General features: G+C 58.3%; 201 protein-coding genes, 4 pseudogenes and 1 riboswitch (1 of these 206 cut by a window edge). Of the genes and pseudogenes, 99 read left to right on the top strand and 106 right to left on the bottom strand.

Translation table 11 applies throughout. The features are described from left to right. Positions 1-19 precede the first annotated feature (19 nt). Positions 20-460: a carboxymuconolactone decarboxylase family protein gene (locus tag HU754_RS17235; protein WP_008087990.1), complete on the bottom strand. Its 441-nt coding sequence runs from the start codon at positions 458-460 to the stop codon at positions 20-22. A gap of 313 nt (positions 461-773) precedes the next feature. On the opposite strand from HU754_RS17235, the gene pdxR reads away from it, so the two are divergent. The 5 genes from pdxR (at position 774) to HU754_RS17260 (ending at position 5,863) form a co-directional block, all read left to right on the top strand. Next, positions 774-2,207: a MocR-like pyridoxine biosynthesis transcription factor PdxR gene (gene pdxR / locus HU754_RS17240; RefSeq protein WP_186624275.1), complete on the top strand. Its 1,434-nt coding sequence runs from the start codon at positions 774-776 to the stop codon at positions 2,205-2,207. 123 nt (positions 2,208-2,330) lie between these two features. Then, entirely contained in the window at positions 2,331-2,624 is a 294-nt protein-coding gene (locus tag HU754_RS17245) for a putative quinol monooxygenase (RefSeq protein ID WP_186624274.1), read from the top strand. A 239-nt stretch (positions 2,625-2,863) separates the two neighbouring features. Next, the gene (locus HU754_RS17250) at positions 2,864-3,268 is read left to right on the top strand and encodes a cupin domain-containing protein (protein ID WP_093437923.1); all 405 of its coding nucleotides are present in this window, start codon (positions 2,864-2,866) and stop codon (positions 3,266-3,268) included. Positions 3,269-3,484: 216 nt separating this feature from the next. Continuing rightward, positions 3,485-4,198: an ATPase gene (locus HU754_RS17255; protein ID WP_186624273.1), complete on the top strand. Its 714-nt coding sequence runs from the start codon at positions 3,485-3,487 to the stop codon at positions 4,196-4,198. A gap of 366 nt (positions 4,199-4,564) precedes the next feature. Continuing rightward, positions 4,565-5,863, top strand: coding sequence for an NHL repeat-containing protein (locus HU754_RS17260; RefSeq protein ID WP_186624272.1), 1,299 nt, complete (start codon positions 4,565-4,567; stop codon positions 5,861-5,863). 61 nt (positions 5,864-5,924) lie between these two features. Here HU754_RS17260 and HU754_RS17265 read toward each other — a convergent pair whose 3' ends face one another. After that, on the bottom strand, positions 5,925-10,820 hold the full coding sequence (locus HU754_RS17265; protein WP_186624271.1) for an NAD-glutamate dehydrogenase: 4,896 nt from the start codon (positions 10,818-10,820) through the stop codon (positions 5,925-5,927). A gap of 480 nt (positions 10,821-11,300) precedes the next feature. Further along, a complete protein-coding gene (locus HU754_RS17270; RefSeq protein ID WP_186624270.1) occupies positions 11,301-12,695 on the bottom strand; it encodes a hypothetical protein in 1,395 nt (464 codons plus the stop codon). A 285-nt stretch (positions 12,696-12,980) separates the two neighbouring features. On the opposite strand from HU754_RS17270, the gene HU754_RS17275 reads away from it, so the two are divergent. The 9 genes from HU754_RS17275 (at position 12,981) to HU754_RS17315 (ending at position 23,775) form a co-directional block, all read left to right on the top strand. Then, positions 12,981-13,337: a hypothetical protein gene (locus tag HU754_RS17275; RefSeq protein ID WP_186624269.1), complete on the top strand. Its 357-nt coding sequence runs from the start codon at positions 12,981-12,983 to the stop codon at positions 13,335-13,337. 539 nt (positions 13,338-13,876) lie between these two features. Continuing rightward, positions 13,877-15,064 (top strand): YcaO-like family protein, encoded by a 1,188-nt coding sequence (locus tag HU754_RS17280; RefSeq protein ID WP_186624268.1) that lies wholly within the window; start codon positions 13,877-13,879, stop codon positions 15,062-15,064. A gap of 27 nt (positions 15,065-15,091) precedes the next feature. Then, positions 15,092-16,801 (top strand): ATP-binding cassette domain-containing protein, encoded by a 1,710-nt coding sequence (locus HU754_RS17285; RefSeq protein ID WP_186624267.1) that lies wholly within the window; start codon positions 15,092-15,094, stop codon positions 16,799-16,801. A gap of 128 nt (positions 16,802-16,929) precedes the next feature. Beyond that, the gene (locus HU754_RS17290; RefSeq protein ID WP_007913915.1) at positions 16,930-17,889 is read left to right on the top strand and encodes an AAA family ATPase; all 960 of its coding nucleotides are present in this window, start codon (positions 16,930-16,932) and stop codon (positions 17,887-17,889) included. A 5-nt stretch (positions 17,890-17,894) separates the two neighbouring features. Then, entirely contained in the window at positions 17,895-18,839 is a 945-nt protein-coding gene (locus tag HU754_RS17295) for a DUF58 domain-containing protein (protein WP_116255710.1), read from the top strand. Beyond that, positions 18,836-19,333, top strand: coding sequence for a DUF4381 domain-containing protein (locus HU754_RS17300; protein ID WP_116255711.1), 498 nt, complete (start codon positions 18,836-18,838; stop codon positions 19,331-19,333). The genes HU754_RS17295 and HU754_RS17300 overlap by 4 nt, the downstream gene beginning before the upstream one ends. Beyond that, the gene (locus HU754_RS17305; RefSeq protein ID WP_186624266.1) at positions 19,326-20,405 is read left to right on the top strand and encodes a vWA domain-containing protein; all 1,080 of its coding nucleotides are present in this window, start codon (positions 19,326-19,328) and stop codon (positions 20,403-20,405) included. Before HU754_RS17300 ends, HU754_RS17305 begins: the two co-directional genes overlap by 8 nt. Then, positions 20,402-22,141 carry a tetratricopeptide repeat protein gene (locus HU754_RS17310; protein ID WP_186624265.1) on the top strand — a complete coding sequence of 580 codons (1,740 nt, stop codon included), beginning with the start codon at positions 20,402-20,404 and terminating at the stop codon, positions 22,139-22,141. Before HU754_RS17305 ends, HU754_RS17310 begins: the two co-directional genes overlap by 4 nt. Next, positions 22,138-23,775, top strand: a complete 1,638-nt coding sequence (locus HU754_RS17315; protein WP_186624264.1) for a BatD family protein — start codon at positions 22,138-22,140, stop codon at positions 23,773-23,775. Before HU754_RS17310 ends, HU754_RS17315 begins: the two co-directional genes overlap by 4 nt. Before the next feature lie 215 nt (positions 23,776-23,990). Here HU754_RS17315 and HU754_RS17320 read toward each other — a convergent pair whose 3' ends face one another. The 4 genes from HU754_RS17320 to HU754_RS17335 all read right to left on the bottom strand — a co-directional run bounded on the left by HU754_RS17320 (position 23,991) and on the right by HU754_RS17335 (position 38,564). Continuing rightward, a complete protein-coding gene (locus HU754_RS17320; protein ID WP_077573237.1) occupies positions 23,991-24,293 on the bottom strand; it encodes a hypothetical protein in 303 nt (100 codons plus the stop codon). Continuing rightward, positions 24,293-24,769, bottom strand: coding sequence for a hypothetical protein (locus tag HU754_RS17325; RefSeq protein WP_186624263.1), 477 nt, complete (start codon positions 24,767-24,769; stop codon positions 24,293-24,295). The genes HU754_RS17320 and HU754_RS17325 overlap by 1 nt, the downstream gene beginning before the upstream one ends. 119 nt (positions 24,770-24,888) lie before the next feature. Then, entirely contained in the window at positions 24,889-25,281 is a 393-nt protein-coding gene (locus tag HU754_RS17330) for a hypothetical protein (RefSeq protein ID WP_186624262.1), read from the bottom strand. Then, positions 25,278-38,564 carry a hemagglutinin repeat-containing protein gene (locus tag HU754_RS17335; RefSeq protein ID WP_186624261.1) on the bottom strand — a complete coding sequence of 4,429 codons (13,287 nt, stop codon included), beginning with the start codon at positions 38,562-38,564 and terminating at the stop codon, positions 25,278-25,280. The genes HU754_RS17330 and HU754_RS17335 overlap by 4 nt, the downstream gene beginning before the upstream one ends. Before the next feature lie 349 nt (positions 38,565-38,913). Between HU754_RS17335 and HU754_RS17340 the strand changes: the two genes are divergently transcribed. The 3 genes from HU754_RS17340 to HU754_RS17350 are packed head-to-tail and all read left to right on the top strand — an operon-like array spanning position 38,914 to position 44,377. After that, positions 38,914-40,158, top strand: a complete 1,245-nt coding sequence (locus HU754_RS17340; RefSeq protein WP_186624260.1) for an exonuclease SbcCD subunit D C-terminal domain-containing protein — start codon at positions 38,914-38,916, stop codon at positions 40,156-40,158. After that, the gene (locus tag HU754_RS17345; RefSeq protein WP_186624259.1) at positions 40,155-43,796 is read left to right on the top strand and encodes an SbcC/MukB-like Walker B domain-containing protein; all 3,642 of its coding nucleotides are present in this window, start codon (positions 40,155-40,157) and stop codon (positions 43,794-43,796) included. Before HU754_RS17340 ends, HU754_RS17345 begins: the two co-directional genes overlap by 4 nt. Then, complete coding sequence (locus HU754_RS17350; RefSeq protein ID WP_186624258.1) at positions 43,793-44,377, top strand: glutathione S-transferase; 585 nt, start codon at positions 43,793-43,795, stop codon at positions 44,375-44,377. The genes HU754_RS17345 and HU754_RS17350 overlap by 4 nt, the downstream gene beginning before the upstream one ends. Positions 44,378-44,453: 76 nt before the next feature. Here the strand turns inward: HU754_RS17350 and HU754_RS17355 are convergent, their stop codons facing one another. From HU754_RS17355 to HU754_RS17390, 8 genes are all read right to left on the bottom strand, one after another. Next, complete coding sequence (locus tag HU754_RS17355; RefSeq protein ID WP_093437845.1) at positions 44,454-44,711, bottom strand: hypothetical protein; 258 nt, start codon at positions 44,709-44,711, stop codon at positions 44,454-44,456. After that, positions 44,708-44,920: a hypothetical protein gene (locus tag HU754_RS17360; RefSeq protein WP_093437841.1), complete on the bottom strand. Its 213-nt coding sequence runs from the start codon at positions 44,918-44,920 to the stop codon at positions 44,708-44,710. Before HU754_RS17360 ends, HU754_RS17355 begins: the two co-directional genes overlap by 4 nt. Before the next feature lie 360 nt (positions 44,921-45,280). Next, positions 45,281-45,460, bottom strand: coding sequence for a hypothetical protein (locus tag HU754_RS17365; RefSeq protein ID WP_007917967.1), 180 nt, complete (start codon positions 45,458-45,460; stop codon positions 45,281-45,283). 156 nt (positions 45,461-45,616) lie between these two features. Beyond that, the gene (locus HU754_RS17370; protein ID WP_186624257.1) at positions 45,617-46,792 is read right to left on the bottom strand and encodes a lactonase family protein; all 1,176 of its coding nucleotides are present in this window, start codon (positions 46,790-46,792) and stop codon (positions 45,617-45,619) included. Further along, positions 46,779-47,090: a DUF5629 family protein gene (locus HU754_RS17375; RefSeq protein ID WP_186624256.1), complete on the bottom strand. Its 312-nt coding sequence runs from the start codon at positions 47,088-47,090 to the stop codon at positions 46,779-46,781. The genes HU754_RS17370 and HU754_RS17375 overlap by 14 nt, the downstream gene beginning before the upstream one ends. 179 nt (positions 47,091-47,269) lie before the next feature. Beyond that, complete coding sequence (locus HU754_RS17380; RefSeq protein WP_186624255.1) at positions 47,270-48,850, bottom strand: aldehyde dehydrogenase (NADP(+)); 1,581 nt, start codon at positions 48,848-48,850, stop codon at positions 47,270-47,272. Positions 48,851-48,859: 9 nt separating this feature from the next. Next, positions 48,860-49,852: an AraD1 family protein gene (araD1, locus tag HU754_RS17385; protein ID WP_186624254.1), complete on the bottom strand. Its 993-nt coding sequence runs from the start codon at positions 49,850-49,852 to the stop codon at positions 48,860-48,862. 144 nt (positions 49,853-49,996) lie between these two features. Continuing rightward, positions 49,997-51,319 (bottom strand): MFS transporter, encoded by a 1,323-nt coding sequence (locus HU754_RS17390; protein WP_186624253.1) that lies wholly within the window; start codon positions 51,317-51,319, stop codon positions 49,997-49,999. A gap of 193 nt (positions 51,320-51,512) precedes the next feature. Between HU754_RS17390 and HU754_RS17395 the strand changes: the two genes are divergently transcribed. Continuing rightward, a complete protein-coding gene (locus HU754_RS17395) occupies positions 51,513-53,249 on the top strand; it encodes an IlvD/Edd family dehydratase (protein ID WP_093437804.1) in 1,737 nt (578 codons plus the stop codon). A 187-nt stretch (positions 53,250-53,436) separates the two neighbouring features. Continuing rightward, complete coding sequence (locus HU754_RS17400; RefSeq protein WP_093437799.1) at positions 53,437-54,156, top strand: FadR/GntR family transcriptional regulator; 720 nt, start codon at positions 53,437-53,439, stop codon at positions 54,154-54,156. 277 nt (positions 54,157-54,433) lie between these two features. Here HU754_RS17400 and HU754_RS17405 read toward each other — a convergent pair whose 3' ends face one another. Next, the gene (locus HU754_RS17405; protein ID WP_093437794.1) at positions 54,434-56,818 is read right to left on the bottom strand and encodes an efflux RND transporter permease subunit; all 2,385 of its coding nucleotides are present in this window, start codon (positions 56,816-56,818) and stop codon (positions 54,434-54,436) included. Then, positions 56,815-57,858, bottom strand: a complete 1,044-nt coding sequence (locus HU754_RS17410; RefSeq protein WP_186624252.1) for a WD40/YVTN/BNR-like repeat-containing protein — start codon at positions 57,856-57,858, stop codon at positions 56,815-56,817. The genes HU754_RS17405 and HU754_RS17410 overlap by 4 nt, the downstream gene beginning before the upstream one ends. A 439-nt stretch (positions 57,859-58,297) precedes the next feature. Here HU754_RS17410 and HU754_RS17415 point away from each other — a divergent pair, with 439 nt between their 5' ends. The 7 genes from HU754_RS17415 (at position 58,298) to HU754_RS17445 (ending at position 63,629) form a co-directional block, all read left to right on the top strand. Further along, positions 58,298-58,888 carry an amino acid synthesis family protein gene (locus tag HU754_RS17415; RefSeq protein ID WP_007917992.1) on the top strand — a complete coding sequence of 197 codons (591 nt, stop codon included), beginning with the start codon at positions 58,298-58,300 and terminating at the stop codon, positions 58,886-58,888. Positions 58,889-58,919: 31 nt separating this feature from the next. After that, positions 58,920-59,753: an alpha/beta fold hydrolase gene (locus tag HU754_RS17420; protein WP_186624251.1), complete on the top strand. Its 834-nt coding sequence runs from the start codon at positions 58,920-58,922 to the stop codon at positions 59,751-59,753. After that, complete coding sequence (locus HU754_RS17425) at positions 59,750-61,231, top strand: aldehyde dehydrogenase (protein ID WP_093437780.1); 1,482 nt, start codon at positions 59,750-59,752, stop codon at positions 61,229-61,231. The genes HU754_RS17420 and HU754_RS17425 overlap by 4 nt, the downstream gene beginning before the upstream one ends. A 12-nt stretch (positions 61,232-61,243) precedes the next feature. Further along, positions 61,244-61,729, top strand: coding sequence for a flavin reductase family protein (locus HU754_RS17430; protein ID WP_093437777.1), 486 nt, complete (start codon positions 61,244-61,246; stop codon positions 61,727-61,729). A 135-nt stretch (positions 61,730-61,864) separates the two neighbouring features. Further along, entirely contained in the window at positions 61,865-62,269 is a 405-nt protein-coding gene (locus HU754_RS17435; protein WP_034155594.1) for a carboxymuconolactone decarboxylase family protein, read from the top strand. Positions 62,270-62,311: 42 nt separating this feature from the next. After that, positions 62,312-63,064: a GntR family transcriptional regulator gene (locus HU754_RS17440; RefSeq protein WP_116256671.1), complete on the top strand. Its 753-nt coding sequence runs from the start codon at positions 62,312-62,314 to the stop codon at positions 63,062-63,064. A 1-nt stretch (position 63,065) separates the two neighbouring features. Then, positions 63,066-63,629: an NUDIX hydrolase gene (locus HU754_RS17445; protein ID WP_186624250.1), complete on the top strand. Its 564-nt coding sequence runs from the start codon at positions 63,066-63,068 to the stop codon at positions 63,627-63,629. Positions 63,630-63,753: 124 nt separating this feature from the next. On the opposite strand, the gene HU754_RS17450 is transcribed toward HU754_RS17445, so the two are convergent. Continuing rightward, positions 63,754-64,050, bottom strand: coding sequence for a DUF1330 domain-containing protein (locus HU754_RS17450; protein WP_186624249.1), 297 nt, complete (start codon positions 64,048-64,050; stop codon positions 63,754-63,756). A gap of 68 nt (positions 64,051-64,118) precedes the next feature. Between HU754_RS17450 and ribBA the strand changes: the two genes are divergently transcribed. From ribBA to HU754_RS17475, 5 genes are all read left to right on the top strand, one after another. After that, positions 64,119-65,228: a bifunctional 3,4-dihydroxy-2-butanone-4-phosphate synthase/GTP cyclohydrolase II gene (ribBA, locus tag HU754_RS17455; protein ID WP_095050094.1), complete on the top strand. Its 1,110-nt coding sequence runs from the start codon at positions 64,119-64,121 to the stop codon at positions 65,226-65,228. A 380-nt stretch (positions 65,229-65,608) separates the two neighbouring features. Beyond that, positions 65,609-66,634, top strand: a complete 1,026-nt coding sequence (locus HU754_RS17460; RefSeq protein WP_186624248.1) for an ABC transporter substrate-binding protein — start codon at positions 65,609-65,611, stop codon at positions 66,632-66,634. Next, on the top strand, positions 66,631-67,578 hold the full coding sequence (locus HU754_RS17465) for an ABC transporter permease (RefSeq protein ID WP_186624282.1): 948 nt from the start codon (positions 66,631-66,633) through the stop codon (positions 67,576-67,578). The genes HU754_RS17460 and HU754_RS17465 overlap by 4 nt, the downstream gene beginning before the upstream one ends. Before the next feature lie 6 nt (positions 67,579-67,584). Continuing rightward, on the top strand, positions 67,585-68,394 hold the full coding sequence (locus HU754_RS17470) for an ABC transporter permease (RefSeq protein WP_007918021.1): 810 nt from the start codon (positions 67,585-67,587) through the stop codon (positions 68,392-68,394). A 17-nt stretch (positions 68,395-68,411) separates the two neighbouring features. Next, a complete protein-coding gene (locus HU754_RS17475) occupies positions 68,412-69,566 on the top strand; it encodes an ABC transporter ATP-binding protein (protein WP_186624247.1) in 1,155 nt (384 codons plus the stop codon). Positions 69,567-69,881: 315 nt separating this feature from the next. Here HU754_RS17475 and map read toward each other — a convergent pair whose 3' ends face one another. The 3 genes from map to HU754_RS17490 are packed head-to-tail and all read right to left on the bottom strand — an operon-like array spanning position 69,882 to position 71,184. After that, positions 69,882-70,673 carry a type I methionyl aminopeptidase gene (map, locus tag HU754_RS17480; protein WP_186624246.1) on the bottom strand — a complete coding sequence of 264 codons (792 nt, stop codon included), beginning with the start codon at positions 70,671-70,673 and terminating at the stop codon, positions 69,882-69,884. Then, the gene (locus HU754_RS17485; protein WP_007918027.1) at positions 70,670-70,897 is read right to left on the bottom strand and encodes a ParD-like family protein; all 228 of its coding nucleotides are present in this window, start codon (positions 70,895-70,897) and stop codon (positions 70,670-70,672) included. Before HU754_RS17485 ends, map begins: the two co-directional genes overlap by 4 nt. A 47-nt stretch (positions 70,898-70,944) precedes the next feature. Beyond that, positions 70,945-71,184, bottom strand: a complete 240-nt coding sequence (locus HU754_RS17490; protein ID WP_186624245.1) for a hypothetical protein — start codon at positions 71,182-71,184, stop codon at positions 70,945-70,947. An 8-nt stretch (positions 71,185-71,192) separates the two neighbouring features. Between HU754_RS17490 and HU754_RS17495 the strand changes: the two genes are divergently transcribed. The 4 genes from HU754_RS17495 (at position 71,193) to HU754_RS17510 (ending at position 75,296) form a co-directional block, all read left to right on the top strand. Then, positions 71,193-72,128 carry a Ppx/GppA family phosphatase gene (locus HU754_RS17495; protein ID WP_186624244.1) on the top strand — a complete coding sequence of 312 codons (936 nt, stop codon included), beginning with the start codon at positions 71,193-71,195 and terminating at the stop codon, positions 72,126-72,128. Between the two features lie 42 nt (positions 72,129-72,170). After that, positions 72,171-72,364, top strand: a riboswitch (cobalamin riboswitch). 144 nt (positions 72,365-72,508) lie between these two features. Then, complete coding sequence (locus HU754_RS17500; protein WP_186624243.1) at positions 72,509-73,522, top strand: ABC transporter substrate-binding protein; 1,014 nt, start codon at positions 72,509-72,511, stop codon at positions 73,520-73,522. An 8-nt stretch (positions 73,523-73,530) separates the two neighbouring features. Then, positions 73,531-74,535: a FecCD family ABC transporter permease gene (locus HU754_RS17505; protein ID WP_175559651.1), complete on the top strand. Its 1,005-nt coding sequence runs from the start codon at positions 73,531-73,533 to the stop codon at positions 74,533-74,535. Beyond that, positions 74,532-75,296 carry an ABC transporter ATP-binding protein gene (locus HU754_RS17510; protein WP_186624242.1) on the top strand — a complete coding sequence of 255 codons (765 nt, stop codon included), beginning with the start codon at positions 74,532-74,534 and terminating at the stop codon, positions 75,294-75,296. Before HU754_RS17505 ends, HU754_RS17510 begins: the two co-directional genes overlap by 4 nt. On the opposite strand, the gene HU754_RS17515 is transcribed toward HU754_RS17510, so the two are convergent. Then, complete coding sequence (locus HU754_RS17515; RefSeq protein WP_186624241.1) at positions 75,280-75,786, bottom strand: GNAT family N-acetyltransferase; 507 nt, start codon at positions 75,784-75,786, stop codon at positions 75,280-75,282. The two genes, HU754_RS17510 and HU754_RS17515, sit on opposite strands and share 17 nt — an antisense overlap. A gap of 215 nt (positions 75,787-76,001) precedes the next feature. Then, on the bottom strand, positions 76,002-78,290 hold the full coding sequence (gene metE / locus HU754_RS17520) for a 5-methyltetrahydropteroyltriglutamate--homocysteine S-methyltransferase (RefSeq protein ID WP_093437714.1): 2,289 nt from the start codon (positions 78,288-78,290) through the stop codon (positions 76,002-76,004). Positions 78,291-78,714: 424 nt separating this feature from the next. On the opposite strand from metE, the gene HU754_RS17525 reads away from it, so the two are divergent. From HU754_RS17525 to yecR, 4 genes are all read left to right on the top strand, one after another. Beyond that, entirely contained in the window at positions 78,715-80,091 is a 1,377-nt protein-coding gene (locus HU754_RS17525) for a pyridoxal-phosphate dependent enzyme (RefSeq protein WP_093437711.1), read from the top strand. Next, entirely contained in the window at positions 80,088-81,260 is a 1,173-nt protein-coding gene (locus HU754_RS17530; protein WP_099758775.1) for a cystathionine gamma-synthase, read from the top strand. Before HU754_RS17525 ends, HU754_RS17530 begins: the two co-directional genes overlap by 4 nt. Before the next feature lie 508 nt (positions 81,261-81,768). After that, complete coding sequence (locus HU754_RS17535) at positions 81,769-82,083, top strand: hypothetical protein (protein WP_116256656.1); 315 nt, start codon at positions 81,769-81,771, stop codon at positions 82,081-82,083. Between the two features lie 32 nt (positions 82,084-82,115). Beyond that, complete coding sequence (gene yecR, locus HU754_RS17540; RefSeq protein ID WP_186624240.1) at positions 82,116-82,424, top strand: YecR family lipoprotein; 309 nt, start codon at positions 82,116-82,118, stop codon at positions 82,422-82,424. 85 nt (positions 82,425-82,509) lie between these two features. Here the strand turns inward: yecR and HU754_RS17545 are convergent, their stop codons facing one another. Continuing rightward, on the bottom strand, positions 82,510-84,138 hold the full coding sequence (locus HU754_RS17545) for an ATP-binding response regulator (RefSeq protein ID WP_186624239.1): 1,629 nt from the start codon (positions 84,136-84,138) through the stop codon (positions 82,510-82,512). Positions 84,139-84,252: 114 nt separating this feature from the next. Between HU754_RS17545 and HU754_RS17550 the strand changes: the two genes are divergently transcribed. Continuing rightward, complete coding sequence (locus tag HU754_RS17550; RefSeq protein ID WP_099758772.1) at positions 84,253-84,858, top strand: LuxR C-terminal-related transcriptional regulator; 606 nt, start codon at positions 84,253-84,255, stop codon at positions 84,856-84,858. A gap of 19 nt (positions 84,859-84,877) precedes the next feature. Here HU754_RS17550 and HU754_RS17555 read toward each other — a convergent pair whose 3' ends face one another. Then, positions 84,878-85,876, bottom strand: coding sequence for a bile acid:sodium symporter family protein (locus HU754_RS17555; RefSeq protein ID WP_099758771.1), 999 nt, complete (start codon positions 85,874-85,876; stop codon positions 84,878-84,880). A gap of 84 nt (positions 85,877-85,960) precedes the next feature. On the opposite strand from HU754_RS17555, the gene HU754_RS17560 reads away from it, so the two are divergent. After that, positions 85,961-86,749: an AraC family transcriptional regulator gene (locus tag HU754_RS17560; RefSeq protein WP_186624281.1), complete on the top strand. Its 789-nt coding sequence runs from the start codon at positions 85,961-85,963 to the stop codon at positions 86,747-86,749. Here HU754_RS17560 and HU754_RS17565 read toward each other — a convergent pair whose 3' ends face one another. Beyond that, on the bottom strand, positions 86,750-87,694 hold the full coding sequence (locus tag HU754_RS17565; protein ID WP_186624238.1) for a Dyp-type peroxidase: 945 nt from the start codon (positions 87,692-87,694) through the stop codon (positions 86,750-86,752). It abuts the gene before it with no gap. A 164-nt stretch (positions 87,695-87,858) separates the two neighbouring features. Between HU754_RS17565 and HU754_RS17570 the strand changes: the two genes are divergently transcribed. After that, on the top strand, positions 87,859-88,833 hold the full coding sequence (locus tag HU754_RS17570) for a TerC family protein (protein ID WP_186624237.1): 975 nt from the start codon (positions 87,859-87,861) through the stop codon (positions 88,831-88,833). A gap of 123 nt (positions 88,834-88,956) precedes the next feature. Here the strand turns inward: HU754_RS17570 and HU754_RS17575 are convergent, their stop codons facing one another. Together HU754_RS17575 and HU754_RS17580 are read right to left on the bottom strand one after the other, a co-directional pair. Next, entirely contained in the window at positions 88,957-90,057 is a 1,101-nt protein-coding gene (locus tag HU754_RS17575; protein ID WP_186624236.1) for a polyamine ABC transporter substrate-binding protein, read from the bottom strand. 249 nt (positions 90,058-90,306) lie between these two features. Beyond that, positions 90,307-91,713: a purine-cytosine permease family protein gene (locus tag HU754_RS17580; protein ID WP_186624235.1), complete on the bottom strand. Its 1,407-nt coding sequence runs from the start codon at positions 91,711-91,713 to the stop codon at positions 90,307-90,309. 324 nt (positions 91,714-92,037) lie between these two features. Between HU754_RS17580 and HU754_RS17585 the strand changes: the two genes are divergently transcribed. Further along, on the top strand, positions 92,038-92,523 hold the full coding sequence (locus tag HU754_RS17585) for a flavin reductase family protein (protein WP_016987069.1): 486 nt from the start codon (positions 92,038-92,040) through the stop codon (positions 92,521-92,523). 159 nt (positions 92,524-92,682) lie between these two features. Further along, positions 92,683-93,726, top strand: a complete 1,044-nt coding sequence (locus HU754_RS17590) for an LLM class flavin-dependent oxidoreductase (protein WP_186624234.1) — start codon at positions 92,683-92,685, stop codon at positions 93,724-93,726. 88 nt (positions 93,727-93,814) lie between these two features. Here the strand turns inward: HU754_RS17590 and HU754_RS17595 are convergent, their stop codons facing one another. The 12 genes and pseudogenes from HU754_RS17595 to HU754_RS17650 form a co-directional block, all read right to left on the bottom strand. Continuing rightward, a complete protein-coding gene (locus HU754_RS17595; RefSeq protein WP_186624233.1) occupies positions 93,815-94,210 on the bottom strand; it encodes a DUF6911 family protein in 396 nt (131 codons plus the stop codon). 216 nt (positions 94,211-94,426) lie between these two features. After that, complete coding sequence (locus tag HU754_RS17600) at positions 94,427-94,828, bottom strand: DUF6911 family protein (RefSeq protein ID WP_437182471.1); 402 nt, start codon at positions 94,826-94,828, stop codon at positions 94,427-94,429. Positions 94,829-95,251: 423 nt separating this feature from the next. After that, on the bottom strand, positions 95,252-95,860 hold the full coding sequence (locus tag HU754_RS17605) for a hypothetical protein (RefSeq protein WP_186624231.1): 609 nt from the start codon (positions 95,858-95,860) through the stop codon (positions 95,252-95,254). A gap of 487 nt (positions 95,861-96,347) precedes the next feature. Then, entirely contained in the window at positions 96,348-96,821 is a 474-nt protein-coding gene (locus tag HU754_RS17610; protein WP_186624230.1) for a hypothetical protein, read from the bottom strand. After that, complete coding sequence (locus HU754_RS17615) at positions 96,821-107,434, bottom strand: two-partner secretion domain-containing protein (RefSeq protein ID WP_186624229.1); 10,614 nt, start codon at positions 107,432-107,434, stop codon at positions 96,821-96,823. The genes HU754_RS17610 and HU754_RS17615 overlap by 1 nt, the downstream gene beginning before the upstream one ends. A gap of 431 nt (positions 107,435-107,865) precedes the next feature. Further along, positions 107,866-108,609: a hypothetical protein gene (locus tag HU754_RS17620; RefSeq protein ID WP_225919919.1), complete on the bottom strand. Its 744-nt coding sequence runs from the start codon at positions 108,607-108,609 to the stop codon at positions 107,866-107,868. Between the two features lie 59 nt (positions 108,610-108,668). Beyond that, positions 108,669-109,097 carry a contact-dependent growth inhibition system immunity protein gene (locus HU754_RS17625; RefSeq protein ID WP_186624228.1) on the bottom strand — a complete coding sequence of 143 codons (429 nt, stop codon included), beginning with the start codon at positions 109,095-109,097 and terminating at the stop codon, positions 108,669-108,671. Positions 109,098-109,374: 277 nt separating this feature from the next. Beyond that, positions 109,375-109,815: a hypothetical protein gene (locus tag HU754_RS17630; RefSeq protein ID WP_186624227.1), complete on the bottom strand. Its 441-nt coding sequence runs from the start codon at positions 109,813-109,815 to the stop codon at positions 109,375-109,377. Positions 109,816-109,934: 119 nt separating this feature from the next. After that, positions 109,935-110,402 carry a Cdi1I family immunity protein gene (locus HU754_RS17635; RefSeq protein ID WP_186624226.1) on the bottom strand — a complete coding sequence of 156 codons (468 nt, stop codon included), beginning with the start codon at positions 110,400-110,402 and terminating at the stop codon, positions 109,935-109,937. Between the two features lie 230 nt (positions 110,403-110,632). Further along, positions 110,633-111,094: an SMI1/KNR4 family protein gene (locus HU754_RS17640; protein WP_186624225.1), complete on the bottom strand. Its 462-nt coding sequence runs from the start codon at positions 111,092-111,094 to the stop codon at positions 110,633-110,635. Further along, positions 111,091-111,216 (bottom strand): annotated as a pseudogene (locus tag HU754_RS29705) (deaminase domain-containing protein); the annotation flags it as partial. The pseudogene HU754_RS29705 and the gene HU754_RS17640, both read right to left, overlap by 4 nt. A 225-nt stretch (positions 111,217-111,441) precedes the next feature. Further along, positions 111,442-112,035 (bottom strand): hypothetical protein, encoded by a 594-nt coding sequence (locus HU754_RS17650; RefSeq protein WP_217827560.1) that lies wholly within the window; start codon positions 112,033-112,035, stop codon positions 111,442-111,444. A 79-nt stretch (positions 112,036-112,114) separates the two neighbouring features. Here HU754_RS17650 and HU754_RS29485 point away from each other — a divergent pair. Next, positions 112,115-112,432, top strand: a pseudogene (locus HU754_RS29485) (IS4 family transposase); the annotation flags it as partial. 37 nt (positions 112,433-112,469) lie between these two features. Here the strand turns inward: HU754_RS29485 and HU754_RS17655 are convergent. Both HU754_RS17655 and HU754_RS17660 read right to left on the bottom strand, forming a co-directional pair. Next, complete coding sequence (locus HU754_RS17655) at positions 112,470-112,985, bottom strand: hypothetical protein (RefSeq protein WP_186624223.1); 516 nt, start codon at positions 112,983-112,985, stop codon at positions 112,470-112,472. 3 nt (positions 112,986-112,988) lie between these two features. Beyond that, positions 112,989-114,809: a DUF637 domain-containing protein gene (locus HU754_RS17660; RefSeq protein ID WP_225919920.1), complete on the bottom strand. Its 1,821-nt coding sequence runs from the start codon at positions 114,807-114,809 to the stop codon at positions 112,989-112,991. A gap of 181 nt (positions 114,810-114,990) precedes the next feature. On the opposite strand from HU754_RS17660, the pseudogene HU754_RS17665 reads away from it, so the two are divergent. After that, positions 114,991-115,689, top strand: a pseudogene (locus tag HU754_RS17665) (transposase); the annotation flags it as partial. 80 nt (positions 115,690-115,769) lie between these two features. Here HU754_RS17665 and HU754_RS17670 read toward each other — a convergent pair. The 7 genes from HU754_RS17670 to HU754_RS17700 form a co-directional block, all read right to left on the bottom strand. After that, positions 115,770-116,303 (bottom strand): hypothetical protein, encoded by a 534-nt coding sequence (locus tag HU754_RS17670; protein WP_186625725.1) that lies wholly within the window; start codon positions 116,301-116,303, stop codon positions 115,770-115,772. A gap of 10 nt (positions 116,304-116,313) precedes the next feature. Next, complete coding sequence (locus HU754_RS29710) at positions 116,314-116,664, bottom strand: ribonuclease domain-containing protein (RefSeq protein ID WP_080750799.1); 351 nt, start codon at positions 116,662-116,664, stop codon at positions 116,314-116,316. Positions 116,665-116,707: 43 nt separating this feature from the next. Continuing rightward, positions 116,708-117,103, bottom strand: coding sequence for a DUF6911 family protein (locus HU754_RS17680; RefSeq protein ID WP_152611238.1), 396 nt, complete (start codon positions 117,101-117,103; stop codon positions 116,708-116,710). Positions 117,104-117,262: 159 nt separating this feature from the next. Next, a complete protein-coding gene (locus HU754_RS17685) occupies positions 117,263-117,793 on the bottom strand; it encodes a hypothetical protein (protein WP_186625723.1) in 531 nt (176 codons plus the stop codon). Beyond that, positions 117,793-126,690, bottom strand: a complete 8,898-nt coding sequence (locus tag HU754_RS17690) for a two-partner secretion domain-containing protein (protein WP_225919921.1) — start codon at positions 126,688-126,690, stop codon at positions 117,793-117,795. The genes HU754_RS17685 and HU754_RS17690 overlap by 1 nt, the downstream gene beginning before the upstream one ends. 24 nt (positions 126,691-126,714) lie before the next feature. Further along, positions 126,715-128,421, bottom strand: a complete 1,707-nt coding sequence (locus tag HU754_RS17695; protein ID WP_186623629.1) for a ShlB/FhaC/HecB family hemolysin secretion/activation protein — start codon at positions 128,419-128,421, stop codon at positions 126,715-126,717. A 167-nt stretch (positions 128,422-128,588) separates the two neighbouring features. Then, on the bottom strand, positions 128,589-129,038 hold the full coding sequence (locus tag HU754_RS17700; protein ID WP_186623628.1) for a winged helix-turn-helix transcriptional regulator: 450 nt from the start codon (positions 129,036-129,038) through the stop codon (positions 128,589-128,591). Between the two features lie 185 nt (positions 129,039-129,223). On the opposite strand from HU754_RS17700, the gene HU754_RS17705 reads away from it, so the two are divergent. From HU754_RS17705 to argE, 10 genes are all read left to right on the top strand, one after another. Beyond that, complete coding sequence (locus tag HU754_RS17705) at positions 129,224-130,042, top strand: alpha/beta fold hydrolase (protein ID WP_186623627.1); 819 nt, start codon at positions 129,224-129,226, stop codon at positions 130,040-130,042. 129 nt (positions 130,043-130,171) lie between these two features. Then, entirely contained in the window at positions 130,172-130,936 is a 765-nt protein-coding gene (locus HU754_RS17710; RefSeq protein WP_016987064.1) for a COG4705 family protein, read from the top strand. A gap of 27 nt (positions 130,937-130,963) precedes the next feature. Beyond that, positions 130,964-131,401, top strand: coding sequence for a hypothetical protein (locus HU754_RS17715; protein WP_016987063.1), 438 nt, complete (start codon positions 130,964-130,966; stop codon positions 131,399-131,401). 96 nt (positions 131,402-131,497) lie between these two features. After that, positions 131,498-132,163, top strand: a complete 666-nt coding sequence (locus HU754_RS17720) for a response regulator (RefSeq protein WP_186623626.1) — start codon at positions 131,498-131,500, stop codon at positions 132,161-132,163. Then, positions 132,139-133,509 (top strand): ATP-binding protein, encoded by a 1,371-nt coding sequence (locus HU754_RS17725; RefSeq protein WP_186623625.1) that lies wholly within the window; start codon positions 132,139-132,141, stop codon positions 133,507-133,509. The genes HU754_RS17720 and HU754_RS17725 overlap by 25 nt, the downstream gene beginning before the upstream one ends. A gap of 58 nt (positions 133,510-133,567) precedes the next feature. Beyond that, positions 133,568-133,834: a FecR/PupR family sigma factor regulator gene (locus HU754_RS17730; protein WP_186623624.1), complete on the top strand. Its 267-nt coding sequence runs from the start codon at positions 133,568-133,570 to the stop codon at positions 133,832-133,834. Positions 133,835-134,041: 207 nt separating this feature from the next. Further along, positions 134,042-135,361 (top strand): flavin-containing monooxygenase, encoded by a 1,320-nt coding sequence (locus HU754_RS17735; RefSeq protein ID WP_186623622.1) that lies wholly within the window; start codon positions 134,042-134,044, stop codon positions 135,359-135,361. A gap of 57 nt (positions 135,362-135,418) precedes the next feature. Beyond that, a complete protein-coding gene (locus HU754_RS17740) occupies positions 135,419-135,835 on the top strand; it encodes a RidA family protein (protein WP_007910844.1) in 417 nt (138 codons plus the stop codon). Positions 135,836-135,955: 120 nt separating this feature from the next. After that, positions 135,956-136,633: a DUF1028 domain-containing protein gene (locus HU754_RS17745; RefSeq protein WP_186623620.1), complete on the top strand. Its 678-nt coding sequence runs from the start codon at positions 135,956-135,958 to the stop codon at positions 136,631-136,633. Then, on the top strand, positions 136,630-137,778 hold the full coding sequence (gene argE, locus HU754_RS17750; RefSeq protein ID WP_186623618.1) for an acetylornithine deacetylase: 1,149 nt from the start codon (positions 136,630-136,632) through the stop codon (positions 137,776-137,778). The genes HU754_RS17745 and argE overlap by 4 nt, the downstream gene beginning before the upstream one ends. Positions 137,779-137,796: 18 nt before the next feature. Here the strand turns inward: argE and HU754_RS17755 are convergent, their stop codons facing one another. After that, entirely contained in the window at positions 137,797-138,708 is a 912-nt protein-coding gene (locus HU754_RS17755; RefSeq protein ID WP_186623616.1) for a LysR family transcriptional regulator, read from the bottom strand. Positions 138,709-138,943: 235 nt separating this feature from the next. Here HU754_RS17755 and HU754_RS17760 point away from each other — a divergent pair, with 235 nt between their 5' ends. Next, on the top strand, positions 138,944-140,359 hold the full coding sequence (locus HU754_RS17760) for a purine-cytosine permease family protein (protein ID WP_186623615.1): 1,416 nt from the start codon (positions 138,944-138,946) through the stop codon (positions 140,357-140,359). A 100-nt stretch (positions 140,360-140,459) separates the two neighbouring features. Beyond that, positions 140,460-141,083 carry a glutathione S-transferase gene (locus HU754_RS17765; RefSeq protein ID WP_186623614.1) on the top strand — a complete coding sequence of 208 codons (624 nt, stop codon included), beginning with the start codon at positions 140,460-140,462 and terminating at the stop codon, positions 141,081-141,083. 6 nt (positions 141,084-141,089) lie between these two features. Here the strand turns inward: HU754_RS17765 and HU754_RS17770 are convergent, their stop codons facing one another. Then, on the bottom strand, positions 141,090-141,587 hold the full coding sequence (locus HU754_RS17770) for a winged helix-turn-helix transcriptional regulator (RefSeq protein WP_186623613.1): 498 nt from the start codon (positions 141,585-141,587) through the stop codon (positions 141,090-141,092). A gap of 98 nt (positions 141,588-141,685) precedes the next feature. On the opposite strand from HU754_RS17770, the gene HU754_RS17775 reads away from it, so the two are divergent. After that, positions 141,686-142,324, top strand: a complete 639-nt coding sequence (locus HU754_RS17775) for a cysteine hydrolase family protein (protein ID WP_186623612.1) — start codon at positions 141,686-141,688, stop codon at positions 142,322-142,324. Further along, positions 142,321-143,886 (top strand): aldehyde dehydrogenase (NADP(+)), encoded by a 1,566-nt coding sequence (locus tag HU754_RS17780; RefSeq protein ID WP_186623611.1) that lies wholly within the window; start codon positions 142,321-142,323, stop codon positions 143,884-143,886. The genes HU754_RS17775 and HU754_RS17780 overlap by 4 nt, the downstream gene beginning before the upstream one ends. A 27-nt stretch (positions 143,887-143,913) precedes the next feature. On the opposite strand, the gene ptrR is transcribed toward HU754_RS17780, so the two are convergent. After that, positions 143,914-144,792 (bottom strand): putrescine utilization regulator PtrR, encoded by an 879-nt coding sequence (gene ptrR, locus HU754_RS17785; protein WP_186623642.1) that lies wholly within the window; start codon positions 144,790-144,792, stop codon positions 143,914-143,916. Between the two features lie 103 nt (positions 144,793-144,895). Here ptrR and HU754_RS17790 point away from each other — a divergent pair, with 103 nt between their 5' ends. After that, complete coding sequence (locus HU754_RS17790; RefSeq protein ID WP_186623610.1) at positions 144,896-146,287, top strand: aldehyde dehydrogenase family protein; 1,392 nt, start codon at positions 144,896-144,898, stop codon at positions 146,285-146,287. Positions 146,288-146,806: 519 nt separating this feature from the next. On the opposite strand, the gene HU754_RS17795 is transcribed toward HU754_RS17790, so the two are convergent. After that, positions 146,807-147,058 (bottom strand): hypothetical protein, encoded by a 252-nt coding sequence (locus HU754_RS17795; RefSeq protein ID WP_225920003.1) that lies wholly within the window; start codon positions 147,056-147,058, stop codon positions 146,807-146,809. A gap of 4 nt (positions 147,059-147,062) precedes the next feature. On the opposite strand from HU754_RS17795, the pseudogene HU754_RS29490 reads away from it, so the two are divergent. Beyond that, positions 147,063-147,173, top strand: a pseudogene (locus tag HU754_RS29490) (LysR family transcriptional regulator); the annotation flags it as partial. A gap of 4 nt (positions 147,174-147,177) precedes the next feature. Here the strand turns inward: HU754_RS29490 and HU754_RS17800 are convergent. Then, the gene (locus HU754_RS17800; protein WP_186623608.1) at positions 147,178-148,344 is read right to left on the bottom strand and encodes an acetyltransferase domain-containing protein; all 1,167 of its coding nucleotides are present in this window, start codon (positions 148,342-148,344) and stop codon (positions 147,178-147,180) included. A gap of 217 nt (positions 148,345-148,561) precedes the next feature. Here HU754_RS17800 and HU754_RS17805 point away from each other — a divergent pair, with 217 nt between their 5' ends. Further along, positions 148,562-149,158 (top strand): paraquat-inducible protein A, encoded by a 597-nt coding sequence (locus HU754_RS17805; RefSeq protein ID WP_093437478.1) that lies wholly within the window; start codon positions 148,562-148,564, stop codon positions 149,156-149,158. Further along, positions 149,155-149,844, top strand: a complete 690-nt coding sequence (locus HU754_RS17810) for a paraquat-inducible protein A (RefSeq protein WP_186623606.1) — start codon at positions 149,155-149,157, stop codon at positions 149,842-149,844. Before HU754_RS17805 ends, HU754_RS17810 begins: the two co-directional genes overlap by 4 nt. On the opposite strand, the gene ydiJ is transcribed toward HU754_RS17810, so the two are convergent. Next, entirely contained in the window at positions 149,777-152,803 is a 3,027-nt protein-coding gene (gene ydiJ, locus HU754_RS17815) for a D-2-hydroxyglutarate dehydrogenase YdiJ (RefSeq protein WP_186623602.1), read from the bottom strand. The genes HU754_RS17810 and ydiJ overlap by 68 nt on opposite strands. A gap of 157 nt (positions 152,804-152,960) precedes the next feature. Here ydiJ and HU754_RS17820 point away from each other — a divergent pair, with 157 nt between their 5' ends. Then, positions 152,961-153,845, top strand: coding sequence for a LysR substrate-binding domain-containing protein (locus HU754_RS17820; protein WP_095050036.1), 885 nt, complete (start codon positions 152,961-152,963; stop codon positions 153,843-153,845). A gap of 97 nt (positions 153,846-153,942) precedes the next feature. On the opposite strand, the gene HU754_RS17825 is transcribed toward HU754_RS17820, so the two are convergent. Together HU754_RS17825 and HU754_RS17830 are read right to left on the bottom strand one after the other, a co-directional pair. Beyond that, positions 153,943-155,217, bottom strand: a complete 1,275-nt coding sequence (locus HU754_RS17825) for a glucarate dehydratase family protein (protein WP_186623601.1) — start codon at positions 155,215-155,217, stop codon at positions 153,943-153,945. Positions 155,218-155,247: 30 nt separating this feature from the next. Beyond that, the gene (locus tag HU754_RS17830) at positions 155,248-156,483 is read right to left on the bottom strand and encodes an MFS transporter (protein ID WP_186623600.1); all 1,236 of its coding nucleotides are present in this window, start codon (positions 156,481-156,483) and stop codon (positions 155,248-155,250) included. A gap of 119 nt (positions 156,484-156,602) precedes the next feature. On the opposite strand from HU754_RS17830, the gene HU754_RS17835 reads away from it, so the two are divergent. Beyond that, positions 156,603-157,502, top strand: coding sequence for a LysR family transcriptional regulator (locus HU754_RS17835; RefSeq protein ID WP_186623599.1), 900 nt, complete (start codon positions 156,603-156,605; stop codon positions 157,500-157,502). Positions 157,503-157,628: 126 nt separating this feature from the next. Here HU754_RS17835 and HU754_RS17840 read toward each other — a convergent pair whose 3' ends face one another. The 6 genes from HU754_RS17840 to HU754_RS17865 all read right to left on the bottom strand — a co-directional run bounded on the left by HU754_RS17840 (position 157,629) and on the right by HU754_RS17865 (position 165,326). Then, complete coding sequence (locus HU754_RS17840; protein ID WP_093437445.1) at positions 157,629-158,234, bottom strand: DUF6338 family protein; 606 nt, start codon at positions 158,232-158,234, stop codon at positions 157,629-157,631. Positions 158,235-158,336: 102 nt separating this feature from the next. Then, the gene (locus HU754_RS17845) at positions 158,337-159,950 is read right to left on the bottom strand and encodes a GMC family oxidoreductase (RefSeq protein WP_186623597.1); all 1,614 of its coding nucleotides are present in this window, start codon (positions 159,948-159,950) and stop codon (positions 158,337-158,339) included. A gap of 163 nt (positions 159,951-160,113) precedes the next feature. Further along, entirely contained in the window at positions 160,114-161,331 is a 1,218-nt protein-coding gene (locus HU754_RS17850) for a mandelate racemase/muconate lactonizing enzyme family protein (protein WP_186623595.1), read from the bottom strand. 1 nt (position 161,332) lies between these two features. After that, complete coding sequence (locus tag HU754_RS17855; RefSeq protein WP_186623593.1) at positions 161,333-162,652, bottom strand: MFS transporter; 1,320 nt, start codon at positions 162,650-162,652, stop codon at positions 161,333-161,335. Between the two features lie 82 nt (positions 162,653-162,734). Next, positions 162,735-164,159: an aldehyde dehydrogenase gene (gene aldA, locus HU754_RS17860; protein WP_186623591.1), complete on the bottom strand. Its 1,425-nt coding sequence runs from the start codon at positions 164,157-164,159 to the stop codon at positions 162,735-162,737. Between the two features lie 234 nt (positions 164,160-164,393). Next, positions 164,394-165,326, bottom strand: a complete 933-nt coding sequence (locus tag HU754_RS17865; RefSeq protein ID WP_186623582.1) for a LysR substrate-binding domain-containing protein — start codon at positions 165,324-165,326, stop codon at positions 164,394-164,396. A 186-nt stretch (positions 165,327-165,512) separates the two neighbouring features. Here HU754_RS17865 and HU754_RS17870 point away from each other — a divergent pair, with 186 nt between their 5' ends. Continuing rightward, a complete protein-coding gene (locus tag HU754_RS17870) occupies positions 165,513-166,691 on the top strand; it encodes a hypothetical protein (RefSeq protein WP_186623579.1) in 1,179 nt (392 codons plus the stop codon). 208 nt (positions 166,692-166,899) lie between these two features. Further along, a complete protein-coding gene (locus HU754_RS17875) occupies positions 166,900-167,775 on the top strand; it encodes a LysR substrate-binding domain-containing protein (protein WP_093437416.1) in 876 nt (291 codons plus the stop codon). A 314-nt stretch (positions 167,776-168,089) separates the two neighbouring features. On the opposite strand, the gene HU754_RS17880 is transcribed toward HU754_RS17875, so the two are convergent. The 5 genes from HU754_RS17880 to HU754_RS17900 all read right to left on the bottom strand — a co-directional run bounded on the left by HU754_RS17880 (position 168,090) and on the right by HU754_RS17900 (position 173,286). Next, the gene (locus HU754_RS17880) at positions 168,090-169,454 is read right to left on the bottom strand and encodes an MFS transporter (protein ID WP_116255441.1); all 1,365 of its coding nucleotides are present in this window, start codon (positions 169,452-169,454) and stop codon (positions 168,090-168,092) included. 175 nt (positions 169,455-169,629) lie between these two features. Continuing rightward, positions 169,630-171,063 carry an NAD-dependent succinate-semialdehyde dehydrogenase gene (locus HU754_RS17885; RefSeq protein ID WP_186623577.1) on the bottom strand — a complete coding sequence of 478 codons (1,434 nt, stop codon included), beginning with the start codon at positions 171,061-171,063 and terminating at the stop codon, positions 169,630-169,632. After that, positions 171,060-172,094: an aldo/keto reductase gene (locus HU754_RS17890; protein ID WP_093437404.1), complete on the bottom strand. Its 1,035-nt coding sequence runs from the start codon at positions 172,092-172,094 to the stop codon at positions 171,060-171,062. The genes HU754_RS17885 and HU754_RS17890 overlap by 4 nt, the downstream gene beginning before the upstream one ends. A gap of 10 nt (positions 172,095-172,104) precedes the next feature. Further along, positions 172,105-172,617, bottom strand: a complete 513-nt coding sequence (gene fae, locus HU754_RS17895) for a formaldehyde-activating enzyme (RefSeq protein WP_093437400.1) — start codon at positions 172,615-172,617, stop codon at positions 172,105-172,107. 333 nt (positions 172,618-172,950) lie between these two features. Beyond that, the gene (locus HU754_RS17900; protein ID WP_186623575.1) at positions 172,951-173,286 is read right to left on the bottom strand and encodes a hypothetical protein; all 336 of its coding nucleotides are present in this window, start codon (positions 173,284-173,286) and stop codon (positions 172,951-172,953) included. Between the two features lie 184 nt (positions 173,287-173,470). On the opposite strand from HU754_RS17900, the gene HU754_RS17905 reads away from it, so the two are divergent. Further along, complete coding sequence (locus HU754_RS17905) at positions 173,471-173,710, top strand: hypothetical protein (protein WP_016983018.1); 240 nt, start codon at positions 173,471-173,473, stop codon at positions 173,708-173,710. Positions 173,711-173,777: 67 nt separating this feature from the next. Here HU754_RS17905 and HU754_RS17910 read toward each other — a convergent pair whose 3' ends face one another. Further along, positions 173,778-173,975 carry a DUF2188 domain-containing protein gene (locus tag HU754_RS17910; protein WP_116255438.1) on the bottom strand — a complete coding sequence of 66 codons (198 nt, stop codon included), beginning with the start codon at positions 173,973-173,975 and terminating at the stop codon, positions 173,778-173,780. A 224-nt stretch (positions 173,976-174,199) separates the two neighbouring features. Between HU754_RS17910 and HU754_RS17915 the strand changes: the two genes are divergently transcribed. Then, a complete protein-coding gene (locus HU754_RS17915; protein ID WP_093437386.1) occupies positions 174,200-174,562 on the top strand; it encodes an NUDIX hydrolase in 363 nt (120 codons plus the stop codon). A gap of 4 nt (positions 174,563-174,566) precedes the next feature. On the opposite strand, the gene HU754_RS17920 is transcribed toward HU754_RS17915, so the two are convergent. The 3 genes from HU754_RS17920 to HU754_RS17930 all read right to left on the bottom strand — a co-directional run bounded on the left by HU754_RS17920 (position 174,567) and on the right by HU754_RS17930 (position 176,897). Continuing rightward, positions 174,567-174,809, bottom strand: a complete 243-nt coding sequence (locus tag HU754_RS17920) for a DUF1652 domain-containing protein (protein ID WP_093437383.1) — start codon at positions 174,807-174,809, stop codon at positions 174,567-174,569. A 109-nt stretch (positions 174,810-174,918) separates the two neighbouring features. Continuing rightward, positions 174,919-175,818 (bottom strand): polysaccharide deacetylase family protein, encoded by a 900-nt coding sequence (locus tag HU754_RS17925; RefSeq protein WP_186623573.1) that lies wholly within the window; start codon positions 175,816-175,818, stop codon positions 174,919-174,921. Positions 175,819-175,949: 131 nt separating this feature from the next. Next, the gene (locus HU754_RS17930) at positions 175,950-176,897 is read right to left on the bottom strand and encodes an ABC transporter substrate-binding protein (RefSeq protein WP_186623571.1); all 948 of its coding nucleotides are present in this window, start codon (positions 176,895-176,897) and stop codon (positions 175,950-175,952) included. A 293-nt stretch (positions 176,898-177,190) separates the two neighbouring features. On the opposite strand from HU754_RS17930, the gene HU754_RS17935 reads away from it, so the two are divergent. From HU754_RS17935 to HU754_RS17950, 4 genes are all read left to right on the top strand, one after another. Continuing rightward, the gene (locus tag HU754_RS17935) at positions 177,191-178,171 is read left to right on the top strand and encodes an aliphatic sulfonate ABC transporter substrate-binding protein (RefSeq protein WP_186623569.1); all 981 of its coding nucleotides are present in this window, start codon (positions 177,191-177,193) and stop codon (positions 178,169-178,171) included. Between the two features lie 62 nt (positions 178,172-178,233). Continuing rightward, a complete protein-coding gene (locus HU754_RS17940) occupies positions 178,234-179,076 on the top strand; it encodes an ABC transporter permease (protein ID WP_186623567.1) in 843 nt (280 codons plus the stop codon). 29 nt (positions 179,077-179,105) lie between these two features. Next, the gene (locus HU754_RS17945) at positions 179,106-179,786 is read left to right on the top strand and encodes an SOS response-associated peptidase (RefSeq protein WP_186623565.1); all 681 of its coding nucleotides are present in this window, start codon (positions 179,106-179,108) and stop codon (positions 179,784-179,786) included. 332 nt (positions 179,787-180,118) lie between these two features. Beyond that, entirely contained in the window at positions 180,119-180,391 is a 273-nt protein-coding gene (locus tag HU754_RS17950) for a hypothetical protein (RefSeq protein ID WP_093437355.1), read from the top strand. 44 nt (positions 180,392-180,435) lie between these two features. Here HU754_RS17950 and HU754_RS17955 read toward each other — a convergent pair whose 3' ends face one another. From HU754_RS17955 to HU754_RS17965, 3 genes are all read right to left on the bottom strand, one after another. After that, complete coding sequence (locus HU754_RS17955; RefSeq protein ID WP_177413101.1) at positions 180,436-180,582, bottom strand: hypothetical protein; 147 nt, start codon at positions 180,580-180,582, stop codon at positions 180,436-180,438. 63 nt (positions 180,583-180,645) lie between these two features. Further along, positions 180,646-180,957, bottom strand: a complete 312-nt coding sequence (locus HU754_RS17960; RefSeq protein ID WP_186623640.1) for an AzlD domain-containing protein — start codon at positions 180,955-180,957, stop codon at positions 180,646-180,648. Then, complete coding sequence (locus HU754_RS17965) at positions 180,957-181,655, bottom strand: AzlC family ABC transporter permease (RefSeq protein WP_186623563.1); 699 nt, start codon at positions 181,653-181,655, stop codon at positions 180,957-180,959. The genes HU754_RS17960 and HU754_RS17965 overlap by 1 nt, the downstream gene beginning before the upstream one ends. A 153-nt stretch (positions 181,656-181,808) precedes the next feature. Here HU754_RS17965 and HU754_RS17970 point away from each other — a divergent pair, with 153 nt between their 5' ends. Continuing rightward, positions 181,809-182,183 (top strand): DUF2784 domain-containing protein, encoded by a 375-nt coding sequence (locus HU754_RS17970; RefSeq protein WP_186623561.1) that lies wholly within the window; start codon positions 181,809-181,811, stop codon positions 182,181-182,183. Here HU754_RS17970 and HU754_RS17975 read toward each other — a convergent pair whose 3' ends face one another. Further along, a complete protein-coding gene (locus HU754_RS17975) occupies positions 182,184-182,708 on the bottom strand; it encodes a DUF3087 domain-containing protein (protein WP_186623559.1) in 525 nt (174 codons plus the stop codon). 223 nt (positions 182,709-182,931) lie between these two features. Between HU754_RS17975 and ppnN the strand changes: the two genes are divergently transcribed. Continuing rightward, a complete protein-coding gene (gene ppnN, locus HU754_RS17980) occupies positions 182,932-184,305 on the top strand; it encodes a nucleotide 5'-monophosphate nucleosidase PpnN (protein WP_007910770.1) in 1,374 nt (457 codons plus the stop codon). 206 nt (positions 184,306-184,511) lie between these two features. On the opposite strand, the gene HU754_RS17985 is transcribed toward ppnN, so the two are convergent. The 3 genes from HU754_RS17985 to HU754_RS17995 all read right to left on the bottom strand — a co-directional run bounded on the left by HU754_RS17985 (position 184,512) and on the right by HU754_RS17995 (position 187,192). Beyond that, complete coding sequence (locus HU754_RS17985; RefSeq protein ID WP_186623558.1) at positions 184,512-185,939, bottom strand: FAD/NAD(P)-binding protein; 1,428 nt, start codon at positions 185,937-185,939, stop codon at positions 184,512-184,514. A gap of 187 nt (positions 185,940-186,126) precedes the next feature. Next, on the bottom strand, positions 186,127-186,468 hold the full coding sequence (locus HU754_RS17990) for a hypothetical protein (protein WP_186623557.1): 342 nt from the start codon (positions 186,466-186,468) through the stop codon (positions 186,127-186,129). A gap of 160 nt (positions 186,469-186,628) precedes the next feature. Beyond that, positions 186,629-187,192: a helix-turn-helix domain-containing protein gene (locus tag HU754_RS17995; protein WP_186623556.1), complete on the bottom strand. Its 564-nt coding sequence runs from the start codon at positions 187,190-187,192 to the stop codon at positions 186,629-186,631. A gap of 85 nt (positions 187,193-187,277) precedes the next feature. Between HU754_RS17995 and HU754_RS18000 the strand changes: the two genes are divergently transcribed. The 7 genes from HU754_RS18000 to HU754_RS18030 all read left to right on the top strand — a co-directional run bounded on the left by HU754_RS18000 (position 187,278) and on the right by HU754_RS18030 (position 194,519). After that, a complete protein-coding gene (locus tag HU754_RS18000) occupies positions 187,278-188,213 on the top strand; it encodes a DMT family transporter (RefSeq protein WP_186623555.1) in 936 nt (311 codons plus the stop codon). Between the two features lie 248 nt (positions 188,214-188,461). Beyond that, a complete protein-coding gene (locus HU754_RS18005; RefSeq protein ID WP_093437315.1) occupies positions 188,462-191,380 on the top strand; it encodes a monovalent cation/H+ antiporter subunit A in 2,919 nt (972 codons plus the stop codon). Next, on the top strand, positions 191,380-191,724 hold the full coding sequence (locus HU754_RS18010) for a Na+/H+ antiporter subunit C (RefSeq protein ID WP_007910763.1): 345 nt from the start codon (positions 191,380-191,382) through the stop codon (positions 191,722-191,724). The genes HU754_RS18005 and HU754_RS18010 overlap by 1 nt, the downstream gene beginning before the upstream one ends. Further along, entirely contained in the window at positions 191,721-193,400 is a 1,680-nt protein-coding gene (locus HU754_RS18015) for a monovalent cation/H+ antiporter subunit D (protein ID WP_093437311.1), read from the top strand. Before HU754_RS18010 ends, HU754_RS18015 begins: the two co-directional genes overlap by 4 nt. Beyond that, on the top strand, positions 193,397-193,885 hold the full coding sequence (locus HU754_RS18020; RefSeq protein ID WP_186623554.1) for a Na+/H+ antiporter subunit E: 489 nt from the start codon (positions 193,397-193,399) through the stop codon (positions 193,883-193,885). The genes HU754_RS18015 and HU754_RS18020 overlap by 4 nt, the downstream gene beginning before the upstream one ends. Next, positions 193,882-194,160 (top strand): K+/H+ antiporter subunit F, encoded by a 279-nt coding sequence (locus HU754_RS18025; RefSeq protein ID WP_007910754.1) that lies wholly within the window; start codon positions 193,882-193,884, stop codon positions 194,158-194,160. Before HU754_RS18020 ends, HU754_RS18025 begins: the two co-directional genes overlap by 4 nt. Beyond that, a complete protein-coding gene (locus HU754_RS18030) occupies positions 194,157-194,519 on the top strand; it encodes a Na+/H+ antiporter subunit G (protein ID WP_186623553.1) in 363 nt (120 codons plus the stop codon). The genes HU754_RS18025 and HU754_RS18030 overlap by 4 nt, the downstream gene beginning before the upstream one ends. 157 nt (positions 194,520-194,676) lie before the next feature. On the opposite strand, the gene HU754_RS18035 is transcribed toward HU754_RS18030, so the two are convergent. Next, positions 194,677-195,117 carry a DUF3995 domain-containing protein gene (locus tag HU754_RS18035; protein WP_093437296.1) on the bottom strand — a complete coding sequence of 147 codons (441 nt, stop codon included), beginning with the start codon at positions 195,115-195,117 and terminating at the stop codon, positions 194,677-194,679. A gap of 94 nt (positions 195,118-195,211) precedes the next feature. Here HU754_RS18035 and HU754_RS18040 point away from each other — a divergent pair, with 94 nt between their 5' ends. After that, positions 195,212-195,601, top strand: a complete 390-nt coding sequence (locus tag HU754_RS18040) for a DUF2946 domain-containing protein (RefSeq protein ID WP_016982997.1) — start codon at positions 195,212-195,214, stop codon at positions 195,599-195,601. A 92-nt stretch (positions 195,602-195,693) separates the two neighbouring features. After that, positions 195,694-197,826 carry a TonB-dependent receptor gene (locus HU754_RS18045; RefSeq protein WP_186623552.1) on the top strand — a complete coding sequence of 711 codons (2,133 nt, stop codon included), beginning with the start codon at positions 195,694-195,696 and terminating at the stop codon, positions 197,824-197,826. Positions 197,827-197,922: 96 nt separating this feature from the next. Here the strand turns inward: HU754_RS18045 and HU754_RS18050 are convergent, their stop codons facing one another. The 3 genes from HU754_RS18050 to HU754_RS18060 form a co-directional block, all read right to left on the bottom strand. After that, positions 197,923-198,939, bottom strand: a complete 1,017-nt coding sequence (locus HU754_RS18050) for an ABC transporter substrate-binding protein (protein ID WP_186623549.1) — start codon at positions 198,937-198,939, stop codon at positions 197,923-197,925. Between the two features lie 127 nt (positions 198,940-199,066). Continuing rightward, positions 199,067-199,264 carry a hypothetical protein gene (locus tag HU754_RS18055; RefSeq protein WP_116255428.1) on the bottom strand — a complete coding sequence of 66 codons (198 nt, stop codon included), beginning with the start codon at positions 199,262-199,264 and terminating at the stop codon, positions 199,067-199,069. Further along, positions 199,261-199,710 (bottom strand): hypothetical protein, encoded by a 450-nt coding sequence (locus tag HU754_RS18060; protein ID WP_186623547.1) that lies wholly within the window; start codon positions 199,708-199,710, stop codon positions 199,261-199,263. The genes HU754_RS18055 and HU754_RS18060 overlap by 4 nt, the downstream gene beginning before the upstream one ends. Before the next feature lie 419 nt (positions 199,711-200,129). On the opposite strand from HU754_RS18060, the gene HU754_RS29495 reads away from it, so the two are divergent. Together HU754_RS29495 and HU754_RS18065 are read left to right on the top strand one after the other, a co-directional pair. After that, on the top strand, positions 200,130-200,381 hold the full coding sequence (locus HU754_RS29495) for a hypothetical protein (protein ID WP_116255426.1): 252 nt from the start codon (positions 200,130-200,132) through the stop codon (positions 200,379-200,381). A gap of 50 nt (positions 200,382-200,431) precedes the next feature. Continuing rightward, entirely contained in the window at positions 200,432-200,668 is a 237-nt protein-coding gene (locus tag HU754_RS18065; protein WP_116255425.1) for a DUF2789 family protein, read from the top strand. 6 nt (positions 200,669-200,674) lie between these two features. Here the strand turns inward: HU754_RS18065 and HU754_RS18070 are convergent, their stop codons facing one another. The 3 genes from HU754_RS18070 to HU754_RS18080 all read right to left on the bottom strand — a co-directional run bounded on the left by HU754_RS18070 (position 200,675) and on the right by HU754_RS18080 (position 203,228). Next, positions 200,675-200,878, bottom strand: coding sequence for a hypothetical protein (locus tag HU754_RS18070; protein ID WP_116255424.1), 204 nt, complete (start codon positions 200,876-200,878; stop codon positions 200,675-200,677). A gap of 113 nt (positions 200,879-200,991) precedes the next feature. Then, positions 200,992-202,596: a methyl-accepting chemotaxis protein gene (locus HU754_RS18075; RefSeq protein WP_186623545.1), complete on the bottom strand. Its 1,605-nt coding sequence runs from the start codon at positions 202,594-202,596 to the stop codon at positions 200,992-200,994. A 227-nt stretch (positions 202,597-202,823) separates the two neighbouring features. Beyond that, positions 202,824-203,228: a TraR/DksA family transcriptional regulator gene (locus HU754_RS18080; RefSeq protein ID WP_003225981.1), complete on the bottom strand. Its 405-nt coding sequence runs from the start codon at positions 203,226-203,228 to the stop codon at positions 202,824-202,826. 401 nt (positions 203,229-203,629) lie between these two features. Between HU754_RS18080 and HU754_RS18085 the strand changes: the two genes are divergently transcribed. From HU754_RS18085 to HU754_RS18095, 3 genes are all read left to right on the top strand, one after another. Continuing rightward, on the top strand, positions 203,630-204,538 hold the full coding sequence (locus HU754_RS18085) for a MurR/RpiR family transcriptional regulator (protein WP_186623543.1): 909 nt from the start codon (positions 203,630-203,632) through the stop codon (positions 204,536-204,538). Positions 204,539-204,599: 61 nt separating this feature from the next. Next, entirely contained in the window at positions 204,600-205,205 is a 606-nt protein-coding gene (locus HU754_RS18090; protein WP_186623541.1) for a glutathione S-transferase, read from the top strand. A gap of 2 nt (positions 205,206-205,207) precedes the next feature. Beyond that, positions 205,208-206,314, top strand: coding sequence for a DNA alkylation repair protein (locus HU754_RS18095; RefSeq protein WP_186623539.1), 1,107 nt, complete (start codon positions 205,208-205,210; stop codon positions 206,312-206,314). Positions 206,315-206,421: 107 nt separating this feature from the next. On the opposite strand, the gene HU754_RS18100 is transcribed toward HU754_RS18095, so the two are convergent. The 16 genes from HU754_RS18100 to HU754_RS18175 all read right to left on the bottom strand — a co-directional run bounded on the left by HU754_RS18100 (position 206,422) and on the right by HU754_RS18175 (position 219,257). Continuing rightward, a complete protein-coding gene (locus tag HU754_RS18100; protein ID WP_186623536.1) occupies positions 206,422-208,032 on the bottom strand; it encodes a Ycf46 family AAA ATPase in 1,611 nt (536 codons plus the stop codon). A gap of 27 nt (positions 208,033-208,059) precedes the next feature. Then, a complete protein-coding gene (locus HU754_RS18105; RefSeq protein WP_186623533.1) occupies positions 208,060-208,581 on the bottom strand; it encodes a 4Fe-4S single cluster domain-containing protein in 522 nt (173 codons plus the stop codon). Further along, positions 208,582-209,217 (bottom strand): DUF2997 domain-containing protein, encoded by a 636-nt coding sequence (locus HU754_RS18110; RefSeq protein WP_225919922.1) that lies wholly within the window; start codon positions 209,215-209,217, stop codon positions 208,582-208,584. After that, positions 209,217-210,209: a hypothetical protein gene (locus HU754_RS18115; protein ID WP_186623532.1), complete on the bottom strand. Its 993-nt coding sequence runs from the start codon at positions 210,207-210,209 to the stop codon at positions 209,217-209,219. The genes HU754_RS18110 and HU754_RS18115 overlap by 1 nt, the downstream gene beginning before the upstream one ends. Before the next feature lie 378 nt (positions 210,210-210,587). After that, complete coding sequence (locus HU754_RS18120) at positions 210,588-211,247, bottom strand: DUF2931 family protein (protein WP_186623531.1); 660 nt, start codon at positions 211,245-211,247, stop codon at positions 210,588-210,590. Between the two features lie 11 nt (positions 211,248-211,258). Continuing rightward, a complete protein-coding gene (locus tag HU754_RS18125) occupies positions 211,259-211,915 on the bottom strand; it encodes a DUF2931 family protein (protein ID WP_186623529.1) in 657 nt (218 codons plus the stop codon). A gap of 10 nt (positions 211,916-211,925) precedes the next feature. Beyond that, positions 211,926-212,606 (bottom strand): DUF2931 family protein, encoded by a 681-nt coding sequence (locus HU754_RS18130; RefSeq protein ID WP_225919923.1) that lies wholly within the window; start codon positions 212,604-212,606, stop codon positions 211,926-211,928. Then, entirely contained in the window at positions 212,593-213,249 is a 657-nt protein-coding gene (locus HU754_RS18135; protein ID WP_186623527.1) for a DUF2931 family protein, read from the bottom strand. The genes HU754_RS18130 and HU754_RS18135 overlap by 14 nt, the downstream gene beginning before the upstream one ends. Positions 213,250-213,337: 88 nt before the next feature. After that, the gene (locus HU754_RS18140) at positions 213,338-213,634 is read right to left on the bottom strand and encodes a hypothetical protein (protein WP_186623525.1); all 297 of its coding nucleotides are present in this window, start codon (positions 213,632-213,634) and stop codon (positions 213,338-213,340) included. Between the two features lie 120 nt (positions 213,635-213,754). Next, a complete protein-coding gene (locus tag HU754_RS18145) occupies positions 213,755-214,411 on the bottom strand; it encodes a DUF2931 family protein (RefSeq protein ID WP_186623523.1) in 657 nt (218 codons plus the stop codon). Then, on the bottom strand, positions 214,411-215,952 hold the full coding sequence (locus tag HU754_RS18150; protein WP_186623521.1) for a phospholipase effector Tle1 domain-containing protein: 1,542 nt from the start codon (positions 215,950-215,952) through the stop codon (positions 214,411-214,413). Before HU754_RS18150 ends, HU754_RS18145 begins: the two co-directional genes overlap by 1 nt. Positions 215,953-216,088: 136 nt before the next feature. Then, positions 216,089-216,451 carry a DUF6124 family protein gene (locus tag HU754_RS18155; protein ID WP_016982978.1) on the bottom strand — a complete coding sequence of 121 codons (363 nt, stop codon included), beginning with the start codon at positions 216,449-216,451 and terminating at the stop codon, positions 216,089-216,091. Between the two features lie 499 nt (positions 216,452-216,950). After that, a complete protein-coding gene (gene dapF, locus HU754_RS18160; RefSeq protein ID WP_186623519.1) occupies positions 216,951-217,769 on the bottom strand; it encodes a diaminopimelate epimerase in 819 nt (272 codons plus the stop codon). After that, positions 217,750-218,253 (bottom strand): GNAT family N-acetyltransferase, encoded by a 504-nt coding sequence (locus HU754_RS18165; protein WP_186623517.1) that lies wholly within the window; start codon positions 218,251-218,253, stop codon positions 217,750-217,752. Before HU754_RS18165 ends, dapF begins: the two co-directional genes overlap by 20 nt. A 13-nt stretch (positions 218,254-218,266) precedes the next feature. Next, positions 218,267-218,479 (bottom strand): DUF4287 domain-containing protein, encoded by a 213-nt coding sequence (locus HU754_RS18170; protein WP_186623515.1) that lies wholly within the window; start codon positions 218,477-218,479, stop codon positions 218,267-218,269. Between the two features lie 229 nt (positions 218,480-218,708). Then, positions 218,709-219,257 (bottom strand): cytochrome b, encoded by a 549-nt coding sequence (locus HU754_RS18175; protein ID WP_093437191.1) that lies wholly within the window; start codon positions 219,255-219,257, stop codon positions 218,709-218,711. A 209-nt stretch (positions 219,258-219,466) separates the two neighbouring features. On the opposite strand from HU754_RS18175, the gene HU754_RS18180 reads away from it, so the two are divergent. The 8 genes from HU754_RS18180 to HU754_RS18215 all read left to right on the top strand — a co-directional run bounded on the left by HU754_RS18180 (position 219,467) and on the right by HU754_RS18215 (position 226,530). Beyond that, the gene (locus tag HU754_RS18180) at positions 219,467-220,144 is read left to right on the top strand and encodes a thermostable hemolysin (RefSeq protein ID WP_186623513.1); all 678 of its coding nucleotides are present in this window, start codon (positions 219,467-219,469) and stop codon (positions 220,142-220,144) included. Continuing rightward, on the top strand, positions 220,134-221,615 hold the full coding sequence (locus HU754_RS18185) for an AMP-binding protein (RefSeq protein ID WP_186623511.1): 1,482 nt from the start codon (positions 220,134-220,136) through the stop codon (positions 221,613-221,615). Before HU754_RS18180 ends, HU754_RS18185 begins: the two co-directional genes overlap by 11 nt. Then, positions 221,612-222,286 carry an iron-containing redox enzyme family protein gene (locus tag HU754_RS18190; protein WP_186623509.1) on the top strand — a complete coding sequence of 225 codons (675 nt, stop codon included), beginning with the start codon at positions 221,612-221,614 and terminating at the stop codon, positions 222,284-222,286. The genes HU754_RS18185 and HU754_RS18190 overlap by 4 nt, the downstream gene beginning before the upstream one ends. Beyond that, positions 222,273-223,082 carry an SDR family oxidoreductase gene (locus HU754_RS18195; protein WP_116255406.1) on the top strand — a complete coding sequence of 270 codons (810 nt, stop codon included), beginning with the start codon at positions 222,273-222,275 and terminating at the stop codon, positions 223,080-223,082. The genes HU754_RS18190 and HU754_RS18195 overlap by 14 nt, the downstream gene beginning before the upstream one ends. Beyond that, on the top strand, positions 223,079-223,723 hold the full coding sequence (locus tag HU754_RS18200) for a tetratricopeptide repeat protein (RefSeq protein WP_186623507.1): 645 nt from the start codon (positions 223,079-223,081) through the stop codon (positions 223,721-223,723). Before HU754_RS18195 ends, HU754_RS18200 begins: the two co-directional genes overlap by 4 nt. A gap of 11 nt (positions 223,724-223,734) precedes the next feature. Continuing rightward, positions 223,735-224,397: a response regulator gene (locus HU754_RS18205; RefSeq protein ID WP_007910671.1), complete on the top strand. Its 663-nt coding sequence runs from the start codon at positions 223,735-223,737 to the stop codon at positions 224,395-224,397. After that, positions 224,394-225,809, top strand: coding sequence for an ATP-binding protein (locus HU754_RS18210; RefSeq protein WP_186623506.1), 1,416 nt, complete (start codon positions 224,394-224,396; stop codon positions 225,807-225,809). Before HU754_RS18205 ends, HU754_RS18210 begins: the two co-directional genes overlap by 4 nt. A 157-nt stretch (positions 225,810-225,966) precedes the next feature. Then, positions 225,967-226,530 (top strand): GNAT family N-acetyltransferase, encoded by a 564-nt coding sequence (locus tag HU754_RS18215; protein WP_186623504.1) that lies wholly within the window; start codon positions 225,967-225,969, stop codon positions 226,528-226,530. Positions 226,531-226,624: 94 nt separating this feature from the next. On the opposite strand, the gene arsH is transcribed toward HU754_RS18215, so the two are convergent. The 4 genes from arsH to HU754_RS18235 form a co-directional block, all read right to left on the bottom strand. Beyond that, positions 226,625-227,317 (bottom strand): arsenical resistance protein ArsH, encoded by a 693-nt coding sequence (gene arsH, locus HU754_RS18220; protein ID WP_093437161.1) that lies wholly within the window; start codon positions 227,315-227,317, stop codon positions 226,625-226,627. A gap of 12 nt (positions 227,318-227,329) precedes the next feature. Beyond that, positions 227,330-227,800 (bottom strand): arsenate reductase ArsC, encoded by a 471-nt coding sequence (locus HU754_RS18225; protein WP_186623502.1) that lies wholly within the window; start codon positions 227,798-227,800, stop codon positions 227,330-227,332. Between the two features lie 13 nt (positions 227,801-227,813). Then, entirely contained in the window at positions 227,814-228,161 is a 348-nt protein-coding gene (locus HU754_RS18230) for a metalloregulator ArsR/SmtB family transcription factor (protein WP_116255403.1), read from the bottom strand. Positions 228,162-228,334: 173 nt separating this feature from the next. Next, positions 228,335-229,234: a LysR family transcriptional regulator gene (locus HU754_RS18235; protein WP_099758677.1), complete on the bottom strand. Its 900-nt coding sequence runs from the start codon at positions 229,232-229,234 to the stop codon at positions 228,335-228,337. A gap of 133 nt (positions 229,235-229,367) precedes the next feature. Here HU754_RS18235 and HU754_RS18240 point away from each other — a divergent pair, with 133 nt between their 5' ends. After that, positions 229,368-230,686, top strand: the 5' portion of a protein-coding gene (locus tag HU754_RS18240) for a GMC family oxidoreductase (protein ID WP_186623498.1). It continues 334 nt past the right edge of the window; 1,319 of the gene's 1,653 nt are visible here — the first part of the coding sequence; the start codon lies at positions 229,368-229,370; its stop codon lies off the right edge, out of view.

The raw sequence follows: 230,686 nt of genomic DNA on the forward strand, positions 1-230,686 counted from the left end.
GGGAACGATCAGGGCGGGTTCAATCGCTTGGGGTTTGGCGGAAGCTCACCGCAAGGCGATTCCAACTGTTGATGGTGGTCACGGCCATGGTCAGGTCAACCAGTTCGCCTTCGCTGAATTGCTCGCGCGCCTGCTGATACACCTCATCAGGCACCCGGCTCTCCGCCAGCAGCGTCACCGCCTCCGCCCAAGCCAGCGCAGCACGTTCGCGCGGGTTGAAGAAGTTGCTGTCGCGCCACACCGCAATCGCATACAAACGCCGATCACTCTCCCCGGCCCTCCGCGCATCCACCGAGTGCATATCGGTGCAGAACGCGCAGCCATTGAGCTGTGAAGCACGGATCCTGATCAGTTGCAGCAGCGGCTGCTCGATACTGAGGTTGGCGGTCAGCGCCTCCATGGCAATCATCGCTTTCATCGCCTTGGGCGAAGCGTTGTAGTAATCCAGGCGCGGGGACATGGGCAGGTCTCGGTAGACGGAATAATGAGTTCACCGTAAACGCCGACAGTGGTGCGTTACAGCCCCAATTGCACGAAAAGCCGCTACACCAATAACCCCTGCATCTGCGCAGCCCCCCTGTGGGAGCGAGCCTGCTCGCGAAGGCGTCAGGTCAGTCAGCCCATTTTTGAATGACACACCGCATTCGCGAGCAGGCTCGCTCCCACAGGGAATTGGGGGCCAATTTCGGGTTTTTCGGGTAGGCAACTATTGTCGATCCCGCAACAGCGGTAATCTGGCAGGCACGCCAATTAGCCCCAGGAGCCTCGTCGGTATGGAACTTCACGTCGTGATCAACGGCCGCAAGGATCTTGCCGGTCAGTTGTATCAGCAACTGCGCGGGGCCATTGAATCCGGGCGTCTGGCCGCCGGCACGCAATTGCCGCCCAGCCGTCTGCTCGCCGAGCAACTGGGGATTTCGCGCAAGACCATTTCCGACACCTACGCGCAACTGACCTACGAAAACTTTCTCACCGGGGTGATCGGCAAAGGCACCTACGTCAACGCGCGCCCGGCGCAGATCCAGCGCAAACAGAGCCACACCGAACTGGCCGGCGCCGAGGTGATCGAGAGCTGGCGCAATCTGCCGGTGTTTCTGCGCCATCCGACGCTGGAAGGTTCGCTGCGCTACGACTTTATCGGCGGCGCCACCAGCAAGGGCCAGTTCCCGCAAGATGACTGGCGCCGCTGCGTGTCTCACGCGATGCGGCAGATGGCGCAGTCCAAGGGTTTCTACAGCCTGCCCGAAGGCTTGCCGGCGCTGCGCAATGCGATTGCCCGGCACATCGCGTTTTCCCGGGGCATCAACTGCCAGGATGAAGACATCGTCGTGTGCAATGGCGCGCAACAGGCGCTGGACCTGATCACCCGTGTGCTGATCCGCCCGGGCAGTCTGGTGGCAATGGAAGATCCCGGTTATCCGCCAGCGCGTCTGCTGTTCGCCACCCATGGCGCCGAGGTGGTCGGGATTCCGGTGGATGCCGAGGGCATTCAGGTTGAACATATTCCCGAGGGCACCCGCCTCATCTATGTCACGCCGTCGCACCAGTTCCCGCTGGGCATGCCGATGAGCCACGCACGCCGCGAAGCCTTGTTGGCTCGCGCGCATGAGTTGGGCGCGATCATCATCGAGGACGACTATGACAGTGAGTTTCGCTACGAAGGTCGGCCGACCGATTCGCTGTTCAATCTCGACCAGCGCGGCATCGTCGCCTACGTCGGCACCTTCTCGAAAACCCTGCTGCCGGAGCTGCGCCTGGGTTATGCGATTCTGCCGCCAGCGATCCTCGAGGCGGTGATCCGCGCCAAGCAACTCACCGATCTACACGCCTCGACCTTGCCGCAATGGGCGCTGGCCAAGTTCATCGCCGAGGGTTGCCTGCTCAAGCATATCCGCCGCTGCCACACCATTTATGCGCAACGCCGCGAGCGCATTCTGGCGCGCATGGCCGACGATCTTTCGCCGTGGCTGCAGGCGGTGCCGCCGAGTGCCGGGTTCCACATGACGGTGTTCTGCAAGGTGCCGATCGACCTGCCGCTGGTGATCGAACTGGCGAAAAAGGTCGAAGTCGGCCTGTATGCGATCAACGGTTTCTATTACCAGCAAACGCCGAAAAACGGCCTGTACTTCGGCTTCGGCGCCATCGAAACCCTGGACATCGATATCGCTCTGGATCGCCTGCGCGACATCCTCCAGCAGGTCGCCTGAGCGATTGGCCTAAAGATTTAACCGCCGATTGGTTATTGGTGATCCCAGGGTGCAGGCCTATTCTGCACAGGCGTTATCCCTCAATGAGCAGGATTCGTCCGGCCTGATTCAGGAGTGTGAGCAATGTCCAACGAAGTGATCAATACGGTGCAGGTGCAGGCTGCCGCCGGCCGCTCGGATGAACTGGGCAAGCAACTGCAGAAGATCGTCGAAACCCTGCGCGAAACGCCGGGCTGCGATTCCTACCTGGTCGACCGCTGCCCCGAGGACAGCCACCGCTGGACGGTCAGTGCCCGCTGGCAGTCGGAAGCGGCGATGCAGGCGCATTTCAACCGGCCCGAGACGCAGGGGTTTATTGACTTGATCGATAGTCGGCTGGCCAATAGCGTCGACTTCAATAGCTTCCCTATCGTCTGATCGGACGCCTTCGCGAGCAGGCTCGCTCCCACAGGTTTTTGTGTCGTACATTTAATTATCGAACGACGCTGAACCCTGTGGGAGCGAGCCTGCTCGCGAAGGCGTATTCCGCCACACCGACAACCTTTCTGACGCCCCGCAAATTGGTCACCCAATCTTCCCGAATATTGGCCGTTTGAATGCTTAGCCCTGCGGACTACTGTGATCAGCAACACCCCGATCATCACAGGTAACCCGCCATGAAAGCCCTGCCCTTCTTCGCCGCTGCCCTTGCCCTGAGCCTTTGCACTTCGGCCGTTTTTGCCCACGACCCGTCGGAAAAAGTCACCGTCCTGCAAGACCAGATGCTGAAAAACGCCCCCGGCAAAAAAGCCATGATGATCGAGGTTGATTACAAACCCGGCCAATCCTCCATCGCCCACAAACATGACGGCACGGCGATGGCTTACGTGCTCGAAGGTGAAGTGATTTCCCAAGTGAAGGGCGAACAGGCGATCACCTACAAGAAGGGCCAGTTCTGGTACGAACCGGCCGGCTCCGAACATCTGGTCTCGAAAAACGCCAGCAAAACCAAATCGGCCAAGTTGCTGGTATTCATGGTGTTGGCCCCGGATGAGCAAGTGCTGATCCCGCTGAAAAACTGATGGCTGTTTAACCAGCCATAAATAAAAAGGCTCAAATCGTTGATTTGGGCCTTTTTATTGCCCGGGGCAATTAACCGCGCCGGGTTACAGCAAATGAACCTAATCAACTGCTGTTAGCTCAGCAAATTGTCAGGTTGCCGGGTTTAGTCTGAATTAACGGTCGTGATTTACGACTTTTAAACTTTCCGACTGATGTTGTTTCACGGGAGAAACACCATGAAACTTGCCTTTGCCAGTGTACTGGCGATATCGGTTTTAGCTCTGTCAGCCTGTTCGGTACCCACCGCGCCCCAAGCCGTTTCCTCACTGGACACCCTGCTCCCCCATCCCACCGGCCGCAGCAGCGCCACTCAGGTAAAAAGCGGTCCCGGCGTGTCGCTCGGCGTGGTCTACAGCCCAAGCACCCAGACCAACCGCGAATACCTGCGCGACTATCAAACCAACGCCGGCACCGGTTTCGGCCAGAGCCTGTTGGTGCAACCGATCCATGACGCCTACGTCGCCAGCTCGAAACCGGACATGGCGGTGGAATGGGTCAACGCCTCGCTGCAGCGTCAGTTCGGCTCGGTGACGGTGTATCCGGATATGCAGAGTCTGCGTGCGGCCAGACCGGATGTGGTGGCGATCATCGATACCCATAGCCAGTTGATTACCTCGCGCAGTTCCGACATCAAGGCCGACGTCAGTGCCGATTTTTATGATGCGCAGCTGAACTATATCGGTACGGCGAAAGGCTCCGACACGAGAGAACTGACACCGGTGTGGGCGGACTTCAAGGGTTCGGAAGAAATTGTGGCGGATATTAACCAGCAGCAGGATGTGCAAGTTCGGGCGTTGCAGAAGTTTGACCAGTCGCTCAACAATTTGGTCGCGCGGCCTGCGGATAAAGTATCGATGCTGGATAGTAAACAAGGTCAGAAGTTGTATTGAATGTAAGGGCCCTTTCGCGAGCAGGCTCGCTCCCATATTTGAAATGCATTCCACCTGTGGGAGCGAGCCTGCTCGCGATGGCGCCGGAACAACCAGCACAAACCCCTCAGGCATAAAAAAGCCCCGGCATCTCACGACACCCGGGCTTTCTCGTTCACCCACTGCCCAAGCCGAGTAAAACTCGGCATTGGCAGCAAAGGCGAGATACCGCGCCCTCAAACTTCACACATATGCTCATCTGTCTACTGTCAACCCTGACAGTAGACCGTCTCGCCAAATTGGCTTCCAATAATCTGACTGTATTGATCTCTCGATCCCAAGTCGGTTATCGGCGTATGCAGAAACCACAGGTTTGAGGAGCAGGCAATGTCTAACATTATCAATAGCGCTAACGTGGAAGCTCTCGATCCAACTTTCGGATCTGATGATTCAGGCGTGAGTTGGTTAGAACATCCGGATGGCACCAATGGATTTGTGTGGGGCATCACCGTCGCGCCGGATAACAAACTGTTGATCGCAGGCAGAGCTGGAAAACGTTTCTCAATCGTGCGCTTGAAGACTGATGGTGGAAAAGATCCCGATTTCGGTGATCAAGGAAGTGTCATTGGTGAGTTCGCAGTCGGCGATCTATCAACGGGCATGGGTGTTCGCGTACTCAAAGACGAGACAATACTGCTTGAAGGGTGGTTCGAGTACGATCCTTCGACCCCACCGCTGCGTGGTTTGGCTCTTTTTGACGATAAAGGATTGCCCGTCAAGGCATTTGGAAACGATGGGGTACTGATCGTTGATCCCATCTCGACACCCGCCTACCGATTGTCCAAAGAAGAGATCGCCAATAAAGACGCATCGACGTCCCGCGAAGGTGGGCACTCCATTGAGTTGCCCGACGGCAAGCTGATGATTATCAGCAATCATCTATATAGCTTCAGCGACAATATCGGTTTATTAGTCAGGCTGAAAAAGGACGGTTCGCTGGACATGGATTTTCATGAAAAAGGCTATGTTGCTGTCCAGTATCTTGCTAATTACACAACGGCTACCTCACTGATAAGACTCCGGGACGGATCGTTTACCGTTGGTGGAAGCACTCTCGTGAATGGCAAAATGATGCCGATGATTTGTCGCTTCAATGCACAGGGTGACATCATTAAAGATTTCGGAAACGAAGGCTTCGTTGTGATTGAAACTGATCAGCATCGTGGCGGTACAAGTCAACTTATAGAATTACCTGACGGCAATATCCTGGGGGTCGGTAGCACGTCGTCACACGCGATTCAAAGTGGCCTATTGTTTTGTATCGACAACAAAGGCGCATTGGTCTCTTACTTTAATCAAGGCGAGCCATTGATTACCTCATATCCACGGGCGCCGATGGGTATTCAATGGCATCAAGGCACCCTGCGACAGGGCAAGCACATAATGGTTATCGCTGACACCTTAGGAGAGGAAAACTCAAAAACGATCATTGCCAAGTTCGACCTGGACGGTGTTCAAGACATGAATTTTGCAGATAACGGTTTTTTGACCATTAATCTAACTGATGTTCTCGATTTAGGCGTATCCATAGCCACCCAAAATGATCAGATTATCGGGGCTGGCACTTCCTTGCCTCATGCCGATGGCGTACGCGGTTTCGCCTTTCGTTGTTCGGAACTGGTGTAAATAAGGAAAATGAAAAAGCCCCGCCTCTTCCGAGAGCGGGGCTTTTTCATTCAGCGCTTACTTACGCCAATTCAAGCTCGGCATTCGCAGCCACCGCAGGCACTACCGCTTGCCCGCTCAACGCCAGGTCCAGCAGTTCACGGTTGGCCACGGCATACATGGCGTAGTCCGTGCCGCTCGCAGCACGGATTTCCACCAGCATGGCGCGCCAGCGCGAGATCATGCTTTCGTGCTGTTCCATCCACAGCGCCAGACGTGCTTCCACGTCTTGAGTGCCGTCGCCCTGTTGCAGGACGGAGATGGTGATCGCGCGTTGCTGCCAGTCGACGTCATCACGGAACGCTTCACGGGCCAGGGCCTGCCAGTTGTTTTCAACCGGTAGAGCACTGATCTGTTGCAGGTACCAGGTGATGTCCAGCGCACTGCCCACGGCGAAGTAGGCCTTGGCCACTTCGGCAGGGTTCTGCCCGGTCACGTCGGACGCTTCGATGATCGGCAGCAGGGTGTACAGGTGCGAGGTGCCCGCAACCATACGCGCCAGCAATTCCGGCACACCGGCTTCGACGTACGCCTGATAACGCGCCTGCCAGTTTTCGCGGATTTCGCCGCTCAGCAGTTCGTCGAGCTTCAAACCCAGCTCTTTCAGGTGCGGACCGAAGTGCGCGGTATCACGGGCAGCGTTCTGCTCGTTACGGCGGGCACGCAGGAACCAGCGCGTAGCGCGACGGCCCAGACGCATCAGCTCGTCCATCAGCTCCAGCTGTACGTCAGCGCTGACTTGGTAGTCCAGCGCTTCGATCTGACGGAACCAGTGCGGGAGGTGGAAAATGTCACGCACGATCACGTAAGCGCCAGCGACGTTCGCCGGGCTCATGCCGGTCGACTCTTTGAGTCGTTGAACGAAGGTGATGCCCATGTGGTTGACCAGGTCGTTGGCGATCTGGGTGCTGACGATCTCGCGCTTCAGACGGTGACGACGCATGGCTTCGGAGAACTTGCTGACCAAGGTCGGCGGGAACGCCGTTTCCATGTCGCGGGTCAGGTAGTCGTCGTCCGGTACCAAGGAGCCCAACAGCTGCTCTTTGAGGTCGATCTTGCTGTACGAGATCAGTACCGACAGCTCAGGACGGGTCAGACCGTGGCCTTCGGCAATGCGCTCGTTGATCTGCTCTTCGGTCGGCAGGAACTCGATGGCACGGTCCAGCTTGCCACGGCCTTCCAGATCACCCATCAGACGCTTGTACTCAGCGATGCGTTCGTAGGCACGACGCGCCGCCAGGGACAGGGCCTGAGTCTGCTTGTAGTTGTTGCCCAACACCAGGTTGCCGACTTCGTCGGTCATGCTCGCCAGCAACTGGTTGCGTTGTTTGTCGGTCATGTCACCGGCCTGAACCACTTCGTTCAGCAGGATCTTGATGTTCACTTCGTGGTCGGAGCAGTCGACGCCACCGGCGTTGTCGATGAAGTCGGTGTTGGAACCGCCGCCATTCAGACCGAACTCCACTCGACCCAGTTGGGTCATGCCGAGGTTACCGCCCTCGCCCACGACTTTGCAGCGCAGCTCGTTGCCGTTGACGCGCAGTGCGTCGTTGGCCTTGTCGCCGACATCGGCGTGGCTTTCGGTGCTGGCTTTGACGTAAGTACCGATACCGCCGTTCCACAGCAGATCCACCGGCGCCTTGAGCAAGGCGTTCAGCAGTTCGGTCGGGGTCAGTTTGTCAGCCTTGATGTCGAAGCGTTCCTGCATCTGCGGGGAAATCGCGATGCTCTTCGCGCTGCGCGAGAAGATACCGCCACCTTCGGACATGATGCTGGTGTCGTAGTCGGTCCAGGCCGAACGCGGCAGGTCGAACATGCGCTGACGCTCGACGAAGCTGGTCGCCGGGTTCGGGTTCGGGTCGATGAAGATGTGCATGTGGTTGAAGGCAGCGACCAGTTGCAGCTTGTCGGACATCAACAGGCCGTTACCGAACACGTCACCGGCCATGTCGCCGACGCCGACCACAGTGATGCTGTCTTCCTGAACATTGATGCCGCGCTCGCGGAAGTGACGTTGTACGCCAACCCACGCGCCTTTGGCGGTAATGCCCATTTTCTTGTGGTCGTAACCGGCCGAACCACCGGACGCAAACGCGTCACCCAGCCAGAAGCCGTAATCGATGGCGATGCCGTTGGCGATGTCGGAGAAGGTCGCAGTGCCCTTGTCCGCTGCTACTACCAGGTACGGGTCATCGTCGTCATGACGCACGACGTTGGCCGGCGGTACCAGCGCGCCGTCTTTCAGGTTGTCGGTGATGTCCAACAGACCGGAAATGAAGATGCGGTAGCAGGCGATGCCCTCGGCCGCGATCTCGTCACGGCTGCCGCCCAGTGGCAGGCGACGCGGCAGGAAGCCGCCCTTCGCACCTACTGGCACGATGACCGAGTTCTTCACTTGTTGCGCTTTTACCAGGCCGAGGACTTCGGTACGGAAGTCTTCTTCACGGTCGGACCAGCGCAGACCACCACGGGCAACGTTACCGAAGCGCAGGTGCACGCCTTCAACGCGTGGCGAGTAAACGAAGATTTCGAACTTCGGCACTGGCTTCGGCAGTTCAGGGATCGCGTGCGGGTTGAACTTGAAGCTGAAGTACGACTTGTTCTGGCCGTTGGCGTCAGTCTGATAGAAGTTGGTCCGCAGAGTCGCTTTGATCAGGTCGAGGTAACGACGCAGGATGCGGTCTTCGTTGAGCACCTGGACGTCGTCCAGTGCGGTCAGAATCGCCTGTTCCAGACGCAGTTGCTTGTCTTCCAGATCGTCGTCGCTGAGTTTGCGCGCCAGATAGAAGCGGGTCTTGAACAACCGGGTCAGCTCGCGAGCGATGTCGGTGTGGTTGTTCAGGGTGCTGGCGATGTAACCCAGATCGAAGCCCAGACGAATCTGCTTCAGATAACGCGCGTAAGCACGCAGCAGCGCCACGTCGCGCCATGGCAGGCCGGCGGTCAGCACCAGACGGTTGAACGCATCGTTTTCGGCGTCGCCGCGAACGATGTGGACAAAGGCGTCCTGCAGGGTGTCGTTGAGTTGCTGGATGTCGAGGTCGAGGCCTTCAGCGGCGGTGAACGCGAAGTCATGAATCCAGAACTCGCGGCCATTGGTGTGACGCAGACGGTACGGGAATTCACCCAGTACGCGCAGACCGAGGTTTTCCAGGATCGGCAAGACGTCGGACAGCGCCAGCGGGGTGTCGGCGTGGTACAGCTTGCAATGCAGCTCGCGCTGGCCGGAGACCTGACCGAGCGGCTGATAGAAGCTCATCACCAGCGGATTTTTTTCGTTGAGGCTCAGCAGGTGCTGCATGTCGACCACGGCCGAATGCGCTGCAAAACGCTCGCGGTAACCGGCCGGGAAGCCTTTCGGGAAGTCGGCCAGCACGTTGGTGCCGTGGGCTTCGCCGAAGCTTTCGACGGTCAGTGCGGCGTAGTCGTCCTGCCAGCTGCGGCACGCTTGTACGACTTCTTTTTCCAGCAGCACGGTGTCGATGTCGAGACGGTTTTTCGGGTCGACACGCAGGATCAACTGCACGCGGGCCAGAACCGACTCGGAGAAGAACGTCCAGAACTCGCAATCGGAAGCCTTCAGGCGCTCCATCAGCACTTGCTGGATCTTCTGGCGAACTTCGGTGGAGTAGATGTCGCGTGGCACGTAGGCCAGGCAGTAGCAGAAACGACCGTACGGGTCTTTGCGCAGGAACACGCGGATCTTGTTGCGTTCCTGGATCTGCACAATCGACATCACGGTGGTGAACAGTTCGTCGACCGGGGTCTGGAACAGGTCATCACGCGGCAGTACTTCAAGCACCTGCGCCAGTTCCTTGCCCAGGTGAGCCTTGGACTGGAAGCCGGAGCGACGCTCGATTTCTTCGACTTTGCGGCGGATGAACGGGATGACCCGCACGCTCTCGCCATACACCGAGGAGGTGTACAGGCCCATGAAACGGTGTTCCTTGATGACTTTGCCGTCGGCGTCGATTTCACGGATCGACACGTAGTCCGGGTAGGCCGGACGGTGTACACGGCTCGGGTGCGCAGCCTTGGCGAACGACAGCAGGGTCGGTTCGCGCAGGTAGCTGACGGCGTAGTCTTCGATGCGCAGGTCATCGTAGGTCAGGCCGGTGCGCAGCAATTTGGTCAGGCCGAGGAAGGAGTTCTGGTCGTACTCGATATGGCCGCCATCGGCCTGATCGGTGACCACGAATTCTTCGTAGCCGAGGAAGGTGAAGTGGTTGCCCACCAGCCATTCCAGGAAGCTTTTGATTTCGTTCTTTTCGTCGGCATCGACGGCAAACGCGCTGTTGTCGAGCTGGGTGAGGATGTCCTGCACCTTGGCTTTCATCGGCTCGAAATCGGCGACCGCAACGCGGACTTCACCGAGAACCTGTTCCAGCTCTTTGCTCAGCACATTCAGTTCGGCCGCGTTGGCGCAGCGGTCGATTTCCAGGTACATCAGCGATTCGTGCAGAACGCCTTCGCCGGTGCTGCCCTTCGGCAGGATTTCCAGCAGTTCACCCTTGCTGCCACGACGCACGCTGAGCACGGTGGTTTGCAGGGTGTGGATGCTGTAGCCGCGACGGTTCAGTTCGGTGCGAACCGAGTCGACCAGAAATGGCAGGTCGTGGTGCAGGACTTCGACCGCGGTGTGGGTCGACTGCCAGCCATGACGCTCGTAATCAGGGTTGTAGACGCGCACTTGCGGTTGCGCGTGATCGAAGCGCTCAAGCAGGCGCCACGCAGAAAGAGTACAGCCAGCGAGGTCGGAGAGGCGACGTTGAGTCAGCTCGTCCAGGGAAATGATGCCGAAGAATTGTTCAGCGAACAGCGCCACTTGTGGCAGTGCCTGTTCACTGATGTGCTGCGCCAGTGCCGCTTGCAGTTGGTGCTGGAAGTCGGCTTTGCTGGCTGCGGTGAAGAACGCCATCTGTGGTACTCCGCTTAAGCTTGTTATTGATGGAAAGCGTCGCGTGCAACACCCCTTTCGGGGCTTGTGTCGCCCTGTTCCTGATTCTCGGGCAGAGGAAACAGGGGGACAGGTGGGTGAAGCTGGACGGGACACTCAGGTCACATTCACCTTCCATAGAATGAGCATCTGCAAAAGCGACTGCCAGCGGTGCCGACAATGCCTTTACGGGTGCTCATCCGTTGCGCAGCTTAAAGGGTGCGACAATGTGTCTGCTTGCGGTGCTGCGACATATTCGGTCATTGGCACGTAAACCGAGGGTCTGGCACCGGTAAACACTAGCAGTCGTGGCGGAAAACGCCGGGTTGCATGCCCGTATTTACGGGACATCCGTCCCAGATGCAGACCTTTTGCCCTTACATATCCAGAAACGAAAACGCCCAAGGCCGTTCTATCGACCTTGAGCGTGGCATCGGGTTCAGCGTCAGCGGTTGACGCGGATCAGTCGGGCAACTCTTCGTAAGCGCGAAATTTGCTCACGGTGGCGCAGTCGTAGCACATCATTTGCAGGGTCATCTTGTCCATGCTGGCGTCGATGTTGCTGGAGTCGCACTCGCGGCAGAACAGCTGCGGATGGTCGAATTGCGGCGCGGCGATCGGCGAGCCTGTGAGAAACCGAGGCACAAATTCGTCTCGCCAGAACAGCCCCGGCGACTTGGAAAAACCGGCGCCGCTATCCTTGAACACGACATCGTAAAGCAGGCGGGTCATGGCCGGCTGCGGCACGCGCGAATCGCGGTAGCTGTCCTTGCGCCAGTTCTCCGCCAAGGCGAGTTGCGCGGTGCTCTGCATGTTGCGCGGAATGGTGTTCGAGGCGTGAGTGCGGCCCTTGGAATTTCCGGTGGCATAGAAGTGTGCTGCACTTTTCACCGCCACTCTGGCGAAGTAGTAGATCTGGCTGACCGAGAAGTTCTGCAGCAAAGTGCCGATCACCGAGTCGGCGCGGGCTTCGGCGGTGAACGCCATACCTACCTGATTGGCCAGCAAGTGAACGTATTGAATCGATTCCTCCCGCGCGAGCCTGAAGATCAATGCATACAACTCACGTTTCCATCCTGGCAGCACAGGCCCGGACAACTCTTCGTACAGCGCGAGGTAGAGCGTATCGCGCGTGCAGCGCACGCCTTCTTCCAGTGCGACGTTGGCTCGCCAGTAAATGGTCGAATAAGTGCTGATGCTGAAATCGTCGGCCCGATTGAACGCCCGAATGTCCGATGCCGTATCGACCTGCAAGGCGCCCGCCTCGTGCAGGCCTTTCACCAACTCCTCACTGAAAGTGTCAGTGGACGTGAGCTTTTCTCCTCTGAGTTCAGCATCAAGCGCGGCAATGCGTTCGCCTGCGCCTTGGCCGCCGTCATCCAGTAACGCCAGCAGAGCAAGTTTTTGCTGGAATCCAAGACTGGTAAAGGGCACGGGTGGGCGTGGTGTGCCGTAGCGCATGGCTAGATCGCTGCGGTCACGTTCGGCCTGATCGGCGATTTGCTGTTTGCGCAGCCGGACACAGGCATCACAACCACACACGTTGCGTCGCGAGCCAAAACCGGCGGTGAAGTATTGATGCTCGCAATTCACACATTTGTAAGCGCTGCGCAGGGAAACCGGGGTGCCGCGGGCAGGCCGGCGCATCCACATCGGCAAATCGCAATATGGGCATCTCAGGTCGGCGCTGACAATCGGTGGCAACACTTTCAGCACACTGCGCACTGTGTCCGCGAGCTTGTACTCATCGATCAAGTCAGCAGTTTTTTCGCCATTGAGGTAGCGCTGGTAAAGCGCTTCAACCTGCTCTTCGGACAGATGGCGGATTTCTTGCGCCCATTCGAAATACTGCTTCATCAAAAGAGATCCTTTTTATCATTTCGTCCATCGCACTCCCTTGCGTTTGAGCAATAAAATCTGCCGGGAAAAAGCCGCCAAAACAAGCGAAAACACCTCTAACTTGCGCCATCCATCGCCTTTTCTGAAACCCTACGAGGCCGTCGGACAATTCGTACCCGCCGTGAGGAAATGTCCTTAAGAGCACGCCTTGGCTCAATGATGTGCAGCAGAATTTTCTTGAGGCTGGCAAAATCGCCTTTTTTGCGTCCCGCCTGCCGCGCCCGCTCAACCAGGAATCCCCTCATGCAAATGACCACCGCCCTACTCATCGTCAACCCGTGCGATGACGAAGAAGACAACATGGCCATGCTCTGCTGCCACAGCGACAAGGGCGACATGTTCCTGATGAGCCGCTATCCGGACGAGGACGAGCTGGAGATTACGCTGGATGGCGAGCCTTCGACGCTTGATGGGGTGAAAGTTACTTTGACCTCGACGCTGCTGAAGATCGAGATTGCAGCGGCGGATGCCGATGCGTTGAATGGGGATGATGTGCTGGAGATCACCTTTAACCCGGATATGGTGGATCTGGATGAGGTTGAGGAGACCCTGAAGAATATCCTTGATGGGACTGGCACCTATGTCAGTGAGCTAGGCTGATCAGGCCTGCTATCCCAAACGTAAATTGAGTGGCGATGGTGCCCAAGTAAAATGCGCCACGCCACTGTCAGTCCTGTAACGGGCGTTTCGCTTCAACTTTCGCTGAAAACCTTAAACACTTAAAGACCATACATATCAATAAATATGCAAGCACACTGCCTTGCACGTTTACCCGAGTAAAGTTTCATCCTACTTCCCGACAAGAACCGCCCTACACAATCATCGGAAGTCCTACACCGATATCTGATTGCCTGGTCGCGCGCTCATTGCTATTAATTATCCCACCTGCGAACTATCTCGCAGGTTCGGTACTGATAGAACAGCATCGAAAATCCAAGATCAAATGGAGTTAATACCATGGGTAAAAAACGCTCTGAAATAAACACCTTCGATGATTTGCCGCAGGCTACAGGTCATTCAGAAGGTTTCCTTGCGACCGAACTGAACTTCTTCGCTTCATTAACCCGCTGATTGGATGCACCAACCAGCTCACATGCCGAAAGCTAGTCTTTCGGCATTTAAATTTAATGAGGCAAGCTATGTTCGAGCGTGAAATAACACCCAGCAGAGCTCTGAATGAAATAACCTGTTCCATCCAGGCGCTAGAGCTTAGAGCAATTGTCCGCTATGTCGGCGAAGGTGATCTGGTTGCAATCGCTGAACTTTACGACAAAGACGAAAAACTGATTGAGTCTGGAGCAGGCAAGGGACCTGATGCCCTTATCGGAGCGATGGCCGAGAGCCTTGAACACTACGGCACCTTCCACTGCCGACAGTCGCAGCGATCACGAATTAGCTGCGATTCGATTGCAGTTCAGCGCGATGCTCAATGCGACGGCATACTTGCAAGTTTGCCAAGCACTAACGAACTTGTTGAATGTTTTAGGCTTACAGCCCTTGATGACAAGCGCGAACTATTTGTGCCATGCGCCCTCCTCCATCCAACTGCCGAAAATAACAACACAGGTTCTCGGGAAACCCGATTTTTAAGCCGCTACGCCTCTAACTCAGGAATTGCTTTCGGCTGTACCAAGGCCGAAGCGCTGCTGCACGGCACTCTTGAGGTAATAGAACGACACTTGTTATCGCAGTTTTTTCTTGCCGTTTGCGCAATACGACCGGCAATGGACCTTTATACACCTTCAAAAGCATTACTTGCTGAAGCATTGCTGCATCGCCCATATGCTTTAGAGGCTGCAAGCAAGTTGCAAATCATCGTTATCAAAGATGAATCCGGTGTCTATTTTTCGGTTGCTTTCCCTAAGATGGGGCCAGGCGACTTGCATATTTCCCCCATCGGTTCGGGCTGCTCATTGGATATCTGCATCGCTGTACAAAGAGCAGTCACGGAACAGTTCCAGTCAAGCACGCTATATGGTATCAGTGAAGAAACTTCTGACCGCAAGGCTTTTGACATGCTTTCAACCTCTGACGCCTTAAAAAACTTAATAGACTTTTCTCCGTTGAAAAACCTGAAGCTTAGAACCTTTGAACCCACCTCAGAAAGCCAAACAAGCACCGTTTCACAGCAAATAGCATTACTGCAACGAAACTTGAAAATCGTCGGCAAAGCAATTTTCCATAGAACTGTCGCACAGTACGCCAACACAAACATCGTCACCCAGATATACATACCCGGCCTCGACAGGTTCAACATAATCAGAAAAGGCCAGTTGGTAGCTCCACAGCACATACTGCTAAATAACACCAAGCGCCCTGGCAATTAATTAAAACGACCAACAGGCAGTTTCTCCATGCGGACACTCATCAGAACAGCTTGCAAAAAGCATCGACTGCTATTGATCACAACAATCACCGCCATTATTTCGCTAAAGCTTCTAGCCCTTGCGCCGCCATTGTTACTGGGTGCCATTGTCGATTCGCTCAGTAACGCAGATCACACCACGCTCAACACGCTACTTTTCTTTACAGCGGCCTTTGTCTTGGCCGGATGCGCTCAGGCGATCATTGCACCTCTGCAGACACTACTTCTTTCGAAACTCGTCCAGCGGATTGTAATGAACGCGTCCATTACATGGATGGCGCAATTGATAGGAAAAGAATTCTCTCGATTCAGCACTTGGCGCATCGGTCACTTCATCAAATCGGTAGAGCGCGGAATCACCGCCCACGAGCAACTGCTGACGTTCTTTGTCACGGTGGGCTTTCCACTGTGTCTGGAGTTCCTGATCATTGCCGCCGCATTTTGGTACATGGGCGGCACCTGGGTCTTTTGCGCGATGGCGAGCCTTGGAGTGCTTTACCTTTTTGCCACCCATCGAATCATCAGGTGGCGCAGAAAACATATTGATGCCGTGAATGAGCAGGAAGATGAACTGAGCGCGATCCTGTTCAACACCTTGAAGGCAGGCAAATCGATAAAACTGGAGCGCGCCGAGCAGACCGCACTGCAACCCTTGAACAGAGCCTTCAACCAATATGCCGAAGCGGCGGTAACCGTCGCGGGATCCGGTGGATTGTTAAGCGGGGCAAAGATCTTGTTTATCAGTCTTTCCACAGGAGGATTGTTAAGTTGGGGGGTTGTCGATCAATTGTCGGGGGCCGCGAGCATTAGCGTCGGGCAATTGGTCGCGATCTTTTCCATCGCCAGTACGTTCCTGCTGAACATCACAGCCTTGACCGAAGGCTATCGAGTGCTGGATCAGTTTTTAGCGGATCAACGCCGTCTCCAGCAACTGCTCAAAACAGCCGATTTTGATAATGAAGGTCGTAGAGGCGAAGTGACCCAACAGGACGAATCAACGTTACGGCTCAAACCCTGCGTCATCACCGACAATGGCGCCGTCCGGCTATCCATCGCAAACCTGATTGACTTCAAACAAAGGCAATCGGTCGCGATCACCGGCCCTAGCGGCGCAGGCAAATCCACCTTGCTCGAAGCGCTAGCCGGACTGAACGCTTCGGTAAGGAGCCAACTGAACATTGACGATATACCCGTTGATCGCTTGAACGCTCAGAGCCATCTGCAAGTACTGCGTTACTGCCCTCAATCCCCGCAATTCCTGGAGGGCACCTTCGACAGGTCAGTTTTGTTTGGTGTTAATCCTTCGCTGCATTTGCGCAGCGCCATCCAGCGTTTACAGCTTGAAGAGATCGTCAGCGGGCGCGACATCAACGAAAATGCCGCCAACATTTCCGGCGGTGAAGCCAAACGCCTGACGCTGCTGCGACTGATTAACCGGCCGGGTAAATTCAACCTTTTTGACGAACCGAGCGCATCAATAGAGCCGAAGCTCGCCGCACCGGTTTGGGAGTTGCTGTTCGAGACGTTTGCCGGCCAAGGTCTGATTTGCGTAACGCACGATGTCAGCCATCTACACCGCTTCGACCGGGTCATTGTTATGCATAATGGCGAAATCATTGAAGATGGCCCCTGGCATGATCTGGTGGACAGAGCATCGATCAAACGGCTGCTAAGTGACCTTCAAACCGTTAACCAATAAAAGGGCGTTAAAAGGTCCTTTCTGCAAAATGCCGTTAGTCGCCACCCCCCGCGATGGATTAAAGTAACGCCCCCAGCCCCGGCGTTATCCGAACGCCTGTGGCCACCCCTTTCCAGGAACAGTCACCGATGGAACATCGTGAAGCGCTGCTGGCGCTGCGAACCTTTCTTTCAACGCAGATTCTCGGCCAGGAAAAACTCATCGAGCGTTTGCTCATCGCCCTGCTCGCCGACGGCCACATGCTGGTCGAGGGCGCTCCGGGTCTGGCCAAGACCAAAGCGATCAAAGAACTCGCCGAGGGCATCGAAGCCCAGTTCCATCGCATCCAGTTCACCCCGGACCTGCTGCCGGCCGACATCACCGGCACCGAGATCTATCGCCCGGAAACCGGCAGTTTCGTGTTCCAGCAAGGGCCGATCTTCCACAACCTGGTGCTGGCGGACGAAATCAACCGTGCCCCGGCCAAAGTGCAATCGGCGCTGCTCGAAGCCATGGCCGAACGTCAGGTCAGTGTCGGCCGCAGCACGTATGAGCTGTCGCCGCTGTTTCTGGTGATGGCCACGCAGAACCCGATCGAGCAGGAAGGCACTTACCCGCTGCCGGAAGCCCAGCTCGACCGTTTTCTGATGCACGTGAAAATCGGTTTCCCGGACGCTGCCGTCGAACGCCGCATCCTCCAGCAAGCTCGTGGCGAAGCGTTGAACGGTGAAACCAAACCCGAGCGCCGCGTCAGCCAGCAGGCAATCTTCGCCGCGCGCAAGGAAATCCTCGGTCTGTATATGGCCGACGCCGTGGAGGAATATCTGGTGCAACTGGTCATGGCCACGCGCAACCCGGCCAAGTTCGACCCGGAAATGGCCGAGTGGATCGCCTACGGCGCCAGCCCGCGCGGCTCGATCGCACTCGACCGCTGTGCCCGCGCCCACGCCTGGCTGGCCGGTCGCGACTTCGTCAGCCCGGAAGACATTCAAGCGGTGCTGTTCGACGTGTTGCGTCACCGCATCATTTTGTCGTTTGAAGCCGAAGCCGCCGGCATCGATCAGGATCGGGTGGTGCAGCGGATTCTCGACGTCGTAGCCGTCGCTTGACCCCGATGAATGCCCCCCAGCCTTCCGAACCCGGTATTCGCGTCAGCCTCGCCGAGCTGATCGAGATGCGCCACCGCGTGCGTGAAGTGCAGCTGTTTTCCACGCCGAGCCAGCGCAGCCCGCTGATCGGCCTGCATCACTCGAAATTCCGTGGTCGCGGCGTCGACTTCGATCAGGTGCGGGTCTATCAGGCCGGCGACGATGTGCGCACCATCGACTGGCGCGTGACAGCGCGCACCCAGGAGCCGCACACCAAGCTGTTCCATGAAGAACGCGAGCGGCCGATTTTCATCATGGTCGAGCAAAGCACACGGCTGTTTTTCGGCTCCGGGCTGATGTTCAAATCGGTACTGGCAGCGCAAGTAGCGGCGCTGATCGGCTGGGCCGCGCTCGGCCATAACGACCGGGTTGGCGGGCTGGTGTTCGGCGACAACGAGCACTACGAAATCAAGCCACGGCGCAGCAAACAAAGCCTGCTGCAACTGCTCAACCGTTTGGTCAAGGTTAATCAGTCGCTGCACAGCGAGCGCGAGCCGGATCGCGATGCGTTTGGCGTGGCGCTGCGTCGTGCCCGTGAAGTATTGCGCCCGGGCAGTCTGGTGATCGTCATCTGCGACGAGCGCGCGTTGTCCGACAGCGCTGAACAACAATTGAGCCTGCTCTCGCGCCATTGTGATTTGCTGATGCTGCCGCTGTCCGATCCCCTCGATCACGCCCTGCCCGCCGCCGGTCTTCTCCGATTCGCCGAACGCGGCGCGCAACTCGAACTCGATACGCTGAATTTCGACCTGCGCCAGACCTATCGCGCCCAGGCCGAAGCACGCATCGCGCGTTGGGAATTGCTCGCGCAAAAATTGCGGGTATTGCTGATGCCGCTGAGCACGCAAAGTGAAATGGTCGAGCAGATGCGCGAATTCCTCAATCCGCAGCGTCCGGGGAAAGGTCGATGAACGGCCTCGAACAACTGCAACCGCTGATCTCGCCGCCACCGATTGCCTTCTGGCCGCCGGCCCCGGGTTGGTGGCTGCTGCTTCTGTTGCTGCCGCTGCTGGGTTTCGCCGTATGGCGTCTGCGCCGTTTCATCCCGATGAAGAAACGCCCTATCGTGCGTGCCGAACAGCCGCTCGACCCGGTGCGCATTGCCGCCCTCGCCGAACTGGCGCGAATGCCCAAACCCTACGACGGCGCGCCGGCCGGGGCGTGGTTGCAGCAACTTAACGGCCTGCTCAAACGCCTGTGCCGCAACCACTATCCCTACAGCCAGAGCCACACCCTCAATGGGCGTAAATGGCTGGCGTTCCTCGACAACCGTTGCCCGGCTGCCGGCCTCACCCGTTGGATGGTGCTGGTTGAAGGCGCGTACAAACCGGAATGCAAACTCGACGACAAAGCCATCGCCGGCCTGACCCAGGCTGTCGACACGTGGATTCGCAAACATGTTTGAGTTCGCCTGGCCGTGGATCTTTGTGCTGGTGCCGCTGCCGTGGCTGATGCGTCTGGTGCTGCCAGTGGCGGACAGTGGCGAGCCAGCGCTGAAAGTCAGTTTCCTCGCCGATCTGGAAGGCCTCGCCCGCCGTCGCGCTCGCGCCAACCTTCCGGCGTGGCGTCAACAAGCGCCGTTCATGCTGCTGTGGCTGTTGCTGCTGACTGCCGCCGCCCGCCCGCAATGGCTCGGCGAACCGCTGCCGATTGCCGCCAGCGGGCGTGATCTGCTGGTGGCGGTGGACGTGTCCGGTTCGATGGATTTCCCGGATATGCAGTGGCAGGACGAAGAAGTCAGTCGGCTGACGCTGGTGCAACATCTGCTCGGTGATTTCCTCGAAAGTCGCGATGGCGACCGCGTCGGTTTGATCCTGTTTGGCAGTCAGGCGTATCTGCAAGCGCCGCTGACGTTTGATCGCCGCACCGTGCGCGTCTGGCTCGACGAAGCGCGGATCGGCATAGCCGGCAAGAACACTGCGATCGGCGACGCCATCGGTCTGGCGCTGAAACGCCTGCGCCTGCGTCCGGCGCAAAGTCGTGTGCTGATTCTGGTCACTGACGGCGCGAACAACGGCGGCGAAATCGATCCGCTGACGGCGGCAAAACTGGCCGCCAGCGAAGGCGTGAAGATTTACCCGATCGGCATCGGCGCCAATCCTGAGGACAGTGGTTCGACCGGTTTGCTTGGGGTCAATCCAAGTCTGGACCTCGACGAGCCAGCGCTCAAAGCCATCGCCGAAGTCGCCGGTGGTCAGTACTTCCGTGCCCACGACGGCAAGGAACTGCAAGCAATCAAGGAAACCCTCGATCAACTCGAACCGGTGACTCAACAACCCACCCAGGCGCGTCCGGCGCAAGCCTTGTATCACTGGCCTTTGGCGCTGGCGCTGTGGCTGAGTCTGTTGCTGGTCGCGCGTGAATTGTGGCCGGACAACCCGTTGCAACGCCTGTTCACCAAAGAGCTGTACCTGCAAAGTCCGCTGCCTGACTGGCGCGAGCGCCTCAAGCGCCTGCGTCTGCGGAGGCGCCGATGATCGCGCTCTGGCCGCACTGGTTCCGTCCGTGGTGGTTGCTGTTGCTGCCGCTGCTGGGCTGGCTGATCTGGCAACTCTGGCACCGGCAGAAACGCGCCGGGCGCTGGCAGATGATTTTGCCGCCAGCGTTCCATGCCACCCTGCTCAGTGGCGGCAATGGTCGCGACAGCAAACTGCCATGGGTTGCCCTTGGCGTGGCGTGGCTGCTGACGGTTCTGGCGCTGCTCGGACCGAGTTGGGAACGGGTCGAACAGACCAGCCAGAAACCCGCCGATCCGTTGGTGGTGGTACTGGAACTGACCCCGGAAATGCTCGCCAGCGACTCGCCGCCGACGCGACTGGAACAGGCCCGGCGCAAGCTGTTCGATCTGTTGCAGGCGCGCAGCGATGCGCAGACCGCCATCGTCGTCTACGCCGGCAGCGCGCACACGCTGGTGCCGCTGTCGGATGACCTGGCGACCAGCCGCAATCTGCTCGATGCGCTCAAGCCTTCGTTGATGCCGGAAAGCGGCCATCGTGCCGATCTCGCCGTGAGCAAAGCGCTGGCCTTGCTGAAACAGGGCGCGCTCGGTCAGGGGCGGATTCTGCTGATCGGCTCGTCATTGAACGAAGAGGAACGCCAGGGTATTCGGCGTGCCCTCAACGGTGAGTCGGCACAACTGCTGATGCTCGGCGTCGGCACCGCCGAAGGTGCGCCGATTGCCCAAGAGGACGGCAGTTTCCTCAAGGACGAGCAAGGCGCGATTCGCGTGCCGCAACTCGACAGTCCGGGCCTGAGCGCGTTTCTCAACAGCGTCGGTGGCGAATACCACCCTGCTCGCCTCGACGAAGCGGATCTTGGCGCGCTTGGCCTGCTCAACGGCCCGCGCAGCTTGCGTGACGACGGTCAGACCGTGCGCCTGGATACCTGGGCCGATCAGGGTTACTGGCTGCTGTTGCCGCTGTTGTTGCTCGCCGCTTGCGCCGGCCGCCGTGGGTGGTTGTTCTGCCTGCCGCTGCTGTTTTGCTTGCCGCAGCCCAGCTACGCTTTTGAATTCGAAGACCTGTGGCTGCGTCCCGACCAACAGGGCCTGCACCTGCTCAAACAGAAGCGCCCGGCCGAAGCCGCGCAACATTTCGACGATCATCAGTGGCAAGGGGTGGCGCTGTACGAGGCCGGCGACTACAGTGGCGCCGCCCAGCGCTTTGCCGAAGGCAGCGATGCCCGTGCCCACTACAATCGTGGCAACGCTTTGGCAAAAAGCGGTGAGCTGGAAGCGGCAATCGACGCCTATGAACAGGCACTGGAACTGCAACCGGATTTGCGTCCGGCGCAGACCAACAAGGCGCTGGTGGAAAACCTGCTCAAGCAGAAAAACACACCGCCGCCCGCCGAGCCGGACACTAAACCGAGCGAACAGCAAAGTCTGCCGGGCGACGAACCACCGCCAGCGACCACGCCACCGCCCGCCGTGAACAGTGAAACCCAGAGCCCGTCGCAGCCCGTCGAACCAGCCGGCGAACCGCCACCGACCACGCCGCCGCAGCCAAGCCCCAACGAAATTCCCGGCAGCGACGAGGAAGAACAAACGGACACCGTGCCGACGCTGCGCCCAAGCGAGGACAACCTCGAAGGCGAGCAACGTCAGGCACTGGAGCAATGGCTGGGCAAGATCCCGGATGATCCGGGCGAACTGCTGCGACGCAAATTCTGGTACGAACAGCAACAACATCAGGATCAGGAAAACACTCGATGACCCGCTTCACCGCTCTCTTGCTGCCCCTGCTGCTCTGCACGGCCACCGCCCACGCGGCCGAGCTGACGGCCAGCGTGGATCGCAGTCGCCTGAACTCCGGCGAGACGGTCGAACTCACCCTCGAAACCAGCGACGTCACCCAGTTCGGCAAACCCGACCTGACCGCACTGGAAACGTTGTTCGAAGTGCGTGGCACGCGGCAGGTCAACCAGCTCAATACCCTCAATGGCGACAACCGCGCGACCACACGCTGGATCATCACCCTGCTGCCGAAAGAGAACGGCAGCGTGGTGATCCCGCCGCTGCAACTGGGCGACGCGCAGAGCCAGCCGATCACCGTGCAAGTGGTCGAAAGCGACACCCGCGAGAACCAGAACAGCCTTGATCCGGTGTTCATCGAGGCCAGCCTCGATCAGTCCAGCGTCTACGTGCAAGCTCAGGCGATCCTGACCCTGCGCATCTACCATTCCGTTTCGCTGTACGACGACAGCAGCCTGACGCCGCTGCAAATCGCCGATGCGCGCATCGAACAGCTTGGCGACACGCGTACCTACGAAAAAGACCTCAACGGCGTGCGCCATGGCGTGATCGAAATGCGCTATGCGATCTACCCGCAGCACAGCGGTTTGCTGACCATTACGCCGCAGACCTTCAGCGCGACACTGGTCGATACGCAGCCGTCACAGGATGCCAATGCGCAGGGGCCAAAGCCGGGCAAACTGATGCGCGTCAGTTCCGCCGAAATTCCCCTGACCGTCAAACCCAAACCGCTGACCTACCCGGTCGACGCACCGTGGCTGCCCGCACGCAGCCTGAGCCTCAGCGAAAGCTGGAACCCGGAACCGGAACACACGCAGGTCGGCGACTCGATGACCCGCAGCCTGACCCTGAAAGTCGAAGGCCTCGCCAGCTCGCAACTGCCAGCGCTGCCAGCCACCGACGTCAACGGCCTGCGCCGCTACCCCGACCAACCGGTGCTGAGCAACCAGAGCAGCGACCGTGGCCTGATCGGCAGCCGCGAAGAACGCGAAGCTCTGGTGCCCAGCCGTAGCGGCGCGATCGAATTGCCGACAGTCGACGTGGTCTGGTGGAACACCTTCGAAGACCACCTGGAACACAGCAGCCTGCCCGCGCGCACCCTGCAAGTGGCCAACAACCCGAGCCTGCAAGTCGACACCCCGGCCGGCAATCTGCAAGTGAGCGCCGTCGATAACGACGTGTTGTGGTGGTGGAAACTCAGCACCCTGATCCTCGCCTGCACCACCCTGCTCGGCTTCGGCCTGTGGTGGCGCGCACGCTGGCAACCGGCGGTACACCGCGCCGCCCAAACCGGCCCGAGCCCGCGCACGTTGATGGATGACATCAAGCGAGCGAGTCAGGCGAATGACCCGCAGGCGACGCGGCAGGCACTGGATGCGTGGGCGCGGCAGCAACCGGAGACATTGGCGGACATGGCGGCGCGGTTTGTGCCGTTGTCGGATGCGCTGGATGGGTTGAATGGTGCGCTGTACAGCGAGACGGGGCAGCATTGGCAGGGTGAGGATTTGTGGCGGGCGATCCGGACTATTCCGGCGGCGGAACGGGTGCAGGATCCGGTGGGTGATAGTGGGTTGCCGCCGCTTTATCCGAAGTGAACGCACGATCCCTCAACGAACACTTGAGGGATGTATCGGCAGGTCTGACTTGCAACAAGCTGACGCTCGCCTGCCGAAGGGCACTAAGAAACTCCCCCTTCGGACTGGATAGACAGGCATCACTCTGGGTCTGTCTTGCTGCGCTGGTCAGATAAACGACAGGTGGCCAGAGCCACCCGTTCATTCCCCGGAACGCGGAAATGCGGCGTCCCCGATCAATACTTGAATTTCGTTTTCACTTGTTCGCCTTCGCGATAAGAGAGAACAAACGCCTTCCAGGGTTCACCGCGTTTGACTGCGTTTGCCTGCAACTGATCGACCAGACGAAGAATTATCGCCCCGTTTATATCGGTTTCGGCGTTCCAGTCCTCAATTCCGTCTTTCTCGACGGCCAATTCCGTTTCTATATAACCCTCACCCAACTCAACACCGTATCGGAACGCGTCATAGCCATGGACGATGCCTGCTTCGACCAATTGGAAAATCTCTTCGAAAATTTTTATATCTTCAGTGATCACTAAATAACCTCCGGAATTTGGTGGGGTTGGATCCCTGAGCGATCGAACACAGAACGAACATGTTCCGTCAGTCCAATTAAATCCTCGTATGCCACTGGACCAAGTAAAGGTTCATGAGTGGACAAATAGACCGCTGCCGTGATGTTTGCTTGCAAAGCACATCCACCCACCTCCCACAACCTTGACGGTGCAATCATCCAGTTAATCCCAGGCAGCCCTTCGCGTGACCGGCCAACAATCGACCATGATAAAGCCCCCTTGTAGCCTTCCACGGCGGCCTTCAACTTGTCGATATCAACCTTGCTAATACACTCAAACCTGAAAGCGATGAAGGGTGGCAGCGCAGAATGATCCTCCCGCTGCATTTCATTCCCAACCCTTTCTTTTGGAAAACGCTGTTGATACTTTTGCCACTCCAAGACGCCAATTTCAGCAATAACAGTAAGGAGATGGCCTTCTTCATTTTCAACTGTCATAAATTGAAGACCTTTGATCCCTCGAGAAAGACCACGTTTATTTAAATGTGATCTACCCCATTACCCCTCTGAGAAAAAACAGGTCGCAGAAGCTTTTTAAACTCATTATAAACCGCCACTTATTCAATCATCTTCTTATACACCACAAGATCGTGATCCCTAACGGCGTATATTGATTCATATTGAAAGGACAGCAGAAAACGGTTATTCATGGCCCCTACCAACGCCGCCATCAACTCATCCAGATCATTTGCACTTTCTGCCAATGTACTTATCGGGCAATGCACAACCAACCTTGCGCCTATTCGCCAACCCAAGGGATCTACTTGATCTGTGCCTATATCCTCCAGAGTGGCATGCTGGGTGTATACAAAAAAAGCATTTGATTCTGGAAAACTCCCGGAGAACTCAGAATCATCAGCGTCGACTGACGCTCCCAATGCTCTCAGGACATCTATTAGTTGCTCGACACGTGGGCAACCCTCAAATTCGAACACCATCATTATGCTCATGGCTTGTGCACCTCAATTACTCTGAACTGGCCATCTTTCAACAAATAAAGCTTCTTAAGATCTTTCACTGGATACTCCGCTATATTTTTTTGTATGTCATCGAAACCTAACGGCGAATCGGCCAGATTCAGAACAACAGTTTTAGCTTGCTTAATAACTTTGTCATTAATCGTTTTCCATACCGAAAGGAGGCTGCCAGTCTGAGGCGACGCCACATCGGCTACTTCTCCATTGATTTTAAGATCCGGATTCGCCCTATTCTTTGCAACATTAGGCAGTTGCTCCACATCATACCCTGCTTTTGCCAGAGCCTTTGCAGCCTCGTTCTGCCTTTTAATGGACCTTACCATTTCGATAGAAGCATTCTTCGGGGGTAGTTCGGCATCCCCCAAAAGAGATCCGATTTTAGGTAATGTCGAGAAGCCTGCCTCGCTGTCAGTCAACCCACCCGTCGCAGGAGGCTTGGAGTCAAGCACAGGCACATCCGTATCACGTACGACAGTCTGCAACTTATTGATCTGACTTTTGACAAGGTCGAGATCAAACGACGCGCCTATTTTCTTGACTGTATCAACCGATACATCAATCCCCAGTCGCGAAAGGGTCAACGCGCTATTTGCAGAACTGCTCCCACCGCCCGCCAGCAGTTGAACCACGAGCGCCACGGCTTGCCCCATTTGCCGGCCGAGGTTTTCTGCGTTGGCATCGCCGCCTTCGGTGAGCGCTTGGCCAATCTGATCAATCTGGGATTTGAATGCAGCGCCAACTGCTTTACCCAGCAGCGCCTGGGCCTCATCAGAGCCAGCGAACTCCACGACGGCGTCCCAACTCTGTACAGGGTCCCTCATCAACATGACGGCGCTATCCAAAGTCCCTAGACCCGCTCCCGCCATACCATCGGTAAAGCCTTTAAGAACCCCCGATCCGGTCAGCAAATCCTGCCGCGTAGACTGGATCTGCCACTTCGCCGCAATCGCTATTTTTTTCAGGACATTGGGTTCGGCATCAATTTCTTTCATGGCTTGGACGTATTGCTGCGTCGCCAACCAGTTGTTGTCGATGTTCGCAGTAGCTGCGTTATTCGCTGTGGCGGCGCCATTCGGATTACTCATGGCCGCAATGCCGGTCACCAGGCTGGTGATGATGTTGCGTTTGGCTTCACGCTCTATCGCTGTTTCATTTGGATCGGTGTCTGCGAACAGTCCTGCCAGCACGCTCGCTGCTGAACCGCCCAAAGCACCTGCCGAACAGGACTGGTTGCTGGCCGCCGCACCGGCGCAGCCGAGAATCGCATGCAACGCGGCGTGTGTAGGGCTGCCTTCCTTCAGACCCTTTTTCACCCAGTCACCGATATACGATGAGCCTTGCTGCTGGACGTAATTGACCACCATGTTCTGGGCAAACTGCGCGCTACTACCGCTTACGTTACCGCTGACGCCTGCGACGAGGGCTGTAGCGATCTGGCGGTAAGTACCACCGGCCCCCCAGTTATCGCCAATCTCCTTGATCTGCTGTTTGAGCTGTAGGTAGTTCTCGTGGTGAGCCAGTTGAGCTTTCTCGGATAGTTTTGGATCAAAGGACGCCGCCAACTCCAGATCAGCCTGCTTCTTCTTGCTATCCATCTCCCGCGCACGGTCTTCAACGAACTGAGAAACGTTCTGCACAAACTTGCCGACGATTTCGAAGTTCGCACCGATCTCTTCGGCATTGAAAATCGGCTTCAGCTTATTGCTGCCATCGCGATCACTCGAAACATTCGTGTTTATCGCTGCAATGGTTTGCTCAGCGGTTTTTCCAGTGAGTTCCTGCTGTTTTGCGCCGTTGGTGATAGTCACCGCTGCACCGCTTATCCCACTGTGCGTGGTACTGCTGGAGCTGTCACTGGCGAACAGGACGACAGGCGTGGTGGCGCTCACGCCATTCTTACTGGCGACAACTGGCCCGCCCCGGCTAGCGGTGGCGCTGGCATTACCGTTTTTGTCACGTCCGATGTCGCCGCCATAACCACCACTGAGATTGATGCTACTGGCGTCGTACTCAGCCTTGTTCTTGATATCAGAACTCGTCAGCGTGCCGGTGCTCAAAGTGTTCTTACCGTCAGCAACCGCTTTGTCGGTGCTGGCGATCACCGCCCCGACCAGATCAGTATTGCCCTTGACCTCAACCTGGAAGCCGCCGTCGCCGGCCTTGATGCCCGATTGCTCGGACACACTGGCGTACTCGCTTTGCATGTGCTGCGCAGCAATACCGCCGCTGACGCTGCTGGTGCCGTAGCAGAACGGCGGTATGCAGACACTCAAGCCGACGTTCGCACTCATCTGTTTGGATGTATAGGTGCTGGTGTCCTGCTGACTCTCGACATTGAGGTCACCGCCGACTTTTACCTTGACCGTTTCACCGGTGGCGACAGCGCCTTTGATGTTGGTGTCGCCACCGCTCTCCAGGTTGAGCGTATTACCGGACTTGATCGAGGTGTTGGTGTGAGTGACGTCATCGCCATCGCTATTGCCCCGTCCCACGTTGGCGGCGAGTTCGAAGGTAAAGCCGTTGCTTTCACCGAAGCCAAAACCGATGCCTGCGCTCCAGCCGCTGTTGCTGTTGGCGCTTTGTTGATGTGCGGTGTTTTGTGCGGACAACAGATTGATTTCGCCGTCAGCTTTCAGGCTGACATCGCCGCCGCCTTCGATTCGGCTGCCCACGACATTGATGTCACTGTCAGCACCGGCTCCCGTTGCAACGATGTTGACGTTGCCACCCGCGACAACATCGCTGGCAACCACATTGCGGCCGCTCTGGCTGCTGTTCATTTTGCTCTGGCTGTTGCTCAGATTGACACTGACCTTCACCCCGCCCACCGGGTTCTGCATCATCGCCTGTCCGGCATCCAGCGCCTGATTGGCACTCATGGCGGCGTTCACCGCTGCCAGTGCGACCATTCGATCATCGCTGGTTTTCTGCGCAGCTTCGCCCATTTGCTGAATGCCACGCAGGGCATCGACCAGCGGAATGCTGACGGTGCCGCCGATTGCCGTGCGGCTGGTGCTCGCGGTTTTATTGGTGTTGAGCGTGTCGAATCCTGCCTCGATATCAACGTGCTTGGCTTTGATGTTGATGTCACCCTGAGGGGTGACCAACTGGCTAGCGCTCTGGCTGTAATGATCCCCGGCGGTCAGGGAAATATTGCCGCCGAGGGAGGCGATTTGACTGCCCGACTGGCGCGTTGAAGTGCTGTCATCGGTTTCTTTGGTTTTGACGATCCCGGTCGCGCCCTGCCACCAGGAGCCCACTTCACCGACTTTTTTACTGCCGGATTTCGAGTTGGACGACGCAGAGTTCTCTGCACTGGTGATTTCCAGATTACGTCCGGCATTGATGCCGATATTCTTGTCGGCCACCAGCGTGCTGCCTTCAACAACAGAATCACGGCCACTGTTGATTTGAATGCTGCCAGCGCTGATATCGCTGCCGATGCTCTGTGTGGATGATTGCTGCGATTGCTGGGTTTTCTGCGTGTTGGAGAGCCAGCCGGTAACCGTCATCCCGGTCTTGCTGGAGCTCTTGGACTGGCTGGATGTATGGGTTTCTTCAGCGGTGCCAATCAGAACATCATTGGCCGCTGTCAGCTTCACCTCGTTTTCCGCACGCAGGGCAGCCGCTTGCAAAGTGATGTCGTGACTCGATTTGAGCTCGATATCCTTGGCGCTTAGTTCGGTGCTATTCAGACGTGTCTGCGTCTGCTCACTGCTGCTGGACTTGCTCTTGTTCCAGCTTTTCTTCGATGACGCGTTGGCTTGGCTGTAAGAGTCTTCAGCAGCCAACAAGTTGATGTCGCGACCCGCGGTAGCAAGCAAAGTCCCATCGCTGTTGAGCTTGGCTCCGGTCAGATTAATGTCCTGACCTGCCGACACCACGAGCTTGGTACCCGCCTCGACTGTCGAGCTGACGGACAAGACCGTCTCACTTTCACTCATCGTCGACTTCTTCTTGCCGAAGGAGCCCTTTTTGGTTTTCGAGTAGTAGTCGTAATCGACGTCTTCTGCCGTTGCGATGTTGACGTCATCACCAGCGAACAAGTACGCCTCGTTGCTGGCGCTGATGCGACTGGCAATCAGATTGAGGTCTTTGCCAGCGTTGACAGCAATGTCACGGCCCGAGTTGATGACACTTGATTGCTGGGAAACATTGAGGGATTCGACCTGCGTGCGCTTGCTGCGCGCTACGTACTCACTTTCATTTGCCGCGGAAGCGACCAGTACATCATTGCCGGCGTTCAAGCTCAGATCGCGCTTGGCATCCAGCCGACTGGCCACAATCGCCACGTCACGATCAGCACTGATCGACAGATCCCGCCCAGATGTCACTTCAGCGCCGTGCTGAGTAATTGTCTGATTGAGGTAACTACCGCCACGTGCGTCGATGCTGCGATTCTGAACCGAAGTGATGTTCACATCACGATCGGCATCAAGCGTCATGTCCTGACCACTCTGGAGTACGCCACCAATGTTATTGATGTCGCGACCAGCGCTGATCGTCAGGTCATTGCCTGCTTCGATCCGTGCGGCGCTATCCACATAGTCACGGTGGTACACACTGCCAGCGCGGTTGACATCAACACTGGTCACATCGCGCTGGTTGATTACGTCCCCATGGGTAGTCGTGAGACTGACATCCTTACCGAAAATGATGCCGCCTGACTTATTAATGATGTCGTTACCGGCTTTGAGCCTCAAACGCTCTCCGGCTTCGATCAGTCCACTGTTGACAAGGTTGTTGTCGGCTTCTGCCCACAAGTTGTTTGAAGCGCGCAACGTACCCGCGTTCGTAAGATCGCCACCGGCAATCAATGTCACGTCGTTACCCTGAATCAACGCCCCGTTTGGCGCCAGCCGGTTATTCGCCTGAGCCAGATACAGCACCGGCACCAGCACTTTCTCACCATTCACTTCGTGCTCTTCGAGCCAGACGATGTCGTGGGTCAGTGCCGCCACTTGTTGTGCAGTCAGCGTGACGCCCATCGACAGGTTGAGCTGATCCTTGCTGGCGATGGCGTTGTTCATCAGGTACTTGAACATCGCTTCGTCGGAGGTCTGGCCGTCGATGAACCGCTGTCCCGTACGCTCGACGACCGCTTGCTGGATCATCCGCTGTTCGAAGAAACCGTCACCCAAACGCTTGGCGCTGATGTCCGGGTCGTAGCCGAGTTTTTGCAACAGGTAATCCGAGCTCTCGAATTTCTTCAGGTCGGTGAGTACCGGGTTGGTTTCGATCAGGTATTTGTGCGGATTGGAGCGCACGCTGGTGTCGGGCAAGCCTTGTACGCGTGGTACGTCAAAGGCGGGGTTGCCCCGAGCAGGCACCAGCACGCCGACTGGCCCGTCAGCGGCGGTTGCACCCACGTTGAACTGAGCGGTTCTGTCGTTGAGATTCAGCGAGGCGGCATCGCTCAGCGCCAGATCGCGTTTTTTTATCGACACCGGGTCGGTGTTGTCGAACTGGAACTGAGTCGACGGCCGTGCGGGCATGCCGACCGTATGATGTGTCGACTCGCCGGACAGCGTATCGATGGTCCAGGACGGCGCAGGCACCAAGGATTGTTCGCTACCACCCTTGCCGCTCAGGCGGAACAGGCCGTTGTCACCGACCGGCAGGCTGAAGCCGGGTAATGTCAGCGGGTTGACCTGTTGTTGTGCCAAGTCCGGTGGCAGTTGGCTGTTGAGGCTGATGACGGTGGTTTTACCGGTGCCGCCAGCGCCGGTATTGGCGTTGCGCGAGGTGCCGGCGGCGCCTGAACTGTAGGCCTTTTCAACACCGTTGCTGATTTTGTTGCTGGCGTTGATGGTGACATTGCCGGCGGCCTGAATGATCGCCGAGGCGAATCCTGAAGGATCGGAGGTGACGATCTTTTCATTGAACACGGCATTCTTTATGAAGTCTGGAGCTTCCGTTCTGTCTCCCGAGGAATAGAGAGAATCTCCGAACTTGACGGCTTGACTCTGCTTATTCAAAGAAATGATGGTCGGGCCGAACGTCTGGAACCAGTTGTCAGCCTCACCTTTGGCACCATATCTGACGACCTTGGAAACTACCCGTGAGTCATCTTCGTTGGCGTTCCAAAAATGCAGATCGTTGTTGTAGTCCGCATCGTTGTACATGTTGTACGCAACGACTTCGTTCCACTGGGCAACGGAGAGCCCTCCATTGACGTATTTGCGGGAAACGTAATCGCCAGTGGCAGTACCCGAGTTCTCGAAGTTGGCCACGTTGATGTTGATGTTTCCAGAAGCGGCGATCGACGAGTTCGAATTCAGGAACGATCCACCCACAGCATCAAAGTTTTTTCCGGCAGTGATAGACGCGGCTTTGGAACTTTCCCCCTCCGAAATGCTTACCTTGAACTTTTGTTCCCAGACCAGGTGAGACGGTAGTTTGCCTCCTTGCAGATCTGTCCAGTTAAGCGGGATCTGATCACACGAATAGCAACGCACTCCAATATCCGACGAGTACATCTCGGAAACCGTTTTGAACTGGTCTCTGCGGTTAACGATCGAGTCCGCCTTGATCGAGAAGTCGCCGGTGCTCTCCATCGTTCCGGAAAGGTTTTCCACCGTCGTCGCGCGATTACCGGCATCGTCCCGCGCAATATCGATTGCGCCGAGGCTGTAAACGTCGGATTTCTTATTGCTGAAGCTGCCCACGCGAAGCTTTATGTCGCCACCGCTGAACAGGAACCCGCCCTCATCGTTGAGCAGTGATGAGGTCGTCAGCTTCATACCCAACGCGCCTGCGAGCGTGCCGTAGTTGTTAACGGTGCCGGCATTGAGGATCAGATTATTGGCAGCGGTGAGGCGGCCATAGTTGTTGACGATCGCCAGGCCACCGCGTGCGCCTACGGTCGTATTGCCTCCGGCCGCGATACTCGTAGCGCTGGTCAGGTTGAGGGTGGAGGCGTCGAGTTGCAGATCGCCCAGACTGCTCGTGCGCCCGTTGCCGCCGTAATTGCCGCTCAGCTGAATATCGACGCTGCCATCGCTGGCAATCAAGCCTTCGTTGCTCCAGTTGCCCCCACGCCCCACCAGTTGATTCGAAGCGAGCAACTGCCCGCTCGCCGTCTGCACAAAGTTGCCGACATTCACCGTCAACCGCCCGGCCTGAATCACGCTGCTGTTGGTCCAGCTGTCGGCGTTCAGTGTCAGTCCGCCACGGGTCACCAGCGAGCCGGCGGCGTTCATCACGTTGGCGGTGGAGATGCCGAATTCACCGAGGCCGACATGCGTCACCGAACCGCCGGCATTGAGGAAGCTCGGTGCCGCGAGGGTGAAATCGGTGTTGGCGGTTTCCACCAGACCGTTGCGGTTGTCGAACTGGCTGCCGATCTGGAAATCGGTTTTGCCGCTGGTACCGAGTGCGCGCAGTTTGCCGCCCTGGTTGTCGAGATTGGCGGCGCGAATCGCCAGTGTGCTGGCGCTTTCGATCAGGCCGCTGCGGTTGCTCAGGTTGCCGTCGGCACCCAGCTCGATGCTGCTGCCGCTGATCTGGCCGTTGTTGTTGCTCATCAGGCCGGCGATGGTTTTCACCACGCCTTTGGCATAGATCCCGCCGCCGCTGTTGTCGAGGGTGTTGCCGCCGGCGTTGAGCAGGATGTTGCCGGTGTTGGCGGCGATCCGTCCGCCATCGCTGTAGATACCGCCGAGCGCTTGCAGGTCGAGGCGACTGCCTTCGATCTTGCCGCCCTGGCCGTTGCGCAACACGCCGCTCAGGCGGGTTTGCAGCAGACCGTTGAGGCTTGAGAGCACACCGCCTCGGCTGTCGAGGCTGGCAGCGTTGAGGGTCAGGTCGGCGTTCTGGGCGATGATTTTGCCGCCCTGATTATCGATCGCGCCGTTGCCGATGTTCACGCTCAGCGCGGTCATGCTTTGCACCGCGCCTTTAGCGTTGTTCAGCGCGGCGGCAGTGATGGACACGCCGGCATCGCGGCTGGACAGCAGGCCGTCAGCGTCGTTGCGCAACGTGCCGCCGGCGGTGAGGTCCAGTTGGCCGTTGGCCGAGACGGTGCCGCGCTGGCTGTTGTTCAGGTCGCCGCTGGTGAGCAGGCTCAGCAGGGTCTGGCTGATCAACTGGCCGCCCTGGTTGTCGACGCTGGCGGCGCGTTTGATCAGCAGTGCGGCGCCGCTGCCGAGTGCGCCATTGAAGTTGGTCAGGGCGCCGAGCAGATCGAGGGTGACGCTGTCGTCACCGACCAGACTGCCCTTCGTATTGTTCAGCGGGCCACCGGTGAAGGTCAGGGCTTTTTTCGCCATGACGTTGCCGCTGCTGTTGTTCAGGCTGGCCGCGCGGATCTCGAGGGTGTCGCCGCTTTTGATCAGGCCGCCCGAGGCGTTGCTGATCGCGCCGGTTATGGTCAGGGTTTGTTTGCCGTCACTGCTGACCGTACCGCCGCTGTTGTCCAGGCTGGCGGCCGTGATGGTTACTTCGCCGAGGCCGCCGATGCCGCCCTTGCTGTGGTTGAGCAGTGCGCCGCTGAGGTCGATGTTGACGTTGCCGAGCTGGCTGGAGATCGCGCCTTCCAGGCTGTTGTCGAGGGTGCCGCCGCTGAGGCTCACGCCTTTCCAGCCGGAGAGCAGACCGTTCTGGTTGTTCAGGTCGGCCGCTTTTACGGTCAGTTGATCGTTGCTGATCAGGTTACCGCCACGGTTATCGACACGGTTGCCGGTGAGGCTGAAGCTGTTGACGCTGGAGATCTCGCCTTGCTGGTTATTCAAGTCACGCAGGGTGGCGATGCTCAGCACGCCTTTGCTGTTGATCACGCCGTTCTGGTTATTCAGGTCGCGCAGATCGGCAATGCTCAACCGACCTTTGCTGCTGATCACACCGTCCTGGTTATTCAGATCCTGCGCGGTGGCGCCCAGGTCCATATTCAGGCCGGAAACGCCGACCAGTGTGCCGCCCTGATTGTTCAGGCAGGTGCTGTTGAGGGTCAGTTGTTGTGCGGCGCGGATGCTGCCTTTATTAGTGTTTTTCAGCAGGCCATCGACGCTCACCTCGATGTCGCTGTCACTGAGCAACACACCGCCGTCGCTGTTATCCAGACTCGCCGCGCGAACCTGCAACGCTGCAGCGGCAATCGTGCCCTTGATCGAGGTTAGTGCGTTGTCGAGGGTCAGGGTGAGTTTCTGGTTGCTCAGCAGTTGCCCGCCGCTGTTGTCCAGCGACTTGGCGATTAGCTCAAAAGCCTTGTCGCTGGAAATCTCGCCGCCACGGTTGTTCACGTCGGTGAGGTTTTTCAGTAGTAACTGCTCCGGCGCGTTGATCACGCCGCCCTGATTGTTCAGCGCGCCGCCGTTCAGATCGACACTGACGGTGCCGCCGCTGAACAGTTTGCCGCCCTGCTGGTCGAGGCCTTGGACATTGGCGGTCAGTGTCTTGCCGGCACCGAGGCTGCCAACGGTGTTGCTAACCTGAGCGGCAGTGATGTCGACGTGGTCGTCAGCGTAAATGTTCGCCTGGTTGTTGTTGAGTGCACCGGTGCTGATGCTGAGATTGGCCTTGCTGCTGAGTACACCTTTTTGCTGGTTATCCAGCGCGCTGCTGTTGAGGATGAGATCGCCGTCGGTCAGCAATTTGCCGCCCTGGTTGCTGACGGCGCCGCGAGTGTTGACAGTAAGCGCTTTGGCGCTGGAGACCGTGCCGCCATTGTTGTTGAGACTTTGCGCGGTGATCGCCAAGGCGCCTTCGTTGACGAGGCTGCCCTGTGCGTTGTTCAGATCCCCAGAGAGGTTGATCGCGAGGTCTTTCTGGCTGGTCAGGCGACCACTGTTTTCCAGTGTCTTGCCGGTCAGTGTCAGCCCGGTGTCACCGGACAGCAGGCCTTTGTTGCGGTTGATGACGTCGTTGACGGTCAGCGCCAGATTGCCTCCCGCGAGCATGTAGCCGCTGTCGCTGTTATCGAGCCAGGCGCCGATCAGACTGACATCGCTCTTGCTCGACAACTCGCCGCTGCGGTTGTCGACACGCTCGACGTTAAGTTTCAGCGCTTGGGTCGAACCGATCAGACCTTCCTGACGGTTATCCAGACTGGCGGCGGTAATCGTCAGGCCGTTGTCGGCGATGACCACGCCGTTGTGGTTATCGAACATTCCAGTGACGCGGAAATCGACATCACCGCGCACGCGGATGTCACCGCTGCTGTTGTTCAAACTGTCGCTGCGACTGTCGAGGTTGGCGGAAGCAATCAGACCTTTGACGTTGCTCAACGCGCGCTCGATGACCAGAGTGAGCTTTTCATTGCTCAGCAACTTGCCGCCGTCGTTGTTTAAGCTTTGCGCGTTAACGCTCCAGGCCTTGGCAGCGGAGATTTCGCCGGCGCTGTTGTTGACGTCCTTGAGGTTTTTCAGCAGCAACTGGCCCGGCGTATGGATGTTGCCGCGCTGGTTATTGAGCAGACCGTTGTTCATGTCCAGGGTCAGGTCGCCGTTGCTGAACAGCTCGCCGCCGTCCTGTTCCAGCGAGGTCACCGAAGCTTCGAGTTTCTGCTGACTGCCGAGGCTGCCGCCGGAGTTGTCCAGGTGCGCGGCGGTCAATAGTAGTGAGCCATCGGTGGCGATACTGCCGCCCTGTCGGTTCTTCAACTCACCGGTAGTCAGGGTCGAATCAGCCTTGGCGCTGATAATGCCGTTGGCGCTGTTATCCAGACTGCCACTGTTGAAGGTCAGGCCTTTCTGCGAAACGATCAGGCCGCCCTGACTCAGCACGGAACCGCTGGCGGTCAACGCCATCGCTTCAAGGCTCGACAGTTTGCCCAGACGATTGTCGAGGCTGCCGGCGCTGAGGGTCATCTGCCCTTCGCTGCTGATCAGGCCTTGCTGGTTGTCCATGGCCTCGTCGAAGGTCAGCCCGAGCGTGTTCTGGCTGACGATGCGCCCGCCGACGTTGCTCAGGCCGATGCCGTTGAGGGTGCTCGCGCCTTTGCTGAAAATCAGGCCGTTAGTGGCGTTAATGATCTGCGCGACTTTCAGCGCCAGTGTGGTGTCGGACAGCACTTTGCCGCCGTCGCTGTTGTCCAGGCGCGAACCGTTGATGTGCAAATCCAGCTGGCTGGAGAGTGTGCTGGCGCGGTTGTCGATCTGCTCGACGTTGACGGTCAAAGTCTTGAGCGAACCGACCAGACTGTCCTGATGGCTGTTGAGGGTTTTGCCGGTCAGCAGCAGATTGCCTTCGGCGACCAGTTCACCGTGCTCTTGATTGAGGGTGTCGATGTTGGCGTCGATATCGCCCTTGGCAGAAACCCGTCCGCCATCGTTGTTGACTGTCTTGGCTTTGAGGCTCAACACGCCGCTCGAGGTCAGCAGGCCGCCGTTGCTGTTGTTCAGCGTGTTGCCGTCGACGGTCAGCGCCGTCTTGCTTTCGAGGCGGCCCTTGTCGCGGTTGTCCAGGTTGTCGATCAGTAGTTTGCCTGCCTGATCGGCGCGAATCGTCCCGCCACGGTTGTCGGTGTTGGCGCTGCTGACGGTCAGCGTGTCGAGACTGGAAATCTTGCCGGCACGGTTATCCAGGCGCTTGGCCTGCACGTTCATGGCGCCGTTGGCCTGAATCAGGCCCTTGTTCTGGTTGTTCAGTTGCTCGCTGATCCGCGTGGTCAGCGTGCCTTCGCTGGTCAACTGGCCCTGCTGGCTGTTGTCGAGCTGTTGGGCTTTTACCAGCAAGGTCTGTTTGGCGCCGATCTTGCCGGTGCGGTTGTTGATTGCGCCTAGGGCGCTGATGTCGAGCAGGCGGCCGGCGCTCATCAGGCCGGCAACATTGTCCAGCGAGGTGACGGTCAGGACCGCGTCGGTCTGGCTGCTGAGTTCGCCGCTGTTGTTGATCAACTGGCCGATGTTGGCGGTGAGGCTGGCGTTGCTGGTGATCACGCCTTGGCTGTTGAGCACCTGCGCGGCGTTTAGGTTCAGGGTGGTGTTGCTCTGCACCTTGCCGGCGTTGCGGTTGTCCAGCGTGCCGGCGCTGATCGCAGCGGTTTGGCCGCTGAGCGTACCGCCCTGGTTGTTCAGGGTTTGCGCGGTGTTGATGGTCAGATTGCGGCTGGCGGTGAGGCTTTTGCCAGTGTTGTCGAGGTTCTGTGCCGTGAGGCTCAGATCGCCGCTGGCATTGCGGCCGCCGTCGACGTTGACGCCGGCTTCGATGGCACCGGCGTTGGTCAGTTGGCCGCCGGCGCTGAGGGTGAGGCTGTCGCGGGCCGCTAGGGTCTGGCGGTTGGTCAGGTTGCCCTGAGTTTGCATGTTGAGAGCCGTGCCGGCGTAAACCGGGCCACGTGCATCGAGGCTCGCAGCCTTAACGTTGACTGCACCCGTGGCCGAGGTGTCGACCAGACTCAACTGGCCGTTGGCGTCGAGCTGAATATCGCCGCCGCTGGCAATCAGCTTGCCGTCGAGTTTCACCCCGACACCGGCCTCGGTACCGACCAGTTTGATCGCGCCTGCGTACATGCCGCCCAGCGCTGAAGAGTCGATGGCCAGTTGCGGTTTGCTGCTGCCGTCATCGGCGCGCGCGGTGGCGTTAAGGGTTTGTGCGTTGACGTCGTTGCGACCGGCGACAATCGTCAGGTTTTGCGCCTGAATCTCGGCGTTGATCTTCGCGCTGCGAGTGATGATTTCGAAACGGTCGACATTGGTCGCGTTAAGGCCCGCGCCCTCGATGGCCACCGAACCCTGATCAACCTGAAAGCGATCCAGACGACCGTTGTCGAGCACCGGTTTACCGGTGGTCAGGGTCACGCGCGGCGAGTTGATGAAACCGCAGCCATTACAGGTAATGCCATAAGGGTTGGCAACAATGACCCGCGCCGACTGCCCCGCCACTTCGGTATAACCGCGCAACTGGCTCGGATTGCCGCTGATGACTTCGTTGAGAATTGCCTGCGCCGAACCGCTGTTTTTCAGGTTCGGGTTGTCGATGATGTGGCCGCCCAACTGCGTCAGATTATTCTGCGTCGAGCCGTTGTTGAGGATCAGCCCCTGCGCACCGACGTTGTAGTCGTGGAACTGGTTATGTGACAGGCCGCTGGCATTGGGCGTGGCGATGTTGATGATCGGCACGCCGTTGCCGGCACGATCCAGCGAGGTATTCGGGTTGGCGACGACAATACCGTCGGCCTGCGCCCACATCGGTTGCCAGAACATGACGTTCGCCAAGAGAAACGCCAGCCCGCGCTTGGGCATGCCAAGGAATGACTCGCGGGTTTTCAGGGCAGCAGCAGGCTGACGAGCGAGAAACGCGTACTGGCGAACGTCCATGTTGAAGATCTCTTTACAACGAGCAGTAAAAGTCGGATGACGGTGAGTGCGCGGTACTCCTGACAGTCACGAACCTTGCTGCAGATCGCAAAACGGCCCTTTCACCGGATAGTGGCGCACTAATATCACCTTTGCGGCGCGATATTAGATGGCCACTATTTTGGCGTCAATTTTTGATTTGCCCGAGAAATCACTTCCGATGAGTGGTATCAAGCAAACCATGACTCAGTAAGTCGTCGCTCACCCGCACAACAAGCCCTCGCACCGCAATAATCTGTAAACTCTCCCCTCTTTCGCCGCCCTTCATTTCCTCGCGGCCATCACCTCTTTAAATGTTGCGGAGTCCACCTTGCGTCTGTTCCACACCTCCGACTGGCACCTTGGGCAAAACCTGCACGGCCAGGAGCGCGATTTCGAGCACGCCTGTTTTCTCGAATGGCTGCTGCGCCAATTGCAACTGGCGCAGCCGGATGTGCTGCTGATTGCCGGGGACATCTTTGACACGGTCAACCCGCCGGTCAAAGCCCAGGAACGCCTCTACGATTTCATCGTCAGCGCTCACGAGCAGCAACCGTTGCTGACCATTGTGATGATCGCCGGCAACCATGATTCCGGCTCGCGGATCGAACTGCCCGCGCCGCTGATGCGCCGTCTGCGCACGCATGCGCTGGGCCGGGTGTTGTGGCTGGATGACGGGCAACTGGATGCCGAACGCCTGCTGCTGCCGTTGCCGGATAAAACCGGCGAAATCGCCGCGTGGTGCCTGGCGCTGCCGTTCCTGCGTCCGGCAGAGGTGACGGGCGCGCATCTGGGCGACAACTATCTGCGCGGCATCGGTCAGGTGCACGAATGGCTGATCGAAGCGGCCAACGCCAAGCGCCAACCCGGTCAGGCGCTGATCGCCATCAGCCACGCACATATGGCCGGCGGTTCGGTCTCGGAAGACTCCGAACGCAGCCTCATCATCGGCAACGCCGAAGCCCTGCCCGCCAGCCTGTTCGGGCCGAGTATCAGTTATGTCGCCCTCGGCCATTTGCACAAGCCGCAGAAGGTCAACGGTGAAGAGCGCATCCGCTATAGCGGTTCGCCGATTCCGTTGTCGTTCTCGGAGATCGGCTATCAGCACCAGATCCTCGACGTCACCCTCGACGGCGAAACCCTGGTCAGCGTCGAGCCGAAACTGATCCCGCGTTCGGTCAATCTGCAGCGCATCGGCCCGGCACCGCTGGCCGAAATCCTGCTGCAACTGGCGGACCTGCCGAACATCGATCTGCTCGCCGAAACCCAGCGCCAGCCGTGGCTGGAAGTGCGCGTAACCCTCGACGAGCCACAGCCGGATCTGCGCCATCAAGTCGAAAGCGCCCTGCAAGGCAAAGCCGTGCGCCTGGTGCGTATCGCCGCTGAATACGCCGGTAATCGTGGTGCTGACGGCGTCGAAGACGGCACCGCGCTGATCGAACTCGACCAGCTCACTCCGCAGGAACTGTTCAGCCGCGCTTGGCTCGACAACTATGGCAGCGAGGTCGACGAGCAAACGCTGAAGGACTTCGCCGAACTGCTGCAGGACGTACAACTGGAGGGCGAGCAGCCATGAAGATTCTCGCCATTCGTTTGAAGAACCTCGCCTCGCTGGCCGGGCCGTTCGAAATTGATTTCACTGCTGAACCGCTGGCCAGTGCCGGTTTGTTTGCGATTACCGGCCCGACCGGCGCAGGTAAAAGTACTTTGCTCGACGCCTTGTGCCTGGCGCTGTTCGGCGCCGTGCCGCGCCTGAACAACACCGGCCGTGACGCCAAGGTTCCGGATGCCGACGGTGAAATCGCCACTGGCGACCCGCGCACCTTGCTGCGTCGCGGTACCGGCGAAGGTTATGCCGAAGTGGATTTCGTCGGTGTCGATGGCCGCCGCTACCGGGCACGTTGGGAAGCCAACCGCGCCCGCGAGAAGGCCGGCGGCAAGTTGCAGGCCAGCCGGCAGAGCCTGCGCGACATCGATCAGGATCAACTGCTCGCTAGTCAGAAAGGTGAATACAAAACTCAGCTGGAAGCCGCACTCGGCCTGAACTTCGAACAGTTCACTCGCGCCGTGTTGCTGGCGCAGAGCGAGTTCAGCGCGTTCCTCAAGGCCGACGACAACGACCGCAGCGAACTGTTGGAAAAACTCACCGACACCGCGCTGTACACCCGTCTCGGCCGCCGCGCCTTCGACAAGACTAAAGAAGCCCGCGAAGCGCATAAGCTGTTGCAGGATCAGGCGACCGGCGTGACCCCGTTGGCGCCCGAAGCGCGGGCCGAGTTGGATGAGCGCTTCAATGCCGCGCAACAGCAAATGAAGTTGCAGCAGGCGCAGCTCAAGCAGCTTGAGCAACAGCACGGCTGGCTCAAGGATTTACGTGTGTTGCAGGACGCGCAGCAAGCGGCCGCCGAGCAACTGCACAGCGCGCAACAGCATTCGGAAAGTCTGGCCGGCGAGCGGGTGAAACTGACGCGACTGGAGCAGCTCGGCCCGCAGCGGCATCAGTTCGCGCGCAAAAGCGAACTCGATGCCCTGCTGACGCCACTGGCCGCGCAAATTGCCGCGCACACCCGGCAACATGCCGAACTGACTGAGCGCCAGACGCAACTGGAGCAGAATCTCGAAGCAGCGAAAGTCGCTCTGAGCGAAGCGCAACAACGGCAAAGTGAAAACGCGCCGCTATTGCGTCAGGCCTTCGAAGAGCAAAGCACCCTTGCCCGTCTGGCCAAGGATGTCGCGCAAAGTACCGAAGCCAGGCTCAATGCGCAGCAGGCTTGCACCGAGGGCCAGAATGCCATTCAAGCCTTGCTGGATAAACAGACCCAAGTCGCCGAACGCCTGCAACGCATCGCCGCTGAGCTGGAGCAAAGTACCCATCTGGCACCACTGAGTGATGCGTGGAATGCCTACCGCGATCGCCTGCAACAGTTGATGTTGATCGGCAATCGCTTGAACAAGGGCCAGGCGGAACTGGCGAGCCTCGAAGAAAACGCCACTCGCAGCGCCGCAGAGCTGACCACGCAAAAGCAGCAACTGGAAGTGCTATTCAAGGAGGCCGGCGCCGAACCTGATGCCGTCGCCGAACAGATCGGCCTCCTCGGCACGCTGTTGCAGGACAACCGCAAGCAACTGCGCGCCTTCGAAGACCTGTCGCGCCTGTGGTCCACGCAACAGGATCTGGACAAGCGCAGCGCCGAGTTGCAACAGCGCCAGCTCAGCGCCCAGCAGGAACGCGAACGCCTGACTCAGGACGGCGTGAAAACCAAGGCTGAACTGACCGTCGCCGAGCAAACTCTCAACGTCACTCGCGAGCTGCTTGAACGCCAGCGTCTGGCGCGCAGTGCCAGTGTCGAAGAATTGCGCGCGCAGTTGCAGGACGATCAGCCGTGCCCGGTCTGCGGCAGCAACGAGCATCCCTATCATCAGCCCGAAGCGCTGCTGCAAAGCCTTGGTCGTCATGATGAAAGCGAGCAGGCCAACGCCCAGCAAGTCGTCGATCAGCTCAAGGAAAAACTCATTGAGCTGCGCGCCGAAGTCGGTGGCGTCATTGCTCAGCAGAAAGAACTGCTGCAACAGCAGGAACAACTGGCCGCCCAGCAGCAAGCGTTGGCGCCGAGCCTCGACGCGCATCCGCTGTCCACGCAGTTGTTCAATCAGGACGCCGACAAACGCGATGCCTGGCTCGCCCGGCAAAACGAGCAACTGAACCAGAGCATCACTCAGGACGAACAACGCCAGAACGCCCTGCTCACCTTGCAACAGGATGCCGCGCGGCTGACCCAGCAATTGCGTCAGGCCGAAACCGCGCACCAGCAAGCCGCGCAGCACCTGAGCAATCAGCAGCGCGAGCTGAGCAGCGACCGTCAGCGTCTCGACGAAGAACTCAGCGCGTTCGGCAGTTTGTTGCCGGCCGACACCCTGGAAGCCTTGCGCCAGGAACCGGCCGCGACGTTCATGCAGCTCGACCGGCAGATCGCCGAGCGCCTGGCGCAAGTCGAGCAGCAGAAAGAAGAACAGGCCGAGCAGCAACAGCGCCAACAGACGCTGGAGAAAGAACAGGATCGCCAGCAGACCCGCGCACAGCAGTTGCTCAGCGCCGAACAGCAATTCACGGCACTCACCGAGCAACAGCAAGCCTGCCAGCAAAAACTCGCCCAGTTGCTTGGCGAGCACAGCAGCGCCGAGCACTGGCAGCAGCAGCTTGAGCAAGCGGTCGAACAGGCGCGCAATGCCGAAACCGCTACCGCGCAGGAACTGCAGAATGTGCGCACGCAACTCGTGCAGATCGCCGCCGAACTCAGGGCGCAGCAAGAGCGTTTGCAGGCACTGGAAAACGAAGAGCAGGACCTGGCCGGCAAGATTGCCGACTGGCGCGCCCGCCACCCGGAGCTGGATGACGGTGGCCTCGAAGATCTGTTGCGAGTCGATGACGGGCAAGTCGCCGAACTGCGCCAGCGCTTGCAGCACAACGAAAAAGCCATCGAACAGGCCAAGGTGTTGTTGCAGGAGCGTGATCGCTTGTTGCTCGATCATCAGGCGCAGCACAACGGCAATCTCGATGCCGAACAACTCGCCAGTGCCCTCACCGAGCTGCAAAACCAGTTCAACCTCAGCGAGCAACAGTGCGCCGAACTGCGTGCCGAACAGGTCGAAGACCAGCGCCGGCAAAACGCCAATCAGGCGCTGGCGCAGCAGATCGCCTCGGCCTATGCCGAATATCAGCGCTGGGCGCGATTGAGTGCCTTGATCGGTTCTGCGACCGGCGACACCTTCCGCAAGATCGCCCAGGCCTACAACCTCGATTTACTGGTGCATCACGCCAACGTGCAGTTACGCCAACTGGTCAAACGCTATCGCCTGAAACGCGGCGGCAGCATGCTTGGCCTGCTGGTGATGGACACGGAAATGGGCGATGAACTGCGCTCGGTGCATTCGTTGTCCGGCGGCGAGACGTTCCTGGTGTCGTTGGCGTTGGCGCTGGGCCTGGCGTCGATGGCGTCGAGCACGCTGAAAATCGAATCGCTGTTTATCGATGAAGGTTTTGGCAGCCTTGATCCCGAGTCGCTGCAACTGGCCATGGATGCGCTGGACGGTTTGCAGGCGCAGGGCCGCAAAGTTGCGGTGATTTCCCACGTGCAGGAAATGCACGAGCGGATTCCTGTACAGATTCAGGTGCAGCGTCAGGGCAATGGTTTGAGCACGCTGGAGGTGAAATGAACACGCTGTACTCCTTCCGCCGCTGCCCGTACGCGATGCGGGCGCGGATGGCGCTGCGTTATTCGGGCGTGCCGTTGGACATCATCGAAGTCAGCCTCAAGGCCAAGCCGGCCGAGATGCTGGCGATCTCGCCCAAGGGCACGGTGCCGGTGCTGGATGCCGGTGGGCAGGTGATTGACGAGAGTCTGGAGATCATGCGCTGGGCGTTGGCGCAGAATGATCCGCAGGATTGGTTGCTTGATGGCGACTCGCGGATTGCTGAATTGATCGACGCGAATGATCAGGGGTTCAAGCTGCACTTGAATCGCTATAAATACGCCGAACGCTACCCGGAGCAGCCGATGGAAGTTTATCGGGCTGAGGGGGCGTTGTTCTTGCAGAGGCTGGATGAGTTGCTGACTGATCGCGATTACTTGCTGGCCGATCATGCCAGCCTGGCGGATATCGCCCTGCTGCCCTTCGTTCGGCAGTTCGCCCATGTTGATCGTGAGTGGTTTGCGCAGACGCCTTATGTTCGGTTGCAGGCCTGGTTGCAGCGCTTCCTCGAATCCGACCTGTTCACCTCGATCATGAAGAAGTAACTCATGTAGGAGCTGCCGAAGGCTGCGATCTTTTGATCTTGCCGTTAAAAGGTCGAAGCCTTCGGCAGCTACAGGGTCAAGCCAGCGCTTGGCACATGCCCAGTGCCATGCAATCTATCTCGAACGGCCCGAGAAAATCAGCCGAGACTTTTACCGGTGGATTGCCGGCCATCAGCCCCAGGGTATTCGCCCGTTCGATGTTGTGCGCGATGGTGTGATTGGCCTCTATGGCGCGGGCCAATGCACCTACCGAACCTTGGCCGATACCCAATAATGAAGCGCCGTTGGTGAAGAACGCTAAACCGGCGACAACCCAAAGTCTGTAGCCTTTCATGCTCCGCCAACTCCTGCGAGTTCAGCCCGGTCGACCATCACACTTTGCGAGCGAACTTCGAACTGCACGCCGGGGTGGGCGACTTGAATCGGCGCTTCGAAACTGTGTTCCATCTGCGAGGCAATGCTGACGACCAACACCACGGCCAGGTAAAGACCGATGGCCAGATAGGCGCCGCGTTTGGCTGAATGAAGGATTGCGCTGGCCATGGTGTTCTCCCGTGGGCATGTTTCGATGTCCACAGAATCAATCAAAAAAGCCGTGGCAACCACTCAGGGTTTGCCATAGTAAACATCAGCTTCGTTGATTATTTAGCCAGTCTATTTACGTGTTGAAGAAAACCTATCAGGCCCATTTTTCGATTCGCCCACACACAAAAGCTGCCGAAGGCTGCGATCTGTTGAGTTTGCTGTATGGATCGTTCCCACGCTCTGCGTGGGAATGTAGCCCGTGACGCTCCGCGTCACTGGACGCAGAGCGTCCCTAAAGGCATTCCCACGCAGAGCGTGGGAACGATCAACAAATTCAACAGATCGCAGCCTTCGGCAGCTGTGGTTGAGGCGAAGATTTCAGTGTTGGGCTTTGTGATCCAGGGCGGCGTAGAAGTTGGCGCTCTGTTGCAGGTATTTCTGGGTGTAGCTCTGGGTGTGGGATTTTTTGCTGTTGATTTCAACGTTGGCACTGGCTGGCAGTACAACGGTGGCGGAGATGGCGGAAGCGGCAATCACGGAGAAGAGATTGAAGTTCATGGCGGTAACCCTCGTGTTCGGTTGGCTTGTTTGCCCGGTTGGGCCGTGAAGCAAACTTAACGCTCGAGGGTTGATCGCTTGAAATGCTTTGTAGCATTACCCGATATCAGCGCGATTAATACAAAGAGACAGGCCCCGTAAACCGGGGCCTGTGGCTTATTGTCGCACTAGAAACTTGAGGTCGCTCGGCGCGTCCATCGGCAGTTTCTGCACGGTTTTGCCGAGCAGACCGGTCTTGCCATCGCGCTCGACGACGACAATTTCGTTGCTCTTCTGGTTGGCAATCAGCAGGAATTTACCGCTCGGATCAAGGCTGAACTCGCGCGGGTGATCACCTTCCACCGAGCGCTTTTGCAGTTCCTTGAGCTGGCCACTCACCGGATCAATCGCAAAGACCAGCAGTTGATTGGCGGTGCCACGGTTGCTGACGTAGAGGAACTTGCCATCCGCCGAGGCGTGCAGCGCCGCCGCAGCCTTGTCCGAAGTCGGCTGGCCGGCGGCCAGATCGACCAGTTGCGTCTGGGTCAGCACGCCGTCGTGGTAGTCGAACACCGCGACCTGCGCGCTCATTTCCATGGTCAGCCAGGCGTGTTTACCGTCAGCACTGAACAGCAGATGACGCGGGCCGCTGCCGGCAGGCAATGCCACGGATGCGGTTTTCGCTGGGGTCAACGGCAGCTCCGGGTTGGCCTTGGGATCGAATTGATAAATGAAAACCTTGTCCGCGCCCAGATCATTGGAAAACACGTAGCGGCCGTCCGGCGAAGAGACCGTCGAATGGACGTGATTGGAGGCCTGGCGCTCCGGGTTGACGCGGCTCGCCGGGTGCGCGCTCATCTGCACCACAGGTTTGAGTTTGCCGTCAGCACCCACCGGCAGTACCGCCAACGTTCCACCCGGGTCTTCCACCACCGAGTAGTTGCTGACGAACAGATGGCTGGCATCGCCACTGAGGCTCGAATGAGTCGGCTCGTTGCCCAGGCTCTGCACCTGATTGATCAGGCTCAGGGTGTGAGTCTTCGGGTCGATCGAATAGCTGCTGACACGCCCGACCGGGTCTTTCTGGCCGGGGCCGTTTTCATTAACCACGAACAAGCGATGCTGGTCTTTGGACAGGGTCAGCCACGACGGGTTTTCGCTCTTCACCACTTGCAGCGGTTTGGCGGCGATCTGGCCTGTGGCGCTGTCGAAGTTCATGCGATAGATGCCCTGGCTGGTGCCAGCGGTGTAGGAGCCGACCAGCAACTGGAAGCTTTCGGCGGACGCCGTGGACAGGCCCATGGCACCGACGCTGCCGGCCATCAGCAGCGGCCAGAATTTACGCATTTTCATTAGTGTCATCCTCGTCGTCGCTGCTGCTGACTACATCGCCAAGGCAGACCAAGCGGTGTTCGCCAGTGGTTTTGGTGTCGCTGGCATAACCAATGACCAGCCAGCTCTGCAGGTCTTCGTCAAACGTTGCCGCTGCAACCTGCGCCGGCGTGAATTCCCAATGCTTGGCCGCGCGGCCATCGATGCACTCGATGTGCAGGTTGTCGTCTTCGTCGAGGGCGAATTCGAAGGCATGCAGGCCGTCGATTTCGACCATGCCGCAGTGTTCGAGGGCGTTGAGAAGGGTTTGGGCAGTCATGGCAAACAGTCTTTCTAGGGGGGAAAGGGCCAATGATAGCTCAATGTGATCCAGAGGCCTTATGGGAACCCTTGTGGGAGCGAGCCTGCTCGCGAATGCGGTGTGTCAGGCCAAGAAAGGCTGACTGAAAGAATGCATTCGCGAGCAGGCTCACTCCCACAGGGGATATTGGCTGTCAGTTACAACGCGTCGCGCGAGGGCTTGCCGTCGACGAGGCGCTGGATGCGCAGCGGGTTGGCGTTCTTCAGCGGCTCGGGCAGCAAGCTGTCCGGGTAGTTCTGAAAGCACACCGGACGCAGGAATCGGTCAATGGCCAGCGTGCCCACCGACGTGCCACGGGCATCGGACGTCGCCGGATACGGCCCGCCATGCACCATCGAATCACACACCTCGACACCGGTCGGATAACCGTTAAGCAGGATCCGCCCGACCTTCTGTTCCAGCAACGGCGTCAGCTCAGGGAAACGTTCAAAGTCCGCGTGCTCGCCAATGATCGTCGCGGTCAGTTGCCCGTGCAGGCCATGCAGCGCAGCGCTGAGTTGCGCCTTGTCCGCCACCTCGACAATCACCGTGGTCGGGCCGAACACTTCTTCCTGCAGCACTTCATCGCCATCGATCAACAGGCTCGCATCGGCCTTGAACAATTGCGGCTGCGCCTGATTACCCTGCTGCGGATTGCCGGCCAGATGCTCGATGCCAGGATGCGCCAGCAGTTTCTGCAAGCCATTACCGTAGCTGCCGAGGGTGCCGGCGTTGAGCATGTTTTGCGCCGGTTGATCACCGATCAAACCCGCAACCTGCTGCACGAACGCGCTGAACTGCGGCGAACGGATGCCGATCACCAGACCGGGATTGGTACAGAACTGACCGCAGCCCTGCACCACCGAAGCGGTCAGGTCACGAGCAACGGTTTCCGAACGCTCGGCAAGGGCCTGCGGCAGGACGATCACCGGGTTGATGCTCGACATCTCGGCAAACACCGGGATCGGTTGCGGGCGCGCAGCGGCCATGTCGCACAGTGCGCGTCCGCCCTTGAGCGAACCGGTGAAACCGACCGCCTGAATCGCCGGGTGCTTGACCAGCCATTCACCGACGCCACCGCCGTAGATCATGTTGAACACACCGGCAGGCATCGCGGTTTTTTCCGCTGCACGAATCACCGCGTCAGCGACCAGCTCAGCCGTGGCCATATGACCGCTGTGGGCCTTGAACACCACCGGGCAACCGGCGGCCAGCGCCGCAGCGGTGTCGCCGCCCGCCGTGGAAAACGCCAGTGGAAAGTTGCTTGCGCCGAACACCGCGACAGGACCGAGGCCGATGCGGTATTGGCGCAGATCAGGACGTGGCAATGGCTGGCGATCCGGCAACGGCAGATCAATCCGCGCGCCGTAGAAATCCCCCCGACGCAGAACCTTGGCGAACAGACGCATCTGCCCGCTGGTGCGTCCGCGCTCGCCCTGAATGCGTCCGGCGGGCAACGCCGTTTCGCGGCAGACCACGGCGACGAAATCATCACCAAGGGCATCCAGTTCATCGGCAATTGCGTCGAGAAACTGCGCGCGGCGTTCGGCGCTGAGGCTGCGATAAGCCGGGTACGCGGCAGCGGCAGCTTTGGCCGCTGCGTCGACTTCCTCAACCGTGGCCTGAATGAAATCGTGCGGCAACTGTTCGCCCGTCGTCGCATCGACGGAGTGCAGTTTGACGTCGCCAGCGGCGCTGCGCTGACCACCAATGTAGTTGTGACCGAGAATCTGAGTCATGGGATCTCCTTAAAGGGTGCCGATGCTGTCCGGTTCAAATGCCGCTGGAACCGGGACGATGCCGTTGACCAGCGGGGCGCCGAATTCGGCCTGGCTGATTTCGAAGACGTCGCCCGGCTGGGTGCGGATGCCATCGGCGAACGACAGGGTCGCGGTGCCGAAGAAGTGAATGTGCACATCCCCCGGACGCAGGAACTGGCTGTACTTGAAATGGTGGTATTCGAGGTTGGCGAGGCTGTGGCACATGTTCGCCTCGCCGCTGAGAAACTCGTTCTGCCAGAGCACTTCGCCGTCACGCAGGATGCGACTGGTGCCTGCCAGATGTTGAGGCAGTTCACCAGTGCGAAGTTCCGGGCCGTAACTGCAACTGCGCAATTTCGAGTGCGCGAGGTACAGGTAATTCTTGCGCTCCATGATGTGATCGGAGAACTCGTTGCCCACCGCAAAGCCCAGGCGATAAGGCTTGCCGTCGTTGCCAATGAGGTAGAGGCCGGCCATCTCTGGTTCTTCGCCAGCGTCTTCAGCAAACGGCGGCACCGGGAACGGCTGACCCGGGCGAACGACGATACTGCCGTCGCCCTTGTAGAACCATTCTGGTTGCACACCGGCCTGCCCCGCCGCCGGTTTGCCGCCCTCCACACCCCATTTGAAGATGCGCATCGTGTCGGTCATCGCCGCTTCGTCGCCGGCCTGCTGGTGCATCTTGTCGCGGGCCGAGGCGCTGCCCAGGTGAGTCAGGCCAGTACCGCTGACCAGCATGTGCGCCGGGTCCGGGTGATCGAGGGGCGGCAGGATACGCAGTTGCGCGAGCAGTTCGGCGTAGTCGTGGCTGATGCCGAGGCCGAGGATCTGCACTTGCTGTTCCAGGGTGTTGCCGGCTTCGATGGCGGCGAGCGCCAGATCGCGCACGCTGCGCGCGTCTAGCACTTCGCGCACCAGATCGTTGTCGACCACGCCGACGCGGCGTTCGCGGTTGCTTAATTCGAATTGAACCAGATGCATGATTTTCTCCTGTGTTATTCGAAACACCGCCGCCCTTTGTAGGAGTGAGCCTGCTCGCGATAGCGGTGTGTCAGTCGACATTTTTTTTGCTGATACACCGCTATCGCGAGCAGGCTCACTCCTACAGGGGCCGGTTTTGGTCAGTTAGGTGCGGGTGGCGCCACGGGCGCTGGCGGCGAATTGGTCGACTGGCAGGACGTGTTTGCGTTCCAGCACGCGGTAAACCACGCCCGTCAGGATCAAGCCAAACACCATCACGCCCGACAGGAAATACAACCCGGACGCCAGATTCCCGGTGTACTCCTTCAACGCCCCGATCACGAACGGCCCGATGTACCCGCCCAGGTTCCCTACCGAGTTGATCAACGCAATCCCCGCCGCCGCACTCGCGCCGGCAAAGAAGCGCCCCGGCAAGGTCCAGAACACCGCCGTGCAGGAAAACAGCGCAAACGCCACCAGACACAGCGCCGCCAGTTGCGCCACCGGCAACGACAGCCACGCACTCAGGAACAGGCCAATCGCGCCCAGCACATACAGAACCGCCAGATGCCCGTAACGATCATTCAAACGATCGGAACTGCGCGGGATGATGAGCAAGCCGATGATCCCGAAGATATACGGCACCGACGACACGAAACCGGTGACCAGATCGCTGCCGCCGAACTGTTTGATCAGCGTCGGTAACCATAGACCGAGGCCATAAATGCTCAACGTCACCGGCAGATAAAACAGCGCCAGCAGCAACACACGTTTGTCTTTCAGCGCATGCAGCGGATTGCCGTGGCGGGTCTGGCCGTACTCCTGCAGATCCTTTTTCAGCTCACCGGTCAGCCAGTCTTTCTCAGCTTGATCCATCCATTTCACTTGGTGCGGGCCGTCCGGCAACCAGCGCAGCACTGGCCAGGTCAGGAGGATCGCCGGGGTGCCGATGACGATGAACAGCCACTGCCAGCCATGCAGGCCAAGGACGCCGTCCATGCCGAGCAAACCGCCGGACACCGGGCCGGTGATCATCATCGCGATCGGCTGGGAGAGGATGAACAGGCCAAGGATCTTGCCGCGATGGCGCACCGGGAACCATTGGGTGATGTAGTAGAGAACGCCGGGGAAGAACCCCGCCTCGGCCGCACCAAGCAGAAAGCGCATCACGTAGAAACTGTGCGGGCCCTGAACGAAGGCCATGCCGATGGTGATCGCGCCCCAGGTAGTCATGATCCGCGCAAACCAGCGCCGTGCGCCGAAGCGTTCGAGCATCAGGTTGCTGGGGATTTCGAGAAGGAAGTAGCCAATGAAGAACAGCCCGGCGCCGAGGCCGTAGGCGGCGTCGCCGATACCGATGTCGGCGCCCATGTGCAGCTTGGCGAAGCCGACGGCGGAGCGATCCACATAGGCGATCAGGTACAGCAGGATCAGGAAGGGAATCAGTTTCAGCGTAATGCGCCGGATTAGCCGCAGTTCCTGGCTCATGAGATCGGTCTCCGATTGTTGTTTTTATAGAACCTCGGGGGACGCCTCTCACGGAAAACCGCCAGGGCCATCCCTCCGTCGAAAACGACTATATAGTATTACTAATTCACCAACAACACTTCCAAACCTAGGATTTTGCGCTTAGATTAGGCCGTAGCTGGAACACTATAGTCATACAATAAGAGAAACGATCATGTCTGATAAGAAACCCACCCTGCGCTCCGCCCAATGGTTTGGCACGGCCGACAAGAACGGCTTCATGTACCGCAGCTGGATGAAGAATCAGGGCATCGCCGACCACCAGTTCCACGGCAAGCCGATCATCGGCATCTGCAACACCTGGTCGGAACTGACCCCGTGCAACGCGCACTTCCGCCAGATCGCGGAGCACGTCAAACGCGGGGTGATCGAGGCCGGTGGTTTTCCAGTGGAATTCCCGGTGTTCTCCAACGGCGAATCGAATCTGCGCCCGACCGCCATGCTCACTCGCAACCTGGCGAGCATGGACGTTGAAGAGGCCATTCGCGGCAACCCGATCGACGGCGTGGTGCTGCTGACCGGTTGCGACAAAACCACCCCGGCGCTGCTGATGGGCGCGGCGAGTTGCGATGTGCCGGCGATTGTTGTGACTGGCGGGCCGATGCTCAACGGCAAGCACAAAGGCAAGGACATCGGCTCGGGCACGGTGGTCTGGCAGCTCAGCGAGCAGGTCAAGGCCGGCACCATCACGATTGACGATTTCCTTGCGGCCGAGGGTGGCATGTCGCGTTCGGCAGGCACTTGCAACACCATGGGCACGGCGTCGACCATGGCCTGCATGGCGGAAGCACTGGGCACTTCCCTGCCGCACAACGCGGCGATCCCGGCGGTGGATGCGCGACGTTATGTGTTGGCGCACATGTCCGGTATGCGTGCAGTGGAGATGGTTCGCGAAGATTTGAAACTGTCGAAGATTCTGACCAAGGAAGCTTTCGAAAACGCTATTCGTGTGAACGCAGCTATCGGCGGTTCGACCAACGCGGTGATTCACTTGAAAGCTATTGCTGGACGCATCGGTGTTGAACTGGATCTGGATGACTGGACCCGTATCGGTCGTGGCATGCCGACCATTGTCGACCTGCAACCGTCGGGGCGTTTCCTGATGGAAGAGTTCTATTACGCCGGTGGTTTGCCGGCAGTGCTGCGGCGTCTCGGTGAAGCCAATCTGATCCCTAACCCGAATGCACTGACGGTCAATGGCAAGTCGATTGGCGAGAACACCAAGGACGCGCCGATCTATGGCGAGGACGAAGTGATCCGCACGCTCGACAATCCGATTCGCGCCGATGGCGGGATTTGTGTGTTGCGCGGTAACTTGGCGCCGCTGGGTGCTGTGCTCAAACCGTCCGCCGCGACGCCGGAATTGATGCAGCATCGCGGCCGCGCGGTGGTGTTCGAGAACTTCGACATGTACAAGGCGCGGATCAACGATCCGGAGCTGGAGGTCGATAAGGATTCGATTCTGGTGATGAAGAACTGCGGGCCGAAGGGTTATCCGGGCATGGCCGAAGTCGGCAACATGGGCTTGCCGGCCAAGTTGTTGGCCCAGGGTGTGACCGACATGGTGCGCATTTCTGATGCACGGATGAGCGGCACGGCGTACGGCACGGTGGTTTTGCACGTGGCGCCGGAAGCGGCGGCCGGCGGGCCTTTGGCGACGGTGCAGGAAGGCGACTGGATCGAGCTGGATTGCGCCACCGGGCGGCTGCACCTGGATATTCCGGATGCCGAACTGGCGGCACGCATGGCGGATCTGCAGCCGCCGCAGCAGTTGTTGGTGGGCGGCTATCGTCAGTTGTACATCGACCACGTGCTGCAGGCGGATCAGGGCTGTGACTTCGACTTCCTGGTAGGTTGCCGAGGCGCTGAAGTCCCCCGCCACTCTCACTAACAGCGCAATTCCCCTGTGGGAGCGAGCCTGCTCGCGAAGAGGGAGTGTCAGTCGACATCTATTTGACTGATATGCCGCCTTCGCGAGCAGGCTCGCTCCCACATTTGGCTTGTGTGTCTGCCTCAAGATTGCGCCGTGCCTGCTATGATGCGCGGCATCTCCATCGCTCAGGATCGCGCCACTCCCCATGGATTACCGCAAACCTTCCGACCGCAAAAGCATGCACTCGCGCATCGTCCAGGAACTGGGCATGCAGATCGTCTCCGGACGCTTCTTGCCCGACGACAAACTGCCCGCCGAAGCCCTGCTCTGCGAGGAGTACGCGGTCAGCCGGCCGGTGTTGCGTGAAGCCACGCGGGTGCTGGTGGCCAAGGGGCTGGTGTATTCCAAGCCTCGGGTTGGCACGGTGGTCAAGGCCCGGCGCGAATGGCACATGCTCGACCCGGACGTGCTGCACTGGTTGATGCAAAGCAGCCCGCAGAATGAGTTTTTCAATGTGCTGACCAGTGTGCGCAGCATTATCGAACCGGCGGCTGCCGCCCTCGCTGCTCAACATGCGACTGAGGCGGATATTGCAGCGATTGGCGAGGCTTATCAGCGCATGGAAGCGGCGCCGACACCGGAAGCGTTGTTGCAGCCGGATCTGGATTTCCATAGCCGGATTGCCGATGCGACACACAACGACTTGTTGGCGAACCTGTGCAATATGTTGTCGGTGGCGATTGCCGAGGCGTTGAAGCATTCGAATCAGCGGCCGAATCTGCATGAATTGGCGTTGCCGCGGCATAAGGCGATTCTTACCGCCATTGAGAACCGTGATGCCCTTGGTGCTCGGCATGCGACGTTGGTGCAGCTGGATGATGCGCGTAGTGCTTTGAGTGTCGTGCTTGGCGCTGAACTCTCCTAAGGCTGGAGACCGCTTACCCTCACCCTAGCCCTCCCGAAACGTCGGACCGCCCAGAGGTAGAGGGAACCGATTGGGGGATATTCGAGATTTACGCCGACTTGAACGATTTGCTGTGAATCCATAATCGACTCGGTATTTCAGGTCGATGTATCAAGCAGCACACCTCGGTCAGTCCCCTCTCCCTCCGGGAGAGGGTTAGGGTGAGGGGCTCTTGATCTTAAAACACAAAAAAAGCCGCAACCCTAAGGTTGCGGCTTTGTCGTTTCAGCCCTTCAGATCAATGCGCAAACAGCGAATTGCCCTTCTGCCCCGCCAGTTTCTCCGGCTTGATCAGGAACTTCGCCAGTGCCGGCAACAGCCACAGCGCACCGAACATGTTCCACAGCAGCATGAAGGTCAGCATCAGGCCCATGTCGGCCTGGAACTTGATCGCCGAGAAGATCCAGGTGCACACACCGATCGCCAGGCACAGACCGGTGAACAGCACGGCTTTACCGGTGGATTTCAGCGTTTGGTAATAGGCTTCCTGCAACGGCAGCCCCGCGCGCAGGAAACTCTCCAGACGGCTGTAGATGTAGATGCCGTAGTCGACACCAATCCCCACACCCAGCGCCACCACCGGCAAGGTCGCGACTTTCACGCCGATGCCCATGAACGCCATCAGCGCGTTGCCGAGTACCGAGGTCAGCACCAGCGGCAGGACGATGCACAGCGTCGCCGCCCACGAACGGAAGGTGATCATGCACATCACTGCCACGCAGATGTACACCAGAATCAGGATGGTCAGCTCAGCCTGCTTGATGACTTCGTTGGTGGCCGCTTCGATCCCGGCATTACCGGCGGCGAGGATGAATTCCAGACCGTCCTTGTTGTTGTCCTTGGCGAATTCCTGCACCGCGTGTACCGCACGATCGAGGGTTTCAGCCTTGTGATCGTTGAGGAACACCAGCACCGGCGCCAGCGAGCAACTGTTGTTGTACAGACCGTCGGCGCGGGCAATCGAGTTGTTCAGCACGTCCGGGTTGCGTGACAGGGTTTCCCATTTCAGGTTGCCCTCGTTCATGCCCTTGATCATCTGCTTGGACACGGTCACCAGCGAGATCGCCGACTGCACGCCCTCGGTGTTCTGCATCTTCCACATCAGCTCATCGATCGGCGCCATGGCCTCATAACGCGAGCAACCTTCAGCCTTGGTCTTGACCATCACCACCAGCACGTCGGAACTGGTCGAGTAGTTGTTGATGATGAAGTTGTTGTCCTTGTTGTAGCGCGAGTCCGGACGCAGTTCCGGCGCGCCTTGGTCGAGGTCGCCGATTTTCAGGTTCTGGCTGTACCAGAGGCCGCCGCCGAAGGCGATCAGCGCCAGCACCACAGAGACGCGTGCGACTTTCGGATTGGCGAAGTTCGACAGCAGGCGCCAGAACGGGTGTTCGCGGTTGGCGTCCTTCTTGCTCCTGGCAATCGCGCGTTTACTGATGCCGACATAGGAGATGGCGACCGGCAGCAGAATCAGGTTGGTGAACACGATCACTGCGACGCCGATCGACGCACCAATGGCCAGTTCACGGATCACGCCAATGTCGATGATCAGCAGCGTGATGAAGCCCACCGCATCCGCGAGAATCGCGATCATCCCCGGCAGGAACAGTTGCCGGAAAGTGCGTCGCGCTGCGGTCAACGCGTTATCGGCCTCGCTCGATTGCAGGGCGATACCGTTGATCTTCTGCACGCCGTGGGAAATACCGATGGCGAAGATCAGGAACGGCACCAGCATCGAATACGGATCAAGCCCGAAACCGAAGAAGTGCATCAAGCCGAGCTGCCAGACCACCGCCACCAGCGTCGTGCTCAACACTGCAATGGTGCTGCGTACGCAGTTGGTGAACCACAACAGCAGGATCAGGGTGATGACGAAAGCGATGCCGAAGAACAGCACCACCATCACCAGACCATCGATCAGATCGCCGACCTTCTTGGCGAAACCGACGATGTGGATCTTGACGTTGGGGTTCTGTGCTTCGAACTTGTTGCGGATCTTGTCTTCGAGTTCATGGGAGAACTTGCGGTAGTCCAGCGCAAGCAACTTGCCCTGGTCTTCCGGGTCCGGGTAGGACTCCAGCAGCGGGATGTCGACGATGCTCGACTTGAAGTCGTTGGCCACCAGCCGCCCGACTTGGCCGGACTTGAGCACGTTGTTGCGCAGCAGATCGAGACTGTCTTGCGAGCCGTTGTAGCTCTGCGGGATCACTTCACCGCCGGCGAAACCCTCTTCGGTCACTTCGGTCCAGCGTACGCTCGGGCTCCACAGCGACTTCAGCCCGGAGCGGTCAACGCCAGAGATGTAGAACACCTCGTCGTTGATCTGGCGCAGAGTCTCCATGTACTCCTTGGAGAAGATGTCGCCGTCCTTGGCTTCTACCGAAATGCGCACGGTGTTGCCCAGGTTCGCCAGATCGTTGCGGTGCTCCATCATCTTCTCGATGAACGGATGCTTGAGCGGGATCATTTTTTCGAAACTGGTCGAAGGCCGGATCAACGTGGCCTGCCAGAACAGGAAAATACTCACCACCAGGCAGATGAGGATCACTGCCGGACGGTTGTTGAAGATCAGGCGCTCAAGAAACGTCGCCTTGTCCTGCTGAGGAGTGATCAAGGAAGTCATAGCCCCGCCTTCTTATTATTGATCTCGGCACCGTTTGGCAGCGTGGTGTGAACGCCACCCTGCCCGCTCAGAATCAGATTGCCGTCGCCGGCAGCGGTGACCGACGACAGGGAAATACGATCAGGACGGTTGAACACGCTGAAGGTCTCGCCGTTGTCGCTGCTGCTGATCACCGAACCGCCGTTGCCAACGATCACGATCGAGCCATCTTCAAGCAGGGTCGCGCCGGACAAGCCGAATTCCAGCGATCCGCGCGCAGCTTTCAGCTCGACCTGCTCCCAGGTGCTGCCGAAATCCGTCGAGCGATAAAGGTTGCCGCGCAAGCCATAAGCCAGCAGGGTCTGCGGTTGCGCCGTGCCGATCACGCCGAACAGCGAGCCTTCGTACGGGCCTTCGAGTTTTTCCCAGGTCTGGCCGTCATCGGCGGAGCGGAACATGCTGCCCGACTCGCCGACGATGAACAGCCCAGCGTCCTTCACCGCCGCGATGGCGTTGAGGTGGAATTGATCTTCGTTGTCGAGGCGGTCACTGACGTCTTCCCAGTTTTTACCGCCGTCGGTGGTTTCCAGCAGCGCACCGTACGCGCCCACGGCGAGGCCGCTGTTGACGTCCTTGAACCAGACGTCGAGCAGCGGCGATTCGCGTTTGAGGTCTTCGAATTGCTTGGTCCAGGTCAGACCGCCGTCTGCGCTGGCGAGGATTTGCGCGTCGTGGCCGACCGCCCAGCCGTGCTTGTCGTCGACAAAGTACACAGCGGTCAGCAGTTGCCGGCTCGGCACTTTGGCTTGCGTCCAGGTTTTGCCCTGGTCATCGGAATAGAGAATGTGCCCGCGATCGCCGACCGCGACCAGGCGTGCGCCAGCGTGGACGACATCGAGAATCAGGCTTTTCGCGGCTTTGGCGGATTCGGTGGCATAGACCACGTCGGCTGGCGCCTCGGCGGCCATCACCGGTGCCGATAACGTGGCAAAGCCCAGCAGAGAGAGTGCTGTGGCCAGCAACGCGGTGTTGCGTAACGCCGGCGGGCGGCAACGACTCATAGACCTTCCCCTATTTATTATTGTTAGGCCATCTGGCCTTCAAGGGCGCCGCAAGTGTGCTCCGCTGATGGCTGGTCAGAAGCATAGTCCTGAAACCCGCAATCCAGAGCCACTTCGGAAGCTGGCTCATCCTATCGGGCTTTCGAAACGTCTGACAATCGGCGCCACGTTATCTTTTGTTAACCGCATTGCCGACGGATTCCCCCCTGTAGGAGTGAGCCTGCTCGCGATAGCGGTGTATCAGTTAGCAATTGCTCAGCTGACACACCGCTATCGCGAGCAGGCTCACTCCTACAGGGAGTTGTGGGGGCTTTGGGATTTGAATACATGACCATTCGCCGGGGTGATGCGGCAAAAGTTACCGGAGGGACTTGCACGATCGGTATTATGGTATACCATCAGACGCACAGACACTCTTAATCCCCCAACGGAGCAGCTCATGAGTTTCGAAATTCGCAAGATCGTCAGCTATGTCGAAGAAACCTTTATCGAAGGCGGCAAAGCCACTGACAAGCCGGTGACCATGGTTGGTCTCGCCGTGGTGATGAAAAACCCTTGGGTGGGCAACGGTTTCGTCGAAGACCTCAAGCCGCAGATCCGTGCCAACTGCTCCGACCTCGGCGCGCTGATGGTTGAACGTCTGGTCGGCATCATCGGCGGTGCGGAAAAAATCGAGGCCTACGGCAAAGCCGCTGTGGTCGGCGCTGACGGCGAGATCGAGCACGCCTCCGCCGTGATCCACACCCTGCGCTTTGGCAATCACTACCGCGAAGCGGTCAACGCCAAGAGCTACCTGAGCTTCACCAACAAGCGCGGCGGCCCGGGCACTTCGATCCAGATCCCGATGATGCACAAGGACGACGAAGGTCAGCGTTCGCACTACATCACTCTGGAAATGCAGATCGAAGACGCGCCGCGTGCCGACGAAATTGTTGTCGTGCTGGGTTGCGCTGACGGTGGCCGTCTGCACCCGCGCATTGGCAATCGCTACATCGATCTGGAAGAACTGGCCGCCGAAAAAGCCCAGTAATCACAATAAAAAGGCATTGCAGGAGCGCTCCATGATTCGGCTCACCGCTGAACTCACCCCGGCTGGCACCAGTTACCTGGCGACCGGCCAAGGCCAGCCCGTGGTTTTGATCCACGGCGTGGGCCTGAACAAAGAAATGTGGGGCGGGCAGATCGTCGGTCTGTCCAGCCAATACCGGGTGATCGCCTACGACATGCTCGGCCATGGCGCCAGCCCGCGACCGGCCAGCGGCACCAACCTGCTCGGTTACGCCGATCAGTTGCTGGAGCTGCTCGATCACCTCAATCTGCCGCAGGCAGCGGTGATCGGTTTCTCCATGGGCGGTCTGGTCGCGCGGGCCTTTGCCCTGCATTACCCGGAGCGCCTGCAAAGCCTGGTGGTGTTGAACAGTGTGTTCAACCGCAGCGAAGAACAGCGTGCCGGCGTCATCGCCCGTACCGCGCAAGCCGCCGAACATGGCCCGGACGCCAATGCCGAAGCGGCGTTGTCGCGCTGGTTCAGCCGCGAGTATCAGGCGGCCAACCCGGCGCAGATCGCCGCATTGCGCCAGACCCTCGCCAATAATGATCCTCAGGGTTACCTGACCACCTACGAATTGTTCGCCACCCAAGACATGTACCGCGCCGACGACCTGGGCAGCATTCAGGCGCCGACGCTGATCGCCACCGGTGAACTCGATCCGGGTTCGACCCCGGAAATGGCCGAGCAACTGGCCCGACGCATCCCCGGTGCGAAGGTTGCAGTGCTGGCCGAGCAACGGCATATGATGCCGGTAGAGTCGCCGCGCCTGGTCAACCAGACGCTACTGGAATTTCTGCAATTCGCACACTCCCGACAAAACCATATAAAGGGGATCGTTGCATGACACTCGCACGCTTCCAGATGTGCATCGGCGGAGAATGGGTCGACGCCCTCTCCGGCAAGACCTTCGAAAGCCTCAACCCGGCCACGGCGCAAGCCTGGGCGGAGTTGCCCGACGCCGATGAAGCGGACGTCGAACGTGCCGTGCAATCGGCACAGACCGCTTTCGACAGCCCGGCATGGCGTGGTCTGACTGCCACCGCACGCGGCAAATTGCTGCGCCGTCTCGGCGACTTGATCGCCGAAAATAAAGAACAACTGGCGCAGCTGGAAAGCCGCGACAACGGCAAACTGATCCGCGAAACCCGTGGGCAAGTCAGCTATCTGCCGGAGTTTTTCCACTACACCGCCGGCCTGGCCGACAAGCTCGAAGGCGGCACGCTGCCGCTGGATAAGCCGGATCTGTTCGCCTACACCGTGCACGAAGCAATGGGCGTGGTCGCCGCGATCATTCCGTGGAACAGCCCGCTGTACCTGACCGCAATCAAACTCGCCCCGGCCCTCGCCGCTGGCAATACGATTGTGATCAAGCCGTCCGAGCACGCTTCGGCGACCATTCTTGAACTGGCACGTCTGGCGCTCGAAGCCGGGATTCCGCCGGGCGTGGTCAACGTCGTCACCGGTTACGGCCCAAGCACTGGCGCCGCCCTCACCCGCCATCCGCTGATCCGCAAGATTGCCTTCACCGGCGGCGCGGCGACAGCACGGCATGTGGTGCGCAGCAGCGCCGAGAACTTCGCCAAGCTGTCGCTGGAACTGGGCGGCAAATCACCGAACATCATCTTCGCCGACGCCGATCTGGACAGCGCGATCAACGGCGCGATCGCCGGGATCTACGCGGCCTCCGGACAGAGCTGCGTGTCGGGTTCGCGACTGTTGGTGCAGGACGAGATCTACGACGAATTCGTCAGCCGACTGGTCGAACGCGCCCAGCGCATTCGCATCGGCAACCCGCAAGAAGACCACAGTGAGATGGGCCCGATGGCCACCGCGCAGCAATTGGCGGTGGTCGAAGGTCTGGTCGCCGACGCCATCGCTGAAGGCGCGCGTTTGCGCACTGGCGGCAAGCGCCCGGCGGATCTTGGCGAAGGCTGGTTCTACGAGCCGACGCTGTTCGAATGCGACCGCAATTCGATGAAGATCATGCAGGAAGAAGTCTTCGGCCCAGTGGCGTCGGTGATTCGCTTCAAGGATGAAGCCGAGGCACTGGCGATCGCCAACGACTCACAGTTCGGCCTGGCGGCTGGCATCTGGACCCGTGATCTGGGCCGTGCTCACCGCCTCGCTCGCGATGTGCGCTCCGGGATCATCTGGGTCAACACCTACCGCGCGGTGTCAGCAATGGCCCCGATCGGCGGTTTCAAGAACAGTGGCTATGGACGCGAAAGCGGCATCGATTCGGTGCTGGCCTACACCGAACTGAAAACGGTGTGGATCAACCTTTCTCAGGCACCAATGCCTGATCCGTTTGTGATGCGCTAGGAGTCCTGCGAAATGATCGAACCCGGCATTTACAAAGACGTCATGAGCTCGTTCCCGTCCGGCGTCACGGTGGTCACCACCCTTGACCCTGAGGGTGGGATCGTCGGCATCACCGCCAGCGCTTTTAGCGCGCTGTCGATTGACCCGGCGCTGGTGTTGTTCTGTCCCAACTATGCTTCCGACACTTACCCGGTGCTGCGTGACAGCAAGAAATTTGCGATCCATTTGCTGTCGGCTGACCAGACGGCTGAGGCCTATGCTTTCGCCAGTAAAGGCAAGGACAAGGCCAAGGACATCGCGTGGCATTTGAGCGAACTCGGTAACCCGATTCTGGCCAAAGCGACGGCGATCATCGAGTGCGAGTTGTGGCGGGAATACGATGGTGGTGATCACGCGATTATCGTTGGCGCGGTGAAGAACCTGATCCTGCCCGCGCAACCGGTGACGCCGATGATTTACCACAAAGGCAAGCTCGGGCCGTTGCCGACTCTGGCCTGACGGATTCACACAAATCCCCCTGTAGGAGTGAGCCTGCTCGCGATAGCGGACTGACATTCAACATTGATGTCGACTGATCCACCGCTATCGCGAGCAGGCTCACTCCTACAAGGGATCGTGGTCACAGGAGGAATGATGAGTAACGAAAAGTATGAGAAGGGCCTGAAGATCCGCACTCAGGTGCTCGGCGAAGCCTACGTGCAGCGTTCGATAGAGAACGCCGACGACTTCACCCGTCCGCTGCAGGAAATGGTTACCGAATACTGCTGGGGCCATGTCTGGGGGCGTGAGGGTTTGTCGCTCAAGGAGCGCAGCATGATCAACCTGGCGATGATCTCGGCGCTCAACCGTCCGCATGAACTCAAGCTGCATGTGCGCGGCGCCTTGCGTAACGGCCTGAGTCGTGAGCAAATACGCGAAATTCTGCTTCAGGTCGGCATTTATTGCGGCGTTCCGGCAGCCGTGGACAGTTTCCGGCTGGCCCGTGAAGCCTTTGCCGAAGCCGACGCCGAAGCCTCAGTTAACCCCTCGGCTGTTTAGATGCCCGTCTGGCATGGACAGCCAACTTAAAGAGCGGACCCCATGAAACGCCAGCCACTCGACGACAGCTTCAAGGTCAATCGCAACCCCGTTACCCTGCGCGAAATCGTGCTGGATAAACTGCGTAGCGCGATCATGAATTTCCAGCTCATGCCAGGCGATCGTCTGGTCGAGCGCGATCTGTGCGATCGCCTCGGTGTAAGCCGTACGTCGGTGCGTGAAGCCTTGCGTCACCTGGAATCCGAAGGTCTGGTCGAGTTCGCCGATGCCAAAGGCCCGCGCGTGGCGATCATCACCCTCGCCGATGCGGTCGACATCTATGAGCTGCGCTGCGTACTTGAAGGCCTGATCGTGCAGTTGTTCACCCTGCGCGCCAAAGCCAAGGACATCAAAGCCCTGGAAAAAGCCCTCGACGACAACCGCAAGGCGCTCAAGGACGGCGAGTTGCAGCAAGTGATCGACTCGGTGCAGGGTTTCTACGACGTGCTGCTCGAAGGTTCGGGCAACCATGTGGCGGCGACTCAACTGCGCCAGTTGCAGGCGCGCATCAGCTACCTGCGCGCGACCTCGGTGTCCCAGGAAAACCGTCGCGGCGCGAGTAACCACGAAATGGAAAAAATGGTCGAGGCGATCAAGAGCGGCGATCCGCTGGCGGCGCATCAGGCCTGCGTCGATCACGTTCGCGCCGCTGCTGCGGTGGCGCTCGACTACCTCAAGCGCAAACAGGAAGAGACCGGCGCCACGCCGAACATCACCCTGCCCATCGCGCTGAAAGAACCCCGTATAGGTCACTGATATGTTCAGCCCGAGCTATTGCCCGAAATGCGGTGGCCCTGACCTCGGTCAGCAGGTGCCGCCGGGCGATACGCACGAGCGCCTGATGTGCCGCGGCTGCGGCTACATCCACTACGTCAATCCGAAGATCATTGCCGGCTGCATCATCGAGCAGGACGGCAAATACCTCTTGTGCCAACGCGCGATCCCACCGCGCCCGGGCACCTGGACGCTGCCCGCCGGGTTCATGGAAAGCGGCGAGACCACAGAGCAAGCGGCCATCCGCGAGGTCTGGGAAGAAAGCGGTGTGCGCGCGGAAATCGTCTCGCCGTACTCGATTTTCAGCGTGCCGAAGATCAGCGAGGTGTACATCATCTTCCGTGCGATCGCGCTGGAGATCACCGGGCAGTACGGGCCGGAGACTATGGATTACAAGTTCTTCGCGCCGGAAGAGATTCCGTGGGAACAGATCTATTACCCGGCGATCCGGCAGATTCTCGAGCGCTATATCGAAGAACGCCAGGCTGGGGTGTATGGGATCTACATGGGCAATGACGATAGCGGCAAGATTCACTTTATCCGCTGACAACGCAACCCGCTCTTTGTAGGAGTGAGCCTGCTCGCGATAGCGGTGTGTCAGGTAGAGAATTGCCGACTGACACACAGCTATCGCGAGCAGGCTCACTCCTACAGGGGTTTAGTGGTGTTGCTTAAATTGGGGCGATGCCTTCAACGATGACGATTTCCGCCCTCGCCCATTCCTCGCGATAACGTTTCGCTTCCTGATACGCCGCTGAGTGGTAGCACGCCACAGCCTTCTCATAGCTCTCGAACTCGATCACCACGCTGCGTTGCGGCGTCTGGCGCCCTTCCATCGCCTCGCTGCGCCCGCCTCTGGCCAGAAACTTCGCGCCAAACGCAGCGAACGCTGCCGGCGCACGCTGGGTGTATTGGCTGTAATGATCGGCATCGGCTATATCCACGTGAGCAATCCAGTACGCCTTCATAGTGACCTCTTTGTTGATTTTGTATTATGGTATACCAATATATTTCCAACGAACCCTGAGAGTCCAGCATGGCCTTCAACAGCATCGAAGAAATCATCGAAGATTATCGTCTCGGCAAAATGGTCTTGCTGGTCGATGACGAAGACCGCGAAAACGAAGGCGACCTGCTGCTGGCCGCCGACCGTTGCACGCCCGAGGCGATCAGCTTCATGGCCCGCGAAGCGCGCGGTCTGATCTGCCTGACCCTGACCGACGAACATTGCCAGCGTTTGGGCCTGGAGCAAATGGTGCCGGCCAATGGCAGCGTGTTCAGTACCGCGTTTACCGTATCGATTGAAGCAGCGGTTGGCGTGACCACCGGCATCTCCGCAGCAGATCGCGCTTGCACCGTGGCCGCCGCCGTCGCGCCGAATGCCCGCGCTGAAGATCTGGTGCAGCCCGGCCACATCTTCCCGCTGCGCGCCAAGGAAGGTGGCGTACTGACCCGCGCGGGTCACACCGAGGCCGGTTGCGATCTGGCGCGTCTGGCCGGTTTTACCCCGGCCTCGGTGATCGTCGAGGTGATGAACGACGACGGCACCATGGCCCGTCGCCCGGATCTGGAAGTGTTTGCGCGCAAGCACGGGATCAAGATCGGCACCATCGCCGACCTGATCCACTATCGCCTGAGCACCGAACACACCATTGAACGCATCGGCGAACGGGAGCTGCCGACGGTGCATGGCACGTTTCGCTTGATCACCTTTGAGGATCGCATCGAGGGCGGCGTGCACATGGCGATGGTCATGGGCGATCTGCGCCGTGAAGAGCCGACGCTGGTGCGCGTGCATGTGATCGATCCGCTGCGGGATCTGGTTGGCGCGGAATATAGCGGGCCGACGAACTGGACGCTTTGGGCGGCGTTGCAACGGGTCGCGGCTGAGGGGCATGGGGTTGTGGTGGTGCTGGCCAATCACGAGTCTTCGCAGGCGCTGCTGGAGCGGGTGCCGCAGTTGACCCAGCCGCCGAGGCAGTTCAGCCGTTCGCAATCGCGGATTTATTCGGAGGTCGGGACCGGGGCGCAGATTCTGCAGAACCTTGGGGTTGGCAAGTTGCGTCACCTGGGCCCTCCTCTGAAATACGCCGGCCTGACAGGTTATGACCTGGAAGTGGTCGAGAGTATTCCGTTTACCGAGTGAAGCTGCCCTCACCCCAGCCCTCCCGAAACGTCGGACCGCCCGTAGGGAGAGGGAGCTGACCGAGGTGTTTAGTCGCTATACGCCGACCTGAGATACCGAGCCGAACTCAGGTTTTGAACAGCCTCCAATCGGCCCCCTCTCCCGAAGGGAGAGGGCTGGGGTGAGGGGCTGGATCTGACATTCACAAAAAACATTCAAGCCGAACGCATCAAATAACCGCCCGGCCAGATAACCGGTAAGGCAAAGTGCTTGCACAAAGTTTGGAATACCATAATATGATATTCCATAGACCGGACATTCCAACGAACGTCCATCTACTGCTCCCGATAGGCGGGCAACAACGCAAGCCCGCTCAAAAACACAACAATGAGGGCGTAAAAATGGTGTTGAACAAAGCTGCAACCGCGATCTTTTTTGCGGGACTGCTCAGCGTTACCGGCCAGGCTGCAATGGCTGCCGAGAGCGTGAACTTCGTCAGCTGGGGCGGAAGCACCCAGGATGCGCAGAAACAGGCCTGGGCCGATCCGTTCAGCAAGGCCAGCGGCATCACCGTCGTGCAGGATGGCCCGACTGACTACGGCAAACTCAAAGCCATGGTCGAGAGCGGCAACGTGCAGTGGGACGTGGTCGATGTCGAAGCCGACTTCGCCCTGCGCGCCGCCGCTGAAGGCCTGCTCGAACCCCTCGATTTCAAAGTCATCCAGCGCGACAAGATCGACCCGCGTTTCGTCAGCGATTACGGCGTCGGCTCGTTCTTCTTCTCCTTCGTCCTCGGCTACAACGAGGGCAAACTCGGCGCCAACAAACCGCAGGATTGGAGCGCCCTGTTCGACACCAAAACCTACCCGGGCAAACGCGCCCTGTACAAATGGCCAAGCCCTGGCGTGCTCGAACTGGCGCTGCTGGCCGACGGCGTGGCGGCCGACAAGCTCTACCCGCTGGATCTGGATCGCGCCTTCAAGAAGCTCGACACCATCAAGAAGGACATCGTCTGGTGGGGCGGCGGCGCGCAGTCGCAGCAACTGCTGGCGTCAGGTGAAGCGAGCATGGGCCAGTTCTGGAACGGTCGCATTCACGCCCTGCAAGAAGACGGCGCACCGGTCGGCGTGAGCTGGAAACAGAATCTGGTCATGGCCGACATTCTGGTGATTCCAAAAGGCTCGAAAAACAAGGACGCGGCGATGAAGTTCCTCGCCGCCGCCAGCGGCGCCAAAGGCCAGGCCGACTTCTCCAACCTGACCGCCTACGCCCCGGTCAACCTCGACAGTGTGGAGCGTCTGGATTCGACGCTGGCCCCCAACCTGCCGACTGCCTACGCTAAGGATCAGATCACTCTTGATTTCGCGTACTGGGCCAAAAACGGCCAGGCCATCGCGACACGGTGGAACGAATGGCTGGTCAAATGAAAATGGCGGCCACCGCGTCCCGTCCCTCCACTGCCACCGGGAGCGCGACCAGCGCTGCCGGTTCGGCCCACGGAACACAGGCGGTTGCGATGCAGCAAGCCCCGTCCCTCAGACAACGCTGGCGCGGCGTCGGCAACCTCGCCCCGGCGCTGTTGTTCATCGGCCTGTTCTTTCTCGCGCCGTTGATTGGCCTGCTGTTGCGCGGCGTGCTCGAACCGACCCCGGGCCTTGGCAACTATGAACAACTGTTCGCCAACTCGGCGTACGCCCGAGTGCTGCTCAACACCTTCTCGGTGGCCGGGCTGGTAACGCTGTTCAGCCTGTTGCTGGGCTTTCCGCTGGCTTGGGCGATCACCTTGGTGCCGCGCGGCTGGGGACGCTGGATTCTCAACATCGTGCTGCTGTCGATGTGGACCAGCCTGCTCGCCCGCACGTATTCGTGGCTGGTGCTGCTGCAAGCGTCGGGCGTGATCAACAAGGCTCTGATGGCGATGGGCATCATCGATCAGCCGCTGGAAATGGTCCACAACCTCACCGGCGTAGTGATCGGCATGAGCTACATCATGATCCCGTTCATCGTCCTGCCGTTGCAGGCAACCATGCAGGCCATCGACCCGATGATTCTGCAGGCCGGTTCGATTTGCGGCGCCAGCCCGTGGAGCAACTTCTTCCGGGTGTTCCTGCCGCTGTGCCGGCCGGGTCTGGCCTCCGGTGGCTTGATGGTGTTCGTCATGTCGCTCGGTTACTACGTGACCCCGGCGCTGCTCGGCGGCGCGCAGAACATGATGCTGCCGGAGTTCATCATTCAGCAGGTGCAATCGTTCCTCAACTGGGGCCTGGCCAGTGCCGGCGCTGCGTTGCTGATCGCGATCACTTTGGTGCTGTTCTACTTCTACCTGAAGCTTCAGCCGGAATCCCCGGTTGGCGCCAGTAACGCGAGGTAAGCCGACATGCTCCTGACCCCCAATGCGATGAGCCGGCGCATGCGCTTCGGCCTCTACGCCACCACCGGGCTGATCGGTCTGTTCCTGCTGTTGCCGATCGTGTTTATCGTGCTGCTGTCGTTCGGCTCCTCGCAGTGGCTGGTGTTCCCGCCACCGGGCTGGACGCTGAAATGGTACGGCCAGTTCTTCTCCAACCCCGATTGGATGAACGCCGCAGCGGCCAGCCTCAAGGTCGCTGTGCTGACCACGATCTGCGCCGTGGCCCTCGGTTTGCCGACCGCGTTTGCGCTGGTTCGCGGGCGTTTTCCCGGTCGGGAAATGCTCTACGGCCTGTTCACCCTGCCGATGATCGTGCCGCTGGTGATCATCGCCGTGGCGGTGTACGCGCTGTTTCTCAAGCTCGGTTACACCGGGACGATGTTCGCGTTTGTCGTCAGCCATGTGATCGTCGCGCTGCCGTTTACCATCATCTCGATCATCAACTCGCTGAAGTTGTTTGATCAGTCGATTGAAGACGCGGCGGTGATTTGTGGTGCTTCACGCCTGCAAGCGGTGTTCAAAGTGACATTCCCGGCGATTCGTCCGGGCATGGTTGCCGGCGCCCTCTTCGCCTTCCTCGTTTCGTGGGACGAAGTGGTGCTCAGCGTGATGATGGCCAGCCCGACCCTGCAAACCCTTCCCGTGAAAATGTGGACCACCTTGCGCCAGGACCTGACGCCAGTGATCGCCGTCGCTTCGACGCTGCTGATCGGCTTGTCGGTATTGGTCATGGTCATCGCCGCCGCGCTGCGCCGGCGCAACGAAATCAGCGCCTGAGCGCCCAGGAGTACGACATGAGTGCCGTGATCAAAGACGCCTCCCAGCAGAACGACAAACCCCCGGTCAGCCTGCGCAACCTGAACAAGCACTACGGCGATTTTGCCGCCGTCGACAACATTTCGCTGGACATCAAGGACGGTGAATTCCTCACCTTCCTCGGCTCCAGCGGCTCGGGCAAAAGCACCACGCTGTCGATGCTCGCCGGATTTGAAACGCCGAGCAGCGGCGAGATCCTCGTCAACGGTCAGTCGCTGGTGAATGTGCCTCCGCACAAGCGTGACATCGGCATGGTGTTCCAGCGTTATTCGCTGTTCCCGCATCTGTCGGTGCGCGACAACATCGCCTTTCCGCTGGCGATCCGCAAACTGGCCGCCGCCGAACGTGACAAACGTGTCGACGCGATGTTGAAACTGGTCCAGCTCGAACAGTTCGCCCATCGCCGCCCTTCGCAACTGTCTGGCGGCCAGCAGCAACGTGTCGCCATTGCCCGGGCGCTGGTTTACGAACCACGCATCCTGCTGATGGATGAACCGCTCGGTGCGCTGGATAAAAAGCTGCGTGAAGATCTGCAGGATGAACTGCGCCAACTGCATCGTCGCCTGGGCATCACCATTGTTTACGTGACCCACGACCAGGAAGAAGCCATGCGTTTGTCGCAGCGCATTGCGATTTTCAGTCACGGCAAGATTGTTGGATTGGGCAGCGGTTATGACCTTTATCAGAATCCGCCGAATGCGTTTGTGGCGTCGTTCCTGGGCAATTCGAACTTCCTCAAGCTCAAGGCGCAGGGCAATGCGGCGGCTTCGTTTGAAGGACAGTCATTGTCGATTCGACTGACCGCTGGGTTGCATACGGATCAGGATGTGTTGCTGATGGTGCGGCCGGAAAAAGCCTTGGCGTTGAGCGTGGCGCAAGCGATCAGCGAACCGTTGCCGTCGGGTTGGAATGAGGTTTCAGCGAAGGTTGTGGAAGTGCTGTTTCTCGGTGAGAGCCAGACCTGCAGTGTGGTCACTTCGGGCGGCACTTCGATGACGGTGAAAGCGTTGTCCGCCGCCGGCATGCCGCTCAAGGCTGGCGATCCGGTGCAAGTACGCTGGGCTACCGCTGACGCCTGCGTTTACACCGAATGGACGGACAGCGACCTGAACAAGGCTGCGGGTTCTCACTGATAGCGTGTTGTCTGTGGGATCTACCCCCTCACCCCAGCCCTCTCCCCCAGGGGGGCGAGGGGGAAAGGGAGCCGATCTTCATGCTGTTCAAAACCCGAGTTCGACTCGGTATCCCAAGTCGGCGCACCTCGAAAGACCACCTCAATCAGTCCCCTCTCCCTCTGGAGAGGGTTAGGGTGAGGGAGCCAATCCCCGTGCTGTTCAAAACCCGAGTTCGACTCGGTATCCCAAGTCGGCGTACCTCGAAAGACCACCTCGGTCGGTCCCCTCTCCCTCTGGGAGAGGGCTAGGGTGAGGGAAACAGTCGACGCGGTATCAGACAATAGCGCGGTAGCCTTCTATCTCGTCTGGCCACGCGGTCAAGATCTCAAACCCCGTCTCCGTCACCGCAACCATATGCTCCCACTGCGCCGACAACGAGCCATCCTTGGTCAGCACCGTCCAGCCATCCGGCATATTCTTCACATGACGCTTGCCGGCATTGAGCATCGGCTCCACGGTAAAAATCATCCCGGCCTTGAGCTTCATGCCCTGATTCGGAAAGCCGTAATGCAGGATCTGCGGCTCATCGTGATAGACCTTGCCAATCCCGTGCCCGCAGTACTCGCGCACCACGCTGAAGCCTTCTTTCTCCGCCAGGCTCTGGATCGCATGGCCGATATCGCCCAGCGTGGCGCCCGGTTTCACCACGCGGATGCCCGCGCACATCGCCTCGTAGGTGGTCTTGATCAGGTGCTGCGCTTCAGGCGTCGCATCACCGACCACGTACATGCGGCTGGTATCACCGAACCAGCCGTCCTTGATCACGGCGATGTCGAGGTTGACGATATCGCCATCCTTCAGCAGCGTGCCCGATGGGATGCCATGGCACACCACGTCGTTGACCGAGGCGCAGACGGTTTTCGGAAAGCCGTGATAACCGACGTTGGCCGGCACTGCTTTCTGCACATTGACGATGTAGTCATTGCACAGTTGATCGAGCTGATCAGTGGTGACGCCGGCCTTCACATGCGGCACCAGCATGGCCAGCACTTCAGCGGCGAGTTTGCCGGCAGCACGCGATTGCGCGATGTCGGCCGGGGTGTTGATCTTGATCTGGTTTCTCATGCGCTGACGGCTTCCTGAGTCAGTTGTTGCAGATCCAGCCCGCCGTTCTGTTCGGCGCGGATCAGCAAGCGGCAAATGGCGCTGTGGTCGAGGTTGGGGTGCAGCTCGGCGAGCATGCCGATGCGCATCCAGTGCTCGGCCTGCGCGTTGATCGAGCGGCTGAGGGCGTTGCTGGAGATACGCAGGTTCTCGTGCATGTCCTCTGAAATCTTTACGATGCCCATATATGAATCCGATACGATGTGTATATGGATCGTATATTAGCCAAGCCTCATGGGAAATTGCAAATTTCGCGGCGTTGCCAAATCGCAGGCAAAAAAAAGCTGCCAAAACTGGCAGCAAAAACTTTAAGAACACGCGATGTATTGGCCTCAGCATAGACGCCGGATAATGACAGTGTCGTGACAGTCGCAAATTCATTCAACCGCCCCGCCCCAGTCATCAGGATGTCATCAAGATCACGGCAGAATCCTCGCAAACCGTCTTGAGCCTCGCGACGGATGCTCTGCAAGGATTCCCATGAAAGACGACGCCTCGCTGTTTGCCGCCATCGACCTGGGTTCGAACGCCTTTCGCCTGATGATCGGCCAGTCGGTGCGCAGCCGCAAAGGCTTGCAAATTCAGGAGGTGAAAACCCTGCGCGAACCGGTGCGCCTCGCCGAGGGCTTTGACGGTGGTGCACTGGATGCACTGGCACTGGATCGCGGCTGGCAGGCGTTGGCGCGGTTCGGCAAGAAGCTGCGTGGTTTCGAGGCCGGCCGGGTTCGTGCGGTGGCCACCAGCGCGGTGCGTGAAGCGGACAACGCGCAACTTTTTCTGGCCAGTGCCGAGCGGCATCTGGGCTTTCCCATCGACGTCATTTGCGGGCATGAAGAGGCGCGGCTGGTCTACGCCGGCGTAACTCACGCCTTGCCCAGCGCCGACGACCTGCGCCTGGTGGTCGACATCGGCGGCGGTTCCACCGAGCTGATCCTCGGCCAGGGTTCACAACCCTTGTTAACCGAAAGCATCGCCATCGGCAGCGGTACCTTGAGCACGCGATTCTTTCGCGGCGGCGATGTGTCCGCCGGCGCGCTACAGGAGGCTGAACGCTTCGCCATCCTGCAGTTTGAACACGTCGCCAAGCGCTATCGCGCGCAAGGCTGGCAGCAGACGATCGGTTCGTCAGGCACCGCGCGCATGCTGGCCAAAGTGCTCAAGACCAATCGCCTCAACGACTTCGGCGAGGACGGCATCACCTACGGCGGCCTGCTGCGCCTGTCGCTGCTGTTGTTGAAGGTAAACAACGTGCAACAGCTCAAGCTCGCAGGCCTGCAACCACACCGCCAGAGCATTCTGCCCGGCGGTCTGGTGTTAATGCTGGCGGCATTCAAAGTATTCGGTATCGCACAAATGCTGCCGTCGGAACCGGGCCTGCGTCTGGGCGTGTTGCACGGTTTGATGAGCCAGCACTAATCCTCGCCGCAACAGATTCGTCTCCCCTTCAGCGGCTTGATCGACTAACATGCCGCCGCTGGTTCCCGAACGGGACTAATAGGGAATCCGGGGTGCTTGCACAGCATTGACCGGAACTGCCCCCGCAACTGTAGGTGCCGAGCCTGCTCCACGACTGCCACTGGGTGAATCCCGGGAAGGCCGGAGCCAGGCGATGACGCATCAGTCAGGAGACCTGCCGGCACAGTGATTACTAACCGGCGGGGTGTCCGGGAAGGACATCGTGCCGTGCGCGTCTTCGTTGGCTGCCCGGCCTTGCGCTGTTTTCCTGACCGCGTTCGATGGTGTGTTTCCAGACCGTACTCTCCCGCTCCCCGTACGGTTCCCCTGGAGACTGCCCCATGCTGCTGCCCCGCGTTGCCACCCTCATTACCGGCCTGAGCCTTGGCGCCCTGGCGCAGGCGGCACCGACTGTCTATCCACTGACGGTGGAGAACTGCGGCAGCACCCTGACCTTCCAGCACGCACCGACGCGCACCGTGACCATCGGCCAGGCCGGCACGGAGATGCTCTACGCCATGGGCCTGGGCGACAAAGTCGTCGGCACCTCGTTGTGGTTCAACAATGTGCTGGCCAAATACAAAGCGCAGGATGACAAGATCGAGCGTCTGGCTGACAACGAACCGAGTTTCGAGTCGGTAATCGGCAAGCGTCCGGAACTGGTCGCCGTGGAACTGGAATGGATGGTCGGCCCGCAAGGCGCGGTGGGCACTCGCGAGCAGTTTCATGAACTGAAGATTCCAACGTACCTGCTGCCTTCCGATTGCGAAGCCAAGGACAACCTCGTCGGCGCCGATGGCACGCGACTGGCGCCGTTTCACATCGAGACGATTTACAAAAGCGTGAGCCAACTGGCGCAGATCTTCGATGTTCAGGAGCGTGGCCAGCAGCTCAATGATCAACTCAAGGCAAGTCTCGCCAAATCGATTGCCACCGCCCAAGGCAAACAGCTCAAAGACGCCAGCGCGCTGGTGTGGTTCTCCAGCGCACAAATGGACATCGAGCCGTTCGTGGCCGGGCACAAAGGCGTTCCCGATTTCATGCTCAGCACCCTCGGCGTGCGCAACGTGGTGGCGTCCGATGAGGAGTGGCCAACCGTCGGTTGGGAAACCATCGCCAAGGCCAATCCGACCTTCCTGGTCATCGCGCGCATGGATCGTCGACGTTTCCCCGCCGACGACTATGAAAAGAAACTCGCCTTCCTGCGCAGCGATCCGGTGACGCGCAACATGGACGCGGTGAAACACAACCGCATCATCATTGTCGACGCCATGGCCCTGCAGGCGAGCCTGCGCATGTTCGAGGGCATCGAACAATTGGCCACGGCCATCAACGGCTATGACCTGTCGCAATGAGTGCCAGCCTGATCCGCACGCTACTGGCCCTGGCGACCCTGTTGATTGCAGTGGTCGCCGGCGTGGCCATCGGTGAAACCTCGATTGCACCGGACGTGGTGTTGCAAGTGCTGGCGAACAAACTGTGGGGCGCCGGGCATGTCCTCGATCCTATCGATGAAGGCATCGTCTGGAACTACCGCCTGACCCGGGCATTGGTCGCGGCGGCATGCGGTGCCGGCTTAGCGACCTGCGGAGTGATTTTGCAGTCGCTGCTGCGCAATCCGTTGGCCGATCCCTATCTGCTGGGCATTTCTGCCGGCGCCTCGACCGGGGCCGTGATGGTCGCGCTGCTTGGCGTAGGTGCCGGGATCATCTCACTGTCAGTCGGTGCCTTCGCCGGCGCGGTCACGGCGTTTGTGCTGGTGATTGTGCTGGCGCGGGTCAGCGGCTCGGCCAGCGGTACCGGGCAGATCATTCTCGCGGGGATCGCCGGTTCGCAGCTGTTCAATGCGCTGACGGCGTTTCTGATCACCCGCTCGGCAAGCTCCGAGCAGGCACGCGGCATCATGTTCTGGCTGCTGGGCAATCTTGGCGGCGTGCGCTGGCCATCGGTGTGGCTGGCGGTGCCAGTGGCCGTGTTGGGGTTGGTTGTGTGCCTGTGGCATCGGCGGGCGCTGGATGCGTTTACCTTTGGTGCGGATTCGGCGGCGTCGCTCGGCATTCCGGTGCGGCGTGTGCAGATTCTGCTGATCGGTTGTGCAGCGCTGGTGACGGCAGTGATGGTGTCGATTGTCGGTTCGATCGGTTTTGTCGGTCTGGTCATTCCTCATGCTGCGCGTCTGTTGCTGGGCACCGGTCATGCGCGGTTGCTGCCGGCCAGTGCGTTGGGTGGCGCGGTGTTTCTGATAGCCGCCGATGTGCTGTCGCGCACACTGATCAAGGGCCAAGTGATTCCGGTCGGGGTGATTACCGCGCTGGTCGGCGCGCCGGTGTTCGCCTTGATTCTGGTCGGCCGCAGGTCGGCACGATGAACAGTGTCTTGAGTTGTTCCGGCCTGAGCTTCAGGGTGCGCGGCGCCGAGTTGCTCAACGGTGTCAGCCTTGAGGTTCAGCGTGGCGAAACCCTGGGCATTGTCGGGCCGAATGGCGCGGGCAAATCCACTCTATTGAAGTTACTGGCCGGGCTGCGTGAACCGAGCACTGGCGAGGTGCTGCTCGACGGTCAGCGTCTGGGCAAAATGGCCCGGCGCAGCATTGCGCAAAAGCTTGCGGTGGTCGAACAGCAGGCCGACACCGACGACGGCATTCGCGTGTTCGACGCTGTCGCGCTGGGGCGCACGCCTTGGCTGTCGGCGCTGCAACCGTGGTCGGCCGCGGACGATGCCATTGTTCAGCAGGCGCTGACCGACGTTGACGCCATGCACTTGCGCACGCGTCTGTGGCGCAGCCTGTCCGGCGGTGAACGGCAGCGGGTGCACATCGCCCGGGCCCTGGCGCAGCGACCGCAAATCCTGTTGCTCGACGAGCCGGCCAATCACCTCGACATTCAGCATCAACTGACCATTCTCAACGTGGTGCGGGCGTTGCCGGTGACCACGCTGATCGCCCTGCATGATCTTAATCAGGCGTTGAAATGTGATCGTCTGGCGGTGCTGGAGCGCGGGCGACTGGTGGCGTTGGGCAAGCCGCTGGAGGTGCTGACACCGCAGCGCTTACAGGAGACGTTCGGGGTCAGGGCGCATTACCTGACGGACCCGTTTGATGGGGCGCAGATTCTTAGATTTCACTCATGAGATTGTGCATGTGCGTGGTCTGCCAGACCAGGTCAGTGTCGATATCAATTATCGTGAAGCCCTGCCGTTGCCAGAACGCGATGGCGCCCGGCAGAAACGGATGGGTGTGCAGGTAGATCACTTCTACTTCGCTGGCGACTGCCAGATCTTTGATTGATCGATATAGCGCACCGGCCAGACCTGAGCGGCGCTGCGATGGAAGGACAAACAGCCGTACGATTTCCACCACTTTAAGGTCCGGATAAGGCAAGTGCGGGAAGCGTCGGTCGTAAGGAAGATAGCCGATTGAGGCGACAATCTGCCCTTCGTAGCGAGCGATCAGAAAGCGCCCTGCCCCACGCAGATAAACCTCGGCAAAACGTGCCAGATCGTCGGGTATGCCGGTCGCGCTGAGCTTGGGGAAAAGCTCGGCGCGGGCCTTTAGAACAAAATCCAGCACCTCGGGAATGTCTGCGTCAGACACGGTTTGGATAACGGGTTGATGATTCATGCAGCGGCAAACACCTGGATTGCGGCTGGCCACAGTAGCAACAGCCTCCCGGCGATGCCAAGGAAATCCCGGATTCTGAACTTCCTACACAACCCTTGTAGGAGTGAGCCTGCTCGCGATGGCGGTGTGTCAGTCAACTCATTAGTGACTGATACACCGCCATCGCGAGCAGGCTCACTCCTACAGGGGGATTGTGTGTATTCCAGCTGTAGGTGTCAGGCCAGCTCTTTGCGCAGCTGCCGGGCGGCAGTGACCATGTGCACCAGCGCCGCTTCGGTTTCTGGCCAGCCACGGGTTTTCAAACCGCAATCCGGGTTGACCCACAGGCGTTCTGCCGGAATCCGCTTGGCAGCCTTGCGCAGCAGATTAGCCATTTCCGAAGCATCCGGGATGCGCGGCGAGTGGATGTCGTAGACGCCCGGGCCGATTTCGTTCGGATAAGCGAAGGCTTCGAAGGCGTCCAGCAATTCCATGTCCGAGCGCGAGGTTTCGATAGTGATCACGTCGGCATCCATCGCTGCAATCGACTCGATCACATCGTTGAACTCGCTGTAGCACATGTGCGTGTGGATCTGCGTTTCGTCGCGCACACCGGAGGCGCACAGACGGAACACTTCCGTCGCCCAGTCCAGATAAGGCTGCCACTGCGCCTGACGCAACGGCAGCCCCTCACGGAACGCCGCTTCGTCGATCTGCACGATCTTGATGCCGGCGGCTTCCAGATCGACCACTTCATCGCGGATCGCCAGCGCCAGTTGCCGGGCCTGCACTTCACGGCTGACGTCTTCACGCGGGAACGACCACATCAGCATGGTCACCGGGCCGGTCAGCATGCCTTTCATGACCTTGTCGGTCAGACCTTGGGCGTAGCGAATCCACTCGACCGTCATGGCTTTCGGGCGGCTGAGGTCGCCGAAGATCACCGCCGGTTTCACGCAACGCGAACCGTAGCTCTGCACCCAGCCAAACCGGGTGAATACGTAGCCATCCAGTTGCTCGGCGAAGTACTCGACCATGTCGTTACGCTCGGCCTCACCGTGCACCAGCACATCGAGGCCCAGACGTTCCTGGATTTCCACCGCGTGGCGGATCTCGCTGTGCATGGCTTCGGTGTATTCGGCTTCGGTCAGCTTGCCCTGTTTGAACGACTGACGAGCGAGGCGGATCGACGCGGTTTGCGGGAACGAACCGATCGTCGTGGTTGGGAACATTGGTAGATCAAGACCCGCGCGCTGTTTGGCGATGCGCTGGGCAAACAGCGACTGACGCTGGCTGTCCTTGGCCGTGATCGCCGCAACTCGCGCCTGAACCGCAGGTTTGTGAATGCGCGGGGAAGCTGCACGTGCAGCCTGCACCGAGCGACTTTCAGTCAATGCACGTAGCACTTTCGGCGCTTCCGGCTGATTGACGGCATGCGCCAGAATTGCCACTTCTTCACACTTCTGGACGGCAAAGGCCAGCCAGCTTTTCAGTTCGGCATCGAGCTTGTCTTCACGACCCAGATCCACCGGGCTGTGCAGCAGCGAGCAGGACGGCGCGACCCACAGGCGATCACCCAGACGCTCATGGGCATGGCGCAATGTCGCCAAGGCGTTTTCCAGATCGCAGCGCCAGACATTCCGGCCATTGACCACGCCCAGGGACAACACTTTGTAGGCCGGCAGACGATCGAGAATGGTCGGGTACTGCTCCGGTGCGCGCACCAGATCAATGTGCAGACCATCGACAGGCAGGTTGGCAGCCAGACCAAGGTTTTCTTCCAGACCACCAAAGTAAGTCGCGAGCAGTTTCTTCAGTGGATCACGCTGAATCTGGTTGTAGGCACGCTCGAACGCGTTCTTCCATTCCTGCGGCAGATCAAGGACCAGAATCGGCTCGTCGATCTGCACCCATTCCACGCCTTGAGCGGCGAGGCGCGCGAAGATCTGGCCGTACAGCGGCAGCAAACGATCGAGCAATTCCAGCTTGTCGAATTCCGCGCCCTTGGCCTTGCCCAGCCACAGATACGTCAGTGGGCCGATGATCACCGGTTTTACGTTGTGGCCCAGCGCACGGGCTTCTTCGACTTCTTCGAACAACTGCTCCCAGCCCAACTGGAACTGTTGATCCGCACTGAATTCCGGGACCAGGTAGTGATAGTTGGTGTCGAACCACTTGGTCATTTCCTGGGCGTGCGCACCGCCGCAGCAGCTGTCGCTGACGCCACGAGCCATGCCAAACAAAGTTTGCAGATTGGCTTTGCCATCGTGCGGGCGGAAGCGCTCAGGGATCACGCCAAACATCAGCGAGTGCGTCAGCACTTGGTCGTACCAGGCGAAATCGCCGACCGGAAGCAATTCGATACCGGCGTTTTTCTGCAGGTCCCAGTGGGTCTTGCGCAGCTCGCGACCGACTGCACGCAGACCAGCCTCGTTCAGTTCTCCTTTCCAGAACGCCTCTTGCGCTTTCTTCAGTTCGCGGTCGCGACCGATGCGCGGAAATCCAAGGGAATGGGCCAGTGCCATAACAAACAACTCCAATGTTCTGTTGATGGCGGCCATTGTCGGCATCGGTCACTGGTGAGACAAACTCATTTTAATCGCGATCAACACGAGTTTCCCTCATGATAAAAAGATTGCTGCTTGTCGCTTGTAAACACTCCGGAGCCGAGAGCGCGCGTGAAGGATGAACGGTTTTTTGCGCCAGGGAATTTCTCGCCAATTCAAGCTGTTCGTCGCCCTGAAGACGCCCTTTGAAAACTCAATGACGCCTCTGTGTAAACGCACTCGAACCCGCCCCGGCAGGTCTCTGATTTCGATCTATCGTTAGATCGAAATGGCAGCATTTGCGGCCGACTAAAGGTTGCGACAGCTGATGTCTGAGCCTATGTTGCACGCGAGTCTTTTCCCCGCGATTGGAACGCGATCAACACCATTTAGAGGTGAAGAAATGTCAAAGGAATCACGCCCTGCCGTACTTGGGCTGATAGGCAACACTCCGCTGGTTCAAGTCACTCGTTTCGATACTGGCCCGTGCACACTGTTTCTCAAGCTCGAATCGCAGAACCCCGGTGGTTCGATCAAGGACCGTATCGGTCTGGCCATGATCGACGCTGCCGAGCGTGATGGTCGTCTGCAACCCGGCGGCACCATCGTTGAGGCCACCGCCGGCAACACCGGCCTGGGCCTGGCACTGGTGGGCCGCGCCAAAGGTTATCGCGTGGTGCTGGTGGTGCCAGACAAAATGTCCACCGAGAAAGTCCTGCACTTGAAGGCCATGGGCGCCGAAGTGCACATCACCCGCTCCGACGTCGGCAAGGGCCATCCCGAGTATTACCAGGATGTCGCCGCCCGTTTGGCGAAAGACATTCCCGGCGCATTTTTCGCCGACCAGTTCAACAACCCGGCCAACCCGCTGGCCCACGAATGCAGCACCGCGCCGGAGATCTGGGCGCAGACCGAACATGATCTGGACGCGATCGTCGTTGGTGTCGGTTCGGCCGGTACGCTGACTGGCCTGAGCCGCTTCTTCAAACGCGTGCAGCCGGATCTGGAAATGGTCCTCGCCGATCCGGTCGGTTCGGTGATGGCGCAATACAGCCGCGACGGTTCTCTGCCCAAGCCCGGTTCATGGGCCGTGGAAGGCATCGGCGAGGACTTCATTCCGTCGATCACCGACCTCTCCAGCGTGCGCCACGCCTACTCGATCAGCGATGAAGAAAGCTTCGCTCACGCCCGCCAGTTGCTCAAGGCCGAAGGCATTCTCGGCGGCTCGTCGACCGGCACTCTGCTCGCTGCGGCGCTGCGTTACTGCCGCGAACAGACCGAGCCGAAACGTGTGGTCAGCTTCGTTTGCGACACCGGCACGCGCTACCTGTCGAAGGTTTACAACGACCAGTGGATGACCGATCAGGGCCTGTTGCAGCGCAAGGGCTACGGCGATTTGCGCGACTTGATCGCCCGGCGTTTCGAGGACGGCCGCGTGATCAGTGTCGGCCCCGACGACACTCTGCTGACCGCGTTCCAGCGCATGCGCCTGGCGGATGTCTCGCAACTGCCGGTGCTGGTGGAAGGCAAGCAACTGGTCGGGGTGATCGACGAATCGGACATCCTGCTGGCGGTGCACGAAGACGCCGCCCGCTTCAGCCAATCGGTGTCCAGCGTGATGACCGACAAACTGCAGACCCTCGCCCCTGGCGCCAGCCTCGCTGAACTGGAAGCGGTGCTCAGCCGTGGCCTCGTCGCGATCATTGCCGATGCATCGGGCTTCCATGGCCTGATCACCCGCACCGACATGCTCAACCAATTACGGAGATCCCTCGCATGAGTCAGCACGACGATAAATCCCAAGGCTTCGCGACCCGGGTGATCCACGCCGGGCAGGAACCGGACCCGACCACCGGCGCGCTGATGCCGCCGATCTACGCCAACTCCACCTATCTGCAAGACAGCCCCGGCGTGCACAAGGGTTTCGATTACGGTCGCTCGCACAACCCGACGCGTTTTGCCCTGGAGCGTTGCGTGGCGGACCTTGAAGGCGGCACCCAGGCGTTTGCGTTCGCCTCCGGGCTGGCGACGATTTCCACGGTGCTCGAACTGATCGATGCCGGTTCGCACGTGATCTCCGGCAATGACTTGTACGGCGGCACGTTCCGCCTGTTCGACAAGGTCCGTCAGCGCAGTGCCGGACACCGTTTCAGCTACGTCGATCTGACTGACCTGGCGGCGTTCGAAGCGGCGCTGCAGGACGACACACGCCTGGTTATTGTCGAGTCACCGACCAACCCGCTGCTGAGCCTGTCGGACCTCGCCGCTATCGCCCGTATCTGCCGCGCTCGCGGGATCATCAGCGTTGCCGACAACACCTTTGCCAGCCCGTATATCCAGCGGCCGCTGGAGCTGGGTTTCGACATCGTGCTGCACTCGACCACCAAGTACCTGAACGGTCACTCCGATGTAATCGGCGGCATCGCCGTGGTCGGCCAGAACCAAGAACTGGCCGAGAAGCTGGGCTTCTTGCAGAACGCGGTCGGTGCGATTGCCGGGCCGTTCGATGCATTTCTCACCCTGCGCGGGGTGAAGACTTTAGCGCTGCGCATGGAGCGTCATTGCAGCAATGCGCTGGATCTGGCGCAGTGGCTGGAGCAGCAACCGCAGGTCAAACGGGTCTATTACCCGGGGCTGCCGTCGCATCCACAGCATGAGTTGGCCAAGCGCCAGATGCGTGGTTTTGGCGGGATGATTTCGGTTGATCTGAACAGCGATCTGGACGGTGCGCGACGCTTCCTCGAGAACGTGAAAATCTTCGCCCTGGCAGAAAGTCTGGGCGGTGTTGAAAGCCTGATCGAGCATCCGGCGATCATGACTCACGCGACCATTCCGGCTGATACCCGGGCGAAACTGGGGATTGGCGATGGCCTGGTGCGTCTGTCGGTGGGCGTCGAAGACGTCGAAGACCTGCGTGCCGATCTGGCGCAGGCGCTGCAAGCGATCTGACCTGGCAGGAACGACAAAGCCCGCTTCGTGCGGGCTTTGGTGTTCGAGCAGGCGGCCAGTGCTGGTCTCTGGCTTACAAGGTTTATCGGGCTTCCCACAGTACCGGGTCAAATTGAAAGTTAGTGCCTCGGCTGCTTCACACGGCATAAGGGCTGGATCTCAGCGCGGAGATCTTTCTAACCGTGTACCTTTCGGAGCGCGCCCCACGCCCCCTTGCTATCCGATTGCGCATCAGTCTGCGTCTTCGCCTACATCTTTGAGCCTAGCAAAGGCTCGCCGACGCGGGTCAGTGTTTTTAGACTGATTCGAGCTTTGCCCGAATCGGGCAGGAAGAGAAGCGCCTAACGGCCGTCGATCCCCCACTGCACTAGCACATTTGTGCTAATCGACCGCCCTGTCCACTGGCGTTATATTCCCCCGCACCCCTCGATGTTCCTCAACGTTGCCTGTTCGCAGCGTGCGGGATCGTTGTGCCTGGAAATCAGAACAACACCAAGGAAGAAACACCATGAAACTCCATGCAAACCTCTGCAAGATCGCCTTGGTCGGCGCTGTGCTGCTCGGCGTGGCCGGCTGCCAGACCGTCAAACCCACTGAAGCGAGCATGAAAGAACGCGCGCAAACGGTGATCGGTAAACCGGTGTCGAAAATCGACAACATCCGCAACGACAGCACCCTCACCTACTACACCGCCTACACCCCGGCCGGGGAATACAACTGTGAATTGCCCAGCGGCGTCATCATCGCCGTGGCGAGCATGGGCATCATGTCGCCGCCGCTGTCATGCCTGCCGAAAGGCGCCTCGCCGATTCCATTGCAGTAACTTCCCCGCCCGGTAAAGGACACCGTTTACTTATGAAAACCCTGATCGCAACACTCACCCTCAGCGCGCTGTTCCTCACTGGCTGCGCCACGCCGAAACAATGGGAAGCCACTGGCGGCAGCAAAAACGATGGCGTCGTCCAGGTCTCCTATGAACTGGGCCAATTCGAAAGCGGCCAGACCAGCGCCGAACAAGGCCTCACCGTCGCCACGCAACGCTGCAAGACCTGGGGCTACAAAAACGCCGAGGCCACCGGTTCCGAGAAAAACATCTGCCGCACCATGGGCCAGTACAACTGCCTGCAGACCACCATCACCCAGGATTACCTGTGCAAGCGCTGATCTGAAAATGTGGGACCCAGCCTGCTGGCCAAATCGCTAGCAGGCTGGCTCCCGCAGGGATCTTGGCTGTGTCCGCGATGATCATTCACGAAACGCTTTCAGCGAGTTCGGGTTGTCGGTCGCGCAGGGCTCTCAAGGTCGCGCGCAGCTCGGCCGGGCGCACCGGTTTGGACAGGATGGCAATGTCGCGGTCGTGCAGGGCTGCCTGGATTTTTTCGACGTCGTGCCCGCTGATGATCATCGCCGGCACTGCCCAGCCTCTCTGCTTGCGCACATCGTCGATGCATTCGATGCCGGTAGCGTGAGTCCCAAGGTCATAGTCGGCAACGATGATGTCGCAGTCTGTGATCAGATCCTCAGCCGTCAACTCGGCCTGAACCGAGCAGCCCCAGCGCTCCAGCAGCGCCGAAGTCGCCAGCAACACATTACGATCATCCTCCACCAGACACACCTTCAACCCGGTCAGCAGACCGACCTGACGCGCCTCATCACGATTGACCGTTACCTGCGGCGGCGCAGCGATTGGCAAGCCGTACAAGCTCACCGCCGTTCCCCGCCCGAGCCGCGAACGCAGAGTAACGCCGACACCAATCAACTCCCCCAGACGCTTGACGATCGACAGTCCCAGCCCGACGCCTTCGACATCCTTGTCGCGCACTTGCCGCACCCGATAGAACTCCTCGAACACCTTGCCCAGATGCTCTTCGGCAATGCCGTTGCCACGGTCATAAATCACGATGGCCAGCCCTGCCCCACGCCGGCGCACGCCGATCAACACCGGCCGCTGCGCACCGTATTTGAAGCAGTTGGACAGCACGTTCTGCACCATGGTCGCCAGCAACGCCGGGTCGGTCTGAACCCAGTAGGAACAAGGACGCAAACGCAGCTCGACCCCGGCCCAACGCGCCGCCTCGGCGTTCTGACGGATCAGCTCCGCCAGCCATTCGCCGAGATTCACGCTTTGCAGTTTGGGCAACACGCGCCCGTTGTCGAGGGTGTACAGGTCGAGAATCGAGCGGAACAGTTGAGAGACGTTGAGCAACGAACGGTCGATGTTGTCGACCAACCGCCGCTCGTCCTCACCCAAGCGCGACTCACGCAGGCACGCAGTAAACAGTCCAATCGAATGAATCGGCTGGCGCAAATCATGACTGGCCTGAGCGAGAAATCGCGACTTTTCCAGATTCGCCGCCACCGCTTCTTCGGAGGCCTTGCGCGTGCGCTCCAGCAACAAGTGCGCATAAAACGGAATCACCGTGCTGGTGAGCATCAGCATCAACACCATGAACGGTTGCGCTTGCCACACCGGCGTCAGGCGATACACACACAGCAACGCCACTAACGCCAGCGCCGTGGCAATCGCCAGATAGCGCGAGCCATAGCGCATGCCGTTGCCGAGATTGACCCAGATAATCACCGCATACAGCGGCAACGCCGCCTCACCACCGATCACCAGCCCGAAGCAGGTGCCGGTGTAATCGTGGACCATGGCGAAAATCCGCCGTGCCGGGTAATGCCCCGGCCAGCGCGCAATCGCCTGGCGCAAGCCGATCGAGGCCAGCAAAAACACGATGATGTAGGTGATCACCGGCAAATAGGTATCGAAGCGCTGCCCCGGCAAAAAGCCGAGTATGAGCATGTAAACCACGGCAATACTGGCGATGATAATGCGCAGATTGGCCTGATCGAGTTCAGTGTTTTTCTCGAACTTCATGGTAAACGTCCTTGTGCGGCAATCGTCAGATTCCGAATCAGCCTACAGGCAACCCGTGCGCTCGGTGCTAATGTGCAGACCTTGAGCCACGCCTGACCCAGGGAGGGTCATGCCATGACCTGCCGAATTATCATAGCCGACGATCACCCTTTGTTTCGTGAAGCGATGCTGCGCACGGTTGAGCGTTTGCTGCCTGACGCCGTCCTTGAGGAAGCCGGTGACCTCGACGCCGTACTGGCCCTTTTGCCTTTGGATGACGAGCCGGACACGCTGATTCTCGATCTCAGATTCCCCGGCCTGACCTGCGTCAGCCAGCTCGCCGAGCTGCGTCGACGCTTGCCGCGCACGACATTGATCGTGGTGTCGATGGTCGACGATCAAGCATTGATCAATGAAGTGATGGCCGCCGGTATCGACGGCTTTATCGGCAAAAACATCGCCCCCGATGAAATCGGTCAGGCGATTCTGGCGATTCGTGAAGGTGAGGTGCTGGTGAAGTTTGCGCCGTCCGGCTTGCTGCCGCTAGAAACCGGCGCCGCCCTCACACCTCGTCAGCAAGACGTGCTGCGCTTGATCGCTCAAGGCAAGACCAACAAGGAAATAGCCCGCGAACTGGATATCTCACCGTTCACGGTGCGTATTCATGTGTCATCGCTGTTGCGCACGCTCAACGTACCCTCTCGGGCGGCTGCCGCCGTGAAATACACGGGGACTCTGTAAGAGCTGCCGGTGGGCCGTGTTATGGATCGACTTGCGCCATGAGCTCCGGCACCGATTCCGGCCGTTTCGCATAGCGCTGAGCGAGCACCGCACAGACCATCAATTGAATCTGATGGAACAGCATCAGCGGCAGAATCAACACGCCAATCGTGCTACCGGCAAACAATACCTGCGCCATTGGCACGCCGGTGGCCAGACTCTTTTTCGAGCCGCAGAACAGAATGGTGATGCGGTCTTCCTGGCTGAAGCCGAACGCCTTGCCCAACAACGTCGACGCCAACAGCACCAGCGCTAGCAGAATGCAGCAGACCACCACCAATCCCAGCAGATCGACGACGGGAATCTGATGCCAGATGCCTTCGTTGACCGCCTCGCTGAACGCGCCGTAAACCACCAACAGAATCGAGCCCTGATCGACGAACTTCAGCCAGTTCTTGTTGCGTCCAACCCACGCACCAATCCAGCGACGGGCGATCTGCCCGGCAATGAACGGTAGCAACAATTGCACGCTGATTTTCAGAATCGCATCCAGCGTCGAACCGCCATCACCGTGTACGTCGAGCAATAGCGTCACCAACAGCGGCGTGAGGAAAATCCCGAACAGGCTCGACGCCGCCGCGCTGCAAATCGCCGCCGGAATATTCCCCCGCGCCAGCGAGGTGAAGGCGATCGCCGACTGCACCGTGGCCGGCAGTGCGCACAGGTAAAGCATGCCCATGTACAGCTTGTCGCCGATCAGCGGGGACAACAGCGGTTTCAGCGCCAGCCCGAGAATCGGGAAAAGGACAAACGTCAGGCCGAACACCAGCAAATGCAGGCGCCAGTGGCCGGCGCCAGCAATGATCGATTCGCGCGAGAGCTTGGCGCCATGCAGGAAAAACAGCAGCGCGATGGCGAGGTTGGTCAGCCAGCCGAAGCCGACGGCGACCTGGCCGCTGGCCGGCAGGAAGCTGGCCAGCAACACGACGCCGATCAGCGTCAGGGTGAAGTTGTCGGGCAAAAAGCGGGGGCGAGTCATGGTCGGTTCATCCGGGGGTTGCCAGTGCGTGCCGACGACTCTAACGTGACTGCCAATTACCGACTAACGCCGAAGGGCCACAAGATGCCGCCTAAAGGACATGACAAAAGCGTGCGCCGCAGCATTCCCGGGCTGCCCAGCCTGCCGCGTCCTCTCTACGGCCGCACCGAATCGCTGCCCAATCGCGCCCTGACCCGGCGGCATAGTCACCCGTGGGTGCAGCTGTCCTACGCGATTCAGGGCGTGCTGGAAATCCAGACCAGCGCCGGCCGCTTTGTCGCTCCGCCGGAGCGCGCCGTGTGGATCCCGGCGGGCGTGCCGCATCGGGTGTTCAGCTCGCCGCACACGGAAATGCGCAGTCTCTACATCGATTGCAGCGTCGCCGGATGGGCGCTTGAGCGCTGCCATGTGCTCGGTGTCAGCGATCTGCTCAGGGAGCTGATCCGCGCGTTCAGTCAGGTCCCGGTGGAATACGACCAGAGCGGCCCGCATGGACGCCTCGCCCAAGTGATCCTTGATCAACTGGTCGAGGCGCCGCAGATCGATCTGATGCTGCCGTTGCCACAAGACGCCCGCTTGAAGCAGATCTACCAGAGCCTGGAGCAACACCCGGAACAGCAGACCACACTGAGCCACTGGAGCGAGAAGTTCGGCGTCACCGAAAAGACCCTTACCCGCCTGTTTCAACGTGACACCGGCCTGACCTTCCGCGCCTGGCGCCAGCGTTTGCGCCTGCTCGGTGCACTGACACCGCTGGAAAAAGGCGAACGCGTCACCGACGTTGCGCTGGCCTGTGGTTACGACTCGACCTCGGCGTTTATCGCCGCGTTTCGCCAACAGTTTGGCGAAACGCCGGGGGAGTTTTTTCGCTGATCAGCGATCCGCCAGTGCTTCCAGCAAGTCCGCTGACGGCACGAAATACAGGCTGCCAGTGACGGCGGTGCTGAAATCCAGCAACTTGTCGTAGTTACCCGGTGGCTTGCCGACGAACATGTTTTCCAGCATCTGCTCGATCGGCTCGGGCGAGCGCGCGTAACCGATAAAGAACGTGCCGAACTCCCCGGCTCCCGGCCGGCCGAACGGCATGTTGTCACGGAGGATTTTCACTTCCTCGCCGGCTGCGTTGGTGATAGTGGTCAGTGCGCTGTGCGAGTTGCTCGGTTTGACCGCGTCATCCAGTTCGATATCGGAGAGCTTGGTGCGACCGATAACGCGCTCCTGTGCTTCAACACTCAGGCCGTTCCACGCGGTCATGTTGTGCAGGTATTTCTGCACCAGCACGTAGCTACCGCCGCTGAAGTCGGGGTCTTCGTCACCGACAATGGTGAAGTTGACCGCTTTGCGCCCGACCGGATTTTCCGTGCCGTCGACAAAACCGATGATGCTGCGCATGTCGAAATAGCGAAATCCTTGAACCTCATCGACCACCGTCACCGCATCACCGAGAACCGCCATGATCTGCGTGGCCAGTTCAAAACACAGGTCCATTTGATCGGCGCGAATGTGCAGCAGCAGATCGCCCGGGGTTGCCGGAGCGTGCCGCCCTTCCTCGCCAAACTCGCGAAAATCGTGCAGCGACGCCGGGCGCGGATTGCCAAACAGGCGATCCCAGGCGTTCGAGGAAAAGCCGCAGATGCAGGTCAGATTGCCGGTCGGTACGCGCTTGCCAACCGAACGCACCAGCCCGGCAACATCGCCGCACCAGTCTTTGACGGTTTGCGCTGCTTGAGGCCCGGCATTCAGCGTCGCGACGATGAATATTGCGCTGCTGGTGATCGGACTGCACACCGCTTGAGGTTCGAGAATGTCGGTATTCATCGCTGAAAACATTGCTCCGTAAAAAATGCCCGAGCTGATAACGAGGGCAGATAGTTCGTTTTTATCGAACTGTTGCGTAGAAATAAACGATTTTTCTTTGCCGCAAACTCGTCGCTAGCATGGCCTCGTCTGACGCCAATCCAAGAATAGACAGGGAGCGTGACATGCCACCTACCAACATCAATATCGGCGAACCGTGGATGTGGGCCGCCTTCATCGTCTTCGTGCTTGCCATGCTGGCATTGGACCTGTTTGTCTTCGGTGGGCGCAAGGCGCATCGGGTGTCGGTTCGCGAAGCCTTGTCCTGGGTCATCGCCTGGTGCTTGCTGGCACTGAGTTTCGCGGCGCTGCTCTGGTGGTATCTGCACGGCGCGTTCGGCGCTGACATTGCCCGGCAGAAAACCCTCGAATTCCTCACCGGTTATCTGATCGAACAATCGCTGTCGATCGACAACATGTTCGTCTTCGTAATGATCTTCAGCTACTTCGCCGTACCGCCGGAGTTACAGCGGCGGGTGCTGCTGTACGGCGTGCTCGGGGCAATAGTGATGCGCGCGGTGATGATTTTCGCCGGTGTGTGGCTGGTGTCGCAGTTCGAGTGGCTGCTGTACGCGTTCGGCGTGTTCCTGATCATCACCGGGATCAAGATGCTGGTGTTTGCCGAGCATCAGCCGGACCTGGACAAGAATCCGTTGCTGCGTTGGGTGCGCGGGCATATGCGCATCACCAGCAGCTTTCATGGCGAACGCTTTTTCGTCCTGCACAACGGCGTGCGTTGGGCCACGCCGATGTTTCTGGTACTGGTGCTGATCGAGGCCAGTGACTTGATGTTTGCGGTCGACAGCATCCCGGCAATCTTCGCCGTGACGACTGATCCGTTCATTGTCTTCACCTCGAATATCTTCGCGATCATGGGCCTGCGCGCGCTGTATTTTCTGCTGGCAGATATGGCGGACCGCTTTCATCTGCTCAAGTATGGGCTGGCGATTGTGCTGGTGTTTATCGGCGGCAAGATGGTCTTGATGCCGTGGTTGCACATGCCGGTGGAGTGGTCGCTGGCGGTGGTGGGTGGGGTGATCCTTGGCTCAGTCCTGCTCAGCTTGGTCATGACCAGAGATGCCGAACGCCGCACGGAATGACACACCACAAAACCCTGTGGGAGCGAGCCTGCTCGCGAAGGCGTCGGACCAGTCAACATCGAAGTTGAATGACACTCCGCTTTCGCGAGCAGGCTCGCTCCCACATTTGGATTGCGGTGTTGGTTATTTATCGGACTTGATGTTGGTCCACACCCGAGTACGCACGCGCTCGAGCTTCTGCGGTAATGGCTGCACGACGTAGAGATTTTTCAGCGCTTCGGGGGTCGGTGTCAGGTTCGGGTTGCCGGTGATTTCCTTGTTGATCAGCGGCATCGAATCCTTGTTTGCATTCGGGTAGCCGAGGAAGTCGCTGATCGGTGCGATCACTTTCGGATCGAGCAGGTTGTTGAGGAATTCATGCGCTTCGGCGACGTTCTTCGCGCTCTTCGGAATGGCGAAGGTGTCGAACCAGATCGGCGCGCCTTCCTTGGGCAGACGCCAGTCGACCACTACGCCGTTTTTCGCCTCTTTGGCGCGGTTGCCGAACTGATAGAAGCTGCCGGAGTAACCGATCGCCACGCAGATGTCGCCGTTGGCGATGTCGGTCATGTACTTGGCCGAGTTGAAGTAGGTCACGTACGGGCGAACCTTGAGCATCAGCTCCTTGGCCTTTTCATAGTCGGCGGGGTTCTGGCTGTTCGGGTCGAGGCCCAGGTAATGCAGGGCCAACGGGAGGATTTCCGTCGGCGAGTCAAGCATCGCCACACCGCAGGATTTGAGTTTTTCCATGTTCTCCGGTTTGAACACCAGATCCCAGCTGTCCACCGGCGCGTTGTCGCCCAGTGCCGCTTTGACTTTGGCCGGGTTGAAGCCGATCAGCACAGTGCCGACCATGTAAGGCACGCCGTACTGGTTGCCCGGATCGTTCTTGCCCAGCAGTTTCAACAACTCCGGATCCTGGTGGCTCCAGTTCGGCAGTTTCGACTTGTCGAGTTTCTGGAACACGCCAGCCTTGATCTGCGTTTCAAGGAACTGGTTCGACGGCACCACCAGGTCGTAACCGGAGTTGCCGGTCAGCAGCTTGGCTTCGAGGGATTCGTTAGTGTCGAAGGTGTCCCAGGTCACTTTGATGCCGCTTTTTGCAGCGAAATCCTTGGGCACGGACGGCAGGATGTAGTCCGCCCAGTTGTACACGCGCAGCTCGCGTTGCTCAGCCTGGACAGCGCCGGCCAGCAGCGTCAGCCCACACACAGTGGCACCCAGAATGCGTTTCATCGTGACCATGGTTGTTCCCCAAAAGGCAGCGTGAGTTCGATGGTTTTTATGTTCTGTACACGGCAGCGGCTGTAAAGGTAGCCAAGGGTAAAAAGGGTCGAGCGTCTTGTTGTGGTTTTGATTCTTGCTGACAGCGTAGCTGGAGCACAGTGGGGGATGGGCCAAAAGGGGATCGATGTGGCCAATTTGATTGACCGCCGGGATGCGGAAACAACAATGCCCGGCACTTGGCCGGGCATTGTCGAGTAACGGATCAGCTCAGTCGGTGTAACCCAATCTCGCCGCCCTGCTCTGCTGAGTCTGGCCGCGTGTGGCCAGGCAGTAATACAACGGCACGGTGACCACCAGGCCCACCAGCCAGGACAAGTCCGCGCCCTCGACCAGATTGGCGTACGGCCCGACGTACAGGGAGGTATTGGCGAACGGCAGTTGCACGAGGATGCCGATGAAGTAGGCAATGATCGCGTGCAGATTAAAGCGCCCGTAAACTCCGCCGTCAGCGTGGAAGATCGAAGCAATGTCGTAGCAGCCACGCTTGATCAGGTAGAAGTCGATCAGGTTGATCGACGCCCACGGCACCAGCACCAGCAGCAGCGCCAGAATCAAACCGATGAACTCGGAAATGAAATCCGCCGATGCACCCAGCGCAACCACGCAGCAACCGGCCAGCACCACGCTCGACAACACCACGCGCACCTTGATGCTCGGCGTCCATTGGCTGGCAAACGTCTGAATCGAGGTAATGATCGACAGCACCGCGCCATACAGATTCAGCGCGTTGTGGCTGATGATATTCAGCAGAAACAACACCATCAGAATCGGCCCGAGCCACCCGGTCGATTGCTTGACCGCGACCATCGCTTCGGTACCTTCCGGAGTCGCCAGCACCGCAACGGCGCCAAAGCTGAACGATAGAATCGTCCCCAGCGTCGCGCCCAGATAAGTCGCCCAGAACGGCTTGGCAATGCCAATGTCTGCCGGCAGGTAACGCGAGTAATCGGACACGTACGGCGAGAAACTGATCTGCCAGATGATCCCCAGAGACACCGTCGCCAGCCAGCCGGACAAGTTAAAACTGCCGCGAGTGAGAAAATCCGCCGGCAAGTCATGGGCAAAGATATAGATGAACCCGGCGAGCAACGCGCTGCCCATCACCCAGGTGCCGATGCGGTTCAGCGTGTGGATGAAGTTGTAGCCGATCACGCCAATCGCCGTGGCCGCCAGTGCACCGATCAGAATGCTCAATGGCGCCGGCACCGACGGCGCAATGCCGACGATGGATTTACCCGCCAGGACGATGTTGGAAATGAAAAAGCCGATGTAGATGATCGCCGCAAAAAACACGATCAACAGCGCGCCATAACGGCCGAACTGGCCGCGACTCTGGACCATCTGCGGAATGCCCATGCGCGGGCCTTGCGCCGAGGCCAGCGCGATCACCACGCCGCCGATCATGTGCCCCAGCGCAATCGCCAGCAGCCCCCAGAGCAAATCGAGATGGAACACCTGAACCACCATGGCGCCGGTGACGATGGGCAGTGGCGCAATGTTGGTGCTGAACCAAAGAGTGAATAGGTCGCGGGCCTTCCCGTGGCGTTCCGCGAGTGGGACGTAGTCGACCGTATGGTTCTCGATCAACGGATCTTGCCGGGACATCTGGGACATATGCATGAACTCGAGTTTGTCTGTTCTTATCGTTGTATGAAGCCAAACCGGGGGGACTCTCTGGCCGCCCCTCAGATGCAGACCATATTATGGTATTCCAAACAATTCACAAGACTGATCCGTAGTTTACGACGCCAGCTGATACGCCATCGTCGCTGAAACCGTGGCCTGCAGACCAGCCGAAAGCCCCGTAAATGCTGAGTTTCCGACGAACGCGGCACGTTTATCGGTTCAGCTTAAAAGGCCTTGCAAAGATCGAATACTGGTATACCATCAGACCAACAAACACATAAAAACAGCAGCACCACACCCGAGGACCGACCAATGATCGATGCCGCCATCTACAAACAAGTCATGGGCTCGTTCCCGTCCGGCGTAACCGTTATCACCACGCTGGACGATGACGGCCAGATCGTCGGCCTGACGGCCAGTGCGTTCAGCTCGCTGTCGATGGATCCGGCGCTGGTGCTGTTCTGCCCCAACTACAGCTCCGATTCCTACCCGGTACTGATCAAGAACAAGCGCTTTGCCATTCACGTTCTCTCCGGCGGCCAGCAAAGCGAGGCCTACGCCTTCGCCCGCAAAGGCAAGGACAAGGCGCAAGGCATCGAATGGACCTTGAGCGAACTGGGTAACCCGATCCTGGCCAACGCGACAGCTATCATCGAGTGTGAGCTGTGGCGCGAATACGAAGGCGGCGACCACGCCATCATGGTCGGCGCGGTGAAGAACCTGATCGTCCCCGAACAGATCGCCGGGCCGCTGGTGTATTGCCACGGCAAGATGGGCGCCCTGCCCGTCCTGGCCTGATCAAAACCTCCAGCCCTATGCAAATCAAATGTGGGAGCGAGCCTGCTCGCGAAAGCAGTGTTACAAGCGACGCAGCAAGCGACTGACACAGCGCGATCGCGAACCGCTCACTCCCGCTGATTTTTGTAGCCTCAACAACAAAAGATCCGAGGAAGCGTCATGAAATTTTCCCTGTTCATCCACATGGAACGCTGGGACGAAAGCGTCAGCCACCGCCAACTGTTCGAAGACCTCACCGAACTGACCCTGATGGCCGAGGCCGGCGGTTTCAGCACCGTGTGGATCGGCGAACACCACGCCATGGAATACACCATCTCGCCAAGCCCGATGCCACTGCTCGCCTACCTCGCCGCCAAAACCACCACCATCCACCTCGGCGCCGGCACCATCATCGCGCCGTTCTGGCACCCACTGCGGGTTGCCGGTGAATGCGCGTTGCTCGACGTCATCAGCAATGGCCGCATGGAAGTCGGCCTGGCCCGTGGCGCCTATCAGGTTGAATTCGATCGCATGGCCGGCGGCATGCCAGCCTCCAGCGGTGGCCAGGCATTGCGCGAAATGGTCCCGGTGGTCCGCGCCCTGTGGCAAGGCGACTACGCCCACGACGGCGATATCTGGAAATTCCCCACCTCCACCAGCGTGCCGAAACCAATCCAGAAGCCGAACCCACCGATGTGGATCGCCGCCCGCGACCCGGATTCGCACAACTTCGCCGTGGCCAACGGCTGCAACGTGATGGTCACGCCGCTGATGAAGGGCGACGAGGAAGTCCTCGACCTGAAGAACAAATTCCAGACTGCACTCGACAACAACCCTGGCGTGCCGCGTCCGCAATTGATGGTGCTGCGCCACACCCACGTGCACACCGCTGATAACCCGGATGGCTGGAAAGTCGGGGCGAAAGCGATCTCACGGTTCTATCGCACCTTCGATGCGTGGTTCGGCAACAAGCAAACCCCGGTCAACGGCTTCCTCGCGCCAAGCCCGGAAGAGAAGTTCGCCGGCCGTCCGGAGTTTGAACTGGAGAGCCTGCACAAGACCGCAATGATTGGTACGCCGGAAGAGATCATTCCGCGGATCAAGTACTACCAGGAACTGGGGGTGGATGAGTTCAGTTTCTGGTGTGACAACAGCTTGCCGCATGACGAGAAGAAGAAGTCGTTGGAGCTGTTTATCAAGCATGTGGTGCCGGCGTTTCGGTGAGCATCCGGAATTTAGTGTTCGATAAATGAAAAACGCCCCGGTTGATCGGGGCGTTTTTTGTTTTAGCCGGAGTCGCTCGAATTAAACGTCAGTTCATGAGCGCTGGCGACACTCGGCCACTGTCGAAGAGCTGCTTGAATATCTCCACGACAATCTCAAAATTTGAGCAGATGGCTGAACCAGCAACGGCGTCGCCTTGGATACGCATGATTCCGCCACGATTTTTATCGCCGCAAAATACTTTGACATCGTAGTCATCGCCATCATCAACGCCGACAGTCAGTGCGTACTTGCCCGTATCTGCAACAACCTGCAATGTCAAGAGTTCGAAGCCTGCTAATTCTTCAATATCCAGGGTTACACTCCCCAAATTTCGGCAGGACTCTTCAAGATGCGCAACGACATCATTCCAAGATGGATCTCTTTGCGTGCCACCTTCACAGGTTCTGCCAAAACCGACCGTCCAAGAGAGAGAGCGCTTCATATTATTTCACCTCTTTTACTGATTTCATTCCAGGGCGCCAATAGAGCATTTTACCTGTCACAAGCTCTTTGATGGCAGGCAAACGGCAGGCAAACGGGGACAGACCACGTTTTTGGAGTGCGTTCTAAACGTGGTCTGTCCCCATTTATCCCCTTGGACGCCTTAGCAGGTTTAGCAAATGCCTGGGCAGGGATCTTCTGTACTTTTGCCGCCACTCTAAACGCTTAACACTAATGAACTTACATCGCCAGAACATAAAAATCCTTGGAAACAAGAGACTACGACCCCTATATCTCTTGTAATTAAACTTGCCTGATACCAATCACCCAGAATGTCAACCAGCTTTGTTCCAGCTGACGTATTATTAAGGGTGCGCACAACGTGCCCGCCATCATCCAGGTATTGATTCAACATCAGAAGATAATTTCCAGAATCAGCATAAAGATTAATTTCGTAAGGCCCTGTTTCAGGTGCAGGCGTCATAGACAATGAAGTTACGCCATCGAAATTACTATACTCAAATATAATGGATTTAATATCATCCATAGTCGGCTGATGAACAAGAGGGATTTGCAATCTACCGTACTCAGGACTAAGCGTATACCCTCCGATTACCATCTAATTCCTCTCCTTAAGGGTAAAAAGGGGACAGACCACGTTTTCAGAGCGTTTTCTAAACGTGGTCTGTCCCCATTTTTCTTCCAAACGATCAAACCTCTCCAAAAAAATATCTGCCAAAGCGTATTTATCCAAATCATGAGCGACCTGAAGCATCATGCTCAATACGGCGCTTGGTGAATTCCCGCTCAGTATTTGCGCTAACAAATATCTATTTTCCGAAAGCGACATAGATAACTTCGTCTTTTTTTAAGCTTTCTCGATCATCGAATAAAAAGGGAATAAAAATTGGACATATTTATTTAATCGTAGAAAAAAAGCCCTCATAGATTTAAATAAATCTACCACCTTTTCTCTGCTGCCCCGCCCATTAACCCCCTTGTTCTTTCGGCTAATTGGGTGTTCGATTTTCAAAATCAGCTTCTAATAAAAACCCTGAACAAACCTGAACTTCCAATAGTCACCACACCTAACCCAATATCGCTCTACATCTGGTATCAAGAAATTGAAATCTGAGCACTTGGAAAACCAATCAGGATATGCAAGATCTTCATGGGATCGGCCAAAGTCCATGTGCAGGTATATTTTTCTATCAAAATTCACATAAAACATCGGTAATCGAGATGCCAATCGCCCAGCAAAACTGAACTCATCTACATTCAGCTCTACTCCTGACAAATAATAATTCTCAATTCTACTCAACAGTTTTCCAGCATTACAATCACCATCCATGTCAAAGACCCCTTCAAAATCCTCTCTAACAAGTACCCCCTCACCTACGCAACTTAAATATTGAAGAAAATTTTCCGACTTCAGCTTTAAAAGCCCGCCTCTAAATTCCTTGCACGCTTGCGCATATTGGTCCTGTGTTATATGACCTTTATTCAAGTATCCAAGATAGTCCTTCTCCGCATCTAGAGAAAAATTATATTTATGGTCCAAAACCCAATAGCACTTTGCTTTATGGACAAAAAAGCAAATACTTTTTTCCCCGCTCCACAAGTCTTCAAATATTGCTTTGTTAAAAATCAATGCCCAAACTCCTTTAAAAAGGCCTCTTGAGAGTAGACACGTGCATTGCTCGAGTTTTTTTCAAGCAGTGACTCCCATATTTGGGGGAGCTCCAGAGCAGTACCTGGCTTACTTGGATCTACAATTTTTGGCGCTGTCGGATCTCGTGTAAAACGGGGACAGACCACGTTTTCAAAGTGCTTTTCAAACGTGGTCTGTCCCCATTTATTCTCCGGAGTACTTTTTAAACGTGGTCTGTCCCCATTTATCTTGAAGACTAATCACTGTTGACCCTCGTCTCTTTCCCATTGGAGCCATAGCTTGGACCATATTTATGGGGGGTAAAAAGGGTACAGACCACGTTTTCAGAGTGCTTTCTAAACGTGGTCTGTCCCCATTTATTCCTGAGAAAGCTCTGCGTGATGAGGTGCATCATCAGGAGCAGAGCCTGGAGTAGATTTGTGGGGATCCCTCAGGGTCCGTCCACAATTTATCCAAGCCAAGACATCTATAGTTCATTGGCTGAGATATTCAATTCTGAGAATTTTTTACGAATATACTCAGTTAACCCAACCAAGTCTTCAAAGGCAATAGAGCCAAACTCAGGTTCATACTTGGCAAGATAGCTTCCAGAAGACTGCCCTAAAGATTGGGCTTTAGCCTCTACTTCCTTAATATATGCAGGCTCAATTACCCAATTCATGCCAGAGGACGCATAACGCTCACGACCCATCAGCACCCAAGAAATCAAGCCATTATATGAACCAATCACCTCATTCAAAATAGAGATAATATACTCACTTTCTTTTTCAAATCGAAAAGCTATATATGGAGGAAATCTCGAACGATCCTCTCTTTCAAAATGATCACCCATCCAGACCTCTGGATTACGTTGCCCATACTTTCTCCACTCAAGTGCACTCAAGTCATGAAGAATGTTAAGCAGCTCACCTTCCGAGTCTAAAATTCTAGTCACGCCCATTACTTCAACCCCTTCAACCTATCAGAGATCGATACTCCGCTCGGGTTAATATTTTTAATATGCTGCTCCCAATCCCCTTTTGGAATAGGGTTTGACGATAGCCGTGGATCATAAACATATCGACCATCAGTATAGACTTGGTGATAAAACTGACCCGGCTCTTTAACTCCATTCTCATAAACATTTAAATCGCCAGCTCTCGCAGGACGAACCTCAATAACCGTCCCTTTACCACCTGAAGCATCAAACAACTTGCTTGCAATATCTGAACAGTCTGTTCTGGAACAACCCACCATGTTTTTAATTTGCGGGCTCTCCATTGCATCAACAACAGATTTGCTCGGCGGAAACTCTGGGTTAACAGAACGGAATGGGCGATCCATTCCTGGAGGAATAAACTCGTCTACCTTTCCGGCAGCGCCACCAGTAGCTTTTTCACCACCCGCAAAATAATCCGGAGGCAAATCACAAGGCCCAGTGTTGTGTACCCAGGTCTTGAGCTCGCCAACGTAGAACGTATGCCCCACATCGACCGTCAGATTGTATGTTTGGCCTTCGGGCAGGTACAGCTCTAGCGATTCGACTTCGGACGAGGTGTTTTCGGTGTCGCCATCAGCCAGTGACTGCAGCAGATCACCCGGTTCCAGATCTTTGACAGGAATGAAGTCACGTTTGGCGGGTACATAGAAGGGGTGGCTCGGCGTAACCAGCAGGGTTTCGCCTTCCGCTGCGCCAGCGCCACGAACACTTTTGAGCTTGAGGCGGTAGATCGGCTGATCCGAACGCTGATGCGTTGCCAGAATGGCGGCAGCGAACGGCTTGCCCCCTTTCTCAGGCTTGCTCCAGACAACATCTCCCACCTTGAGCGACTCAATAACGCGGTCGCCTTGCGGTGTAGAAACTTTCGTACCCGCAGCAAAGCAGCAAGGCCCCTTCGTTACTGGGGTTCCCGCGGTGCCTTTTGCACTAACCCACTTCCCACCAACCCATTCAACGGCTCTGCCCCCAATATAGGCGGTGACAAGCCCGGTGGCCGCATCGAAAGCCATACCGCCCAACTCTTGGGCGGACGCGGTCGCTACTTTATCAAACTGTTTTTCCAGCGTATGCGACGGGATCGGACTGGTAATCCAGTCTTTGAACCCCACCGCTAACCCACCTATGCCCCCAGCGATTGCACCAATCGTGTCTAAAGGTGATGACACTGCCTTCCAGATCGATTCCGCTGCCTTAACTGCCTCACCTGGCAGAGCAACAGCATTGTTACCAACGCCAATCCCCGCTTCTCTGGCCAGAAACCCCGGATCCATCGACGGAGGGTAAACAGTTGTAAGCTCCCTTGGGTCAATGCCGGAAAAATAACTCGCCATGGCTGCATTGTATTGCTCGCGCGTCCACCCTTCTTGTAGTGCTTGTAGCTGAGTCTTACGCCCAAACTCCTCCATTTCACGCTGTCTTTCGCCATCTAATGCGGCTACCGCCCGAGTGATATTGTCCTTACACGCTTGAGCCCCCTCTCCCGAACCACAAGCTGCACGCGCTTTGTCCGCAGCTACAACTTCTCTATGTAGCAACCAGTTGTACTGAGTGGCATTCCTCGCAATATTTGCACCTTGCTGGAGATCACCATCCACCGCTGCGGCAGCAACGAGCCCGGTTAGCTGCGACATCATCAAGTGCAACTGATCATTGCCGCCTGCGAACTTAACAAGGACGTTCATCGCCGCTTCGTTCAGCCCGGCAGCTGCCGCACCGGTAGCAAAATCCCCACCCATCGCTTCGGAAAGCACCCCCCCCATCAGCGCATGCGCGACAACTTTTACTACGCCGCCTTCCGGGAATTTGATTGTTTTATCGCCAACAAAATTGAACCCGGTCGCCATGGCGACACTGCTCGCCTCACCCAGCAACGCCGCTCCAAAGTTGTCACCAAAACTACCGCCACCAATGGTGGTGGAAATTCCGCTGGAGATAATCGCGCGCCCCGTCGTGCGGATGGCGACATCAGTAATGTTGCTGCTGGTCAGGATATTTGCAGTTTTGCTGCCGCCAGCCGCAAACCAGTTGGTGTCTGCATAGTCGAGCATGCCCGCAGTAAATCCTGCGATGGCCGCACTCTTCAGACTGCTAGCGCTGAAGGTTTCCTTGAACGCGGCACCCAAATTGCCCTTATTGTTAATCGTGCTAGTAACCCCAGTAGTAGCGAGGCTTGTAGCAATTGCGCCACCGGCTCCGCCACCTACCAGCCCCAGTCCAGCGGGCCCCATCACGAAGGACATCATGATGGCGATTGCGATTTGTGCTGCCGGGCCCAGTCCCGAGTTCTCGTATTTGAAAGACTCGTGAATCTCCTTCACCCGCTGCCAATCCACGTCCCCCCGGGCCTCGGCATCTTTCAACCAGGCCAGCTGCGGATCCGCCTTGACCATAGCGTCGATGGTCTGGCTGACGGATTGCTGATTCACATCCTTGATGTCGATGTTCAGGCCGTCGACTGCCTTGATAACGATATTGCCCTTGGCGATCATCTGGGTTTGGCGCAAGGTCTCGTCGGTATTGCCGCGACCTTTGGAGGACACCCAGCCAGCGCTGTTGTTGGTCTTGGTATGGTTTTCGTCATGGAGGTCCTTGACCCCCTGAAAAGTAATCGCCCCGCCACTGTCCAGCGTGATGTTGTTGCCACTTTCCAGCTTGGCGACCTGATACAGCTGATCACCTTTGCTCGACAGCGTCAGGTTGCCACCGGCCTTGATTTCGGAGCCGACGTGCTTAATGTCGGTCACCTCATCGTGCTGCATCTTCAGCTTGCCGAAGCTGCCTTTTTTCTTCATGTCATATAGCGAGTAGTCCGTATCTTGCGCGGCCAGGAGTTCGAGACGGTCTCCCGCGACCAGGTAGGCTTCATCACCCGCAGTAACGCGGCTGGAAATCACACTGAGGTCTTTGCCCGCATCGAGTTTGACGTCGCCACCCGCGGTAATCCCGGACATAACCTGAGTGACATGATCCTCCTGGCGCTTCTCTTTCTTATTTTTGGATTTAGAGTGCTCTTCATCCGCCGCCGAGCTGATCACCAGATTCTCGGCAGCCTTCATCGACACATCACGCTTGGCATCGATCTCACTGGCAATCACATTGATGTCGCGCTTGGCGTCGGCCTTGAAGTCACGTCCGGCATCGATATCGGCGGCCAGTTGAGTGATATCGCTGCTACTTGCCCTTGAACCCAACGAAACACTGTTATTGACCTGCACGGACGAAACATTAACGTCGCGCCCGGCATTCAATGCCATGTCCTGACCGCTACGCATCACACCACCGACAATATTGATGTCGTTGGCCGCTTTGACGGTCAGGTCGTTGGCCGCCTCGATCCGCGCTGCGTTGTCGGCAAAGTCCTGATGCCGGGTTACTGAGCCGTACTTGTCGTCCATCGAGGTGATGGTCCGTTCGTTGATCAAATCGCCCGTGCGCGTGGTCAGGCTGACATCGCGTCCGGCAATGATGCCGCCGGCCTTGTTGACGATGTTGTTGGTCGCCAACAGATCCAGCCGATTACCCGCCTCGACCGAACCGCTGTTGATCAGATCCTTGCCCGCCGTCGCTGACAGGTTATTGGTCGCTTTCAAGGTACCGACGTTATCGAGGTTTTCCCCGGCGATCAGCGTCACATCCTTACCGGCAATCAGTGCCCCGGTCGGGCCGAGGCGGCCATTCGCTTGCGCCAGATACACCACCGGCACCAGGACTTTTTCGCCATTCACTTCGTGCTCTTCGAGCCAGACGATGTCGTGGGTCAGTGCCGCGACTTGCTGCGACGTGAGGCCGACGCCCACCGACAGGTTGAGCGCGTCCTTGCTGGCGATGGCGTTGTTCATCAGGTACTTGAACATGCCCTCGTTGGAGGTCTGGCCGTCGAGGAAGGCCTGACCGGTGCGGGCGGTCACGGCTTGCTGGATCAGGCGTTGTTCATAGAGACCATCACCGAGGCGTTTGGCGCTCTGGTCGGGGTTGTAGCCGAGTTTTTCCAGCAGGTAATCGGAGCTCATGAACGACTTGAGGTCGGTGAGTACCGGGTTGGTTTCGATCAGGTATTTGTGCGGGTTGGACGGTGCCTTGGTGTCCGGCAGGCCGGTAACGCGGGTGACCGGACGGGTGTCATCGCCAGTGCTTGAGGTTCGATGGAACGTATCGACCGCACGAGTGCTGTCGGAAACCTGAGCCGGGGCGTCAACAAACAGATTGCGCGGGCCGCCACTGGTGGCGACGGCCAAATGATCCTGAGCGCTGATCGCTTCATTGCCCACCGTCCAGGTCGGCGCTGGCCCGTTGCCGGACGCTGCAGTGCTGCCCTGCCCGCTCAAACGGAACAAGCCGTTTTCACCAGTGGGCAGGGAGAAGCCTGGCAGGCTCAGCGGATTGACTTGCTGCTGGGCGAGGTCTGGCGGCAGTTGGCTATTGATCCGCACAACGACAGTGTCACTGTTACCGACCTTGGTATCAGCGACTTTATTGGTGCCACCGGTTGAGCCGTAATCCTCGTGGATGACGGCGTTTACCACCTCCTTGGTGGCGTTGATCGAGACGTTGCCAGCGGCCTGAATGACCGCGTTGCGACCGGTCGCGGCACCGGGCAGCCCCGCACTGGTGCTTTCCGTTTCAACCGCCAGGCCTTTCTGGTATTGCGCCAGTTCGCTCGGCAATGCCAGCAGGTTATCGGGGTCGTACTGCGACGGAGTCGAGGTTTCGAAACCGGCGCTGAATCCAGACATCGCTCGGCCATATTTGCGACTGCCGACGTTTTCACCGGTTTCGTCGTCGGTGATGACAATGCCGCCGCCCACTGTCGTGGCTGTGGCTTTGCGGATCAATCCTTGCGGCGCGATCACGTAATACACAGAAGGGAAATCGGGATTGTTGCGCTGGTTATAGGGCATCACGACTTCGGCCATGAACTTTGCCGTGCTGCCAGTCCCCATTTCAAAGTTGTACTGGCGCGTAACGTCGATAACTCCGCTTTTGGCGCCAATGTTCTTCAGGGAGTCAGCAGTGACGGTGATGTTGCCACCCGCCGCCACAGTACTTTTGCTGTTGAGGAACGTGCCGCCCTGGAAAACAAAATCCTTGCCGATGTTAAGCACGGCGGAAGCGCTGGTATCACTGTCGACAAATTGATACGTCTCGCGCGTGGCGAGGAAATTGTTGAACGTGCCGCCAACACAGTCACCGCACGTAGCCGCGATAAACCCCGATATCAGCTTGCGCTCGACCGACGCCGACGGGCCTTCCGTACGGTTCTCGAACACATCAGCGTTCAGCGTGAAATCCTTCACGCTCTCCATCGAACCGGAAATGTTGTAGACCCCGGCAGCCCGCGCCGCGCCGCCATATCCACCGATCAGCACATTGCCCAGACCGTAGAAATCGCCGTGCTGGTTGGTCAGCGTGCTGACGCCGAGTGTCATGTTGTTGCCGCTGAAAATCAGCCCGCGATCGTTGAGCAATGTGGGCGTGTTGATGAACAGGTTCTGCGCCGCCCCGAGGCTGCCGTAGTTGGCAACGCTGCCGGCGTTGACGGTCAGGTCTTCGCTAGAGGAAATGCGTGCCGAGTTGATCAGTTGCCCACCGACGCTGATGGTCGACGTCGCACCAGCGGCAAAACTGCCGCCCGCACCGAGGTTCATTTGTGCAGCGGAGAGATAAGTGCCGCGCTGACTGCTCAGGCGACCGCTACCCGCATAGGTTCCGCCCAACTGCATATCGATGGAGCCATCACTGGCAATCAAGCCGTTGTTGGTCCAGTTGCCGCCACGGGCCTGCAAAGACTCCGAAGCCAGCAGTTTGCCGCTGGCGCTCTGGCTGAATTCGCGCACGTTGACATTCAGGCGACCGGCCTGAATCGCGCTGGTGTTGTTCCAGCTATCGGCATTGAGTTCCAGCAGGCCGCCGGTGACGATGCTGCCTCCCGCGCCCAGCACATTGGCCGTGGAGATATCGAACTTGCCGCGCCCAACGTGGTTGAGTTGCCCGCCGCTGTTGAGGAAGCTGCCGACCGCCAAGGTCAAGTCCGTGTTAGCGGTTTCCAGTACGCCATTGCGGTTGTCGAGCAAACCTGCAATCTGAAATTCGGTTTTGCCGGTGGTGCCCAGCGAGCGCAGGCGCCCGTTCTGGTTATCGAGCGTTCCCGCTTTGACGCTCAGTTGTGTGTCGCTTTCGATGACGCCCGCGCCATTGCTTAGCGCACCACTGAGGCTGAAATCGATGCGCTCGGCGGCAATCTGGCCTCCGCTGTTATCGAGGCTTGCGCCGGTAACGCCCAACAGCTTTTTCGCATAAAGCACGCCACTGCCGTTAGTCAGCGCAGCCGTGGTGATGCTGCTGTCTGCCGCTTGCGCCGAGATCCGCCCGCCGTTGTTGTTCAGGCCAGCCAATGCCGACAGCGTCAGGCTCTGCGCTTGAATGATGCCACCCTGACGGTTGTTGTTCAGGTCGAAACCATTGCGCAGGACGCCAACCGTGCGCGCCTCCAAGGCTCCATTGATGCTGGAAAGCGTGCCGCCACGGTTATCGATGTTGGCGGCGGTGATCAGCACATCGCCGTTCTGGGCGATGACTTTGCCGCTCTGATTGTCAAAGTCGCCGCTGATCTCAAGGGTCAGACCGCTGTCGCTCTGGATTGAGCCTTTGCCGTTGAGCAGCCTGGCCGCGTGCATTTGCACATCGGCATTCTTGCTGTAGATCAGGCCATCGGCCTGGTTGCTGACGGCGCCCGTGGCGGTGATCAGCAACTGGTCATTGGCGGCGACGGTGCCCTTGTTGCTGTTGTCCAGCGAACCGGTGCGCAGGTCCAGATTTTTCTGGCTGGCGAGCTGACCGTTCTGGTTGTGCAGATCGGTTACGCCCTTGATCAGCAGCGGGCCGGCAGCCGCGAGTTTGCCGGCGTTGTTGTTCAGCTCACCGCTCAGGTTGAGGGTGATCGCATCGTTGCTGGCGATCTGTCCGCCGCTGTTGTCGAGGCTAGTAGCCGTGGCATTGATGACCTGCTGCGCATTGATAGCGCCGCCGATATTGCTGAACGCGGTGCTGACGATATCCAGCGCCGCATCGCTGGCAATCAGGCCGCCCTGATTGTTATTAAGCGCACCGGCCAGCGTCAGGGTCTGCCCTGCTCCACTGCTGAGGTTGCCCTTGTCGCTGTTATCGAGACTGCCGGCGTTGATGCTCAGATTGCCCTGTGCGACCACCGCGCCCGCGCCGCCGTTGAGCAGCTTGCCGCTGAGATCAACGCTGACATCGGCGTACTTGCTCGATAATGTGCCACCGTCGCGGTTGTCGAGGCTGTTGCCGTTCACCGCCAACGCTTGCCAGCCGGACAGCAGACCTTTCTGGTTGATCAAATCCGTGCCGCGCACCAACAGTTTTTCACCGCTGATGATTTTGCCGGCGCTGTTATTCATCGCTCGGCCGATCAAGGCAAAACCGAGGTTGCTGGAGACTTCGCCGTTCTGGTTCTTCAGATCGCGCAGATGCTTGAGGGTCAGCGGGCCTTTGGCGGTGAGCAGACCGTTCTGGTTGTCGAGGTCGCCATTGGCCAGATCCACCGTGAGCGATTTTTCACCCAGCAGTCGTCCGCCGTTTTGAGTCAGCGAGGTCAGCGCCAGGTCAATGTCGCCATTAGCGGAAACTTCGCCCCCGTTGCTCGAGTCGAGCCCCGTCGCAGTCAGCGTCAGATTGCCCTTGCTGTTGATCAAGCCTTTGCCGTCGTTGCGCAACTGGCCGTCGACGTTCAGCTCAAGATCACCACGGCTGATCAAGCTGCCGCCGCTGTTGTTCACATTCCCCGCGCGGGCATCGATGGCTGCCGCGCCGATCATGCCTTTGACGTTATCCAGCGCCGCCGCGATGCGCAGGGTCAGCCCCTGATTACTCAAGAGACTGCCGTCGCTGTTATCAAGATTTTGCGCGGTCAGTGTGAACGCCTCCGCGCTGGAGATCGTGCCGCCCTGGTTGTTGACGCCGTTGAGTTGCTTGAGCAGCAGCGCGCCGGGAGTGTTGATCGAACCACCGTTGTTCAGTTGACCATGATTCAGATCCAGGCTCAGGCGCGTGTTGCTGAACAGCTTGCCGCCCTGTTGATCAAGCCCTTTGACCGACGCCGTCAGCGTGCCCTGACTGCCGATACTGCCAGCACCATTGTTGGTGACTTGCCCGGCGACGAGGACCAGGGTGTCGGCACTGCTGAGCAAGCCCTCGCTGTTATCGAATGCGCCGGTGGTGACGGTGACCGCACCTTTACCGCTGAGCGTGCCCTGCTGACGGTTGTCGAGGCTGCCGCTGTCAATGACGAGCGCACCGTCGGTGACAATCTTGCCGCCCAGGTTATCGAGGCCACCACGGCTAACGAGGTTCAAATCAGCGGCACTGGAGAAGATGCCCAGATTGTTGATCAGCTGTGCGGCGTTGACTGTCAGCGTCGCTTCACTGCTGACTTTGCCCTGAGCGTTATCGAAAGCATCGTCGATGGTCAACTGCATGGCCTGCTGGCTGCGCAATTCCCCGCCGTTGTTGGCCAGCGTGCGCGCGTGCAGCGTGAACCGCGTGGCCGCATCGATCAGACCCTTGTTGCGGTTGAGCACTTGATCAACCGTCAGCGTCGCTGACTTGCTGGCGAAAACCTTGCCGCCGTCGCTGTTGTCGAGCTTTTTGCCGGTGAGCAGCAGGTCGCTGTTGGTGCTGATTTCGCCACCGCGATTATCCAGCTCAGCGACCGTCAGGGTCATGGCGCTGGTCGAACCGAGCAGGCCACTTTGGCGGTTATCGAGTTGATCGGCGCTGAGTTTGAGCACGCCGGTGGCGATCAACTTGCCTTTCTGGTTGTTGACGTTTTGCGCCTGAACGCTGACATCCGACTTGCCAACGAGGTTGCCGCTGCGGTTGTCCAGAGACTTGGCGGTGAGCGTGAGTTGGCCGTCGGCAATCACCGTACCGAGCTGGTTATCCAGGGTCTGGTCGGCAGTCAGCTGCAACGCGCTGCGGCCGCTGATCAAGCCTGCCTGGTTGAACAGTGTGCCGGCGGAAACGCTTGTTGCGCCTTTGGCGGTGATCGCACCTTTGTCGCGGTTGTCGAGCAAGCCATCGACGCGCACCGTCAGCCCGCTATCGCTGACCAATGAACCGGCACCGCGGTTATCGAGACTGGCCGCTTTGAGATTGACCATTGCACCGGAACCGAGCACGCCGCCACGGTTGTCCAGCGCCGCGCTGAGATCGATGTTCAAGCCCAGATCGCCGAGCATCCGGCCGTTGCGGTTGTCCAGAGCCCCACCGCCGATGGCAATGGCTTTGGCGTTGAGCGTACCGTTCTGGTTGTTCAGGGTGGCGGCGTTGACCGTCAGATTGCGGCTGGCCAGCAAGCTCTTGCCGGTGTTGTCCAGATGCTGAGCGGTCAGGCTCAGATCGCCGCTGGCATTACGGCTGCCGTCGGCGTTGACGCCCGCTTCGATGGTGCCGGCGTTCGTCAGTCGACCACCAGCGCTGAGGCTGATGCTGTCGCGGGCGGCGAGGGTCTGGCGGTTGGTCAGGTTGCCTTGAGTCTGCACATTGAGCGCGGTGCCTGCATAGATCGCACTTTGGGTATCGAGGCTGACGGCCTTGACGTTGACGGCGCCAGTGGCCGAGGTTTCTGCGAGGCTCAACTGGCCGTTGGCATCGAGCTGAATATCGCCGCCGCTGGCAATCAGTTTGCCGTCGAGCTTCACCCCGACGCCGGCCTCGGTGCCGACCAGTTTGATCGCGCCGGCATACATGCCGCCGAGGGCCGAAGAGTCGATCGCCAGTTGCGGTTTGTTGCTGCCGTCATCGGCGCGGGCGGTGACATTCAGGGTTTGTGCGTTGACGTCGTTACGCCCGGCCACAATCGTCAGGTTCTGCGCCTGAATCTCGGCGTTGATCTTCGCGCTGCGGGTGATGATTTCGAAACGGTCGACGTTGGTCGCGTTGAGGCCCGCGCCCTCGATGGCCACCGAACCCTGATCAACCTGAAAGCGATCCAGCCGACCGTTGTCGAGCACCGGTTTGCCAGTGGTCAGGGTTACCCGTGGCGAGTTGATAAAACCGCAACCGTTGCAGGTAATGCCATAAGGGTTGGCAACAATGACCCGCGCCGACTGCCCCGCCACTTCGGTGTAGCCGCGCAACTGGCTCGGATTACCGCTGATGACTTCGTTGAGAATCGCCTGTGCCGAACCGCTGTTTTTCAGGTTCGGGTTATCGATGATGTGGCCGCCCAATTGGGTGAGATTATTCTGCGTCGAGCCGTTGTTGAGGATCAGCCCCTGCGCGCCGACGTTGTAATCGTGGAACTGGTTATGCGACAGACCGCTGGCATTGGGCGTGGCGATGTTGATGATCGGCACGCCGTTGCCGGCGCGGTCCAGCGAGGTATTGGGGTTGGCCACCACAATACCGTCGGCCTGCGCCCACATCGGTTGCCAGAACATGACGTTCGCCAGCAGGAACGCGAGTCCGCGTTTAGGCATGCCCAGGAAACGTTCGTGGTTTTTTTCGGCAGCAGAAGGCTGACTGGCCAGAAGACCCAGTTGAAGGACGTCCATATCAGAATCTCGGGGCGGGCAACGGTCGGGGGAGGAAATCCACGCAAAAACCGACCGGCAAGGCAGACGATGTCAGCGGATGCGATCGTTCAGGAATAAGCGAATGTCACATCGACGGCAGGCGAGCTAGGCGCGACGAAGAAGTGATATCAATATAGTGGCACTATTGTAGAGAGGCATAATTCTGGCGTCAATTAATGGATGAGACTCGTGCTTCACGATGCCTGAGCCCAATTGGCTGCCAGCCGAACGTTGCGTTCGGCTCAATAAATTCTGGAGAAATGGGGACAGGCCACATTTTTTTAACGTGGTCTGTCTCCATTTGTCCCCCTGCCTCCTTGACATGCTCAGCGACCCAACGGGCGGCGGGGTAGGCTTGGTTTATAGCCGTGGGCACCAAACGAACATCTGCGCCGACACCTGTTCATCTATTACCCACCCAACGAATTACCGGTTTTAGCGTTTAGCCACATTATTGCTTCGGCGCATCCATTCTCGGCGGCTTTGTTGAGATACCTGAGCTGTTCTTCATTAAGGTTTGGCGTCGACATTTGAACCGATAAGCGCATATAAAGGTTGGCGCGAAAGCTTCTTTCGTCTAGCGGTACGATCGTAAATAAAGATCGTCTATCGCTGAAGATATTACATGTCGGTAGCATTGTCGGTTGAGGGTAGTATTTTTTATAAATGGTTTCATTTTTAGGAAGGGCCTCGATGAGTGAGCGGAACCCAGGCGTTTTAACCTCATCGGAGCATTCGAAAAACATTAGTAATCCCGCCGGAGTAAATCCATTGCTCAAACTGGACCTCAGCAGGTTGCAGGTTTCTTCTTCGGAAAGTTGAACGATCGACGACATAAATACTAGACGATACTGCGCAGCTGGGTTGCCATCCTCAGCTGAGCGCTTGAGCAAAGGCATTGCTTCCTTTAAAAGCGCTTGCACTTCATCCTTATATTGTTGTTTCTTTTGTTCAGGGAATTTCTCGTTAATAGGTAACTGATCACGAGCAGCGTACAAATTGCTAGTCAGCTCATCAATTTCCACCAGATAAGGTAGCGCCTTGAAGTACAGAGCTTCACTTTCTTCGGATATTTTAAAGTTGCTTGCGTTTGCGAGGGCTATAAAAAAAACGGAAGCAATAGCGAAACATATCTTGATTGAAATTTTTAACACTTAAAACGTCCTTTTTCACTTTCGTCAGGATCAAGGGTAAACATTTTTTTCACCTTGTGTCATTTACCATTAAGCGCTGCCAGCAGTCTCCTCTCTAGCGCCTGAGCATATTCGACATATTCGACAGCGCGAGGCTCCGCAGCAATAAGCTCTTTATCTCGCCGCAGAATATTCAACATTTTTTGCGTCAGCAGTAAATTCTTCGCCCAGACTGCCTCCGATAATTTTGAGGTTCCTTTTAGCAACTCGGCGTCATCCAGAAATCCTACCAGCACTTCCTTATCCAACTCGCGAACCACGACAGGCAATAATTCCGACGTATACATATCTTGCCTGACCGATCTGCAAAGGTCGCCGATCTCAAGCTCGTTTATGGGAGTGTCCAGAATCGACCTGTGCCATGACTCCAGCGCAGACTCATCAGAATCAGGCTCAACTTCCCACTTAAACCCATTACTCTCATCTATTTGACGAAATGTCTTTTTCATATACCCGCACCATTTAGAGAGTCAGAAATACGTTTTAAAGTATCCAAAGCTGCCTGTCGGGCCGCTTGCGCCTCTGGGTTACTTACATTCTTAAGCGTTTCTGCATGGTTGGTAAGCCCTCTTATCCGCTCCTGCATTTCGTTCAAATAAAACGGGGACAGACCACGTTTTTTGAATAAATTGCAAAGCCGTGGTCCGCCCCTTATCTAAACGTGGTCCGTCCCCATTTACCTCCCCATTTACAGTTTCAAAGCATTTTTTATGTGTTCTTTCCCATTTAATCTTTAATGAAGTCGTCGCAACGTATCCAGTCAGTGAGTTCCAATGGTAGCTTACAAATAGAAGACTGCATCAACTTCGGGAGATCCACTAACTCTAGCGCCGATTTTGGTTTGGCAATTAATCTATAACCACCCTGCTCGGAAGCGTCATGACTGAACAAGCCTCTGCCGGCCATTTCAACAAAAGATTTTAAATAGCGCGAACGCTGAGCTTCATCGGCAAACTCAACCAAATTGGCTTCTACTATCTCAACGTCCACGCCTCCAGGCCTTGAATAGAAGCAGTCATAAGTTTCCTCATATCTGGAAATTGACTGACGGACATCGTCAGGCACAACCCCATGTCCACCTGTAGCGAAATGAGCGATGACCCCACCACGACATGAGGCAAACCAATCAAGATCATTGATTTCCAGAAGTTCGTCATTCATTTCCATTACTCGGCTCCGAAAAGGTAAAAAGGGGGCAGACCACGTTTTCGGAGTACTTCTGAACATGCTCTGCCCCCATTCGAGCCAGGAAGCGTTTGATAATAAGAAAAACTCGTCAACTCGCTTTACTTCAGCGGCCCCAACACGTCATTGGTGAAAAATCGTGTATTCTCCTCCGAGGCTGGCTCCATTCCAAAGTAGCAATTACCAAACTCGAATTTCTTGGCCACTTCCTTCGAGAACGCAAAAAAAGCACCAACACCATCGACATCCGCCAACCCGTGATCATCCTCATCAAAACTAATATCAAGATCAAAACCACCTTGATACTTAATAATTCGAATGAGTGCCGAGTTTACGCTCACATCTATAAACTTCAAACTTCGAACATTGATAAGTACACTCACTGCGCCATTGAAATCAAGTGCGGCGTCGACTGCATCAAGCTCAAGCTTCCCATCGTTCCAGACTGAAAAAACCTCTGAACACTCAGCGCCGATTACTGAGGCTGCATTGGCAACAACTGTTTCCAACAAGGGCAACACCATATTCTGCTTGACGTTCTCAAATACGATTTCTAATAGCCCAGCCATGGTGCCCTCCTTCAATCAACGGACTCTTTGAAGAGTAGAACGGGGACAGACCACGTTTTCGGAGTACTTTTTAAACGTGATCTGTCCCCATTTATCCTCCAAAAACGTGGTCTGTCCCCATTTATCTTCTATCAACTGTTGACTGCAAAAAAAGGGGACAGATTTATTAAACCAAATAAATCTGCCCCCTTTACTTTATTATTGCATTTGAAGTCGCACCTTTAGCCGAGTCAATTCAAGTCCGGCCATTGTGCAAAATGGCTTTCTATTGATGCCATTAAAAAGTCTGAAAAGCTATCCCAAGCTTTAACGCTCGAACTTTGACCTTCAAAGAATTGAAATACTGGTGGATCGTCAGAGACCGGTAGAAAATAATTAATTTCATATCCTTGATGCATGCAGAATACCTTAGCATCCGCAGGCAACAAATCAGAGAGACCTAATTCATCAAGCAACTCTTCCGCCTCCGACTTCAGGCTAAGTAATCTCGGATAAAAAATATCTACGCCACAGAAAATCTTACCAGCCGAATGCCCAGCAACTGTCAAAAACTCACGATACTCTAACGGAATTTTACAACCAAAATGTTGCTCGACTGATGCAATCTCCCCTTCGGAGCAACCAACAAGTGCAGACTCTAAAATCACTCCCCGCAGCACCAACTCATGAAAAACATCTCGATTTTTTTTCATCTTGGCCTTCCTGTTTCTACGTTAACAATCACAACGGGGAACCTTTGTTGAAACTGACTTATAACCCCACTGCATGAAACGCAGATTGGAAGCTCTGAGTAAATGTTCACGACCCCTTGCGACGAGGGGGGGTCAGCTTATCTGCTAGATTCGACAATATCTTATACTCTGAGTCCATTGTCCTTGGATTGTTATCAGTTTGTATTGTGTCGAATACTTGCTTTTCTGGGACATCGACCGTTCCAAGGCGCTTCGCTAGACCGCTCACGCCTACGGTACGGTAAAACGGGGACAGACCACGTTTTCAGAGCGCTTTCTAAACGTGGTCTGTCCCCATTTATCCCCATTTATCCCCATTCATCCTTGTGAGTATCGCGCCGCTGTAACCTGCAACAGCGCCGCGGCTCCGAATATCGCTCGGCCGGCGTTGCCTGTGCGTTGAGCACTTTCTTCATTGCGCAGCAGGTCGTCGTTGACCTGATCCCATTTCGAATACTCGTCAAAAGCTCCGGTAGCGAACAGCGCGCTTTGAGCATCCTTGAGCCACTGCCATCGGCTTCCAGCTTTGTGAGCACATCATAATTTTTTTGGTCATCAGGGTGAACCGAGGCACTGCAATGAACTATCGCGCAAGCTGCCGCCTTGAGTTGGTACGCTTTTTCGGGATTCTCTTCTTGCAGCTTTTCCAACACCAAGACTTCTTTTTGATGAAGCTGGCGGTTGTACTCTTCAGCCATCAAAGCAACCCACGATGCCTTGTTGATGTCTGCGCCGGCCAAACCAGCGGCGGTCAAACCAACTATCTGGGAGAACGCCTGGCGTAAATTCGGCTGATCGTTAAATGTCGAGTTAAGCGCGCCTGCCATGGCTTGGCTTGCGCCGGCGGCAATTGCTCCGCTTTTGAAGTCACCACCGGTAATGCTGGAGACGGCGCCCCCCATCAACGCGTGCAGAGCGTAAAAAGGGGACAGACCACGTTTTCGGAATGTTTTCTAAACGTGGTCTGTCCCCATTTATCTCAGGGATGTAAAAAGCGAGCATTTTGGCGTTGGCGTGACCCGCCATCGGGGTCACTGTCCACGCAGAATCGAAGTGCTTTTAATGATCTCGGCTTTGGCCAATTACATCATTTGTTTAACGGGGTTGCAGGCCCGCGAAGCGGGTCATGAAAATCGTTTTCAAAGCAATAGTCTTAAACGCCGACGGGTGTTGTCGCTGTGGCGACTGGGCTTGGAATACTGGCGCAGTGGACACGGCTCAAACTCTCGAAAAACCTTGATGAGACTTGAGCGCACTTTGCGAACCGAGGTACATCAACAGGCGCAGGTGTTGGAGTAGTTTGTGGGGATCCCTCAGGGTCTGTCCCCATTTATCTTTACCTAAGGGACCAGTCATGTATTGATATAAACTTGATTACCTGTTCTGGCGCATCTTCTAAAGAAGCCCTGTAGTCAGTAACAAAACTAATCCCCGCCAATATTCTTCCACTTTTTTTCAAAAGAAAATCATCATCCGCATCATTAAACAAAACATCAAACTCCCTTTCCAAGTTTCGAAGATCATCCCCCACACTGACACTATTAAATTTCCCGCGATACCCTTCACCTACGGCAATTCTATAAAGTCTTCCGGCATCTTCGAAGTACAGCGAGACCGCCTCATTCATAAATCGATATGACAATAAAAGCTCATTACCAAAACCGATCCTTCTCTTAATTCCGACCCAAGAGTTATTCTTAATGAGAATGTCACGAACAGGTACTTCCGGACCGTACCACTCGACCTCCCCAACTTTTTCGCTAACATTGGAAAACGACTCACCTAAAGAGAATCCTGCTGCTGACATACCTGGAACAAGGTCAGAGTACAAATCAGGGAAAAAATTTCGCATAGATCACTTCCAGCCCTTCCACTCACCGCCCTCATATTTCAGACGATTTCCTTGGGTATCATAATATTGTTGATAACGCGTAATAGTGCCCGGACTAAAATCAGGCGACGGATCAATTACCCGTATTTCTAAATTTTTATTGCCAATCTTCTCAGTACTAACAAGCTTATAGTACGGACTATCACCGTGGGTTCCACCGCCCGGATGGAACTCTACCTCTTTTATTGCCGGGTGTCCTTCAACGTTAAAGACCTGTGCTTTACCTGAAGTACCAGCCAATGGAGGTTTCGGCGTAAGACTCGCACCATCAAGCGTTAGCGCCTGCTTGATGTCATCAATCGATTTACCCCACATGCTCGACGGCGATTCAGCAATATTTCGAGGAATCCCTGCTTGCGCGGCCAGATCGTCTCTCAGCCCAACACGCGCAATTGCAGAAGTAGCCGGCACCTCAGCTGCACCAGTCGCTTTTGTACCATTAATCCGTCGCTCAGCCTCCGCCAACTCAGCAAGATTACCGCCCGCCTTCGGCTTCAGTCCATTGCCAGTGTCGAAATAGAGCTGTCCATCTGGTGCAAGAACCTCAGCATTGCCCGTTCTGGTATTCAATACACGGCGGTATCCATCTGGCAGGCCGTCAGTTTTATTGAAGGAGGCGCCTGCTGAGCTGTCTTCGCGGTACCAAGCGGGAAGGACCGGCTTATCAGTATTCGACGCTCCAATGACGCCGTCGGCTACTACCCCCTCCTTCTTCACACCAGATACCAAAATCGAAGACCCGGTTCCCTCCAAGTACTTCCCTGCACCTTTCAGTAGCACCATTTCCACTGCAGCTTTCGCAGCTTCCGTACCGTAATCACGAAGCGGGTTCACATCGCCCGGATAGGTTTCACTGGTGAAGGACGCGAGCACCCTGTGGCCCTGGGTGTATTCATATGGTGCAAACAGTCTTCCAGTAGCTTCCCAGCTCTCCAAAAAGGAGGCTGCACCCGCCGCTGCGGATATTCCAGGCAGGGCGCAACCAACAAGAGTCACGCAGGCCGGGCTTGTGATTATCGCACCGCTGTAACCTGCAACAGCGCCCGCGGCTCCTAATATCGCTCGGCCGGCGTTGCCTGTGCGTTGAGCACTTTCTTCATTGCGCAGCAGGCCGTCGTTGACCTGATCCCATTTCGAATACTCGTCAAAAGCTCCGGTAGCGAACAGCGCGCTTTGAGCATCCTTGAAGCCACTGCCATCGGCTTCCAGCTTTGTGAGCGCATCATAATTTTTTTGGTCATCAGGGTGAACCGAGGCACTGCAATGAACTATCGCGCAAGCTGCCGCCTTGAGTTGGTACGCTTTTTCGGGATTCTCTTCTTGCAGCTTTTCCAACGCCAAGACTTCTTTTTGATGAAGCTGGCGGTTGTACTCGTCAGCCATCAAAGCAACCCACGATGCCTTGTTGATGTCTGCGCCGGCCAAACCAGCGGCGGTCAAACCAACTATCTGGGAGAACGCCTGGCGTAAATTCGGCTGATCGTTAAATGTCGAGTTAAGCGCGCCTGCCATGGCTTGGCTTGCGCCGGCGGCAATTGCTCCGCTTTTGAAGTCACCACCGGTAATGCTTGAGACGGCGCCCCCCATCAACGCGTGCAGAGCGGTGCGAGCGGCACCACCTTCGGCCCATATGGCCATGCCGACCGAGTCACCGGCATTTTTCGCTATTTGCCAGTTTTTCTGAGCGTAACCGCCTACAAAGTTGAACGCGGTAGCGGCAACGACATTTCCTGCCTGAAAGATCAGGCCCTCTTTCAGATTCTGGCTAAGGGGACAAGGGGACAAGGGGACAAGGGGACAAGGGGACAGACCACGTTTTCAGAGCGCTTTCTAAACGTGGTCTGTCCCCATTTATTCTCTTCAATCAACGGCCCCTTTGAAGAGTAGAACGGGTAGAACGGGTAGAACGGGGACAGACCACGTTTTCGGAGTACTTTCTAAACGTGGTCTGCCCCCATTTCCCCCCGAGTTGCAACGAAGAGGTATCGATGGCGTGTTCGAACAATACGGTGCTCGACGGCGCAGCACGGACTTTCGCCTAGGTCAGAGTCTCGGTTCGGAAGATCACCTGATCGAATTGAAAAAGCCTGTAAGAAGACCGCTGTGGATGAGTCAAGCGCATTACGAAAAGGCGCCTGAAAGACTGACCGTGCGGGAGTTGAAGGCGGGTGGGAAAACTTTGGTCACCACGTTGCATTGCCCAAAGCAGACACCTAAAACAGCCCTGAAATCGCTGTACAAGGGTCGATGGCATGTTGAACTGGATCTGCGCAATCTCAAAGCTACGCTGGGACTAGGAAAGTTAAGCTGCAAAACCCCAAGCATGGCAGTAAAGGAGTTATGGGTCTATCTGTTAGCTCACAATCTGATCCGAATGCTGATGGCACAATCGGCTCTGTTAGCTGACTGTTTACCTCGCGAACTGAGTTTCAAACACAGCCTTCAGCTATGGCTGGCGCTGCGACAATATGGCAGTTCCGAAGACGAGAATGGACTGTCGAATTTATTGATGCTGATTGCTCAGAGGCGCGTCGCAAATCGGCCTGGTCGTATCGAACCGCGAGCCATAAAACGAAGACCTCAAGCCTACCCCTTGCTGACCAAACCACGTCGGTCAGCAAGGGCAGATGTCAGAAAAAACGGGCACCCAAAACATGTTAAGTAAGTGCCATTCGGGACAGACCACGTTTTCAGAGAGCTATCTAAACGTGGTCTGCCCCCATTTATCCCCCTCCTTATTTAAGACTAATAGCGAATCCACTTTCCTGTAGAAATTAATTCCGGACTATCTGGATCAACCAAATAAAGCCACTCTGGATCATGCCCTACGGCTCCAACCAAAACACCTAGTGAATTTGGATGCTCAGGCATCGCACCTGAATGTATGGCGCCTATATAACTGCCTTCCCCATAAGGATTGTGCAACTGAAAACGCAATGCACCATCAACATTGTAGATCGCAGCGTTGTGAGGACACCCGAAGTACCAAGGTGCTTCAGAAGAATTAAACCTGGATGGCTCTTCATTAAAAACGACCAGCACTCCAGTCCTATCTGGCAATATATATGGGATGCCCGCTGCAGAAAACAAAACCTCCGAACCGGCATCAGAAACCATGTATTTTCTTATTTCTACAACCTTACTCACACGCACATACTTAACTTGCGCCATTTCAACTTCAAAATCAGTTCTACGCCCCTGCCAATCGTAAAAACTTTCAAAGATCGTTCCATCAGCATGCACCACCTCATTCCTTATACACGCAACAAGGTCAATCATTTCAACAACCTCAAACTATCAATATTAACATTATAAAGCTCAGGATTCGTGCGAGGGGTTTTATCCATAAAATTAACTTCATGTGCTCCGCCAGCATAAAAAGGGGACAGACCACGTTTTCGGAATGTTTTCTAAACGTGGTCTGTCCCCATTTATCTTTTCGATAGGCCTCAATTTTTATCGGGATGAAGGTTTTGTAGTGGTCAGCGGTGTAATACATTTCGCCGCCTTTCCCTACGACGATTCGCTGAGGTCCTGGCCCTGCAATACCGGGCGTAGGATGGACATATTCAGTGTAGTATCGCGTTTCGGTGAGCGTCCGGAATTTAGTGTTTGATAAATGAAAAACGCGCCGGTTGATTTGGGGCGTTTTTTGTTTTAGCCGGAGTCGCTCGAATTAAAAGTCAGTTCATGAGCGCTGACGACACTCCGCCACTGTCGAAGAGCTGCTTGAATATCTCCACGACAATCTCAAAATTTGAGCAGATGGCTGAACCAGCAACGGCGTCGCCTTGGATATGCATAATTCCGCCACGATTTTTATCGCCGCAAAATACTTTGACATCGTAGTCATCGCCATCATCAACGCCGAGCGTCAGTGCGTACTTGCCTGTCTCTGCGACAACCTGCAATGTCAAGAGTTCGAAGCCTGCTAATTCTTCAATATCCAGAGTTACACTCCCCAAATTTCGGCAGGACTCTTCAAGGTGCGCAACGACATCATTCCAAGATGGATCTCTTTGCGTGCCACCTTCACAGGTTCTGCCAAAACCGACCGTCCAAGAGAGAGAGCGCTTCACATTATTTCACCTCTTTTACTGATTTCATTCCAGGGCGCCAATAAAGCGTTTTACCTGTCGCAAGCTCTTTGATGGTAAGAGTAATAAAAAGGGGACAGACCTCGTTTTCGGAGTACTTTTTAAACGTGGTCTGTCCCCATTTATCTGCAGTTATCCAAGCTAATAACGAATCCACTTTCCAGTAGAAATCAACTGCGGACTATTCGGATCAACCAAATACAGCCATTCTGGCTCATGACCAACTGTGCCGATTAGAACTCCCAGCTTATCTGGATGATCGGGCATCGCTCCAGAGTGTATGGCACCGATATAACTATTTTTACCATACGGATTGCACAGCTGATGGCGCAATGACCCGTCAACATTATAAATTGCAGCATTATTAGGAAAACTGAAAAACCAAGGTGCATGAGAGACACCGAACCTAGAAGGCTCCTTTTCAAATATCACTAAGACTCCAGTCCTGTCAGGCAAAATATGTAGGGTTTCGAAGATCGGAATATCAACCTCTGCACCACTATCCAAAACCAACCTCTGCCGCAGGGCAACAACCTTATGCTTTTCTACATATAGAATATTCTGCTTTATTTCCTCAAGACTGCTACTTACTCCATCCCAGCGAACAAACTGGTCAGAAACGAACCCGTCATCAAACTCGCGCCTTGTAACAACCTCATAAACAAAATCCATCACTTGAGCAACCTCAGCGAGTCCATATCAACTTCATAAAGCTCTGGATTGGTTCGGGGCGGCTTATCCATAAAGTTCACTTGATGCCCACCACCTGGCAAGCGAGTACCATTTATTGCATCCCACATATTGCCCACATCCCCGTCCCGTACTCCTACCCCAGGCTTGATCGTCAATCTAATCTGATACAGCTTCCCACTTTTAAACTCTTCCGAGACTGCGAGTTTATTTCGAACATCTGCCACAGAGTTTATTGGTGTATCCGTGGCCCAAGCTCCTAGCACAGATGAGGGATTTCTTCCTTCGTCCATTTCTTTCTGCATCTTTATATACTGCGCTTCGTTAATGGTCATCGTCGTTATACGTGGTTCATTTACCACGCTATCCGTCACCATTGTCCCTTCCTTCCAAGCCGGACGCTGTGTTCCCCAGTATGGAGCATCTATTCCACCTGACTGTTCTTTCAGGAGCAAGTCATTCGCCGTTTTCTCACCATCAACACGCGGAAGACCATCACGATCCGTTACCTGTCCAGCGTTGATATTTTCCGCACGATGCACTTTCCCCGGGACAAAGTCACGCTGGGCAGACAACCCAAAACCTTCTGCATCGCGAGTCGCATTGAATTCAACTTTATCGACTGCCGAGGTGCTGCCTGGGAGACTCCCTCCCTTCTTGCCACCTGAAGTCAACAGAAGCTCCCCACTTCCCTCCAGGTATTTTCCGGCGCCCTTGAGCAGCAACATCTCCACTGCAGCTTTCGCAGCTTCCGTACCGTAATCACGAAGCGGGTTCACATCGCCCGGATAGGTTTCACTGCTGAAGGACGCGAGCACCCTGTCGCCCTGGGTGTATTCATATGGTGCAAACAGTCTTCCAGTAGCTTCCCAGCTCTCCAGAAAGGAGGCTGCACCCGCCGCTGCGGACATTCCAGGCAGGGCGCAACCAACAAGAGTCACGCAGGCCGGGCTTGTGATTATCGCGCCGCTGTAACCTGCAGCAGCGCCCGCGGCTCCTAATATCGCTCGGCCGGCGTTGCCTGTGCGTTGAGCACTTTCTTCATTGCGCAGCAGGCCGTCGTTGACCTGATCCCATTTCGAATACTCGTCAAAAGCTCCGGTAGCGAACAGCGCGCTTTGAGCATCCTTGAAGCCACTGCCATCGGCTTCCAGCTTTGTGAGCGCATCATAATTTTTTTGGTCATCAGGGTGAACCGAGGCACTGCAATGAACTATCGCGCAAGCTGCCGCCTTGAGTTGGTACGCTTTTTCGGGATTCTCTTCTTGCAGCTTTTCCAACGCCAAGACTTCTTTTTGATGAAGCTGGCGGTTGTACTCGTCAGCCATCAAAGCAACCCACGATGCCTTGTTGATGTCTGCGCCGGCCAAACCAGCGGCGGTCAAACCAACTATCTGGGAGAACGCCTGGCGTAAATTCGGCTGATCGTTAAATGTCGAGTTAAGCGCGCCTGCCATGGCTTGGCTTGCGCCGGCGGCAATTGCTCCGCTTTTGAAGTCACCACCGGTAATGCTGGAGACGGCGCCCCCCATCAACGCGTGCAGAGCGGTGCGAGCGGCACCACCTTCGGCCCATATGGACATGCCGACCGAGTCACCGGCATTTTTCGCTATTTGCCAGTTTTTCTGAGCGTAACCGCCTACAAAGTTGAACGCGGTAGCGGCAACGACATTTCCTGCCTGAAAGATCAGGCCCTCTTTCAGATTCTGGCTATAGCTACCACCGCCTATGACCGTTTTAATGCCGGCCGAGGCGACCCCCTGAGCGCTCGCATGGATGGCAAAACCACCGATACCTTCAAGCGTATTAAGGTTAAAGCCCTTGGTGAGGTTGTTGAACGGCACCGTTTGGCCGCCAAGGTATGGATCGATAAAGCCTTGAGTCAAGCCGGCGGTGGCTCCGGCAATCGCGGCATTTCTCAAACTTTCTTTGCTGAAGGTGTCTTTGACAACCGCCCCAATTTTCCCCTTGTTGCTGATTGCGCTATTAGCAGCCGTTGTTTCCAGGGACACAAACATGGTGTTGGCAATGCCGGCAAACAACGAGCCCTCGGCCGCTCCCACTAGAGCAGCACCTGCCCCTCCGGTGATCGCCGCTAAAAGAATGGCCAAAACCAGTTGTGCTCCTGCGCCAAGCCCAGAGTGTTCATATTTGAAGGTCTTGTGTATTTCCTCTACCTGATGCCAGTCGATGTCGCCTCGTGCTTGTGCCTGTTTCAACCAGGCAAGATTCGGATCGGCAGCGACCATTGCATCCACGGCCTGACTGACACTTTGTTCGTTTACCCTATTGATATCGATCTTCAGTCCATCAACCGCTTTGATGGTGATCGATCCGTTGGCAATCAGGGCACTCTGACGCAACGTTTCGTCAGTCCTGCCCTCCCCCTTCATGGAAGTCCACGCCAGGTTATCGCTGCTCTTTACATGACTCTCGTCATGCAGGTCCTTCACCCCTTCAAAGGTGATGGAGCCGCCGCTGTCGAGAACAATGTCCTTGCCGCTGTCGAGCTTCGCCACCTGATAGCGCTGGTCTCCCTCGCTAACCAGTGTGAGATTGCCCCCAGTCTTGATCTCGCTACCCACATGAGTAATCTGAGTAACCTCGTCGCGCTTCATTTTCTTGGCGCCGAAACCACCCTTCTCCTTCATGTCATACAGGGTGTAGTCCTTGTTCTGCGCGGCCAGCAGGCTCAGGTTGTTACCCGCATACACGTAGGCTTCATTGCCTGCGCTGATCTTGCTCGCAACAAGTGTGGTGTCGCGGCCGGAAGAGGTTTTCACGTCGCCGCCCGCGATGAACTCGGCGGCTTTCTGGACGGTGTGGTTATCTTCTTCGTGGACGCGTTTCTTGCCTTTTTTGCTATTGGTCTCGACGTTGTGTTCGTCACTCGCCGAAGCCATGTTCAAGTCTTGTTTCGCGTCGGCAAGCAGATCGCCTTTTGCCTCAGCGGTACTGGCGACGACGTTGATGTCACGACCGGCATCAAGCTTCAGGTTGCCGCCGCTCTTCACGCTGGACGCGAGATTTTCCACCGTTGTAGTAACGGTCGAGCGATGCCCGCCGTTCTCGATTTTGTGGATCTCGTTGACGTCCTGGACCGCCAGCAAATTGATGTCGCGAGTCGCGCTCAAGTTTGCATCGGCGCCGCTGGTGATCGTGCCGGAGTTGGTCAAGTCACGGCCGGACTTGATGCTCAGCGTATCGCGGGCGCTAACGCTGCCGCCGTCGTCAGTTGAAGTGAGCAACCCCTGCCCTGGGCTGTAAGTCACAGCGGTTCGGTCGTTGACGATGTCACCCTTGAGGGTGCTCAGGCTGACCTGATTACCGCGAATATCACCGGCCAGCGCATTGCGGATGCTGTCGGTGGCCATCACGCTCAGGCGTTCGTTGGCCTCGGCCAGGCCACCGTTATAAAGGCTGCCTTTAACGTCAGCCGAAAGGTTGTTGGTGGCACGCAAAGTGCCGACGTTGACCAGGTCGTTGCCGGTGATCATTTCCAGATCACGCCCCTGAATCAGGCTACCGCCTCGCACGTTACGGGATTCGGCCTGAGCCAGATAAAGCACTGGCACGAGTACTTTCTGACCGTCGACGACACGTTCTTCCATCCAGACGATGTCATGCGTCAGCGCCGCCACCTGCTCGGATGTCAGGGTGACTCCCACCGCCAGATTCAGCTCATTTTTACTGGCGAGCGCGTTATCCATCAGGTAACGGAATTGCTCGTAATCGTTGTTCAAGCCGCCGGCCAGAAAACGCTGGCCGGTCTGAGCCAACACGGCATCGCTGATCAAACGCGATTCGTAGCGCCCGTCGCCGAGGCGGCGTGCGGCTTCATCGGCGCTGAAATCGAGTTTGCCGAGCAGGTAGTCGGAACTCATGAATAGCGCGGTCTGGGTGAGCTCCGGGTTTGTTTCGATCAGATACCGACTTTGTGGATTCTGGCTCTGCACGAACATGCCGTACGGGCCTTTCGGAAGCCTGAAAGTCGAAGACGCGGTGGGATCTACGGCAGCAAACGGCACCCCACGAAAATCAACCGGGACGAAGCTGATCTGCTTCACGCCTTCCGCATCCACCTTTTCGATGCGAGTGACGTCCTTGGCAACCTGAACGCTGGCGGCGCTGCTGCGCTTGCCCAGATTGATGTCGACGACACCCACACCGGTGGCTTTTTCGCTGTCCAGATTTCCGCTGAGTTGATCGTAGGTATTGTTGTAGAGCTTGCCGTTCTGGATGGAGTCGGTGACGTTAAGGCTTACCGTTCCTCCCGCCTGCAGGGTGGCTGGATACAGGGTGTTGCCATTGGGGGACCAGTCTATATGTACGGTGTCAGGGTGAGAGAAGCGACTGTCATTGGTAACAGCGACCAATTCATTGAAGCGTGCCTCATCGAAATTCCCCTGCTGCGTCTGCGCATTGAACGCCGGGACTTCGACGAACTCCATGCGATCCCACAAGCTATTGTCGATCCTGCCTGGCGTGCCGATCGTTTCTGTCGAAGTGCCAGAGCGCGATTCTGCGCCAAGGTTTAACAAGCGGTCGGCCGTTACCGTGAGATTGCCGTTGGCAGCCATCATGCTGTAGCGGTTTTCGACGCTGCCGGCATGAATCGACAGGTTTTTGCCAGCGACGAAGCGCGATGCAGTCGAGTCTTTGAGGACCACATCGTTATAGGTCCGATCAATGATGATCGTGCCTCTTTTCCAGCCATCGTGGCCACCGCAGTGCTGCCCGCAAATCCATTTGATGGAGCCGGAACTGCCGCCCTGCGACATTTCGAAAACCGACTTGGCGTTCTCCACCGACACCGCATTGATGTCGATATCGCCCTCGCCTTCAACCGTGCCCGACAGGTTGCTGAACGATGCCGCACGACCGCCACCGACCGCGTCGAACGACAGATTGCCACGGCTGTAAATATCGCCGTAATAGTTGTTCAGGCTGTTGCTGTGCAGCTTCATTGTGCCGCCGCTGAACAGCAGCGTATCGGCACTGTTGGAGATGCCGTTGGTAACGTTGAATTCGAGATTGCCCTGAGCACCCAAGGTGCCTTTGTTGTTGATCTGGGCAGCTGTCACCGTAAGATTCTGGTTGGCGATCAGACGGCCGAGGTTGTCCAGCGTGCCGCGCAGCGTCATGACGGTATCGCCGCCGCTGACCAGTCGACCGTCCTGCTGAATCACCTCGTTGGCGTTGATCGTGAGTTTCTGCTGCGCCGAAACTTTGCCGCTGTTGAACAGATTGCCGCCAAGGTTCAGCGTCAGATCACCATCGCTTGCCAATTGCCCGGCGTTGTTCAGGTTGGCGACATTCAGATTCAGTGTCGAAGCACTGGCGATCCGGTCGCCGGCGTTGAGCATCAGGTCCTGCGCGCTGGTGTAAGTCAGCCCGCCGTTGAGCTGCCAAGTGCCGACGCCATTGACCGCGCCGACATCCCACACGCCCTTGCCCAGACCGGTGAGGCTGCCCTGGCTGCCGGTCAGTTGGCTCAGATCCAGATCGAACAGACCCTGCGCCGCGTGGCGCAGGTTACCGCTGAGGTTATTCAGTTGCGCGCCGGACAGCACCAAATCCTGGCTGCCGATTTCGATCACACCGCTTTGATTGTTGAGGCTGCCGGTCAGTTTGATTTGACTGGAAGCGCCCCCAAGTGCGCGGACTTGGCCGCCATTGCTGTTATCCAGGCCGCTGGCAGTCAGCTTGAGACTGGTGGCCGATTCGATCAGGCCGCCCTGATTGAGAATCTGCCCGACGGCTTCGAGGCCCAGTTGATTGCCACTGATCTCGCCGCCGGTGTTGTCCAGGCTGGTGCCAGTGAAGATCAGCTGATCCTTGCCGAACAGTTTGCCGGCGCGGTTGGTCAGACGGGTTACGGTCAGCGTCAGGTCATCGATCAGGCTGGAAATCAGCCCGGCCTTACCGTTGACTGCGCTGTTGTCGAGGTCGGCACTGGTGATGTCCAGCGAGTCGGCTTGCAGGGTGCCGCCCTGGTTCTGCAGACTGCCGGTACCCAGCGCCAGTTCGGCGTGGCTGCCGTTGGCGAGGATGATGCCCTGCTGATTGAGCAGGGTCTTGCCGGTGATTTTCAGGCCATCGCTGCCGGCGATGATTTGCCCGCCTGCGTTGTTGTTGATTGCGCTGCTGGTGATGTCCAGACGCTTGCCTTGCAGGCTGCCGCCACGGTTGTCCAGCGAGGTCAGTTGATCGAGCAGCAGGCGCTGGTCGCCAGCATCGACGACACCGGTCACGTTGCTGAAGACACCAGCAATGTTGAGAACAACATCACCGCCGTTGCCGACGATACCGCCCTTGTCGTTGTTGCTCAGTTGCGTGGCGTGGATGTCGATGGTGTTGCCGAGCAGGACGCCGGCGCTGTTATCGACGACGTCGCTTTCGATGTGCAACTGGCCTGCGCTCTGAATACGGCCCTTGTGGTTGAGCAGTTGCGATTGGCCCGGCGCGGTTTGCTTGAGGATCAATCGCGCGCCATCGGCACCCGCCGCCAACAGGCCGCTGTCACTGTTATCGAGGCTGCCTGCTTGCAGCTTGAGACCGTCGGCGATCATGCGCCCGCCACGGTTGTCGACGTGGCCGTCCTTCGCCACCAGCAACAGTTGTTTCGCGGCAACCACACCGCCACGGTTGTCGACCGAACCGGCCTGAATCTCGACGTCCGCCTGACTGGATTGCAGCCGTCCCAAAGCGTTGTTCAGGTGCTGTTGGACGACCAGCGTGAGCTGGCCGGTTTCGGCGCTGATCGCGCCGTCGTTGTTGCCGGTGAGATTGCGCAGGTTGGCATCGACCACGCCACCCAGCAGTTTGCCGCTAGTGTTTTGCAGATCCTGCGCGGTCAGGTTCAGGCGCTCGGTGCCTTGAATCATGCCTTGGCTGTTGTCCAGGTCTGCGCTGGTGATCAAAGTGTCAGCGGAGGAAATCGTGCCTTGGGCGTTGTCGAGCGCGCCAACGCTGGTCACCTCAAGGGTCTTGCCGGTCAGGCTGGCGTTGCGGTTGTTGATGCTCTGCGCGGCCACCGTCAGGCGTTCCGACGCCTGCACTTTGCCATCGTGGTTATTCAGATCCTGCGTCAGCGTCAGTTCGGCTGTACCGTTTTCGGCACTGATGACACCTTTGTCGCTGTTATCGAGGCGCGCTGCGGTGACCTTGATCTGGTCAGCCGCCAGCGTACCGCCCTGATTGAGCAATTCGCCGCCAGACACTGCCAGTGTGGTTTTCGCCTGAAGCTTGCCTTTGCCGTTGTCCAGACGCTCACGGGCGACCACTTTGGCGTCGCTCTGGCTGGCGCCGATCAGGCCGCTGCTGTTGTCGAGTTGGCGGGCATCGATGTCCAGGCGCCCGGCAATGATTTTGCCGTCGGTGTTTTTCACATCTCGGGCATTGAGCTTGAGACTGCCACCAGCGATTTCAATACGCCCGTGACGGTTGTCCAGGCTGTCGACGACCAGGCTCGCCGCTTGCCCATCGGCAAAACGGATCAGGCCGTTGAGGTTGACGATGGCCGGAGCGCTCAAGGCCAGGTGGGTCTCACCGTAAATGCGTGAATTCAGCCCTTGGTTGACCAGGCGCGCAGCGTTGAGCGTGACGGTTTTTGCCTGAACGATGCAGTTCTGATTGTCGAACACGGTCGCAGCGGTGGCGTTCAGGGTGCGGCTGACCAAGACACTACCCGTGTTGCTCACGGCGGCGCTGTTGATCGACAGATCACCGGCGGCATTGCGGCTGTTATCGGCGTTGACCCCGGCTTCAATCACACCTTGGTTGGTCAGCTTGCTGCCGCTGCTCAGGCTGACGCTGTCGCGGGCGGCCAGGCTTTGGCGGTTGATCAGTTGTTCGGCGGTTTGCACGACCAACTGCGTACCGGCGTAAACCGGCCCCTGGGCATCGAGGCTTTTCGCTTTGACGGTGATGGCATTGCTGGCCGTGACCTTGGCAATGCTCAACTGGCCATTGGCGTCGATCTGGATGTCACCGGCGCTGGCCGCCAGATCACCCGCCAGCTTCACGCCGACGCCCTGCTCGGTCCCCACCAGTTTGATCGCCCCGGCATACATCCCGCCGAGCGCCGAAGAGTCGATGGCCAGCTGCGGTTTGGCGCTGCCATCATCGGCGCGCGCGGTGGCGTTGAGGGTATCGGCGTTGACGTCGTTGCGCCCGGTGGTGATGTTCAGGCGTTTGGCGTGAATCTGCGCGTTGATTTGCGCACTGCGGGTGATGATTTCGAAGCTGTCGACAGCGCTGGCATCCAGGCCTTGGCCATCGATGGAAACGCTGCCCTGATCAACCTGAAAGTGATCGAGCCGACCGTCGTCGAGTACCGGTCTACCAGTGGTCAACGTCACTCGTGGCGCATTGATGAACCCGCAACCGTTGCAGGTGATGCCGTAAGGGTTGGCGACGATCACTCGCGCCGATTGCCCCGCCACTTCGGTATAACCGCGCAGCTGACTCGGGCTGCCGCCGTTGACTTCGTTGAGGATGGTTTGTGCAGCCGCACCGCGCAGGTTCGGGTTACCGAGAATGATCCCGCCCAGTTGCGACTGCTCTGTGCGTGCCGTGACGTTGTTGAGGATTACGCCCTGCGCACCGACGTTGTAATCGTGGAACTGGTTATGCGACAGACCGCTGGCATTGGGCGTGGCGATGTTGATGATCGGCACACCGTTGCCGGCGCGATCCAGCGAGGTATTCGGGTTGGCCACCACAATACCGTCGGCCTGCGCCCATATCGGTTGCCAGAACATGACGTTCGCCAAGAGAAACGCCAGCCCGCGTTTCGGCATGCCCAGGAAAAGTTCGCGGTTTTTTACGGCAGCAGCAGGCTGGCTGGCCAGAGGAGCCAGTTGACGAATGTCCATTTCAGAATCTCGGGGCGGACGGTATTAGAGGAAAAAATCCAGGCGGAAGTAGATCGGTGCTTCACGCTCGGTCAGCGCATCCGGGCGTTCCAGGGAATGAGCAAACGTCACCCCGGCGGACAGGTATTTGCCACGGGCAAACAGGTCCAGCGAGTTGCTCGACATGCGCCCGTGCTGATCGCCGTTGTAGCGACCGTTCTGGATCACACCCTGGTCGTAACCCAGGCTAGTGCCGTATTCGGAGAACACCGGTTGCAGCCACTCGATGGTCACCGGACGCGTCCAGCGCAGATCGTTGCGCCAGTAACCACCGCTGTCGCCCGACAGCGACTGATCCTTGTAGCCACGGATCGACGACGAGCCACCAAGGCTGGTGCGTTGCGGGCTGAACAACACATCTTCACTGCGCTGGCCGGTCATCAGGCTGCTGAAGCTGAACGACTCGCCCCACAACTTGAACGGCTGCAGGTAGCTCAGGGTGGCGGTGTATTTGCGGTAGCGTGCATTAGGCTCGCCGGGGCCAGGATCGTGACTGCCCTGCGCGTCGAAGGCGCCAATGCCTTCTTGCATGCCGGCGTCAAAGTTGACGAAGGCACTGCCGACACGGCGACCGTGGTTGAAGCCGAACTGCGCTTCGCTGATGCGGTTGCTGCTCAGATTTAGTTTGCTGTCTTCGATGAAGTTGTTGGTGCGCAGATACGACAGACCCGCGCTGAGCGAGGTCTTGCTGACGGCGTCGCGGTGGATCACCCGCTCGGCGCGCAACTGATGGTTTTCGCTGTCGCCGGTCTGCTTGAAGTTGTAGAGGTTGGCGGCGATTTGCGAGCGGTATTCGCTCTGGCTGTAGGTGTAGCTGAAGGTCCACCAGCCCCACGGCAAGCTGTAGTTGAGCATGGCGTTACGCGAGGTGTGCTGATGATCGGTCATCGCATCGTGACCGCCGCGCAGGCTCAACTGATCAGCCAGACCGAGCGGGCTGTCCCAGTCAAACGTGGTGCCCCATTGCTGTTCGCCGGTGCTGCGCTGGCCGTCGTTGTTGCGCGACAGCCCGACTCGCCATGGCTTCTGTGGAGTGTTGGTGACCAGCACTGCACTGCCGCCGACGTTCTGGCCGGGCGCCAGCTCCATTTTTGCCTGATTCGATGGCAGGCGGTTGAGCTGATCGACCATTTGCTCGATCTCGCGCAGGTTGACCAGGTCACCGGTTTTGCCGGGAAAGGCCATGGCCAGTTCGCGCTCAGAGAGCTGGCTGTTATCCGCGCCCTTCATGCCTTCGAGCTTGCCTTCGACCACCAGCACTTGCAGGTGCCCGCTGGACAGATCCTGCTGCGGCAGGTAGGCGCGGCTGGTCACCAGGCCTTTCTCGATGTAGTGATCGGTGATGACCTTTAGCAGCTCGTTGAGCTGCGGCACACCGAGGCATTCGCCGATGTAGGGTTTGAGCAGGCGAGTCTTGTCGCGCTCGGAAAGGCTGTCGGCGCCCTTGAGCTCGATGTCTTTGATCGGGAAACAGCGAGTATCGGTGGGGGCTGCCGGTTGCGCAGGCCTGGCATCTTTGCCGGGCAGATCCTTGAGTTCTTCAAGGCGCCGCTGCTGCTCTTCGAGCAGGCGGTTCTGGCGATCACGGATGAGGTCGGTGTCGCCGGGTGTAGGGGCGGCAACGGCAATCTGGAGTGGAGACAGGCACAGCAACGCTACGCACAACCTCGCCACGAGGGCGGGTGAGGACATGTTCGATCCCTCGATACGAAAGTGACATCAAAATAGTGGCGCGATATTAGATGGCCATCATTTTGGCGTCAAACAATCGTTTCGACCTCTTGTCGGGTTTGTAACGAGGAATGTACAAATGGGATCGCAGTCCCGCGAGGCATACCCTGATTAAGCAGCGCCGCCTCTCAGTGTTCAACACCCAGCCGCGTCGCGACGTCTTCCGGAGCCAGCGACCGACCATCGGCCGAGATCAATTCCAGCTTGCGAATCGGCTGACGATCCTTTGCATCAACCATCACCGACCCTGTCTCACCCGGCGCATACATGAATTCACCGCCCCACTGCGACAGCGCGACGATCACGGTCTGCAAGGCTTTGCCGCGCTCAGTCAGCACGTATTCCTTATAAGCCCCGCCGTCGGCGGCTGGCAGCGCTTGCAAAATCCCCTGCTCCACCAGCCCCTTGAGGCGCGCGCTGAGCATGTTTTTGGCGATATCCAGACTCTTCTGGAAATCATTGAAACGCCGGATGCCATCCAGCGCATCACGAATGATCAGCAACGACCACCAGTCACCGATCAGGTCCAGCGTGCGGGCAACCGGGCAGGCATTGCCCTGCAAACTTTTGCGTTTCACGTAAATGTACTCCCTCGAATCAGTGGGCGGCTGTGCGGCTCAGGGTTGCATCATACAACTCTATCGTCGATCGACGGCTGAACTGCGCAAAACCAGCACCTGCATACAAGTAGCCGGATCGCTTTGCACTGATAGTGAATGTCGCCATTCCGGCACTACCGCGAACCCTGAAGCAAGGAGTTTCCATGAGCACCTTCACCACGCAAGACGGCACCGAGATCTATTTCAAGGACTGGGGCAGCGGTAAACCCGTGCTGTTCAGCCATGGCTGGCCGCTGGATGCCGACATGTGGGAATACCAGATGGAATACCTGAGCAGCCGTGGCTATCGCACCATCGCGTTCGATCGCCGTGGTTTCGGCCGTTCTGATCAGCCGTGGACCGGTTACGACTACGACACCTTCGCCGATGATATCGCGCAGTTGATCAATCATCTGGACCTGCGCGACGTAACGCTGGTGGGCTTCTCGATGGGCGGCGGCGATGTCAGCCGCTACATCGCCCGGCATGGCAGCGAGCGGGTTGCCGGTCTGGTGCTACTGGGTGCGGTAACTCCGCTGTTCGGCAAGAAGGCCGACTTCCCGCAAGGCGTCGACAGCTCGGTGTTCGACGGGATCAAGGCCGGCCTGCTGCAGGATCGCGCGCAGTTCATCGCCGATTTCGCCGCGCCGTTCTATGGCACCAATCAAGGTCAGAAAGTCTCCGACGGCGTGCTCACGCAAACGTTGAATATCGCTCTGATGGCCTCGCTCAAGGGCACCGTGGATTGCGTCACGGCGTTCTCGGAAACCGACTTCCGCCCGGACATGGCCAGGATCGATGTACCGACGCTGGTCATTCATGGCGACGGCGACCAGATCGTGCCGCTCGAAACCACTGGCAAACAGGCTGCGGCACAAATCAAAGGTGCCGAGCTGAAGGTGTACGCCGGGGCGCCGCACGGTTTTGCGGTGACGCATGCGCAGGCATTGAACGAGGACTTGCTGGCGTTCCTCAAGCGCTGAAAACTCAGCGCAGCAAAGTCCGTCAACATCCGTTTGACGGACTTTGTGCTCCCCTCAGTCTCAGCTAAGTTTCCCTCGCTACTGTCTCTCCTGCGCACCTTCAGCGCTGCTCAGGAGAGGCCCCCGCCCATGAATTCCGCGAAAGCCGGATGGCTCAACAAAGTACCCGAGGTCACCCTGGCCTTCTGGGTGATCAAGATTCTGTCGACGACCGTCGGTGAAACCGGTGCGGACTTTCTCGCCGTGGACGTCGGTTTCGGCGCCGGCCCGACCAGCCTCGGCATGGCGTTGCTGCTGGGCGGCGCGCTGTTCCTGCAAATGCGCAAAGTCACCTACACGCCGTGGATCTATTGGCTGACCGTGGTGCTGGTGAGCATCGTCGGCACGCAGATCACCGACATCATGACCGACATGCTCGATATCAGTCTGTACGTCAGCACCGCGGTGTTTTCAGTGCTGCTGGCGATCAATTTCGTGCTCTGGTATCGGGTCGAACACAGTCTGTCGATCCGTGAAATCAACACCCCGCGCCGGGAGCTTTTCTACTGGACCACGGTGCTCTGCACGTTCGCCCTCGGCACCGCCGCCGGTGACCTGGCCACCGAAGCACTGGGCCTGGGCTTCACCCTTGGCGCGGTGATTTTCGGCGCGTTGATTGCCGCCACCCTGATCGCCTGGCGCATGGGGGCCAATGTGGTGTTGACCTTCTGGGTCGCCTACATCCTGACCCGTCCGTTCGGCGCGTCTCTGGGCGATCTGCTGACCCAAGCGAAAACCTACGGCGGTCTCGGCATGGGCGCGGCCTGGACCAGTGCGATTTTTCTGACCGTCATCGTTCTGCTCGTGGCTGTCGCACAAATCAGCGTCGGCACCCGCAAATCCCTTACTCAGTAACCTTCAATATCTATTCGAGGAATCATCATGCGTCCCTTTCAAAATACCATTCGTCACATTGCCATCGTCACCTCGATCTTTCTGCTGGGCATCGCCGCCGGCTGCTCGAAACCGGCGGACAAACCGGCGGGCGGTGCCGCCACGACGTCAATGAGCGCGCCGACGCAATCAGGCTCGAAGCTCGGCGACCTGAGCGAGTTCCGCAGCATCGCCGCCGACGTCGCCGCCCTCGTCGATAAAAACGACCTGCCCGGCGCCAAGGCACGCATCAAGGATCTGGAATCGGCCTGGGACTCCGCCGAAGCCGGGATCAAGCCACGAGCAGCAAGCGACTGGCACGTGCTAGACAAAGCCATCGACCGAGCACTCGACGCCCTGCGTGCCAGCTCGCCGAAGCAGAGCGACTGCAAAGCGGCGATCGACGACGTGCTCAAGGCATTCGATTCGATGAAAGGTCAATCATGACCGTGCGCTGAGCCGGTGGCGGACAAACGCCGGCTCAGGTGCTTCAATACAGGCGCGACGGTCTCGACCGTGGCGCCTTTTTTTGCGGAGCAAGACATGCGGATATTGCTGGTCGAAGACGACCCGATGATTGGTGATGCGATACAGGGCGCACTGGACGATGCGAGCTACGCCACCGACTGGGTGAAAAACGGCGTCACCGCCCTCGCGGCGCTGGATACACAAGCCTACGACATGGTGCTGCTCGACCTCGGTCTGCCCGGCAAGGACGGCCTCGATGTGCTCGACAGCATTCGCGCGCGCAACAATCCTGTGCCGCTGTTGATCATCACCGCCCGCGATGGTCTTGATGACCGCCTGCGCGGACTGGATGGCGGCGCCGACGATTTCCTGCTCAAACCTTTTGCCATGGCCGAACTGCTCGCGCGCATGCGTGCGGTGTTACGGCGCAAGGGCGGCAGCGCACAGTCGGTGCTGGACAACGGTGTGGTGGCGCTGGACCTGCTATCCAAACAAGCGCGCACCGCCGAGGCGGACGAGGTGCAACTTTCCGCCCGTGAATTTGCCCTGCTGCAAGCCTTGCTGATCCGGCCGGGGGCGATTCTGTCGCGCAGCGAACTGGAGGATCGCATCTATGGCTGGGGCAATGAAGTCGAAAGCAACGCGGTGGAGTTTCTGATCCATGCGTTGCGGCGAAAACTCGGTAACCACGTGATCAAGAACGTCAGGGGAATGGGATGGATGGTTTCAAAAAGCGCCTGAACGATTCGGTTCAGCTGCGATTGTCGGTGACGCTGTCCGTTGCCATCCTGATTGTTGCGGTGCTGGCCGGGGTCTTTGCATTTTTCTCCGCGCTCGACGAAGCCCACGAAATGCAGGACGCGCACCTGCAGCAGGTGGCCATGCTGTTTGATCGCCAGCAGATGACCTTGCGCTATCCCGCTGCCGAGCCGTTGGCGGGTGACGATGAGGAATCACGCGTCATCATCCAGTACCTTGCCGACGGTCGCCTGGCGCACGGCAACGACGACAACGTCATTCCGCTGCCCTTTCCCGCCACCCTTGCCGATGGCTTGTCGACCGTGAACATTGCCGGTGAAGATTTCCGCGCGATGGTCAGAACCACCGCCCGTGGCGAGCGCATTGTCGTTGCTCAGGAAACCGGCATTCGTAACCGCGAGGCACGGGAAAGTGCCTGGCGAAGCCTGTTGCCGTTTTTGATTCTGTTTGCCGTATTGCTATTGGTCGTGGGCGATCTGGTGCGCAAGCTGTTCCGACCCATCGCCGTGCTCTCCGATGAGATCGACCAGCGTGACCAGCAAGCGCTGCACCCGATTGACGAACAACATCTGCCCAGCGAAATCCGCCCTTTCGTGGTAGCCATCAATCGCTTGCTGGGACGCGTCGCGACGTCGATGGAAAGCCAACGCCGCTTCGTCGCTGACGCCGCGCACGAGCTGCGTTCTCCGATGACCGCGTTGTCGTTGCAGGCCGAGCGTCTGGCGACCAGCGACATGCCGACGGCGGCTCGCCAGCGCTTGCTGCCACTGACTCAGGGCATTGAACGCAGCCGCCAACTGATCGATCAATTGCTGGCATTGGCGGCAGCGCAGTCGAGCGTGGAGCGGCCACAGACACGCATGTCGGTGCATGCAGTGTTTCGCCGAGTGCTTGAAGACTCAATGCCGTTGGCCGAGCGCAAAAACATCGACATCGGCGTAGAAAGTGTTGAAGACGTGCAGGTCTTGATCAATGAAATGGACCTGACGATGCTGATCCGCAATCTGCTCGACAATGCAATCCGCTATACCCCTGAGGGCGGCCAGATCGATTTGTCGGTGACGTGCACCGCAGACGCTGCGGTCGTGCAGATCAAGGACTCCGGACCAGGTATCAGCGCCGAAGAACAACAGCGTGTGTTCGATCCGTTTTATCGCAGTCTGGGCACCGAACAATCCGGCTCCGGGCTGGGTCTGTCCATCGTCAGGGCGATAGCCGAGCGCACTGGCGCTGAAATTCGTTTGAGTTTTACCGATGAAAGCAACCAGCGCGGGCTGTGCGTAACGGTCCACTTCAAATGCGCCTCGAAAACCATCACGTCGTTTTGACATTTTTTTCCCAATTCGCTTCGTAGGGTGCGTTATTCGACTAATCAGGAACCCGCTCATGACCTCTTCCACCCCTGACGAAATGGACGAAGACATCCTTACCCAAGCCGCCGATTGGTGCATGCGCTTGCACGACGATCATTGCCCGCCTGATGATCGCCAGCAATTTCAGGACTGGATTCAGCTCGATCCGCGCCACGCTTTCGAGTACGCAAAGATGCTTGAAATCTGGGATCTTGGCGGACAATTGCCGGAAGAACCCGGGACGGCGAAAAAGCTCCTGACCGGTGATGCATCGATGCACAAAGGCAGTCGCGAAATGTAGGGGCAGGTTTTGCCCCTTCTACTCCCCTTCATAGCGCTCAACCCACCGTATTCAAAGGCTTTCGCCCCTCTGCATCAGAATTTTATCTTCACATCCCAGCTTAATAATATTTTACCGATATCCCCCCTCTCCCTAGTCTGACCTCAAGCAAAACGGACAAGCCAACAGCGGCCCGAATCCCACTGCCTTGCTAGGAAGGATGTAGAGATGACCCCTGAAATAATAAAAACAGACACGCTGATCGTGGGTGCCGGCCAAGCGGGCGTGGCGATGAGCGAGCACCTGAGCAAACTCGGTGTGCCGCACCTCGTGCTGGAGCGCAATCGCATTGCCGAACGCTGGCGCACCGGGCGCTGGGACTCGCTGGTGGCCAACGGCCCGGCGTGGCACGATCGCTTTCCCGGCCTGGAATTCGATGACGTCGATCCCGACGGTTTCGCCCCGAAAGAACGTGTAGCTGACTACTTCGAAGCCTACGCAAAGAAATTCAATGCACCGGTCCGTACCGGCGTTGAGGTGAAAAGCGTGGTACGCAATGTCGGCCGCCCGGGTTTCACTGTCGAGACCTCCGAAGGCGTGATCGAAGCCAGTCGCGTCGTCGCCGCTACCGGACCATTTCAGAAACCGGTGATCCCGGCGATTGCCCCGCAAGACGAACGTCTGTTGCAGATCCACTCCGCAGATTATCGCAACCCGCAGCAACTGCCGGCAGGCGCAGTGCTGGTGGTCGGTGCCGGTTCTTCCGGCGTGCAGATCGCCGATGAGCTGCAACGTTCCGGCAAACAGGTTTACCTGTCGGTCGGCGCCCATGACCGCCCGCCTCGCGCTTATCGCAACCGCGATTTCTGCTGGTGGCTGGGCGTGCTCGGCGAGTGGGATCAAGCGGCGATGAAGCCGGGGCGCGAGCACGTGACCATCGCAGTCAGCGGCGCACATGGCGGTCGCACCATCGATTTCCGTGGTCTGGCCCATCGCGGCATGACTCTGGTCGGCGTTACCGAATCGTTCAATAACGGCGTGGTGACCTTTAAGCAGGACCTGGTCGGCAACCTCACTCGCGGCGACGAGAATTATCTGGCGCTGCTGGATGCCGCCGATGCCTACATCGAGCGCAACGGCCTCGATCTGCCGGAAGAACCGGAAGCGCGCGAAACCTATCCCGACCCTGAGTGCGTGAAAAATCCATTGGCCGATCTGGATCTGACCAAGGCTGGCGTCACCGCGATCATCTGGGCCACCGGGTTTGCCGTGGATTACTCGTGGCTGCAAGTCGCCGCGTTCGATGACAAAGGCAAGCCTGTGCATCAGCGCGGCGTGTCGAGTGAGCCGGGGGTGTATTTCCTCGGTTTGCCGTGGCAGTCGCGCCGGGGTTCGTCGTTTATCTGGGGCGTGTGGCACGACGCCAAACATGTCGCCGACCACATCGCCACCCAGCGCAAGTACCTCGACTACCGCGATGCCGAACAGCGCGAGGCCGAGTTGCACCAGAACAGCCACAGCAAAGCCGCCGACACCGTCGACGCTTGACAGCCCTTTACGCCCCGGCGCCGATTGCGCCGGGCATACCTTCTTCAGGAGCTTTCCATGAGCCAGCCCACCCACACTCGCATTCGCATGTTCAACACCAAAGACACCTACCCGAACCAGACGCTGGACAATGACCTGTGCCAGGCCGTGCGCGCCGGCAACACGGTGTATGTGCGCGGCCAGGTCGGCACAGATTTCGACGGCAATCTGGTCGGCCTTGGAGATCCGCGCGCGCAGGCTGAACAGGCCATGCGCAACGTCAAGCAATTGCTCGAAGAGGCTGGCAGCGACATGAGCCATATCGTCAAAACCACCACTTACCTGATCGATCCGCGTTATCGCGAGGCGGTGTATGGCGAAGTCGGCAAGTGGCTCAAGGGTGTGTTCCCAATTTCAACTGGGTTGGTGGTGTCGGCGTTGGGGCAGCCGCAGTGGTTGATGGAGATTGATGTGATTGCGGTGATTCCTGAGTAAGTCAGGAAACCGAGTTGTGGCCATCGCGAGCAGGCTCACTCCTACATTTGAAATGCGTTCCCCTGTAGGAGTGAGCCTGCTCGCGAAGAGGCCAGTCCAGACACACAAGGAGTTCATTAGATGACCTTTTCAATCACAGCCCGCTGCGCCGAAACCGGCCAGTTCGGTGTCGCCATCAGTTCCTCCAGCATCGCCGTCGGCGCCCGTTGCCCGTGGCTGCTGCCGGGTGTTGGCGCGGTGTCGAGCCAGAACATCACCCTGCCGTCTCTCGGCCCGGAAGTCCTTGCGCTGATGGAGCAAGGTCTAGCGCCGGACGATGCGCTGGACAAAGTCCTCACGCGCAACGGCTACAGCCAGTACCGGCAGATCACTGCGATCAACCATCTCGGCCAGACCGCGTATTTCAGCGGTGCGCAAACCCTCGGCGTGCACAATGCTGTCACCGGCGAGCAGTGCGTCGCCGCTGGCAACATGCTCGCCGGGCGTTCGGTGATCGAAGCCATGGTCAGCGCCTTCGAGGATGGCGAAGGGCAACTCGCTGATCGTCTGCTCAAGGCCCTGCACGCCGCGCAAGCCCTCGGTGGTGAAGCCGGCCCGGTGCATTCGGCCGCTGTCGTGGTGGTCGGTGAACAGACCTGGCCGATCGTCAATCTGCGCGTGGATTGGGCTGATGAAGACCCGATCGGCGAGTTGCAAAAACTCTGGAACGCTTACGAGCCGCAGCTTCAGGACTATATCGACCGCGCCCTCGATCCGGCCAAGGCACCGGGTTATGGCGTGGCCGGTGATGACCGATGAACAGCGTCGAGTTGCTCAAGACGTTGGTGGGTTTCGACACCACCAGCCGTGAATCCAACTTGCAGCTGATCGAATTCGTCCGCGATTACCTCGAAGGTTTCGACGTGCCGTGCGCACTGATCTACAACGATGAGCGCAGCAAAGCCAACCTGTTCGCCACGATCGGCCCGGTGGATCAACCGGGCATTGTGCTGTCCGGGCACACCGATGTGGTGCCGGTCGATGGCCAGCCGTGGACGCTGCCGCCGTTCGAACTGACCGAGCGCGACGGCAAAGTGTTCGGCCGTGGCACGGCGGACATGAAGGGCTACATCGCCTGTGTGCTCGCACTGGTGCCGTCACTGGTTAAAACGCCGCTGCGCATGCCGGTGCACATTGCTTTGTCCTATGACGAAGAAGTCGGCTGCCTCGGCGTGCGTTCGTTGCTCAAGGTTTTGCAGCAACGCCCAATCAAACCGTTGCTGTGCATCATCGGCGAACCGACCGAACTGAAACCGGTGCTCGGCCACAAGGGCAAACTGGCGATGCGCTGCGATGTGCAGGGCCATCCGTGCCATTCGGCCTATGCGCCGCTCGGGGTCAACGCGATTGAATACGCCGCCGAACTGATCGGCGAACTGGGTCGTCTCGGTCAGCAACTGAGAGCGCCGGAGCATCACGATGCGCGCTTCGACCCGCCCTACAGCACGGTGCAGACCGGTGTGATCAGCGGCGGCAAGGCCTTGAACATCGTGCCGGCCGATTGCCGTTTCGATTTCGAAATCCGCGCCCTGCCCTCGCAGGATCCGGCGCTCGTTGCCGAAGCGCTGCAAGCCTACGCCGAACGCGAAGTGCTGCCACGTATGCGCGCGGTCAGTGCGCAGAGTGATATTCGCTTCAGCGCCTTGTCGGCGTATCCGGGGCTGGCCACCGATGCGCAAAGCCAGGCCGCCGAGTTGATCTCTGCGTTCTGCGGTTCAACGGATTTCGGCACCGTGGCCTTCGGCACTGAAGGCGGGTTGTTTGATGCGGTGGGCATTCCCACGGTGGTCTGCGGTCCAGGCAGCATGGATCAGGGTCACAAGCCCGATGAGTTTGTCAGCCTCGATCAGTTGCAGGCGTGCAATGAAATGCTCCAGCGCATGCTGGCGTTTATCAGTCTTTGACAGGCGGCTTGGCGGCACTCACGAGTGCAGTCGGGCCAACTCTTCGCGGCAATGATCGACAAACAATTGCGCCGGTTTGGTCAGTTGCACACGACGCAGCCAGGCCGCCGACAATCCCGAACCGGTGACGTTTTCCGCCAGCGGCACGCACACGACTTGCTGGCCGTCGTAGGTGTAGTCGCTGAACGGTTTGGTCACCAGAATCGAAAAGCCGAAACCGTTGCCGACCATACCGCGCACCATCTCGATCGACGGTGAGCTGAAGACGATGTTCGGCGTCAGCCCGCGCTCTTCGAAGATGCTCACGAAATAGGTTCGGCTCGGCACCACGTCGAGCAGGATCATCGGTTCCAGCACCAGATCAGCCAGCGAGACCTTTGCCTGTTGCGCAAAGCGGTGGCTGGCCGGCAGCAACGCATAAGGCTGCTGCGGCGGCATCAGCGGCGTGGTTTCGATGGTGCTGTCCAGGTCGTGTTCAAACATCATCGCAACGTCGATGCTGCCGGCGGTGAGGGCCTGCACCAACTCTTGTTGTTCGCCATCACGAATGCGGATTTCCACCCCCGGCCAGCGCGACTTGAACCCGGCGATCAAACGCGGCAAGTACAGTGGTGCGACGGTTTCGAAACAGCCGATATCGATCTGCCCCGCGACCACGTCATTGTCAGCCAGCGCATTTTGTTCGAACTCGTGAGCCACCCGCAGCAGCTCCAGCGCCTTGCGATAAAAGCGCGAGCCACTCGGCGTCAGCGAGACGCCTTGGGCGTGGTGACGGATGAACAACTGCACGCCGAAGCTTTCTTCCAGATGTTTGATCGCGGTGGAGACCGACGGCTGCGCGATGTAGAGCTTGCGTGAGGCCTCGGCAACGCTGCCGCAGTCGGCGGCGGTGACGAAATATTTGAGTTGGCGCAGGTTGTAGGCAGCCATGTGAGTCTCCCGAAGAGCGCGAGTGTTCGCCCTGTTTCCCTGGCGCACGATCAAGCTTGAACATACCGGACGCAGGCGCCAGCCGAAGCATATTTTTTTTAAGGTCTGTAGCAACAAACTTACTAATTTATCTATCCCGACGCTTTGCACATGATCACTTCAACAAGAAATGCGCCGCCCGTGCCGGCGCTTGCCGAAGTACGTCCACGTACTCATCCTTGCCTTGGAGTTCGTCATGGCTACCCCAACAGCATCCTCCGCTCCGCTGATTGAAAAACACACGATAGGATACGTGCCCCCCGAAGATCGCCACGGAAAGGTCAGGGATCTGTTCACGCTCTGGTTCGGCGGCAATATCGCGCCGTTGCCCATCGTCACCGGTGCACTGGGCGTGCAGTTGTTTCACTTGAATCTGGTCTGGGGCATCGTCGCGATTCTCGTCGGCCATCTGGTCGGCGGCGTGTTGATGGCGCTGCACTCGGCGCAAGGCCCGCAGATGGGCATCCCGCAGATGATCCAGAGCCGTGCGCAGTTCGGCTCGCTCGGCGCGCTACTGGTGGTGTTGATTGCCGGCGTCATGTACATCGGCTTTTTCGCCTCCAACATCGTGCTGGCCGGCAAGTCGCTGCATGGCGTGGTCGACAGCGTTCCGGTGCCGGTCGGCATCGTCATCGGCGCAGTCGGTTCGGGGATCATCGGCATCATCGGCTACCGCTTTATCCACGTGCTCAACCGCATCGGCACGTGGGTGTTGGGGATCGGCATCGTTGTCGGCTTCGGCTACATCTTCACCCACATTCAAACCGATGATTTCCTCACTCGCGGCAGCTTCAACCTGTCCGGCTGGCTGGCCACTGTGTCGTTGGCGGCGTTGTGGCAGATCGCGTTTGCGCCCTACGTGTCCGATTATTCGCGTTACTTGCCGGCCGACGTCAAAGTCTCGTCGACGTTCTGGACCACGTATCTGGGTTCAGCGCTGGGCTCGAGTCTGGCGTTCATCTTCGGTGCCGTCGCAGTGCTGGCGACACCGGTGGGGATGGACACCATGGACGCGGTGAAACTCGCCACCGGCTCGATTGGCCCGCTGATGCTGGTGCTGTTTCTGCTCAGCGTGATCAGCCACAACGCCCTCAACCTCTACGGCGCGGTGCTGTCGCTGATCACTCTGGTGCAAACCTTCGCCTACCGCTGGATCCCCACCGCCAAGAGCCGCGCGGTGATCTCGATCATCGTGTTGCTGGCCTGCTGCTTTGCCGCCGTCGGCGCCTCGAAGGACTTTATTGGCCACTTCGTCGACATGGTGCTGGTGTTGTTGGTGGTGCTGGTGCCGTGGACGGCGATCAACCTGATCGACTTCTACGCGATCCACAAAGGTCAGTACGACATCCAGTCGATCTTCCAGGTCGACGGCGGCATCTACGGCCGCTACAACCCGCAAGCGCTGCTGGCCTACGCGATCGGCATCGCCGTGCAGATCCCGTTCATGAACACGCCGCTGTACGTCGGCCCGGTGTCGGCGCATATCAACGGCGCGGACCTGTCCTGGCTGGTGGGACTGCTGGTGACCTCGCCGCTGTATTTCTGGCTGGCGAATCGGGACACGTCCTACCGTCGGCGGATGATGGGCGGGAAACTGGCGAGCAGTCTGTGATTTTGACCTGATGAACAACCAAGGCCCGCCCAGTGCGGGCCTTGTCTATTGCGGTGTGGTATTACTTCAAGCCTGACGATTATTGGGTAAGGGAAATCCAATGCTGCGAATACTGGGTAAAGCCTCATCGATCAACGTGCGCAAAGTCCTGTGGACTTGCGCTGAATTGCAGTTTCCTTTCGAGCGCGAAGACTGGGGTTCGGGATTCAGATCGACGCACGATGCGCAGTTTCTCGCGCTCAATCCCTGTGCCATGGTGCCGGTGATTCAGGACGGCGACTTCACGTTGTGGGAATCGAACACGATCATTCGTTATCTGGTGTCGCGCTATGACGGTTCGCACCTCTACTCGACAGACGCGCAAACACGGGCGCGGATTGATCAGTGGATCGACTGGCAAGCGTCGGAGCTGAATCGCTCGTGGTCGTATGCGTTTCTATCGCTGGTGCGACAGTCGCCTGAGCATCAGGACAGCGCCGCACTGGCGGTCGGGATTGAGCAATGGTCGAAGAACATGGCAATCCTCGACCGGCAACTGGAGAAGACCGGCGCCTACGTCAGCGGCGAACAGTTTTCCCTGGCGGACATTCCCATCGGGCTGTCGGTGAACCGCTGGTTCGAAACCCCACTGGCTCACCCGGATTTTGCCGCAGTGAAAGCCTATTACGAACGTTTGAGCCTGCGCCCAGGCTACTTGCTGCACGGTCGCAACGGCACGCCGTAATCGCGGTTATTTGCTTTTGAACGCCTCACGCCGCGCCTGCCGTTCGGCGGCGTAGGCTGCTTGTGGCTGGCTGATCAGATCTTGCCGACGCAACGGTTCACCGCAGTGCTCGCACAGCGGCCCGAGACCGGCGCTGTGGTTGCAGTTTTTGTGGGTCATGTTCACCGCCAGCCCCTCCTCCGGTGATTTGCACCAGGTCTCTCCCCACGCCCGCAACGCAATGATCACCGGGTAGAACGCCTCACCTTTCGCCGTGAGGTGGTACTCGTAGCGTTTCGGCCGTTCGTTGTACAACCGGCGCTCAACCAGCCCCTCCGCTTCCAGGCATTTCAGACGCGCGGCAACCATCTGCGGCGTACCGCCGGTCTGCGCCTGAATCTCGTCATAGCGATGATTGGCCATGAACAACTCGCGCAAAACCAGCACGGTCCAGCGGTCGCCGACGATCGTCTCGGCCCTGGAGATCGGGCACAGCGTATCGGGAAGACTATCGTTTACTACCATCAGGGCTTGCCTCTTTTACAGTTACTATGATTATCATATCTACACGATGCCGGGACAAGCCCTGTGCACCGATAATCCCATTGCCGGAGCAAGCAGCCATGTCGAATACCCCCTATCCGCTGGACAGAACCGCCTACCTGTTGGTCGATCCGTACAACGATTTTCTTTCGGAGGGTGGCAAGATTTTCCCTTTGATCAAACCCATGGCCGAGCAGAACGGCCTGCTCGACAACCTGCGCAAACTCGACCGCACGGTGCGCGACCTGAACATTCCGGTGGTCATCGTACCCCATCATCGCTGGGAAAAAGGCGACTACGAAACCTGGGACCACCCGACCCCGACCCAATGCAAAATCATGCACATGCATCATTTTTCCCGGGGCGAATGGGGCGGCGAATGGCACCCGGATTTCGCCCCTAAGGATGGCGATATCGTGGTTCAGGAACATTGGGGTTCCAGTGGATTCGCCAACACCGACCTGGATTTTCGCCTGAAGCAGCAAGGCGTCACCCACGTAATCATCGTCGGCCTGCTGGCCAACACCTGCATCGAAGCCACCGCGCGCTATGCCTCGGAACTGGGCTACCACGTCACCCTGGTCCGCGATGCAACAGCGGCCTTCAAAGCGGAAATGATGCACGCCGCCCACGAACTCAACGGCCCGACATTCGCTCACGTGATTGCCAGCACCGACGAACTGATTGCCAACCTCAAAGCCCAGGGTGAAGCGCAATGAATCTGACCGGCCATTTGCTGATCGGCGCGGCGGATGTTGCCGCCACCGAAGGCACGATGAAAGCGCTGAACCCGGCCACCGATCAACGGATAGAACCGGACTTCGCTTTCGGCGGTGCGGCCCAGGTTGATCGGGCTGCAACACTCGCCGATGCCGCGTTCGACCACTACAGCCACACCTCGCTGGCCAAGCGTGCCGCGTTTCTCGAGAGCATCGCTGACAACCTCGATGAGGTGCGCAGCGAACTGGCGGCACGCGCGGCACTCGAAACCGGGCTGCCCGAAGCTCAGCTTGAGGGCGAAGCTTTGAGAGCCGCGATCCAGTTCCGCCAGTTCGCCGATGTGGTGCGCCGGGGCCGCTTTCTACAACTGGCGATCGACCCGGCACAACCCCAGCGTCAGCCGCGTCCACGGATGGATCATCGCTTGCAAAAAATCGCCATCGGCCCGGTGGCGATTTTCGGCGCGAGCAACTTCCCGATTTCCTACTCGGTGGCGGGTGGCGATACCGCGTCAGCATTGGCGGCCGGCGCTACCGTGATTCTCAAGGCGCACAACGCCCACCCCGGCGCCTCGGAAATCCAGACGCGAGCCATTCGTAAAGCCGTGCAGGCGCATGGCTTGCCCGAAGGGGTTTTCTCAATGGTGCGTGGCGGCGGCAATGCCATCGGCGAAGCGCTGGTCGATCATCCGTTGATCAAGGCTGTGACGTTTACCGGATCTGAACAGGGCGGCATGGCGCTCTATCGCCGCGCGCAATTGCGCCCCGAGCCGATCCCGGTGTTCACCGAAATGACCAGCGTCAACCCGACCTTCATCCTGCCCGAGGCGCTGGCGGCTCGCGGCGCCGAAATCGGTGACGGCTTTATCGAACGGATGCTGGTCAACGTCGGCCAAGCATGTTTGTGTCCGTCGATTCTGATTGCCATCCGTGGTGCCGGTTTTGATGAGCTGCGCAGCGCCATGCGTAAACGGGTCGGCGAAGCACCGGCGCGGGCGATGCTGACACCGGGCATTCATGGCGCCTACATCGAAGGTCTGGCGGAGATGGAAGGTGCCGGCGCGCAGGTGATCGCCGTGGGCACGCCGGCCAATGCCACATTCGCCGGGCGTGCGACCTTGCTGGAAATCGAGGGGCAGCATTTGCTCAGCGAACCGGTATTGGCCCATGAAGTGTTCGGCCCGTCAGCACTGTTGGTATCGGTCAACGATGCAGCTGAACTGCTGGCGGTCGCCCGCTCGTTCAAGGGACAGCTAAGCGCTGCCATTCATCTTGAAGGTGCCGACCTGGAACTGGCGCGGCGCCTGCTGCCGATCCTCGAACGGCGCACTGGACGCATCGTGGTCAACGCCTTTGCACATCCACAGGAAGTGACGTACGCCACGGTGCACGGCGGACCGTTTCCGGCGACCTCAGACAGCCGCTTCACCTCGGTCGGCATGACCTCGATCGAGCGTTTCTTGCGGCCCGTGGCGTATCAGGGGTTTCCCGATGTGTTGCTGCCAGAGGTGTTGCGCGAAGGAAATCCGCTGAATCTGCCGCGCAGCGTCGACGGGCAATAACGGCGATCCGGGGCGCGGCAGACGCGATCACGAATCTGCCCGCACCACCCCGCGCTCCTCCAGTAAGCGCACAAACATGCTCAGACTGCGCGACACCGTGCCCCGCCGCCACACCAGCCAAGTGGTCAGATAGCGAAAATCCGCTGCCAACGGCCAGACACTGACCGTTGCACTGCCCGGCATGCTTTGCAGCATTTTGCGCGGCATCAGGGCTAGCCCGGCGCCCGCGCTGACACAGGCGAGCATGCCGTGATACGACTCCATTTCGAAGATCTTGCCCGGTACGGCAGCATCGGTACTGAACCATTTTTCGAAGTGGTGACGGTAGGAACAGTTCGAGCGAAAGGCGTAGATATTCTCGCCATTCACATCCGCCGCGCGCTTGACCGGGGCATGATTGAGCGGCGCGATGATGACCATTTCCTCTTCGAATGCCGGCACACCTTCCAGCGTCGGATGCAGCACCGGGCCGTCGACAAACGCTGCAGCCAGACGCCCGGACAGCACGCCGTCGATCATCGTGCCCGAGGGGCCGGTGGACAGGTCGAGATCGACCTTGGGGTGCAATTGATTGTACGCCGCGAGCAATTCGGGAATGCGCACCGCCGCCGTGCTTTCCAGTGAGCCTAGCGGAAACGCGCCCTGCGGTTCCTCTCCCGCCACCGTCGCCCGGGCCTCTTGCACCAAGTCGAGAATTCGCCGCGCGTATTCAAGGAAACTCCACCCGGCCGGGGACAAACGCAAACGGCTTTTCTCACGGATAAACAGATCAACCCCGAGATCCTGCTCAAGTTGCTTGATCCGCGTGGTCAGGTTCGACGGCACGCGATGAATCTGCGTGGCGGCGGCGCTGATGCTGCCGTGCTCGGCAACGGCTTTGAAGATTTCCAGCTGCACCAGATCCACAGTCATTCTCCAATCGTGAAAGAAACGATCTTTATTATTCAGTTTCCAGAAAACAAACACCACCCTACTCTAGGCCCATCCGACGAACATGCAGGACGATGCCATGAGCCAGATTTCCAGCCAGACCCACGCCATCTCGATCAACCCCGCCACCGGCGCGCAGATCGGTCACTACGCGTTTGAGTCCGCCACTGCCCTTGACGCTGCGCTGACCCGCGCCGCCTATGGCTTTGGCAAGTGGAAGCGCAAGCCGCTGCAAGATCGCTCGCGCTTGTTGAGCGCCCTGGCCGGTGCGTTGCGTGAAACCAGCGAAGCCATGGCCACGATGATCACCCAGGAAATGGGCAAGCCGATTGCTCAGGCCCGTGGTGAAATCGAGAAATGCGCCAAGCTCTGCGAGTGGTACGCCGAGAATGGCCCGGCCATGCTTGACGCTGAACCGACCCAGGTTGAAGGCGGCAAGGCGCGCATCGAATACCGTCCGCTCGGCCCGATCCTCGCAGTGATGCCGTGGAACTTCCCGATCTGGCAAGTGCTGCGCGGTGCCGTACCGGCGCTGATCGCCGGCAACACTTACGTGCTCAAACATGCGCCGAACGTGATGGGCAGCGCCTATCTGCTGCGCGACGCCTTCACCCGCGCTGGTTTCGCCGATGGCGTGTTTGAAGTGATCAACGTCACCCCGGAAGGCGTTTCCACTGCCATCGCCGACTCGCGTATCGCCGCCGTGACCCTGACCGGCAGCGTGCGTGCCGGTATGGCCATCGGCGCTCAGGCCGGTGCCGCGCTGAAGAAATGCGTGCTGGAACTCGGCGGTTCCGATCCGTTTATCGTGCTCAACGACGCCGATCTGGATGAAGCCGTGCAAGCGGCGGTGATCGGTCGCTACCAGAACTCCGGTCAGGTCTGCGCTGCAGCCAAACGGCTGATCATCGAAGAAGGCGTGGTCGAAGAATTCACCCGTAAATTCGTCGAATCCACGCGCAAGTTGAAGGTCGGTGATCCGCTGTCTGCCGAGACCTACATCGGCCCGATGGCACGTTTCGACCTGCGTGATGAACTCGACCAGCAAGTGCGCGACACCCTTGAAGAAGGCGCAACGCTGTTGCTCGGCGGCGGCAAGTCTGAAGGACCGGGCAACTACTACGAGCCGACCGTGCTGGCCGATGTCACCGACCGCATGACTTCGTTCAAACAGGAACTGTTCGGCCCGGTCGCCTCGATCATCACCGCCCGCGATTGCGCGCATGCCGTGGCCTTGGCCAACGACAGCGAGTTCGGCCTGACCGCCACGATCTACACCGCCAACGTGGCACTGGCCCAGCAACTGACCAGCGAACTGGACACCGGCGGCGTGTTCATCAACGGCTACTCCGCCAGCGATCCGCGCGTGACCTTTGGCGGTGTAAAGAAGAGTGGTTTCGGCCGTGAGCTCTCGCACTTCGGCGTGCGCGAGTTCTGCAATGCGCAGACGGTGTGGCTGGATCGCAAATAATCCAGGCACCGAAACCCCTGTAGGAGTGAGCCTGCTCGCGATGAGGCCGGCCCAGTCAACATCTCCATTGTCTGACTCACCGCTTTCGCGAGCAGGCTCGCTCCCACAGGGATTCGCAGACAGATTGAAAATCGTTGGCTAGGCACAATCCAAAGTGGGAGCGAGCCTGCTGGCGATGAGGCCGGCCCAGTCAACACCTCCATTGTCTGACTCACCGCTTTCGCGAGCAGGCTCGCTCCCACAGGGATTCGCAGACAGATTGAAAATAGGTGGCTTGGCACAATCCAAAGTGGGAGCGAGCCTGCTCGCGATGAGGCCGGCCCAGTCAATATCTTCATTGTCTGACTCACCGCTTTCGCGAGCGGGCTCACTCCCACAGGGATTCGCAGACAGATTGAAAATCGTTGGCTAGGCACAATCCAAAGTGGGAGCGAGCCTGCTCGCGATGAGGCCGGCCCAGTCAGCATCTCCATTGTCTGACTCACCGCTTTCGCGAGCAGGTTCGCTCCCACATTGGGTTTATGCAGCAGCCTGTTGTGGCTCGGCGACACTGCGATCCTTGCTCAACAATCCCAGCACCACCGCCGCCGATGCGAGGGTGATCACCGTCAGGATGTGCAGCAGATACTGAAACGCCGCCGCATAACCTTGCACCAAACGTTCATTGGCCAGACCTGGCACGGTGTTGATCGCATGCGCCATATCGCCGGTGGTCACCCGGTGCGCGTTCTCGGCGATCAGCGACGCCTCGGCACCCGCCACCACGTGCACGGCACTGGCAGACTGGTGCCCTTACTGTCCGGGTCTGCACTTGTACTACCCGAGCCGCCGTCATGTGCCGGCAGTGCTGAAGGCGTTTATCGACTTCGCGCGCAACCGGCGTTAGGCGTTTACAGATACTTCAGCCAAGCGATGTCACGGCGACGAGCCTTCAACGCCGAAAACCAACGCACGGCCGGGAACAGCACAATCGCCAGAATGACTGCGGCCAGCCAGATTGCCGAGACGGACGAAAAGCCGAAATAGCTACCCTGATTCAGCCCGAACAAGGCCACGCCAATCAGGTACAAAACCTTCAACGCGTACAGGTGCAGCAGATAGAAAAACATCGGTGCCGAACCGAACACAGTCAGCCAGCGAATCCAGCGGCGATCCTGTACACGCTCGAAGGCCAGCAGCAGCAACAGCCCGACGCTCACGGTCAGCGCGATAAATAGCAACGACGGCGGGTACTTGGTGATGTTGAAAAAACTCATCAGGGTTTGCACCGACGTGTCACCCACGGCCCATGGTTTTTCGCCATAGCCGTTGATCAGCCGCAAGCCGACAAAACCCAGCAGCCCGGCGCTACCCGCGATCAGCAGGTGGCACTGACGCAAACCTGCTTCAACGCCACGAGCAAACCACGGCCCCAGCGCATAACCCAGACCGATCACACCGATCCACGGCAGTAACGGATAGGAGGTGCGCAGGCGCAGATTTTCACTGACTTCGATCCAGCCGCGATCATGCAAAATCGCCCATGGCACGTGCAGGGCCGACTCCACTGGAAAATGCACCGCGTCGAGCAGGTTGTGTCCGGCGATGATCGTCAGGCTCAACGTCAGCAACAGCCAGCGCGGCAGCCACACCAGCAGCGACAGGGCGATCATGCTCAAGCCGATCGCCCAGATCACTTGCAGATAAATCACACTCGGTGGCAGTTGGAAGGTCCACGCGAAGTTCACCAGCGTGAACTCCAGCACCACCAGAAACAGACCGCGTTTGAACAGAAACGCACTGACATCGGCCTTGCCTGCGTACTTTTCGCCGAACAACCACGCCGACAATCCCGTCAGCAGCACGAACACTGGCGCACACAGATGCGCCAGCGTGCGACTGAAAAACAACGCCGGTTCAGTGCTGGCAATGTCCATCGGGTCGGCGACCTGGCGGTGCAGCAAAAAAGTTTCGCGCACGTGGTCCAGCAGCATGAACAGAATGACCAGGCCTCTGAGGGCGTCAATGGACAGCAGCCGGCCAGTGGGCGAGGCAGAACGGGGGAGCGCAATTGTCATGAGCGTTTCGCAATCGAAGGGTTAACAGCGGGCGCCGACCAGGACTGCCCTGAAAATTTTGCGTTACCTTATAACACTAAAAAGCAAAATCCAAAGCCCAATCGATAGCAATTCTCAGAAAACCGCAGCCGATCACGCCGTCCAGGTTGCCCTCCCGCCTCAGGCTTCTATAGTGATCAAGTCCCCTGCCCTTGCGGCCTGTTGTCGAGCGTTGTCCATGGTCAACACCGAACACCTGATCATCTGCGAGCACTGCGACTGCGTGTACGAAAAAGCCGTGCTGGCCAAACACCAGAAAACCTCGTGCGTGCGTTGCGGCGGCGTGCTCCAGCGTTTCAACGGTTTGACCGTCGAACAGCGCCTGGCCCTGACCTTCACGGCGGCGATGCTGTGGCTGTTTGCCAATTTCTATCCGGTGATGAGCATCAGCCTCAAAGGCCTGAAAAACAGTGCGACGCTGTGGGATTCGGTGCTGGCGCTGAGTCAGGGGCCGATCACCTTCATAGCGATGGTTGCGGCGATTTCGATCATTATTGCCCCGGCATTTCAACTGGTCCTGCTGACCTGGGTGCTTAGCTTCGCGCTGTCATCGCGACGCGCACCGGGGTTCAAGTTGTGCATGCGCTGGCTGGAAACCCTGCGGCCGTGGAGCATGCTCGAAGTGTGCCTGCTGGGGGCGATGGTCGCGGTGTTCAAACTGGCGGGATTGCTCGACGTGTTGCCCGGCATCGGCCTGTTCGCATTGGCCGTGCTGAGTTTGATGATGATCAGGATTGCCGGCCGCGATATCCGCGACCTATGGGATATTCCATGAACCGACCCGCGACTGCCAGCGAACTCAACCTGTGCCTGTGCCACAGCTGTGGCCTGGCTTGCGACATGACCGACGAGCCGCATGAATGCCCGCGCTGCGACGCGCCGCTGCACCGGCGCAAGACCAATTCACTGGCGCGCACCTGGGCCTACATGCTCGCGGCGCTGGCGTTTTACGTGCCGGCCAATCTGCTGCCGGTGATGAACACCACCATGCTTGGCAGCGGGTCTGACAGCACGATCATGAGCGGCGTGCTGGAGTTCTGGCAGCATGGCGCGTGGGACATCGCACTGATCATCTTCATCGCCAGTATCGCCGTGCCGGGCGTCAAGTTCGTCGCCCTGTCGCTGTTGTTGATCACTGTGCAACGCGACAGTGGCTGGGCACGCCGAGAGCGCTCGAAAATGTTCCGCTTCGTCGAGCTGATCGGCTACTGGTCAATGCTCGATGTGCTGGTGGTCGCACTGGTCGCAGCGTTGGTGAAGTTCCAGACACTGGGCGATATCGAACCGCGACCGGGCATCCTGTTCTTCGGCATGGTCGTGGTGCTGACCATGCTCTCGGCAATGAGCTTCGACCCCCGGCTGATCTGGGACAACGCTCCGGACGATGAACCACTCAGCGACGCAGAGCCGTCAGCAACACCTGCAACGGATGGCGCAGTGCCTGATCCGACTGGCGCTTGACTTGGCTGCGGCAGGAATACCCCGTGGCCAACGCTTCACCCTGCTCTGCCGGCGCCGCCACCTGACGGGCCCACGACTGCTCGTAGATCACCGCTGAGGTTTCGCGGTTGCGCGCTTCGTGGCCGTAGGTCCCGGACATGCCGCAGCAACCGGTGGCTTGCGTGGCCAGTTTCAACCCTGCGCGCTCGAACACTTGCTCCCACTGCCGAGTCGCGGCCGGGGCGTTGGTTTTCTCGGTGCAATGGGCGAGCAGTCGGAACGAGGCGGTTTTATCCTGCGCCGCCTGCTCTGGCATTACCTTGAGCAACCATTCCTGCACCAGCGCCACCTCCGGGCATTGCTGCATTCCCGGGACTTTCAGGTATTCCTGGCGATACACCAGCGTCATCGCCGGATCGAGGCCCAGCAACGGCACACCGATGTCCGCCAAATCACGCAACTGCCGAGCGTTGCGCAACGCCGCGCGGTTGAACGCCGAGAGGAAGCCTTGCACATGCAATGGCTTGCCGTTGGCGCTGAACGGCGCGAGATACACCTGATAACCCAGACGCGAAATCAGCTCGACCAGATCCGCCAACAGCGGCGCTTCGAAGTAGCGCGTGAAGGCATCCTGCACGATGACCACACTGCGCTCGCGTTGCGCCGGGGTCAGCGCCGACAAGGTCGACACCGTCGCTGGCTGCACCTGCCAACGGCGCATCGCCGCATGAAAATCAAAGCGACTGAGCAACGGCACATCGATCATGCCGCCGACGCGTTCCAGCAGCCCGCGAACCCATGCAGCGCCCATCAACCCGTTATACAGCGCCGGAATCCGCGCCATGTACGGGATGCTGTATTCCAGCGAGGCGATCAGGTAATCCCGCGCCGGGCGCAGATAACGGCTGTGATACAGCTCGAGAAAGCGCGAACGAAACTCCGGCACGTTGACCTTGACCGGGCACTGCCCCGCGCAGGATTTGCACGCCAGGCAACCGGCCATGGCGTCGTAGACTTCATGGGAAAAGTCTGCAGACGCCGAACGACTGTTACGCCAGCGCTGCCACAGCGAGCTGAAAAATGCCGGTTGGCGAATCACATCGGACAATACGTCAACGCCCGCCTCGCCCTGCAAACGCAGCCACTCACGAATCAATGAAGCCCGGCCCTTGGGCGATTGCGCACGCTCGCGGGTGGCTTTCCACGACGGGCACATCGCGTCATCAGGGTCGAAGTTGTAGCAGGCGCCGTTGCCGTTGCAGTGCATCGCGGCGCCGTAGCTTTGCCAAACCTTCTCGTCGATCTGCCGATCGAGTTCTCCGCGTAAAGTGACTTCATCGATTTTCAGCAGCGCCGCATCGGTGTTAGCCGGCGTGGCGATTTTGCCCGGATTGAACTGGTTGAACGGGTCAAATGCAGCTTTCAGCGCTTGCAGCGCCGGATACAACTCACCGAAGAATGCCGGTGAGTATTCCGAGCGCAGACCTTTACCGTGCTCGCCCCACAACAGGCCGCCATAACGCTGGGTCAGCGCGGCGACACCATCGGACACCGGACGCACCAGCGCCGCTTGCTGCGGGTCTTTCATGTCGAGGATCGGCCGCACGTGCAGCACGCCTGCATCGACGTGACCGAACATGCCGTATTGCAAACCGTGGCTGTCGAGCAGGTCGCGCAATTCAGCGATGTACTCGGCCAAGTGCTGCGGCGGTACCGCGGTGTCTTCCACAAACGGCTGCGGCCGCGCTTCACCGGCAACGTTGCCGAGCAGGCCTACCGCGCGTTTGCGCATGCCGTAGACCTTGTTTACCGCCGCATGACCGACCGCCAGCGTGTGGCCCAAACGCTCGACCGTGCGGTCGCTGCTCAAGTGCTCGACGAACGCCTCGACCCGGCGTTGCAGGTCTTCGGGATCTTCGCCGCAGAACTCCACCAGGTTGATGCCAAGGGTCGGCCGCTCGGCGCTTTCCGGGAAATACTCGGCGACGCCGTGCCAGACGATGTCCTGCATCGCCAGCAGCAAGACCTTCGAGTCAACGGTTTCGATCGACAAGGGTTTGAGCGCCATCAAGGCGCGGGCGTCGCGCAGTGCGTCCATGAATCCGGCGTAGCGGATGTTTACCAGCATCGTGTGTTTGGGAATCGGCAGTACGTTCAGCCGCGCTTCGACGACAAACCCCAGCGAGCCTTCGGCACCGCACAGCACGCTGTTGAGGTTGAAGCGATTGTCCGCCTCACGCAGGTGCGCCAGGTCATAACCGGTCAGGCAACGGTTGAGATCGGGGAAACGCTGTTTGATCAGCTCGCCCTGCTCATCAATGATCTGCCGGGCGCAGCGATAGACCTCACCGACGCGATCTTCGCGGGCGCACAGGGCTTCGAGTTCGCTTTCCTCAAGAGGCAGACCGTGCAGACGCTCACTGCCGCGCAAGATCATGTCGAGTTCGAGCACATGGTCGCGGGTCTTGCCATAGGTGCAACTGCCCTGACCACTGGCATCGGTGTTGATCATGCCGCCGACGGTGGCGCGGTTGGAGGTCGACAATTCCGGGGCGAAAAACAGCCCGGCGGATTTCAGCGCGGCGTTGAGCTGATCCTTGACCACCCCGGCCTGCACCCGCACCCAGCGTTCCTCGACGTTGATTTCGAGGATGCGGTTCATGTGCCGCGACAGGTCGACGACAATACCGTCCGTCAGCGATTGGCCGTTGGTGCCGGTGCCGCCACCGCGCGGGGTGATCACCACTTGTTGATAGGCCGGCTCGGCGATCAGCCGCGCCACCCGTGCCACGTCATCAGCGTCCAGCGGAAACACCGCCGCTTGCGGCAGGCGCTGATAGATCGAATTGTCGGTCGCCAGCACCACACGGCTGGCGTAATCGGCGCTGATTTCACCGCGAAAGCCGCTGGCTTTCAGGGCTTTGAGGAACTGCTGGTAATCGCTGGTCAGGGCTTTGGCGGGGGACAGCTGGGCAATCATCGGTCAGGGTATCTCGGTCAAATCGGGCCGTGTGGCGGTGAACAGTTGTACGCAACGAATGATTGCGTCAGGCTCCGCCATCTCATGGTGCCCATGTTCATTGCTGGCGAACGCCGGGACAACCGTAAATTCGACCCGCTATTGATGACTTTTACGAATGAATCCGCGCACGCTCACGCCTTCCATGTCGTTATTGCTGGCTTTCGAGGCCGCCGCACGCCACGAAAGCTACACCCGCGCCGCCCATGAATTGTCGCTGACGCAGAGTGCGGTCAGCCGTCAGGTGCAGATTCTCGAGAAGATGCTCGGCATGCGTTTGTTCACGCGCGAAGGCAGGCAAGTGGTGCTGACCGATGTCGGGCGCATGTATCAGCGCGAACTCGCCGAAGCGCTTGGGCAGATTCGCAGCGCGACCTTGCAGGCCATGGCATTTGGCTCGGGCATTCACAGCTTGCGCCTGGCAACGCTGCCGACTTTCGGTTCGAAGTGGCTATTGCCGCGACTCAAGGATTTCTACACCGCGCACCCGGGTATGACCGTGCATTTGCATTCGCGTATCGAAGCGATCGACTTCGACACCAGCGAAATCGATGCGGCGATCTGCGTCGGCGGCGGGGACTGGCCGGGGTTGACCGCCCTGCCCTTGCACACCGAGGAACTGGTGGTGATCGCCAGTGCGCAGTTGTCCGACGCCGAACGCGACGACGCCGAACAACACATCGCCGGGCAACTGCTGCTCAATGTCAGCAGCAATGCGCAGGCGTGGGCGGAGTGGTTCAGCCATCAAGGTCTGCCGCACCGCAGCATGCGCATCGGGCCGAGCTTTGAAATGACTTCGCACTTGATTCAGGCAGTGCGGGCCAATATTGGTGTGGGTTTGGTGCCGCGGATTCTGGTTGAGGATGAGTTGTTGAGTGGTGAGTTGTTGCAACTGGGCGAGCCGATTACCAGTCGGCGCAGCTATTACCTGGTGTATCCGCCGCGCAATGAGAATTTGCCGTCGCTGAAAGCGTTTCGGGATTGGCTGGTAAAAACGTTGTGAACATGAGGACGCCAATCGCGAGCAGGCTCACTCCTACAGGGAAGCGCATTCCAACTGTAGGAGTGAGCCTGCTCGCGATGGCGTCAAATCAAACACCTCAAAACCGTGGCTTGACCGCCTTCCAGTCCGGCTTGTAGCGCTGCATCTGCCGCACATCATCACGCTGACGAATCCCGCACGTCAGATACTGATCATGCAGCTTGCCCAACTGCTCATGATCCAGCTCCAGCCCAAGCCCCGGCGCGCGGGTGATCTTCACGCAGCCATCGACAATCGGCAGTTTGCCACCCTTGATCACCTCCTCATCCGGCTCCTGCCACGGGTAATGGGTGTCGCAGGCGTAATCCAGATTCGGCACCGCCGCCGCGACATGCGCCATCGCCATGAGGCTGATACCCAGGTGCGAGTTGGAATGCATCGACACACCGAGACCGAACACATCGCACATTTTCGCCAGCGTCTGCGTGTCGCGCAGGCCGCCCCAGTAATGGTGATCGGCAAGCACGATCTGCACACTGTTCTGCGCAACGCTGCGGCGAAATTCGTCGAAGTCGGTAACCACCATATTGGTCGCCAGCGGCAGTCCAGTGCGCTTGTGCAGTTCGGCCATGCCGTCAAGGCCCGGCGTCGGGTCTTCGTAATACTGCAAATCATCGCCGAGCAATTCGGCCATGCGAATCGAGGTTTCCAGCGACCAGTTGCCGTTCGGATCGATGCGCAACGGGTAACCGGGAAAAGCCTTTTTCAACGCTTTGATGCACGCCACCTCATGCTCCGGCGGCAAGGTGCCGGCCTTGAGCTTGATGCTCTTGAAACCGTACGCCTCGATCATCCGTGCAGCTTGGGCAACGATCTGCTGCTCGCTGAGTGCCTCGCCCCAGTTATCCGGCTTGTACGGCGAATCGACATGCTGTGCGTACTTGAAGAACAGGTAAGCGCTGAAAGGCACTTCATCGCGAATGGCACCGCCGAGCAAATCCACCAGCGGCACATTGAGGTAATGCGCCTGCAAATCGAGAAACGCCACTTCGAACGCCGAATAGGCATTGCTCACTGCTTTACTGGCGTGGGAACCGGGCGCCAGTTCGGCACCAGCAATGCTTGCAGGTTTGTTCGCGGCAACGGTGGCCTGCACGATCGCGCGCAACTGGTTGAGGTTGAACGGATCGAGGCCGATCAGTTGCCCCTGCAACTGCTGCTGGATCGCCAGCGCCGGGGCATCGCCATAGCTTTCGCCGAGGCCGATGTAGCCGTTATCGCTTTCGATCTCGATGATCGAGCGCAGGGCAAAGGGTTCGTGGATGCCGCTGGCGTTGAGCAGCGGCGGATCACGAAAGGCAATCGGAGTCACGGTGACACGGGTGATTTTCAAGATAACGCTCCTGACAGATCAACAATCAATTCAATGGCTCGCGGCCGGTCTGGCCGTCGCGACAACGGCGGTCTCGTCATGGGGCTTTGCCGGAGTTTTACCCTTGGCACCCGGGGTCGTGCGAGCAAAGAAGATCACCACTGCAGCGACCAGTGACGTCGCCGCCAGGCCATAAAGACCGCCCTCGATGGAGCCGGTGGTTTCTTCGAGGATGCCGAACGCCGTCGGCGCAACGAAGCCGCCGAGGTTGCCGATGGAGTTGATCAACGCGATCACTGCAGCGGCAATGCGCGCATCCAGATAGCTTTGCGGAATCGGCCAGAACAAAGCCGACGCAGCCTTGAAGCCGATGGCGGCGAAACAGATGGCAACGAAGGCGAAGATCGGCCCGCCAGTGGTCGACATGAACATGCCGATCGCCGCGATCACCAGTGTCAGCGCGACCCAGGCCTGCTGGAATTTCCACTTGCCGGCCATCGCCGCAAAACCGTACATGGCAACAATCGAAATGATCCACGGAATCGAATTGAGCAGGCCGACCTGGAAGTCACCGAGGTTGCCCATCTTCTTGATCATGCTCGGCAGCCAGAACGTCGCGCCGTAAATGGTCAGGGCAATGGAGAAGTAGATGAAACAGAACAGCGCAATCTGCCGATCCGCCAACAGCTTGAACATCGACGGTTTGGCCACTTGCACCGCCTCACGAGCGCGCTGCTCTTCGGCAATTGCCGCCACCAGCGCTTCGCGTTCCTCTTCGCTCAGCCACTTGGCCTGACGCGGATGCGATTGCAGCCAGAACCAGACAAATGCGCAGAGCACCACCGATGCGGCACCCTCGATCAGGAACATCCACTGCCAGCCATGCAAACCCAGGCCACTGATATGCAGCAACGCACCGGACACCGGGCCGGAGATCACCGAGGCAATCGCCGAACCGCTAAGAAACACCGCCATGGCCATGGCGGCCGCGCCCCAAGTGAACATGATCCGCGTCAGCCAGACCCGTGCGCCATAACGTTGCAGGAGCATGTTGGACGGCACTTCGAACAGCGCGTAGCCAACGAAGAACAAACCGGCACCGAGGCCGTAAGCCGCCGCACCGATGCCCAGATCGGTTTCCATGTGGCTGCGCACGAAACCGATGTTGACCCGGTCGATGTAGTTGACGATGAACATCACCACGAACAGCGGCAGCACGTGGCGCTTGACCTTGGCTGCCGCACGGGCAAGCACCGTGACGTCCAGCGGACTCTGGAGGGTTTTCAAGGGGCGACTCCCGATCTTGTTTTTTTAGGGATGGCGTAAAGCGATGGGTCGATCATGGACGGCGATCATTGATCCCGTCTAATCTAACTTGGCATTCGATTGATACCCGGATTAGATCAATGTTCGAACTGACTCAACTGCGCTGCTTCACCACCGTCGCCACCGAACTCAACTTTCGCCGCGCCGCTGAGAGACTGAACATGACCCAGCCGCCACTGAGCCGGCAGATTCAGTTGCTTGAGCATCACCTCGGCGTCGAACTGTTTACCCGCAGCACTCGCAGCGTCGCGCTAACGGCTGCCGGTCGGGCGTTTTTCGTCGAAGCACAGAACCTGCTGGAGCGCGCACAGCAAGCAGCCGTCACTGCCCGACGGTTCGCAGAGGGCGACATCGGTACGGTGAACATCAGTTTTGTCGGCAGCGCGGTGTATGAATTTCTGCCTAAGGTGATTGCCGAGGCGCGCCTGAAACAACCGCAGGTGAAAATCGATCTGTCGGAGATGAACACTTACCAGCAGCACGAAGCCCTGCGCGCGCGACGCATCGATTTGGGCATCGCCCGCGCGCCGCTATTGGAGCCTGGCTACGCGACTGAATGCCTGGTGCGCGAACCGTTTGTACTGGCGGTGCCGAGTGGACATCCATTGGCAACGGCGGCTGAAGTGGCGGTCAGTAACCTGGATAAACAACCGTTCCTGATGTACTCCCATGCCGCGTATCCGCCGTTCAACGAATTGCTCACCGGAATGCTGCGCTCGGCTCGGGTTGCGCCGGATTATGTGCAGTGGCTGGGCTCATCGTTGACGATTCTGGCACTGGTGAATGCCGGGATGGGCCTGGCGCTGGTACCGCGCTGCGCTACCAGTGTGGTGTTCAGGAATGTGGTGTTCCGCGACATTGATCTGGGTGAAGGCGTGCAGAGCGAGCTGCATCTGATCTGGCGCGAGAACAACGACAACCCGGCGTTTGCGATGTTGCTGGAAGCGATTCGCCGGGCGGTGGCTGAGGGTTGGGGCTAAGGAAATACTAGCTCTTCAGCGGTGGTGGAGCGCTCGGTGCTCTAGGCTGCGCATTTGCCACTGGCTTGCCATCTTTCGTGTAACGACGCGCTACCCATTCCGGCATTGGTTGCGGTGCTCTGGCTGTCATAAAGAAACCTCCGATTTCGGGCCGAATTCGACCCACTTGACCTTGCCGGAATCTATCAGCAAAAACTCAGCGCCAAAAGGCACTTCTGCCCCTTCGGCATCCAGCCAACAGGGATTCTGCATCACGAACTGGCCACTGCTGGATTCCGGTGGCCACTCCACGGGCCAGCCAAAAACGCGCCTTTCATCGTTCAAATGTAGCGTGACCAGACGATGATGTTGGGCAAAAACGCTGAACCATTCGCTGGGGTAGGAAGTTTGTTTCGTGACATTTCGACTGCGTAACCAGCCATGCAATTTGTCATTCGTGGCCAGGTAGCAGGAAAGCAACCCGAGCGTCACCGACACAACGAATGCCCAAATTGTTTCGGCCTTGGCATCCCAACGTCCTACAGAAAAGCCTTTCGAGCCTACCCACAAACACATCGCCCCAATCCCCAAAACCGCTCCCTGAATCACAAATGTAAAAATCAGCGCCTGGACAATCTGCCCGAACGTATCGGGTCGTTTGAATGCCGTCAGCGAATAAAAAATCCACGCCGACAAAAAACCGGGAATCAGGTACTGCAACAGCGGAATTACTTCTTTGACCAGATCATCCATGATCCGAGGCTCCTTGAAAGACCGGCCGATCTGACTATCGACCGCCCCTCAAAAGCCTAGTGCACACGGCTGAAAACCCTCACGCGCAACTGTCACCACTCATTACGCATCCTGCAAAATCAGATCCGCGCCCTTCTCCGCCACCATCAACACCGCCGCGTGAGTATTGCCCGATGTCACGTTCGGAAAGATCGACGCATCAACAATCCGCAGCCGTTGGAAACCGTGCACCTTCAGCCGCTTGTCGACCACCGACGTCTGCTCGTCAGCGCCCATCGCGCACGAACCGCAGAGGTGATAAATCGAGCCACAGTTATCGCGGAAGTACTGCAACATCTGTTCGTCTGTTTCTACCGCCGGCCCAGGCAAAACCTCGTCTACGGTAATGGACTTTAGCGCCGGTGCATTCATGATCTTGCGCATCAGGCGACTGCCTTGAATCACCTCGTCGATATCCTTTTGCGTGCTCAGGTAATTCGGATCGATCAGCGCCGCATCCCGGGGATTTTTCGAGGCGATTTCGATATGCCCACGACTGGTCGGCCGGCACGGATTGAAGCACAGCAGAAAGCCGGAATACGGCTCAGGCTTGAGGCTGGCCTTGTTGTTTTTCGGGATCTGGTACGACAGCGGGTTGAAATACAGCTGCAGGTTCGGGTGATTCTGCTGCGCGTCGCCACGGAAAAAACCACCGGCCTGATTGACGCTCATGGCCAAGGCGCCCTTGCGCGTCAGCAGGTATTTCACGCCGAGTTTGAACTGACCGAACAGTGAACTCAGTTCATCGTTGAGCGTCGGGATATTGGCCTTGTAGTAATAGCTGGCGCACAGGTGATCCTGCAGGTTCTGCCCGACTGCCGGCAGGTGTTTGACCAAGGGAATCTGATGTTTGGCCAGAAGCTCACGATCCGCCACGCCGGACAGTTGCAGGATCTTCGGTGTGTCGACGGCACCTGCACACAAGATCACTTCCTTGCGTGCGGTAAAGGTTCGTACCACGCCATGCTGAGTAATCGAGATCCCGGTCGCCTGTTGTTGCGCGTCATCAAACAACACCCGACCCACCAGCGCGAAGTGCTCGACCGTCAGGTTCGGCCGTTTCAGTGCTGGATGCAGATGCGCGAAGCTGCTGGAGCAGCGCTGACCGTTCTTGGTGTTGACGTCGTAGAGACCCGCCCCTTCGAACTTCGCTCCGTTGAAATCTTCACTGCGCGGATAGCCGAGTTCCGAGCAGCCCTCAAGAAACACATCGCAGATCGGATGGGTCTGGCCCTTCATCGGCGTAATACTGATCGGGCCGCTGCCACCGTGATATTCGCTGTCACCCAGTGGATGATTTTCCAGTTTGCGGAAGTACGGCAACACGTCCTTGAAGCCCCAGCCGTCGTTGCCGTTGGCCGCCCAATCATCAAAATCATGAGCCTGGCCGCGCACGTAGATCATCGCGTTGATCGAGCCGGAACCGCCCTGCACTTTGCCGCGCGGTGCGTAGATTTCGCGGTTGCTCAGTTGTTTCTGTGGCTGGCTGTAATACATCCAGTTGAAGGTCGGGTTGTAATACATTTTGGCGAAGCCGACCGGAATCTTGAACCACAGGGAACTGTCCTTGCCGCCCGCTTCCAGCAACAGCACGGTGTATTGGCCCGAGGCCGAGAGCCGGTTGGCCAGCACGCAGCCAGCGGCGCCGGCGCCAGCGATGATGTAGTCGTATGTCATGCACGGTTACCGCGTAAGTCGTTGTACAAAATTCGCCGCCCTTGTGGGAGCGAGCTTGCTCGCGAAGACTGCCTGTCAGCTCGCATTTTCATTGCCTGACACCCCGTCGGTTCGCGAGCGAGCTCACGTCCACAGGGGACTGGCCTGGCAATCAAAGCCTGTGTCAGCCGCGAGCTGGTGAGCTGTCTTTCACGTCCACCGGGGTCGGCGCCATCTGCAGGTGCAAACGCTCGCCGGTGTACGTCGAATGCTTGCGCACCACGTCCATGTTCAGCTCAACCCCCAGGCCCGGCTCGGTGGACGGAATGATGTAGCCGTCCTCCCACTGCAACGGTTTGGTCAGCACTTGCGCGTGGAAGCCACCCCACGTCTCGATGCTTTCCTGAATCAGGAAATTCGGCGTACAGGTCGCCAACTGGAAACTCGCCGCCGCGCCAATCGGCCCGTTGTACAAGTGCGGGGCGATTTGCGCGTAGTAGGCTTCGGCCATGCTGGCGATCTTCTTGGCTTCGAGCAGACCGCCGCAGCGCGCCACGTTCATCTGCAGAATCGACGCGCCGCCAGCCTGCAACAGCTTGAAGAATTCGTACTTGGTGGTCAGGCGCTCGCCAGTGGCGATCGGGATGCTGGTCTTCGCCGCGACCTGCGCCATGGCCTCTTCCTGCCCCGGCGGCACTGGCTCTTCGAACCACAGCGGGTCGTATTTCTCCAGACGCTTGGCCAGGCGGATTGCCGACGAGGGCACCATCTGCCCGTGGGTACCGAAGAGCAGGTCGCACTTGTCGCCGACTGCTTCGCGAATCTTGCGGCAGAAGGTTTCGCATCGCTCCAGCACTTCCAGCGAAATCTGGTGCCCGGAGTACGCGGTGTAAGGGCCGGCCGGATCAAACTTCACGGCGGTGAAGCCTTTGTTCATGTTCTCTATCGCGCACTCGGCGGCCAGATCCGGGTCGTCGTAGTCGTACTCGCCACGGCTGTTGATGGGGTACAGGTAGGTGTAGGAACGCAGACGTTCATTGACCTTGCCGCCGAGCAACTCGTAAACCGGTTTGTTCGCGGCTTTGCCGATGATGTCCCAGCAGGCCATCTCCAGACCGCTGACCACGCCCATCATGGTCAGATCGGGACGCTGGGTGAATCCGCTGGAATACGCCTGGCGAAAGAAGCGCTCGATGTGGTGCGGATCGTGATTGAGCAGGTAGCGTTCGAACACGTCCTCAATGATCGGCAACATGGCTTTCGGGCCGAAGGTCGCGGCGTAGATCTCGCCGACACCTTCAATGCCACAATCGGTCTTCAGCTTGACGAACAGCCAGTACATGCCGCCGATGTGCGGTGGCGGTACGGCAACGATATGGGTTTCAAGGGCGATGATTTTCATCTCAGGCACCTGCTTTTTTCGAAGATTGACGATTGATTCGGGCACGCAAGGTCACGGCAGCGAGGGTGCCGATCAGACCGATAGTCGCGATGTAGCCGAAGTAGAGCTTGTAGCCGAGCGCGCCGGGAAAGTGCTCAGTGAGGTAGCCGTTGATCAGCGGGATAAAGGCATCCGGCATGTAACCGACCACCGAGACGATACCGATGGCCAGACCGGTGATGCGCAGCGGAATGTTGCAGCTGTCGAGAATCGCCCAGTACAGACCACGAATCGCGTAAGTCATCAGGCCGATGAAAATCACCGTGCCGATCAGCAGCCCCATACTGTTGAGTCCCGGAAATACGATAAGCCCGACGATGGCCAGACTGGCCAGCAGCAGCGCGACGATCAGCACCGAGATATTCGAGAACCTGTCGCCCAGCCAGCCGCCACCGATGCCGCCGATCGGGCGCATCCACAACTTGATCGTGGTGATGGTGCCGGCCATGACCGCCGTCATGCCGCTGCCTTGCAAGTAATCGGAGAAACTGTAGGTCGCCCAGAAGATGTGATACCCGCAGAACACGATGGCGGTCACCAGCCACAGCTCCGGGATCTTCACCAGCGTGCCCAGATCGCTGAGCAGATTGAACTTGCCCTTCTCCACCGCGGGCGTGTCTTCCATCGACTTCGGGTCCTTGATCAGCACCAGCAAGCAGCCGATGGCGATACAGGTGAAGGCATACAGATAAACCACGTGTTTGAAGCCTTCGGCGGTCGACTCGCCCCGGGTCTCCGTGGCAAACGCGAACAGACCCAGCGCGACCGTCGCCAGCAACGCCTCAACCAGCCCGCGACCACCGTCGAGAATCCCGAAGAACCGGCCCTGTTCCGTGTGATGAGCAATCATCTTCACGCGCTTGAGCACCGAGGCCCAAAAGGTCAAACCGGTGGTCACCCCCCAGCAACCGAAGATGATCATCAGCCCGCTCATCGACGGTGCCGTCGAGTACCAAAGGCCCAGAGCACCAGTGGCCACCAGCGAGAAGAAAATCAGAAAGCGCGGCGCAATGCGGTCGGCCAGCCAACCGCTAGGCAAGTAGCTGAGCAGAAAAATCGTGCCAAGCATCGAGTACAGATAACCCAGCTCGCTGTGGTTGATCTGGAACACCTCGAGCATGGTCGTTTGATAGACCTGACGAAGATAGAGAATCGGATAGATTGCGCCGGCGGCGAGCACCAGCAACATCAATTGGAAATAGCGACTTCCCTTGTCGCTCTGGCTTTTCACAGCCGACGTGGAACCCTGAACAGCGGCAGCAGAAGATGCATGCTTGGACATTGAAGTGACCTCGGGCGACCCGTGCTCCGGGCGCCCCTGATAATTGTTTTTATAGGTGCAGCGTGAGGCGTGTTGCGGTGGATCAGTACTTCATGACCACGAGTCGGGTCTGGGTGAATTCGAGCATGCCGTGCTTGCCGTCATCGCCGCCCAGGCCCGAGCGTTTCCAGCCGGCGTGGTAGCCCTGATACGGGTCGGCCGGGGTGCGATTGACGTACAACTCGCCGGCCTCGATGGCGTTGGCGACTTTCTGTGCGGTGCGGTAGTTCTCGGTGTAGAGCACCGACGACAGACCGAACTGATGATCGTTGGCCATGGCCAGCGCTTCGTCGATGTCGCGGTATTTGAGTACCGGCAGCACCGGGCCGAAGATTTCTTCCTGAACGACTTCCATGTCCTGACGGCAACCGCTGAGCAGCGTCGGCGGGTAGAAATGCCCCGGGCCTTGCGGCAGCACGCCACCGCTTTCGAGGATTGCGCCGTCAGCGATGGCGCGCTCGACCAAAGCGTGGATGTTCCGCTGCGAACTGGCGTTGACCAGCGGTCCCATCAGGTTGCCGTCGGTGGCGCGGTCGCCGAATTTCACTTCAGCGATTTTGGCCTTGAGCAGTGCGAGGAACCGGTCGTAGACACTTTCCTGCACATAGACACGCTCTACCGCCGTGCACAACTGACCGCAATGCGTGGTTTTCGACGCGATGATTGCTGTCGCGGCCGCTTCCAGATCGGCATCCGCTTCGATGATCGCCGGGGTCTTGCCACCCAGTTCCAGCGAAGGTTTGGCGATGTTTGCCTTGCAATAATCGAGAACGATGCGCCCGGCGTTGACGCTGCCGGTCAGGGTAATAAGGCCCACGGCCTTATGTGTGCAAACCGCCGCTGCCGTGGCGTGATCCATGGTCAGGATGTTGATCACACCGGCCGGCATGCCCGATTGCTGCACCGCTTTGGCAATTTCAAATGCCGAGGTCGGTGTGTTGTTGCTCGGGCGCACCACCACGGTGTTACCGGCGATCAATGCCGGGGCGATTTTGCGCAGCAACGTGTAAACCGGGTAGTTGAACGGGATCAGGCAGGCAACGACGCCGATCGGCTCGCGGTGCAGAAACAGGTTTTCGTCAGGGCTGTCGCTGGGGATGATTTCGCCTTCGATACGGCGCGCCCACTCTGCGTGGTAGCGAGTGATCTGCGCGGCGTAACGGGCTTCGTTGCTGGCATCGCTAACGCTTTTGCCGGATTCGGCGGCCAGTGCGGCACCGATGGTTTCAGCGCGATCTTCAAGGGCGGTGGCCAAGGCTCGCAGATGTTCGGCGCGCTCGATGCTGGTGAGTTTGCCCCAGACCTTTTGTGCCGCTGCCGCCGCATCGACCGCCGCGGTGGCTTCTTCGGCGGTGGCACCCGACACATGGCCGAGCAACGCTTCGGTAGCAGGGTTGTAGACCGCGATCAGCGCCGCGCTGGCAGGCTCGATAAATTGGCCGTTAACAAAATTTCGCTCGATTCGCATGTGCATCGCCCATCGTTTGTTTTTATCAATGCCACCAGTCTTGTCATCGATGGCGGGTTGAACAAACGATTTATCGGGCGGTTAAACATTCGAAAAATGCAGGTTACCCCCGCATCGGCACAAATCCCCTGTAGGAGTGAGCCTGCTCGCGATGGCGGTGTGTCAGCCACCTATTTTTCGCTGATACACCGCCATCGCGAGCAGGCTCACTCCTACAAGGGAATCTGGGCTGATTCAGATAGCAGCGGTCGAGGGCTCTAACTGGCGCTGCGCCAGCCAGATTTCCTCTTGCAGCCATTGCGAAAAAACCTGCAACTGCGGCATCTCGGTCTGCTCCGGCCGGGTCACCAGCCAATACGACTGGTGCCCCTCCACATGCACATTCAGCACTTGCGTCAACTGCCCGCTGGCCAGTTCCGCAGCGACCATGTGCCAGTCGGCTATGGTGATGCCCAGACCATCGGTCGCCGCCCGAATCGCCAGATCCAGCAGATCGAACTCGTAGCCGCCCTGGGTATCCACGCCGGTGATCCGCGCCGCATCGAGCCAATGTTTCCAGGTCAGATAACGCTGATCCTCTTTGGCCAATACGTGCAACAACGTCAGGCGATTGAGATCAATGCCCGACTCGCCACTTTCGCGGGCATACAGAGAGGGGGCGCACACGGCGATATGGCGCTCCTGAATCAACAATGAACTGTCGAGACCGTCCCACTCGCCGTCGCCAAAACGGATCGCACAATCAAGCGTACTGGTTTCCGCGAGGCTGTCCTGCAAGCGTGTGGTGATGCTCAACTCAAGCTCCGGGTGTTGCTCGCGCAAACGGCCCAGACGCGGCATCAACCAGCGGCTGGTAAAGGTTGGCGGCGCATTGATATGCAAGCGGTTGGAGTGGGTTTTCTGCTGAATGCTGCGCACTGTCAGCTCGATCTTGTCGAATGACTGGTGCAATGCCCGCAGGAGGATCTTGCCGGCACCGGTCAGCTCCAAATGGTGATGGCGGCGCTCCAGCAAACTCTCGCCGAGCTGTTCTTCCAATTGCCGCACCTGCCGGCTGACGGCGCTTTGGGTGACATTGAGCAACTCGGCGGCGCGGGTAAAACTACCGGTGCTGCCGGCCACCTCGAACGCTTTGAGTGCGTTCAGGCCGGGCATTTTGCGTTTCATATCAAGGCACTCGAAAACCACTGACAGGGCACAAAGCATCCCACGACTGTGCCGGACTGTCCTACAGGAATTTCCGAGTAACATGCATTCGACGCAGGTTTACTCACCGTTTTTATCGTTTGTTCAACCACCAGCGGATGGCAAAACTGCGCGGCATCTCTAATAAAAACAATCGAGAGCCGCTCCATGCCCTTCTCTGCTTCCTTTCGCTTGCGCACCACGTCCATCGTCCTGTTCTGCAGCATTGCCGCTCCGGCGATGGCTGTGCAGGTCACCGACAATCTTGATCTGGGCGGCGCCATTCGTGCGCGCTGGGACCTGGACCCGGATCGCGACATTCAGAAGTTCGGTCTCGACACGGTATTCCTCAGTGCCAAGTACAATTCCGACAGCTGGATCGGTGAAGCGCAGTACCGCTTTTACGGTCGTTCGTATCCCTACCAGTACACGAAAAACTACGGCGACATCCAGTTCGCCAAGTTCGCGTGGGTCGGCTACAAATTCAATCCCGGTCAGCAAGTGCAGGTCGGCCTGAACACCGTGCCGTTCGGCTTGCAGCCGTACTTCGGCAGCACCTTCTACGAAACCCTTGGCAACGTTATCGGCCTCGAAGACGTGCAACAGGTCGGCGCCAAGTACATCCAGCAAAGTGGCGACTGGAACGTCCAGGCCGGTTACTACCTGCGCCCGGCGTGGCAAGGCAAAGGCACCAGCAATGGCGTGAGCTACTCCAGCATCGTCTCCGAGGCCGACAGCTATGTCGCCGATGGCAGCGACAACCAGGAACGCAACACCGTGGTGCTGCGCGTGGCCAAGGCACTCGATCTGGGCCCGTGGAAATCCGAGGTCGGCGTCTCCGGTCTGACTTCCAGCCTGCAGAACCGCGACACCCACAGCGATGGCCGGCGCAACGCCTTGGCCATCCACTATCTGGGCAAGAACGGCCCATGGGGCGTGCAACTGCAAGCGGCGCGGCAACAGATGTCGCCGCGCAATCCCGGCAGTGATGAAGTGGTGACGTTGGGTGGGTATGACGGTACTTACAACGTCGCCAGTCGCGGCAATCTGTACGTGGCCGACCTGAGCTATGACGTCGGAGGCAAATACCTCTTTGATCAGGTCAGCGGGGTCAAGCTCTACGCCAACTACAGCGCCTTCGACAAATCCGCCAGCGGCTACAAGACGTCAGAGCGGATGATCCTCGGCAGCTCGTTTTCGGTGAGCAAATTGTGGGTCGCGGCCGAGTGGTTGTTTGGCCGGAATGATCCGTACATTGGCGGCAGCAGTTACACCCAGAGTCTGGCTGCGGGTGGGCTGGATCAGTGGGAGAACCAGGTGTATGTGAACGTTGGTTACTACTTCTGATCCCGACATGACTGCGCCGATGAGATAGCTTTCGCGAGCAGGCTCGCTCCCACATTGGAATGCATTCCAGGGTAGGAGCGAGCCTGCTCGCGAAGGCGCCCGCACAAACTCCACTTGCATCAAACCCTCACCAATAGTCAGATACCCCCTACAAATAAAACCTACAAAAACAAACCGAGCCAAACGCTCGATCCGGGGTTCTGCCTCCATGCGTCAACTGCCCTCCCTCAACACCCTGCGCGTGTTCGAAGAAGTCGCGCGTCATCGCAGCTTCAGCCAGGCCGCACTCGGCCTTAACGTCACCCAGGGCGCAGTCAGTCGTCAGATCAAACAACTCGAAGACTACCTCGGCGTCGCGCTGTTCGTGCGCACCCCGCAAGGCCTCTCGCTGACCGAAGCCGGCAGCAATCTCAAACCGCATCTGGCCGAAGCCTTCGATCATATGGAGCGCGCCCTGCAAGCGGTACGCGTGCCCAATCTGCGCCAGCGCCTGCGCGTACTCGCCCCACCGACCTGGGCCACGCGCTGGCTGTCGCCACACCTGCGCGCGTTCTGCCAGCGCTACCCAGACATCAGCCTCAGCGTGACCAATCAGGCCAGTCACGACAGCCTCGCGGACATCGATTGCCACATTCGTTTTGGCCTCGCCGCGTCAACCCACTGCGCCAGTCAGTTATTGGTCATGGAACGGCACATCGCGGTGGCCAGTCCGGAGCTGTTTAACGGCGATCAAGCGCCAGACCTGCACGAGTTTCCGTTGTTGCACATTCTGCATGACGGCAAGCGTCTGAAGGTCTGGGAGAACTGGCTGGCGGCGATGGGACGAGAGGATATCGATGCGGGACAAGGCTTGGAATTCAGCACACTCGATCAAGTGATCCACACCGCGCTGGCGGGTGGCGGACTGGCGGTGATTGATCGGCAGATGATCGAGAAGGAATTGGCCAACGGCAGCCTGGTGCCGATCACTCCGATTGAAGTGATCGGGCCTTATGGCTATTGGCTGGATGTGGCGAATGACAAGCAAGGCCTGTCGAAAGTGAAGCTGTTCACCGATTGGCTGAGCCTGGTGAGCAACCCCTGAAAGAGCCCCTCACCCTAGCCCTCTCCCGGAGGGAGAGGGAACTGACCGAGGTGATTATTCGAATTACGCCGACCTGAGATACCGAGTCGAACGTAGATTTTGAATACTACATAGATCGCCCCCCTTTCCCCCTCGCCCCACAAAGGAAGAGGGAATTGGCCGGGGTGATTGTATGGGGGACACCGATCTGAAATCTCGAGTCGAACGCAAACGTTGAAAGCCACAAAGATCGGCCTCCTTTCCCCCTCGCCCCTTAGGGGCGGTCCGACGTTTCGGGAGGGCTGGGGTGAGGGGGAGGTTTTAAGCCTTGCACATCAAATCGGCGTGACGACTTTGCTCACCACAATCGAACTCCCCTCCACCGTGGTCTGCGCCTTGCACGCCTGACTCAACGTCAGCGATTTGGTCTCCGGCGCCCACGCCCACGACAGCCATGCGCCAATCGCCAGAATCGCCGCGAGAATGCCCATCGTCGGGCTCAAGCCGATCCCGGCCACACTTACCGGCAGCAGGAACGTACTCACGGCCGACCCCAAACGACTCACTGCCGTCGCCAGCCCGATACCGCTGGCGCGAACCTCGGTCGGAAAGCTCTCCGCCGGGAACACCCCGACCAGATTGCTCACCGCCGACAACACCAACGTAAACAGACCAAACACCAGCACCATCAGCCACGCCGCACTGCCCGGCAGTACCGCCAGCAGAAACAGCGCCACCGCGAGAATGATGAACGAGTTGATGAGGAATCCACGCCGGGTGAATTTGATCGTGCACCAGATACCGATCAGCGCGCCGAGGATCAGCAGCATATTCAACATCAACTCAGTGCCGAAGCCTTCGGCCAGGCCCATCTTCTGCAAAATCGACGGCAGGAATGTGTAGATCGCAAAGTACGGCATCACGATGCACACGAAGAACAGGCAGTTGAACGCGGTGCGCTTGCGGTACTCACGGCTGAACAGCACCGCATACCCGGAACGGGTTTCCGTGGAGCGGGTTTCGTCGAGTTCGACGTTATCGCCCAAGTGTTTTTTGACGATCGCCCGCGCCTCGGCGATGCGTCCCTGATTGACCAGCCAGCGTGGCGATTCCGGCGTGCCGATGCGCGCGATCAGGATCAATGCCGCCGGAATCGCCGACGACGCCAGCATCCAGCGCCAGGCATCATCGCCAAGGCTGAGCATTGCCGTGCCGACGAAGGTTGCGGCAACGTAACCGAAGGTCCAGATCACGCTGAAAGAACCGAGCAAAACGCCGCGATGTTTCTTCGGCGAGAACTCGGCCAGCATCGCGTGGCCGACGCTGAAATCGCCGCCCAAGCCGATGCCGATCAGCACTCGGCAAAGAAACAGACTCATCGCTGTTTCGACATAAAACTGCATCACCGAGGCCACGGTGATCAGCACAAAACTGACCAGAAAGATTTTCTGCCGGCCGACCTTGTCGGAGATCCAGCCGAAAAACAGACTGCCGAGAAACAGCCCGATCAACGCCGACGCGCCGATCAAGCCTTGCCAGAACGCATCCAGCTGCATCTGCGGACTGAGTAAGGTGAACGCGATACCGATCAGGCCGAGAATGTAGCCGTCGGTGAAGTGCGCGCCGAAGGTCAGGCCGGCGATCTTGATATGAAACCGGCCGATCGGCAGGTCATCGATTTTTATGGGTTGAGCGGACATGTTCGTCTCCAATTGTTGTTATTGACGGAGAAACCGATTGCTCTTGCTTTTGCTTTTGCTTTTTGTGGGAGCCGAGCTTGCTCGCGAAGGCGGCATGTCAGTCACATTACTTTCCACTGATAGACCGTCTTCGCGAGCAGGCTCAGCGCTCACAAAGATTGTTGTTTTCGGGGAATCAGAGACCACCCATCAACAGGTATTTGATCTCCAGATAGTCATCCAGACCGTACTTCGAACCTTCGCGGCCGAGGCCCGATTCCTTGATTCCGCCGAACGGTGCCACTTCCGTGGAGATGATCCCTTCGTTGATCCCGACCATGCCCGCCTCCAGGCCTTCAGCCATACGCCAGACCCGGCCGATGTCGCGGCTGTAGAAATACGCCGACAACCCGAAAGGCGTGTCATTGGCGCGTTCCAGCACTTCGGCCTCGTCCTTGAAGCGGAAGCACGCTGCCACCGGACCGAAGATTTCGTCCTGGGCAATCAGCATGTCGCCGTTGACCTCAGTGAGGATGGTCGGCTCGTAGAACGTGCCGCCCAAGGCGTGACGACGACCGCCACACAACAATGTCGCGCCCTTCTCCAGGGCATCGCTGACATGGCTTTCCACCTTGGCCAGCGCCGCGCTGTTGATCAGTGGACCTTGTTCGGTATCACCGTCCAGTGCACTGCCGACGCGCATCGCTGCCACCGCTTCCGCAAGCTTGCCGGTGAAGGCTTCGTAGACGCCGTCCTGAATAAAGAAGCGATTCACGCACACGCAAGTCTGCCCGGTGTTGCGGAATTTCGAGGCCATTGCGCCTTTGACTGCGGCATCCAGATCGGCATCGTCAAAGACAATGAACGGCGCATTGCCACCCAGTTCCAGCGAGACCTTTTTCAAGGTGTCGGCGGCCTGACGCATGAGCAACTTGCCGGTGCGAGTAGAGCCGGTGAAGGACAATTTGCGCACGATGCTCGATGCCTGCAGCGCGCCACCGATGGCGACGGCATCGCCGGACACAATGTTGAAGACACCAGCCGGAATCCCCGCCTGCTCGGCCAACACGGCCAAGGCAAAGGCCGACAGCGGCGTCTCTTCCGATGGTTTGAGAATCATCGTGCAACCCGCCGCCAGCGCCGGCCCGACCTTGCGAGTGACCATCGCCAACGGGAAATTCCACGGGGTGATCGCCGCGACCACACCAATGGCTTCCTTGACCACGATGATTCGCGCATCGGCCTTGTGGCTCGGGATCACATCGCCGTAGGCCCGCTTGGCTTCCTCGCCGAACCACTCAAGAAAACTCGCCGCGTAAACCACTTCACCCATGGCCTCGGCCAGCGGCTTGCCTTGTTCACGACTGAGCAGCGTGGCCAGATCCTTCTGGTTGGCGAGCATCAATTCGCTCCAGCGCTTGAGGCGTTGACTGCGTTCCTTCGCGGTCAATTTGCGCCACGCCGGCAGTGCGCGGTGGGCGGCGTCGATGGCCAGGCTGGTCGCTTCGGCGCCAGCCTTCTGCACCTCAGTGATCAGCTCGCCGTTGGCCGGGTTGCGCACCGGATAGGTCGCGCCGCCCTGCCCCCACTGGCCATCGATGAAGTTGCCGTGACGGATCAAATCGCTCATGCCACCGCTCCCTGCAGAGTGAAACGCTCAAGCCCCGGACGCGCCGAGCGGAGGATGCGTTTGCCGGCGGTGTAATCGTTGATCACGTCGCACGGGGTGTAATTGCGTTCCAGTTCATGCAATTCATCAGCGTCGAGCCTGGTTTCAAGTGCGGCCAATGCGCTGTCGAATTGCGCGGTGGTATCGGCGCCGACCAGCATGCAATCAACGCCCGGATGGTTCGCCACCCAAGCCTGGGCGATCTGCGCATTCGACACACCGCGAGCACGGGCTACGCGCTGCACCGAGTGGGCGATTTCGAACGAGGCTTCGTCGCTGTACATCTGCTGAGTGAAAAAGTCGGTCTGGTTGCGGGTCGACTGCACGTCACCGGTCAACAGACCACGCGCCAAAGGACTGAACACCGATACGCCGATGCCCTGATCGCGACAGAACGGAATCATTTCGCGCTCTTCTTCGCGGTAAGCGCAGTTCAGTTGCAGCTGCATGTTGATCGGTTTGACCCAACCATTGCGCTCGCAGGCCATGAGGATCTTCGCCAGTTGCCCGGTGAGCATGGTCGAAACGCCGATGTAACGGGCCTTGCCGGAGCGCACGATGTCATTCAAGGCGCCCATGGTTTCTTCGACCGGGGTGTTCACATCGAAGTAATGCAGCATGAAGACGTCGACGTAATCCATGTCCAGACGCTTCAGCGAGGCGTCGATGCTGTCCATGATGTGTTTGCGCGAATGACCGCTGGCATTGATGCCGCTGCGGGTGCCGTAACCGACTTTGGTGGTGATCACCAGGTCTTCGCGACGGGCCAGACGCTTGACGATGCGACCCACCACCTCTTCGCCGACACCGGCGGAATAGAAGTCGGCGAGGTCAATGAAGTTCACGCCGTTGTCCAGTGCGTGCGCGACGATCGGCTCGCTCTGCTTTTCATTGAAGATCCACGGTTTCCAGTCCGGCGTGCCCATGTTCATGGTGCCCAGGCACAGACGCGAAACCTGCAGGCCGGAGTTGCCCAAACGGATGTATTGCATGGCGTCGACCTCAGGCTTTTGGCGTGTAGAAAGGATTGCTGATGTGCGCAACGACGTCTTTCAGTTGCGCGGTTTCCGGCTTGCCGGTCAGTGCCGCGCGGATCGCGGTGCGGCAGGCGTTGTAGTTGTTCAGGTACACCGCATCGAGGTCGTCGCACGCCGGGTTGACCCAATTGGCGGTGACGATTGCCCATTCGTCTTCGGCTTCCGGCGGCAGCGTGCCGTCGAGCAGCGCTTCGAGCACGGCTTTGGCGATCCCGGCCTGCGAGGCACCCCACGTGGCGTTGCCGTGCAGGTCGCTGCTGATCGCGGCTTTATTCACGTACAAGGTCATCGGTTTGACCGGGATGTTCGGCTGCGCAATCACCATGAACGGGCAGTGCCCTTGGCTCGGCGACGCGAGGCTGTTGGCGAACGCCTGCCCGGCCGGGCCGTTACGCGGGCCGATCAGAATATTGATGTGCGCGGCGTTCACGCCCGGGCCTTCGAAACCTTCACCGATATACAGGTCGAGTTCTTTCATCAGTCATTACTCTTGTGCGATACGAGGGATGTTCGATAGCTCACGCGCACCTGATAGCGAGCGTGTTCAATAACGGGCGGAGGGAGAGTCGGCGGGATAAAGGGGACATGGCTGCAAACGCTCTCTGGTTGTTATTGATGAGCTGTGTTTGCGATTTTTTAACACCGGGACTGGAGCCGGCCGTAACCATTAAAAATCATGGGGCAATGAGTTTTAGTCATAGCCCTTCTCGCGGGCAAAAAAAACCCGCTCAGAGAGCGGGATGGTTGAAGGCGATGCGTCCGGATTGGCCATTGATGGCCGGCGCTCGATGCACACCGCCTGCAGGCGTGGTTACAGGCAGTCACGCACCGATTGGCGCAACGACCCGGACTTGGCCCACGGCGGCCCCTGATACAACGAAACCCGGCTGCCATCCTTGTACTTGACGATGTCGAGGATCTCGTCCGCCGTGATGATGCTTGGCGCCGTGATGCGGTAGCCGTTGGAAATCGATGTCTGCGAAGTCTTGGCCACATCCTTCTGCCACAACGGTAATAAACACGCAGCATAGTCCTTGGGCGACTTGGCGCTGGTTTTGCTGATATTCGGCTCACCCGGCACCAGCGATGCCGGCAACGAGCAACCTGCCAACAGGGTCAACGCCAGACTCCCGATCCATATCCGCATGGTGTATTCCTGATCTGAAAAAAGTGAATGTAGCGTGTAAGCGGCGCTACATCCATCGTGGCACCGCGCCCTTGGCGCAATCTGCACAACTTTTCACAACCGTTCAGCGTGCTGACGAACAGGCTTTGCCCATCGACGAAAAATGCGACTACTCTTTTCTACCGAGAATGTTCTGGAGGTGATCATGCGGCTCAATGAATATGAACACGAACTTCAACGCGACCTGCAAAGCGTTGCATCGGACTTGAGATGGTCGGCGGTCGACCTCAAACGTATCGCAGAACAACTGCGCAAATCCGGCAACGAGGCAGATGCGCAAAGCGTGCTGAGATCCTGTGAGGTGCTGCAAAGCGATGAGGAACGGCTGCAACTCTATGCCAAGGAAGTGAAAGCCCGCGCCATCAGCCGGACCAAGGTCCACTGAGACCCACCCACCTACCTCAAACAAAAGCCCCGACACATGCCGGGGCTCTTTCGTTACGGCCTGCCTGTCAGTGGGTTTTGTGACTTTGCGCGCGCGCCGAGCGTTTTTTGTAGCCAGGCAACGCAGCGGCATAGGCCAGTGCTTCCTCCCTGCTGCCAAACGACGCCAGCCGATCGCCCTGAGTGCAAACCCGCCATGGGCCATTGTTCACGCTAAGCACGTCATAGCCGTTCATGTGCATCTTGATCAACATCGGCATGCTCATGGACACCTCCATTTTCGCTAACGGTCAGATCCAGCTTCACGCTTTTACCTTACACCCTGATCCGCCCGAAATGCCGACCGAATGTCGCAAGCCGCGACCATCATGGCGCGGGCACTTTACGCTGCAGCCAACGCTCCAAATCCAAATGAAACCTTTGTTGCTGGCCCCGGCTCAAATATTGCAGTTTTATTACTATTTCGTGACAAGCAATAAACAGGTAACAGATGAAAGTACGCGCAACCGTTATATGCGAACAGGATCGCCACGTTCTCCTGGTACGCAAACCCCGCTGCCGCTGGACATTGCCCGGCGGCAAGGTCGAGCCCGGGGAAACCCGAGCGCAGGCTGCCGTACGTGAACTGCAAGAAGAAACCGGCCTGGACGCCGACGATGTGTTGTATTTAATGGAATTGCAGAGCGGCAGCACACAGCATCATGTCTACGAGGTCTCCGTGCTGGACTTCGAACAGGTGCGGCCGCAGAACGAGATCATTGATTGCATCTGGCATCCGCTGGACGCAGTGCGCAATCTGCACACCAGTGAGGCGACATTGCGCATTGTTGAAGCGTTTCGACGACGTTTATGAGGCGTTAACCAGCAAAGGCCCGGCGACCGGCGCTCATTTCGGTGCGTAACTCACCGATGAAGTTGGAAATGTCACGGATCGTGACGAGGTGTTCCGGGGAAACGCCAGTGAGCAGCAATTCGACACGCCCGCTGTCCGGCTCATAAACCTTGATTTGCAGCAGTCCCTGCGCACTCGGAATGCAGTCACACTTGAACGCAGGAAAGCCGGATTCGACAATCCGGCAAATATCGTCAATGGCAAGCATGAGTGCACGCCTCGCAGGCGTTGGTCGGTCGACTCGTTGAGCATAGATGAGCCATTTGTGGCTTGCCCGATACAAAATGCCAACCCGATCACAACAATCCACCTCGCCCTCAGTGTGTGTCGTGATCCCAGATCCAGTTCCACATCCCCGGCAAATTTACCGGCTCCGAACTTTTTTCCACCGTACGGGCCAATGCGGCTTTCTCAAGTTCAGCGTGATCATCGTAGAAAGGCTTGTCCGCCAGCTTCACGCCCGTGGCAGCGGCGCTATCGAGCAGAATCTGCAGGTATTCGCGCGTGTGCCGCGCGGAATAGCGATTCAGATCATGAAACGTCACTACTACCGGAATCACCCCGTCAACGGTCGGAAATTCGCCAAGGGCAATCCGTTCACGAACTTCTGATAATTGTCGCAGCATGTTTGCCCGACGCCTCGGGCTGGCATTGAAGCCCCAGATCTTGCCATCGTTGGCACTTAAATCCGTGAGCAACACATGCAAATCATGCTGTTGATAAGCGGCAAAGGTACGTTTGTCGTAATTCCAGAACGGCGGGCGCAGCAACTTCGGCGGCGCGCCAGTGATGGCAGCGATATCAGCCGTGCCGTTGGTCAGCGACTCTTCGAGTTCTTGCGGATCGAGCAAGCGATGATTGGTGTGCCAGTGGGTGGCCGTGTGAAACGCCAGTATGTGGCCTTCCTCATACTCACGCCGCATGATGCCGCGACCGATGTCACTGTTGCCCGCTCGCGGTGCCCGCGTCTGCACGAAGAACACCGCTTTGATATTCGGCATCAGCGAATTGTCCTTGAGGCTGTCGAGCACCCTCGCCGACGGATTCCAGAAACTGGATGCGCTGGGGCCGTCATCGAACGTCAACAGGAAGCGCACCGGTGCCTGAGTTTTCAGGCGCGTTTCGGTTTGCGCGGTCATTTCTATCGGGGCGGCGATACAACCGGCCAGCCCGAGGACGATGAGCGCTGCACAGAGAAGCTTGAATCCGGATGTCATGTTTTGCCTTGAGCACGGCGGCTGCCGTCATGTTGTCGATTGGCAAAACTCCCTCGCCCTTATCCATCCTTGCGCCCCGATCTGCGAGCGGAGGTTGGATAAGGTACACAGGGTTTGGTTCCGGCGCTCGCTCAGTGAGCCAATGCCTGTTGAAAAGACGTGTCGATAATCCCTGCCGTGGCCAACGGGGCCGGCAGCGCTTTCACGTTGAACAGGAAATCAGCGGTACTTTGCAGGTCTGAAGCCGCCTGCTCGTCTACAGGTCCCACAGTCATGTGCGCCTGACGCAACCAGTGGCGCGACACCTGCTGATCGAGATTGGCTTTCTTCGCCCACAGATCGGCGTATTCATCCGTGTGGCTGTCGACCCAGGCCCGCGCCTGCTTCAAGCGCCCGAGAAAATCCGCTATGGCTGCATGTTTGCTGTCGATGGACGGTGTCGACGCCGCGATAGCACTGAGGCCCGGCATCAGATTCTTGGCGGTCAGGATCGGCCGCGCGCCGGAAAATACGATCTGCTGGGAAATGTACGGTTCCCATACCGGGAAAGCGTCGATGCTGCCCTGTGGAAGGGCTGCGGCGGCATCGATCGGCATCAGTTTGACGAAATCGACGTAGTTTTCCGGCAGACCGCCCTGCTCCAGGGCGCGCAAGGTCAACTGCTGGCTCCAGGCACCGGGCCAATAAGCGACTTTCTTGCCCTTCAGATCAGCGATGGTTTTTACCGGCGAGTCCTTCGGCACGAGTAACGCGATGGTGTCCGGATTCTGCCGCGATACGCCAATCAGTTTCACCGGCGCCTGCTTGGCAGCCAGAAACAGAAAACCGGAATCGCCCAGAAAGCCCAGATCCAGCGAACCGGTTTGCAAGGCTTCCGCCAAGGGTGCAGCGGCCTGGAAGTGCTTCCAGTCGACGGTATAAGGCGCGTCTTTCAACACGCCGGACGCCTCCACCGAGGCACGGATGTTGTAGTAGTTCTGATCACCGACGTGCAGGACCAAGGGCTCGGCTGCGTAGGAAAGTGGCGAGGTAAATAATGCAGTGATTAACGCACTGCGGAGGAAACGAGAAAGCTTCATGGCGAGTCCTGCGAAAGTAATTGCATAGACCATAACGCTGTTGATTCAAGGTTTTGAAATTCGATAAATGCATAAGCTCCTCACGGTTGATACTTGCTGTTTGCTTGCCAACAGTAGCGAATCACACTGTTTCCCCCGCAACAGCTGAAATCCTGCACCTGGCGTTAAAACCCTTATAAACCGGCGCTCTCAAGCACATGGCACAGAGCCTGCAATATTCCATTCATGCAGGAAGCATTCGATAAAAATATCTTTTTGGACATAAGAAACCTGTGCCTTTGCCGGAGCGCTCCATGACATCGTTCTTTCCTTATTTCAAAACACTGCTGGCCGCCAGCGCCGTGATGCTGAGTCTGCAACCGTTCGCCCACGCGACTGAGACCGCGCCGGCGGAAGTGCATCTCGACTACGCCTATTACTCGCCGGTCAGTCTTGTGCTCAAGCACTTCGGCTTCCTCGAAAAGGCCTTGCCGCAAACCAGAGTCAGTTGGGTATTGAGCCAGGGCAGCAACCGTTCGCTGGAATACCTGAACAGTGGCGGCGTGGATTTCGCTTCCAGCGCCAGCCTGGCGGCCGTACTGAGTCGGGCCAATGGCAGCCCGATCAAATCCGTTTACGTCTACAGCCGCGCCGAATGGACAGCGCTGGTGGTGCGCAAGGATTCGCCATATCAGACCGTCGCCGACCTCAAGGGCAAAAAAATCGCCGCCACAAAGGGCACCGATCCGTATCTGTTTACCCTGCGCAGCCTGCAACAGGCCGGACTCAAAAAAGATGAGGTGGAACTGGTTCATCTACAACATCCAGATGGCCGCACCGCGCTAGAAAAAGGCGATGTCGACGCCTGGGCCGGCCTTGATCCCCACATGGCCGCCAGTCAGGTTCAGACCGGTTCGCGCCTGCTCTACCGCAACCCGGCGTTCAACAGCTACGGCGTGGTCAGCGTCACTGAGCAATACGCCAAAGACCATCCGCAGACCATAGACACCGTGATCAAAGCCTACGAACAGGCCCGCGACTGGGCGCTGAAAAATCCTGATGAGTTCGCCGCCCTCCTCGCCAAGGAGTCCGGCTTGCCGCTGGACGTAGCCAAGCTGCAACTATCGCGCACCGACCTGAGCAGCCCGCAACTGACCCAACAGGACATCAGCGCCTCCAAGGCTGCGGCGCCGATTCTGGTCTCTGAGGAACTGGTGCGCCGTGGGGTGAATGTCGATCAAGTCATCGACCAACTGCTCGACAGCGGTGTACAGCAAGCCGTCGCCCGCCAGTAACCGATCAGCCTCAGGACAAATCCGCGCCCGTCGCGGATTTGTTGTGAGCGGAGCCAAAAACCATGACCACTCACAGCAAAGACTTGCCCGCGCCACTTGCCGTACCGCGCCAGCGTCCTGCGCGTTTAAATCCGGCATGGCAGCGCCGCTGCAAGGGCCTGGCCCTGCCGCTGCTGATCATCGTTGCGCTGGAAATTATCGTACGCATCGGGTGGCTGCCGTCCTACCAGATGCCGACACCGAGCGAGATTGCCCTGACCCTCACCGACCTCGCTGAGGGTGCGCTGTGGAAACACATCGGCGCCAGCCTGATTCGCGTGCTGCTGGGCTTTGCCATTGGCGCCAGTCTGGCGCTGGTGTTTGCCGCCTGGGTCGGTTTGAGCCGCGAAGCCGAGGCCTATCTGGAACCAACTTTCGCCGCCCTGCGTTCAATCCCGAGCCTGGCCTGGGTGCCGCTGCTGCTGTTGTGGCTGGGCATCGACGAGACCTCGAAAATTGTCTTGATCGCCATTGGTGCGTTCTTTCCGGTGTACGTCAACGTCGTCGCGGCCATTCGCAACATTGATCGCAAACTGGTGGAAGTCGGCCGCATCTATGGCTTCAGCCGCTTGCAACTGGTGCGACGAATATTGCTGCCGGCCGCCCTGCCCGGCCTGTTCACCGGGTTGCGCAGCGGCATGAGTCTGGCGTGGATGTTTCTGGTGGCAGCGGAGTTGATCGCGGCCACCAAAGGCTTGGGTTATCTGCTCAGTGACGGCCGGGAAACTTCGCGGCCGGACATCGTGCTGGCCGCAATCATCGTGCTCGCCTTGCTCGGTAAACTCAGCGATGGCTTGCTGGCCATGCTCGAACGCCGCTGGTTGAACTGGCGTGACACATTCACCGGCCAAGGCGCCAGCGACTAAGCTGAAATCTCCAACCGGAGATTCAGCCGATGTGCGGAAGACTCTCGCAGTACCGTGGCATTCACGACTTCGTCGCTGTGCTGAGCATTCCCGACGCGTTGATCAATCACGTCGGCGATGCACCGCTCGACCGCTACAACGCCGCGCCGACTACCGCGCTGGCCGTCCTGCACCAACAAGGGCAACAGCTGCAGGCCGACAATCTGCGCTGGGGCTGGCGCCCGCACTGGGCCAAGGATCGCCCACCACCGATCAATGCCCGGGTCGAGAAAGTCGCCCATGGCCCGTTCTTCCGGACGATCTGGCGACATCGCTTGATTGTGCCCGTGGACAACTGGTTTGAATGGGTCGACACCGAAGACAAAACCCGACAACCGTGGCTGATTCGTCGGGCAGATCATGGGGCGGTTTTCTGCGCTGCCATCGGCCAATTTCCGACAGCCGAAACAGCGGCCCGAGACGACGACGGTTTCGTGATCATCACCGCCGATTCCGCCGGCGGAATGCTCGATATCCACGATCGCCGACCAGTGGTGTTCCGCACAGAGTTGGTGCACGAATGGCTCGACCCCGCGACACCCGTTGAACGCGCCGAGCAAATGCTGTTGTTCGAAGGTGAAGGCAGTGAAGTGTTCGAATGGTACAAAGTCGGCAAAGCGGTCGGTAACGCACGCAATCAGGGGGCCAGTTTGATTATTGAGCAGACTTAAACATTTGCCGCCTTGACGCGTCTATCAATGTAGGAGCTGTCGAAGGCTGCGATCTTTTGACGCAGCGTTAGAAGAATAAAATTATTGCAACCTTCAGCGACTCATAAAGGCGAATCACTGCCGTTACAAACTCTGTTTCATCTTTGAAACGCTGCAAATAAAACACACGTTCGAATGAACAAACCGCCTGTCTGACATTTCAACCGTCATACATACATTTAGATGCACTACGGCTAGCATGCGCGCCGCCTTTCCGATTGGTATACCAGTTGACCAAAGAGTCAACAAACCAGGAATCCCCATAACGTCTACAAGCCTTGCAGAGAAATAAGTTGCGCGACGATTTTGCAATCAAACAGGTCAGCGGCCTGGAGTGTATTTATCTGTCCATGACAGAACGCTTTGAACTCGACTGTTTTATCGGCCACTACATCAAGACCCGAAACCTGCGTGCCGTTCCCGATATCGAACGCATCCTGCGCACCACCCTCGAAGGGTATCCCGGCCACGCGCCGGTGATGGTCAACGAGCTGAACGCATGGATCGACCGAACATTGGGATATCGGGCTTCACACCCCGATTTCACGCAGCTGGACGATCTCTGAACCCAAAAAAACCCCGCATGTGCGGGGCTTTTTCGTAAAAATCTTCAAAACTTGCGGTCTGGATCTGAAAGCTCTGTGGATTCATCGCGCTTCCAGGTCTGTTCGTTGTGTTTCTCCCGCTCTATTTCTTCTTGGGTCGGTTCATCCGTGTCTTGGTCATCCGCCTCTGGCTGCTTTGGCTCAGTCGTCATGTACACCTCCCGTCATCAGTTACCCGTCATCCTTAAAGCGTAGAACAGTTTCAAACGTACAACTTACAACCACCACCGCAGCAAAAAGAAGAACGCCATGCTCAACAACATACTGAGCAAAGTACTGCGCGTGTAAATCACCAGAACGATCGCCACCAGCGAACTAAGCAGGTACGGATTGTCCCACTGCAGATTCAGCTGCTTGTCCGGCATGAAGACAATCGGCCCGCAGATCGCGGTGAGCATCCCGGGTACTGCAAAACCGAGAAACTGCCGCGCATTGCTACTCAAGCGCACCGGCAAACGCGGTTCAAGAAACACGTAGCGATTGAGAAACACCAGAATCCCCATGCCGAAAATCACCGCCCAAACCATCATGTGCGCTCCCGATACAGCTTGTTGCAGATAAACCCTGCGGTCATTCCTGCCAACCCCGACAACACCAGGGCCGAGCCCCATTGCCAGTAACTGAACAGCACCGAACAAAACAGCGACACTGCCACGCAAACCACTGTCGGCACGTTGCGCACCACCGGTGTAATCAGGGCAATGAAGGTGGCGGCAATCGAGAAGTCCAGCCCCAGGTGCTCAAGCCCCGGAATGCTGCTGCCGAGGACAATGCCGGCCAGGGTGAACAGATTCCACGCGATGTAAAACGTCAGGCCGACACCCAGCGCATACCAGCGGTTGAACTGCTGGCGATCATGTTGACTGGTCAGTGCAAACAACTCGTCGGTGAGCAAAAAGCCCAGCCCGATGCGCCAGCGCCCCGGCAGTGGCGAAATCACCGAACGCATGCTCATGCCATACAGCAAGTGCTGTGAAGTCAGCAGCAGCGTGGTCAACAGAATCGAAAAAATCCCCGCGCCGCCCTTGAGCATGCCGATCGCGACCAATTGCGCCGCGCCGGCAAACACAATGCTCGACAAGCCCTGCCCTTGCAGCGGTGTGAGGTTGGCCTCGATCGCCATCGAGCCGGCCAACAGTCCCCACGGCGCGGTGGCCAGAGACAACGGCATGATCGCCACAGCGCCGCGAAGGAACGCACTGCGCGGCATAAGTGAGTCAGACATATCGCTCTTCAACAGTGGAAACAGCAGCAGACTCTGCCAGCAAATCCCCTTGTCCGGCTTGAACAATCTTGCGCAATTGCGCTAAATCGCGCCGACTGTGGACGGCCATCGGCGTACCATGTGAGCCATTCACAACCGCGTCAGGGAGACGACATGCTGTACCGAATCGCAGCCGACGGGCTGGTGCTGTTTCATTTGTCCTTCATTCTGTTTGTGCTGTTTGGCGGGCTGCTGGTCCTCAAATGGCCACGTTTGATGTGGCTGCATTTGCCGGCTGCGGCCTGGGGCGTGGCGGTCGAGGTGCTGCACCTGACCTGCCCGCTGACCTACTGGGAAAACCTCATGCGCCACGCCGCCGGGCAGACCGAATACGCCGGCGGCTTCATCGAGCATTACATCTGGCCGATCATCTACCCCGCCGGGCTCACCCCGCAGATTCAACTGGCGCTCGGCAGCGTGGTGCTGGCGATCAACCTGCTGGTGTATGGCCGTTTAATACGCTCATGGAAACTGCGTCGAGCCGTGTAATCAACGCGAAGTCTTCAAGGCTTCCAGCCAGACCGGATCCAGGCGCGTCTGCTCGGTATCGAGTCCCAGCGCCTGCATCCGCGCCTTGTGCGTTTCAACTTCCCGCCACAGTTGCCCGTGATCACTGGAGTTGCCGTCCAGTTCGTGCATTTGCGTCAAGCCGAGATGGTAAAAGCGCAGAACCTTCATGGCCGTCGGATCATTCTGCTCCACGGCTGCAGTTACTTGGTGCATGACGTTGGTGATGCTCATCAGACTGCGCTTGAGCCGCCAGCTGTACACCGCTGGCGCCATCCAGCTCTGATTCCAGAAGCGCCCGCGCAGTAACGCTGCGGTCAGCAGAAACGCCACAAACACGCCGCCGACATTGAAGCGCAGGTTATCGCCGCCAGGCTCGCCGAACAGCGCCACCGCCACGCTGGAAAACAACATCGCCAGCACCAGGAACAGCACGGCGATGATGATCGTGCTGCGGCGGGTCTGCTGGCGAAAAGTGGCGGCATCCATCGGCTGAATCTCGAACATCACAAATGACTTCCTTGAGCGACAAAAGGGCTAACTGAAAAAACCGGCCGGCGCATTATCGCCTCTACCGCGGATTTAGCTATGCTGGGGCTCCTTTTCATCTTTTCAGCGTCCAACGGGGACATGGCGGTACAGCGCAGATCGTGCCATCTTCATTCATGGATACACACTATTCGGATGCCATCGCCTAGTCTTGAGATGACATCGTTTTAAGGATCATTGCATGACCCAACGACACGTAATCAATGCCTCGGTCAGCCCGAAAGGCAGCCTGGAAACCCTTTCTCAACGTGAAGTTCAGCAACTGAGCGAAGCCGGATCCGGCAGCACCTACACCCTCTTCCGCCAGTGCGCCCTGGCCATCCTCAACACCGGCGCCCATGTCGATAACGCCAAGACCATCCTCGAAGCCTACAAGGACTTCGAAATCCGCATTCACCAACAGGATCGCGGCGTACGCCTGGAGCTGCTGAACGCTCCGGCCGACGCCTTCGTTGACGGCGAAATGATCGCCAGCACCCGCGAAATGTTGTTCAGCGCCCTGCGCGACATCGTCTACACCGAAAACGAACTCGACAGCCAACGCATCGACCTGAGCACCTCGCAAGGCATCAGTGATTACGTCTTCCACCTGCTGCGCAATGCGCGCACGTTGCGTCCGGGTGTCGAGCCGAAAATCGTCGTGTGCTGGGGCGGCCACTCGATCAACACCGAAGAATACAAATACACCAAGAAAGTCGGCCACGAACTGGGCCTGCGCAGCCTCGACATCTGCACCGGCTGCGGCCCCGGCGTGATGAAAGGCCCGATGAAAGGCGCGACCATTGCCCATGCCAAACAGCGTATTCATGGCGGTCGTTACCTGGGTTTGACCGAGCCAGGCATCATCGCTGCCGAAGCGCCGAACCCGATCGTCAACGAGCTGGTGATCCTGCCGGACATCGAGAAACGTCTGGAAGCCTTCGTGCGCGTTGGCCACGGCATCATCATCTTCCCGGGCGGCGCCGGTACGGCTGAAGAGTTCCTCTACCTGTTGGGCATCCTGATGCATCCGGACAACAAGGGGCTGCCGTTCCCGGTGATCCTCACCGGGCCGAAACATGCCGCGCCGTATCTGGAACAACTCGACGCCTTCGTCATCGCCACTCTCGGCGAAGCGGCCAAGCAGCACTACGAAATCATCATCGACGACCCGGCCGAAGTGGCGCGGCAGATGACTCAGGGCCTGAAAGCGGTGAAGCAATTCCGCCGCGAGCGTAACGATGCGTTCCACTTCAACTGGCTGCTGAAAATCGACGAAGGCTTCCAGCGCCCGTTCGATCCGACCCACGAAAACATGGCCAACCTCAAACTGCACCGCGACCAGCCACCGCACGAACTCGCGGCCAACCTGCGTCGGGCGTTCTCGGGCATTGTCGCCGGTAACGTCAAGGACAAGGGCATTCGCCTGATCGAAGAACACGGGCCGTACCAGATCCGTGGTGACGCGGCGATCATGCAACCGCTCGATGCGCTGCTCAAAGCCTTCGTCGCCCAGCACCGGATGAAACTGCCGGGTGGCGCGGCGTATGTGCCGTGTTATCGAGTGGTGGCGTAACCTTTAAGCCATCACACAATCCATGTGGGAGCTGGCTTGCCAGCGATAGCGGTCTTCCAGTCAACAGAGATGTTGAATCAGATGACCCCTTCGCGAGCAAGCTCGCTCCCACAGGTTCTGTGGCGTGGCACAAATGGTATTTGCAACCTGAATCCCCTGTGGGAGCGAGCTTGCTCGCGAAGGGGCCCGAAAGAACACCATCAACCTTATCCCACCAACCGCGCCGCCAACGCCTTGGCCTGCAACGCCACATCCGTCACCGCCGTACTCTCCCACCACATCCCGCGCAATGGCGGCCCCATGGCAAATAACCGGTCAGCGGCACATCCCTCGGCATCCAGCACCGCGCCATCCACGGCCGCTGCGATTCCCAACGCCAACGGCCCCGGCTGCACCAAACCCCGCGCCAACAACTGCTGCGGCAACGGTCGCGTTACCCGGCGCCAGTTGTACTCGATGCCACTGGAGTTGATCAACGCGGCGCCCTGCACCACGCAGGTTTGCGACTCACCGCGACGCCGAGCGCGAATACTCACGCCACCTTCCACATTCGGCTCCAGCCCCTTGAAAGACGCCGCCTGAATCCGCAATCGCCCTTCTTTGTGCAACCGTTCAACCAGCGCCGCACTCAGCGGCGGCGAACGGTGATGGTGGCTTTCCCACCACGGCCGCACATGGCGTACGAATTGTCGACGCTGCGTGTCAGTCGCCTGGCTCCATAAGCGAGCGATGTGCACGCGAACCGTGTCCAGCGGCGCTTGCCAATCGATGCCTTGTGCGATGGCTGCCTGGCATTGCTGGCGTAATTCGCGCAACAGCTGCCGAGGCGTGCACAGGCTGTGATCGTCGCCAAGAAAATCCACCCAGGCCGGCGGTTGTCGGCGCACATGGGGCAACAAACCATGGCGGGAAAACACTTCGATCGGCCCGCGATGCCCGGCTTGCTCCAGTGACACCACGGCATCGACCATGGTCAGGCCAGAGCCGATGATCAACACGGTCGATTGCGGGTCGAGTTGACGCATGGCCGCGACATCCCACGGATCGAGCGCGGCGGCGTTGAGGCCGCTGGAGGTTGTCTGCGGGGTTCGCGCGGCCGGGAACATTCCAGTCGCCAGGACCGCGTAGCCACCGCGCAGTGCCTGACCATTGCTCAGTGTGAGCTGCACCGAATCGGCCTCGACCTGCAGATCGACGACTTCCGCGCGAAGGTGTTCAACGCTTGAGCCATTTCTCGCACCGACAAGGCGCGCTTCGGCCAGGCGCTGCTGCACATAGACCCCGAACAATCCACGCGGCGGAAACAGTTCACTGATCGGCACCTTCTGCTCGGCAGACTCCGGCCAGCCGCCAGCGGTAATGTGCTCGGTGAGCCACTGCGTCAGATCATCAGGATTATCCGGATCAACACTCATGCGCGCGGCGTTGCCGTTGAGCGCGTGACCCAACTCGATCGCACTGTACGCTTCGCCCCGCCCCAGTTCGGCGCGTGGCTCGATGATCAGGATTTTTAGCTGGCCTGGCAGCCTCAGCAATTGCACCGCGAGCATCGTACCGCTGAGGCCGCCGCCGATGATCAGGATATCCGCGTTGCTCTGATGAGTTATTGCCTGTTCGCTGAGTACTTCGCTCATACCACTCGCTCGCTACCAAAATGGCCGACCACTGCTGCCATTACATCAAATGAAAAATGCGCAACTCGGGTCAGCAAACAACCGCGTGAAGAATATCTATAGAAAAAAGTATTTTTTCTATCCCATAACGAAAAAAAATGCCCGACCGATACGAGCCGGTCGAGCATTTCAACTTCTCGTGTTTTTATCAGTGAAGGATACGGTAAAGGGTTTTTTCAGAAATGAATTCGTTTATACCACCCGCAAAGTATGTGTACTGGAAAACCAAGGGTTCTGAACTCCCTGCAAAATCGATCAGCCACTCCCGCGGCAGGGTGAATTCATACACTCGATCAACAACTGGACCAAGCTCAATGTAGTCAGTCTTCATGTTTCCAACCAGAATCTGAATGCCATCGCCATCATCTTCAATTGGTTGCTTGGGAATAATGGCAGTCGGGCCATTGGGAATATCCTTCATGGATATAAAGCCTTCCTTTGCCTCTTTAACTCGAAGTGCTTCAGGCAATGCAGTTGATAAGTCCCGCATATCAAAACTCCTTTTGATGATTCAAAGAAACTTGAGCCGGCAAGGAAGATATCCGTGCCGGGAGCGAATAACGTTTGCATCCGCCAAGCCATCAAATGCTGGAAGGGTCAGTTCGTCTACTGTCAGAAATTACAGGTAACCACGATTTACCGACGAACGGTCATATGACCACATTGCGCACAAACCGCACCTCAACATCGCCATCATTGCGATAGGAGTGCGGCTGGTTACTGGCAAACATAAAAAACTCACCTGTACCGATGTGCTGCGGCTGGTCGCCGAGCATCAGGGTCAGGCAACCTGCAAAGACGAAAATCTGCTCGCTCCAGCCCTCGGCATCCGCTTGCGAGGGGTAGACCTCGCCGGGTTGCAGGCACCATTCCCATTGCTCGACTTCGCGGGTCGCCGTGGCTTTGGAGAGCAGCACCGCTTTGCTGCCCGGGTGAGTGCCCGCCCAGGCCACCTCGTTGATGCGGCTCGGATCACGGGCATCCGGCGCCTGGATCAGATCGCTGAACGCGACATCGAGCGCTTCGGCGACGCGATCAAGGGTGGTCAGACTGACATTCTTCTCGCCCGCCTCGATCGCCACCAGCATTCGCCGACTGACACCGGATTTTTCTGCCAGCGCGGTCTGACTCAGGTCGGCGGCATGCCGCAGACGCCGGACGTTCTGGCTGACGTGTTGCAGGACGGATGCCCTTTGCATTGAATCTTTGTGCACTATATTGCTCACTCGGTGAGGTTGGGCAGTATACTGCGCAACGTTGGGCGCATTGTGCGGCCTCCTTTTTATAGTGCGCAAGGTCATGACGTCGCAGAACAGCTCCCCCACTCCCCTCCGTTTCTCTCGTTTCAGCAAAGCCGAGTGCGTGCTGGTGCTGATTACCATGGTCTGGGGCGGCACGTTCCTGCTGGTGCAGCACGCGATGACGGTCAGCGGCCCGATGTTTTTTGTCGGCCTGCGTTTTGCGGCAGCGGCTTGTATCGTTGCGCTGTTCTCATGGCGTCATCTACGCGAACTGACCCTGTTCGAACTCAAGGCCGGCGCCTTTATTGGCGTGGCGATCATGCTTGGTTACGGCTTGCAGACGGTCGGGCTGCAAACCATTCCGAGTAGTCAGTCGGCGTTCATTACTGCGTTGTATGTGCCGTTCGTGCCGTTGCTGCAATGGCTGGTGCTCGGGCGTCGTCCGGGCTTGATGCCGAGCATCGGGATCATGCTGGCGTTTACCGGGTTGATGTTGTTGTCGGGGCCGTCCGGGGCTGCGCTGAATTTCAGTCCGGGCGAGATCGCCACGCTGATCAGTGCGATCGCGATTGCCGCTGAAATCATTTTGATCAGTACCTACGCCGGCCAGGTGGATGTGCGTCGGGTGACCGTTGTGCAACTGGCAACCACTTCCGTGCTGTCATTCCTGCTGGTGGTGCCGACCGGGGAAATGATTCCGGACTTTTCCTGGACCCTACTGGTGACTGCGCTGGGGTTGGGCGCGGCGAGTGCGGCGATTCAGGTGGCGATGAACTGGGCGCAGAAGAGTGTTTCGCCAACCCGGGCGACGTTGATCTATGCGGGTGAGCCGGTGTGGGCCGGGATTGTTGGGCGAATTGCTGGCGAGCGCTTGCCGGCGATTGCGCTGGTGGGCGCGGGGTTGATTGTGGCGGCGGTGATTGTCAGTGAGTTGAAGACCAAGGGTAAGGTTGCAGAAGCCGAAGCTGAGCTGGAGCGGGAAACCCAAGGTTAATCTGCAATATCTTTAGTGCCTGGACTATAGCTATCGCGAGCAGGCTCACTCCTACACTTGAAATGCGTTCCCCCCTGTAGGAATGAGCCTGCTCGCGATGAGGCCATTCCAAGCAACATCGATCTACCTGAAACAATGCCAAACAGAAAATTCCAGACTACTTTGTAGGATTCTGAGACATCCTGGCGTTTGGTGATCGGGGAGCTGGCACGTATGATGCTTCACAAACTTCCGCAGATTAGAAGCCTATGTCCCTGATAGTTCTACTGCTTCTGCCATTCATTGGCAGCTGTCTGGCAGCGGTGCTGCCACACAATGCGCGTAATACCGAATCCCTGCTGGCAGGTCTGGTCGCTCTGATCGGCACCGTCCAGGTCGCGATGCTGTACCCGCAAATTGCCCACGGCGGCGTCATTCGCGAAGAGTTCATGTGGCTGCCCAGCCTCGGTTTGAACTTCGTTCTACGCATGGACGGTTTCGCCTGGCTGTTCTCGATGTTGGTACTCGGCATCGGCACGCTGGTTTCTCTGTATGCCCGTTATTACATGTCGCCGGACGATCCGGTGCCGCGTTTCTTCGCGTTTTTTCTGGCGTTCATGGGCGCCATGCTCGGCCTGGTCATCTCCGGCAATCTGATTCAGATCGTGTTTTTCTGGGAGCTGACCAGCCTCTTCTCGTTCCTGTTGATCGGCTACTGGCACCACCGCGCCGACGCCCGTCGCGGCGCTTATATGGCGTTGATGGTCACCGGTGCCGGCGGGTTATGCCTGCTGGCGGGGGTCATGATTCTCGGCCATGTCGTCGGCAGCTATGACCTCGACAAGGTCCTGGCCGCCGGCGACATGATTCGCGCACATTCCCTCTACCCTATCCTCCTTCCCCTTATTCTCATTGGCGCCCTCAGCAAAAGTGCGCAGTTTCCTTTCCACTTCTGGCTGCCGCACGCAATGGCGGCGCCGACACCGGTTTCGGCCTATCTGCATTCGGCCACCATGGTCAAGGCCGGGGTTTTCCTGCTTGCGCGTCTGTGGCCGTCGCTGTCCGGCAGCGAAGAATGGTTCTACATCGTCAGCGGCGCTGGTGCGTGTACGCTGTTGCTCGGCGCCTATTGCGCGATGTTCCAGAACGATCTCAAAGGTCTGCTGGCTTACTCGACCATCAGCCACCTCGGCCTGATCACGCTGTTGTTGGGTCTCAATAGCCCGTTGGCCGCTGTGGCGGCGGTATTCCACATCCTCAATCACGCGACATTCAAAGCCTCGCTGTTCATGGCCGCGGGCATCATCGACCATGAAAGCGGTACTCGCGATATCCGCAAACTCAGCGGCCTGATCAAACTGATTCCCTTCACAGCGACGCTGGCCATGGTTGCCAGCGCCTCGATGGCAGGTGTGCCGCTGCTTAATGGCTTCCTGTCGAAAGAGATGTTCTTCGCCGAAACCGTGTTCATCAATGCCACGGCCTGGGTCGAAGCGGCGCTGCCGATAGTCGCGACCATCGCCGGTACATTCAGCGTTGCCTACTCGTTGCGTTTCACCGTCGATGTGTTCTTCGGCCCACCGGCCACCGACCTGCCGCACACACCGCACGAACCGCCGCGCTGGATGCGTGCGCCGGTAGAGCTTTTGGTATTCACCTGCTTGCTGGTGGGGATTTTCCCGGCGCAGATCGTCGGCCCATTGCTCGCGGCGGCGGCATTGCCAGTGGTTGGCGGCACACTGCCGGAATACAGCCTGGCGATCTGGCACGGTCTGAACGCACCGATGATCATGAGCCTGATTGCCATGTCCGGCGGCATCATCGTCTATCTGTTGCTGCGCAATCAGCTCAAGCGCGGGCGTTTCAAATATCCGCCACTGGTGGGCCGCTTCAACGGCAAGCGCCTGTTCGAGCGCAGCCTCGTGGTGATGATGCGCCTGGCCCGACGCCTGGAGCGGCGCCTCGGCACCAAGCGTCTGCAGATGCAATTGTTCCTGATGGTATTGGCGGCGGTGCTCGCCGGTCTGATCCCGATGTTGCACAGCAGCCTGAGCTGGGGCGACCGGCCGAAAATTCCCGGCTCGATCGTCTTCGTGACCCTGTGGTTGCTGGCCATCGCCTGCGCCCTCGGCGCCGCGTGGCAAGCCAAGTATCACCGTCTCGCCGCCCTGACCATGGTCAGCGTCTGCGGGTTGATGACCTGCGTGACCTTCGTCTGGTTCTCCGCACCGGATCTGGCCCTGACGCAATTGGCAGTGGAAGTGGTCACCACCGTACTGATTCTACTCGGCCTGCGCTGGTTGCCACGCCGCATCGAAGAAGTCTCGCCACTGCCGAGCAGCCTGCGCAAAGCACGCATTCGTCGTCTGCGCGACTTGCTATTGTCGATTGCCGTCGGCGGTGGCATGGCGCTGCTGTCCTACGCGATGCTGACGCGGCAAACACCGAACGACATCTCCTCGTTCTACCTCAGCCGCGCCATGCCCGAGGGCGGCGGCAGCAACGTGGTCAACGTGATGCTGGTGGATTTCCGTGGCTTCGACACCCTCGGCGAAATCACCGTGCTGGTTGCCGTGGCGCTGACCGTGTTCGCCCTGCTGCGGCGCTTCCGCCCACCGAAAGAAAGCCTGCAATTGCCAGCTCAGCAACGCCTGCTCGCGCCGGACGTGGTCACCGATTTGGTCAACCCGCGTTCCGCCAGCGATACCGCGCTCGGCTTCATGATGGTGCCGGCAGTGCTGGTGCGTCTGCTGCTGCCGATTGCGCTGGTGGTGTCGTTCTACCTGTTCATGCGCGGGCACAACCAGCCGGGCGGCGGTTTCGTCGCCGGTCTGGTGATGTCGGTGGCGTTCATCCTGCAATACATGGTCGCCGGCACCCAGTGGGTCGAGGCGCAAATGAGCCTGCGGCCGTTGCGCTGGATGGGCACCGGATTGCTATTCGCCACCGCTACAGGTCTGGGCGCGATGCTGGTCGGTTATCCGTTCCTGACCACGCACACCTGGCATTTCAGCTTGCCAGTGCTAGGTGACATCCATGTCGCCAGCGCGTTGTTCTTCGACATTGGCGTGTACGGCGTGGTGGTCGGTTCGACGCTGTTGATCCTCACCGCCCTCGCCCACCAATCGGTGCGGGGTCACAAGACCGCATCGCTGCCCAAGTCCGTCGCCAGCAAAGGAGCCGTCTGATGGAAGAAGTCATCGCAATCGCCATCGGCGTGCTCGCCGCCTCCGGCGTCTGGCTGATCCTGCGGCCACGGACATTCCAGGTGGTCATGGGCCTGTGCCTGCTGTCGTATGGCGTCAACCTGTTCATCTTCAGCATGGGCAGCCTGTTCATCGGCAAGGAGCCGGTGATCAAGGACGGTGTCACCCAGGATTTGTTGCACTACACCGACCCGCTGCCACAGGCACTGGTACTCACCGCGATCGTCATCAGTTTCGCCATGACCGCGTTGTTCCTCGTCGTTCTGCTCGCCTCGCGCGGCCTGACCGGCACCGACCACGTCGACGGCCGGGAGCCTAAAGAATGATGGCGATGACTCACCTGATCGCCGCACCGATCCTACTACCGCTGCTGACCGCCGCGATCATGCTGATGCTCGGCGAGCGGCACCGGCCGCTGAAGGCGAAAATCAACCTGTTCTCCAGCCTCGTCGGCCTGTTCATTTCGGTGCTGTTGCTGCACTGGACACAAACCACGGGGGTGCCCGGCTCCATCGGAGTTTACCTGCCGGGCAACTGGCAGGCGCCGTTCGGCATTGTGCTGGTGGTTGATCGCCTGTCAGCGCTGATGCTGGTGCTGACCGGAATCATCGGCGTCAGCGCCCTGCTGTTTGCCATGGCCCGTTGGGACGGCGCCGGTTCAAGCTTCCACGCGCTGTTCCAGATTCAGTTGATGGGCCTGTACGGTGCGTTCCTGACGGCGGACCTGTTCAACCTGTTCGTATTCTTCGAAGTGTTGCTCGCCGCGTCTTATGGCCTGTTGCTGCACGGCTCGGGTCGGGCACGGGTCTCGTCGGGGTTGCATTACATCTCGATCAATCTGCTGGCCTCGTCGCTGTTTCTGATTGGCGCGGCCCTGATCTACGGTGTCACCGGCACGCTGAACATGGCCGATCTGGCGCTGAAGATTCCACTGGTGCCGGAAGCCGACCGTGGCCTGCTGCACGCCGGAGCGGGGATTCTCGCCGTCGCCTTCCTGGCCAAGGCCGGCATGTGGCCGCTGAACTTCTGGCTGGTGCCAGCCTATTCCTCGGCCAGTGCACCGGTGGCGGCGATGTTCGCGATCATGACCAAGGTCGGCGTGTACACGTTGCTACGCCTGTGGACGTTGCTGTTTTCCGGGCAGGCCGGAGCCTCGGCATTCTTTGGTGGCGACTGGCTGATCTACGGTGGTATGGCGACCATGGCCTGCGCGGCGCTGGCGATCCTGGCCGCGCAACGGCTGGAGCGCATGGCCAGCCTGAGCATTCTGGTGTCGGCGGGAATTCTGTTATCGGCCGTCGGTTTCGCCCAGCCGAACCTGATCGGCGCGGCGCTGTTTTATCTGGTCAGCTCGACCCTGGCGCTGAGTGCACTGTTCCTGCTGGCAGAACTGATCGAACGCTCCCGTTCGGCCAACGAGATCCCGCTGGAAGACGAAAGCGAATTGCTGCCACGTCCACAGGAATCCCTGCAACCGCCCAAAGGCATCAACCTCGATGACGAGCAGAAAGCCGTGGTCGGCCAGGTTATCCCGTGGACCATGGCGTTTCTCGGCCTGAGCTTCATCGCCTGCGCTTTGCTGATTATCGGCATGCCGCCGCTGTCCGGATTTATCGGCAAACTCAGCCTGATCGGCGCCTTGCTCAATCCGCTAGGCCTGGGCACTGGCGCGCCGATATCCAACGCGGCCTGGGCGTTACTGGCGTTGCTGATCCTCACCGGGCTGACGTCGTTGATGGCGTTCTCGCGCCTCGGCATCCAGCGCTTCTGGACGCCCGAAGAGCGGCCGTCACCACTGCTGCGCAAACTCGAATGCGCGCCGATCTTCCTGTTGTTGGGGCTGAGCATCGTCCTGACTTTCAAGGCTGAACCCCTGTTGCGTTACACCCAGGCCACCGCTGAGGCACTGAACAATCCGCAGCAATACGTGATGGCGGTGCTCGGCACCCGCGCCGTACCGAGTCCGGAAGCCAAATCGGCGATGCTGGAGGTGCAGCCATGAATCGTGTGTTTCCTGCACCGCTGTTGTCGCTGGCGCTGTGCGCCCTGTGGCTGACCCTGAACCTGTCGATCAGCCCGGGCAATCTGCTGCTCGGCGCAATATTGGGTTTTGCTGCACCGTTGATGATGCGCAAACTGCGTCCGAAACAGGTACGCATTCGCCGTCCGGGAACGATTCTGCGTTTGTTCCTGCTCGTCGGTCGTGACGTGGTGATGTCCAACCTGATCGTCGCGTGGGGCGTGCTCAATGCCGGTCGCCGCCCTCCGCGCTCGGGTTTTGTCAAAGTCCCGCTGGACCTGCGCGATGCTCACGGCCTCGCAACGCTGGCGATGATCTGCACGGTGGTGCCCGGCACGGTATGGTCAGAGCTGGCGCTGGATCGCAGCATTCTGTTGTTGCACGTCTGGGATCTGGATGACGAAGCGCAGTTCATCGAGCACTTCAAGAGCACCTACGAGCGGCCGCTGATGGAGATTTTCGAATGAGCCCATTACTGTCGAACGCGATCCTGCTGACGCTGTTCCTGTTCTCGCTGGCGATGGTGCTGACCCTGGTGCGCCTGTTCAAAGGCCCGTCGGCGCAAGATCGGGTCTTGGCGCTGGACTACCTGTACATCGTCGCGATGCTGATGATGCTGACCCTGGGCATTCGGTATTCCAGTGACACTTACTTCGAAGCGGCGCTGCTGATTGCGCTGTTCGGCTTCGTCGGCTCGTTTGCCCTGGCGAAATTCCTGCTGCGTGGCGAGGTGATCGAATGAATGCTGAATTGTCGCTATGGATCGAGATTCCAGTGGCGATCCTGCTGGTGCTCAGCGGCCTGTTTGCGCTGATCGGTGCGATCGGATTATTGCGTATGAAGGATTTCTTCCAGCGCATGCATCCGCCGGCACTGGCTTCGACGCTAGGCGCATGGTGTGTGGCGCTGGCGTCGATCATCTGTTTTTCGGCTCTGAAGTCCGGGCCGGTCATACATGCCTGGCTGATTCCGGTTTTGCTGGCGATTACTGTGCCGGTGACTACTTTGTTGCTGGCGCGGGCGGCGTTGTTCCGCAAGCGCATGGCTGGGGATGATGTGCCGGCAGAGGTCAGTAGCCGCTGGACTGAAAGCGGTAGCTAGTCCAGAGCTTTCGGTGTCTGGACTAGCCCCTTCGCGAGCAGGCTCGCTCCCACAGGGTTTTGGGTGAAATCACATATCTGTGAATACCCACAATCACTGTGGGAGCGAGCCTGCTCGCGAAGGGGCCACCCAGGTCATCACAAATTTCAGATCAGTTTCAAACCCAAGCCACCGCCAACAACCCCGCCCCCAACACCGCACACAACGGCGAATACACCCAGGTGTCCAGCCGCGCAAACCGCGAATCCTTCACGTCCTTGAAGAATCCGACCAGATTCGAATCACCAATCGCCCGGGCAAACATCAACAGCGCAATCGCGCTGATCACCCATTGCAGCGCTTTGTGTGTCACCGCCGGCACTCCCCAGCCAACCCGCATACACACCAACGCAGCAATCACCAACAATGCCGCCGCCACAATCAACGTGAGCCAGCCTGACGGCTTGAACGCCGGCCGTACCGTTGCGACAAATCCGCGCACCGGCACTTGCGGCACCACCACCGCTGCCGCCCACTGCCCACCCAGCGCCCAATACACGTGCATCAAGGCGATCACCGCAAACGTTGTCACCAGCCATTGAGCCAACACAAAGGTCATGGTTGAAATCCTTGGAAAGGGATTTGAACAAATCAGCCTAGTCGCATTTTTTCCAAGTGCACGACCGATCAGCGGTACGGTAAAGTGCCGCCCCATGAAATTCTCCCGTTCCGATCGCTCACTGCTGGCCTGGATGCTCTATTGCTGCGTCCTGTTCAACGTGTTCGCCTGCAGCATCGGTCACGGGCAAATGGTCGGCATGCAACTGAACGGTATCGGCGGCCAGTTCTGTACAGTCGACCCGGCCACTCAAGCGCCGCTCGCCAGCAACCCCACTGAAGAACAACTGCCGACCCTGTCCAAGGCATTTGGCTGCCCGCTGTGCTCGGTCGGCGGCGGCATGGGCCCGGCGTTCAACTCCAGCCTGACGCTAGCGATCCTGCCCGAACAACACAGCCCACCACTGGCGCCCATCGTCAGCGCCGACCTCCCTGCCCGCTTCACCTGGCCTTCGGCCAACCCTCGCGCCCCACCGCTCGCCTGAGTGTCCCTGCCTTTTTGATTTGTCAGCCCACTGCGCCAACGCGCCGCGTTCGCCTGTGCGCTGACTCCTAGACAAGCATTCAGGATTCAATGATGAAACAACTCACTCTGCTGGCGAGCCTGTGCGGCTGCCTGTCCGTTAACGTCTGGGCGCAATCCACCGTGGATCTGGCGCCGATCACCATCGATGGCGAGTCCGGCGCAGAACCGGGTCTGAGCCTCGACCAATCCAGCGGCATGGCCTCGCGACTGGGTTTGAGCGTGCGCGACACGCCGGCCTCGGTGGCCATCGCCAATCGCAACGACATCGAACGCCATGGCGCGCAGAACTTCCAGGACGCCGCCAACACCCTGCCCGGGGTCAACGCCAGCGCACCGCCGGGATTCGGCGGCTTCGTCTCCTATCGTGGCTTCACCAGCAGCCAGATCACCCAGATGTTCAACGGCATCAACGTCTCCGGCGGACTCGCGCGGCCCGTCGATTCATGGATCTATGATCGGGTGGAACTGGTCGGCGGCCCGTCGTCGCTGATCAACGGCGCAGGCTCGGTGGGGGGATCGCTGAACTACGTGAGCAAACTCGCCACCCGTGATGAACAAGCGGTTGAAGGCCGGGTCAGCTACGGCACCTACGACACCAGCGAAACCGCTTTCGGCCTCAACCACGCCCTCACCGACCCGAGCGCCGACGTGCAGCACTACGCGCGCCTCGACGTCAGTCACAACACCAGCAACGGCTACATCGACCGCCAAGAGCGCGATGCCTGGAGCGTGGCGTTCTCGCTGCTCAGCGACCTCACACCCGACCTGTCGCACACGTTGGCCCTGGAATATCAGGATGAACACGAAGACAGTCCGTACTGGGGCACGCCCGTGCTCAATCCCAAGGCCGGCGAGTTGAAGATCGATAAACATAACCGCTTCAACAACTACAACGTCGAGGACGGTCGTTACGAGCAGCGAACGATCTGGATTCGCTCGATCGTCGACTACCGGATCAACGACAACACCACCCTGCGCAACACGCTGTACCACCTCGACAGCCAACGCGATTACCGCAACCTCGAAACCTACCAGTACAACGCCGACAACACCGCGGTGAATCGCTCCACTGCGTATCAGGTGCGTCATCAAGGCGAGCAGAACGGCAACCAGTTCGAGTTGCGCCATGACAACACGCTATTCGGTCTCGATACGACGTGGTCGGGGGGCTTCGAATACAAGGTCAACCAGACCACCAATTCGCCACTGAACGTCAAAGGTGCGAGCACGGTGGATCCGGACAACTACCGTCCGGGGCACTTCTACGACATTCCCGGTACCAACCCGAAATTGATCAGCGACAAAACCAACGAGGTCACTACCAAGGCACTGTTCGTGGAAAACCGTCTGGCATTGACCGACAAACTGTCGCTGCTCACCGGTCTGCGCTATGACGACATTGAACTCGACGTGACCAACCATCGCACGGTAACCGCCACCAACCCGAAACACCTCAAGCGCAGTTGGGAACCAGTCACCGGCCGCGCCGGCCTGACGTACCAATTCATTCCATCGGCCAACGTCTACGTGCAATACAGCACCGCCGCCGAGCAACCGAACGGCACGCAGGACTTCGACGTTTCCACCGGCAAGCAATGGGAGATTGGCAGCAAATTTGATTATCTGAACGGGCGCGGCTCGGCGACGATTGCGGCCTACACCATTGAGCGAAAGGACTTCGCCGTGACCGATCCGCTGGACCCGACCAGCAGTATTCCGGTCGGTCAGCAGACGTCGAAAGGGTTAGAGATCGCCAGCTCGTTGCGGATCACCGACAAGCTGCTGGCTGAAGGCAACTTCGCTTGGGTCGATGCGCAATACGATGATTTCACCGAAAAGAATGCCGCCGGCGCGGTGGTATCACGCAAGGGCAACACGCCGACCAACGTGCCGGATCGGGTTGGCAATCTATGGCTGACTTATGATTTTTCGCCGCAATGGCAAGGTGGGGTGGATGCACGATATGTGGCGTCGGTGTATGCCGATACTGCGAATACCATGACCGTGCCGTCGTACACATTGTTCGGCAGCTTTCTCAGCTACAAGGTTGATTCGCATACCACCGTCACCGGGCGCGTGCGTAACCTGACCAATGAGGTGTATGCCGAGTTTGCGCATGTTTCGCCGGCGTATTACCTCGGAACACCGCGTACTTTTGAATTAGCGGTGGCTACCAAGTTCTAAAAGCTTCGCGAGCAAGCTCGCTCCCACAGTGTTGTGAACGACACATATCCATTGTGGGAGCGAGCTTGCTCGCGAAGAGGCCGGCCGCTGCTGCCTCTATTTCAGATCAGCCGAAACCTTATCCGCCACATCCTTCGGCAACCACGCCTGCCACACATCCGGGTGGGCCTTCATGAACGCCACCGCCGCATCACGCGGCGCCGTGTGCTTCTCGCTCATCTCGGCCAACGCCTTGTTCAACGGTTCGATCGGGAAATCCACCTTGCTGAAGAACTCGGCAATCTGCGGATACTTCTTCTGGAACGGCGTAGACACACCAATCGACAGCTTCGACGCCAGCGACCGGGTCGGTTTCGGATTGGGATTATCCGCATCGGTTAGCGTCTTCCAGGCTTCGGCATCAAATGGCGGCTCTTCCAGTTGCACCAGTTTGAATTTGCCCAGCAGCGGAGTCGGTGACCAGTAGTAAAACAGCACCGGCTTACCGCGACGAATCGAAGAACTGATCTCAGCGTCCAGTGCCGCACCGGAGCCACTGCGGAAATTGGTGTAATCGTCCTGCAGACCATAAGCCGTCAGCTTCTGCTTGTTGACCACTTCCGACGTCCAGCCGATCGGGCTATTGAGGAACCGACCCTTGCTCGGGGTTTCCGGGTCCTTGAACACGTCCTTGTACTTTTTCAGATCACTGACGCTGCGCAGATCCGGCGCCAGCGGCTTGATGCCTTTGGCCGGGTCGCCCTTGATCACGTACTCCGGCACCCACCAGCCCTCGGTAGCGCCTTTGACCGTGTCACCGAGGCTGACGACTTTGCCTTCGGCCTCAGCCTTGACCCACACCGGACTGCGACCGGCCCACTCCTCGCCAATGACCTGAATGTCATTGTTGGCCAGTGCGGTTTCCAGCGTGATGGTGGTGCCGGGCAACGTGTCGGTCGGCAAGCCGTAGCCCTTCTCGACGATGACCCGCAGAACATCGGTAATCAGGCTGCCGCTTTCCCAGTTCAGGTCGGCAAAGTGGATCGGGGCCTGGGCAGCCAGCACCGATGGCGCTGATGCCAGCAAACCAAACGTGGCCACGCTGGCGGCCAATAACCGTCGAAATCCGTTCATGCATTGCACCTCGTGCTGTTCACAGCAATGGCAGGATGGCCTGACAGAAGATCGCAAGCCTCTGAATACTCAGTCAACTGACTGTAGCCGAGGTTCCTGCTTTTTCCGGGTCACGCTGCGGACGAGGTTATGAATCAGACTTTTCCTGCAAGCTTTGCAGCTCGCGCCTGACCATGCTGGCGTATTCCGCGGGGCGCAACTGATAGATCTGCGCAGCCAGCCAATTCAGCCAGGCACCTTGCAGTTCCGCCTTGGCGGCGAATAAACGCAGGGCTTCCTCGCGTGCAGTGTCGAGGTTCTGCGCATGGAAATCCGCGCGGCTCACTCGCTGGCCTTGAACGTCACCAGTTCACCCTTGCGCCACTTGGCGGCTTTGGCCGTAACGGCTTTCAGGGTTTTGGTCAGGCCTTCCTGCAATTGCTCATGGGCGGCGAACACGGTCACCACGCTATGGCCTTCCTTGAACAGGATGGCGTGCCCGTCAACGGTATCGACGAAAGCGTAATCGCCCAGTCCATAGACCGTGAGTTTGATTTCGCGAAAACGCAGATCCATCTTGCCGCCTTCGCGGCTGGGCAAGACCGATGCACTGAAATGATCGCCGACCTTGAGCTTGAGCCCCGGTTTGTCATCGACCACCAAGGCACTTTCGGTGTCGATCTCGGCCACGTAAATGCCTTCGGCGTTCTGCTCGGTGATGTAAACAAAACGCGACTGGAACAGCTTGACCAGCTTTGCACGCAAATCACCCAACACGAACAAAGCATGCATATCGAGATTACTGACTGCCAAAGAAACATCCCCACATCTGAAAAAACCGCACACGGAAAACGCGCACGGCAAAAAACGGCCAGGCCGATGTCACTGCAAATAAATCAATAAAGCCCGAATTGAGCAGAGTGCTCATTCAACGCGAGGTTGGTAAGACTACTGGATTGTTACTCGGGAAACTCATCCCGATGTCGCCAAAGCCTGAAGGAAAAATCCTCAGCGTCGACAAGAGCAGTCTGACTACGAACTTTAGGGAAAATTCTCACGAAAAAAAGCACTTCTCCGACATATCGCTGGCGAAAAATTGCTTTAGATAAGCCCTGTCGTCAACAGGTGCTGGCGATTCTAGAGCAGCGATGCTCATTCCGACTACCCGAAACGGCCGGTAAATACCGGCCAACTGATGAAAAGGACTTCATATGTGCACTCGGACTCACTTTGCCATGACCGTTGACGCCCGGATCGAATCGTCGCTGATACTAAGTGCCACCACGATCAACGACGATTACCCGCGTTTCCAAGTGGTACCCGCCGGCAACGCTTTCTTCCATATAAAGGAAACATCGACCGGGCGCGTAAGAGGTTTCCGTGAAGATCACAACGAAGCCTGCGCCCTCGCCCGCTCACTTGAGTCAAAGATCGAACTCCTGGCGAGTGGATGCCTCAGATAAAGAGAGCGATCAACTGCGCCCTACCGGCGCAAATCAAAAAGGAGAACACGATGGATCTGGAAGGTTATAACTTGAAAACTCTGTTCGATCAGTTAGGTCTTCCTTCAGAAGGACCGGAGATCGACGATTTCATCGACGCGCATCCTCTTGACGCTGACACCAAACTAGTCGATGCCCCTTTCTGGTCGGACTCTCAAAGGCAAACGCTGCAAGAGTGGATCGGCAAAGACGATGACAGGGCAATCGTCTTCGACGAGCTGAACGTACGCCTTCACGACGGCAAGTAACCGAACTCAGTGCAGGCTGTCACCACACTCGGCTTGCAATTGCGCGAGCCATGCAGCCCTGCACTCCTCGGCCTCGTTGCGACTGGCAAACGCGGTACCGCGACGCTCGCCATTGAGCAAAACCACCCAGCACACGCTCTGCCCCATTGCGCGCAAACCGGCCGGCACGCCACTGCCGATCATCACAGCAACATCAACTCTGCACTGCATGCAGCCCTCCCGAAATCATTAGCAACCTAACTAAGTAGTCAGATTAATGGTTTCTTTCGAGCGGAAACAGCAAGCTCCGTGCACAGATTCATTGCATCAGAAGTAACAATCCCTCAGCGCGGTTTTTCCGGCTTATAGCCCAGACGCAATCCACCCCAGTGCCGGCCCTTGATCATGATCGGCACCGACAGGTCATGCATCAGTTCACCGGTGTCGCGGGTATAGGTCTGCAATAGCACCGGTTGCTGATGGCTGCCGCAGCGAATACCGGTGCGATCCGCGAACTTGCGTTTGGTGCGATTGTTCACCGCATCGACCTGCGCATCGCCAGTCAACGGCTGACTGAACTGCTGATTGTGCGTTGGCACATAACCTTGCTGCGTGCAGGCAATGGCGAACACCAACCCCTCGTGACGCGGCAACAATGGCTCCTGAATCGCCGGCAGCACCTGATCGGTGTAACGGTCGAAACGGGTCTGAAACTTCGCCGGTTGGGTATTCGGGATCGGTTGATACTGGCGATCAAACAGATCCTCCAGGCTAATCTTTCCTTGTTCGACATCCGCCTCGAATCGCGCGGCAATCTGGCTCGCCCCTTCGCGGGCCAGATCGTAGATGCGCTGGTGATAGTCATCCAGACCGACTTCGGCCAGCCGCTCGCTGATGGTTTCCGCCTGCCCTTCCATTTGCACCGCCGCTTCAGCGAGGCGGCGAGTCTGTTGATCGCTGATCGCCAGATCGCTGCGCATCTGCTCGATGGCCTTGAACAAGCTGTCGAGTTGCTCGCGATTGGTTTCTGCACCCTGAGCGATTTCACCGACCTGGCTTTCCACCCCGGCAGCCAGTCGCGCGATGTTCTCCAGATGCTGGCCAGTGTGTTCGACCTGCTCGACACCGGTCTGCAGATCACTCGACAACTCGCGAATCTGCTCCACCACCTGCGCCGTGCGTTGCTGAATGTCGGCGACCATCTCACCCACTTCACCGGTGGCCGACGCCGTGCGCGCCGCCAACCCACGCACCTCATCCGCGACCACGGCAAAACCGCGACCATGCTCTCCGGCTCGCGCTGCCTCGATCGCCGCGTTCAATGCGAGCAGATTGGTTTGACTGGCAATCGACTGAATCACCAGGGTCACGCGCTGAATATCGTCACTGCGCAGGCTCAAGGCTTCGATCAACTCACGGCTGGCATTGGCGCGCTGACTGAGTTGATGCATGCGCGCGATCGAATCCACCAGTTCCGTGCGCCCCGCCGCGCTGCTGTGATGCGCCTGACTCGCTGCTTCAAGGGCTGCACGGCTGAGCTGCGATGTGGCGTGTTCAGTCGCGATCATCACCTCGGCGTTGCTGACGATCTGCGCCGCCGCATCGAGTTGCGATTCGAGTTTGCTCGCCAGTTCCTTGACCGAAAACGCCACGCCGGCCGCCGACAAGGCGTTATGGCTGGTGGTGTAGGAAAGGTCGCGGGTCAGTTCGGACATGGCGCTGCCGGTGTCGGCAGGCTGGGCATCGGGGATGGCACGGGAACGCAAGCGCGGTAGCCAGACAATCAGCACCGCCAGCGGCATGCCAATGTACAGCGACCATCCACCCAGCGTCATGCCGGCCAGCAACAGCACCAGGGCGATGCTTTGCAGGGTCGGCGCGATCCAGCGGTTTTTCGGCAAAAGCACTGGTGCAGGCAAAGCCCCAACCAGAGATCCGTCTCTCGTCATATCAACACCCCACGCTTGTTCTCATTATTGTGACTGCATTAAACGCCACTACAACGCCATTATCCATGGTCCGTTAGTCGTGGGGTCTGTGGCAGGTCAATGGAACGGCTCGGGATTATTGCAGACGAGCAAAAACAAAGATCGCAGCCTTCAGCAACGCCCATGTAGGAGCTGCCGAAGGCTGCGATCTTTTCAAGGTGCCCTGTTGAAAGGGTCACCCCACAGAATCAGGCCTGACGCTGGTGCTTGTCGATCTGCTCGTGACGCTCTTGAGCTTCGATGCAGTACTTGGTGGTCGGGCTGATCAGCAGGCGTTTCAGGCCAATGGCCTCGCCGCTGTCGTCGCACCAGCCAAAGCTGTCTTCCTTGATGCGCTCAAGGGCTTGTTCCAGTTGCGGCAGCATGCGCTGGTCGCGATCGATCGCGTTCACCAGCCAAGTGCGCTCTTCTTCAACCGAAGCCGCGTCCGCCGGGTCAGCCGGGGTGTCCAGGCTTTCGATGGCGATACGGTTTTGCTCAATGCGCTCGTGGGTTTCGACTTTCATGTTCTGCAGCAGCTCAGTGAAGAAAGCGTGCTGCTCTGCATTCATGTAGTCATCTGCCGGCATGGCCAGCAACTTGTCCTTTGTCATTGATATCTCTATAAAAAAACGTGCATTAAGGCGAATTAGGGAGCGTTTCGGCGAACCGCGTGCGGTCGGCGAAAAGGCATCGTTTATTGCAAATGCCACCCGGCACTCAATTTACGAGGGGCGGCAGTCTAAGGCCCGATCGAGGCCTCAGCAACTGTAAATACAGGGAATTTGTCCGACAACGCCCGGAAACTGCTCTGACACAGGGTTCACACGGCCATCGGAGTGCGTTTATAGCAAGAAATTCAGTCGAGCGGCTGTATATAGAAGACAAACGGCTAACCACACAGCGCTCAGACGCAATTTTTTACCACGCACTGCATCGTTTCAGCAAAGCAGAACTGCAAAAGCCCCCCTAATATCAGGCGCACCGTGTGATCAATCAGCCTGAAGGATGACCTATGCCCCGCCCCGATCTGCCGGCCACCGACGAGGTTTCACTCGTCAGCCCCCCGATCAATGCCGAGCGCCTGCTGCAACTGATCACCGACGAATACGACGCCCTGCCGCGCCAGCTCAAACGCATCGCCAGCTACATCAGCCAGCAGAGCGACCGGATCATGGTCGACCGCATCAGCGACATCGCCCGCGAGTGCGAAGTGCACCCGTCCGCCATCGTGCGCTTCTCGCAACGCTTCGGTTTCAGCGGCTTCAGCGAAATGCAGGCGCTGTTCCGCAGCGCCTACACGCACAAAGCCTCGCCGGTGCAAAACTACCAGCAACGCATCCGCAGCATGATCGCCGACCAGTCGCAGCAAGCCAGCGCCGGCGACCTCGCCCGCGAATGCATCGACGCCACCCGCTCCGGCATCGAACGCCTGGGCCGCGAACTCGACGACGCCGCGTTCGAAAAAGCCGTCGACCTCATCGTCAACGCCGACAACATTTATGTCGTCGGCGTGCGCCGCTCCTTCGCCGTCGCCGACTACCTCGTTTACAACTTGCAACACACTCAGAAAAAAATTCATCTGGTGTCCGGGCTAGGCGGTAGTTATCGCGAGCAGATGCGCAGCGTGCGCGCGAACGATCTGGTCATCGCCATCAGCTTCGTGCCCTACGCCAAGGAAACCCAACACTGCCTGCGCTTCGCCCGACAGCAACAGGCCAACACCCTGATCCTCACCGACAGCCACCTCTCGCCGCTGGCGAAACTCGCCAACAGCGTATTGCTAGTCAACGAAGGCAGCGCCCTCGCCTTTCGCTCGCTGAGTGCGACGCTGTGTTTGTGTCAGGCGTTGTTTGTGGCGGTGGCTTATCGGCTGGAACTGAATGTTGATGAGATTCACGAACAACCCGGCTTCGACGACTGACAATTGCCTCTGCGTCGGCTAGGTTATGCCTTCCCACCGGTTTGACTTGAAGGAACGCGTCATGAAACTGATCGGCATGCTGGACTCCCCTTACGTGCGCCGCGTGGCGATCTCCGCCAAACGCCTTGGCATCGACCTCGAACACGAGTCAGTCTCGGTGTTCCGCCACTTCGAGCAATTCCAGCAGATCAACCCGGTGGTCAAAGCCCCAACACTGATCCTCGACGACGGCGTGGTCCTGATGGACTCGACCCTCATCCTCGACTACCTCGAAGCCAGCTCCGGCAAAAGCCTGCTGCCAACCGACCTGAAACAACGCGCCCACGCCCTGCGCCTGATCGGCCTCAGCCTCGCCGCCTGCGAAAAAGCCGTGCAACTTTATTACGAACGCAACCTGCGCCCAGCCGACATTCAATACCAGCCGTGGGTCGAACGCGTCGAAGGCCAACTCGCCGCCGCCTTCACCGCCCTCGAGCAAGAACTGGAAAAAACCGGCCTGCCCACCGACGGCACCCTCACCCAGGCCGGCATCAGCCTCGCCGTCGCCTGGAGCTTCACCGACCTCGTCGTCCCCGACCAGATCGACACCCGCCGCTACCCCCACATCGTCCAATACACCGCCTACGCCGAAACCCTCGAAGCGTTCGTCAGCACCCCGATGACCTGACCATGAGCACCACCGACACCGCCGCCCCGGCGCTAAAGGAAATCTTCAACGCCGAGCGCTTGCAACACATCGCCCGCGAAATGAGCGCCGTGTACCCGGCGTTCAAGGCCAAGGCGTTTCTCAAACATGCCCAGGACGGACTCGCTGAATTATCAGTGATGCAACGTATGGCGCGCGTCAGCGAAAGCCTGCACGCCGTGTTGCCGCTGGATTACCAAGATTCCCTCGATGTATTGCGTGAACTCGCGCCAAGGCTGAACAGCGGATTCGTCAGCATGTGTTTGCCGCACTACGTCGCAAGCTACGGCGGGCATGCGTTCGACACCTCCATGGACGCCCTGAAGTACTTCACCACCTTCGGCTCCTCCGAATTCGCCATCCGCCACTTTTTGCGCAGCGACCTGGAGCGCTCGCTGGAACGGATGCACGACTGGACCCGAGACGAAAACCACCACGTTCGACGGTTAGCCAGCGAAGGCAGCCGCCCTCGCCTGCCTTGGTCGTTTCGGTTGGAAGCGGTTCAGGCGGATCCGCGGTTGGCCGCCGGAATATTGGATCGGTTGAAGGCGGATGAGAGTTTGTACGTGCGCAAGTCCGTGGCGAATCATTTGAATGATGTGACGAAGGTGCATCCGGGGTGGGTGCTGGACACGATTGAAGGTTGGTCGTTGGAGAACAAGCACACGGCGTGGATTGCCAAGCATGCGTTGCGGAGTTTGATCAAGCAGGGGGATTTAAGGGCGCTGACGGTGATTGGTGCGGGGGCGAAGGCTGAGGTTGAGTTGTTGGATGTGCGGGTTGAACCGGCGGTGGTGCGGTTGGGGGAAGCGATTACGTTGTCGTTTGTAGTGAAGTCGACGGTGGCGCATGAGCAGCGGTTGGTGATTGATTATGCGATTGACTATGTGAAGGCGAATGGCGGGGTTTCGGGGAAGGTTTTTAAGTTGAAGACTCTGGCGTTACCAGGATCTAGAAGCACCGTGGTCAAGCGCAAGCAGGTGATTAGTGATTTCACCACGCGTAAACACCATGTGGGGCGGCATGGCGTTCGGGTGATGGTGAATGGCCAAGTGTTGGCTATTGCCGGGTTTGACATCGTCATAGGTTGACGGGGTTGAACGACTCTACTTCCTGAATTCCTTGTCCCCTCGCGGCTTTGCGGAGCCGCAAGGGCGTGTCGCTTGTGTTTAAACGGTGAGGCCGCCATCAGTGCAGATCAAAAATCAATTTGCCTGCCGCCGATTGGCGTTTCCGTAGCGTTCTGTCCCGCGACCATGGCCGAAGCGCTAATTGCATTCTGATTAGCCCAATCACGAAGTTTGGTGAACTCGTCTTTACGCATTTTGCTCATGGGTACCAAACGCGAAATCGTCGTTTCAAAATCATCCATGGTCAGGTCGCTTGCATCATCAGAGCCATTCATCCGCCGTGAAAACGCTTCAATCAGCGAGTCGCCAACCCAAGCTTCGATTTCGGCACCAGATAGCACGATGTCTTTGCCAAAATTTGACTCGCCCCCTAGCGCGGACAATCGTTCCAGATCAAATTTTGCCGGGTCGCGTTTCGATTTCTTCAGATGTATTTCAAGAATCTTCTTTCTTTCTACTGTCGACGGGAAATCGACGAAAAATATCTCGTCGAATCGCCCCTTCCTCAACAATTCCGGTGGCAAGCTGTTGATGTTGTTAGCGGTAGCGAATACAAAGACCGGGGCTGTTTTTTCCTGCATCCAAGTCAACAGCGTGCCGAACACGCGTGTAGCCGTGCCACCATCAGATACCCCCCCGGAGGAGCCGGAAAGTCCTTTTTCAATTTCATCGATCCATAGGATGCAGGGCGAAATAGCTTCGGCAGTACGTAGAGCGGAACGAATATTGGACTCTGAAGAGCCAACCACTCCCTGGAAGATTTTCCCCATATCCAGACGCAATAAGGGCATATTCCACGACGACGCAACGCATTTCGCCGTTAGAGACTTACCGCAACCTGGGACTCCAGTTAAGAGCAAACCCTTCGGAGTTCCGACACCAAATTCCTGAGCAGCCTGCCCAAAACACTGACTGCGCAAATGGAGCCATTTTTTAAGAGTTGCCAGTCCCCCAACATCCTCAAGACTTACCCTTGAGTCGACGTATTCCAAAATACCTGTTTTCCGAATAATTTGTCTTTTCTCGGAAAGCAGGTCTTTTACAGTCGTCTCATCCAAGCTCAGACTGGAAACCAACGAACGAGACAAAGTATTGTCGATCTCTAACCCGGTAAGACCCAAAGCAGCATCAACCAGCTTTTCTTTAGTATCGCTGGAAAGATCAATCTTAACGCTGCTGTTGCCCTGCCAGGAGTTTACGAAATTATTGATCTGAAGTTTGACTTCATCTCTTGACGGCAATGGGAAATCAACCAGTGTGATTTCCTTCTGAAGATCATTGGCAATTTCAAAGCTGGGTGCCACGACAATGCAATTACTGCGATATCCACGCGAGCGGATATTGATGGCTAAATCTCTAAGTCGACGACGGTAGACAGGATTTGAGCTTGAGGAAAGATAGTTATGAGCATCACAAAAAACGAAGATGTTTTTGCTGCCCTCCTCTTTTGCCTTTTCTTCGCAAAAATCCAGAGCCATTTTCAAGTCAAAGGTTTTATCCCCAGCAACGACGCCGCTGGTCTGTACTCCTAGCGTCGAGTTCCAAACGAACAAACGATGGCTAAGCGACTTGGCGATGTCAGATATCTCATTGAGTGCACGCTCTTCCTCGAACGTCTCAATGACCAGGATCGCATAACGCGCTTTGAGGTAATCTGTTAACTGCTTGGTACGGTTCATGCCTGTTATCCCTGCGCTTGAACTGATTTATACATGCATCGGAAGACCGGTTTTGGTAACACCGTGACTTGAAACAACGAATTCGACAAATCTTCTAGTGCGGAAAAAGCCAATATCGACTCTGTCGCTGGTTTTGATTATCTGTTTGTGTTGATAGGGATGTATAGCGTTATGTCGATAGCGACCGGCCAGCGTCAAGTCTACGGCTTTAACAACTCGAATCATGGATTCGTTCTGAAATATCTCTTTTGGCGTATAGCCGGTGTAGAGAATCCAGTTTTTCTCGGCATTGACAGCACGTATTAATTGCTCCAAGGCTGGTGCCTGGTCGAGCGGCTCTCCACCGGAGAGGGTAACCCCAGCGACATCTAGAGCGTTTATTTTCTGTGCCAGTTCATGAACAGACATCAGCGTACTCACTTCAGGAGCGTGGGTCGCTTGGTTGAAGCAACCTTTGCAGTTAAGCGCACAGCCCTGCACCCATAGTGTCAAGCGTAATCCGGGGCCGTTAACAGTGCTCAACTCCATGTGGTGCACATTGATTTCCATTTAGAAATTCGCACTGAGAATTTGAAGGGTTTGCTCTTCATGGACTAACGTGTATTCCGGCTTCCACTCGGTGACAAGTTCTGCAGTAGGCCTGGAAAGTAGAGTCTCAAGTTCTTCAGTAAGTCGTGTGCAAATGTCGCCTTTCACGCCACGCACTTCCTCCGTAATTTCATCGCCGGTGAAAGTGACATGAATGCTGTATTCGTAGTGAGGTCCAAATTCCACCTCAAATCCTTGAGGACTTTCTCTCACTCTGGCTGGAACACCTGACGCCTCTATACGTTTGATGGTTCCATCAATGACCACGCTGATATAAGCTTTTTGAAAGCTCAAAGCCAATTCAGCCATTAATGCTTCATCGCCAGCTGACGCAGTTCCGCGTTCGATCAGAAGTTTGTATGAGCCCGCCTCAACCTGGCAGACAAACAGGTTGAAATCATCCGCCGTCTGGCCACAAATAGCTCTAAATTGCTGCGTGCCCATATAGCCTATTTTGCTTAAAACCTTTTTACTGAAGTCACTGGAGAATATTGAAACAAGCCCCGTCGTCGGGATGATGCCCATCTTACCGAACGCTTTGGCGATGGTTTCTTCATCGACATAAGAAAACTCAAACGTTGTGCAATGCGACATCATTAAAGCTCCAGCCTGCGACCGGGAGTAACTTCCGCAGCGGTCTGGATGGCAGTTAATACATCAGGGGCGACCTCAACGCTACGTACAGGCACTACGGAGGCCGGTGTCGACTCAGGCGCAACAGTTTTTGAACTCGAGGTTGAAGCACCATCGTTGACGACCATACGACGTCTTTGTCCAGTCTGGGGGGCAACACCTTCACCAAGAAGACTTGCATCAATGGCCTCCAACAGCCTTGTTATTACCATAACGGGATTGGAGGTCAGCTTTTCATAGAGCTCAATGCGCAATAAAACATCTGCTCCGTCAACGAACTGCAGTTTAAAGAAGTAATTTTGGCTTTCATCGCCAGCGATACCAATGTGCGAGACCTGATTGAGATCACGAGACAGCTTTATCCAATTATCCCCATCAAACGACGCTACAATTAGTTTCGTCGCTGTTGCGGCAAAAGCATTACTACCCGCGTCAACCTCGCCGGCCTCAAAATTCTGGTAACTGACCAGAATCCTCTCCCCGACAGGAAACCCCAAAGCAGTTGCTAAATATTCATTCGTCGAAAAATCGATATCTGCGTGAAACTTCAGGCTTTTCGAATAAGTGTAAAGAGCAAAAACGGCGGCTATTGCATAGCCTACCGATCTCAGCATGTCTTCCGGTACAAGAACCGCAAAAATCAGGCAGATAAAAGCGATGATCGCGTAACCGTAATAAACGGCTTTCTGTGTATGGAGTTTCTTATTTCTATATGCCTGAAAGGTTTTGCCGGGAACATATTTTTTCGAAAATCCCACGAGCAAGGTGCCGCCACCAAAAAAAATCAGACAAAGAAGACCCATTGCAGCCTGGCGCATTTTGCCATTCTGCAACCCTTCAACAAACATCCACGCACCGCCAATGATGAAGACAGGTAAAAATGCCAGGATTACAAGCCCCAATATCTTACCTTTGGTGGCCAACATCATTTTCCACATCGGGATAGTTTTTATCATTTACAAACCTTATTGAGTCGGTACAGAAGCGCGTAGTGAGAGGATGACTGAAGAGCGGATCATGGCACTATGCTACGTGACGATCTTTGATTAATCACGCACTGTTGCGTGTGTCATTCGTCTTAAACAGCCTGTGCAGAAAGGCCCCCTCGTCGTACGGGTAGTCAGTTTGCGATTTCGGCGTTATCAAATGCTTGATACACCGCGAACTGGCCGAGCATTTGCTCAGTGCCGAGCGGCGGAGCCAAAGGTTTCGTTGGGGTTAGCGAGTAGGGATTCGCTGTGTACATGGGGTTGGCCAGCTAGATGCGTTGGGGTTGGTTAGTGCTGGCCGGCGCCAATTCATTGAGCTGACCATGTAGGTAACAAGCACGTTAGTTACCAACTTCCGTAAGGAATACCGTATTTATCGATATACCGCTTTGCCTTTTCACTCACCGGATAAGCGTAACGCCCTTCGTTCTTACCTTGGCTCGGCCCCAGTGGCTCAATTTCAGCCTGCGCTCGAGCGACTTTAACCGGGTGGTGGCAAGAGTCTCTTACCCAAACCTGTACAACACCACCGGGGGCCAACCCTAGATAAACCGACGCCATAAATCTCGCTTCCTGATCAGGCGTCTGCGGGCAACGTTGATTGACGGACGCCACCATCAACTGCCTGGCTTCCTCTGGGATTTCTACCCATGCCTGCCACGTTTTCTGTTCGACAATCGATTGCCAACGGACCCAGATGCGAACAGGCAAATCTGCTCCCACCACTCTCCTTCCGCTGCCGCCTACTCCACCTGCCCAACCTCGAGCGGACTCCGTTCCGTCTTCAGGCTCTCCCCCCGCAGCGGTGCCGCCGCCGGTTTTATAGAAAATCCTGCCGTTAATGTCTTGAACAGAACTGTTCTCTACCCAAACCTTCATGTAATCCGGCTCCGTAAAAGCCAGTTCCCACCATTCGGATTTCGGGTCGTTTTTGGCTGATAGTGGTTCAGCAACCTGGCATCCCGTGACTAGCAAGATGCAAAGCATCGTAATGAGTTGCTTCATTGGCTCACGGCTTACCAACTCCCATACGGAATACCGAACTTGTCGATATACCTCTTGGCCTTTTCACTCACCGGGTAGGCATAACGCCCACCGTGCTTCCCCTGCTCCGGACCTAGCGGCTCAACTTCACCTTGGGCATGAGCGACTTGGACCGGGCGATGGCATGAGTCTCTGACCCAAGCTTGTAATACGCCACCCGGGGCCAGACCCACGTACAGCGACGCCATGTATCGAGCGGCCCTTTCGGGTGTTTCTGGGCAACGTCGGTGCGTTGAGTCCACCATCAATTGCCTGGCTGATTCTGGGATTTCGATGAACCCCTTGTAGGTCTTCTGCTCTGATATGGACTGCCAACGGACGAAGATGAGTTTGGGAAGGTCGGCACCGATTACCGGCATACCGGAACCACTGACAGTACCCCAACCTCGGGCAGACTCTGTGCCATCTTCTGGTTCACCTCCGGCAGCAGTTCTCCCGCCCGCCTTGAAAAACGTCCTGTTTTTGATGTCCAGAACTGTGCTGTCTTCTACCCAAACCTTCATGTAAGCCGGTTCAGTGAAGGCCAGTCCCCACCAATCGGATCTCGGATCGTTCACAGCTGAAAATGGGTCGGTAGCCTGGCATCCAGCTACTAGTAAAACACTCAACATTAATATGATTTGCTTCATTGGCGGACGGTTACCAACTCCCGTAAGGGATGCCAAATTTCTCGATATACCGCTTGGACTTTTCGCTGACGGGATACGCGTAGCGTCCTTGGTTCTTACCTTGACTAGGCCCTAGCGGTTCGATTTCCGCCTGTGCTCTGGCGACTTTGACAGGATGGTGGCATGAGTCTCTGACCCAGACTTGCACGACACCACCGGGCGCCAGGCCCAAGTGGATAGACGCGTTATAACGCCCCTTTTGTTCAGGTGTTTTTGTGCAGCGCTGGTTGACGGACTCAAGCATGAGTTGTCTGGCTTCCTCTGGAATATCGATCCAGACCTTATACGTTTGCGGTTCAGCAATGGATTGCCAACGGACATAGATCCGTTTGGGAAGATCAGCACCAACAACAGCTTTTCCTGTGCTTCCCACGCCATGCCAACCACGGGCAGAGTCTGTGCCGTCTTCCGGTTGGCCACCTGAGGCGGATCCTCCACCAGTGCGCAAGAACGTCTCGCCCTTGATGTCTTGCACTGCAGTGTCCTCTACCCAAACCTTCATGTAATTAGGCTCGGTGAACGCAAGTTCCCACCATGGAGACCTAGGATCATTTTTTGTGGAAAGCGGATCAGTTGACTGGCAACCAGTAATTAACAGAGCAACAAACACCGTTATCAGCTGTTTCGCCGGGTGACGATTACCAACTCCCATAGGGAATGCCGTACTTGTCGATATACCGCTTGGCCTTTTCACTGATGGGATAAGCATATTGACCACCATTCTTACCCAACTCGGGCCCCAGCGGCTCCAACTCAGCTTGAGCACGAGCGACTTTCACTGGGCGCCGGCATAAATCTCTTACCCACACTTGCACCACACCACCCGGAGCGAGTCCCAAATAAACTGAGGCCATGAAGCGTGCTGTTTTCTCGGGGGTTTCCGGGCAGCGCTGATGGGTAGACGTCACCATCACTTGCCTGGCTTCTTCAGGGATATCTATCCACGCCCGGTAAGTTTTTTGCTCTGGAATCGATTGCCAGCGGACAAAGATCCGCTTAGGTAGCCCTGCCCCAATAACCGGTTTGCCTGTACCACCAACACCTATCCAACCGCGCGCTGATTCTTTGTCGTCATTCGGCTCAGCACCGCTGGCGTTCCCTCCCCCGGCTCGCAAAAAGGTCTTACCGTCAATGTCTTCCACGGAGCTGTCTTCAACCCACACGTTCATGAAATTGGGTTTGATGAACGCCAGCTCCCACCACGGGTATTTGGGATCATTTTCACCTGAGTTGGAGCTTGTTGCGTGACAGCCTGTGAAGGCCAAAACGCTCAATAGAGCTACGAGTATTCTCATTACCAAAGCTTCCAATCAGCTACGTGAGGATGCTGTACGCGAATGCCATCCTCCGTGGGTGCATTGATGTAGAAAAAGCGAGACAGATTTATTTTTTGAACATCACTTCGTTGAGATCTAGCTCTTCATAGGCCCCCACCTCCGTCTTATAGACGGAGATCGAGGATGTACCAAGTTCGGATTGTAAAAAATCAACAAGCATTCTGAGGTTGCAGTTTTTATACATGGAAGTCGGACGTACTACCGTTGCCTTACCGAGGTCACCATCGTAGGTTCTGACGTGAAACTCATCCATTTCATTCCGAATCACGTAGTTGAAACCACGGTACTCATATCCCGCGTCGTGGTCGACATCATCGAAGCGTGTAGTTTTTTCAATTCTCAAAATAAATTTCCGTGATCCGACTAGCGCCAACCAAACGCAATGCGACACTCAGATAGGGTAAGGGAACAGCCTCGTGAAGCGCTTCATTAAAGGCGAGGTTGTAGGTCAAAAGAACGCTACTCACCAACTCCCGTACGGAATGCCGTACTTTTCGATGTAACGTTTGGACTTTTCGCTGATGGGATATGCGTAGCGCCCTTGATTCTTCCCCTGACTGGGCCCCAGCGGATCGATCTCCGCCTGAGCTCTGGCCACCTTGACTGGACGGTGGCAAGAGTCTCTGACAAAAACCTGCACAACGCCTCTTGGAGCCAGACCCAAATAGATAGAAGCGCTGTAGCTGGCCTGCTGTTCCGGAGCTTCAGGACATCGCTGATTGACCGACTGCACCATCAAGTTCCTCGCCTCTTCGGGCACATCAACCCAAACCTGATATGTCTGTGGCTCGACAATTGATTGCCAGCGCACGTAAATGCGCTTCGGAAGATCAGCACCAATCACTGCTTTTGCTGCACCACCTAATGCATGCCAGCCCCGAGCGGATTCTTTACCGTCTTCAGGCTCCCCGCCTGCGGCTGTTCCTGATCCTGTGCGCTTGAATAGCTTGCCGTTGATGTCTTCTACAGCACTATCCTCAACCCACACCTTCATGTAATAGGGCTCGGTGAACGCAAGTTCCCATGATTCGGATTTGGGATCATTTTTGGCCGACAGCGGATCAGCAGATTGGCAGGCAGTCATGAATAGTGTGCACAGCAGGGTCACAAGAACTTTCATTACCAAAGCGTCCAGTCAGGTACATGAGGATGTTGCACGCGGATTGAGTCTTCCGTGGGGGCGTTGATGTAAACCGCGTTGATTCCACTGCCGTCTTTTCGGCCAAGCGGATGGTTCCAATTGGCGGAGGTGTGAATGTACTTCAATTTCAGCAATTCATCTTCTTGCGGTGTAACGCTGTAGTCCCCCGCCAAAAATCTATCGCACAGGGATTGCAACTCTTCAGGAACGGCCAGATCAGGTGTATCTGGAATGTCGTTGAAGCGAGCGCCCTTTTCTTTTGCCAAGCGGTGCATCACTCGAAGATAGACCCTGGACAACATGCCACTCACCGGGCGTTTAAGCTGCAGAGCGGCATACACACGCTTCACATTGGGACTGAGTCGATCTTGCGGGCCGTTCGGCATCAGCAATGCGTCGGGCGTTACGATTTCAAGCATTTCCTTAGGCCAGCCTTTGGCTAACCATTGGGCCTTGGCATTGACGGCATCACGGTAAATCGAGGTCGTCTTGATATCAGTATTCAAAGGCACGATCAGTGTTTGCATGGGACTTACAAGCACACATTCCTGCGCCTCTTCCAGATAGCCTCCGCCGATATCCGAATGCACACCCGGCAAGGTTATCTCCAAGTGATCCGCTTTGACGCGACTGAGTGCGAAGTTGGCGCGGCATTCATCACGGGCAGACAACTGCACGACATCGGTAAAAAAACGACGATCAAGATAGAGTTTGACGCCGGTAGCTACAGCACTTTTGATGTTGCCAAGATTTGACCAACCAGCAATCGATGGGACGGTATCGAACAAGCCGATAAACCCCATGTTGATGTCACTTTTATACTGGTCGTTAAATTTAGGGCTGAAGGCTCTGGGCAGGTTTCTGAGCACGGTGCCAAGCGGGCCACGACTGGTGCGGACGATCTCATTGGCAAAATGTCGAGCCGCTGCGGCGCCGCGACTGAAGCCAAACGTGTCGAACGTCAATGAAGCGATTTCACTGCCGGGGTTATCGATCAAGACTCGACTGATAGCTTGTTGAATGACTGGAAATGAGGACTCGACTCGACCAGCAACACCTGTTTCACCGCGTCCGGTGCCAGAGCCGAACTTACTGTCTTCTTCTCCAGAACGGGTGCCAATGCCCTCGATATAAACGACGCGGGAGGTTCGCTTCAGCAGCCCCTCTCCCACTGCGTCAGGTACGGCGTCATACAAGTCGCTCAGCCTTTTCACATTGCTGACATCGTTGCCGTAACTGCTATCCGGATCGCTCATGTAAGGCTGACAACTTGCAGGAATATCCTGAGGCGCAATCGGATGCTGCGCCCCACACAGCAATCCAGCCGCCGTGTTATTCGCATTATTCCCAGTGCCATCAAAGAAAACCCCAATCCTCAGCGCAATCCCGATTTTCTCAGGTTCGCGCGCAGGTTCTTTCCCGTGCTTCTCATATTCCGCCCAACGCTGGGCGTGAATATCGACAGGTTTGGCTTCTTCGTAACGAAAATTTTTCGGGGGGTTGGGTACGTAGCCACTCATCCATGTTTCCTGGTTCTGATCCTTGAGAACGGCCCGAAGGGTGACAGCCGTGGCTGGGGGGCGCAAGCCGTGGCCGTGTGCCAGCCAGGGTGTGACAGCGGGGCTCGACGAGGGCTTCCCCTCGTCGGGGTGGGGGTTAGCTGGCGATTTCGACGTTATCCAGCGCTTGGTTGACGGCGATTTCGCCGAGCATCACGACTTGGGCGATGCCCAGTGCGGTTTTGCGGTGCGGGGTGTCGAGCATGGCGGCGAAGTTGAGGAGCATTTCGCTGGCGGAGCCGAGGGTTTCGCTGGCGTTGGCGAGCAGGGATTCGCTGTTGTACTTCGGGTTGGCGAGGTACATGCGTTCGGGTTGTTGGGTGCTGGCCATGATTTGGCTGGCGGGTTTGAGGTAGTGGTCGAGGGCGCGTTCGGCGGCTTCGTGGAAGCGTTTGGAATCGGGGGATTCGTAGGGGGATGTTGGGTCGGTTTCGGGTGGGTTCGGTGTTGGTTTGATCATGGTGAAACTCCTAGTTAATAAAAAGGAGCCTTCACATTCGCTACCAAACGAAGGTGGCGGCCATACGCGGGTTGGTAGACCGGTAACTAGGACCCGGCACACCCGAAGGTGTCCTGCGCATGGCCACCATTGAGCAGAGACCTGATGAGGTCTGCGAACGGTTCGCGATGCGACTAGTTATGGCGGGCTACCAAACCCGATCACTGTTTTTCAGCGACCGACAGACGATAGAACCCGCGACCTAGACGCACAAGCCGGCGGATTCTGGCTTAGTCGTAGGTAACGGCGCAAGGCGTTGTAGGGTTTCGGTGGTTACTTGAGGCTTCGTTTAAACAGTGGTGGTTTTACTGTTTATTTCGGTCAGTGGTTGATGGGGGTGACTGTGTGGGCGTCTTCGCGAGCAGGCTCGCTCCCACAGGGGATTTGTGGTGGGTTTGGGATTTGCGGTGACTGGGCTGGCGTCATCGCGAGCAGGCTCACTCCTACAGGGGGATTTTGTTCACTTGAGGTCGAGTTGGCTGTCGGGGATTGTGCCGGTGAAGCTCGACTCTACCGGGCCGCTCAGGGTGACGGGGCCGGTGCCGTTCCAGTGAACGGTGACGGGGCCCCCGTCGCATTCGACGTTGACGGTGTGGTCGAGCAGGCCTCGGCGGATGCCGTTGACCGCTGCGCCACATGAGCATGAGCCGGAGCCGAGCGGGATGGCGCCGTTGCGCTCCCAGATGCGCAGGCGGATGTGTTGGCGGTCGATGATTTGCACGAAGTGGACGTTGGTTTTTTGCGGAAATAACGGATGGGTTTCGAGGCTCGGGCCGAGGGCGGCGATATCGATGGATCTGAGGTCATCGACGAAATACGTGCAGTGCGGATTGCCCATGTTGCACGCGATTGGAGCGCCGCCGAGCGGTAGAAATAGCGTGTCGTGTTCTTGCGCCAGAGGGATGTCTTGCCAGTCGAACAACGGTTCGCCCATGTCGACGGCGATCAATCCGCTGGGCATGCGTTCGCAGGTGAGCAAGCCACGGTTTGTGCGCAGGGTGATCGATGTCCGGCTGGCTTCGCGCATCAACCTGTCCGCCACGCCACGGGTGGCGCTGCCGCACACGTCAAGCGCTGAGCCGTCGGCGTTCCAGAATTCCACGCGCGCATCGGCGTCTGCGCAATCGAGGACCACGGCGAGTTGGTTGAAACCGATGCCGCGATGACGATCGCCCAGGCGCCGGGCGAGTTGGCTGGTGACGGGGTTGCTGATGTTGCGTGAGTCGATCACGACGAAGTCATCGCCGTTGGCGTGCATCTTATGGAAGGTGAGTGGCATTCGCTGCGTCTCTGCTGCGCGTCATGTTGATCAGCGCTGAACGTTTGCCACCCGGCGCCGGGCGCTCTTCGATGGAGAACGGCACGAAGCCAAGTTTCGGGTAGAGCAGCAGGCCTGCGGTGTTTTCGTTGAAGCAGGACAGTTGCACTTCCTTGGCCTGGTATTTTGCGAAACCCAGCGCGGTCATGGTTTCGACGATGTACCGCGCCACACCCTGGCCTCGAGCGTAGGGCGCGACGATGACGTTGCCGATGCAGCAGATGCCGTCGTGCTCAGCGCGGTAGAAATTGGCGAAGCCAACGAACTCGCCGTTGGCCAGAAAAGCCGTGGAGTCGAAGCGTTGGCTGATTGCGCTGTGCATCTGTTCTTCCGTGAGCGGGAAGTTGGCTTTCGGGAACATGAAGAACAGTTCTTGTTCGCCCTGGGGAAAGCTGCAGAGGGTGTTGACGTCGTCGGCCGTCACTGGCCGGTGGGAGAAATTCATCGCTGCCCTGCCCTCACTTTTTACTCGCCAGATGATGCGCAACCAATGCGTTGGCATGACCGTGGCCCATGCCGTGTTCGTCCTTGAGCCACGCCACCAGTTCCATGTGTTTCTTGTCGCTGATGTCGGCGAGCAGGCTCAGCCAGTGATCGATGGGCTGGCCGTATTTTTTCTCGATGGAGGGGAAGTACGACGCCGGGCCTTTTACTTTGTTGTCTTCGCTCATGCTGCAAGCTCCCTGTGGTCACGACGGAGGGTCGGCGGACGCTCCTTGTCGGCACGGCATAGAGTGGACGCGAAGTGCGGTTCCGGCAACTGCCCGCTCTGCCAGACACCACAAAAAACTGTGGGAGCGAGCCTGCTCGCGAAGGGGCCGTGTCAGCCGACATCATCATAGGCTGACACATCGCTTTCGCGAGCAGGCTCGCTCCCACAGGGGTTGTAGTGGATCAGGGTTATTCGGTGCGGCCCGGCAGCATCCGCACCAGGGTGTTATCCCGCACCCAATAATGATGAAACAACCCCGCCAGCGCGTGCAGACCGATCAGCCAGTAACCCGCGCTGCCAATCAGTTCATGCCAGTACTTCAGTTGCTTGGCGAAGTCCGGGTCGATGGCCACCGGCGCGGGGACGTGGAAGCCAAAGTACGGGAACGGTTTGTCGGCGGCAGCGAGCATCAGCCAGGCGAGGATCGGCGTGGCGATCATCAGCCCATAAAGCGCCAGGTGCATCAGGTGCGAGATGCCGGTCTGCCACGCCGGTGGTTTTGGGGTGATCGGCGGGCGTGGGCTGAGGCGGCCGAGCAGGCGGATCCACACGAGGGCGAAGATGCTCGCGCCGAACAGGCCGTGGAAGCCCATCAGCAAGCCGCGCGCTTCGCTGCCCTTGGGCATGTAGCCCTTGATTTCGACGCATGCGTAGACGCCAACGAACAGCGCCAGCATTAGCCAGTGCAGGGTGATTGAGAGTTTTCCATAACGGGTTACGGCGATGTCGCGGGTCATAAGCTGCGCCTCGTGATTGTCGTGAATGACAGTCGATTCGTTCGACCGTCTCGATCCGGTTGCCGGGCGAACCGACGGCGTTACCCTGCCCGCCCAGTCTTAAGAGAGTCTGAAGACAGAGCGTCAGGTTAACCTTTTTTCACCTTCAGACTTCGTTAAGAAATGCCTCCGATACTCGCCTCAAACCTATTGAGGGAGGCGTTCTGCCCATGCCCGAATTTGACTGGAACATCCCCCTTCCCCTGCGCTTCGGTCAAGCCGAAACGCCGCAGATGACGTTGACCGGTGCCCTGCCCGACGATGCCCTGCGAGAGCCGTTCGAAGCCTTTATCCAGCAACGTTTTCGCAAGGCCCATGGCGCCGACATCCGTCATTTCATGCCCGAGCTGTTCGGCATGCACAACGGCGACGGCGAGTTGTGCGCCGTGGCCGGGGTGCGTCGCGCGCATCTCGAGCCACTGTTTCTCGAGCGCTATCTGGATGAGCCGATCGAGCCGTTGATCAGCGCGGCGGCAGATCGCCCGGTCGAGCGCAGCGCCATTGTCGAAGTCGGCAACCTCGCCGCCAACGACACCGGCAGTGCGCGCCTGAGCATCATCGCCATCACCTACCTGCTGGCCATGGGCGGTCTGGAATGGGTGACGTTCACCGGCAACATCGGCCTGGTCAACAGTTTCCATCGTTTAGGTTTGAAGCCAGTGACATTGTGCGCCGCTGACCCGGAACGATTGGGTGACGAGCGTCAACACTGGGGCAGTTATTACGAAAGTAAACCTTGGGTGCACGTCGGCAATATCCGCGCCGGGTTCATCCATTTGCGCAATATCGGCCTGTTTACCCGCCTGGGTTTGCCGAGTTCGATTGAAGGAGCCTGTCATGTCGCTTGAACTGCAACGCTTCCAGGAAACCCTGCGCGACCATGCCCGGCGCAATGACAACGCGACCGCTCTGTGGGGCGACACGTTGAAACTCGATTACGCCACGCTGTACGCCGAGGTGCTCTATCGCCAGGAGCGCCTGCGCGATGAGCAAGCGCAGGTGATTGCGCTGGCGTTGGACAACGGCGTCGACGCGCTGCTGTGGGATCTGGCCGTGCTGTTCGAAGGCCTGACCTGCGTGACGCTGCCGCCGTTTTTCAGTGCGGCGCAACGCGCTCATTGTCTGCAACAGAGCCAGGCCGAACGGGTGATCGCCGAGCCGGAGCTGGGTGCCGAACTGCTCGCGGCTGGTTATGAACAACGTGGCGAGTTCTGGTGCCGTTCGTTCAGTGGCCCGAATCGCATGCCGGCCGGCACCGCGAAACTCACCTTCACTTCCGGCACCACCGGCACGCCGAAAGGTGTATGCCTGAGCGCCGACAGCCTGCTGCGGGTGGCGCGGGAGCTGGATCAGGCCAGCGAAGCGACCGGCCCGCAGCATCATCTGGCGCTGTTGCCGTTGGCGATTCTGCTGGAGAACCTCGGCTGTTACGCCGCGCTGTATGCCGGCGCCATGTTGAGTTTGCCGAGCCAGAAAACCCTCGGCATTCAGGGCGCCAGCGGCGTCGAGATTCCGCGCCTGCTCGGTTATCTCGCCAGCCGTGCGCCGGAGAGTCTGATCCTGGTGCCGCAGTTGCTGTTGTTGCTGGTCAGCGCCGCCGAACAAAAAGCCTTCGACCCGCAAACCCTGCGCTTTGCCGCTGTCGGCGGTGCGCGAGTGTCTGAGGATCTGCTGCACCGTGCGCAACGGGTCGGGCTGCCAGTTTACGAAGGCTACGGCCTGTCCGAATGCGCCTCGGTGGTGTGCCTCAATCGCCCCGGCGCACGCCGCCCCGGCAGCGTCGGCCGACCGCTGCCACATGTTGAAGTGCGCCTGGCCGAGGACGGCGAGGTGCTGATCAAGGGTTCCACATTGCTCGGTTATCTGGGTGACGCGCCGTACGCCGATGAGTGGTGGCCGAGCGGCGATCTGGGCGAGTTCGACCCGGAAGGTTTTCTCTATCTCAAGGGCCGCAAGAAGCACCAGTTCGTCACCAGTTTCGGGCGCAACGTCAACCCGGAATGGGTCGAGTCCGAGCTGACCCAGCGTCGCCACATTGCCCAGGCGTTCGTTTACGGCGAGGCCTTGCCGCGCAATCACGCCCTGCTCTGGCCGCATCGCCCGGACTGTACCGATGCCGAACTGGCCGCTGCCGTCGCCGAAGCCAACGAGGCTTTGCCCGATTACGCCCAGGTGCATCAGTGGATGCGCCTGTCGCAACCCTTCACCGCCGCCAATGGCTTGCTCACCGCCAATGGCCGCCCGCGCCGCGACGCCATCGTCGCGCAGTACCACAGCCAGTTGACCGAATCCGCTGTTTCCGAGGAGTCCGCATCATGAGTTTTTTCGACACCCTGCAAGAAGCCACGCAACAGGAACGCCACGAACTGTTCAACCTGCCGATCATCGTCGATGCCCTGCAAGGCAAGGTCAGCCTCGAAAGCTATCGGGCGTTTCTCGCGCAAGCGTATTACCACGTGCGCCACACCGTGCCGCTGATGATGGCCTGCGGCGCGCGGCTGCCGACGCGTCTGGAATGGCTGCGCAAAGCGGTGGCCGAGTACATCGAAGACGAATACGGCCACGAGCACTGGGTGCTCAACGACATCGCCGCGTGTGGCGGTGATCGTGATGCGGTGCGCGACGGTCAGCCGTCGTTGTCGATCGAGCTGATGGTCAGCTTCCTTTACGACCTGATCTCTCGGGGCAATCCGGTCGGTCTGTTCGGCATGGTCAACGTGCTCGAAGGCACCAGCATCGCCCTGGCCACCCACGCGGCGGGCAGCATTCGCGAGCGTCTGGCGTTGCCGGAAACGGCGTTCAGTTACTTGAGTTCCCACGGTTCGCTCGATATCGAGCACATGCAAACCTATCGGCGCCTGATGAATCAGCTGGAAGACCCTGCCGATCAAGCCGCCGTGATCCATGCCTCGAAGGTCGTCTATCGCCTGTACACCGACATGTTCCGTGGCTTGCCGCGTGATGCGGAGGCTCAATATGCAGCTGCGTGAGGCGCGGGTGGTGTTGACCGGTGCCAGTGGCGGCATCGGCCTGGCCATCGCCGAAACCTTGTGCGCTGCCGGTGCCCACGTGCTGGCGGTGGCGCGGCATCAAGAGGCACTGGCGCCGCTGCTCAAGCGCTACCCCGAGTCGTTGTGCTGGGTCGCGGCTGACCTGACCTTCCTCAGTGATCGGCGCAAAGTGCTGGTCGCCGCCGAAGCCATCGGCGGCATCAACCTGCTGATCAACGCCGCCGGGGTCAATCACTTCGCCATGCTCGAACAGCTGGATGACAGCGACATCAATGCGATGCTGGCGGTAAACATCAGTGCGCCGATGTGCCTGACCAAACTGCTGTTGCCGCTGCTCAAGCAGGCCGACAGCGCGATGGTGGTCAACGTCGGTTCGACCTATGGCTCGATCGGCTACCCGGGTTACGCCAGTTATTGCGCGACCAAATTCGCTTTGCGCGGGTTTTCCGAGGCGCTGCGCCGGGAGCTCGCCGACACCCGCGTCAGCGTGCTGTACGTCGCGCCCCGCGCCACGCGCACCTCGATGAACAGCGCCGCCGCGCAAGCGTTGAACGATGCGCTAAAGGCCAACGTCGACGATCCGCAAACCGTGGCCTCGGCGGTGATCCATGCGATTGCCGGTGATCGTCGCGATCTCTACCTGGGCTGGCCGGAACGCTTCTTCGTCCGCCTGAACAATCTGCTGCCGCATCTGGTGGATCGAGGCCTGCGCAAGCAGTTGCCGCTGATCCGCCGCCTCAGTGAAAAACCTGACAACGAGTCGCCAAAGCCATGAAAAAACTATCCGCATGCCTGTTGCTCGCTGCCCTGAGTCAAAGCGTCTGGGCGCTGGAACCGGCCGACCAGAAACGCCTGGAGGGCATCCAGCAGAGTTGGGCGCACATCCAATATGAAGTGGCGGAAAAACAGCGCGCCGCCGCGTTCGAGCAATTGGCCAGCGAAACCAACGCGTTCACCACGCAGCGCCCGGCGGTGGCCGAAGCGTGGATCTGGAAAGGCATCGTCACCAGCAGTTGGGCCGGTGCCGAGGGCGGTCTCAGTGCCTTGGGCAAAGCCAAGGACGCCAAAGCCGATCTGGAGAAATCCCTGACCCTCGATCCCAAAGCCCTGCAAGGTTCGGCCTACACCAGCCTCGCCGCGCTGTATGACCGCGTGCCCGGCTGGCCCATCGGTTTCGGCGACAGCGACAAGGCCGAGCAACTGCTCAAGCAAGCCTTGCAACTCAACCCCACCGGCATCGACAGTCTGTACTTCTGGGGCGATCACCTCTACCGTCAGAAGCGCTACGCTGAAGCCAAAGCCGCGCTGCTCAAAGCCCAGCAAGCGGCGCCGCGCCCGGGCCGGGAAAGTGCCGATGCCGGACGTCGCAAAGAGATCGCCGCCCTGCTGGTGGACGTGAACAAGAAACTCGACTGACAGGAGTCCGCGTGCGTTTATTACTGGTTGAGGATGATGTGGCGCTGGGTGAAGGCATTCATCAGGCGCTGGGCCGCGAGGGTTACACCGTCGACTGGCTCAAGGATGGCAGCAGCGCGTTGCATGCGCTGCTCAGCGAAACCTTCGATGTCGCCGTGCTCGATCTCGGTCTGCCGCGCATGGACGGCCTGCAAGTGCTGCGCCGCCTGCGCGACAGCGGTTCGAATCTGCCGGTGCTGATTCTGACTGCCCGCGACGCGACCGAAGATCGCATCGCCGGGCTCGACGCCGGGGCCGACGACTACCTGATCAAACCGTTCGACCTGGACGAGCTCAAGGCACGGTTGCGCGCCTTGTTGCGGCGCAGTGCCGGGCGCGCCCAGGCGTTGATCGAGCATGCCGGCATCAGCCTTAACCCCGGCACCCAGCAAGTCAGCTATCAGGGCCAGCCTGTGGCCCTGACGCCCAAGGAATATCAGTTGCTGCACGAACTGCTGTCGCCACCGGGCCGGGTGATGACCCGCGATCAACTGATGCAACTGCTCTACGGCTGGAATGAAGAAGCCGAAAGCAACACCCTCGAAGTGCACATTCACCATCTGCGCAAGAAGTTTTCCACCGACCTGATCCGCACCATCCGTGGTGTGGGTTATCTGGTGGAGGAGCGTCGATGACCTCGATCCGCCGCCGCACGCTGACTCTGATTATCGGCCTGTTGCTGGCCGGCCTCGCAGTCCTCAGCACCTTCAACCTGCACGACAGCAATCACGAAATCGCCGAGGTCTACGACGCGCAATTGGCGCAGAACGCGCGCCTGCTGCAAGGCGTGATGCGCATGCCCCTGGCCAGCAAACAGCACGCCGAACTGTACCAGGCGTTCAACTCGGCGCTGGGCGAAGCGGTGCCGCGCGGCGACGGTCATCCTTATGAACGCAAAATCGCCTTTCAGGTGTGGAATCCTGCCGGTGATGTGTTGGTGCACACCGCCAGCGCCCCTTCCTTCAAGACGCCGCCAATGCAGCCCGGCTTCAGCGATGTGGTGGATCTGAACAATCGGCACTGGCGCGCCTTTCTCCTCGAAGACACGCAAAACAACCTGCGCATCTGGGTCGGTGAGCGCGACGATGTGCGCGCAGATTTGGTCGACCGCATCGTCCGTCACACGCTGTGGCCGAACGTGGTCGGCAGCCTGCTGCTGGCAGCGATGGTCTGGCTGGCGATTGGCTGGGGCCTCAAACCTTTGGCGAACATGGCCGAGACCCTGCGCGCCCGCCACAGCGGTTCGCTGGAACCGTTGCAATTGGCGCCGCTGCCCAGTGAGCTGGAACCGATGCAGGCGGCGCTCAACCGTATGCTCGCGCAGATCCAGGAAGTGCTCGGCCGCGAGCGGCGCTTTATCGCCGACGCCGCCCACGAAATGCGCACGCCGCTGGCGGTGTTGCGGGTGCATGCGCAGAACCTGCAGGAGGCTGGCACCGAACAGGAGCGCCGCGAATCCCTGGCGTTTCTGATCGCCGGGGTCGACCGCACCAGTCGCCTGGTCAACCAGTTGCTGACCATGGCGCGCCTGGAACCGAAACCCAACCCGCCGCCGCTGCAACCCATCGACCTCAGCGAAACCGTGCGCAACAGCCTGGTGCAATTGACGCCATGGTTGCTGAGCAAACACCTGGAACTGGCCTTTGAAGACAGCGCCCAGCCGTTCAACATCATGGCCAGCCCCGGCACGATCGACATTGCCCTGAACAACCTGATCACCAATGCTGCGAACTTCTCCCCGGAACACGGCGTGATCACCGTGCTGCTCAGCCAGGCTGAGGGTTTCTATCACTTGAGCGTTGAAGATCAGGGGCCGGGCATCGATGAAGCCGACCGGGCGCGCTTGTTCGAACGTTTCTACAGTCGCGGCAATGCCCAAGGCGCGGGGCTGGGGCTGACCATCGTCAACACCATCGCCACGCGATTGAGCGGGCGAATCACTCTGGTCAATCGTGCCGAAGGTGGCCTGCGCGCAACGTTGTCGATCCCCGACGGGCAACCGCGCTCGGCTGCGCAACGCAGCACCCGCGAGCCGCCGCAGATTTGAGTCTGATTGCGACGCCAGGAGCGCCATCACCCGGTAAAAACAGTGGCCGCGCGTCGGAATCTGATCCAGATCAGCTTCCGGGGCTGACATCGGTGTAGAACAGACTCAGCGCACTCTCCTGCGCGTTGCTCGTTCAGCCCCGATGGAGGCTCATCTCATGCTCACTGTCAAAGACCACAATGACCGCGCGGCGCCGGCCTATGCCGCGCACCCCGGTGAATACTGGATCGAGTCGCTCAGGGATGGCCGCCACGTCTTGATCCGTGCCCTGGCCGCCGAGGATCGCCAACGCGAATATGCGTTCATCAAGCGCTTGTCGCCCGAGTCCCGACACCTGCGCTTTCTCGCGCAGATCGGTGAGCCCGGCACCGCGTTGCTCGATCAGTTGATGGACGTCGACTGCAAGCAACGCGCGGCCTTCATTGCACTGGCTCACGAAAATGGTCAATTGATCGAGATCGGTATCAGCCGCTACGCCGCCACGGGCGAACAGGATTGCGAGTGCGCGGTGACGGTCGCCGATGAGTGGATGCATCTGGGCCTGGCCACGCTGCTGATGGAGCACCTGATCAAAGCCGCCCGGCTCAACGGTTTCAAACATCTGTATTCGGTGGATTCGGCCAGCAACACGGCCATGCGCGACCTCGCCCGATCACTGGGCTTTGAAACCCACAGCGATCCTGATGATGCCCACCAGGTCATTCATCGCCTGAGTCTGTAGCGCCATTCCTGCGCCCCGTATCCGCCAAAGGTGCGGAGCGAGGCGCCCGCCGTTGCCGCACGTGAACGCAGCAGACCCTCGTTGCGGGACGGCCTCAGATCGAACGCTGGTTGACCCGTGCCATCAGTTGCTCGGCGCTTTCCTTGCGCTCGGAATAACGGTCAACCAGATGCGCCTGTTGATCGCGCAGCAGCACGGTGAACTTCACCAGTTCTTCCATCACATCGACCACACGATCGTAGAACGGCGACGCCTTCATCCGCCCGGCGTCGTCGAACTCCATGTAGGCCTTCGGCACCGAGGATTGGTTGGGGATGGTGAACATGCGCATCCAGCGCCCCAACACACGCAACTGGTTGACCACGTTGAACGACTGCGAGCCACCGCAGACTTGCATTACGGCCAGGGTTTTACCCTGAGTCGGGCGCACGGCGCCGAGTTCCAGCGGGATCCAGTCGATCTGCGCCTTGAACACGGCGGACATCGCGCCGTGCCGCTCTGGCGAACACCAGACCTGACCTTCCGACCACAGCACCAGCTCGCGCAGTTCCTGCACCTTGGGATGGTCGACCGGAGCGTCGTCGGGCAGCGGCAGGCCGGACGGATTGAAGATCCGCGTTTCGGCACCGAAGTGTTCGAGCAGGCGCGCGGCCTCTTCTACCAGCAAACGGCTGAACGAGCGTTCGCGGGTCGAGCCGTAGAGCAGCAGGATGCGCGGTTTGTGTTCGCCCAAAGGGGACGCTCCTTCGAACAGCGAATGATCAAGATGGGGCAGGTGTTCTGACATATGTCCTCCAGCTCAGAGAGAGCCGATACGATCCAGCTCACGCTGGAGATCAGCGCGGCTGAGTGCTTTAAATGGCAGGCCGAGAAAGGTCGCGCAGCGCCGTTCGATGATCGCCAGCGTGGCAGCAAACGCCGCGTCCACGGCGACATCGTCGCCAATCACATCCGAGGGATCTGCCAGACCCCAATGGGCTTTGAGTGCGGGGCCGAAGTACACCGGGCAGCTCTCACCGGCGGCCTTGTCGCAGACGGTGATGACAATGTCTGGCGGATTGTCTTCGAACGCGTCATTGCCCTTGCTATACAGGCCATCGATGGCAATGCCGGCCTGTTGCAGCGTCGACAGGCTGCGCGGCAACACTTGGCCCTTGGGGAAACTTCCGGAACTCACGGCCTCGAATCCGGGGCGCGCCAGATGATTGAACATGGCTTCGGACAGGATGCTGCGGCAGCTGTTGGCCGTGCACATAAACAGGACTCGCATGTTTTCTCTTTCCTCAGCAGCAGGCAGCTTCGCGAACCGGACGCCCGTCCATGTTCTGCAGGCGGGCGGCGTTGTCCTTGAGCCAATCGGCGTTGGCTTTGGACGTCACTTGCAGGATTTCGCGAACCCACGCAGGAAGATCAGGGTTGAGGCGGTAATAGACCCATTGCCCCTGACGGCGATCGAGCAGCAAACCATTGCTGCGCAGTTGCGCGAGGTGGCGGCTGATTTTTGGCTGGCTGTCGCCGAGTGCGCACATCAGTTCGCAGACGCAGAGTTCACCTTGATCGGCGATGAGCAGCATGGCGCGGACGCGGGTTTCGTCGGCGAGGCTCTTGAAGACTTCGGTGGGGGTGATCATGGGACGGGCTCAATACATACGGAAAATCGAATATACGGATATCCATATATAAATCAACTTTGAATTTGTCGCCCTCCCTGTAGGAGTGAGCCTGCTCGCGATAGCGGTATGTCTGTGAGTCAGATGTCGACTGGCACACCGCTATCGCGAGCAGGCTCACTCCTACAAAGGATCTACGGTTGGCGGGACTGTCCGCGTAACAAGCCCTGCTCCGCCTCACACAGCCCCACCACATAATCCCAGACCACTCGCAGCCGCACCGACTTGTGCAACTCGCGCCGGGTGCTGATCCAGTAGCTGCGCTCGATGCTTTCATCCGGCAGCAACGGCACCAGATCGGGATCCGACTCGGCCATGTAGCAAGGCAGCACTGCAATGCCCAATCCCGACCGCGCCGCTTCCTGCTGAGCAATAACGCTGGTGCTATGGAACACAACCCGAGGGCTGCGGCAGAAGCTGTTGAGAAACATCAATTCCTGGCTGAACAGCAAATCATCGACATAACCAATCCACGCATGCCGCCCAAGGTCTTCGCGGCTTTGCAGTGGCGGGGCTTTATCGAGATAGCGTTGGCTGGCGTACAACGCGAGTCGATAGTCGGTGAGTTTGCGCGTGACCAGCATGTCCGCCGCCGGGCGCTCCAGATGGATGCTGATTTCCGCCTCACGGTTGAGGATGCTGACGAAGCGCGGCACCGCGACCAGTTCCACTTCCAGCCCCGGATAACGCTCGAACAAGCCGATCATGCGGCTGGCGAGAAACTTGATGCCCAGCCCTTCGGTGACGCCGACACGAATCTTGCCCAGTGGCGCAGTGGATTGGGTGATCTCTTCCTGCGCCAGCAACGCCACGTTTTCCATCGCCTCAGCATGCTTAAGCAGCGCCTCCCCCGCCGGGGTCATTTCGTAGCCTTGGGCGTGCTGGACGAACAGCGCGGTGCCGAGGCTTTTTTCGATGGCTTCGATATGGCGGGCAACAGTGGCGTGGGTAGTGTTGAGACGGCGGGCGGCGGTGAGCAGGCGGCCGCTGCGTTGCAGCTCGAGAAAAAACCGCAGGTCGTTCCAGTCGAACATGGCGTGTCCTTGTCGGCTATGGTCAATGCAGGCTGTTTAAAAACGCACAGCGGCTGCGCAAAAACTAACATTCTTTTAACGAAAGCTAACAACTAGAGTGTCCGACAATAAAAACAAAAAGCGAGGTCAGGGAATGCAGACTTCCCTTGATGAATACGACTACATCGTGGTCGGCGCCGGCCCTGCCGGGTGTTTGCTGGCCAATCGACTGTCGGCGGATCCGCAGCAGCGCGTGCTGTTGCTCGAAGCCGGCGGGCGCGACAACTATGCGTGGATTCACATTCCTGTCGGTTACCTGTTCTGCATCGGTAACCCGCGCACCGACTGGTGCTTCAAGACTGAACAACAACCGGGCCTCAACGGCCGCGCGCTGAGCTATCCGCGCGGCAAAGTGTTGGGCGGTTGTTCCTCCATCAACGGCATGATCTACATGCGCGGCCAGGCCAACGACTACGATGGCTGGGCGGCCGAGGGCAATCCGGGCTGGGCCTGGAATGACGTGATACCGCTGTTCAAACAGAGCGAAAACCACTTTGCCGGTGCTGCTGAATTCCACGGCGCCAAGGGTGAATGGCGGGTCGAACAACAGCGCCTGTCGTGGCCGATTCTGGATGCGTTTCGCAGTGCGGCTGAGCAAAGCGGCATCGCCAGCATCGACGACTTCAATCAGGGCGACAACGAGGGTTGCGGCTACTTCCAGGTCAATCAGAAATCCGGGGTGCGCTGGAACGCGGCGAAGGCATTTTTGAAACCGGTGCGTGACCGGACGAATCTGACGGTGCTGACCGGGGTTGAGGTGGATCGGGTGCTGCTCGAAGACGGTCGCGCCTCGAAAGTCAGCGCGCGTCACGAAGGTCAAATCAAACAGTTCAAGGCACGCAAAGAGATCATCTTGTGCGCCGGTGCCGTTGGATCGCCGAGCATTCTGCAACGCTCCGGAATCGGTCCGCGGCCGCTGCTCGAACGCTTGGGCATCGGCGTGATTCATGAGCTGCCGGGCGTCGGCGGCAACCTGCAGGATCACCTGCAACTGCGCCTGATCTACAAACTGGAAAACGCGCGAACGCTGAACCAGATCGCCGGAAGCGTCTGGGGCAAGATGGGCATGGGCCTGCGCTATCTGTATGACCGCAGTGGGCCGCTGTCGATGGCGCCGAGTCAGTTGGGCGCGTTTGCGCGCTCGGGGCCGGAGCAGACTTCGGCGAATCTTGAATACCATGTGCAGCCACTGTCCCTGGAGCGTTTTGGCGAGCCGTTGCACAGTTTCCCGGCGTTTACCGCTTCGGTGTGCGATCTGCGTCCGCAGAGTCGTGGGCGCATCGACATTCGTTCGGCAGATCCGCAGGAGGCGCCGCTGATTCAACCCAATTATCTAAGCCATCCCGAAGACCTGCGCGTGGCAGCAGATGCCATCCGCCTGACCCGGCGCATCGTCAGCGCCCCGGCCCTGCG

The sequence above is a fragment of the Pseudomonas zeae genome (assembly GCF_014268485.2).
GTDB lineage: Bacteria > Pseudomonadota > Gammaproteobacteria > Pseudomonadales > Pseudomonadaceae > Aquipseudomonas > Aquipseudomonas neuropathica.

What these genes read in the sequence shown, in the direction of transcription:
- HU754_RS17235 (WP_008087990.1), bottom strand. Translation starts at nt 460, where the DNA reads ATGTCCCCGCGCCTGGATTACTACAACGCTTCGCCCAAGGCGATGAAA.
- pdxR (WP_186624275.1), top strand. Translation starts at nt 774, where the DNA reads ATGGAACTTCACGTCGTGATCAACGGCCGCAAGGATCTTGCCGGTCAG.
- HU754_RS17245 (WP_186624274.1), top strand. Translation starts at nt 2,331, where the DNA reads ATGTCCAACGAAGTGATCAATACGGTGCAGGTGCAGGCTGCCGCCGGC.
- HU754_RS17250 (WP_093437923.1), top strand. Translation starts at nt 2,864, where the DNA reads ATGAAAGCCCTGCCCTTCTTCGCCGCTGCCCTTGCCCTGAGCCTTTGC.
- HU754_RS17255 (WP_186624273.1), top strand. Translation starts at nt 3,485, where the DNA reads ATGAAACTTGCCTTTGCCAGTGTACTGGCGATATCGGTTTTAGCTCTG.
- HU754_RS17260 (WP_186624272.1), top strand. Translation starts at nt 4,565, where the DNA reads ATGTCTAACATTATCAATAGCGCTAACGTGGAAGCTCTCGATCCAACT.
- HU754_RS17265 (WP_186624271.1), bottom strand. Translation starts at nt 10,820, where the DNA reads ATGGCGTTCTTCACCGCAGCCAGCAAAGCCGACTTCCAGCACCAACTG.
- HU754_RS17270 (WP_186624270.1), bottom strand. Translation starts at nt 12,695, where the DNA reads ATGAAGCAGTATTTCGAATGGGCGCAAGAAATCCGCCATCTGTCCGAA.
- HU754_RS17275 (WP_186624269.1), top strand. Translation starts at nt 12,981, where the DNA reads ATGCAAATGACCACCGCCCTACTCATCGTCAACCCGTGCGATGACGAA.
- HU754_RS17280 (WP_186624268.1), top strand. Translation starts at nt 13,877, where the DNA reads ATGTTCGAGCGTGAAATAACACCCAGCAGAGCTCTGAATGAAATAACC.
- HU754_RS17285 (WP_186624267.1), top strand. Translation starts at nt 15,092, where the DNA reads ATGCGGACACTCATCAGAACAGCTTGCAAAAAGCATCGACTGCTATTG.
- HU754_RS17290 (WP_007913915.1), top strand. Translation starts at nt 16,930, where the DNA reads ATGGAACATCGTGAAGCGCTGCTGGCGCTGCGAACCTTTCTTTCAACG.
- HU754_RS17295 (WP_116255710.1), top strand. Translation starts at nt 17,895, where the DNA reads ATGAATGCCCCCCAGCCTTCCGAACCCGGTATTCGCGTCAGCCTCGCC.
- HU754_RS17300 (WP_116255711.1), top strand. Translation starts at nt 18,836, where the DNA reads ATGAACGGCCTCGAACAACTGCAACCGCTGATCTCGCCGCCACCGATT.
- HU754_RS17305 (WP_186624266.1), top strand. Translation starts at nt 19,326, where the DNA reads ATGTTTGAGTTCGCCTGGCCGTGGATCTTTGTGCTGGTGCCGCTGCCG.
- HU754_RS17310 (WP_186624265.1), top strand. Translation starts at nt 20,402, where the DNA reads ATGATCGCGCTCTGGCCGCACTGGTTCCGTCCGTGGTGGTTGCTGTTG.
- HU754_RS17315 (WP_186624264.1), top strand. Translation starts at nt 22,138, where the DNA reads ATGACCCGCTTCACCGCTCTCTTGCTGCCCCTGCTGCTCTGCACGGCC.
- HU754_RS17325 (WP_186624263.1), bottom strand. Translation starts at nt 24,769, where the DNA reads ATGACAGTTGAAAATGAAGAAGGCCATCTCCTTACTGTTATTGCTGAA.
- HU754_RS17330 (WP_186624262.1), bottom strand. Translation starts at nt 25,281, where the DNA reads ATGAGCATAATGATGGTGTTCGAATTTGAGGGTTGCCCACGTGTCGAG.
- HU754_RS17335 (WP_186624261.1), bottom strand. Translation starts at nt 38,564, where the DNA reads ATGGACGTTCGCCAGTACGCGTTTCTCGCTCGTCAGCCTGCTGCTGCC.
- HU754_RS17345 (WP_186624259.1), top strand. Translation starts at nt 40,155, where the DNA reads ATGAAGATTCTCGCCATTCGTTTGAAGAACCTCGCCTCGCTGGCCGGG.
- HU754_RS17350 (WP_186624258.1), top strand. Translation starts at nt 43,793, where the DNA reads ATGAACACGCTGTACTCCTTCCGCCGCTGCCCGTACGCGATGCGGGCG.
- HU754_RS17355 (WP_093437845.1), bottom strand. Translation starts at nt 44,711, where the DNA reads ATGAAAGGCTACAGACTTTGGGTTGTCGCCGGTTTAGCGTTCTTCACC.
- HU754_RS17360 (WP_093437841.1), bottom strand. Translation starts at nt 44,920, where the DNA reads ATGGCCAGCGCAATCCTTCATTCAGCCAAACGCGGCGCCTATCTGGCC.
- HU754_RS17365 (WP_007917967.1), bottom strand. Translation starts at nt 45,460, where the DNA reads ATGAACTTCAATCTCTTCTCCGTGATTGCCGCTTCCGCCATCTCCGCC.
- HU754_RS17370 (WP_186624257.1), bottom strand. Translation starts at nt 46,792, where the DNA reads ATGAAAATGCGTAAATTCTGGCCGCTGCTGATGGCCGGCAGCGTCGGT.
- HU754_RS17375 (WP_186624256.1), bottom strand. Translation starts at nt 47,090, where the DNA reads ATGACTGCCCAAACCCTTCTCAACGCCCTCGAACACTGCGGCATGGTC.
- HU754_RS17380 (WP_186624255.1), bottom strand. Translation starts at nt 48,850, where the DNA reads ATGACTCAGATTCTCGGTCACAACTACATTGGTGGTCAGCGCAGCGCC.
- araD1 (WP_186624254.1), bottom strand. Translation starts at nt 49,852, where the DNA reads ATGCATCTGGTTCAATTCGAATTAAGCAACCGCGAACGCCGCGTCGGC.
- HU754_RS17390 (WP_186624253.1), bottom strand. Translation starts at nt 51,319, where the DNA reads ATGAGCCAGGAACTGCGGCTAATCCGGCGCATTACGCTGAAACTGATT.
- HU754_RS17395 (WP_093437804.1), top strand. Translation starts at nt 51,513, where the DNA reads ATGTCTGATAAGAAACCCACCCTGCGCTCCGCCCAATGGTTTGGCACG.
- HU754_RS17400 (WP_093437799.1), top strand. Translation starts at nt 53,437, where the DNA reads ATGGATTACCGCAAACCTTCCGACCGCAAAAGCATGCACTCGCGCATC.
- HU754_RS17405 (WP_093437794.1), bottom strand. Translation starts at nt 56,818, where the DNA reads ATGACTTCCTTGATCACTCCTCAGCAGGACAAGGCGACGTTTCTTGAG.
- HU754_RS17410 (WP_186624252.1), bottom strand. Translation starts at nt 57,858, where the DNA reads ATGAGTCGTTGCCGCCCGCCGGCGTTACGCAACACCGCGTTGCTGGCC.
- HU754_RS17415 (WP_007917992.1), top strand. Translation starts at nt 58,298, where the DNA reads ATGAGTTTCGAAATTCGCAAGATCGTCAGCTATGTCGAAGAAACCTTT.
- HU754_RS17420 (WP_186624251.1), top strand. Translation starts at nt 58,920, where the DNA reads ATGATTCGGCTCACCGCTGAACTCACCCCGGCTGGCACCAGTTACCTG.
- HU754_RS17425 (WP_093437780.1), top strand. Translation starts at nt 59,750, where the DNA reads ATGACACTCGCACGCTTCCAGATGTGCATCGGCGGAGAATGGGTCGAC.
- HU754_RS17430 (WP_093437777.1), top strand. Translation starts at nt 61,244, where the DNA reads ATGATCGAACCCGGCATTTACAAAGACGTCATGAGCTCGTTCCCGTCC.
- HU754_RS17435 (WP_034155594.1), top strand. Translation starts at nt 61,865, where the DNA reads ATGAGTAACGAAAAGTATGAGAAGGGCCTGAAGATCCGCACTCAGGTG.
- HU754_RS17440 (WP_116256671.1), top strand. Translation starts at nt 62,312, where the DNA reads ATGAAACGCCAGCCACTCGACGACAGCTTCAAGGTCAATCGCAACCCC.
- HU754_RS17445 (WP_186624250.1), top strand. Translation starts at nt 63,066, where the DNA reads ATGTTCAGCCCGAGCTATTGCCCGAAATGCGGTGGCCCTGACCTCGGT.
- HU754_RS17450 (WP_186624249.1), bottom strand. Translation starts at nt 64,050, where the DNA reads ATGAAGGCGTACTGGATTGCTCACGTGGATATAGCCGATGCCGATCAT.
- ribBA (WP_095050094.1), top strand. Translation starts at nt 64,119, where the DNA reads ATGGCCTTCAACAGCATCGAAGAAATCATCGAAGATTATCGTCTCGGC.
- HU754_RS17460 (WP_186624248.1), top strand. Translation starts at nt 65,609, where the DNA reads ATGGTGTTGAACAAAGCTGCAACCGCGATCTTTTTTGCGGGACTGCTC.
- HU754_RS17465 (WP_186624282.1), top strand. Translation starts at nt 66,631, where the DNA reads ATGAAAATGGCGGCCACCGCGTCCCGTCCCTCCACTGCCACCGGGAGC.
- HU754_RS17470 (WP_007918021.1), top strand. Translation starts at nt 67,585, where the DNA reads ATGCTCCTGACCCCCAATGCGATGAGCCGGCGCATGCGCTTCGGCCTC.
- HU754_RS17475 (WP_186624247.1), top strand. Translation starts at nt 68,412, where the DNA reads ATGAGTGCCGTGATCAAAGACGCCTCCCAGCAGAACGACAAACCCCCG.
- map (WP_186624246.1), bottom strand. Translation starts at nt 70,673, where the DNA reads ATGAGAAACCAGATCAAGATCAACACCCCGGCCGACATCGCGCAATCG.
- HU754_RS17485 (WP_007918027.1), bottom strand. Translation starts at nt 70,897, where the DNA reads ATGGGCATCGTAAAGATTTCAGAGGACATGCACGAGAACCTGCGTATC.
- HU754_RS17495 (WP_186624244.1), top strand. Translation starts at nt 71,193, where the DNA reads ATGAAAGACGACGCCTCGCTGTTTGCCGCCATCGACCTGGGTTCGAAC.
- HU754_RS17500 (WP_186624243.1), top strand. Translation starts at nt 72,509, where the DNA reads ATGCTGCTGCCCCGCGTTGCCACCCTCATTACCGGCCTGAGCCTTGGC.
- HU754_RS17510 (WP_186624242.1), top strand. Translation starts at nt 74,532, where the DNA reads ATGAACAGTGTCTTGAGTTGTTCCGGCCTGAGCTTCAGGGTGCGCGGC.
- HU754_RS17515 (WP_186624241.1), bottom strand. Translation starts at nt 75,786, where the DNA reads ATGAATCATCAACCCGTTATCCAAACCGTGTCTGACGCAGACATTCCC.
- metE (WP_093437714.1), bottom strand. Translation starts at nt 78,290, where the DNA reads ATGGCACTGGCCCATTCCCTTGGATTTCCGCGCATCGGTCGCGACCGC.
- HU754_RS17525 (WP_093437711.1), top strand. Translation starts at nt 78,715, where the DNA reads ATGTCAAAGGAATCACGCCCTGCCGTACTTGGGCTGATAGGCAACACT.
- HU754_RS17530 (WP_099758775.1), top strand. Translation starts at nt 80,088, where the DNA reads ATGAGTCAGCACGACGATAAATCCCAAGGCTTCGCGACCCGGGTGATC.
- HU754_RS17535 (WP_116256656.1), top strand. Translation starts at nt 81,769, where the DNA reads ATGAAACTCCATGCAAACCTCTGCAAGATCGCCTTGGTCGGCGCTGTG.
- yecR (WP_186624240.1), top strand. Translation starts at nt 82,116, where the DNA reads ATGAAAACCCTGATCGCAACACTCACCCTCAGCGCGCTGTTCCTCACT.
- HU754_RS17545 (WP_186624239.1), bottom strand. Translation starts at nt 84,138, where the DNA reads ATGAAGTTCGAGAAAAACACTGAACTCGATCAGGCCAATCTGCGCATT.
- HU754_RS17550 (WP_099758772.1), top strand. Translation starts at nt 84,253, where the DNA reads ATGACCTGCCGAATTATCATAGCCGACGATCACCCTTTGTTTCGTGAA.
- HU754_RS17555 (WP_099758771.1), bottom strand. Translation starts at nt 85,876, where the DNA reads ATGACTCGCCCCCGCTTTTTGCCCGACAACTTCACCCTGACGCTGATC.
- HU754_RS17560 (WP_186624281.1), top strand. Translation starts at nt 85,961, where the DNA reads ATGCCGCCTAAAGGACATGACAAAAGCGTGCGCCGCAGCATTCCCGGG.
- HU754_RS17565 (WP_186624238.1), bottom strand. Translation starts at nt 87,694, where the DNA reads ATGAATACCGACATTCTCGAACCTCAAGCGGTGTGCAGTCCGATCACC.
- HU754_RS17570 (WP_186624237.1), top strand. Translation starts at nt 87,859, where the DNA reads ATGCCACCTACCAACATCAATATCGGCGAACCGTGGATGTGGGCCGCC.
- HU754_RS17575 (WP_186624236.1), bottom strand. Translation starts at nt 90,057, where the DNA reads ATGGTCACGATGAAACGCATTCTGGGTGCCACTGTGTGTGGGCTGACG.
- HU754_RS17580 (WP_186624235.1), bottom strand. Translation starts at nt 91,713, where the DNA reads ATGTCCCAGATGTCCCGGCAAGATCCGTTGATCGAGAACCATACGGTC.
- HU754_RS17585 (WP_016987069.1), top strand. Translation starts at nt 92,038, where the DNA reads ATGATCGATGCCGCCATCTACAAACAAGTCATGGGCTCGTTCCCGTCC.
- HU754_RS17590 (WP_186624234.1), top strand. Translation starts at nt 92,683, where the DNA reads ATGAAATTTTCCCTGTTCATCCACATGGAACGCTGGGACGAAAGCGTC.
- HU754_RS17595 (WP_186624233.1), bottom strand. Translation starts at nt 94,210, where the DNA reads ATGAAGCGCTCTCTCTCTTGGACGGTCGGTTTTGGCAGAACCTGTGAA.
- HU754_RS17600 (WP_437182471.1), bottom strand. Translation starts at nt 94,828, where the DNA reads ATGGTAATCGGAGGGTATACGCTTAGTCCTGAGTACGGTAGATTGCAA.
- HU754_RS17610 (WP_186624230.1), bottom strand. Translation starts at nt 96,821, where the DNA reads ATGGGCGTGACTAGAATTTTAGACTCGGAAGGTGAGCTGCTTAACATT.
- HU754_RS17615 (WP_186624229.1), bottom strand. Translation starts at nt 107,434, where the DNA reads ATGGACGTCCTTCAACTGGGTCTTCTGGCCAGTCAGCCTTCTGCTGCC.
- HU754_RS17625 (WP_186624228.1), bottom strand. Translation starts at nt 109,097, where the DNA reads ATGAAAAAGACATTTCGTCAAATAGATGAGAGTAATGGGTTTAAGTGG.
- HU754_RS17630 (WP_186624227.1), bottom strand. Translation starts at nt 109,815, where the DNA reads ATGGAAATGAATGACGAACTTCTGGAAATCAATGATCTTGATTGGTTT.
- HU754_RS17635 (WP_186624226.1), bottom strand. Translation starts at nt 110,402, where the DNA reads ATGGCTGGGCTATTAGAAATCGTATTTGAGAACGTCAAGCAGAATATG.
- HU754_RS17640 (WP_186624225.1), bottom strand. Translation starts at nt 111,094, where the DNA reads ATGAAAAAAAATCGAGATGTTTTTCATGAGTTGGTGCTGCGGGGAGTG.
- HU754_RS17650 (WP_217827560.1), bottom strand. Translation starts at nt 112,035, where the DNA reads ATGGGGGGCGCCGTCTCCAGCATTACCGGTGGTGACTTCAAAAGCGGA.
- HU754_RS17655 (WP_186624223.1), bottom strand. Translation starts at nt 112,985, where the DNA reads ATGCGAAATTTTTTCCCTGATTTGTACTCTGACCTTGTTCCAGGTATG.
- HU754_RS17670 (WP_186625725.1), bottom strand. Translation starts at nt 116,303, where the DNA reads ATGATTGACCTTGTTGCGTGTATAAGGAATGAGGTGGTGCATGCTGAT.
- HU754_RS17685 (WP_186625723.1), bottom strand. Translation starts at nt 117,793, where the DNA reads ATGGATTTTGTTTATGAGGTTGTTACAAGGCGCGAGTTTGATGACGGG.
- HU754_RS17690 (WP_225919921.1), bottom strand. Translation starts at nt 126,690, where the DNA reads ATGGACATTCGTCAACTGGCTCCTCTGGCCAGCCAGCCTGCTGCTGCC.
- HU754_RS17695 (WP_186623629.1), bottom strand. Translation starts at nt 128,421, where the DNA reads ATGTCCTCACCCGCCCTCGTGGCGAGGTTGTGCGTAGCGTTGCTGTGC.
- HU754_RS17705 (WP_186623627.1), top strand. Translation starts at nt 129,224, where the DNA reads ATGAGCACCTTCACCACGCAAGACGGCACCGAGATCTATTTCAAGGAC.
- HU754_RS17710 (WP_016987064.1), top strand. Translation starts at nt 130,172, where the DNA reads ATGAATTCCGCGAAAGCCGGATGGCTCAACAAAGTACCCGAGGTCACC.
- HU754_RS17715 (WP_016987063.1), top strand. Translation starts at nt 130,964, where the DNA reads ATGCGTCCCTTTCAAAATACCATTCGTCACATTGCCATCGTCACCTCG.
- HU754_RS17720 (WP_186623626.1), top strand. Translation starts at nt 131,498, where the DNA reads ATGCGGATATTGCTGGTCGAAGACGACCCGATGATTGGTGATGCGATA.
- HU754_RS17725 (WP_186623625.1), top strand. Translation starts at nt 132,139, where the DNA reads ATGGATGGTTTCAAAAAGCGCCTGAACGATTCGGTTCAGCTGCGATTG.
- HU754_RS17730 (WP_186623624.1), top strand. Translation starts at nt 133,568, where the DNA reads ATGACCTCTTCCACCCCTGACGAAATGGACGAAGACATCCTTACCCAA.
- HU754_RS17735 (WP_186623622.1), top strand. Translation starts at nt 134,042, where the DNA reads ATGACCCCTGAAATAATAAAAACAGACACGCTGATCGTGGGTGCCGGC.
- HU754_RS17740 (WP_007910844.1), top strand. Translation starts at nt 135,419, where the DNA reads ATGAGCCAGCCCACCCACACTCGCATTCGCATGTTCAACACCAAAGAC.
- HU754_RS17745 (WP_186623620.1), top strand. Translation starts at nt 135,956, where the DNA reads ATGACCTTTTCAATCACAGCCCGCTGCGCCGAAACCGGCCAGTTCGGT.
- argE (WP_186623618.1), top strand. Translation starts at nt 136,630, where the DNA reads ATGAACAGCGTCGAGTTGCTCAAGACGTTGGTGGGTTTCGACACCACC.
- HU754_RS17755 (WP_186623616.1), bottom strand. Translation starts at nt 138,708, where the DNA reads ATGGCTGCCTACAACCTGCGCCAACTCAAATATTTCGTCACCGCCGCC.
- HU754_RS17760 (WP_186623615.1), top strand. Translation starts at nt 138,944, where the DNA reads ATGGCTACCCCAACAGCATCCTCCGCTCCGCTGATTGAAAAACACACG.
- HU754_RS17765 (WP_186623614.1), top strand. Translation starts at nt 140,460, where the DNA reads ATGCTGCGAATACTGGGTAAAGCCTCATCGATCAACGTGCGCAAAGTC.
- HU754_RS17770 (WP_186623613.1), bottom strand. Translation starts at nt 141,587, where the DNA reads ATGGTAGTAAACGATAGTCTTCCCGATACGCTGTGCCCGATCTCCAGG.
- HU754_RS17775 (WP_186623612.1), top strand. Translation starts at nt 141,686, where the DNA reads ATGTCGAATACCCCCTATCCGCTGGACAGAACCGCCTACCTGTTGGTC.
- HU754_RS17780 (WP_186623611.1), top strand. Translation starts at nt 142,321, where the DNA reads ATGAATCTGACCGGCCATTTGCTGATCGGCGCGGCGGATGTTGCCGCC.
- HU754_RS17790 (WP_186623610.1), top strand. Translation starts at nt 144,896, where the DNA reads ATGAGCCAGATTTCCAGCCAGACCCACGCCATCTCGATCAACCCCGCC.
- HU754_RS17800 (WP_186623608.1), bottom strand. Translation starts at nt 148,344, where the DNA reads ATGACAATTGCGCTCCCCCGTTCTGCCTCGCCCACTGGCCGGCTGCTG.
- HU754_RS17805 (WP_093437478.1), top strand. Translation starts at nt 148,562, where the DNA reads ATGGTCAACACCGAACACCTGATCATCTGCGAGCACTGCGACTGCGTG.
- HU754_RS17810 (WP_186623606.1), top strand. Translation starts at nt 149,155, where the DNA reads ATGAACCGACCCGCGACTGCCAGCGAACTCAACCTGTGCCTGTGCCAC.
- ydiJ (WP_186623602.1), bottom strand. Translation starts at nt 152,803, where the DNA reads ATGATTGCCCAGCTGTCCCCCGCCAAAGCCCTGACCAGCGATTACCAG.
- HU754_RS17820 (WP_095050036.1), top strand. Translation starts at nt 152,961, where the DNA reads ATGAATCCGCGCACGCTCACGCCTTCCATGTCGTTATTGCTGGCTTTC.
- HU754_RS17835 (WP_186623599.1), top strand. Translation starts at nt 156,603, where the DNA reads ATGTTCGAACTGACTCAACTGCGCTGCTTCACCACCGTCGCCACCGAA.
- HU754_RS17840 (WP_093437445.1), bottom strand. Translation starts at nt 158,234, where the DNA reads ATGGATGATCTGGTCAAAGAAGTAATTCCGCTGTTGCAGTACCTGATT.
- HU754_RS17845 (WP_186623597.1), bottom strand. Translation starts at nt 159,950, where the DNA reads ATGACATACGACTACATCATCGCTGGCGCCGGCGCCGCTGGCTGCGTG.
- HU754_RS17850 (WP_186623595.1), bottom strand. Translation starts at nt 161,331, where the DNA reads ATGAAAATCATCGCCCTTGAAACCCATATCGTTGCCGTACCGCCACCG.
- HU754_RS17855 (WP_186623593.1), bottom strand. Translation starts at nt 162,652, where the DNA reads ATGTCCAAGCATGCATCTTCTGCTGCCGCTGTTCAGGGTTCCACGTCG.
- aldA (WP_186623591.1), bottom strand. Translation starts at nt 164,159, where the DNA reads ATGCGAATCGAGCGAAATTTTGTTAACGGCCAATTTATCGAGCCTGCC.
- HU754_RS17865 (WP_186623582.1), bottom strand. Translation starts at nt 165,326, where the DNA reads ATGAAACGCAAAATGCCCGGCCTGAACGCACTCAAAGCGTTCGAGGTG.
- HU754_RS17870 (WP_186623579.1), top strand. Translation starts at nt 165,513, where the DNA reads ATGCCCTTCTCTGCTTCCTTTCGCTTGCGCACCACGTCCATCGTCCTG.
- HU754_RS17875 (WP_093437416.1), top strand. Translation starts at nt 166,900, where the DNA reads ATGCGTCAACTGCCCTCCCTCAACACCCTGCGCGTGTTCGAAGAAGTC.
- HU754_RS17880 (WP_116255441.1), bottom strand. Translation starts at nt 169,454, where the DNA reads ATGTCCGCTCAACCCATAAAAATCGATGACCTGCCGATCGGCCGGTTT.
- HU754_RS17885 (WP_186623577.1), bottom strand. Translation starts at nt 171,063, where the DNA reads ATGAGCGATTTGATCCGTCACGGCAACTTCATCGATGGCCAGTGGGGG.
- HU754_RS17890 (WP_093437404.1), bottom strand. Translation starts at nt 172,094, where the DNA reads ATGCAATACATCCGTTTGGGCAACTCCGGCCTGCAGGTTTCGCGTCTG.
- fae (WP_093437400.1), bottom strand. Translation starts at nt 172,617, where the DNA reads ATGAAAGAACTCGACCTGTATATCGGTGAAGGTTTCGAAGGCCCGGGC.
- HU754_RS17900 (WP_186623575.1), bottom strand. Translation starts at nt 173,286, where the DNA reads ATGCGGATATGGATCGGGAGTCTGGCGTTGACCCTGTTGGCAGGTTGC.
- HU754_RS17905 (WP_016983018.1), top strand. Translation starts at nt 173,471, where the DNA reads ATGCGGCTCAATGAATATGAACACGAACTTCAACGCGACCTGCAAAGC.
- HU754_RS17910 (WP_116255438.1), bottom strand. Translation starts at nt 173,975, where the DNA reads ATGAGCATGCCGATGTTGATCAAGATGCACATGAACGGCTATGACGTG.
- HU754_RS17915 (WP_093437386.1), top strand. Translation starts at nt 174,200, where the DNA reads ATGAAAGTACGCGCAACCGTTATATGCGAACAGGATCGCCACGTTCTC.
- HU754_RS17920 (WP_093437383.1), bottom strand. Translation starts at nt 174,809, where the DNA reads ATGCTTGCCATTGACGATATTTGCCGGATTGTCGAATCCGGCTTTCCT.
- HU754_RS17925 (WP_186623573.1), bottom strand. Translation starts at nt 175,818, where the DNA reads ATGACATCCGGATTCAAGCTTCTCTGTGCAGCGCTCATCGTCCTCGGG.
- HU754_RS17930 (WP_186623571.1), bottom strand. Translation starts at nt 176,897, where the DNA reads ATGAAGCTTTCTCGTTTCCTCCGCAGTGCGTTAATCACTGCATTATTT.
- HU754_RS17935 (WP_186623569.1), top strand. Translation starts at nt 177,191, where the DNA reads ATGACATCGTTCTTTCCTTATTTCAAAACACTGCTGGCCGCCAGCGCC.
- HU754_RS17940 (WP_186623567.1), top strand. Translation starts at nt 178,234, where the DNA reads ATGACCACTCACAGCAAAGACTTGCCCGCGCCACTTGCCGTACCGCGC.
- HU754_RS17945 (WP_186623565.1), top strand. Translation starts at nt 179,106, where the DNA reads ATGTGCGGAAGACTCTCGCAGTACCGTGGCATTCACGACTTCGTCGCT.
- HU754_RS17955 (WP_177413101.1), bottom strand. Translation starts at nt 180,582, where the DNA reads ATGACGACTGAGCCAAAGCAGCCAGAGGCGGATGACCAAGACACGGAT.
- HU754_RS17960 (WP_186623640.1), bottom strand. Translation starts at nt 180,957, where the DNA reads ATGGTTTGGGCGGTGATTTTCGGCATGGGGATTCTGGTGTTTCTCAAT.
- HU754_RS17965 (WP_186623563.1), bottom strand. Translation starts at nt 181,655, where the DNA reads ATGTCTGACTCACTTATGCCGCGCAGTGCGTTCCTTCGCGGCGCTGTG.
- HU754_RS17970 (WP_186623561.1), top strand. Translation starts at nt 181,809, where the DNA reads ATGCTGTACCGAATCGCAGCCGACGGGCTGGTGCTGTTTCATTTGTCC.
- HU754_RS17975 (WP_186623559.1), bottom strand. Translation starts at nt 182,708, where the DNA reads ATGTTCGAGATTCAGCCGATGGATGCCGCCACTTTTCGCCAGCAGACC.
- ppnN (WP_007910770.1), top strand. Translation starts at nt 182,932, where the DNA reads ATGACCCAACGACACGTAATCAATGCCTCGGTCAGCCCGAAAGGCAGC.
- HU754_RS17985 (WP_186623558.1), bottom strand. Translation starts at nt 185,939, where the DNA reads ATGAGCGAAGTACTCAGCGAACAGGCAATAACTCATCAGAGCAACGCG.
- HU754_RS17990 (WP_186623557.1), bottom strand. Translation starts at nt 186,468, where the DNA reads ATGCGGGACTTATCAACTGCATTGCCTGAAGCACTTCGAGTTAAAGAG.
- HU754_RS18000 (WP_186623555.1), top strand. Translation starts at nt 187,278, where the DNA reads ATGACGTCGCAGAACAGCTCCCCCACTCCCCTCCGTTTCTCTCGTTTC.
- HU754_RS18005 (WP_093437315.1), top strand. Translation starts at nt 188,462, where the DNA reads ATGTCCCTGATAGTTCTACTGCTTCTGCCATTCATTGGCAGCTGTCTG.
- HU754_RS18010 (WP_007910763.1), top strand. Translation starts at nt 191,380, where the DNA reads ATGGAAGAAGTCATCGCAATCGCCATCGGCGTGCTCGCCGCCTCCGGC.
- HU754_RS18015 (WP_093437311.1), top strand. Translation starts at nt 191,721, where the DNA reads ATGATGGCGATGACTCACCTGATCGCCGCACCGATCCTACTACCGCTG.
- HU754_RS18020 (WP_186623554.1), top strand. Translation starts at nt 193,397, where the DNA reads ATGAATCGTGTGTTTCCTGCACCGCTGTTGTCGCTGGCGCTGTGCGCC.
- HU754_RS18025 (WP_007910754.1), top strand. Translation starts at nt 193,882, where the DNA reads ATGAGCCCATTACTGTCGAACGCGATCCTGCTGACGCTGTTCCTGTTC.
- HU754_RS18030 (WP_186623553.1), top strand. Translation starts at nt 194,157, where the DNA reads ATGAATGCTGAATTGTCGCTATGGATCGAGATTCCAGTGGCGATCCTG.
- HU754_RS18035 (WP_093437296.1), bottom strand. Translation starts at nt 195,117, where the DNA reads ATGACCTTTGTGTTGGCTCAATGGCTGGTGACAACGTTTGCGGTGATC.
- HU754_RS18040 (WP_016982997.1), top strand. Translation starts at nt 195,212, where the DNA reads ATGAAATTCTCCCGTTCCGATCGCTCACTGCTGGCCTGGATGCTCTAT.
- HU754_RS18045 (WP_186623552.1), top strand. Translation starts at nt 195,694, where the DNA reads ATGAAACAACTCACTCTGCTGGCGAGCCTGTGCGGCTGCCTGTCCGTT.
- HU754_RS18050 (WP_186623549.1), bottom strand. Translation starts at nt 198,939, where the DNA reads ATGAACGGATTTCGACGGTTATTGGCCGCCAGCGTGGCCACGTTTGGT.
- HU754_RS18060 (WP_186623547.1), bottom strand. Translation starts at nt 199,710, where the DNA reads ATGCATGCTTTGTTCGTGTTGGGTGATTTGCGTGCAAAGCTGGTCAAG.
- HU754_RS29495 (WP_116255426.1), top strand. Translation starts at nt 200,130, where the DNA reads ATGTGCACTCGGACTCACTTTGCCATGACCGTTGACGCCCGGATCGAA.
- HU754_RS18065 (WP_116255425.1), top strand. Translation starts at nt 200,432, where the DNA reads ATGGATCTGGAAGGTTATAACTTGAAAACTCTGTTCGATCAGTTAGGT.
- HU754_RS18070 (WP_116255424.1), bottom strand. Translation starts at nt 200,878, where the DNA reads ATGCAGTGCAGAGTTGATGTTGCTGTGATGATCGGCAGTGGCGTGCCG.
- HU754_RS18075 (WP_186623545.1), bottom strand. Translation starts at nt 202,596, where the DNA reads ATGACGAGAGACGGATCTCTGGTTGGGGCTTTGCCTGCACCAGTGCTT.
- HU754_RS18080 (WP_003225981.1), bottom strand. Translation starts at nt 203,228, where the DNA reads ATGACAAAGGACAAGTTGCTGGCCATGCCGGCAGATGACTACATGAAT.
- HU754_RS18085 (WP_186623543.1), top strand. Translation starts at nt 203,630, where the DNA reads ATGCCCCGCCCCGATCTGCCGGCCACCGACGAGGTTTCACTCGTCAGC.
- HU754_RS18090 (WP_186623541.1), top strand. Translation starts at nt 204,600, where the DNA reads ATGAAACTGATCGGCATGCTGGACTCCCCTTACGTGCGCCGCGTGGCG.
- HU754_RS18095 (WP_186623539.1), top strand. Translation starts at nt 205,208, where the DNA reads ATGAGCACCACCGACACCGCCGCCCCGGCGCTAAAGGAAATCTTCAAC.
- HU754_RS18100 (WP_186623536.1), bottom strand. Translation starts at nt 208,032, where the DNA reads ATGAACCGTACCAAGCAGTTAACAGATTACCTCAAAGCGCGTTATGCG.
- HU754_RS18105 (WP_186623533.1), bottom strand. Translation starts at nt 208,581, where the DNA reads ATGGAAATCAATGTGCACCACATGGAGTTGAGCACTGTTAACGGCCCC.
- HU754_RS18110 (WP_225919922.1), bottom strand. Translation starts at nt 209,217, where the DNA reads ATGATGTCGCATTGCACAACGTTTGAGTTTTCTTATGTCGATGAAGAA.
- HU754_RS18115 (WP_186623532.1), bottom strand. Translation starts at nt 210,209, where the DNA reads ATGATAAAAACTATCCCGATGTGGAAAATGATGTTGGCCACCAAAGGT.
- HU754_RS18120 (WP_186623531.1), bottom strand. Translation starts at nt 211,247, where the DNA reads ATGAAGCAACTCATTACGATGCTTTGCATCTTGCTAGTCACGGGATGC.
- HU754_RS18125 (WP_186623529.1), bottom strand. Translation starts at nt 211,915, where the DNA reads ATGAAGCAAATCATATTAATGTTGAGTGTTTTACTAGTAGCTGGATGC.
- HU754_RS18130 (WP_225919923.1), bottom strand. Translation starts at nt 212,606, where the DNA reads ATGGGAGTTGGTAATCGTCACCCGGCGAAACAGCTGATAACGGTGTTT.
- HU754_RS18135 (WP_186623527.1), bottom strand. Translation starts at nt 213,249, where the DNA reads ATGAGAATACTCGTAGCTCTATTGAGCGTTTTGGCCTTCACAGGCTGT.
- HU754_RS18145 (WP_186623523.1), bottom strand. Translation starts at nt 214,411, where the DNA reads ATGAAAGTTCTTGTGACCCTGCTGTGCACACTATTCATGACTGCCTGC.
- HU754_RS18150 (WP_186623521.1), bottom strand. Translation starts at nt 215,952, where the DNA reads ATGAGTGGCTACGTACCCAACCCCCCGAAAAATTTTCGTTACGAAGAA.
- HU754_RS18155 (WP_016982978.1), bottom strand. Translation starts at nt 216,451, where the DNA reads ATGATCAAACCAACACCGAACCCACCCGAAACCGACCCAACATCCCCC.
- dapF (WP_186623519.1), bottom strand. Translation starts at nt 217,769, where the DNA reads ATGCCACTCACCTTCCATAAGATGCACGCCAACGGCGATGACTTCGTC.
- HU754_RS18165 (WP_186623517.1), bottom strand. Translation starts at nt 218,253, where the DNA reads ATGAATTTCTCCCACCGGCCAGTGACGGCCGACGACGTCAACACCCTC.
- HU754_RS18170 (WP_186623515.1), bottom strand. Translation starts at nt 218,479, where the DNA reads ATGAGCGAAGACAACAAAGTAAAAGGCCCGGCGTCGTACTTCCCCTCC.
- HU754_RS18175 (WP_093437191.1), bottom strand. Translation starts at nt 219,257, where the DNA reads ATGACCCGCGACATCGCCGTAACCCGTTATGGAAAACTCTCAATCACC.
- HU754_RS18180 (WP_186623513.1), top strand. Translation starts at nt 219,467, where the DNA reads ATGCCCGAATTTGACTGGAACATCCCCCTTCCCCTGCGCTTCGGTCAA.
- HU754_RS18185 (WP_186623511.1), top strand. Translation starts at nt 220,134, where the DNA reads ATGTCGCTTGAACTGCAACGCTTCCAGGAAACCCTGCGCGACCATGCC.
- HU754_RS18190 (WP_186623509.1), top strand. Translation starts at nt 221,612, where the DNA reads ATGAGTTTTTTCGACACCCTGCAAGAAGCCACGCAACAGGAACGCCAC.
- HU754_RS18195 (WP_116255406.1), top strand. Translation starts at nt 222,273, where the DNA reads ATGCAGCTGCGTGAGGCGCGGGTGGTGTTGACCGGTGCCAGTGGCGGC.
- HU754_RS18200 (WP_186623507.1), top strand. Translation starts at nt 223,079, where the DNA reads ATGAAAAAACTATCCGCATGCCTGTTGCTCGCTGCCCTGAGTCAAAGC.
- HU754_RS18210 (WP_186623506.1), top strand. Translation starts at nt 224,394, where the DNA reads ATGACCTCGATCCGCCGCCGCACGCTGACTCTGATTATCGGCCTGTTG.
- HU754_RS18215 (WP_186623504.1), top strand. Translation starts at nt 225,967, where the DNA reads ATGCTCACTGTCAAAGACCACAATGACCGCGCGGCGCCGGCCTATGCC.
- arsH (WP_093437161.1), bottom strand. Translation starts at nt 227,317, where the DNA reads ATGTCAGAACACCTGCCCCATCTTGATCATTCGCTGTTCGAAGGAGCG.
- HU754_RS18225 (WP_186623502.1), bottom strand. Translation starts at nt 227,800, where the DNA reads ATGCGAGTCCTGTTTATGTGCACGGCCAACAGCTGCCGCAGCATCCTG.
- HU754_RS18230 (WP_116255403.1), bottom strand. Translation starts at nt 228,161, where the DNA reads ATGATCACCCCCACCGAAGTCTTCAAGAGCCTCGCCGACGAAACCCGC.
- HU754_RS18235 (WP_099758677.1), bottom strand. Translation starts at nt 229,234, where the DNA reads ATGTTCGACTGGAACGACCTGCGGTTTTTTCTCGAGCTGCAACGCAGC.